The following is a 226616-nucleotide window of genomic DNA, read 5'->3' as shown; positions in this document are numbered from 1 at the left end:
CCGCCTATTACATGGCCCGTGGCCGCGTGATGCGGTCCGAGGCGGCGCATGCGATGGTCCGTCCCGATCCCGAAACACCCCGCCCGCGCCGAGGCCTTGCCCGGCTGTTTGGCGGCAGCCCTGTCTGACGCGTCCGGCCCCGACCCGGGACCGGCCATCAGACCTCCCCGCGTGCCGAAAAAGGCGCCTTTCTGCGGTGCGCGGGGAGCCTAGCCCATCGAATGCGATTTATCGCGCCCGCGCTGCCGCCCGCGCGCCACGTCCGTCCGCCAAGACCAGAGCGCCATGCCAGCGGCGGCCCCGATGTAGATCACCCCCGCGACGACCAGAACTTCGCCCGGGACCGGACCGACATCGGCGCGGGTCATGGCGTCGTCCCAGCTTTCAACGGCGGTCGGATGCACCGCCAGTTTGCCAGCAAAGGCCAGCGACTGGATCAACAGAATCCACAGATAGTTGGACCGGATTCGCCGCCCCACCGCCGTCATCAGCGTGACGTGATAGCGCGGGGTGACATAGTCCTGCGACAGCGTCTTTTGCCAGCGATCCTCAAGGTGCAGATCGCCGTCGTCCAGCATCGGCGCATAGAAATGTTGTTCCATCCAGCGGCAGCGCGCGCGCCAGACGTTGAAATAACGATAGCGCCGCGCCTCCAGCATCAGAAACAGCAGGATCAGAACCCCCACCAGAACCAGCGGCAAAGGTGAGGAATCCGGCGAGGCAAAGCTGATCGACAGTGCCACACCCAGCGTCACCACAGCCCAGTTTGTCGTTGTGTCCAGACGCGTCCGCCAGATCGTGCTGCGATAAACCTCGCCACGATAGAGATGGGCAACGGCGGTGATCTCGGACGCGCTGAGCGTCTTGCGCTCTGGTTTGAGTCCCGCGTCTGGCCCGGCGTTTGGCCCGGCGTTTGGCGATGTCTCTTGTTCGGTCAGGGCGGCCTCTCCTCCCATGGTGCTGGCCTCCTTTCTTTTTTCCCACTCTGGCGCGAAGTGGCGCGCAGGTCAAAGACGCGGTGAAAGCGGCTTGCGATTCCCGGTGCCACGGGATCGGATGTACAGGGACCATGACAAGGGGCAGACCAGATGCGGGTACTGACGGAATTCGGGATGGGCACGTCGCTGCGCCGGGGCGACTACACAGAGGCGGCGGCGCGGGCGCTGCGCGATGCGCTGTGGAAGTCCTCGATCAACGCGGCAGAGTGGCTGGGCCGCGAAAAGGCAGAGATGCGCTTGCAGGTGCAGATCGCCGTGCAAAAGCCCGAGGCCGTGGATGCGGCGGAACTGGCTGGGGTGTTCCCCTATGGCGCGGCGGATATTTCGGTCGGCTTTGGCGGGCTGGATGTGCCGCGCCCCGAAGGCGTCGGCAATCCGACGATCCTTGCCCACGCGGCGATCACCGTCACCTTTGCAAAGGATGCGGCATGACACAGCGACTGATTGTGCAGATGGGCATGGGGGTCGGTGACACGATCAGCGATGCCGCCACGCGGGCGATTGCGGATGCTCAGGGCCGTGCGCGGATACATATAGAGGCGCCCTTTGCCACCCGCCTGACGCTGGGCCTGCCGCAAGAGGCAAAGGTCGACCCCAGCGATCTGGCGCGGGCCTTTGGCACCTCTGACGTGGAACTGCACGTGGTTGCGGGTGGAATGCACCTGCCGCAACCCGGCGGAGGCGCGCTGTTTGTCGTCAGCGCCGCGATTGAGGTGTTCCCGCAGACCCTGCCCGCGCAGGAGTGACCCCTGCCGCCTGTCGGGCGGGCCAGTGGCCCCGCCCGACGGGCCGGTCCCCTACCAGTTGTAGGTCAGGCCGATAGCGATTTCGTCCTGCGACATGCGTGCCTTGACGTTCTGCGGCACACCGGTCAGCGCGGGGTTGACGCCTTCGATTGCATTGTCAAAAGCATGGGTCCAAGACCCGGTGACCCCCCAGCGGTCGTTGATCTTGTAGGATGCGCCGAGCGAGGCATGCCATTGCGGCGTCGCCGGGGTCAGGCTGTTGAGCACGGCGTTCTTGCCCTCGGCGAATGCGCTGGCGTGGCTGACCCCGCCGCGCAGGGTCCACTGGCTGTTGTGCCGGTAGATCGCCCCGACCCGAAAGATGTCCATGTCTTTCCAGCCAAAGCCGATGCCGTTGTCGGCCCCCAGCGGGCCGTTGGGCGGCGCATTTGGGTTGGAAATGGCGGCGATATCGCCATAGAAAATACGTTGATATTCCGCCGTAAAGGTCCATTTTTGCAGCTCTTTCGGCGAATAGGCCAAGCCGATCGTGGCCGACCCCGGAATTTCAAACCCGCCCTGTTCCGCAAAAAGGCCCGCGTATTTGTCGAACTTCTGCATCTTGATGCGTGTCCGGTAGGAGGCACCAAAGGCAAACTCGGAGGTTGGTTCCCACAGCAGGCCAAAATTCGCCCCCCATCCGTGGGACCAGTCATCGCCCCTGTTCGTCACGTTGGCCGGATCAATCGACAGGCCTGCAAATGCTTCGAGCCCGGTGGCGCTGAACCGCTGCACCGCAAGGATGGGCGAGACACCGACCGTCACCTGATCCGACAGCTTGTAGGAGAAGTTGACGCTGATAAAAGCCTGTTCAAGGTTGACGCCCAGCGGGCTGGACCCGGCCCCGAACCCGGCAAAATAGTTGGTGTCATATTCGGTGTTCATGCCGCCATTGCCGAACAGAAAGGCCCCGACCGTCAGTCGGTCGTTCAACACCCAGTTGGCCCCGCCGCAGGGGATCAGGAAATAGTCGTTCTTGCTCTTGTAGGTGCCGGGGGTCAGTGGACCGCCGGCGTCAATCTCGACCGACCGATCCGGCAGGAAATGAGTCAAGCAGATCCCCGCCTGATTGCCGACTTTATGGCCCATGGCCGGGTTCTGCGCGAGGCCCAGAACGCCGGTGGGTACAGCCACACCGGCCCCGGCCATCCCCTTGGACGCGCCGCCATATCCGTTCGCGAAATAGCCGTTTGTCGCCAGTGCCGGGCTGGCGGCAAGGCCGCAAAAAGCAAGTGCGCAGGCCGAGGGGCCGCGCAGTTTCCGATGCAACATAAGTAGAGTCCCTCCCAAACCCGCTGCCGTTGCCCGGCACGCGGAGTGGCCGTTTTTGTATTGTTTCTCTCGGAGGTCTCGAAAGAGACATTCCGATAACATGATATTATGAGAATGGAATATTATTTGTCACCTGTTTTTGTGATCAGGTGGTTTCAGGTGTCGCGGCTGCCGCAGTCGTTGCCGGGCCCGGACCATCGCCTTGGCCGTTCCCGAAGCAGCAGGGCGGAAGAGGAGACTCTGGCACGCGCTTGCGCCTACATGACAGCAATATGTCGCTTTTTCCTGCCAAGCGCCGCAATCGCGCCAAAGCGGTCGGCGCGAAGCGAGTAGATACAGACCACATCCATTCCGGGCGTTTTTGTGCGCCCATTTCGGTCGAGGACGACAGATGGCAGACGTGGCAGCGCGCAAACGGACACGGGGCGGCGGCGGTGCCGCGCGTCGGGCGGAACGGACCTCGGTTCAGGTGGAAACGGCGAAGTACATCGAGCGCAAGATCCCGAACCTTGAAATCCTCGACGAGGCGGCTCTTCAGCTGATCGAGGACCACGCCGAACAGGTTCTTGAGGAAATCGGCGTCAACTTTGTCAACAACCCCGCCGCGTTGGACCGCTGGCGCGCCGCCGGTGCCCATGTGGACGGTGAACGGGTGCGCCTGCCGCGTGGGCTTGCCCGCGAGTTGATCAAGACCGCGCCCGCGCAGTTCACGCAACACGCGCGCAACCCCGAACGCTCTGTCGAGATCGGCGGCAAGAACCTTGTGCTGGCGCCAGTCTACGGTCCGCCCTTCGTGCGCGATCTGGACGGCGGTCGACGCTATGCCACGATCGAGGATTTCCGCAAGTTCGTGAAGCTGGGGCAGATGTCGAAATGGCTGCACCACTCTGGCGGAACGGTATGTGAGCCGACCGACGTGCCAGTGAACAAACGCCATCTTGATATGCTGCTGGCGCACATGACCCTGTCGGACAAACCCTTCATGGGATCAGTGACCGAACCCAGCCGCGCGCAGGACAGCGTGGACATGTGCAAGATCCTGTTCGGTGAAGAGTTTGCCACCAACAACGCGGTGATGACCTCGCTCATCAACATCAACTCGCCGTTGACCTTTGACGACGTGATGATGGGCGCGCTAGAGGTCTACTCGGCGAACATGCAGGCCTGCATCGTCTCACCCTTTATCGTCGGCGGTGCGATGGCGCCGGTGTCGGTCGCCGGTACGCTGGTGCAGGTGCTGGCCGAGGTGCTGGCCGGTGTCGCCTATTCGCAACTGGTCCGCCCGGGCGCTCCGGTGATCTTTGGTGCCTTTGTGACTTCGATCGACATGAATTCTGGTGCGCCCACATTCGGCACGCCCGAGGCGTCGCAGATCACCTATGGCGCAGGCCAGTTGGCGCGCCGCCTGAACCTGCCGTTCCGGTCGGCGGGGTCGTTCTGCGGGTCGAAACTGCCCGACGCGCAGGCGGCCTATGAGACCGCGAACTCGCTGAACATGGGGCTGCTGTCAGGTGTGAACTTCATGCTGCACGCCTGTGGCTGGCTCGAAGGCGGGTTGGTGTCGTCTTTCGAGAAGTTTGTGATGGATGCCGATCAGCTTGGCACGCTGCACAAGATGGCGCAGGGCGTCACCGTCGATGAGGACAATCTGGCGATGGACGCGATCCGCGAGGTTGGACCGGGGGGGCACTACCTTGGCTGCGCCCATACGCAGGCCAATTTCAAGACCGCCTTCTGGCGGTCTGAACTGCTGGACTACAAGCCCTATGAGACTTGGTCAGAGGAAGGCGCGCGCGACACCGTTGCGCTGGCCAGCGCGCGGGTGCAAAAGCTCATCGACACCTATCAGCAGCCGCCGCTTGACCCGGAAATCCACGCGGCGCTACATGCCTATGTCGCGGAAAAGAAGGCCTCGATGCCCGACGCCTTTGCCTGAGGCGTCGCGCGGTTTCCAAGGCAGGGGTGGCCTTAATAGGCCGCCTCGCGCAGGATGCGGGCCTCACCCATCATCGCGGTCAGCACTTCGACATGGCGGCTGACTGAATAGGCGGCATCGTCCTTGAGCCGCTTGTCGTCCAGATCCGCCTCCATCTCCATCAGCCGCATCAGCGCGGCACCGGGGCGGGGCAGGGCGCCATAGCCGATCAAACGATGCAGGTGCGGGTTGCGCCGGTAGTCCTGCGCTCCGATCCGGGAGGCCCGGATAAGGATTCGCGGGCGGCGCAGATCGTTCAGCAATCCCAGAATGTCTTTCATGTCGTCGCTCCTCGCTTGATGCGGATATGAGGCGACTATGCACAGCTTTGGCGGGTGTTGCGTTCAGGGCGTCCGCGCCGAACGCCGGCTTCAGACCTGGTTTAAGATTCTCATAAGCAATCAATTTTGCGATGTTTGTTAACTCAACAGTAACAGGCACACGCCTAGGTTGCGACTATAGCCATTGGGGATAAATCTGTGGAAAACGCCCTTGTTACGATCTGCGCACATGTGTGACACGCACGCCCTCACCCCGGCAGAACCCCTGCCGAACTGGGTGCCAGAGGCGGCGCGCGTCTATCTTGCGCATACCGAACAGGGGTGCTCGATCAGGGAACTCGCGCGGCAAGCTGGGTGCCACGCGTCGACCGTCCTGCGCCAGGTGCGCAGGATCGAGACCCGCAGGGACGATCCTCTGATAGATGCGGCTTTGTGCAACCTGGGGGCGGCCGGACCAGAAAGTCCGGCGCAAGAGACCAGAAAGGACACGGATCCGATGAACGCTGCCACCACCCCTATGCCGCCGGACGAGACGACACTCGCCCGAGAGGCGAGGCGCGTGTTGCGCCGAATGTGCGAAAGCGGCGCTGTTCTGGCCGTGGCGGCCGAAATGGACAAGGCCGTCGTGGTGCGCGACACCGGAGACGGGGGAAACACCCGCACCGCGGTTATCGATGTGGCCGTTGCGCAGGCAATGGCGCTGAAAGACTGGATCGCCTGCGAGGCACCGGGCCGAATCTCGCGCTATCGCATCACGGCGGCGGGGCGCGCCGCGCTCAACCGGCTGGTGGCCGAACAGGAAAATCGCGTGCGCGGCTTTGCCGAGGCGCAGGCCGGATTCGACACCGGGCGCGCCGCAGAGGCCGCGCTGGATGAGGTTGAACGCGACCCGCGCGCTCGCAAAGGGCGCTATATGTTGGCCGAAAGCCCGCTGACTGCCCTGTCGCGGCGGCGTGGCAAAGACGGTGAACCCTTCTTGTCGGATGTTCTGATCGCCGCCGGCGAGCGTCTGCGCGAGGATTTCGAACTGGCGCAGATGGGGCCGCGCACGGCGCAGAACTGGGACCAGTTCCTGATGGCGGGTGTGTCTACGACACCGGGGAACGGCGACGACAGCGGGGCAGCGGCGCAAGAGCGCCTGCAGGCCGCGCTGCGCGACCTTGGCCCCGGTCTTGGCGACGTGGCGCTGCGGTGCTGCTGTTACCTTGAGGGTCTGGAGACCACCGAACAGCGTCTGGGCTGGTCGGCGCGCTCGGGCAAGATCGTGCTGCGGATTGCGCTGCAACGCCTGCGCCGTCACTACGAAGAACGCGCCAAGGGCGGCGGCGATCTCATCCGCTGAGGCGGCGCTCTGCACAGCGGACAAACCGATAGGGCATCCAACGCATGGCCCCGGAGCGGCAACACGCCACTCCGGGGCCTAAGTCTTTGAAACACCTGAGGTTGGTGCAGGGGGACACTCGCTACGTTTGGGGATAGGCCACATACCCTGCGACCAGGTACACTAGAAACGCCCCCTGCATTCCGGTATTAAGACCTAATCCGTCTGCACATGAGGGGAAAATTCCGTGCGCGATCTCAAAATGCCCGCCGAACGCCACCCGGAAAAGGCCCATCGCCCCGACAACGCCCAACCGAAAAAGCCTGCATGGATTCGTGTAAAGGCCCCGGGCGGTGAGGGATACGCCGCCACCAAACGCATCATGACCGAAAATAACCTGGTGACCGTCTGCCAGGAAGCTGGCTGTCCCAACGTCGGCGAATGCTGGAGCCAGGGCCACGCCACCATGATGATCATGGGGGAAATCTGTACCCGCGGCTGCACTTTCTGCAACGTCGCCACGGGTCGCCCCGATACACTGGACACGTTTGAGCCGGGCAGGGTGGCCGATGCGGTGCAAAAGCTGGGGCTGAACCACGTTGTCATCACCTCGGTCGACCGTGACGATCTGGACGATGGCGGGGCCGAACATTTCGCCCAGACCATCCGCGCCGTGCGCCACCGTGCGCCGGGCACGACGATCGAAATCCTGACCCCCGATTTCCTGAAATGCGGCCCCGAGGCGCTGGAAATTGTCGTCGCTGCCAAGCCGGATGTCTTCAACCACAACCTTGAAACCGTGCCCGGTCTTTATCCAGAGGTGCGGCCCGGCGCGCGCTATTTCCACTCGCTGCGGCTGTTGCAGCGGGTCAAGGAACTGGACCCGTCGATCTTTACCAAGTCCGGGATCATGGTTGGTCTGGGTGAGGATCGCCAGTCGGTGACGCAGGTCATGGACGACATGCGCGCGGCAGATGTCGATTTCCTGACCATCGGCCAGTATCTGCAACCGACCTCGAAACACCACCGAGTCGACCGATTCGTGACACCCGAAGAATTTGCGGCCTATGAAAAATCAGCCTACGGCAAAGGGTTCCTGATGGTCTCTGCCACACCTTTGACCCGGTCGTCTTACCATGCGGGCGACGATTTTGCCCGCCTGCGCGACGCGCGACAGGCCAAGCTGGCGCGCAACTGATCACTTAGATCACCGGCCAAGACACAGCGAATCGCCCGGGCATTGTCCGGGCGTTTTTGGTTCCGTCGTGATGTGAAAAGTCGCAAAGCGCTTCGGGCCGTCGCCGGCCCGAAGCGGAAAGGTCACTCACCAAGCGGCGGCAATGCCTTGATATAGGCCGCAACCGCGTTGCGATCCTCTGCGGACAGGTGTGAAAAGTTCTCCACCACCTCGGCCATATGGCCACCCACGGCATCAAACGTGGGGGTGAAACCCGATTCGAGGTAATAGGCCACGTCTTCTGCCGACCAGTCCAGTTTGTCCGGCGTCAGCGGTGGGATCGTACCCTTGCCCGACGGATTGGGAGCGCCGCCCATCCACCGGCCTTTGTCCAGCGCGCCCACCGGGTTACGCGGGGTATGGCATTCCGCGCAGTGGGCCAGCGTCTCGACCAGATAACGGCCGCGCTCGTTGCCGTTCGCCTCCATCACGTAGTCATCCGACATGAACAGGAACTTCCAGCCACCGACAGAGCGCCGGATGTTGAACGGAAAGCCCACGTCATGCGGTTTGCTGGGGACATCGCTGGCAGGCAGCGTCTGCACATAAGACCAGAGGTCGACCAGATCCTGATCCGCCATCTTGGTGTAGGCGGTGTAGGGAAAGGCCGGGTAGTAATGCTGCCCCTTGGGATTCACGCCGCGCGTCACCGCGTTGGCGAATGCCTCTAGGGTCCATCCACCGATACCTTCCTCGGGGTGGGGCGAGATGTTGGGCGCGTAGAACGTGCCAAAGTCCGACACGAACTCCATCCCGCCGGTCAGCACCAGCTTGTCCTCAGCCCCCTTGGTGTGGTGGCACGAGGCACAGCCCGCAGCGGTGAACACCGTTTCCCCGCGCGCCGCATCGCCGGTCAGACCGTTGAATTTGGCCGCATCGACGCGGTCCGGGGCCGTGACCCACAGGCCGATCCCGGCGCCGACAATCGCCGCCAGGACCACAAGTTTCAGGAACGTGCGCACCGGGGCTTACTCGGGCGCGCGGTACGTGTCGTGGCAGGCTTTGCAGGCGCCGCCGAGTGCGCCCATGTTGGGGCCGATGGCGTCTTTGCCGGTGCCGGCGACAGCGGCCATGGCTTCGGCTGCGGTGCCAAAGTCAGCCCATTTGGCCATCACGTCGTCGATGTTTCCCCAAATGGCGGGCAGGGCGCGGGTGCCGTCGATCGAATCGGCGTCCGACCCTTCGGGCCACATGGCCATCTGAGAGATCTTTGACACCGCAACCAGCGAATCGGCGGCGGCCTGTGCGGCCTCTGCGTCATAGTCCACGGACCCGCGGGCCATGCCGCCAAGAACGCCGAGGTTCAGTGCCATGATGTTAAACTGGCCCTGACGCGCCTTGACCGGCTGCGGAAGATCCTGAGCGAAGGCGGGGGCTGCAAAAACGGCCAGTGCGGCCAATGCGGTAAACGAGGATTTCATGGGTATCTCCCTGTGTTGAATACCTGCAGCATAATATCGCAGGCGATTGTGACAATCACATTCTTGTTTCCACGATCTATCCCTTCCTTCGCAAGACAATAACGCGTGACGCCGTGCCTTCTTGCGGCGTTTGACCGGGACAGGGCGACCTGTCTATCCTTGCTCCAGCGATATTTTTCATGAGGTCCATTATGTTCCGTCCCCTTGCCGCGCTGATCGCGCTCTGGCCGCTGGCCGCCCCGGCGCAGGGCGCGCTGGACACGCCCGTTCCCCCCGCGCTGGCCGAGGCCCGCGCCCAATGGTTGAACGGGCGCTATGACGGCATCTGGGACACGGTGCGCAGTGCGGCCGAGGACGGGCACCCGGTGGCGCAGAACATCCTTGGCGCGGGACTGACGGAAAAGGATAGCGGGCAGGGGCTGGCCTATGACCCGGCTGCGGGGCTGGAGTGGTACAAACGCGCCGCCGCACAGGGCTTTGCCCGCGCGCATTTCAACATGGCGCTGTTCTGGCAGAACGATCACACCGGTTTTGGCATCGACTATGCCAAGGCCCGCGCAGAGGCCGAAGCGGCCATCGCGCTGGATTACCCGCAAGCCTACAACATCCTAGGTGACATGGCCCACCACGGGCGCGGCATCCCGGCGGACAAGGCGCAGGCGCTGGGGTGGTATCGCAAGGGCGCGGACGCGGGCACCTTCAACGGGCTGCGCGAGGTCGGCTATGCCTACTACCACGGCAATGGCGTGGCGCAGGACGTCGACCTGTCACGCCTCTACCTCGAACGCGCCGTGGCGGCGGGCGACAAGAAATCCATCCCCGATCTCGCCTGGCTGTACGAGGGCAACGACGGCATCGCTCAGGATCTGGTGAAATCATGGCTGCTCTACCGGTTGGGCGTCGAGCGCGGGGTGCCCAAGGCGGCCTATGAACTTGGCCTGTTCATCGCATGGGAGGAGTACAAAGGCGTCTGGCACGATCCGGTGCAGGGCTATGGCTACTGCCTCTTGGCCATCGACTGGGGCCATACCCTCAGCGACAGCGACATCGCCGAGGAATGCGAAATTCTGGCCCAGGATCTTGACGCGGACCAGCGCGCCGCCGCCCGCAGCTTTGCCGACGACATCAAGACCCGCTAGGCGATCAGTCGGTAAACCGCACCTTGCCGATATAGGGCAGGTTGCGGTTCCGCTGGGCAAAGTCGATGCCGTAGCCCACCACAAACTCATCGGGGATCTCGAACCCGGTCCAGTCCGCCCGCACCTCGACCTCACGCCGCGTCGGCTTGTCCAGCAGCGCGATCACCTTCAGCTTGCGCGGCGCGCGCGCCCGCAGCAGGTGAATGACGTGATGCATGGTGAACCCGGTATCGACGATATCCTCGACCACCAACACGTCGCGCCCCTCGATCCCGCCGCGCAGGTCCTTGAGGATGCGCACCTCGCGGCTGCTCTCCATCGCATCCCCGTAAGAGGACGCCTCAAGGAAATCCACCTCCACCGGCAGCTTCAACTCGCGCACCAGATCGGCGATAAAGACAAAGCTGCCGCGCAGCAGGCCCACCACCACCAGCTTGTCGGTGTCCGCGAATTCGCGGTCGATCTGCCGCGACAGCGCCTCGATTCGTGCGGCAATCGACTTGGCAGAGATCATCTCATCTACGACATAAGGACGCTGTGTCATGGCTTTCCCTTGAAATCCCGGGCGCACAATACGAAATCCACCGCCATTGTCAGTCCCGAAAAGAGCGACATGCCGACCCACTCAGAGACCCGAAAGCTGCCCTATACCGCCCAGCAGATGTACGATCTGGTGGCCGATGTGGGATCCTATCACGAATTCCTGCCGTGGACGGCGGCGGCGCGCATCCGCTCGCGTGAGGACAAGGGCGATCATGAGGTGATGCTTGCGGACCTCGTGATCTCGTTCAAGGTCTTCCGGGAAAAATTCGGCAGCCGCGTGACGCTGTGGCCGGGCGAAAAACGGATCGACACGGAATACCTTGACGGTCCGTTCAAGCACATGATTTCCAAATGGAAATTCCGCGACGTCGAGGGCGGGACAGAGGTCGATTTCTTCGTCGATTTCGAATTTCGCAACCGTATCCTGCAAGGGGCCGCAGGCATGTTCTTTTACGACGCCATGCAGCGCATCGTGCGCGCGTTTGAACGCCGCGCGGCAGAGCTGTACGGATAGCCGCGCCCCGCGGCACAACCCCTCAAGACCGCTGCCATACCGGCCACAAAACGCATCCCGTCCCGGGCCTGATCCGGGACCTCGCGGAGGCCCGCGCCGCCCCCCGCCCGTTAACCAGAAACAAACGTTTCGGCCCCGCTGCCCCCGAATTGCCCGATTCCCGGCCCATGTCTTACCCAGTCGTTACCAACGGGAACCGGAGCTATGCCCGCCGTCTTCAACATTGCAGCCCTGCTTTTGCCCCAGACGCAGACCCTCGGGATGCCACAGGCGGCGAAATCCGCCGCCCGTCTGGTGCCGCAAAGTCAGGCGCAATTCGCCGCTCAGGCCACGCCGAGCGCCGCCGCCCCCTTTGGCGCGGGCACGCCGATGGCCACCGGGGCCGTCCTGCCGCCCTCCGCTCAACTGCCCGTGCCCGCGCCGCCGCCCGTCGTCTCGACCAATCAAACCGGGTTGATCGCCGCCGCCGCCATCAACGGGCTGGACCGCGCGCCCGACGACCGACAGCGAGACCCGCATCAGAACGGCCGCGACCACAGGCCCGCCCTGCCTGACAATCGCGCAAAACCGCGCGCCACATCCGCCGCGCAAGAGGTTGTGCCAAAGGGGTTGCCCGGCGGTCCGGCCCCCGCTGCCACCGGCGGCACCACCCGACAGGCCGCGCCCGGCTACGGCGCCGCGCGCATGGCCCTGCACGGCTGACTTTACCTCGCCGTACATCCCGGTAGTGTCGCGCCCGGACCACAGACCGGAGCGCGCCATGACATCTCCCTTTACCCCGATCATCGACGCCGCCCGCGCCGCCGACACCGATACGGCCCGCGCCATCATGGCGCTGTCGGCGCTGGACTGGGCGGCCTGCGGCATCGCCGGACAGGCAGAGCCGGTCGCGCGCCTGACCCGCGCCCTGATTGAGGATGAGGGCGGCGCGCCACAAGCCAGCCTGATTGGCGGCGGTCGCGCGCCGATGCGCGGTGCTGCGCTGGTCAATGGCGCGACCTCACATGCGCTGGACTATGACGACACCCATTTCGCCCATATCGGCCACCCGTCCGTGGCCGTCCTGCCCGCCGCGCTGGCAGTCGGTGAGCGTTACGCCAAGACCCTGCCGCAGATCCTTGACGCCGCCCGCCTTGGGGCAGAGGCCTCGATCCGGTTTGGCCTGCGCTTTGGCCGCAGCCATTATCAGGCGGGCTATCACCAGACCGCCACCGCCGGGGCCTTTGGCGCGTGCCTCGCCGCTGCGCAACTGATGGATCTGACCGAAGACCAGACCCTCCATGCCCTCGGTCTCACCGCGACCCGCGCCTCTGGCCTGAAATCGCAATTCGGCACCATGGGCAAACCCTTCAACGCCGGGATCGCCGCGTCAAACGGGGTCGAGGCGGCGTGGCTGGCGGGGCAGGGCTTCATCTCCAACCCCGACGCGCTGGACACCACCAACGGCTTTGTTCAGACCCACATCTGCGACGGTGAGACGACACAGCCGCCCGGCGCGCTGCTGGAAACCCTCAGTCACAAATACCACGCCTGCTGCCACGGTCTGCACGCCACGCTAGAGGCGCTGGCCCTGTTGCCGCGCCCCGACGCAACACAGGTCAAAGCGATCACCATCACCACCCATCCGCGCTGGCTGACCGTCTGCAACATCGCCGCGCCGCGCACCGGGCTTGAGGCGAAATTCAGTTATCGCATGGTTGCCGCCCTCGCGCTGCTGGGCCATGACACCGCCGCGCTGGACACCTATTCGGACGCGCTCTGCGCCGATCCGCAGATCACCGCCCTGCGCGACCGCGTGACCGTGCAAACCGACGACACCCTGAAGGAAACCGAGGCCCTGGTGACGCTCGACACCGACGGCAGCTATGAGGCGCATTTTGATCTTGAGGCCCCGATCCCGTTGGAGGCCCGCGCCGATCGCCTGCGCGCCAAGGCGGCGGCATTGGTAGGAACCGACTCCGCCGCCGCCCTCTGGCAGGCAATAGAGTCCGGTGATCGCGCAGCATTCAGCGCCGAAATCGCCGGGTGATTTGTCGGCGTATTTTGGGGCGAGATGTTAACGAGCCGTTAAAACGCCTCTGTAACCCCTTGATTTTACGAGAGCCGTTTCCTGTCCACGCGTGGACAAAAAAACGGGCCCCGCAGGGCCCGCTTTCAAATCGCACCCGTCAGGGATCAACTCGCGTGATCATAGGCCCGCTCACCATGCACGGCGATGTCGAGGCCATTGACCTCGGTCTCATCATCGACCCGCAGCGGCGTGATCGCCTTGACCACAAAGATCAGTACCACGGTCACCACCACGGTAAAGACCCCGACCACCGCCAGCGACCCCAGCTGCGCCACCCATGACCCTAGCCCAAAAACGGCAATCATGATCGTCCCAAAGATCCCGCCGACGCCGTGGACCGCAAAAACATCCAGCGTATCGTCGATCTTCATCTTGTTGCGGATCAGATTGACCGCCTCCTGACACAGGATGCCCGCGACAGCGCCGATGATCAGCGCCTGCACCGGCCCGACAAAGCCCGATGCCGGGGTGATCGAGGCAAGCCCCGCAATCGTCCCCGTCACCATGCCCACCATCGACGACTTGCCGAACTTGATCCGCTCCCACAGCGCCCAAGACAGCGAGGCCGCCGCCGCCGACAGATGTGTGACAGTCAGCGCCATGGCCGCGCCTCCGTCCGCCGCCAGTTGCGAGCCACCGTTAAAGCCGAACCACCCAACCCAGAGCATCGCCGCCCCGATCATCACGTAGCCGGGGTTGTGCGGCGGTGTGGTATGGTTCTTGCGCGGCCCCAAAAAGAACGCGATCAACAGCGCCGCTAGGCCCGCCGTCTCGTGCACCACGATGCCGCCCGCGAAATCCTTGACGCCGTTGTCACCAAAGATACCGCCATCGGCCAGCATCCCGCCGCCCCACACCCAATGGACAACTGGCGCGTAACACAGCAGCATCCAGAGGCCCGAGAACAGCAGCACAAAACCAAAGCCAACCCGCTCGACATAGGCACCGACAATCAGCGCAGGTGTGATGATCGCAAAGGTCATCTGGAAGGCAAAAAACAGCACCTCGGGCAGGGTGCCCGCCAGCGTGTCGGCGGTGATCCCGTTCAAAAAGGCCTTGTCCAGCCCGCCCCAGATCGCGTTCCCCTCGCCGAAGGCGATGGAATACCCGACCACAAACCACAGCACGCTCATCAGGCAGGCGATGGCGTAGCAATGCATGAAGACGCTCAACACGTTTCGTGACCGCACAAGCCCGCCGTAAAACAGCGCCAGCCCCGGCAATGTCATGAACAGCACCAGCGCCGTTGCCACGATGATCCAGGCGGTATCCGCTCCGTTCATATCCCTCATCCCTCCGTTTGATTGGCGGGCAAAGTGCGGATTTCCACTGCGGAAAAAAGCAGCATGAGGCATTTTCGTGGGTCAAAATCCCATCAATTTAGAAACTGCCCTAATATTGGGCTTAAATATCCATTCGTGACTTAAATTTTAGCGCAAAGAGGATGGCTGCGTTGGCTCACTTGCCATGGGAAAGTGAGCCTTTGTGACAGAATTGAGAGCCTGAAAAATGTGCATCGGGCTGAGGCCGGGCCGCTTCGGACGCAATGCTTTCGAGTGGCGGAGGGTCTGGGAGGGCGACGAGGTGGCGCCCAGAAACCCAACCCAAGACGGACAGATGCCGTGCTCAGTCCAGCCCTGACAACAGCAGGTGCAACGCGTGGTCCGTTGCCGCCGCACGCACCTCTGCGCGACCCAAGGCCCCGTGATCGATGGTCTGGGCCGTGACGCCCTTTGCCGTCGCCAAGCCGTAGCAGACCCGCCCCTCGGGCTTGAATTCGGACCCACCCGGTCCTGCAATTCCGCTGATGGCGACCGCCACATCGGCCCCGGCCGAAGCGCGGGCGCCCACAGCCATCTCGCGCACAACTTCTTCGGAGACCGCGCCATGTGCCTCCAGCGTAGCGGGGGACACGCCCAGCATCTCGGTCTTGGCGCGGTTGGAGTAGGTCACAAATCCGCGCTCGAACACCGCCGATGAACCGGCGATATCGGTGATCGCAGCGGCGACCTTGCCGCCGGTACAGCTTTCGGCGGTGGTGACGGTCTGGCCCGTTCGGCTCGCCACCTCGACGATCTGGCGTGCGGTGGTCACATCAACATCCCATGCGAAATTCCGGCCAGAACCACCGTGATCAAACCGGCTAAGATGCCCGCCAACACGTCGTCCAGCATCACACCCAGAGGCGTGCCCATACGGTCAACGTGGCGGATGATCCAAGGCTTCCAGATATCGAACAGGCGGAACAGCACAAAACCGGCGATCCAGCCGGGCCACAGCCGCCAGAGATCGACTGACATCAACATCGCGCCGTAACTTACTGGAAAAAGGGCGATCCACTGGCCAACAAGTTCGTCGATCACAACCCATGACGGGTCTTCACCATGGCCCTCGGCGGTCAGCTTGCGCACCGCGATCCAACCCAACCCAAAGGCAATCACGGTCAGAGCCAACAGCAGCCAAAAGCCGCCGATCATATGCACGCCGTAGGCCAGCGGCAGCGCCGCCAGTGACCCCCAGGTGCCCGGCGCGGGGCGCAGATACCCGACGCCGCCCAGCGATGCCAGCCATCTCATGACGCCACCAGTGTTGCAGTGGCCAGCGCGGCGATGCCTTCTTCGCGGCCGGTAAAGCCCAACTGCTCTGAGGTTGTCGCCTTGATCGAGATACGCGTGCTGTCCAAATCCATGATCTCCGACATTTTCAATGTCATTTCAGCGGCATGCGGGCCTATCTTCGGACGTTCGCAGATCAGCGTCAGGTCGATGTTGCCGATCGCAAAACCGCGCGAGCGGGCCAGATCAACCGCGTGGCGCAGGAAAATCGCGCTTGCGGCCCCTTTCCACTGCGGGTCCGAGGGTGGAAAATGCCGACCGATGTCGCCCTCGGCCAATGCACCATAGATGGCGTCCGTGATCGCGTGCATGCCGACGTCGGCGTCCGAATGGCCCTTGAGTTTGTGCGTATGCGGCACCTCGACGCCGCAGAGGATGACGTGGCTGCCGTCCTCGAAGGCGTGCACGTCGAAGCCGTTGCCCAGGCGAATATCCATTTGTCCTCGTAACTGTCTGGTCGCGCGCGAAAAATCTTCGGGCGCGGTGATTTTCAGGTTGGCCTCATCCCCCGGCACAATGGCCACGTCCATGCCCGCCGCCCGGGCGACGGCGACATCATCGGCCGCGCCGCCGGGATGGGCGCGGTGGGCTGCCAGAATTTTCGCGAAATCAAACCCTTGCGGCGTCTGCGCCCGGTGCAGCCCCGCGCGGTCGCGTGTTCCTGACACCAACCCCGCGTCACCGGTCCAAAGCGCGTCCGTCACAGGCAGGGCCGGGGCCGCGCCGGAATGGGTCTCCAGCGCTGACAGAACCGCGTCGATCACCGCAGGCGTGACGCAGGGGCGAGCCACATCGTGAATCAGCACCTTGTCCGGTTTGTCGCTGGCCAGCGCCTCCAACCCGGCACGAACAGAGGCCGACCGATCTGCGCCGCCATGGACCAGCCGCACGTCCAAGTCCCGCGCCGCCGCCGTGGCCTCAGCTTGGTCGTCGGGGTGGATCACCATGATAACCGGGCCGCGTCCGGCAAAGGCTTTCAGAGTCCAGCGTGCCACAGATTGGCCCGCAACATCCTGCCATTGCTTCGGAAGTTCGCCGCCGGCCCGCGTTCCACGACCCGCGGCAACAATGATGATCCCAATTTGCATGGCCTGCCCGACGATTCCGGCTTCTGTCATAGGCGCTGTCGCCGTGCCGTGCAATCTGTCGGGTGATTTGCCTAATTATTAGGCGCTCGGTGCGGGTGCGCCCGGAAAAAGGGCCTGACAGATTGTAGAAAACGCTGGTTTCCCATAAATCTGACCACCAGAGGACACTCACTCGCCATCGCACAAGGACTGGGCATTTGGGCTTTGATCTTGGAGATCGGCGGATCACCGACCCCGTTTTGCTGGCCCCGCTGGCGGGAATCACCGATCTGCCGTTTCGTACGCTCGTTTCGCGCTTTGGCGCTGGTCTCGTCGTGTCCGAGATGATCGCCAGTGGCGAATTCCTGACCGCACGTCCGGGAACGCGTGAAAAGGCAGAGCTTGGCGCGCAGATCGAGAACACCTCCGTCCAGATCGCCGGGCGAGAGCCGGAACCCATGGCCGAGGCCGCACGCCGGGTGGCCGACATGGGCGCGCGGGTGATCGACATCAACATGGGCTGCCCGGCCAAGAAAGTCACCGGCGGCTGGTCCGGGTCGGCGCTGATGCGGGCACCGGACCATGCGCTGCGGCTGGTCGAGGCTGTGGTGAACGCGGTGGACCTGCCAGTGACGCTGAAGACGCGGCTGGGGTGGGATTTGGACAGCCTGAACGCGCCGGATCTCGCCCGAAGGGCCGAATCTGCGGGGGTGAAGATGATCGTCATTCATGGCCGCACACGCTGTCAGTTTTACAAAGGCGCGGCCGACTGGGCCGCCATTCAAGAGGTGAAGAACGCGGTGCAAGTGCCTGTTATCGCAAATGGAGATGTGATCAGTGCCCCAACCGCGCGTGAGGCGTTGCGGCTGTCCGGGGCGGATGGCGTCATGATCGGACGCGGGGCGCAAGGCGCCCCGTGGCGGCTGGCAGAGGTGGCGCATGCCTTATACGGCGCGCGCAAACCGGAGGTGCCACAGGGTCGAGCGCTGATCGACATGGTCAGCGGTCATTACGAGGCGATGCTGGGCTTTTACGGTGCGACGCTGGGCTACCGCGTCGCGCGCAAACACCTTGGCTGGTACATGGATGCCGCGAACACGCCACCCGCCCTGCGCAAGCGCTTGCTGACGGAGCGCGATCCGCGGGCCGTTCTGCACCTGCTGCCAGAGGCGTTGTCCGCCGAGGCGGAGGCCGCGTGATGGAAGAGCAGGACCTTAACATCTGGTCGTCGCTTCCGGTTCCGGCGATCCTGATCGACGAGGACGACCGGATCGGCGATCTGAACCCGGCTGCCGAAGGGTTCATGAACAACTCGGCCAAATGGCTGACCGGCCAGCCAATCTGGGACCGTCTGGCGGTGGATGCGCCGCTGGAGGAAAGCTTTGCCCGCGCCCGAGGGCAGGGCACGCCGCTGTTCGTCAATGACGTGGACGTGGGCACCGGAAGCCGCCCGCCGCTGGTGTGCAACCTGCAAATCTCGCCGCTGGCAGGCAAGCCGGGTTGGATGATCATGCTGATCAGCCCGCGCGAACTGGCGGGCCGCATGACGCAAAGCCATTCGGTCAAATCGGCGGCCAAATCGGCGATTGGCATGGCCGAGATGCTGGCCCATGAGATCAAGAACCCGCTGGCGGGCATTGCCGGGGCGGCCCAGTTGCTCAGCATGAGCCTTGGGCCGGAAGATCTTGAATTTACGGATCTTATCGTGGCTGAGACCCGCCGCATCGTCAAACTGCTGGAGCAGGTCGAACAATTCGGCAATCTGTCGGCGCCAGAGCGGCGCGAGGTCAATATCCACGACGTTCTGGACCGCGCGCGGCGCTCTTCGCTGTTGGGATACGGCGCGCACATGAAGATCATCGAGGATTACGATCCCTCGTTGCCCATGGCCCTTGGCGATCCTGACCAGCTTTTGCAGGTGGTGCTGAACCTCATCAAGAACGCCTCGGAGGCGGCGGACCCACGGGAGGGGGGCACGATCCGCCTGCACACTTTCTATGAGCACAGTTTTCGCCTGCGCCGCGCGGACGGGTCGGGGCAGACCCTGCCGCTGCAGGTCGAGATCATCGACGACGGGCCGGGCCTGCCGCCCGACATCAAGGGCGACATCTTTGACCCCTTCGTGTCGGGCCGGGAGAACGGCACCGGGCTTGGCCTTGCGCTGGTGAGCAAGATCATTTCCGACCACGACGGGTGGATTTCTGTCGACAGCGTCCCGGGGCGGACGGTGTTTCGCATATCGTTGCCGCGCGCACCTGCGGCACCAAAGGAGAGCACGTAAATGGATGGTACTGTTCTGGTAGCGGATGATGACCGCACGATCCGCACGGTTCTGACACAAGCCCTGACCCGCGCTGGCTGCAAGGTCCACGCCACCTCCAGCCTGACGACGCTGATGCGCTGGGTGAGTGAGGGCAAGGGCGACGTGGTGATCTCTGATGTGGTCATGCCGGATGGCAACGGGCTGGAAATGCTGCCAAAAATCGCCGAGGACCGCCCCGGTCTGCCGGTGATCGTGATCTCTGCGCAAAACACCATCATGACGGCGATTCAGGCGGCAGAGGCAGAGGCCTATGACTACCTGCCCAAGCCCTTTGACCTGCCCGACCTGATGAAACGCACCGCGCGGGCGCTGGAGAACCGCAACCGCGCACCCCGGCGCGAGGAACCGGTGGTCGGCGCGGATGAACCCGATGAGCTGCCGCTGGTGGGCAAGACACCCGCCATGCAGGGGCTTTACCGGCTTGTGGCGCGGGTGATGAACACCGACCTGCCGGTCTTGATCACTGGCGAAAGCGGCACCGGAAAATCGCTGATCGCCCGCGCGCTGCATGACTTCAGCGACCGTCGGACGCTGCCTTTCGTGACGGTGAACGGTTCTGATCTGGCGGATCTGGACGGTCCGGCGCGGGTCTTGGCTCGGGTCAAGGGCGGCACGCTTCTGATTGATGAAATCGCTGATATTTCCGATGAGATTCAGGCCCGTATCGTGCGCATGATGGATGTGCCGGGCGATCACGTGCCGCGCTTTCTGGCCTCGTCGCAGCACGATCCCCAGTCGCTGATCGAGGACGGCAAGGTGCGGCAGGACCTGTTTTACCGGCTGGACGGGGCGGCCATCGCCGTGCCGGGCCTGCGTGAACGGGTCGAGGATATTCCGCTTTTGGCCGAGCATTTTCTGGGACGGGCGGAACGCGAAGGCGCGCCGAAACGCTGGCTGTCCGAAGGCGCGGCAGAGCTGTTCCGGGTCTATTCCTGGCCCGGCAACGTGCGCCAGCTTGAAAACGCGGTGCGCCGTCTCAGCCTGACCAGCCGCGCCGAGGAAATCACCCGCGCCGAGGTCGAGGCGGTTCTGGGCAACCAGCCGGAAACCGGCCCGGTCCTGCGCGGGGGCGACAGCGATAAACTGGGCGAAAGCGTGGGCCGCCACCTGCGGCGCTATTTCGACCTGCATGGCGCGATGCTGCCGCCGCCGGGCCTGTATGGCCGGATCGTACGCGAGGTCGAGGCCCCGCTGATCGAGATCGCGCTGGAGGCCACGGGTGGCAATCAGGCAAAATGCGCCGACCTGCTGGGCATCAACCGCAATACTTTGCGCAAGAAGATCACTGACCTGGATATTCGCGTGACACGCCGCCGCAAATTGATGTAAAACAGCCACATATGTGTGACCCCGCCGCCTCGCCGTGGTGAGAAGGTCGCAATAAATGGCGGTTGCCGTCATCTGGTCCCCCAGGTGCGGCACATTAATGAGGGTTGGCTGTGGCCACGCGGGCACGCACCATGTTCCGGTCTCCGACCTGGGCGCTGTTTACGCGCCTGCGTCGGACGCGGCTTTTTCAGAATGTCGTCACCCTGTTGCTGGTGGCGCTGGGTCCGATGCTGGCCTTGGCGACCTTCATGGTGCTGGGACCACTTGACCAAAAGGCGGCGGCGTTCAGCCTGCGACTCGTTTTGCTGGCTGATCTTGTCTATGTGCTGCTGCTGGCGGCGCTTGTTCTGGCCCGCGTCGCACGCATGGTGGCCGACCGGCGGGCGCAATCGGCGGGTTCCCGCCTGCACCTGCGGTTGACCGCGGCCTTTGCCATGATGGCCTTGTTGCCGACGGTCACGGTGGCGGTTTTTGCGGTGCTGACCATCAACATCGGGCTGGAGACGTGGTTTTCCAGCCGGGTGCAGAACGTGGTCGGGGCCTCGCTTTCCGCTGCCGAAGCCTACGAAGAGGAAAGCCGCGCGGGACTGATCCAGGACGCGCGCGCGCTTGGCGCCTTTCTCGATGAGAACCGCCGCCGCAACTTTGTCATGGACGACGGCGAATTGCGGCAGATCCTCAGTCAGGGGCAAAGCCAGATTCAGCGCGGGCTGCGCGAGGCCTATGTGATCAACAGCGCGGGCGATATCCGCGCACGGGGCGAACGGTCTTACCTTTTCGATTTCGAGAAACCCCTGGCGGCGGATTTCCTGCGTGCCGACGCCGAAGGGATCTCGGTCATTCCCGACTGGGACAACAATGAGCTGCGCGCGCTGCTGCCGCTGGCCGCCTTTGCCGACCGGTATCTCTATGTCAGTCGTCAGGTGGACGGGCAGATCCTTAACCTGCTGGATGAGACGCAGGAAACCGCGCGCTTTTACCAGCAACAGGAAAGTGAGCGGGGCAGGCGGCTGTTCGATTTCGCGCTGCTCTATCTGGGGTTTGCGGTGCTGCTGATCCTTGCGGCGACATGGGCGGGCTTGTGGTTCGCCGAACGACTCAGCCGCCCGGTCGGGCGTCTGACGGGGGCGGCGCAACAGGTTGGCTCTGGCGATCTCGACGTGCAGGTGCAGGAAGAAGAGGGCGACGACGAGATTTCGATGCTCGGCCGCTACTTCAACCAAATGACCCGCCAGTTGAAGGCGCAGCGCGAGACGCTGCTGGAAAACACCCGCCAGATCGAACGCCGTCAGCGGCTGTTCGATTCCGTGCTGTCCTCTGTCACTTCGGGGGTTGTGGGCCTGGATGCCGAAGGCAAGGTGACCTTTGTGAACCGCTCGGCGGAACGGCTGCTGGGCTGGCATGAAACCCACCGCTCGGTGCCGATGACGGTGGCGGTGCCCGAATTTGGTGCGCTGTTTGACCGGCTGCGGCAGGACGGGCTGGAAACGGCCCAGCAAGAGATCAAGGTCAGCCGCGAGGGCCAGCTGGAACATCTGCTGGTGCGGCTGTCGACCCGTCGGCGCAAGGACCGCTCGCTAGAGGGGTATGTGCTGGCCTTTGACGACGTGACCGATCTGGTCAGCGCGCAGCGCATGGCCGCATGGGGCGACGTGGCGCGCCGCATCGCGCATGAGATCAAGAACCCGCTGACGCCGATCAAACTCTCCGCCGAACGCATCAAGCGCAGCTTCGCGGGCAAGCTCGAAGAGCGCGACACCGAAAAGGTCAGCGACCTGACAGACCGCATCGTGCGCCAGACCGAAACGCTCAAACGCATCGTCGATGAGTTTTCCGAGTTCGCCCGTATGCCGGAACCCAACCGCAAGCCAGAGGATCTGGGCGCGCTGCTGCGACATGCGGTTCTGTTGCAGGAGGCCGGGCAGCCGACCGTGCATTTCGTCATGGACATCCCCGAGCAGCCGATGTGGGCCGATCTGGATGCCGACATGATTGGCGGGCAGGCCCTGCTGAACCTGATCAAGAACGCGGGCGAGGCGATCGAGAGCTTGCACGAAAACGGCGCTCCGGACGGCCACCGGCCAGAGATCCGCGTCACCGCCAAGGTGGCCGCGGACGGGCGCGCGGAAATCCGCATCATGGACAACGGCATCGGTCTGCCCGAAGACCGGGCGCGGCTGTTCGAACCCTATGTGACGACGCGCGACAAGGGCACCGGCCTTGGCCTGCCGATCGTCAAGAAGATCATCGAGGAACATGGCGGAACGCTGGTGCTGGAAGACGCACCGGCCTTTGCCGAGGGCGCCCATGCGGGCGCCATGGCAGTCATCCGGCTGCCGCTGAACCCTGCAGCTGACGCGCCACGCGCCGATGCTTTGGAAGGTGTGTGAGTACCAGCGAATGAGAGGGCAGACATGAGTGACATCCTGATTGTCGACGACGAGCGCGATATCCGTGAGTTGATCGGGGATATCCTTGAGGACGAAGGGTTTGCGACCCGGCTGGCCGCCAACAGCCAGGAGGCGATGACCGAGATCAACGCCGAACCGCCCGCGCTGCTGATCCTCGATATCTGGCTGAAAGACAGCAAGATGGACGGGATCGACATTCTCAAGACCGTCAAACGCGACAACCCCGACATCCCGGTGGTGATCATTTCCGGTCATGGCAACATCGAGATCGCGGTGGCGGCGATCAAGCAGGGGGCCTACGACTTTATCGAAAAGCCGTTCAACATCGACCAGCTTCTGGTGGTGATCCGACGCGCGATGGAAACCTCGCTCTTGCGGCGCGAGAACCAGCAGCTCAAGCGCGGTGAGGTGAAATCCGCCGAGATGATCGGCGACAGCGCCGCCTTCCGCGCGCTGATCAGCCAGTTGGACAAGGTGACCAAATCCAACGGTCGGGTGATGTTGACCGGCCCGGCGGGCGCGGGCAAGGAAGTGGCGGCACGCTATGTCCACGCCCAATCGAACCGCGCCAAGGCCCCCTTTGTCACCGTCAACTGCGCCGGGGTGGAACCCGACATGATGGAGGCCATGCTCTTTGGCCGCGAAACTGCCAAGCGCGGGGTCGAACCGGGGCTGCTGGAACAGGCGCACGGCGGGGTAGTCTATTTCGACGAAGTGGCCGACATGCCCAACGGCACCCAGTCCAAGATCCTGCGCGTGCTGGTCGACCAGCAGTTCACCCGCGTGGGTGGCAACGACAAGGTGCGCGTCGACCTGCGGGTGATCTCATCGACCAACCGCGATTTGCAGACAGAGATTGCCGCCGGTCGCTTCCGCGAGGAACTGTATCACCGCCTGAACGTAGTGCCGATCGCGGTGCCCTCCTTGGCCGAACGGCGTGAGGATATCCCGGTGCTGGCCGATCATTTCATCGAACAGTGCAACCGCGCCCAGGGCCTGCCGCTGCGCCAGATGACCGAAGAGGCGGTGGCCCTGATGCAGACCATGACCTGGCCCGGCAACGTGCGCCAGCTCAAGAACCTTGTGGAACGGGTGCTGATCCTTGGCGATGGCACCGGCCCGATCGAGGCCCGCGAACTGCCACAGGAAAGCACGCCGGGTGAGGGTGCGGAAGACCGGGTGGTGCTGTCCGGCACGCTGGCCACCCTGCCTCTGCGCGAGGCGCGCGAGGCGTTCGAGCGCGAATACCTGCTGACCCAGATCAACCGGTTCGGCGGCAATATCTCTCGCACCGCGTCGTTTGTGGGGATGGAACGCTCGGCCCTGCACCGCAAGCTGAAGTCGCTGGGGGTTGTGACCTCGGCCAAGTCCGGCGCGCGGATAGCGCGGGTGGACGGCAGCTTTACCGAAGCCACCTGACGCGGAGGGCGCGGGATGTATGTGACGCGACGCGGGGCATTGGTGATGGGCGGTCTTGCGCTGGCGGGCTGCGCCGCCCCGGCCCGGGAACCGGCTCGGTCATTCGCCGCCAGCCAGTCCAGCCGGTCAGACAAGATAGCGGCGGTGGAACGGGCGGTTCTGGCGCTGGGACCGGATGTGGCCCCCGACGAGGCTGCCGCCGTGGCGCGGATCGCGGTGAATGAACCGCTGGTCTGGGCGCGTGAGTGGGACGTGGTGGACCCGCCGCTGGTACACAACATCAAGGTCAACACCGGGGTGAAACCGCGCGGGCTGTGCAAACACTGGGCCGAAGATCTTGAGGTGCGGCTGCGGCAGGAACGGCTGCAAAGCCTGAGCCTGCACCGGGCCATCGCCAATGCCGACACCCTGCGGATCGAGCATTCGACGGTGATCGTCTCGGCCCGCGGGGCGCCGATGGCTTCGGGGCTGGTGCTGGACCCCTGGCGGCAGGGGCAGGGGCGGCTGTGGTTCGGGCGGGTTGCCGACGATCCGAAATACCGATGGATGCGGCGCGCCGATGTCTTTGCCATGAAACGCAAACGCCGCGAACGGCAGGACGGGCTGTGACCGGGGGCGTCGGACGGGACTCGTCACGGCCCCTGGGGGCCGCAACATCGCCCGCCCGCCAGCCCCACTGAGTCGCGCCTGGCGGCGCGTTTTCCGCTGTGCGATTCCCCCGTGAACAACACGCCTGTTCCCCGGAGCCATCGCTCGCTTTCTTGCTGCCTGAACCACCCGGGCACGGGCGACAAGGGCAAGCCGCGCAAGCGCGGGGCTGCGCCCCCTTGTCTCCCGCCCCCGGATGGCTCTTTTCGGCATCAAGCGAGAGATGGCTCCGGGGAACAGGCGCGACCGATGGCGGGCTCAGAGGGCGCGCGCCAAGAGGACCTCATCGTTGGAGACATGTCCGGTGCGGTCAAAGCCGTGTCTTTGGTAGAGCGGCAGGGCCGAGGCGGGGGCGTCGACCACGCTGAGGGCTGCGCGGCGTTGTCCGGAGACACGGGCGAGGTCGAGAAAATGGCGCAGGGCGGCCTGTCCGTGGCCTTTGCCCTGATGGTTTTTATCGATGATCAGCCGCCAGAGGTAGAACATGTCCGGACAGATGCCGCTGTCGGGGTCGGGTGCGGCCTCTGGCAGGCCGAAATGGATCATCGACATCAGCCCGACCGCAGTGTCGCCCTCCCAGATGCCCAGTATCGTGCTGCCCGGCTCATAGGCCTGTTGCGCGATGGTCACGGCGCTTGGCGCCACAAAGTCGCGCTGCGCGGGGTGGACCTTTAGCGCGCAAAGCGGGCGCAGGCAGGCGCGGGTGACGGGACAAAACCGGATCATGGTGCAAGTGTGTGCGGCCCCGGGTGGTGGTGCAAGACCCGGCTGCCCGTTGACGGCGCTCTTTGCCCATGCGAAGCGATAGGCTCAACCGCCGGGACACGGCGCATGAGCGGGCTCAGGAACGCATGAAGGTCATCATTTGCGGGGCAGGGCAGGTCGGCTGGCAGATCGCCCGCCATCTTGCCGGAGAGCGCAACGACGTCACGGTTGTGGACAACAACCCCGACCTCGTGCGTCGCGCCACCGATACGCTGGATGTGCAGGGAATCGCCGGGTTCGCCTCATACCCCGATGTGCTGGAAAAGGCCGGGGCGCGCGACGCGGACATGGTGATCGCCGCCACCCATTCGGATGAGGTCAACATGGTGACCTGTCAGGTGGCGCACTCTGTGTTCGAGGTGCCGCGCAAGATCGCGCGCCTGCGCGCCGAAAGTTATCTGACGGCGATTTACTCCGACCTGTACCGGCGTGATCATCTGCCGATCGACGTGGTGATCAGCCCCGAACGCGAAGTGGCCGAGGCGGCGTTGCAGCGGTTGGCCGCGCCTGCGGCCTTTGACACCGAGACCTTTCTGGATGGCAAGACCCAGCTTATGGGCCTGTCGATCGATGAGGGGTGTCCGATTGTGAACACGCCGCTGCGGCAATTGACCGATCTCTTCTCGACCCTGCGGTCGGTGGTGGTGGGCGTGCGCCGCGAGGGCCAGCTGTTTGCCCCGGAATCCGGCGACCAGCTGTTCGAGGGCGACAGTTGTTATGTCATGGTGCATTCCGAAGACGTGCAGCGCACGATGGAGATTTTCGGCAAGGCGCACCGCAAGCAAGAGCGGGTGGTGATTGTCGGCGGCGGCAATGTCGGCCTGTCGGTGGCGCGCGCGCTGGAGACGGGCAAGACCCGCATCCGCGCCAAGATGATCGAACGCAACCGTAAAAACGCCGAACGCGCCGCCGAGGAACTGGAACGCACCATCGTGCTGCATGGCGACGGGCTGGATGCCGCTCTGCTGGTGGAGGCCGGGGTGGCGCGGGCCGATGCGGCGCTCTGTGTGACCGATGACGACAAGGTCAACCTGCTGGCCGCCGTGCGGGCCAAGGCCGCTGGCTGTCCGATGGTGATCGCGCTGATCAACGACCCCACGCTGGTGCCGCTGATGGAGCCGTTGGGGATTGATGCCTATATCAACCCGCGCTCGACCACCGTCAGTTCGATCCTGCGGCACATCCGGCATGGCCGCGTCAGTCAGGTCTATTCCATCGGTGACGCCGAGGCCGAGGTGATCGAGGCCGAGGTCATGTCGACCTCGCCCATCGCGGGTAGCCTGATCCGTGAGATCGATTTCCCCGAGGGCGTGCTGGTGGGCGCGGTCCGCAAGGGCGACAAGGTGGTCAAGCCGACCGGCACCTTGCGGATCGAGGAAGGCGACCAGATCGTGATCTTTGCCCTGACCGGGGACGTGCCGGAGGTCGAGCGCCTGTTGCAGGTCTCGATTGACTTCTTCTAGGCACATGGCCGGGCAGATGACCTCCGTGATCGCCTTCCCGCGACCGTCCGCCAGAGCAGGGAGGGCCGGATGATCACCATCGCCCGCATGCCGTTGTTTCTGCTGATGACCGGGCTGGGCGCGGCCTCGATGTTTTTGCCGGCCGCCTTTGCCTATGCCATCGAGGATTTCCACGACGCGCGGACCTTTTTCTATGGCGCACTGCTGGGATTGATCCTGACCGGGCTGGTGGCGCTGGCGCTGGGGAACCAGCGCCACAACGACAGCGCGCTGCGGCAGTTGGTGGCGCTGGCGGCGGGGTTTGTCTTTCTGCCGCTGATGTTTGCGGTGCCCTTCCACGAGGCGGTGCGCACCACCGGCTTTGGCAGCGCCTATTTCGAGATGGTGTCCTGTTTTACCACCACCGGGGCGACGCTGTTCGATGCCGCGCGCCTGTCCGGGCCGGAACATCTGTGGCGGGTGCAGGTGGGCTGGATGGGCGGGCTGGTGATGTGGATCGCCGCCTCTGCCATCCTTGCCCCCTTGGCGCTGGGGGGCTTTGAGGTGACCGCCAGCGGCGAGCCCGGCCAGTCCATGGCCGAGGGCGCGATGAATTCCGGCCCCACCTCGCCAAGCCAGCGCCTGATGCGCAGCGCCGAGACGCTGTTCCCGATCTATGCCGGTCTGACGCTGGCGCTGACGGTGATGTTGCTGGTGGCGGGCGATCCGCCGCTGGTGGCGCTGAGCCACGCGATGTCGATCCTGTCGACCTCGGGGATCACGCCGCTGTCGTCGCTGGGTGTCGCCCCCAGCGGGCTGGGCGGCGAGATGGTGCTGTTCTGTTTCTTCTTCTTCGCCCTGTCGCGGATGACCTTTTCGACCGACACCCGGCAGGAGCGGGGGCTGTATTTCGACCCCGAATTCCGGCTGGGCGTGATCATCGTGGTTGCGGTGCCCTTGCTGCTGTTTGTGCGCCACTGGGTTGCCTCCTTCGAGGTGGGCGAGGAACAGAACTGGATCGCGGGGCTCCGCGCGCTCTGGGGCGGGCTGTTCACCGCCGCCTCCTTCCTGACCACCACCGGCTTTGTCAGCGGCGACTGGGACACGGCGCAGGACTGGTCCGGCCTGCCGACGCCGGGGATCATCCTGATGGGTCTGGCGCTGGTCGGCGGCGGCGTGGCGACCACGGCAGGCGGGGTCAAGCTGATGCGCGTCTATGCGCTGTACCTCAACGGCAAGCGTGAGATCGAAAGGCTGGTCCACCCGCATTCGGTCGGACGCGCCGGACCGATGGGCCGCAGGATTCGCCGCGAAGGGGCGTTTATCGCATGGGTCTTTTTCATGTTCTTCGCCATCACGCTGGCGGGTCTGACCATGGTGCTTGGCCTGTATGGTGTCGATTTCGAACGCGCCATCGTGCTGACCATTGCCACGCTGTCCAACACCGGCCCGCTGATCGGGGCTGCCTCGGCGACGCCCATAGACCTTGCCGCGATGCGGTGGGACGCGCAGCTGATTCTTTGCGGGGCGATGGTGCTGGGGCGGCTGGAACTGCTCGCGATTATCGTCATGATCAGTCCGGACTTGTGGCGCGACTAGTTGCGCGAACACATGAGTCGGACCAGCGCCTGCAGGATTCAGGGATTTTCGGCTGGAAACTCCCGCGCGGGCATACCATACTTGTCAAAACGAGGGCGGCCCGGCGCGCGGGCCCGGCAAGAATAAAGGCAATTCAATGGCTTCTGACAGACAGAACCTGCAGGACGCATTTCTTAATCACGTTCGCAAGACAAAGGTTCCCGTGACGGTATTCCTGATCAACGGGGTCAAACTGCAAGGTGTTATCACCTGGTTCGACAATTTCTGCGTCCTGTTGCGTCGCGACGGGCAGTCGCAGCTTGTCTACAAGCACGCAATTTCGACCATCATGCCCAGCCAGCCGATCAATCTGTATGACGGCGAAGGGGACGCGTGAAGGAACACGCAGCACCTGTGACCCGCGCTTGGGTCCTGCATCCCGATATCAAGAACGACAAGGACCGGCGTAACGCCCGGATGGCCTTGGATGAGGTCGTGTCGCTGGCACATGCCTTGCCGGGGCTGGAAGTCGTGGGTGATACAATCGTGCCCCTGCCGCGCCCCCATGCGGGCGCGCTGTTCGGCACTGGCAAGATCGAAGAGTTGCGCGCCCTGTTCGAGGCGCAGGACATCGAACTTGTGCTGGTCGACGGCCCGGTGACCCCGGTGCAGCAGCGCAATCTTGAAAAGACGTGGAAGGTCAAACTGCTCGACCGGACCGGGCTTATTCTGGAAATTTTCTCGGACCGGGCCGCCACCCGCGAAGGGGTGTTGCAGGTCGAGATGGCGCATCTCAGCTATCAGCGCACCCGCCTTGTGCGGGCCTGGACCCACCTTGAACGGCAACGTGGCGGATTGGGATTCGTCGGCGGCCCCGGCGAGACCCAGATCGAGGCGGACAGACGCGCCATCGACGAACAACTGGTGCGCCTGCGCCGCCAGTTGGACAAAGTGGTGCGCACCCGCGAATTGCACCGCAAGGCGCGCGCCAAGGTGCCTTATCCGATTGTCGCGCTGGTGGGCTATACCAACGCCGGAAAATCCACGCTGTTCAACCGGTTGACCGGCGCGGATGTGATGGCCAAGGACATGCTCTTTGCCACGCTGGACCCGACCATGCGGGCGGTGCGTCTGCCCACCGGGGCGGATGTGATCCTGTCCGATACGGTTGGTTTCATCTCTGATCTGCCGACCGAACTGGTCGCCGCCTTCCGTGCCACCCTCGAAGAGGTGCTGGCCGCAGATGTGGTGGTGCATGTGCGCGACATCTCGCACCCCGAGTCGGAAGAGCAGGCCAAGGACGTGCGCACCATCCTCGAAAGCCTTGGGGTAGAAGAGGAAACCACACAGCTCGAGCTTTGGAACAAACTCGACCGGCTGGAGCCGGAAGAGGTACAGGCGGTGCGCCAGCGCGCCGCGCGTGATCCTGCGGTTTTTGCGGTCTCGGCGCTGACGGGCGAGGGACTGGACAGCTTTCTGGAGTCGGTGACCGCCGCGCTGGACGGCGAACGGCTGCACGACGATCTGGTGCTGGGCTTTGACGAGGGGCGCAAACGCGCGTGGTTGTTCGAAAAGTCTTTGGTCGAGGATGAGCGTCAGGAAGAAGACGGCTTTCACATCGCCGTCAAATGGTCCCCCCGCGACCGCGCCCGGTTCGAGGCGATGGACAAGGACTGAGGACAAGGATTGGGCCTGCCTCAGATCACCGGTGTGGTGCGCTGCAACAGGTTGTCCGCCACACCCAGCCGCCGCAACTGACGGGCTGACGGGGTCATGGGCGTGTTCGCCCAGACCCAGAGGCAGAAACAGCCTTGCAGGAACAGGCGGACGGCGGGGTCCGTCCCATCCGCCGCGCCATAGCTCTGCACCAGCCTTGCAACAGCGCCGTCGCCGTCTTGCCCGTTGTGCGTCATCAGATCGAGCGTCAACGTAAAGACATCGCGCAGCGGCTCATCCTCGCGCTTATTCTCGAAATCCAGCCCCCAGATCGTGCCGTCCCGGTCCAACATCAGGTTCGACAGGGTCATGTCACGATGCGTGACCGCACGGGCAGACGCCCGCCCGGTGACACCGCCCGCCATCGCTTGCACGCCCCGCGCGGCCTTGGCGAATCCGTCCGGGCCGGGGATGTTGCGTTGCCGGGTCAAGACCGCCTCGATCAGCCGCGACAGCCAGTTCACTTGGCCCGTGGGGTCAAACGGGCAGGGGCGCAGCGTCACCCCGTGATAGGCGCGCAGCCACCGCCCGGCGAGATCGGGCACATCCGCATGGCCCTCCCGCCAAAGTGCTGCAAGGTCCATGCCGTCGATCCTTGGCATGCCCATCGCCCGACAGGCTTCATCGTAAAACAACACCCCCGGTGCGCGACAGGCCCCGGCGCTCAGCGCCCGCGCCACCTGTCTCTGACGCCGCACCTGTCGCGCGGCGCGGTCCGCATCGGCCCAGACCTTGATTAGGATCGGCCCGTCCGCGCCATCGGCCGCAAACAGATGCGCCGCACCCCCTCCGGGGCGCGCGGCGCGCGGCTCTGACCCGACACCATGCCGCGCCAAGGCTTTGACAGCCAAGGCCCGCGCGGCATCGACCGACAGACTCACGGTTTGACGAGGCGAGTGATCCCGACCGACGCGGCCCGCGCCAGATCGATATCCAGCGACATCGGCAGGTATTCCCCCCGCCGCCACAACTGGCCCAGATCGTCGTAATGCCGCGACAGCGGATGCCCCGATTGCCCGGTGGCCGAGACAAAGACCGAACTGTCGGGATCGGCAAAGTCATAGACCCCGCGATACCCCGCACCATGCACGTTCGAAAACGGATCAGGATCGCGCCCCGAGGTGCGCCCCCGCATCAGCGTGTGATCCCCGCCCGAGGTTTCCTGACGGACGTTCACGAAGTAACGCAGGATCGGCACCTCGCCCAGCACCGGGTGCCGGTGCGTGGCGGCATGGGCGTCGCCCCACCGCAGCGATTCCAGCGAACTGCCGAATTCCTCGTCGATCCAGACCAGCGCGTCGTCCAGCGCCAGCCGCGCGATGTCGCTACAGGTTTCCACCACCGCAGAGCGGATCACGTCGCACCAGACGCTGGCCCCGTCCACGTCGCGGAACACCCGCTCGATGAACAGCGGTTCCACATGGTCGAAATCCTCGGCCAGCGGGCCAAGGTCGTCGCGGATCAGCCGGTCCTGAAGCGCGCGCAGCCATGCGGCATAGATCAGCGGCTCTGGCAGATGTTCGTTCATCTCACCGTTCCAGTCGGCCAGCAGCGCCAGCGCGCGCTGGCGCTGACGCGCGGGCGTGCCCTGTGCCGCCGCCTCTCCGGTGAACCACAGATCGCGCCCGATCAGCGGCAACAGCGTGCGCGCCGCGGGCGATACGGTGTCCAACTGCGCCTCGATGAAACTGTCGCGGGTATGCACCTTGCGGCCCTGCATCACCGTGGTCCAGCGCTGCACCCGCTGGCTGTCGCCCCATTCGAAACTGACATGGTTGGGGAACGGGCGGTCGATCATCTTGTTGTTGGTATTGCCGACAATCCCGCCCTCGGGGGCAAGGAACTCGGGGTTAGACGAATAGGGCAGATAGCCGTCCCAGCGGTTGCTGGCGATCCAGCCGCGCGACGGCAGGCGGCCAAGGCTTTCATGCGCGGCATCGCGGCGCGGCATCGCGCCGACCAGCTTCATCGCGACGGTATCGCCGTCGATCAGCGTCAGGTTCTGCGAGGGCGCCACGTACAGCCGCGAGATCTGCAACCCCTCTTCCACCGATCCGGCCATCATCAGCCCCACGGCGGCAGAGGCCGAGGTGTCCTCATGCGACAGCGCCGTCCACGACAGCGTCACCAGGTGGCCCGGCGGCGTGATCTTGTCCAGATCGAACTGCGACGACGGCAGCACCGGGCCATTGTCCGTCCACAGCAGGGTCAGCGTGACCGGCGGCTCATCCTTGATGCGGATGATCGACTGCCGCCGCTCAAACCGTTTGAACCCGTCCGGCGTGCGGTATTCGTCGCGGTTGTCGGGGTTGATCTCTTCGAAATACAGATCCTGATCGTCCAGATAGGACGAGGTGATCCCCCAAGCCAGCTTGCGTGACCGGCCCACCATCAGCGCCGGAATGCCGGGGATCGACGCGCCGATCACCCCTCCGGACTGCAACTCCAGGCGCGCCAGATACCAGATCGACGGCGCGGTGAACCCCAGATGCGGGTCATTGGCCAGCAGTGTCCCGCGTGAGGCAGAGCGGTCCGCCGCCGCGGCCCAGACGTTGGACGCTCCCGCCAGACCGCGCCGCGGCACCGGCCACAGGAAATCCCCGCCAACGGGACTGGCCTGCGCGTGTTGCGTGCCAGCGCCCGGCATCAACTGCGCCACACGGGGCAGGGCGGCGACACCGGTGCCGGGCATGTCGGGCAGGATGTCGGACAGGCGCTTTTCGTCCCCCAGCAACAGCGAGGTCCGCGCCCGCAGCACCTCATCGCCGATATGGCCCGACAGTTGCAGCGCCATCAGCTTGATGATCGCCAGCGAATCCGCCGGTTGCCACGGCGCGATTTCGGCCTCGAACAGGAAGAACTCCGGCGCGCCGCGCCCCAGGCTTTCCATATTGATCTCACCGATGCGGGCGTTGATCCCGGCGGCATAGGCCTCCAGCGCGTCCAGCGTGCGGGCATCCTGATGCGCGACAGAGGCTTTGGCCGCGCTGTAGATATCCATCCGCCGCAGCAGCGTGTCGGTGCGCAACGTCCGGCGGCCAAAGATCTCGGACAATCGCCCCTGCGCGGTGCGCCGCAACACCATCATCTGCCACAGCCGGTCCTGCGCATGGGCATAGCCCAGCCCGAAAAACGCATCGCGGTCCGACAGCGCCATGATATGCGGGACCGCCGAATTGTCGCGCACGATCTCGATATCGGCGGTGATGCCCGACACCGACAGCGTCTTGTCGTAGTCGGGCAACGACCGCGAGGCGAGGTAATACGTCAGCAAAACGCCGATGACGATCAGCGCCACAGCCAAACTGGCCAGTCGCAAGAGCCATCGAAACATCAGCGCCATTTCCCTCTCCGTCCACATGGGGTAGGTCAGATCGCACCGGGATTAACTTGCCAGCCCGGGCTTGCCAAGGGCGGGCGGGCTGGACCGACGAGGGAGAGAACAATGGCAAAAGTCGCATTTCTGGGTCTGGGCGTGATGGGCTACCCCATGGCGGGCTATCTGGCCAAGGCCGGACATGACGTCACCGTCTACAACCGCACCGCCGCCAAGGCCGAAAAATGGGTCGCCGAACACGGCGGCTCCCATGCCGCGACCCCGCGCGAAGCGGCCGAGGGGGCCGCGTTTGTCATGGCCTGCGTGGGCAATGATGACGACCTGCGCGGTGTCTGCACCGGCGAAGACGGCGCTTTTGCGGGCATGGGGCAGGGGACCACCTTTGTGGATCACACCACCGTATCGGCGCAGGTGACGGCGGAGCTCTATGCCGACGCCAAGGCGCGCGGCCTCTCCTTTGTCGATGCTCCGGTGTCCGGCGGGCAGGCGGGGGCGGAAAACGGCCAGCTTGTGATCATGTGCGGCGGCGATGCGCCGGTCTATGACGCCGCAGAGCCGGTGATCATGTCCTATGCCAAAATGTGCCGCCGTCTGGGTGAGTCGGGTGCAGGCCAGTTGACCAAGATGGTCAACCAGATCTGCATCGCCGGTCTGGTGCAGGGCCTGTCAGAGGGTCTGCACTTTGCCGAAAAGGCGGGACTGGACGGCGCGGCGGTGGTCGATGTGATCGGCGGCGGTGCGGCCGGGTCGTGGCAGATGGTCAACCGCTACAAGACCATGATCGCCGATGAGTTCGAACACGGCTTTGCCGTCGACTGGATGCGCAAGGACCTGAACATCTGCCTGCGTACGGCGGATGAGGTCGGGGCCTCGCTGCCGGTAACGGCCCTTGTGGACCAGTTTTACAAGGACGTTCAGAAACTGGGCGGCGGGCGCTGGGACACCTCCGCGCTGATCAAGCGCCTGCGCGCCATGGGCTGACAGGCTCTTGCCGCGTCGCCGTGACCGGCGGCGCGGCGTTATTGGCCTTGTCTGGCGCGACGCCACGTCAGGCCCTAGGGATCGCCCTTTTTCGCGTCTTATACCTTTGCGTTTCGCTCCGGCCTGAGAAGGCCTATTGTCTTTGCCCATTTCCTCGCCTTATGTTAGCGGTCAGGCAGCGTGTGTATATTGACCCGCGCCGAAAAGTTTCGCTGACCGTGGACCCTGATAATCCGGACCCGGACAGACCGATCGGGCCGCAAGGCCAAAGACCTGCCCGGACCGCGACATGCGACGGGCGCAATGAATGGGCGCCGCTTCGGATCACTTGCCGAAGACGCGCGTCGGAGAAGAACCGCGATGAAGCGCGCGAATGACATCAGGCATGAGGCAGGGACCAGAGGCTCCCGCCATGCCGTCGCGCACCATCTCGCCCAGACAAGACACGCCGCAACCTCCGGGGCCCCACCTGGGCCTCAGAGGCGTGCGCCGTGCAAACGGATAATATGGCTAAGAAAATGCTCATCGACGCCACCCACGCGGAAGAGACCCGCGTTGTGGTGGTGGACGGCAACAAGGTCGAGGAATTCGATTTTGAATCTGAAAACAAGCGGCAGCTCGCCGGTAACATCTATCTAGCCAAGGTCACGCGGGTCGAACCCTCGTTGCAGGCGGCTTTTGTCGATTACGGCGGCAACCGTCACGGCTTTCTGGCGTTCTCGGAAATCCACCCCGACTACTACCAGATCCCCATCGCCGACCGTCAGGCGCTGATGGCAGAGGAAGAAGAGGCCGCCAAGGCCGCTGCCGAGGAAGAGGAAAAGCCCAAGAAGTCCCGCTCGCGCTCGCGCAAGCGGACGTCCAAGCCGTCCGAGACCAAGCCGTCTGAAAACACCGACAGTCCTGTCGTGGCCGAGGCCGCGGCAGAGCAAAAGCCGCGTGAAATCAGCGGTATGGAAACCATCGACCTCGACGAGGACCTAGAGACCGGCGCGCCGGGCGAGGGCCTGTCGCCGATGGAAACCGTGCACGAAACCCCCGTCGAAGAACCGCAGGACACCGCAGAGGCGAAACCCGCCGCCGCACCCGAGGCTCCGGTCGAAACCGCTGAGGCTCCCGCCGAGTCCCCCAAAGACGCCGCCCCCGAGGCAGCGCCCGCTCCCGTGGCCGAAGCAACCCCCGAGGCAGAGCTGACGCCGATGCCTGCGACAGAGGACGCCGCCCCGGTCGATACTGCACCGGTCGACACTGGCCCGGTCGATACCGCGGAGGCCCCGACCGCCGACGACGACACCCCGGACACCTCCGACACCCCGCCGCGTCCCATCGCCGAAGGCACCAAGGATGAGGCCGCCGTGGTCTCGCAAGAGCCGCAAGGCGCCGATGCCCCGGCGACCCCGGCCCCCGCCGCCGAAGCCCCCGCGCCGGTTCAGGCAGAGGCCGCGACCCCCGTCGCCACGCCCGACGACGCCGAAGCCGAGGTGGACGACACCGACCGCGACGACAGCGACGAAGACGAGGACGACGCGCAGGACGACGCCGCCGCCCGCGATGCCTCGATCGAATCCGTCGCCGACGACGACACCGAGGAAGACATCCGCCCGGTCCGCAAACCCCGCGCGCGTCGCTACAAGATCCAGGAAGTCATCAAGGTCCGCCAGATCATGCTGGTGCAGGTCGTCAAGGAAGAGCGCGGCAACAAGGGCGCGGCCCTGACCACCTACCTCAGCCTTGCCGGTCGCTACTGCGTCCTGATGCCCAACACCGCGCGCGGCGGTGGCATCAGCCGCAAGATCACCAATGCCGCCGACCGCTCCAAGCTCAAGGAAATCGCCACCAGCATCGACGTCCCCAAGGGCGCCGGTCTGATCATCCGCACGGCGGGTGCCAAGCGCACCAAGACAGAGATCAAGCGCGACTACGAATACCTCCAGCGCCTGTGGGAGCAGATCCGCGAACTGACGCTGAAATCCATCGCCCCGGCCAAGATCTACGAAGAGGGCGACCTGATCAAACGCTCGATCCGCGACCTCTACAGCCGCGAGATTGACGAGGTGCTGGTCGAGGGTGAGCGCGGCTACCGCGTGGCCAAGGACTTCATGAAGATGATCATGCCGTCCCACGCCAAGAACGTGCAGCACTACCACGACCAGATGCCGCTCTTCGCGCGCTTTCAGGTCGAATCCTACCTTGGCGGCATGTTCAACCCGACCGTACAGCTGAAATCCGGCGGTTACATCGTGATCGGCGTGACAGAGGCGCTGGTGGCCATCGACGTCAACTCTGGCCGCGCCACCAAAGAGGGTTCGATCGAGGAAACCGCCACCAAGACCAACCTTGAGGCCGCCGAAGAGGTGGCCCGCCAGTTGCGCCTGCGCGACCTTGCGGGCTTGATCGTCATCGACTTCATCGACATGGATGAGCGCAAGAACAACGCCGCCGTCGAAAAGCGCATCAAGGACAAGCTGAAAACCGACCGCGCGCGCATTCAGGTGGGCCGCATCTCGGGCTTTGGCCTTATGGAAATGTCGCGCCAGCGTCTGCGCCCCGGCATGATCGAGGCGACGACACAGCCATGCCCGGCCTGCCACGGCACAGGGTTGATCCGCTCGGACGACAACCTGTCGTTGCAGGTTCTCCGCCAGATCGAAGAAGAAGGCGTGCGCCGCCGTTCGCGTGAGGTGCTGGTGAAATGTCCGGTCAGCATCGCCAACTACCTGATGAACCAGAAACGCGAACACATCCTCCAGATTGAGACACGCTATGGCATGTCCGTCCGGATCGAGGGTGACCCGCATCTGGTGTCGCCCGACTTCACCCTTGAGAAGTTCAAGACCGCGACCCGCGTGGTGCCAGAGGCGACGGCGCCGGTGGTCTCCGTGGATACCTCGCTGATGGATCAGGTGGACGAGGACGCCGAGGACGAGATCGAAGACGCAGAGATCATCGAGACCACGGCCCCCGAGTCTGCACCTGCCGCCGCGCCAGAGCGTCAGGAAGAGGCCGGCGAAGACGACAAGCCGAAAAAGCGCCGTCGTCGGCGTCGGCGCAAGTCGAAGTCCAGAGACAACGGCGAGAATGGGGATAATGGCGACAACGGCGACAACGGTGACGCCAATGGGGCTGACGGGTCGGATGACGACACGCGCCAGCCGGAAACCGCAGAGGCCGCACCGGCCGGTGACACGGCGGAGGCGGCCGAAGGGGCCGATGCCCCGGAGACAGCAGAGGACACGCCCAAGCCCAAGCGGACCCGCTCACGGTCGCGCCGGTCGCGCAGCAAACCCGCGGACACCGTGACCGAAACCGCTGATGCGGCCCCGGCGGCAGAGCCGGTGGTGGCAGAGGCGGCCCCGGTTGCGGAGGCTCCTGTTGCCGACGCGCAGCCCGCCGAAGCGCCCGCAGCAGAAGTGGTGGCGGAGCCGACAGCAGAGCCGACCCCGGCCCCTGTTGAGGCCACTGCGCCCGACACCGACGAAAAGCCCAAGCGCGCCCGCACGCGGCGCAAGGCGTCGGACGTGATCGCCGCAGCGGTAGGCACGCCGATCGCCGAGACGCCGGTGCAACCGGCGGCACCCGCCGCCGAGGTCGCCGAAACGCCGGTTGCCGAAGCGGCACCGGCATCGGAACCTGCGCCCGAAGCGGCACCGGCACCGGAACCTGCGCCCGAAACGGCCCCGGCACCGGACGCACAGGCGGACCCGGCCCCCGTCGAGGTGGTCAGCGCCGAACCCGCGCCAACCCCGGAACCCACGCCCGAATCTGCACCGGAAACTGCGCCGGAACCCACACCGGAACCCGCCGCTGAGGCCCCGGAACCCGCTGAGGCCGACGACAAGCCCAAGCGCCGTGGCTGGTGGTCACTGGGCAGCTGACCCGAACCAAATGAACATGAAAAAGCCCCGCGGCGACGCGGGGCTTTTTTTGTGGCACGGGCGGGGGACCAGACCGGCACAAGGTCCGGGGGGGGGATGTGCGTGCAGGTGCCCGAACGACCGGACAAAAACCGATCAACCGGGCAATGTCACGATAATGGCCCCGCGATCCGTTGCCACAACTGTGTGCTCATACTGCACGACAGGGGCACTCGGCTCACTGAACAGGGTCCAGCCATCGCGTCCCTCGGTTGCCCACTCTCCTCCTGTCGAAAGGAAGGGTTCCACCGTCATGACCAATCCGTTCCCGATGCGACGTCTGTCGCCACGGGTCGGCCACGTCGCAATCTCCTCGGGGTATTCGTGCAGGGCGCGCCCAACACCGTGGCTCGCAAGGTTCCTGATCAGCGTGTATCCCCGTTGCGACGCAAAGCGCCCGATGGCTTTGCCAATACCGGCCACCGGGCGATCCCGCCGAACCTGTGCAATCCCGATTTGCATTGCGCGCCGTCCATCGCGGCAAAGCTTGCCAAGTGGCGGGGCAACCGGGGGGACACAAAACGTCGCGCCGGTATCCGCAAAGTACCCGTTTTTGGAGGCGGAGACATCAATGTTGACCAGATCACCGCGTTTGATCACCCGCTGTCCCGGAATGCCGTGCGCGATCTCTTCGTTCACGCTGATGCAGGTGGCACCGGGAAACCCATAGGTCGATTGCGGTGCTGAAACCGCCCCTTCCCGCTCCATGACGTCGCGCCCGATTGCGTCCAGATCGCCGGTTGTCATGTCTGGCTCCATCTTTTTTGCCATGACCTGCATCGTGTTGGCGACAATCCGGCCAATTTCCTTGAGCCCGTCCAACTCTTCCTGCTTGGTGATCGTCATTGCCCGTCCCTCTGGTGTCGGATCAGCGTAGCATCGACTGGCGGCCCTGTCCGCACAATCGGCAGTTTTGGCACCTCGCTACAAAGGGCAGGGCGCTGACGGCGCATTTGCCATCCCCGCCAGCGGCGTATTTCCTAACGAATGGTAAAATCGTCTCTGTAAGCCATTGAAAACGCGACGTCACCTAACTGTCCACACGTGGACACCCGCTTGGCTCACCCCTTGCGGATCGTCCAGATGATCGCCTTGCCCGCCTCTTCATGCCCCTCCAGACCATGCCCCGCCTCGGCGCAAAAATGCGGCACATCCACCACCGCAGCGGGATCGTCCGTGTGCAGGATCAACACCTCTCCAGTGGCCAGCGATTGCAGCCTTTTGCGGGCCTTCAGGACCGGAAGCGGGCACAGCAGCCCAAGCGCGTCGAGTTCATGTGTCATGGTGAGGATGTAGCCCCTTGTCCGCCCGAAGAAAAGCACGGGCCAGCCCACGGGGATGTGACACAGCAGCGAGGTGACGGCGCCCGCGCTTTGGCCTAAGACCCGGATATGTTCGGAATCGAAATCATAGACGCATCGCTCTTGCCCGCCATGATCGTGGCGCTGCTTGCCGGGGTCATCTCTTTCCTCAGCCCCTGCGTGCTGCCGGTGGTCCCCCCCTATCTGGCCTACATGAGCGGCGTCTCGGTGACCGATTTGGGCTCACGTGAGGGCAGCCGGAACAAGGCGCTGCTGCCAGCGACATTCTTTGTGCTGGGTCTCTCGACGGTCTTTCTCTTGATGGGCTTTGCGGCCTCCGCCGTGGGCATTGCCTTTCTCCAGTATCAGGACTGGCTGAACACCGCCGCCGGGATCGTGGTGATGATCTTCGGCGCGCATTTCGTCGGCGTCTATCGCATCGGCTTTCTGGACCGAGAGGCGCGGCTGGATGCGGGCGATCGGGGCGGATCGGCCTTTGGCGCCTATATCCTTGGTCTGGCCTTCGCCTTTGGCTGGACGCCCTGCATCGGCCCGCAACTGGGCGCAATCCTCAGCCTTGCCGCGTCCGAGGCGTCGGTTGCGCGCGGCACGCTGCTGCTGGCGGTCTACGCCGTGGGGCTGGGGGTGCCGTTCCTGCTTGTCGCCGCCTTCCTGCCTCGCCTGACCGGCGTCATGGGCTGGATGAAACGGCACATGGAACAGATCGAGCGCGCCATGGGTTTGCTGCTCTGGACCATCGGGCTGCTGATGCTGACGGGCGGTTTCTCGTCGCTGTCCTTCTGGCTGCTGGAAACCTTTCCGGCGCTCGCCACTCTGGGTTGAACCCTGGTCAGCGCAGCCCGCGCAGCGCCGCCGAGGGGGCAATGCGCGTCACGCGCCACGCGGGGTAGAACGCCGCCGCTGTGCCAACCAGACAGACCCAACCGGTCGCTTGACCCACAATGCCAAGTGTGATGTAGGGCTCCAGCAGCCCCGCAAAGACCTGCATCCACGACACCACATACATCGCGCCGATGCCCAGACCGATCCCTGCAACACTGCCGATGACGCACATCATCAACCCCTCTGACACCACCAGCGCGCGGATCATGCCCGGCGTCCAGCCTATCGCGGCCAGAATACCGAATTCCTGACTGCGCTCTGAGACGGACATCAACAGCGTATTGGCGACAAGGATCGACGAGGCAAGGATCATCACCAGCGACACCGCAGAGGCGATGGTGCCAAGGGTCTGCTCAAACCGCATGTTTCCTGCGAATTCTTCGCTGTCGTTCACGTCCAACAAGGGGGACACGGCGGCGAGTTTCGCCTTGATCTTTGACGCTTCGGCAGGCGTCACCGGGCGGGTCAGGCGCACCTGAAAGAGGGAGACGGTTCCGGGGCGACCCAGCAGGTCCTGCAGCACCGGCAATTGGGTGATCGCGATGTTCTGGTTGAACACGGAGTCCGATCGCGACAGCCCGGAAATCACAAAGCTTTCATATTGCAGGCTGACCTCGTCCCCCACGGTCTTGCCAAGGGCTCGTGCAATAGAGCGGCCAAGGACCAGTTGGCGCGGTCCGTCTGGCGGTTTGCCTGCGTAAAGATCAAGGGAAGACCACAGAAAGCTGCCCTTTGGCCAGCCGGTCACAAAGATATTCGCACTTTCGTCCAGTTCTGCGACGGTCAAGACCACGCCGGACACCTGCTCGACGCCGGGCACAGCGGATAGGGCCTCACCGAAATCTTGCCCGACAGAACTGCTGACAAGACTGTAGGTGTTGCGTTGGCTGACCACAAAATCCGCGCCGGTGTCACCGATCCCGGTTTCAAACGAATGCTGGATGCCGCGCGTCAGTCCGGTCAAGGCGATGAAAGCCCCCACCGCCACCGCGATCCCCAGCACCGTCAGGGCGGACCGCACGCGCTGCGCGGTCAGGTTGCGCCAGGGGAGTGTTGCCAAGTTCAAGAAAACACCCTTTGTGATCGCGACGGCGCAGCTGTTAAGTCGCTGACGATCTGACCATCGCGCATTTCGATCCGGCGGTCGCAGCGCGCGGCGATTTCCTTGTCATGGGTCACAATTACAACCGTGATGCCCTCACCGCGTTGCAATCCTTCCAGAAGGTCGATGATCTGCGCGCTGCTGGCGGAGTCGAGGCTGCCGGTTGGTTCATCCGCGATCACCAGTGCGGGCCTGTTGGCCAAGGCACGGGCAATGGCGACGCGCTGCCGTTCACCGCCCGAAAGCTCAAGCGGGAATTGCGTCGCGCGCTGCGAGAGGCCAAGAATGTCCAGCAGTTCAGAGACGCGGGTCTGGCGCTCTTGGTGCGACCGGGTCTGCCACAACATCGCCAGTTCGATATTCTCGGTGACGCTCAGCGACGGAATCAGGTGAAAGGTCTGAAAGACAAAACCGATGCGCGCCGCGCGCAACCGCGCCCACGCGCTGCGCCCCCGAATGCGATGACCGTCAAAAAAGACCTCGCCAAGGCTGGGTTCCTCAAGACCGCACATGATGTCCAGAAGGGTGGACTTACCGCAGCCGCTTGGCCCAGTGATCGAGACCAGCTCACCATTGCCGATTTTCAGTGTCACGTCGTTCAGGGCAACAATGCGGCCGCGATCATAGCTGCGGTGACAGTGGCGCAGTTCCGCAAGGGGGGGCGGGGCAATCCGGTCGGTCACTGTCGAGCGGCGACTTCGGCGCGAAGAGACGCCGTCAATCCGGCCAGCGATCCGCCCGCCGATTGCAGCCGAGCACTGAATTCGTCGCGCCGCGCGACGCTGAACGAGACGTTGTCGCTGCGCAGATCGTAGATGCAGTAGGCCGACCCGCAGGGCCGCATTTTCCAGTCGATGCTTTTTTCGGATCCGTCGGTCTTGGTGACTTTCGAAAAGACGACAACTTCCCCGCCGCTCAGATCCCGCGACCGGAGAACCGTGAACGTTTGTTCGTTGCCCAGTCTTTTGCTCAGCTCAAAGGCGATCACCTCTAGCAGGACGGCGTTGAAGTCTGCGCGGTCCTGTGGCGAGGCATTCGCATAGGCCTTGCCCAGAATTTTCGCGGACAGGGTCTGAAGGTCAATTGACGGCCCAAGGCGGTCAGCCAGCCGTTTTGGCGACTGCCCGGCCTGAATCGTGGTCTTGTAGATATTGACGACAGAGGTCACGGCATCCTCGGCGGATGCGGGTGCTGCGCAAAATGTGCTTGCGATGCTGATGGTTGCGACAATCGCAAAGGACCGCACCCGCGCACCTGTAAGTCTGCGCGACACGTCAATGGCAAGCGTTTGGGCGGGCATGGGTTTGTTACTCGACTGACGGTGGACCGGGTCGCGAAACATCTGGTTGAACCTAAACAAGAACGAAAATTCCCGTATATATATCAGAGGCTTCCGCCCCGTATTGGTCACATGCCATTTTGGATAATCCAAATCGTGCGAGGCTGCAATTTCTAAATCCATATTGCGTGTCGGGACGAGGTGGGCCAAACCTGTTCGGACGCTTCATTTGCTCACTCATCTCCTCAAAGAGTTGACTTTGTTTCCTGATCTGAACGCCCCAAGCACAAGTTACTACTGTGAGCGGACCTCCCCCGATTTCTGGGCGGAGCCGCTGAACGCCACGTCCAGCCTTTTGGTTGTTCTGGTGGCCGTCGTGGAGTTCATTCTGCTCTGGAGGCGCGGATTGCTCAGCCCGTCGGTGATTGTCCTGATGGTTCTTGCGGCCTCTATTGGGGTCGGGTCGTTTCTGTTGCACACCTACGCGACCGTCTGGGCGGAGATCGTGGATGTGGTGCCGATCTGGTCCTTTGTCGTTGTCTATGGGCTGTTGGCGCTGCGGCGCTTTGCGCCGGACAGCTTTAACCTGCCATTTGCCTCGCTGTTCAGCCTTTGTGTCATGGGCACCGGGATCGCGCTGGCCTCTGGTGATCTTTTGCGGGCGACACCGCTTGCCATCACTGCGGGGTTCAGCGGATCGGCGCAGTATTTCCCGGCCAGCCTGATGAGTGTCAGCGTGTTCTGGTTCATCTGGAAGGCGCGCCATCCGTCGCTGCTGAAGCTTGGACTGGGGGTCGGTCTGTTCGGGCTGGCTCTGGTGTTTCGCAGCGTGGACATGCGGCTGTGTGAGACAATTCCGACCGGCACGCATTTCATGTGGCACATCACGAACTGTGTGGTGTTCTGGTATCTGATCGAGGCGTATGCCTCTCACAAATTGCCGCCGGTCGGAAGCGCGTCGGCCCCCCGTGTGGCGATGCCGGGGGCCTGATCCCCTTGGGCGGGAACCGCAGGTCGCACGGCAACGGTTCGCCTTACTCTTGCCGAAAATCCGGCGTACCCTTCTCGCAACAAAGAGGTGCGAGACATGGGCACTGGGCAGGCCGACAATCCGCAGGACGTCTCACGGCGCAGGGTGTTTTACATTCCCGGCTATGATCCGATTCATCCCCGGCGCTACCGCGAGCTGTACCGCAAGGAAGGGGCCGCGCAGGCGCAGGTCTCTGGCTACCGGATCGCACTCAGCCCCAAGCGCACCGGCGGGCTTTATGGCTGGCACGTCAACAGCGAAGTGGACGGGCAGGCGGTCACGGCAGATGTCGAGGTTCTGGTCTGGTCCGACATCGTGCGCGACAGCATGTCGACCTCGATCCCCGCGACCTATGCGCAACTGGTCCGCACCGCATGGGAATACATAGCCACGGGCGCGCTGAGGCGGCTGATGTGGCTGCGCAAAGGGCCGGTGATTGCGGCGCTCTACCCGATCGGGATGCTGCTGTTGCAACTGGCCATTGCGATGTTGCTGGGTTGGGCGGCGTTTGCCGTCATTGGCTGGCTGGCCCGTGGCCTTGGGGCCGTGGCGACGATTGCGGGCCTTGTGGCCTGGGGCGGTATCGTCTGGGCTGTGCTGCGCTGGTTCAAGAAGAAGGACGGCAAGTTCTTTGCTTACTACCTGATGCACGACTATGCCTATTCGGCCCGCTACCGCGGCGCCAATCCGCCCGAACTGGAGGCACGCATGGCCGCGTTTGGCGAGATCATCGCCGAGGCGCTGACCGACGATGTGCAAGAGGTGCTGGTGGTTGGCCATTCCTCCGGCGCGCATCTGGCCGTCTCGATCCTTGCCGATCTGATCCGGGCGGGCCGCGTGCCGGCCAATGGCCCGAAACTGGCCTTTCTCAGTCTGGGGCAGGTGGTGCCGATGGTGTCTTTCCTGCGGGGCGCGCACCGCCTGCGCGCTGACCTGCGCTATCTCAGCGCGCGAGAGGAACTGACGTGGGTCGATGTAACGGCACCGGGTGACGGATGTGCCTTTGCGCTGTGTGATCCGGTCAGCGTTTCGGGTGTCGCGCCCGAGGGCAAACGCTGGCCCTTGGTGTTTTCGGCGCAATTCACCCGCTCGCTAAGCCCCGAACGCTGGAAGGAACTGCGGTGGAAGTTCTTTCGCCTGCATTTCCAGTATCTCTGCGCCTTCGACAGACCGTTGGACTATGATTATTTCCAGATCACTGCGGGGCCGGTGTCCCTGTCCGCGCGGTACTGTGACCGGCCCCCGTCGAACAGCCGCATAGATGTGCCTGTGTCGAAATTCACGAGCATTGCCGCATGATCCCTCCGAAACCGGCGGCACGCCCGGATCGAGTCTCGCTCTGGCGTTATGTCAAACTGTTCCGGCAGGACATCCTCTCGGCCCAGCCCGCGCGGCTGTACCGCGCCAAGATGGCCGAGTTCCGCACGCCGTTTTTCCGCTCCTACCTGCTCAACCAGCCCGATCTGGTAAAGACGGTGCTGAAAGAACGCCCGATGGATTTCCCCAAATCGGGGCGCATCGGCGAAGGTTTGCGCCCTTTGCTGGGCAATTCGGTCTTTCTGACCAATGGCGCGACATGGCAGCGGCAACGGCGGATCATCGACCCGGCCTTTGAGGGCGGTCGCCTGCGAGAGACCTATCCGGCAATGTGGGACGCGGCGCAGGCGGCGCTGGACCGTCTGACCGCCAAGGCCGGGCAGATGGTCGAGATCGAGGAGATCGCCAGTCATGCCGCCGCAGACGTGATCTTTCGCACGTTGTTTTCCATCCCGATAGAGGATGCGACCGCGCAGCAGGTGTTTCACGAATTCCGCGCCTACCAGCGCACGCAGCCGATCCTGAACCTTGCCGCCTTCATTCCGGTGCCGCGCTGGGTGCCGCGTTTCTTTCGGCGCGACACAAAGGCGGCGGCGCGGCGGATTCGCGCGCTGATCACCCGGCTGACCGAGGACCGTCTTGCCGCCATCGAAACCGGGACGGCACCGGACGATCTGGCCACCAAGATCATGACCACGCCCGATCCCGAAACGGGACAGCGGTTCACGACCCAAGAGATGGTCGATCAGGTGGCGATCTTTTTCCTTGCCGGACATGAAACCAGCGCCTCGGCCTTGGGCTGGGCGCTGTATCTGATGGCGACGCACCCGGACTGGCAGGACCGGGTGGCGCAAGAGGCGCAGGCTTTGCGGGGTTGCGATTTCTCGGATGTCTCCAAGCTGCGGGTCAGCCGGGATGTGTTCCGCGAAGCGCTGCGGCTGTATCCTCCGGTGCCGATGATGGTGCGTGAGACAACCTGCCCAGAGCGGTTTCGCGACCGCGATATCCCAAAGGGATCGCAGATGGTTCTCAGCCCATGGCACTTGCACCGGCATGAGGGCCTGTGGGAGAACCCGGATGGCTTTGACCCCGGTCGCTGGCAGACCGAGAACGGCAAGACCTGCGGGCGCGAGGCCTATATACCCTTTTCCGCCGGGCCGCGTGTCTGCACCGGCGCGGGGTTCGCCATGGTCGAGGGGGTTTTGCTGCTGTCGCTGATCCTGCGGGACCTGCGTGTGGCCCCGGTCGCGGGCAAGGCTCCGGTCCCCGAGGCACATCTGACGGTACGCTCGCGCGAGGGTATCTGGCTGCAAGTTGACCGACGGTGAAACGATTTTTCGTCGAAAAATCGCCTCCGCGTCACAGTTAGCGTTATCAGAACAGACGCCCACTATACCGGCACGGTCCCCTGCGCTATCGAATGCGCAAAAGCCTTTCATTTCATCACAAGAGGGTCACATGGGACAGGACGCAGCCACTTTTTCCAAACAAACCGAGCAAATGCGCACCGGCGGGGGATTCATCGCCGCGCTGGACCAGTCGGGCGGCTCGACGCCCAAGGCGCTGCGCCTCTATGGCGTGACCGAAGACATGTATGACGGCGAAGACGCCATGTACGCTGAGATCCACGAAATGCGCGCGCGGATCATCACGGCGCCGGAATTCACCAATGCCAAGGTGCTGGGCGCGATTCTGTTTGAGCGCACCATGCGCGGCGAGGTCGAGGGCAAGCCCACCGCACAGGCGCTGTGGGACGACCGGGGCATCGTGCCCTTCCTCAAGATCGACAAGGGTCTGGAAGACAAGGCCGACGGCGTCCAACTGATGAAACCGATCCCGGGCGTCGAGGAAACCCTGAAAGAGGCCGCTGCGTTCGGCATCTTTGGCACCAAGGAACGCTCTGTCGTTCATGAGGCCAACGCGGCGGGCATCAAGGCGGTTGTCGCGCAGCAGTTCGACCTGGGCATGACCGTCCTTGCAGCGGGTCTGGTGCCGATCCTCGAACCCGAGGTCGACATTCATTCGGCCACCAAGGCCGAGGCAGAGGCGATGCTGAAGACCGAAATCGCGGCGCAGCTGGACCAGCTGGCCGAGGGGCAGGATGTCATGCTGAAGCTGACGATCCCGACTGAGGACGGGCTATATAACGATCTGGCGGACCATCCGCGGGTGATCCGTGTGGTGGCGCTGTCGGGCGGCTATTCCACCGACGAGGCCTGCGCACGTCTGTCCCGCCAGCCCAAGATGATCGCCTCTTTCAGCCGCGCGCTGACCGAAGGTCTGACCAAGCAATTGTCGAATGCAGATTTCAACGCGGCCTTGGGTGCGAACATCGACAAGATCTATCGCGCCTCGGTTTGATCTGACCTTTCAGCGCGTCCTGACAGACCCCGTTTCCTGACCGGAAGCGGGGTTTTCGTTTGTCCAGAGATCCGTTTTCAGGGAATTTGTGACGCTGTTTCAGGCCCTTCCGGGCGAGTGGGGTTTTCCTCACTGATGCGGCCAAGAAACCGGGCCTATCTTGCGTCTCAGTTACGAAGTCCGGAGCAAGGGGCGCAATCAAGCCGCTCACCGGATGGACCAAGACCCGCTTCAACCAGATCGCCCATATTTTTCCAAGGAACAGATCCATGAAAACCTTTGCCAAGATCGCTTTCGCCGCCCTCGCGCTGACCGCAACCGCCGCTGCTGCAGATCAGGGCGACAAGATCACCGCCATGGGCTATGGCCCGACCCAGCAGCACGCCAAGATCGTGACCATTCAGACATGGTCGACGGCGGCCCATGACTCCTACGGCTACGCCGACTGGAACACCGCCTATATTGGTCACATGGAATGTGTGCAGACCTACGCCACCGCGACCCAGAAGTATTCGACCCTGTCGCGTGAGGTCATCAAGATCGGTGGCGACCAGAGCGCGCCCTGGTCCTGCATCGTAAGCGGCTATCAGGACGTCAAGACCAGCTACAATGGTGGCTATGACGGCGGCTACAAAAAGGATACCGGCCACGCAGGCGGATATACCGGCGGCTACACGGGCGGCCACACGGGTGGTTACACCGGTGGCTACACGGGCGGCTACACCGGAGGCCATACAGGCGGCTACACCGGTGGTCACACTGGTGGCTACACGGGCGGCTATTCCGGCGGCACCACCTACAAATACTGATTTCGGGCTGTCCCAAACGCGGCTCATCCCCATGTCCCACCCTTTGCCGCGTCAGTCCCGAACGGCCCCGGTGCTTGCTCCCTGCACCGGGGCCACTTGCGTCACGGGGCTATTTAGCCGCCCTGCTTGCGCCAGTCGGCCAGTGTTTTGCCGGGTTCATCGACAAACAGGCCGGGCAGGGGCATCAGGCTGTCGATGCGGTCGACCCGCAGGCTGAGAAATCGCGCCTCTGTCTCGTCCCAGCCGACGCAGGTCCAGACACGGCCAAAGTAGTCCAGATGCAGCGGGCGGAGCACATGCATGGTGCCGCCGGTTTCGATCCGCAGGCGCTGACGCGCCCTGATCGCCGCGCGGATTGCCGGCATGTGGACAAAGCCGCGCGCCGCCTCGGCGAACCTGTCGGTGGCAAAACCAAAGGGGGCGGGTGCCGGGCCTGCATCCTCGGGCAGGACCGCCTCGATCTTGGCCGAAAGACTGCGCGCGCTGACGGCGTGATCCGGCAGGTCGGACGCGCCAAGCGCGGCCAATGCAAGGTGCAGCGCCTCAAGCTCTGCCTCGGTCAGGTTCAGTGGCGGCAGCGTGATGGCGGCCTGCACCGAATAGCCATAGCCGCGCGCTCCTTCGACAGGAACGCCAGAGGCGGCCAGCGTTTCCATATCGCGGTAGATCGTGCGCACGGAGACCCCAAGATCCTGCGCCATCGCCTCTGCCGTGTGCAATTTCCTGTCGCGCAGGCGTTGTGTCAGAGCGTAAAGCCGGTCTTTGCGATTCATCGCCGGGTCCTTTTTGGGCGTCTGTACGCCGACCATACTGACAAAAACCTGACAACTGACAAGCTCATGACAAAACGAGTGCGGATTCGCGGCGCTTTGGCGCTTTTCCGGGAGCGGGAGAGCCTATAGATAACCGCAGTGGCATTGATGCGCGGCCCCGGAAAGGCGCCGCCGACGTTAGGAGAGACATCATGGGTATCGGAAACATCGGCCTTCCCGGCCTTCTGCTGATCGCGGTCGTCGTGCTGGTCCTGTTTGGCCGCGGCAAGATCTCGTCGCTGATGGGTGAAGTCGGCAAAGGCATCACCGCCTTCAAAAAAGGCGTGAGCGACGGCACACAAGAGCTGGAAGACCAGAAGGCCGAAGAGGCCAAGGACGTCACCCCGGAAGACGAGAAAGACAAGGCGTAAGCTCTCATGTTCGATCTTGGCTTTGCCGAACTGCTGGTGATCGGCATCGTTGCGCTGATCGTCGTCGGTCCCAAGGACCTGCCGGTGCTCTTTCGCAACGCTGGCCGTTTCATGGGCAAGGCGCGCGGAATGGCGCGCGAATTCAGCCGTGCGATGAATGAGGCGGCCGATGACGCCGGGGTCAAGGATATGGCCAAGACGTTCAAGTCCGCCACCAACCCGGTCAGCAGCGCCATGGACGGCGTCAAGGATGCCGCCAAGTCGATGACCGATTTCGACCCAGACAGCGAAACCGGCAAGCTGGCCAAAGAGCGCGCCGAGGCCAAGAAAAAGATCGAGGCCAGTGCCGCCCGCAAGGCGGCAGAGCGCAAGGCGCGTGAGGCCGCCGATGCCCTGCGCAAAGCCGACGAACTGGAGGCTTCGATGCAGGCCGCTCCCGAGGACGCCGCACCAAAACCCGTCGCGGAAAGGCCAGCCGCAGAAGGAAATGACAAGGCATGAGCGACGCGCACGACGAGATAGAGGACAGCTCGGCCCCACTGATCGAGCATCTGGCCGAACTGCGCACCCGGTTGATCCGCTCTGTGATCGCCTTTCTGGTGGGTGTGATCCTGATCTTTTTGGTGGCGGAACCGATCCTTCAGTTCCTGCTGCACCCGATTGAGACCACGCTGCGTGATCTCGGCGACCCCAGCCCGACGCTGCAATACACCAGCCCGCAGGAATACCTGTTTGTGTTGTTCCGGATCTCGATGGTGTTCGGCTTTGCGCTGGCCTTTCCAGTGATCTCATTCCAACTGTGGCGCTTTGTGGCTCCGGGGCTGTACCGCTCTGAAAAAAATGCGTTTCTGCCCTTTATGATCGCCTCACCGGCAATGTTCATGCTGGGCGCAAGCTTTGCTCATTTCGTCGTCACGCCTTTGGCGATGGCGTTTTTTCTGGGCTTCGCGGATGTCAGTTCGATCTTCGCCAATCTGCTTCAGGGCATGAATGACGCATTGCCGGTTCCGGCCGATCTGAACGTCGATGTTGGCGCGCAGTCGGCGGTGGTGCCGGAAACCGCCGAAGGTCTACAGATCACCTTCTTTGGCAAGGTGAACGAATCGCTGCATATCACGCTGGTCTTCATCATGGCCTTTGGCCTGTGTTTCCAGTTGCCTGTGCTTCTGACGCTTATGGGCAAGGCGGGGCTGGTCTCTGCCGAAGGTCTGGGCAACGTGCGCAAATACGCTGTCGTTGGCATTCTTGTGCTGGCCGCCGTGGTCACGCCGCCCGATGTGATCACGCAGGCCATTCTCTTTACTGTGGTCTACGGTCTTTATGAGATTTCCATCTTCCTTGTCGGTCGCGTCGAAAAAAAGCGTGAGACGGAACTGCGTGAGCAGGGGCTGTGGTTCGAGGAAGAGCCGGACACTGAGAACGATCCGCTGATGGATGAGTTCGACGAAGACGAGGACGAGGAACCGCAGCGATGAGCGGAAAATCGGTCGGGCAGAAAACTGCGGCGCTGAAACGTATCGCCGCAGCACTGGAACGGATGTCGCCTGCGCCACAGGCGGCACCGGCCTTCGACACGGCAGAGGCCTTTGTCTGGCATGTCGATCCTGACCGTCTGGTGCCAGTCCCGCAGGTTAGCCGCGTGGCGCTGGATCTGCTGATCGGCATCGATCGCGCGCGCGACACGCTGGTGGAGAACACCCTGCAATTCGCGCGCGGACACGCCGCCAACAACGCGCTCCTCTGGGGGGCGCGGGGCATGGGGAAATCCAGCGTCGTCAAGGCGGTCCATGCCTCCGTGCGGGCGCAGGGGCACGACCTGAAACTGGTGGAACTGCAACGTGAGGATCTGGGCTCGGTGGGGCGTTTGCTGGCGGTGCTGAGGGACGCGCCCTATCGCTTTGTGCTGTTCTGCGATGACCTGTCGTTCAGTCACGACGATGAACATTACAAAAGTCTCAAGGCGGTGTTGGATGGCGGTATCGAAGGACGGCCAGAGAACGTGCTGTTCTATGCCACGTCGAACCGTCGCCACCTGATGCCCCGCGACATGATCGAGAATGAGCGTTCGACCGCGATCAGCCCCTCTGAGGCGGTTGAGGAAAAGGTTTCCCTGTCAGACCGTTTCGGGCTCTGGCTGGGGTTCCATCCCTGTTCGCAGGACGACTATCTGGCCATGGTGCGCGGCTATTGCGACGCCTATGGCGTCATTGTCAGCGATGAGGACCTGCGCGCAGAGGCTGTCGAATGGCAGGCCACGCGCGGCGCGCGGTCGGGCCGCGTGGCATGGCAGTTCTTCACCGATCTGGCGGGACGCAAGGGCGTGGCGCTGGTCTAGGCGCCACGCAACAGGATCAACGCAGGTAGCTCATCGGGTCGGTGCTATCCAACCCTTTCCGAACTTCAAAGTGCAGGAACCCGACATCGCCGGGCGCCACGCGGGCGATCTGCTGACCGCGGCTGACGGAATCGCCGACATTCACGCCGATATCGGCCACGTTCAGGTAAACCGTGTTCACGTTGTCCGGGTGACGGACGATGATAAAACTGGCGCCATCGGTCTTTTTCGACACGCTGATAACCGATCCGCTTGCCGCCGCTGAGACCGGCGTGCCGGGCGACGCGCTGATGTCGATGCCTGGGTTGGTGCCGGGATTGTATTCGCGAATGATCGAGCCGGAGACCGGCATCGACATGCTGCCACCGGCCTTGGCCTTGGATTGGCCAATGTCGGCCACCGGCTTTTCCGGTTTGGGATCGGGTTTGGCCGCCGTGCGCGCCTCTGGCGTCTCGGCGGGCAGCGGGGTCGCGGCAGAAGGCGGCACCGGGGTCAGCGATCCGGCCCCAGGGGCGGTGGTGTCGCGGTCGGATGTCCGTGGGGCGGTTGGCGCGGTGACGGGGATCAACAGGTACTGGCCTTCGCGGATTGCGAAATCCTTATCCAGTGCGTTCCATTCCGACAGCGCGCGGGGTGAGACATTGTACAACCGCGCGATCGTAAAGGCGGTTTCCCCGCGGGCGACCTTGTGCCGGACCGGTTCGACGCCGGTCGGCGCGGCACCGCTGCGCCGTGCGGTATCGGGTGCCTTGTTGATCGCGTTTGAGGCCAGCGTGGTGACATCGACGCCAGAGGGCGGACGGATCGGGCCGGTCGTGTCCGCACCCGTGGCAGGAGAGGGTTCGGCCACGCGACGGGGCAGGGCAACGATTTCACCCCGGCGCAGCGCATCGCCCGGTTTGATCCCGTTGTACTTGCCCAGTTCATCGGCGGGCAGGCCGACCCGAGCGGCCACATCGGCCAGCGTGTCGCCGCGTTTGGCGACGGCGACCTGATAGCTGGGATAGGACAGGACGCCCCGGTCATCGGGTTCGGGCCGGGTCGCGGCGGCCTTGAGCGCGGCGTCGGTTGTATCGACCCCGCCGCCGATCCCGCCCCGAAGGTCGAAATCCATACCGTCGGAACAGGCCGACAATAGCGCAATAAGGGCAAGGGCCGTCATGGGGCGGAAGCCAAGTGTCATCTCGATATCCTCACATGCACCCCTTGTCTCCAGGGCGTCACAGGTTGGTGGCGCGATATGAGCGCCGCGCCGACGCGTCAGTCCTTGCCGAGCCCTTCGACCAGCGGCACAAAGCGCACGGGCCGCATTTCGTCGTAGTCGTAGCCATTGTCGGTCCGCGTCACGCGGATCAGGCTCTGGACGGCATCGGACTGGCCCACCGGCACGACCATGATACCGCCAATCTTCAATTGCGCCAAGAGCGGGCCGGGCGGGTCTTCGGCGGCTGCGGTCACAATTATGCGGTCAAAGGGGGCCTGATCCGGCAAACCAAAGGACCCGTCGGCGGTGAAGGCGGTGATATTGGTCAACTCAAGCTCGTCGAACACCGCCCGCGCCGCGTGTACCAACCGGCGATGCCGGTCGACGGTGTAGACCCGCCGCGCCAGCTGCGCAAGGATCGCCGCCTGATAGCCAGAGCCGGTGCCGACCTCCAGCACCTTGTCGCGCGGCCCGATCTTGAGCGCCTGCGTCATCAGCCCCACGACCGAAGGTTGTGAGATGGTCTGGCCGCAGGCGATGGGCAGAGGCATGTCGTCATAGGCGCGTTCAGAGAAATAGCCCTGAATGAATCGACCCCGGTCAACCCGCTCCATCGCGTTGAGCACGGCCTTGTCAGTGACGCCCTTGGACCGAAGCGCAAAGAGGAACTGCATCTTGGCTTCGGCGTCGAAGCTCATGAAAAGGCGTCTTTCAGATCGTCGAGCGCTGCGTAATCGGTCAGGTCGGCGCGCATCGGCGTGACGGTGATCCAGCCCTTTAGGTTCATGTCCGCGTCGCTGCCGGGCGCGGTGTCGGCGCGCTGATCGCCGCCGCGCACCCAGAGGAACCGCCGACCAGAGGGCGAATGCGTCGCCTCGACGGTAAAGCGGGTGTCGCGGCGCAGCCCTTGCGGAGCGGCCACGGTGCCCTCGACCCGTGCGGCGGAGACGGGTGGAAAGTTGACGTTGTAGAACCGGCGATAGCCCTCGGTCCGGCCCGGATCGGCGCGCAGGATGCGGCGCACGGTGTCGGCCCCGTGGACGGCGGCGGCCTCGAACGGGTCATCGGCCAGCGCATTGTCCGGGCCGTAATATTGCGACAGAGCGATGGCGGGCAGTCCTTGCAGCGCCGCCTCAAGCGCGCCGCCCAGCGTCCCGGAATACAGTGCATTCTCGGCCGAGTTGTTGCCCCGGTTCACGCCCGACAGGACCAGATCCGGCGGGCTATCCTTCAGCACGTCGTGCAGGCCCGCCAGCACACAATCCGCCGGGCTGCCTTCGGCGGCGTATTGGCGCAGGCCAAGCTGGGCGATCATGGTCGGATGGGTGTAGGAGATGCAGTGCGCCACGCCGGATTGCTCAAAGGCGGGGGCGACGGTCCAGACCTCGCCCTCGGGACCGGCCAGGTCTTCGGCGATGGCGGCAAGAACCTTGAGACCCGGCGCGTTGATGCCGTCGTCGTTGGTGATGAGGATGCGCATGAGGGTGTGCCTGCTTTGGTTTGCCCCTCTCTAGTCAAAGGGGGGGCTTGGGGCAAGCAACGCTCCGCCGATGGGCGCGAGGTGCGCCCTGAAAGACTCAGATTGTCTGGTGGTTCAGGCCAGCACTGCCAGCAGGCGCTTGGCCTCGGACTCCGGTGTGGCCAGCGTGGCGCGGTCCTCACCGGGGTGAAAGCGGGCGCGGGTGGCGGTGGCCATGGGATTGGGCGTCAGGACATGGACGCGCGGGCCGGTGCGTTCGGTTTCAGCGGCCCAGCTGCGGGCGAGCGCGATTTGCGCGGCCTTGGTAGTGCCGTAGTAGCCGTAGAATTTCTGGCCCTGCACCGGGTCGTCAAAGAACAGCGCCGTGCCGGCCTCTCCCAGAAGGGGCGCGACGAAGGGGATCAGGTGGCCCATGGCGTCGGCATTGGTGGTCAGGGCCTTGCGCCATTCCTTGGGGTCGATATGGGGCGCGGGGGTCAGCGCGCTGGCGTGGATGGCCGTGTGCGCCCAGAGGGCGAGGCCGCCCCAGCGGTCATGGATCGAGCGGCACAGGTGGGCCATAGCGTTGCGGTCGGTCACGTCCATCGGGGCCAGCGTGGCGCTGCCGCCCTTGGATTGGATGCGGTCGTCCAGCTCTTCGAGGCCGCCGACGGTGCGGGCCACGGCGATGATGTGATGGCTGGGCGCGAGGGCCTCGGCGAGGGCAAAGCCAAGGCCGCGGGAGGCGCCGGTGATGAGGGCAAGCTTGGTCATGGCGGCTGCTTTGCCGGGGATTTGCGGCGGGGTCAAGCGCGGCCATGTCGCGGGCATGTCGCGGCCCGGTCAGTCAAGGGGTGTCCACGCGTGGACAGATTCCCGACTGTGCAAAATCAAGGAGTTACAGAGACGAATTTACCTGCGCTTAACCTTTGCCCGCGCTGAGGCAGGGGGAATCCGGCACGGATCGGGACCGGGATCGCGCCCAAGCAGTCCACGTCCGGAGGCATACTGCAGACTGCGCGTGATCGGGAAATGTTTCGAAACGGGTTTTCCGGACCGGAGGCTCTGAGCCGCGACCGGCGTATGGGGGCGTCATGCCAGCGGCATGCTTGCAGCATGACCGCCGTCTCCCTGCGGTCGACTTCCCCGGGTTATTTTTGGACAGAAGACATCCAAGGGGCCTGTGGGTGTCGGGCCAGATTTCGGCGTGTTTCAGCGGGTTTGCCACGCAAGGTCATGGCGAGGGGGAACGTGGCCATAGGGGGATCTCAGTCAGGTCGTCGCCTGACCTTGTCCCGTGCCGGGGCGTGGGCGCGGGTGGATCAATCGGCGGTCAGATGGGGGCGGATGTCGTCGCCGAAGGCGGCGTAGAGATCGAGCAGATCGTCAAAGGAGAGGCCCTGCGCCTGCGCCTCGGCCAGCGGCCCCTCGGTCACTGTCACCTGCGGGCGCTGCGCCGGATCGGGCAGGGTGAGGGTGACGGCGGTGCCAAGCGCCTCCTCGAACTGTGGCAGCGTATTGGCCAGCAGACCCTCGGCGGGTGGAAAGGGCGCTGTGGCATCGTCGATGGTGGCGAGATAGGCGCGAAACACCGGCTCTGGCACCTCGACCCACGGGCCAAAAGCGAACACGTCATCGCTGCCACGCAGGGGCAGGGTCAACACGCTGCGCAGAAAATAGCGGCCTGCGATGCGGCAGAATTCGGCCCCTAGTCGGTCCTCTGCAACCTCCAGATCCTCATCGCCGATGCGGGGGCCATAGGCCCAGTCATCCGGCGCATCGAATCCGATGTCGAAGATGCCGGAAAACGCCCGTCCGCAGCAGGGGCAGGACCGGGTGTCGTCATTAAAGCGCCGCCAGCGGGCATCGAGATCAAGAATATTCATGACGGTGATGTGAGGCGCATCGCTGATGGGGTCAAGGGGCTGGGCAGGTCGATGTGGCTGCGTCATGCTGGGCGGGCAGCTTTCAGGAGTGGGACGATGTTCAGACGGGTATTGGTTCTGTGCGCGCTGATGGTGCCGGGAGTGGCGCAGGCGGATGAGATCAGCGGCGAGTGGTGTTCACCGGAGGGGCAAAGCCTGACGATCCGGGGCAGCCGGGTGGTGGCCCCCTCGGGGATCGAAACGGACGGGCGTTATAGCCGCCACCGCTATGAATTTGCGATGCCCGCAGGCGGGGCCGACGCGGGTGCGGCGGTGGTGTTGCAGCAGCTGTCCGACGAGGAGGTACTGTACAGCATCGACGGCAGCACGCCGGTCAGTTGGACGCGCTGCCGGGCGGTGACCAGCTAGGCGGGCTACTGCGTCACCGGCTGCATCAGCCAGCGGGTTTCGCCCTTTTGGGTCAGGGCCAGACGCCCGTCCTCTATCGCGATGACGGGATCGCGACCGATCTGGTCGCCAATCGTCAGCGTTTGCACCTCACCGCGCGAGGTGCGCACAAGGGCCTTGGGCGCATCGCCGGAGCCGAAGGTGCCCAGCAGGATCAGCCCGTCAAGGCTGCCCTTGGCGGGACGGGTGGCGGCCGAAATGACGGCCTCTGGTGTCGGGGTTTCCTGTGCCATGTCTCTTTACACTCGGGTTGATCAGAGCGCGGCAGATACTGCGGTGCAGCATCGGGCGAAAGAGGGGGCAAACGGCATCCGCCAAAGCCCGCCCACGCGGGGTGCGACACCGGCACAGCCTTGCCGGTTTTGCTTGGCGGGGTCAGTCAGGCAGGGGGGACAGGCGGGAAAGCGCGTAGTCAACGGTCGAAGGCGGGCGCGCAGCCGGTCCAGCAGCGCGCCGTCGTCCTTGATTACTCCGCCGCCTTCATCTGAAAGCCTTTTTGGATCATGTCCGCCGGTTCCACCGGGTATTCCCCCGAGAAACAGGCGTCACAATACTGCGGGCAGCTGGCGTTGCGGCCCGTTGCCTCACCCACGGCGCGGTACAGCCCGTCGAGGGTGACAAAGCGCAGGCTGTCGACGCCCAGATGATCACGCATCTCATCCTCGGACATGGTGGCGGCCAGCAGCTTTTCGCGCTGGGGGGTGTCGACACCGTAGAAACAGGGCCAGGCTGTGGGGGGGCTGGCGATGCGGAAGTGCACCTCGGCCGCGCCGGCATCAAGGATCATCTCCTTGATCTTGCGGCTGGTGGTGCCGCGCACGACGCTGTCGTCCACGAGGATCACCCGCTTGCCCTTGATCAGGGCGCGGTTGACGTTGAGTTTCAGGCGCACACCCATGTTGCGGATTTGCTCTGTCGGCTCGATGAAGGTGCGGCCCATGTATTGATTGCGCACGATGCCCATGCCGTAGGGAATGCCGGACTCGTGGGCAAAGCCGATGGCGGCGGGGGTGCCTGAATCGGGGACGGGACAGACAAGGTCCGCGTCCACCGGGGCCTCACGCGCCAGTTCGACGCCGATCTGGCGGCGGGTCTCATAGACCGAGCGCCCGCCGATGATCGAATCGGGGCGCGAGAAATAGACATGTTCGAAGATGCAGAAGCGCGGGGCCGCCTTGCGGAAGGGGTAGTGCGATTCCACGCCTTTGTCGGCGGTGATCACCACCATTTCGCCCGGCTCGATCTCGCGGACAAATTCGGCACCGATGATATCCAGCGCGCAGGTCTCAGAGCTCAGCGCCCAGCCGTCGCCCAGTTTGCCCAGCACCAGCGGGCGGACGCCCAGCGGGTCGCGCACGCCGATGAGTTTGGTCCGGGTCATGGCGACGACGCTGAACGCGCCTTCAACCCGGCGCAGCGCGTCTTCCATCCGGGCGGGGATGTCGCGTTGCAGGGACCGTGCCATCAGGTGGATGATACATTCGCTGTCCGAGGAGGACTGAAAGATCGAGCCACGGTCGATCAGTTCGCGCCGCAGCGCCTCGGCGTTGGTGATGTTGCCATTGTGGGCAATGGCAGCGCCGCCCATGGAGAACTCACCAAAGAAGGGCTGCACGTCGCGGATCTGGGTCTGGCCCTTGGAGCCGGCGGTGGAATAGCGCACGTGGCCGATGGCCAGTTGGCCCGGCAGCGTTTCCATCAGCGATTGCTTGGTGAAGTTGTCGCGGACATAGCCGAACCGGCGGGCGGAATTGAACCCGCCCAGATCGGGGTGGTAGGCGACGATCCCGCCAGCCTCCTGACCGCGGTGCTGCAGCGCGTGCAGTCCGAGGGCCACGAAGTTGGCAGCGTCCGTCAGACCGACGACGCCGAAGATGCCGCATTCCTCCTTGAGCTTGTCGTCATTGTCCGGGTCGCGGACCGAGTCGAAGTCAAAAGGATGTGCGGGTGGAAAAATGGGGTCGGGCAAGGGGGCAGCTCCGAATCCGCTTTGCATATGCAGCATGGTTTAATGGGCCGGTCCCGGAATGTCACGAAACGATTACATCAGGTGGCCCGGGAAAGGCGGGTGAGGTTTGGGGCCGTCAGAACCGGCCCCTCGGCAAGGAGTGTGTGATGGGGGGGCGGGTTATTGCGGCGCGTCGCAGACGCTGACCAGTTGTTCGTATTGCGCGGTGATCCAGCCAAGCGCCTGTTCGGGGTTCTGTTCCTCGATCCGGCCAGTGAACTGGGCAAAGACCGCCGCCGAGCGCGAGTCGTCGATCATGGCGATGTCCTGCGAGGTGATCACCGTCTCGTAGACGAAAAAGGCGATCGCGACGAGCAGGATACCGCGCGCCACGCCAAAGAAGAAGCCAAGCGCCTGATCCAGCCCGCCAAGGGCCGAGCGTTTGATGATCGTGGAGAACAGCGGGGTAAACAGCGAGACGACCACCAGCGCGACGGTGAAGATCGCAGCAAAGCTGGCGATGACGGCCAGTTCGCAGCTATCGGCAAGGAATTCGCCGATCACGGGGATTTCCTTGACCAGCGGTTGCACCTGATCGGCAAAGAGAAAAGCCACCACGGCGGCCACGACCCAGCCCAGAATGGCCATCGTCTCACGGACCAGCCCGCGCGAGTAGGCCAGCAGCGCCGACAGCAGAATGACGACGCCAACCACGCCATCAACGATTGTAAACCCGTCCATCTGCCTCACTCGCCTCTTGTCGCGCGGCCGCCTGCGGCCTCAGTTCCGTTTGTCATTGTGGTCTCGCCCAAGTCAACCGGCCCCGAAGACCTCACCGACGAAAGTGGTCAGGTCCGGCATCCGGGACAGCGCCATGCCATCCGATGCCGTGGCCTTGCCCCCTTGCGGCAGGATCGCCTTGGAGAAACCAAGTTTACGCGCCTCTTTCAATCGGTTTTCCGACTGGCCTACCGGGCGCAGGCCCCCTGATAAGCTGATTTCCCCGAAAATCACAGTATCGGGGGGCAGGGCGGCGTCCTCACGCGCGGAAAGTAGCGCAGCGGCCACAGCCAGATCGGCGGCGGGTTCCGAAACACGCATACCGCCCGCGACGTTCAGGTACACGTCGAGGCCCGCAAAGGGGATGCCGCAGCGCGATTCGAGCACCGCCAAAATCATCGCCAGACGGCTGCCATCCCAACCCACAACCGACCGGCGCGGCTGCGAATGCGGGCTGGGAGAGACCAGGGCCTGTAGCTCGACAAGCAGGGGGCGGGTGCCTTCGATCCCGGCAAAAACCACCGATCCGGGCGCGGGCTGGCCGCGTTCGGACAAAAACAGCGCCGAGGGGTTGGCGACCTCTGACAACCCGCCGCCGGTCATCTCGAACACGCCGATCTCATCGGTGGGACCAAAGCGGTTCTTGACCGAGCGCAGGATACGGAACTGGTGGCCGCGCTCTCCCTCAAAGTACAGCACCGTGTCGACCATGTGTTCGACCACGCGGGGACCGGCCAACTGGCCCTCCTTGGTGACGTGACCGACCATCATGATGGAACTGCCGGTGCGTTTGGCAAAGGTCGTCAGTTCATGCGCGGCGGCGCGCACCTGACTGACAGAGCCGGGGGTGCTGTCGACATTGTCGGCCCACATGGTCTGGATCGAATCGATGATGGCAAGGTCGGGGCGAGTCTCATCCAGCGTGGTCAGGATGTCGCGAAGATTGGTTTCGGTCGCCAGCTTCACCGGCGCCTCGGCCAGATGCAGGCGTTGCGCGCGCAGGCGGACCTGTGCGCTGGCCTCTTCGCCCGAGATATAGACCACCTTGAGCCCGGCATTGGCAAAGGCGGCGGCGGCCTGCAACAGCAGGGTGGATTTGCCGATGCCCGGATCGCCTGCCATCAGAACTGCGCTGGACGGCACCAGCCCGCCTCCCAGAACCCGGTCGAATTCATCCATGCCGCAGGCGGTGCGCGGCGGCGGGGCCTCTTTGGCGGACAGGTCTGTCAGCGCCACGGCACGCCCGCGCGAGATGCCCAGAGTTTTGCCAGACGGTCCCTGGCTGAGGGGCTTTTCCTCGGCGATGGTGTTCCATTCGCCGCAGGTCTCACAGCGACCGGACCATTTGGTGGTGGTGGCGGCGCAGGACTGGCAGACAAATCGGGCGGTGGCTTTGGCCATGAGGTCTCCGGCGGGATCGGGGCAGGTCGGCTTATGCCCCATCCGGGGCGGGAGGCCAATGACCCCCTGTCCGCCGGGGTGTTTTTACAAAGACGACGCCGGGGCGCGGCGCTTTTCGATGAATCCCAGCGTTATGGACGTAAGGATACAGGCGGTGAACAGGTACAGCCCCCACGCGGGTTCGACACGGCCCACGCCCATGCCCTTGGACAAGGTGATATAGAGCGCGATCAGAAAGATATCGGCCATGGCGAGTTTGCCGATAACCTCAAGCACCGGCAGGCTGCGACGGTCGAGAAGGTTGAATTGCACCAGCGCCAGCCCCAGCGTCTTGATCAGCGGCGCGAACAGCGCAAACAGGGTGACGACGAGGGCCAGAAAGACGTCGGATTCCCACAGCGATTGCAGGCCGGAGATCAGGCTGATCTCGCTCATGCCGAACAGCGGCAGCAGGCCCGCCCTGAGCAACGGCGCAAACCACGACAGCGGGTAGACGATAAAAAGCGCGAGGTTGAGCCAGCGCAGGTGGTGTGGCCAGTTGCTCATGACACCCACCACCACAGGCCCAGCAGACCTACCAGCATTCCCCCGTGGACCACGTCGATCCAGCGCCAGCGCGCATCGGGTGACAGGCCGCTGACCAGAAACAGCGCCGAGGGCACCAGCAGCGCGGTGATGCCGCCCTGTTTGGCCATGGTACGGACGGCGGAAGCATAGATCGCGCCGTCGTTTAACCCGGCGGCGGGGGCAAAGACCGTGACGACCCCGGCGATGGCCAGAACGAAGGTCGCCAGCGCGGGCCAGCGCGACAGGCCGCGGCCCTTGATCAGGCGGAGCGCGGCCAGTACGGCCAGCACCTCCAGATAGAGAAACTTTTTGGCGAAGAGAAAGAACAGGATCACCGGGTCGGGTTGGAAAGGCAGGCTCACCGGACGGCCTCGATCGGGCCTGTCGCGCTGCCGCTGATGAACTGGGCCACATAGGGGTCGCCGCTGGTGTCGAGGTGCGAGACCGGGCCAGTCCACTGGATCACCCCGTCGTGCAGCATGGCGACGTTGTCGGCGATGGCGCGGACGCTGGTCATGTCATGGGTGATGGTCATGGCGGTGGCGCCCATTTCAGTGACGATCTCGCGGATGAGTTCGTTGATGACACCCGCCATGATCGGGTCGAGGCCGGTGGTGGGTTCGTCGAAAAAGATGATCTCAGGCTCGGCGGCGATGGCGCGGGCGAGGCCGACGCGTTTCTGCATCCCGCCGGACAGTTCCGCCGGAAAGCGGTCGGCCACATCGGGTTTCAGGCCAACGCGGCGCAGTTTCTCGATGGCGATGGCGCGGGCCTCTTCGCGGGGTTTCTTCAGCGAGCCGCGCAGCAGGCGGAAGGCGACGTTTTGCCAGACCGTCAGGCTGTCGAACAGGGCCGCGCCCTGAAACAGCATCCCGAAGCGGGCGAGAAAAGCGTCGCGGTCGGTCTTGGTGACGTCGGTGCCCTCTAGCGTGATGGTGCCCGCGTCGGGGGCCACAAGCCCGAGGATGCATTTCAACAGCACGGATTTGCCGGTGCCGGAGCCGCCGATGATCACCATCGAGGTGCCGCGTTCGATGGTCAGGTCGACGCCGCGCAGGACGCGGTTGGAGCCAAACGCCTTGGTGACGCCGTGCAGGTCGATCATCGTGCCACCCTGTCGTTGCGCCCGGTGGCGAGGGCGGCTGTGAGTATTTTTACCAAGAAGAAGCTGCAAGAGCGCGTTGTTCGGGTCATAGCGAGAAGAACGCCCCCGTGAGCAGGAAGTTGGCGGCGAGGATCAGGATGGCGGCGGCCTCGACCGAGCCTTTGGTGGCGCGGCCCACGCCCTGCGCGCCGCGTCCCGAGGCCATGCCGAAATAGCAGCCCATCAGCGCCGCCAGCCCGCCAAAGGCGCAGCCCTTGACCAGCGAGGAGATAATATCCAGCGGTTCAAGGAAGTCGACGGTGTTCTTGAGGTAGGCGGCGGCGTTGAAGCCCAGCGTGCCGGTGGCCACCGCGTAGCCGCCGAAGACGCCGATCACGTCGCCCACCGCCACCAGGAGCGGCACCACGATCAGCGCCGCCAGCACGCGCGGGGCGACGAGGTATTTCATCGGGTCGGTGGAGAGGGTCACCAGCGCGTCGATCTGCTCGGTCACTTTCATGGTGGCGATTTCGGCGGCGATAGAGGAGGTCACGCGGGCGGCGATCATCAGGCCGACAAGGACGGGGCCCAGTTCGCGGACCATGCCGATAGCGACGATCTGCGGCACCACCGCCTCGGCGTTGAAGCGCGCGCCGCCGGAGTAGATCTGCAGCGCCAGCGCGCCGCCGGTGAAGATGGCGGTGAGCCCCACAACCGGCAGCGACAGCCAGCCGACGTTGAGCAATGCCGCGCCGAACTCGCGTCCGTAGAAGGGCGGGCGAACCATGTGGCTGAGCGCGTTCAGCGCAAACAGCGCCACGCGCCCGACCATCGCCATCATCGACAGCGTGGCGCGTCCCAGCGCGCCGAGTGGGGACAGAAGGCTCATGTCAGGCGCCGGTATAGGTGCGGGCGTAGCGCGTACCCAGCGAGGTCAGGATTTCATAGCCGATGCTGCCGGCCCAATCGGCCAGCGTGTCGACGCTTTGGTGGCGGCCCAGCAGTTCCAGTGTCTCGGGCGTGCCCGCGACGTCGGTCACATCGACGCCGATCAGGTCCATCGAGATACGGCCCAGCACCGGGCAGCGGGTTTCCTCTGCCCACATATGCGCCCGGTGGCTCATGCTGCGCAGGATGCCGTCGGCATAGCCCGCCGCGATGGTGGCGACACGGGTGGGGCGCTCTGCCGTCCATGTGTTGCCATAGCCCACGGTTTCGCCCGGCAGGACCTCTCGGATCTGGATCACCGGCACGTGCAGATGGGTCACGGGGCGCGCGTCGAGGAAGGGCAGACCGCCATAAACGCCGATCCCCGGGCGTGTGACGTCGAAGTGATAGTCGGGGCCAAGCAGTACGCCGCCCGTCGCCGCCAGCGAGCGCGGCGCGTCGATCCCGTCGGTCATCTGGACAAAGGTTTGCAACTGTTGGGCGTTCATCGGGTGCGCGGGGTCATCGGCGCAGGCCAGATGGCTCATGATCAGGCTGGGCTTTTGCGCCAGCGCGATGTCGCGCAGGGCGCGCCATTCGGCGGGTTCCATCCCCAGACGGTTCATACCGCTGTCCAGCTGGATGCCAAAGGCGTGGCCCGGCAGCCCCTCGACGTGGCGCAGCATCTGGTCGATGGAGTTGATCATCGGCGTCAGCTGCGCGTCGCGGATCAGGGCGGCGTCGCCCGCCATGTGGCCGGAAAAGACGCAGATTTCGGGCCGGGGGCCAAGGATGCGGCGCAATTCTGCGCCTTCCTCTGCGATGGCGACGAAAAACCGCCGCGCGCCTTCGTCGGCCAGCGCCGGGGCGACGCGGTCGATGCCCAGCCCGTAGGCGTCCGCCTTGACCACGGCGCCGGTTTCGGTTTGCGACATCTCTGCGAGGGAGCGCCAGTTGGCGCGTAGCGCCGCGAGATCGATGGTAAGCTGTGCCTGTGCCATGACTGAACGTGTTTCTCAGGTTCCCGGTCAGCGTCAAGCGCGAAATCGCCGCGCGGGCGGCCTTGCGGGCGTGAGGCCGCCGCTTATGCTGCGTCTGGATGGACCGGCACGGAGGAAGGGTCATGCGCAGCGCGGTGCGGTTGGAGGCAGTGCTTTTCTGGCTGGCGGTCCGCTATCTGACGCGCCTGCCTGTGCCGCGTGGCCTGCCAGAGTCCGACGACCTGATGGTGCGGGCGGTGAAATATCACCCCGGAGTCGGCGCGCTGGTGGGGGCGCTGGCGGCGCTGGTGCTGTGGGCCGGAGCGCCGGTGCTGCCATGGCCGGTGGCGGTGCTGCTGTCGCTGGCGGCGACGCTGCTGGTGACGGGGGCGTTTCACGAGGCGGGACTGGCCGGGGCCGCCGAGGGGCTGACCGCCGGGCGCGCCCGGGGTGAGATCATCGCCATGATGGATCGCAGGCAGTTTGGCCTTTACGGGGCGCTGGCCGTTGGGCTGTGCCTGGCGCTGAAGCTGGCGCTGATCGCCAGTTTCCCGCTTGCGGTGGCGGCGGCGGGACTGGTGGCGGGGCATGCGACGGGACGGATGGCTGCGGTTCACGTCACCGCGACGACGTCACATGCCCTCAGCGAGGGAATGCAGAAATTTGTGCCCAAGGTGACGGCGGATGGCTACCGCGTGGCGCTGACCCTGACGCTGGTTGCGTTGGCTCTGCTGACGGCGGTGGCGGGCATTGGCGCGGTTCTGTGCGGTTTCATCGGAGCGGTGCTGTTGGGGCAGGCGTTCCGGGCATGGTCGGTGTCCCGGATCGGCGGCTACACAGGGGAATGTCTGGGCGGCGCAGAGCAGATGGCGGAATTGGGGTTCTACCTTGGACTGGCGCTCTGGCTCTGACCCCTGTTCGGGGCTGGCAAGTCTCGACACTCCATCCCGGCGGGTCTGACGCCTCTTGGCCCGGGTTGGAGTGCCGGTCTGCTCGACGGTCGGCCTGATTCTGAGCGGTGCCGTCACATGTCCCTGCCGTCGCCCTGTTGCCAGGGTTTGACGAGGTTGCCGAAGCGGGTGAATTGCGCCTCGAAGGCGAGTTCAACGGTGCCGATCGGGCCGTGACGCTGTTTGCCGATGATCACCTCGGCCTTTGCGTGCAGGCGGCTCATGCGTTCCTGCCAGGCGGCCATTTCGTCCAGACGGTCGTCCGAGGGTTTTTCGCGTTCCGCGTAATATTCCTCGCGGAAGACGAACATGACCACGTCGGCATCCTGTTCGATGGACCCCGATTCCCGCAGGTCCGACAGTTGCGGGCGTTTGTCTTCGCGGCTTTCGACCTGACGCGACAGCTGGGACAGGGCCAGAACCGGGATGTTCAATTCCTTGGCGATGGCCTTGAGACCCATCGAGATTTCCCCGATTTCCTGAACCCGGTTTTCGGCGGTGCCGCGCAGCAGTTGCAGGTAGTCGACGATGACCAGATCCAGCCCGTGAGTCCGTTTCAGGCGGCGTGCGCGCGCTGCCACCTGACTGATCGGCAGGGCGGGCGTGTCGTCGATATACAGCGGGCAAGCTTCAAGGTCCTTGGCGGCCTGCACAAAGCGGCGGAACTCTGTCTCGTCCATATCGCCTTGGCGGATCTTGTGAGAGCTGATCTCTGACGCCTCGGCAAGGATACGCCCCGCCAGCTGTTCGGCGCTCATTTCCAGACTGAAAAAGCCCACGACGCCGCCGTCCGTGGCCCCGGTGGTGCCGTCCGGGCGCAGGCCCTTTTTGTACGCCTTGGCGATGTTGAAGGCGACGTTGGTCGCCAGCGAGGTCTTGCCCATCGACGGACGCCCCGCGAGGATCAACAGGTCAGAGGGGTGCAGGCCGCCCAGCTTCTTGTCCATGTCGATCAGCCCGGTCGAGATACCGGCCAGACCGCCCTCGCGCTGGTAGGCGGCGTTGGCGACGTTAACGGCCTCTGTTACAGCCTTGAGAAAGCTTTGAAATCCGCTTTCGGTCTGGCCCTGTTCCGCCAGCTTGTAGAGCGCCTGTTCGGCCTCGACGATCTGTTCGCGCGGCTCTGACGCGACATCGACCTTGGCCGCCTTGTCGGAGATGTTCTTGCCCAGCCGGATCAGGTCACGCCGCACGGCAAGGTCATAGATCATCTGCGCATAGTCGCGCACCGCAAAGGTCGAGACGGCAGAGGCCGCCAGACGCGCCAGATAGGCCGGGCCGCCCAGTTCCTTCAGGCCCTCATCGTCCTCCATGAAGGCCTTGAGCGTGACCGGCGAGGCGAGGTTGTTCTTGGCGATGCGCGCCGAGGCGATTTCAAAGATACGTTCGTGCACCGGGTCATAGAAATGCCGCGCGCCGATGATCGAGGCGATGCGGTCATAGGTGTCGTTCTCGACCAGAATCGCGCCCAGCAATTGCTGCTCTGCCTCGATCGAATGGGGCATGGTGTCTGCCGACTGTACTTCGATTCCGGTTGGGTTGATCGTGGCGATCTCGTTCATTTCCATCCCCTGCTGCTCAGGCAGACCGCCTAACAGGCGCGGTCTGCAGGGTGCAAAATGTATATCTCTGTTGATAACCTGTGGCTTCTTGCGGCCACCGTATATTGGCATCGCGCCGGGTATTCCGTCAATATCTGGTGCGGGTGACTCGGCTCTGTGATCTTCCTGTCACATTCAACACGCAAGATATTGAGGCTGCCGTCAGGTCAGCTTGTGCCGCGGGCCGCGCGCCAGCCGTGCGGATCCTTGAGGAACGACTCAACCTCGCTCAGCACGCCCGCGTGGCGTTCGGGGGCCTCTGCCAGCACCTCCCACCATGTGCAAAGGTGGTGCAGGGCGACGCCGTGATCGCCCAGCGTTTTGATCGTCTCGGGGAAGATGCCGTAGTAGAAGATCACGGCCGTGTGGGCGCAGGTGGCGCCGGTGTCGCGGATGGCATCGACAAAGCTGAGTTTCGAGCCGCCGTCGGTGGTCAGATCCTCGACCAGCAACACGCGCTCTCCCTCTGTCATGGCGCCTTCGATGCGGGCGTTCTTGCCGTAACCCTTTGGTTTCTTGCGCACATAGGTCATCGGCAGGGCCATGCGTTCGGCCACGAGCGCGGCAAAGGGGATGCCCGCCGTCTCACCGCCCGCGATATTGTCGAACGCCTCGAACCCGGCGTTGCGCATCACCGTGATGGTGAGAAAGTCCATCAGGGTCGAGCGGATGCGCGGGTAGGAGATCAGCTTGCGGCAGTCGATGTAGACAGGGGACAATTGCCCCGAGGCCAGTTTGAACGGTTCATCGGTCATGAAGTTCACCGCCTCGATTTCCCACAACATGCGCGCGGTCAGGCGGGCCATTTCTTCGGCGGTGGGGTAGGTCGAGGGGATCATGACAGGCGCTCCGGGCTGGGGGGGGTCGCGCCGCAATAACGGGTTTCGGGCACCGTTTTCAAGGGCGATGACCGGGCCGGAAGCAATTGCTCGAACGCCGCCTTTTTGAGCGGTGAAAGGTGGCGTCACGGTCGGGGTCGCGCGGGTCAGTCCGCGACGCGCCAGTGCAGCGGCATCATCGGATCAAAGACCGTGACCGGGCCGTCGCCAGTGTCGATCTTGGCCGGGTAGTCGACCGGCGCGCCCTTGGTCAGGGTGATCGTCTCGTCATTCGGCGGCAGGCGGTAGAAGGCCGGACCGTTGAGCGAGGCGAAGGACTCTAGTTGGTCCAGCGCGTTTTCCTGTTCAAATACCTCGGCAAGGATCGACATGGTGTTGGTCGCGGTAAAACAGCCGGCGCAGCCACAGGCGTTTTCCTTGAGCGGGTCGATGTGCGGGGCGCTGTCGGTGCCAAGGAAAAAGCTGGCATCGCCCGATGTTGCTGCGGCGCGCAGGGCAAGGCGATGTTCCTCGCGCTTGGCGACGGGCAGGCAGTAGTAATGCGGCTTGATCCCGCCCACCAGAATGGCGTTGCGGTTGATCACAAGGTGATGGGTGGTGATGGTCGCGCCCAAATCGTCACCGCCCGCGCGGGCATAGTCGACGCCTTGGCTGGTGGTGATGTGTTCCATGATGACGCGCAGGCCGGGGGTGCGCTGGCGGATCGGGTCCAGCACGCGGTCGATGAACACCGCTTCGCGGTCAAAGATGTCGATGTCGCTGTCCACGACTTCGCCATGCACGCACAGGGGGATACCGTGTTCGGCCATCGCCTCCAGCACGCCGCGCACCTTGTCAAAGTCGCGCACCCCGGAGGTGGAGTTGGTGGTGGCCCCGGCGGGGTAGAGTTTGACCGCCGTGATCAACCCGCTTTGATGCGCGGCGACGATGTCCGCCGGGTCGCTTTCCTCTGTCAGGTACAGCGTCATCAGCGGGGTAAAGCCGCTGCCCGCTGGCAGGGCGGCGGTGATGCGGTCGCGGTAGGCCTGCGCCTGTGTGCCTGTCACCACGGGCGGGACAAGGTTGGGCATGATGATGGCGCGGGCAAAGTGCCGGGCGCTTTCGGGGGCGATACCGGCCAGCATGGCACCATCGCGCAGGTGCAGATGCCAGTCGTCGGGGCGGCGAAGAGTGATGCTATCCATGGATTTGCGGTTAGCACGCGGGCCGCAGGCGCGCCAGTGGGATCAACCTGCGTCCTTGACGGCGTCGTCTCCGGCTTCGAGCTCGGCCAGCCGGCGGCGAAAGCGCGGCGCCGGCATCCGGCTTACGACATTCTGGCACAAGAGCCGGGCCAGCCCGTCGCGCCCGTCGGCGTCGATTCGTGCCAGCAGACGGCGCAGGTAGGGCGGATGATTGCGCCGGGCGCGCAGCATGGCGGCAAACAGCGCCGTGTCCAGTCGCCCCTCTGCAGCCGAGGTCAAGAGGCCCGGCAGCAGATCGAGCGCGCGAAAATCGGCCTGTAAGGCGCTGCCCATGAACGGCGCACGCAGGCGCGAGACATTGGGCCGCGCAAACAGTGCCGAATGCATCGCGTCCAGCCGTTCGCGCGGGTCGTAGATCACATAGGCCTGTGCTGCGGCGTCGATCATCTCTGGCGCAAAGCCATAGCGAGAGGTGAAATCGCGGCGGCGTTCCTCGGCGAAACGGTCGTCCCATTCGGCAATGCGCGGGTCCAGCGTGGCCTGCGGCTGCAACATCAGCACCCGCGCGCCGGGGGAGGTGACGGAATAAGCCCCGGCGGCATAGCCGCAGGGACCGGCCCCGTAGAACAGCACGGATTCGAAGTCGTCGAAAAAGCCGTCGTCCTGAAGCTGGTCGAAGAAGGCATAGACACGCTCATCGCGGAACCATGTGTCGCCGTGGCTGAGCAGCGACAGCGAGGACCAGCCGTTGGCGTTGACCATGTCGAAACCAATGGGGGTGCGCGTCTCTGACAAGGCCTCGATGCCGGACATCGTCTCGAACGCGACAACCAGCGTGTCGCCCTCTTCGACAAAGATCGCCGCGTGGCTTTTGCCCATGGGTTCGGCAAATCCGTATTCCTCGCCGATCCGCCGCAGCGTGGCCAGCCACTCCCCCCGGGACTGATTGCTGAGATCGGGAGAAAAGCCTTTGGTTTGCGATTCCATTGACCGGGTATCCTCACTTTGCGCCAAAATTGACGCGTAATTGGGGGAAACAATGGCCGCAGTTTTCGGCGAAAATGTGGTCACTCGGTGACAACACGGTGTGGCGTGGCTAGAGCGTGGGCGTGTTGGCGCGTGCGCGGGTGGCGTGACTGGCCAGAAAGCGCGCCGCCTTGAGCGTCACGGGCTGCGCGGGCGGGGTCATCAGCAGGCGGGCAAAGAGCGCGCGGTAGGTTTCCTGCGCCAAAAGCGCGTCAAAGCGGGCCTTGCGCCATGCGACGGCGGCCTCGTGCAGGCGCGACAGGTCAGGGTCGGCGGCAAACTCGGCGCGGCGCTCAACCACGCCTGCAAGGCTCTGGATGCTGGTGTCCTGGTCGATGCACCAGTTGCGTTCGACCCAGTAGTCCATGCCAAGCGCGTGGTCGGCATGCACCGCGCGGCCCCGGTCGGACTTGAGCACGTAGCTTTCCATCGCGCCAAGGGCGTAGTGGTTAAGCTGCGCAAGGGCGTAGTTGGAGCGGCCATATTGCGAGAATATCCGACGGGTACGGAATTGGGCGTCAAGCTCGCGGCCCTCGCCGTCGAACCAGCGGGCCTTGTCCACCTGCGCCGGATCGGGCGCGCGGGGGCGGTGGACGCCCAGTTTCGCGTAAGTGCCATCATTGCGGTAGAGCGTCTTGAACATCGCGGCGCGCCACGGCCAGTGCATGACAACCGGCGCGGCCTTGGTGAATTGTTCGGTGATGGGGCGGTCGGCGTAGCGCGCCACGCCCGCGTTGCCGAACAGCCGCCATGTCAGGGTGATGGCGGTGGCCTCTGGCAGGGCGGCGATCAGAGCGGGCAGGGTGCGGTCGCCCACATGGACGTTGACGTATTCGTCGATGTCGAGGGGCAAGAGCCAGTCGGCGTTTTGCACGGCGGGCGTCTTGTCGGCGCGTTTCAGGCCGGTGAACTGGATACCGCGATCCTCATAAGGGCCGTCGTTGCGGATGTGGGTCAGCGGGAGAACCTGCGCCAGACGGTCCAGCATCGTGTCGGTGCCGTCCTGACAGTCGTTCGACAGGGCGACCACATGGGTGACGCCGCAGGCAAGGTGATGCGCCAGCCAGTCGAGCAGGAACGCGCCCTCATTGCGCACGCACAAGACGGCGGTGATGCTCATGGATCGCCCCCGAGGGTGAGCCGATTTTTCGTCGAAAAATCGTTTCGCGTCATTACCAGCCCTTGCGGAAGGTCACGACCTTGGCCTCGGACGCCTTGGGGAAATAGGTCAGCCCGGCACGCCGCATGCAGTCAAACACCGCCTGAACGCCGCTTTGACCGATCCACTGCGGGTGCAATTCGATCACCGCCGCGCGCAGGCCAGACCAGTCGGCGGCGGGCAGCAGATGCGCCTCTGCGCCTTCGATGTCGCAGACCAGCACATCCGGCGTTTCGGCCTGCAACACCGGGTTGATGGCGTGCTGCATGACCTTGACCTCTTCGATCACCGTATCGGGGTCGGCGTCCCGGTCCATCGAGGAGCCGAGAAAGTTCTGCCGTACGTAGAACGGCACCGGATCGCCCAGTTCGGCGGCCAGCAACGCGTTGCGCAGGTCGACGTTGGTGACGCCGTTGGCGGCGTGCACAGAGCGGATGTAGGGGATCAGCGCCGGGTTTGCCTCATAGCTGACGACGCGCGCGACCTTTTTCTTCACCGACAGCAGCGTCGACATGTAGCCGATGCCGCCGCCCAGTTCCAGAACGCGGTCACCGGGGCGCACCACGCGCATGACGGCGTCGCATTCCTTGCGCTCATAGATGTCCTGTTTCAGCGCGCTGCGGATGCGCCCCCGCGTGATTTGCGGATTCTTGGGGATCTTGAGCCCGCGCGAATAAAGGAACGGGTCGCGCGGTGCGGGGTCTGAGCCGTCCATCGTCACGTCTCCATGTCCAGGGCCAGCGCATAGGCCACCCGTTCGGTTTCTGTCAGGTCCAACGCCAGCGCCTGCCGGTAGAGGTCGGCAAATTCGGGCATCCCGTGCAGTTCCGCCGCCTTGGCGCGGTGCCATTCCAGCGCCCGGTGGTGGGCGGCGCGCAAGGTGTCGTCGCGCAGCAGCCGGTCGTATTCGGCGCGCACGCGGGGGATGTTGCGTTTGATGGTGATGTCACGGTGGACGGACCAGTCCATGCGAATCCAGTAGTTCAGCCCGATGTTGCGGTCGACGTGCAGGGCGCGGCCCCTTTGGCGTTTGATCAGGAAACTCTCGGCAGAGCGCAGGGCGTAGTGGTTCAACTGGATCAGGTCATAGCCGATGGTGCGCTTGGAACTGCGCCAGCCGTTGCGGATGGCGGCCTCTGTCATGTCGCGGCCAGAGCCGTTGACCCATTTCACCTTGTCCTCAAACCCCTCGGCCAGCTTGTTTGGCCGGTGGCAGGAGATCTTTTCATAGGCACCGATATTGCGAAACAGGGTCTTGAAGCCCCAGACCGTGTGCGGCTTGGGGCAGTATTTCGGCGCGCAGGTGTCAAATTGTTCGATCACCAGACGGTCCTCAAAGCGGCGCACACCGTTGTGGCCGAACAGCCGCCATGTCATCGCGATATTGGTGGCGTCGGGGACGCGGTCAAAGACCTCTGCCAGCGTGCCGTTGCCGCAGCGGATGTTCACAAACTCATCGACGTCGATGTGGGCGATCCATTGGGCCTGCTGGATCACAGGTTCTTCCAGCGCGGCATCCAGCGCGTGTTGCTGGGGAGATTTGCCGGACCAGCCGTTGTTGTCGCGGTGCTGGAGCACACCCAGCTCTTGCAAGCGGTCGAGGATGTCTGTTGTGCCGTCGGAACAGCCGTTGGTGTAGATCAGGAAATTGTCGAAGCCCACGGCCCGGTGATAGGCGATCCATTCAAGGATATAGGGGCCTTCGTTCTTCATGCAGCCGACGATGACGTTGCCGGTGGACCCCTGCGGCAGCACGCGACGGGGGGCGGGGGCAAAGGCGGCGGCGAGTTCCTCTTCGTTGACGCGCCCCAGCTTATTGTGCGGCGCGTACGGCGAGCCCTGAAGGCGGACAAAGTTCTGCTTGGCCTGCGCGGGCAGGGCTTCCTCTGCGGCGTCCGTCAGGGCCGGGGCCTCTGGCGTCTCCAGGGGTTCACCCTTCAGGTGCGCCAGTTCGGCGGCGCGGGCTGCGCGTTCATCTTTGTCGCCCTGCGCAATGCGCCAGCGGAACGCCATGAGGTACTGCGTTGCGCGAAAGCCGCGTGTCGGGTCCGCCTCGACCCAGTCGCCGCAGATCGGGTCCGCCTCCATATCGTCGGGGTGCATCGCGGGATGTTCGGCGCAGAGTGCAGCGATGTCATTCTCAAACCGCATGGACAGGGCCGACAGCGACCCGGCAAGGATCGGGCCGCCGGGCACCTTGATCTCTCCCAACAGCTTGCGCCACAGCGGGCGCGGCAACAGCACGTCCTGCCGGTCCAGCAGGCGCAACACGGCGTCGTTGAATTGACGCGCGCGGGTCAGCCACGGGGCAGAGGGCAGGCGCGGTAGCTCCTCTGTCTCGGCGCGGCCGATCTGGGCGTCGATGCCGAAGGCGGCGCAAATCTCGTCCGTCGCATCCTCGGACCAGAGCGTATCGCGGTTCAGAGAGCGGAACTGGACGGAGCCAGCGCCGAAGACCGCCTCCCATTCCGATTGCAGGCGTTTGTAATCGAGCCAGAAATTTGCGCCCTGCACCTCTGGGAACATGCCGTCCAGCGGTGCGGTGTCGGGGCGGGTGTCCATCGCCGCCTCCCAGAAGTCATCCACCTCTGCAAGGGCCAGTTCAAGGTCCAGTCCCCGCGCGCGTCCGTCCAGCACCTGTGCGCCGTAGCGGGCAACCAGCGCGCGGGCGGGTTCGTCCAGCCATGCGACGATGCGGATGTCGTCGGACAGCGGCGTCAGCAGGGCGCGCAGGCGTTCCAGTTCAGAGCGGTCGCACAGCGAGGTCCCCAATTGGTGTGCAGAGAGGATCAGCACCTCCGGCGTGTCGCGCGCGACCTCTTGCGCCAGTTGGTGGGCCAGTTCATCCCGCAGCAACTGCTGTTTCTCTGGCAGCATCACACCGCGATTGAAGCGCAGCACGTCGGCGCGGTCCGGGTCGCTGACCGTCATGAACAGGCGGGTGTGGTTTTTGGCCCCCGGTGAACGGGCATAGAGCACGTTTTCATCCTTCAGCCGTCCGCGTTTGGCGTCCAGAACCCGTTGTATCCGGTCGGTCGACGGACCGTCCGGCCCGATATGTACATAGATCCGCATCACGCTGCCCCTCTGGCCGTTTCGGCCTTGTCGTTCGTACCGGACGGCCCCGTTTCGGGGTTCTCGTTCCGTCTGCCCCACCAGGGCAGGTCCATCTTGATATGTGCCGCCAGCCGGTTACGCGCGTCGTCCGCCCCCACCGGCAATTCCAGATAGCGCGGATCATCCCCGAAGAGGTCGCGCAGCATGGCGTAATGCCCCTCGATCCAGCGAATCCGCTGCGGGTCCGTCGCGCCGTAGCCCTCTGGCAGGCCGGGAATGTGGCCTGCGGGCAGGCGGTCCTCTCCCAGATTGTTCCAGCGCCGCATACTGTCCGAGGTCTCTGCCGCCGGTCGCCATGTGGCGACAAACAGCATGTCGGGACGCGCAAGGCGCATCGCCTTGATCATCGCATAGTCACACTGTGGCCAGAGCGTCGCCGACGGGTTGAGCGCGCTGATTTCAGTCAGCGCGTCGTACAGCCCGTCGAGATGCCGGAACGGATCGCCGGTCTCAAAATAGCCGTTGTACAGTTGCCGCGCGATATAGGTGCCGCCCTTGCCGGGGGTGGGGTCATGGATGCGCCGCACCTTGTGATCCGCCGCCCGCCATCCCGCCTGCGACAAGGCGTGATGCAGGGTGGTGGTGCCGGTCTTGGGCAGGCCGAGGTTGACCAGTTTCACATTCAGATCGCTCATAGCCCCAACGCCTCGATCAGGTCCGCCTCACCGGGGGGCAAGGCGGGGAGGGCGGCCAGATGGGCATACATCTGGGCATAGGCCGGCTGCTGCATCAGGGCGTCGCGCTTTTCGCGGTGCAGGCGGACGCAGTCGCCGTGCAGGCGTGCGATGTCCGGATCGGCCTTTAACGTCTCCAGCGCAGCGGTCAGTTGCGGCAAATAGCGGTGGATCGAACGATCCTCGAACGCGGCATCGTTGCGTTCGCGCCAATAGGTGTCGTCAAAGGCGCGCCCCTCGCGGTTGACGTCGCCCCGGTCGTTCTTGACCAGATAGCTGTCGAGAGACCGCAGAGCGTAGTGGTTGAGCGTGGCATAGGCGCGCGCACCCGCCGCCGGAAACTTGCGGATGCGGCGCGGGTTGGCGGCGGTCAGGAACTTGCCCGGCACCTTGCGGCCCGAGCCATCGGTCCAGTGCGGGTGTTTGTCCTCGGGCAGGGATTTGCGGAAAAACGGGCGGTGCGCACCGAAATACTGCAAGGGAAAGTCACCCCGGACGAGGGTTTTGACCTCAATCGCGGTCTGGGCGCACCACAGGTCCGGGTTGTGCGAGCGGGTGAACTGGGCGATCACCGGGCGGTCGACAAAATCGGCCACACCATCATTGGCAAAGAACTGGAAAGTGACAGAAATCACCTGCGGGTCGCCGCAGGCCGCGATCAGCGCCGGGATGGTATGGTCGCCCACGTGGATGTTTAGGAACTCATCGACATCGGCAATCCAGACCCAGTCGGCCTCTTGTACGACGGGCTGTTTGGCGGCGGCTTTCAACGCCTCCATCTGGTAATTGCGGCCCTCGGCGGGGTTGGGCAGATGCACCACGCGCCCGATTTCGGGGCGCGGATCGGCGGCCAACGCGTCCAGTAGGGTATCGGTGCCATCGGTGCAGTCGTTGGAATAGAACAGGAAATCGGTCACGCCGAGCAGGCGATGAAAGGCCATCCATTCCAGCAGGAACGGGCCCTCGTTCTTGACGCAGGTTACAGCGGTGATGCGCCGTTTGGCGCCCGCCTCAGTGATTTCCATGTCTGCTCGTCTGCCTGATGGCCGGGTTTCGTCCCGACTTTTATACCCCGAATCATGACATTGTGTGGACACCCCGTCAATCCGTGCTGGCGTCAAGGGGTGGCAGGCGTGACTTCCGTCCTATTGACGGGTGTGCCTGCGCTTGGGAAAGGAGGTGCAGGAGGACTGCCATGACCATTCCCGCATCCATTGATGAGGTACAAGAAACCCTTGGCCGGACCGGCTATGTCTGTGGCCGCGCGCTGGCCACGGTGGTGTTCCTTGCACTGCGCCTTGGCCGACCGCTGTTTCTTGAAGGAGAGGCAGGCGTCGGCAAGACAGAGATCGCCAAGGCGCTGGCCGCCTCGCTGAACCGGCGGCTGATCCGGCTGCAATGTTACGAGGGGCTGGACGCGTCGTCAGCCGTTTATGAATGGAACTTTCCGGCCCAGATGATCGCCATCCGCACCGCCGAGGCGCAGGGTAGCGCGGATCGGGATATTCTGAACCGCGAACTCTTTGGCCCGGATTTCCTGATCGAGCGCCCGCTGTTGCAGGCCATGCGCCCGGATGAGAACGGCGCGCCGATCCTGCTGATCGACGAGTTGGACCGCACCGATGAACCGTTCGAGGCGTTCCTTTTGGAGGCGTTGAGCGATTTTCAGGTCACGATCCCCGAGATAGGCACCATCAAGGCGCCAGAACCACCCATCGTGATCCTGACCTCGAACCGCACGCGCGAGGTGCATGACGCGCTCAAGCGGCGCTGCCTGTATCACTGGGTCGATTACCCCGGCTTTGACCGAGAGGTGGAGATCCTGAACGCCCGTGAACCACATGTGTCCGAGATCCTGAGCCGTCAGATCGTCGCCTTTGTGCAGGAGTTGCGGACCGAGGATATCTTCAAGAAGCCCGGTGTGGCGGAAACCATCGACTGGGCGAAATGCCTGCTGGCGCTGGACGTGGTGGACCTGAGCCCGGAGGTGATCAGCGACACGCTGGGCGCAATCCTGAAGTATCAGGACGACATCCAGAAAATTCAGGGGTCGGAGGCCAAGCGCATTCTGGATGAGGCCAAGGCCGCCATCGAGGCGGCTTGAGCAATGATCGGGCGCAGCGTTTCGTTTGAACCGGGGAAAGGGGCGCTGCCCCGTCACAGCATAGCTGTGACTCCCCGGAGGTATTTGGACCAAGAAGAAGCTGCAGGTCGGTGCAAGACGGCACCGGTGCTGTCGGTGCGACCCCCCCACAGGGTCCGGCATGCCTGAATACGTCCCCATCACGATTCCCGACAATCCGCGCCTTGCGCAGAACATCATCCATTTCGCACGCGCGCTGCGCCGGGCCGGGCTGCCGGTGGGGCCGGGCCGCGTGATCGACGCCATTCGCGCGGTCGAGGCGGCGGGCTTTACCCAGCGGATGGATTTCTACTGGACGCTGCACGCCTGTTTCGTCAACCGGCCAGAGCATCGCCTTGTCTTTGCGCAGATCTTTCGCCTGTACTGGCGTGACCCTCGGTTCCTTGAGCACATGATGTCGATGATGCTGCCCGCCATCCGGGGGGTGCAGGAGGATCGCTCTGCCGTGGCCGCCGAAAAGCGCGCGGCGCAGGCCCTGTTGGGGGACCAGATGCCCGAGGTGCCGGAGCAGGAAGAGGAAGAAGAGGGCACGCAGATCGAGATGGACGCGTCGCTGACCATGTCCGCCGAGGAAAAGCTGCGGTCGCTCGACTTTGAGCAGATGTCGACAGAGGAGATCGCGCAGGCCAAGCGGATGTTGTCGCGGCTGACCTTGCCGGTGAAACCGATCGAGTCGCGCCGTCGCATGGCCTCGCACCTGGGGCGGCATTTCGATGCCCGCCGCACGATCCGGGATGCCCTGCGCAAGGGGGGAGAAATCCATTCGCTGGCCAAGGCCAAGCCTCGGCTGCGCTGGCCCAATCTGGTGGTGCTGTGCGACATCTCCGGTTCCATGAGCCAGTACAGCCGCATGGTGCTGCATTTCCTGCATGCGGTGGCGAATGAAAAGGGGCAGGGCTGGGCCAAGGTGCATGCCTTTACCTTTGGCACCCGGCTGACCAATATCTCGCGCCATCTGGCGACGCGCGACGTGGACGCGGCGCTGAAGGCGGCGGGGGCAGAGGCGCAGGATTGGGAGGGCGGCACCCAGATCGGCACTTGCCTGCACGCCTTTAATCGCGACTGGTCGCGCCGGGTCATGGGGCAGGGCGCGGTGGTGCTGCTGATCACCGACGGGCTGGACCGGGACGGCGCGGGGGCGCTGGAGAAAGAGATGGAGCGGCTGCATCTGTCGGCGCGCCGCCTGATCTGGCTGAACCCGCTGTTGCGCTGGAACGGGTTTGCGCCCAAGGCGACCGGCATCCGCGCGATGCTGCCGCATGTGGACAGCTTTCGTGCCGGTCATTCCATTGCCTCGCTGGAGGATCTGGCCGTGGCGATTTCCCGCCCCGACGATCTGGGCGAAAAGGCGCGACTGATGCAGATGCTCTGAGGGGGCGTCTCTCGGCGGGTCTCCGCCGGAGTTTTCGAAGTCGTGCAACGCATTCCGTGTCCAAGCGTTATCTTTACCAGGCCCCTCGTGGGCGCATGGTAAGGAGACCAGAATGACCCCTATCCGCAATGCCACCGCTCTGGCGAGCGTGCTGACGCTTGTGATCGGCACCGCCGCCGGGGCCCAATCCGGTGCGCAACTCGACGACCCGGAAAAACTGAAGATGATGAAGCAGCTCTGTGCCATTCCGGGCGCGGCCCCGAAAGGTGTCGACTGTGACCGCGTCGAGGAGGCTTTGAAAGCCCTCGATGCAGCCGGTCCGACCGCGACGGATGACAAGCCAGAGACGCAGGCCAAGCCCAAGGATGCTCTGGGCGACTTGCTGAAAAAACCGGAAAAGGCGCAGAAGGCCGATAAGCCAAAAAAGGACACCGCGAAGGATAACAAGCCCAAGGAACAGGCTGAAACGCCGGTGCCTCCGGCTGCGGAGACGCCGTTGATACCGGCCCCCGAGACGCCGAAGGATCAAGCCGAAACGCCAGTGCCGCCCGCGGCGGAAACCCCGCCCAAGGCGCAGGCAGAAACGCCAGTGGCTCCCGTCCCGCGAACCCCGCCCAAAGCACGGGCCGATGCCGCACCCGACCCGGAGCCGGAAGCCAAAAAACCTGACCCGCTGGCCCAGATCGAAGCGTTGCGCCGTCAGCTTGGCACGCCACCCGCTGCCGCCGCAGTGAACCCGCCCGACGCGGGTGAGGTGGTCGAGGAAACGGTGGAGCGTGACGACGTGCGCCGGTCCAGCGAGGATTTTCAGACCGACGTCTCTGGCAAGGCCAAGAATAAGGACAAGGCCAAGAAGGACGATGGCGGACTTGATCCGCTGGCCAAGATCGCAATCATCGGGCTGGGCGCTGTGGCGCTGTCCGAGATCCTCGATAAGGACGACCGCGTGGTGTCCAACTCGGGCGACCGGGTGGTGGTCGAGCAGGATGGCCAGTTCCGGGTCATTCGCAACGACGATGTGCTGCTGCGCCGTCCGGGGGCCGAGGTCGAGACGCGCCGCTTTGACGATGGCTCGACCCGGACGCGCCTGACCTATGAGGACGGATCGGTGGTTGAAACCATCCGCGCCGCCGATGGCCGGGTGCTGCGCCGGGTACGCCGCTTGCCGGACGGTACAAACGTTGTGTTGTTCGATGACACGCAGGCCAGCCCGGACGTGGAGATCAGCGAATTGCCTAGCGCGCAGGACCGCAACCGGGTCGATTATCGCGACATCGAGACGGATGCCTTGGCCCGTGCGCTGGCGGCGAATGGCGCGTCTGGCGTGAACCGCAGCTTTTCGTTGGCACAGGTGCGCAACATCGACGCCGTGCGCCACCTAGTGCCAGAGATCACCGTCGACACGATCCGGTTTGAGACGAACTCTGCCGCGATCCGCGTCGAGGAGGCCGAAGAACTTGCCGCCTTGGGTAATGCGATGCGCAATGCCATTGATCGTAACCCGGCAGAAGTGTTCCTGATCGAGGGGCACACGGACGCGGTGGGCAGCTATGCCTACAACCTTGCCTTGTCGGACCGCCGCGCGGAATCGGTGGCGCTTGCCCTGACCGAATATTTCGACGTGCCGCCCGAGAACATGGTGCTGCAAGGCTATGGGGAAGGCGATCTGCTGGTGGCCACGGACGAGGCCGAACGCGCCAACCGTCGCGCCGCCGTGCGCCGCATCACGCCGCTGCTGACGGCCCGGTAAACGCTGGCGACCCGCCCGGCGAAACGATGCTAAAACGCACTGCAAACGCCCCCGGTGGACCCCCGCCGAGGGCGTTTTGCGTTTGTGGTCGGGAATACCTCCGTTGCCCGAAAGCGGCGAATGGCGTTTCATGACGCAGCGTCAAGGCGTGTGCCGGGATTACCCACGGCCCTGTCCGTTCTGCCGGACATGTGTCCGCGTCTGGCGTTCAAGGAATTCAAGACGTCCGTCCAAACCCTTTGGGAAAGGAATTGCCGATGAAACGCCTCCTCTTCGCCACGGCCGCGTTCAGCGTGCTGGCGGCGTCCTTCTCCGCGCCTGCAAGCGCCCAGAATTTCGACCTCAAGCAATTGTGCAAGCCGGCGCTGGGCATCAAATGCCCCGATGCCTTCAAAGGAACGGTAAAACGGGTGCCCGCCAAGCGGACTCCGCCCAAGGTCATCGTTCAACAGCCAAAGAAAAAAGTCTTTGTTCCGCAGGTCATAGTGACCCAGCCACAGAAAAAGACAAAGCGCCCGGTGCAGGTGGTTGTGCCCAAGCAGGTCGCCCCGCAGACCCGGGTGCCCAAGGTCAAGGTGCCGAACGTCCAGATCGTCACGCCCAAGGGCAAGACGCCCACGTTCCGCGTGCCGAACGTCAAGGTTGCTCCGACTGTGCGGGTGCCTGATGTCCAGATTGCCGTGCCGCCGAAGGTGCGTCAGCCCGCCATCAAAGTGAACCCCAATGGCCGGGTGGTGGTCAAACCCGGGGCCGTGAACATCGACGATCTGCGTAAGCAACTGGCCGGAGAGCTTGCTGGTCGCAAAGGCAAAACCATCAAGATCGCGCCACGTCCCGGTCAGGTTGTCCGCATCCCGACGGGTCACATCGACCTTGGGTCCAGTCAGCGCCAGTCGGACATAGTGGCCCTGCGCGACGTGGCCAAGGTGGCCGCCGCCGTGGGACTTGCCACCGGTGCGGTCAAGGTGCTGGACCGCAAACTGACGGACCGGGACATCCGCAAATCCTCGGAGGATTTCGGCAGGGTTCTGGGGCAGGTCGGGATCAAAACCGGCACGCTGGACTATCGCCGCGTCGACATGGGCAAGGTGCTGACCACCGGCGACCGCGTTGTGACCAACAGCGGCGACCGCATGGTGGTTGAAAACAACGGTGTCATGCGCGTCTTGCGCAACGATGACGTTTTGCTCAACCGCCCCGGCACCAATGTGCAGGTCTATCAGTTCAAGGACGGGTCGACACGCAATGTCATGGCCTATGAGGACGGCAGTCAGGTCGAGACTCTGCGCGCGCCGGATGGCCGCGTGTTGCGCCGGTCGACCATCGCCGCTGATGGCACCGAGGTGGTGCTGTTCGACGACACCAAGCAGACCGATCAGGTGCTGGTCAACCAGTTGCCGGATGCCCCGGCGACCAGCGTCGTCGCCTATCAGAGCAACAGCGACATGAGCGGCGCGCTTGGCGGCGAAACCAGTGTCGAGGCGGGGCGTCATTTCTCGCTGGCGCAGGTTCGCGACATCGACGCGGTGCGCAAGATGGCCCCGGGGATCAATATCGATACGATCCACTTTGCCTCGAACTCTGCCGCGATCCGTCCCGAAGAGGCCGAGGAACTGGCCGCGCTGGGCTATGCCATGCTGGAGGCGATTGCCGTCGACCCGCGCGAGGTGTTCCTGATCGAAGGGCATACAGACGCGCGCGGGCCTGAGGCGCACAACCTGTCGCTGTCCGACCGGCGCGCGGAATCGGTGGCGCTGGCGCTGATCGAGTATTTCGGCGTCCCGCCAGAGAATATCGTGCTGCAAGGCTATGGTGAAAGCGACCTGCTGATCGTGACCGACGCCGCCGAACAGGCCAACCGCCGCGCCGCCGTGCGCCGCATCACGCCGCTGCTGACCGATCTCTAGACAGTGTCAGGCAAGATAAGATCCCCCCGGTGCCTTCGGTGTCGGGGGTTTTCGTTTGGCCCCGTCCGGGTCAGTCGATCAGCACGCCCTCGGTCACATAGACCGCACGATAGGTCTCGGGGCTGTCGTCGATGTGCAGCTTGCCGCGCAGGGTGATCCTTGTGGCCTCGGGGATGTCCGGCATGGCGCGCTTCATCTTGACCTCCAAAGAGGGGCCATAGCCGTTTTCGCCGCAAAACGGGCAGTCTGCCGGGTCCGGGACCAAGAGAAAGCTGGAGACATAGGCCTGTGCTTCGACCGGGACGTAATAACCGGTGATCTCAAAGCTGTCGGCCATGGCGCGCAGGTCGTCCGGGATGGTCTTGGCCACCGACCAACTGGTTTCGGTCTCTGTCTCCTGGTATTCGATCGACTGGATCAAATCCCAGGGATTGGCGAGGGCCGGAGCGGCCAGAGTCAGCAGGGCAATCAGGGGCAGGGCGCGCATGGGACCTCCGGTGCGGATGGCTGTACAATAGGGCCGCCGGCGTCCGCGCGCCAGCCGATTGCGGCGGGTCGGCAGGTCACCGCCTTTGTCGCGGGGGTCAGATGCGCCGGGCCAGAAAACGCCCGCCACCCAATGCGCCGGTGGCGTAGCGGCTGACGAAAAAATCATAGGCGCTGTCCCATTTCTGGAAATGGGCGGGGCCAAAGCGGTCGATGGTCTGGTCCTTGAGGCTGCGGTACATGGCCAGCCGGTCAATCAGGATGTCGCGCCACTCTGCGCCCAGATCGTCGACGCTGAGCACATCGAACCCGGCATCGGCCAGCATCGCGCGATAGTTGTCGGCGCTGGCGAGGTCGCGAAAGGTCATCTCTGCGGCCAGACGGACCAGCGCGTCAGGCGTCGTCAGCGGCGTCGACAAAATATCGGTAAAGGCCAGCCGCCCGCCGGGTTTCAGCACGCGGGCGATTTCGACCAAAAGGCGCGGTTTGTCGGGGATGTGGCAAAAGGCCTCTTGGCTGAGGGCGACATCGAAACCGGCATCGGGAAACGGCATGTCCAGCGCGTTGCCCGCCAGAAAGGTGACCTTGTCGCCCAGCCCGCACATTTCCGACAGCCGCCTGGCACCCTCGATCCGGCTGACGGTGAGGTCGATGCCGGTGACATGACACCCGACGTGATGCGCATAATAGCGCGACGGCCCGCCAAGGCCGCAGCAGACATCCAGCACTTCGGTCTCGGCCGACAGGCCCGCGCGTTGAGCCAGTTTGTCGTTGGCGTCGGTGCCGCCATAGTGATCCTGATCGTGGGCCTGAAGGATGTCCTGGGTCACGCTGTCCGGCGAAACGCCCTGTGCGGCCAGCTTGTCGAGGATTTGTTTTTCGGAGATCGGATGCGTCTGATAAAACGCGGTGACGGCGTCAAGGGGGGATGGATCGGACATGGCAGGGACTCCGCGCTGGGGCGATGGGCCATTGTAGCACGGAATGGGGTTGCCGGGGTGGGGTCGTGAAGGTGGGCGGCTGTCCTTGCTACGCAAGAACGCCTTGCCCACCGTAACTTTCGCAATGGGACGCGGGAGGGGTGGGCGTCCGGAATGGATGGGTGTGGGCGGCTGTCCTTGCTGCGCAAGAACGCCTTGCCCACCGTAACTTTCGCGATGGGACGCGAAAGTTACACCATCATTTCCTTGGTCGCTGACAGGGTGACGTCCGGGTAGTCCCGTGCAATCCGGTCAATGTCCCATTGCAGGCGCGTCAGATAGACGACGTCGCCGTCGTTGTCGTAGCTGATGTGCTGCTTGTTGGCGTTGATGAACTTCTCAACCGCGTCCTTGGCCCCGTGCACCCAGCGGGCCGAGGTGAACTGCGACGCATCAAAGCGCACCGGCAGGCCGTATTCCAGCTCGATCCGGCTCCCCAGCACCTCGAATTGCAGGGCGCCCACAACCCCGACGATAAAGCCAGAGCCGATCATGGGTTTGAACACCTTGGCGGCGCCTTCTTCGGCGAATTGCATCAGGGCCTTCTCAAGGTGCTTGGCCTTCATCGGGTCGCCCGCGCGCACGGTTTGCAACAGTTCCGGCGCAAAGGACGGAATGCCCGCAACCTTGAGCATTTCGCCCTCTGTCAGCGTGTCGCCGATGCGCAGTTGTCCGTGGTTGGGGATGCCGATGATGTCCCCGGCCCAGGCCTCGTCCGCCAGTTCGCGGTCGGAGGCAAGGAACAGCACCGGGTTGGTGATCGCCATCGGCTTTTTCGTGCGCACATGGGTCAGTTTCATCCCGCGGGTGAAATGCCCCGAGGCCATGCGGACAAAGGCCACGCGGTCGCGGTGCTTGGGGTCCATGTTGGCCTGCACCTTGAATACGAATCCTGCGACCTTGGTTTCCTCCGGCGCAATCGCGCGCGGGCTGGCCTTTTGGATCTGCGGTTCGGGGCCATAGGTGCCGATGCCGTCCATCAGTTCCTTGACGCCAAAAGAGTTGATCGCAGAGCCGAACCAGATTGGCGTCATGTGCCCCTCCAGCACCGACTGAGGGTCCAGCTTGGGCAGCAGTTCGCGCGCCATCTCGACCTCTTCGCGCAGCTGTTCCAGCAAGGCGGGGGGAATGTGATCCTCCATCCGGGGATCGTCCAGCCCCTCCAGTCGGATCGTCTCGGCCACCTTGTTGCGGTCGGCGCGGTCCATCAGTTCCAGCCGGTCGTTCAGCAGATCGTAGCAGCCAAGGAAGTCGCGGCCCATGCCGATGGGCCAGCTTGCCGGTGTCACGTCGATGGCAAGGTTTTCCTGAATCTCGTCAATGATCTCAAAGGTGTCGCGCGCCTCTCTGTCCATCTTGTTGCAGAAGGTCAGGATCGGCAGATCGCGCAGGCGGCACACCTCGAACAGCTTGCGGGTCTGGCTTTCCACGCCTTTCGCGCCGTCGATCACCATCACGGCCGCATCCACGGCAGTTAGCGTGCGGTAGGTGTCCTCGGAGAAGTCCGAATGGCCGGGCGTGTCCACCAGATTGAAGCGAAACTTGCCAAAATCAAACGACATGGCCGAGGCCGAGACAGAGATGCCCCGGTCCTTTTCCATCTGCATGAAATCCGACCGCGTGCGCCGTGCCTCACCCTTGGCGCGGACCTGTCCGGCCATCTGGATCGCCCCACCATAAAGCAGGAACTTTTCCGTAAGCGTCGTCTTGCCTGCGTCCGGGTGCGAGATGATCGCAAAGGTCCGACGGCGGGCGATTTCAGGAGGCAAGGGGGGGCGATTGGTGTCCAACATGGGCGCGATATAGGCGAGGCGCGGGGCAAGGGCAATCGCGCTGCTGCTGCGCGTGTCCGTATCACAATGCCGAGAGGCTGTTGCGGTGTCTTGAAACCGATACAGGCCTGTGGCATTGTGAACATATAGAGAACATTTGGGAGGGTGTCATGACTTTGAAAGAGATTGCTGACGAACTGGTCGCCGGTTGCCGTGAGGGGCGCGAGGTCGAGAACCTCGACAAGATCTATGCCGCCGACGCGGTTTCGGTAGAGGCGATGCCGATGCAGGGCATGGACAGCGCCGAAACCCACGGGATTGACGGGATCAAGGGCAAACATGCCTGGTGGACGTCCACCTTCGACGTTTTGGATGGCAAGGTCAGCGGCCCGTTCCTGCACGGCGACAGCAGCTTTGCCGTGATTTTTGAGATGAAAGCCAAGCATCGCGAAAGCGGCGAGATCAGCGATATGCATGAGGTTGGCATCTATACCGTCGGCGGCGGCAAGATCGTTCGAGAGGCGTTTTATTACACGATGTGATCTGGCATGTCGGATCAGCAGGCCTCGCGGGTTGTCCCGTTCAGCCGCCCGACGACTTGCGCAGCACATCCGCCGCATCGGGGCGTGCCAGCAGGTGCTCCTCGACCTCCAGCGCGCGGGGGTCGCTGCGGCGGTGGCCCGGCAGCAGGTCCGACAGTTCCAGATCCTTGGGCAGGGCAGCGCGGGTGCGGGTGTCGACCAGCATGGATTCCGCTGCAATCCCCTCGGCATAGATGATCTGATGCGTGTCAAACAGCATCTGGTAGTAGTCGACAAAGCCCCCCTTGCGCCGCGCCACGGTATCGCCGTTCACAAGGTGCCGCGCGCGCACCAGCAGTTCAGACCGACCCGCGCCCAGATGGTCGCGGCGTTGATAGATGAACAGCCTATGATCGGGAGAGACCAGCAGATCGCGGGTATTGTTCAGCACGCCTTCGCGGATGCAGATCGGCGCAAAAGCCCCCACCGCGCGCGCCGTCTGGTGGCCAAGCCAGCGGATCGGCTGTGGGCCGTCGTCGCGGGTCAGGATGCGGTCGCCGACGCGCAGCGCCTCAACCGCGCGCTGTGCGCCATCGGCAAGGGTGATCATGGTCCCGGCGGTGAAGGACACGCAGGCGACCTGCGCATAGCGCGGCAGCGCGGCCTCGATATCGACGCCGACCAACACATAATCGGCGCGCGGGTTCATCGGGGCCAGCGGCAGCAGGTAGACCTCGGCGGCATTGCCGTCCGCGTCCACCTCGACCAGCACCAGCGCCTCTGTCGTCTGGCCGTCGCCGGACATGAAGGTCACGCAGCAATCCAGATGCAGATCGTTTTCCGGGCTGCCCATCGCGCTGCCAGATGCGACGCGGAACGGCGGTTTCGCCCCGGTCACCACGCCCAACGGTTTCAACGCGGCCAGAGGCGACAGGCGATAGACATCGTCATGGACAAGTTCGTCTGCAAAACCAATGGCATCGCCCATGTTGGCACCGTTCACCACCCGCAGCATATCTGCGCGGTAAACCTGCAGGCTTTGCGTAGCGCGGGCGGGATCAGTCTGGGGCATGGATCTTTCGCAACTGGGATGGGTGTCTGGATAGCCGCGGTTGACCATTGTATGCCAGCACAATGTGACTTCAAATAGTCGTATCTCCGACGTTTTGTCGGCAAAGGGAAAACAATACCAAAGGGAGCGGAACATGGATCTGGGTATTCGTGGCAAGCGGGCGCTGGTCTGCGCGTCAAGCAAGGGTTTGGGGCGCGGCTGCGCCGAGGCGCTGGCAGAGGCGGGCGTCGATCTGGTGATGAACGCGCGCGGCAGCGACGCGCTGGAGGCGGCGGCGCAGGAGTTGCGGGACAAGTATCAGGTCGCGATCACGACGGTGGCGGCGGACATCGTGTCCGAAGAGGGCCGCGCGCGGGTGCTGGACGCGGCGGGCGACGTCGATATCCTTGTGACCAATGCGGGCGGTCCGCCTCCGGGCATTTGGTCCGACTGGGGACGTGAGGATTTCATCAAGGCGCTGGACGCCAATATGCTGACGCCGATCGCGTTGATGACGGCGCTGATGCCGCTGATGATCGACAAGGGCTGGGGCCGCGTGGTCAATATCACATCTGTGTCGGTCAAGGCTCCTGTGGGTGTGCTGGGCTTGTCGAACTCGGCCCGCACCGGCCTGACCGGCTATGTCGCGGGCACCTCGCGGCAGGTGGCCCCCAAGGGCGTGATCGTCAACAATCTGCTGCCCGGCATTCATGCCACCGACCGCGCTGATGCGCTGGACGGGGCGGTGGTCAAGGCCAAGGGGATCACATTGGATGAGGCGCGAATTGAGCGTTTCAGCACCATTCCCGCCGGACGCTACGGCACGCCGGAGGAGTTCGGCAAGATGTGCGCGTTCCTGTGTTCGCAGCATTCGGGCTTCATCGTCGGTCAGAACATCCTGCTGGATGGCGGCGCCAGCAACATGACGATGTAAGCGGATGGCGCGCGGTCCCGACGGGCAGGGCGGCGGCGCGGGGTTTTCCCTTGCCGACCAGCTGTTTAACGCAAGTACCTTGCGCGATCTCGCGCAGGACTACGCGGCGGTGCCCGGCTTCGATACCGCGCGCTTTCATGCAGACGCCTTTGCGAGGCTGGAGGGGCGCGGGCTGCTCCAGCGGCTCGACTGGATCGCGGACTGTGTGGCGGCGCAATTGCCCGTGGATTTTCCGGCAATGGCAGAGGCATTGGAGGCGGCATTGCCCGATCCGCTGGACCCTTCGCTGAAGGACGATGACTTCGGGCGGTTTATCCACGCGGTGCCGGGCATTCTGGCGGTGCGGCACGGGTTGGAGGAGCACCGGGACCGCGCGCTGGACCTGATCTATGAGGCCACGAAACGGTTCTCGATGGAGTTCTACATCCGGCCCTTCCTGAATCGCTGGCCGGATCAAACGCTGGCGCGGCTGGACGACTGGGTGCGCGACGACAACTATCATGTGCGGCGGTTGGTGAGTGAAGGGACGCGCCCGCGCCTGCCTTGGGCGGCGAACATCACGCTGGACCCGGCGGTGCCGCTGCGCTTTCTGGATGTGCTGCACAGTGACCCGACGCGCTATGTTACACGGTCGGTGGCCAACCATATGAACGATCTGTCAAAGGTGATGCCGGACAGGGTGGTGGACCGGCTGCGCGATTGGCAAAGGCAGGAGCGGCAAGACCCGCGAGAACTGGATTGGATCACGCGCCACGCTCTGCGCACCGCAGTCAAACGCGGGGAGCCGGGGGCGCTGGACCTGTTGGGCTACCGCCCCGGCCATGTCACCGCGCGGATAGAGGCGCTGCCAAAGGCGCTGCGGATTGGCGAGGCGCTGGAGTTCGCCGTGGTGCTGGAGGGCGATGAGGCGTTGCCAGTGCTGGTGGATTACCGGCTGCGCTTTGTACGGCCCAAGGGGACGGCGGAAAAGGTGTTCAAGCTGAAGACCGGTAAGGTGGTTCCGGGCAACCCCCTGCGGCTGACCAAACGCCATGTATTAAAGGGCAATGCCACCACCTATACGCTGCATCCGGGGCGGCACGGGGTGATCGTGCAGGTCAACGGACAGGACGTGGCAGAGGCCGCGTTCGACCTGTTGCCCGCGCAGGGCTGAGGCGTCACGCCTGATCCCAGCGCGCCTCTAGCGCCTCCAGCGCCTTGATCCGCTCAACCGTCTTCGGGTGCGACATCAGCCAGGCAGGCACAGCACCAGAGCGGCTGTTGGTCAGGTCTTCCAGCTTGCCGAACAGGGTCTTTTGCGGACCCACGCCAATCCCGGCCTTGACCAGCAGGGCGGCTGCATAGGCGTCCGCCTCATATTCGTCCGACCGCGACAGACGCGCCGCCAGCAGTGAGGCCAGCCCGTTAGCAATCATGACCCCGACGCCGGGCAGAAAGCGGCTGAGCACCATGGCTAGGGCCGTCCGCAGCGCGTTCTGGCCGGAGAAATCAATCATCCGCCGCCGCGAATGTCCCAACGCGACGTGGCCCAGCTCATGTGCGATCACGCTGGCCATTTCCTCGGCGGAAACTTCACCCTGTTGGTATTTGCGATAAAATCCACGGGTGATGAAGATGCGCCCGTCAGGGGCCGCCAGCCCGTTGATCGGGTCAATCTCATAGATGTTCACGCGGATGCGCGAAAGTCCCAACGCCTCTGCCATGCGGTCGGTCAGCCGTTTGAGACGGGGATCGGCCAGTTCGGTCGACTTGTGATCCAGTTCCTTTGCCGTCCGCCATGAGGAGAAACGGTAGTAAACAAGGCCATAAGCGATGGCGAGCAGGATCGGGGTGAGTTTGAACATGACAGGAATATGGGGCGGCACCGCCCGCAAGGAAAGGCGCGCGGTGCCGAGTTTGTCCGATTATCGCGGCGTCAGCCGAAAAGCGATTCCAATGCGCCCTCGGACTGCGCCTTCAATTCGGCAAGCGGGGCCTCAGAGCGGCCAAAGCGCACCGTATCGCCGGAGAAACGGCCTACGGACGTGACATGCACGCCGGCCTGACCGGCGGCGATCATCAGCGCCTCGGCAGAGTCGAAGTTGCAGGAAATCAGATAGCGGCCCTGATCCTCACCGAAAAGGGTTGCGGTGTCGTCGCTGTCGATCTGGACGCCCACGCCAGAGGCGGCGGCCATCTCGAAGGCCGCCAGCGCCAGCCCGCCATCAGACAGGTCGGTGCAGCAGCGGATCCAGGCTCGGTTGTTGCGGATAAACTCTCCGGCTGCCTTTTCTGCGGCCAGATCGACCGATGGCGCGTCACCGTCTTCGCGGTTGAATACCTCATACAGCAGGGCGGACTGGCCCAAGTGGCCCTTTGTTTCGCCCACCAGCAGCGCCACGTGGCCGTCACGGGCGTAGTCGAGGATCGGCTCTTCATCCGCCGCGATCAGACCCACGGCACCGATGGTCGGCGTGGGCAGGATGCCCTGACCGTCGGTTTCATTGTACAGTGACACGTTTCCCGACACGATCGGCATGTCCAGCGCGATGCAGGCTTGACCGATGCCGTCTAGCGCGCCAACGAACTGGCCCATGATCTCGGGTTTTTCGGGGTTGCCAAAGTTCAGGTTGTCGGTGGTGGCCAGAGGCAGCGCGCCCACTGCGCAGAGGTTGCGATAGGCCTCGGCCACCGCCTGTTTGCCGCCCTCGACCGGGTTGGCGCGCACGTAACGGGGGGTCACGTCGCTGGTAAAGGCCAGTTTCTTGTCGGTGCCATGGACACGGATCACGCCCGCGCCGAAACCGGGCACGCGCATGGTGTCGGCCATGACCTGACTGTCGTATTGCTCATAGACCCATGCGCGCGAACAGTAGTTGGCGCTTTGCACCAGTGCGCGCAGCGCGTCGATGGGATCAATCTGCGGCACGTCCTCCAGCGGCATGGCTTCTTCGGTCGGTTGCCACGGGCGGTCGTACTCGGGGGCAGAGGAGGACAGCTTGGACAGCGGCAGGTCCGCCATGCAGGTGCCGTTGTGCATGATGAGAAAGCGGTCTTCGGCGATGGTTTCCCCGACGATGGCGAAATCGAGGTCCCATTTGTCAAAGACGGCCTTGGCCTCCGTCTCTTTCGACGGGTCCAGCACCATCAACATGCGTTCCTGCGATTCCGACAGCATCATCTCATAGGCGGTCATGTTGGTTTCGCGCTGCGGCACGTTCTCAAGGTCGAGGCGAATGCCAAGGCCGCCCTTGTCGCCCATTTCCACCGCCGAACAGGTCAGGCCTGCGGCCCCCATGTCCTGAATGGAAATCACCGCGCCGGTCATCATCAGTTCCAGCGTCGCTTCCATCAGGCGTTTTTCGGTAAAGGGGTCCCCGACCTGAACGGTGGGGCGCTTTTCCTCGATGCTCTCGTCAAATTCGGCGCTGGCCATGGTTGCGCCGCCGACGCCGTCGCGGCCCGTCTTGGCCCCCAGATAGACCACCGGGCGGCCGACGCCGCTGGCTGCGGAGTAGAAAATCTTGTCCGTATCCGCGAGGCCCGCCGCAAAGGCGTTCACAAGGCAGTTGCCGTTGTAAGCGGGGTGAAAGCGGACTTCGCCGCCCACGGTCGGCACGCCAAAGGCGTTTCCGTAGCCGCCGACGCCCTCAACCACGCCATGCACCAGTTGGCGGGTCTTGGGGTGTTCCTTTTCACCGAAAGACAGCGAGTTCATCGCCGCGATGGGCCGTGCGCCCATGGTAAAGACATCGCGCAGAATGCCGCCGACGCCTGTCGCCGCGCCCTGATAGGGTTCGATGTAGGAGGGGTGGTTGTGGCTTTCCATCTTGAAGACCACCGCCTGACCGTCGCCAATGTCCACGACGCCCGCGTTCTCACCGGGGCCGCAGATGACCTGCGGGCCGGTGGTGGGCAGCTTGCGCAGGTGCAGCTTGGACGACTTGTAGGAACAATGTTCGTTCCACATGGCCGAGAAGATGCCCAGCTCGGTAAAGCTGGGCTCCCGGTTCAGGATGCGGAGGATCTGGGCGTATTCATCGGGCTTGATCCCGTGTGCCTCGATCAATTCCTCGGTGATGGCCGGTTCCTGCATCCTCAATCCCCCGTCTGCGTTGTCGAGGGGTCTTTACGCCAAGGGCCGGTACAGGAAAAGGGGGCGGATTCCGTCAGCGCAGAGGTTCCGAGCGTCAGCTGTGGTCCGGATGATCCTGCGCGTCGCACGGGTGTCATGCCGCGAGTGCACAATAATCCATCGTGGATCACCGGATTCGCGTTGCGCGGCTGGTGGTAAATACATCGTATTGTCGTACTGCTTGTGTAAGACTCTCGGCAAAGGTGTGGGGAAGTCAACTTTCTGCCCGTGTCGCACGGGGCTTGAGCAAGCGGGAAAGACCCTCAGCGCAAAGCGAAGCCATATGTCAGAGGTTCACGGGCGATCCAAACCCTGCGAACGTCGATGGGTTCACCGGATACATGGTGGCATTGCCGCAAACGGCGCTACAGGATGTGGTGGCTGATAGGCGGCTTGTTGGATGGCCAAAAAAAAGGCCGAGCTCAAAGCTCGGCCGAAGTCCAACAGGGAGGTATGAAAGATGATCCGCAATTGGGCGTTTCATCGTCCATGTGCCAAATATGTCATCAGAACTGACTCGATCAAGCCATTTCACGCCGCATGTGCAGCATTCCCGATATGCGTGATGCGCATACCACAGTCCGGATTGGTCGATCGGAGGGGTGTTCAGTCGTCAGCCATGGCGCGGATCTGGCGCCGGTGGGCCATGATTTCCTCTTGTACGAAATCTCTGAAGGTGGCTACACGCTTGGATTGTCTCAGTTCTTCGGGATAGGCAAGGAACACTGGAACCTCAACCGACTCCACTTCCGGCAGCACACGTTTCACGTGCGGGAAGTCCTCGATGATGTAGTCAGGCAGCACGCCAATCCCGAGGTTGGAGAGCACGGCCTGCAACACACCGAAATAATTGTTCACGGTCAGCGTGGCGGGCGGCTCAAAGCTCAGCAGATGCTGAACCAGCGCCTTGCCCGCCGAGACCTGTGCCGAATTTGGATTCTGACAGATCAGCCGGTGCCCCTGAATGTCCTCAAGCTGATGCGGTTCCCCATGCGCGTCGAGATAATCCGGTGACGCGTAAAGACGCATCCGAATGCTCATCAGGCGCTTGCGGATCAGGTCGGCCTGACTGGGTTCCTTCATGCGGATGGCCACATCGGCCTCGCGCATGGGCAGGTCAAGCACGCGCTCTTCGAGCATCAGGTCGATGTTCAGCTCGGGGAACTTGGCATAGAGTTTCGACAGGCGCGGGGCCAGCCAGAGCGCGCCGAAGCCGTGGGTGGTGGTCACCCGCAGTTCACCGAACACCTCTTCCTCGCTGTCGCGAATGCGTGCGGTCGCCGCGTCGATCCGTTTGATCATCGAGGTGGTGGCGTCGAACAGCAGTTCGCCCTGTTCAGTCAGGATCAGCCCCCGCGCATGGCGGTGAAAGAGCGTGGTGTTCAGTGATTCTTCGAGCGCACGGATCTGACGTGACACCGCCGACTGCGACAGGTGAAGTGCGTCGCCGGCATGTGTCAGGCTGCCTGCATCGGCAACAGCGTGAAATATTCTGAGCTTATCCCAGTCCATGGTGCCTAGTTCGTTTCCTCGGGAACTCATTATACGACAAGATCATATTGTTAAGCGTCTTATGGGGCAGACGGGGCAAAACTACAAAGATTTGTCTGTTCAGGTCAGCATTTGTGACCTATATTTGCACGCAAATCGACCTATCTTTGCGTTGGGAGGCGCGCCATGAGCCAGCATCAGATTTCCCTGAACGATCGTTTCGATCTGGAAAAGCCAACGGTTCTTCTGAACGGGACACAGGCTTTGGTCCGTCTGATGTTGACGCAAAAGGCGCGCGACCGGGCAGCGGGACTGAATACGGCCGGGTATGTCACCGGTTATCGCGGGTCGCCGCTGGGGGCGGTCGATCAACAGATGCGTCGCGCGGAAAAGCTGTTGCGCGGCTCTGACGTCACCTTTCAGGAAGGGTTGAACGAGGATCTGGCCGCCACCGCGATCTGGGGCAGCCAGCAGGCGGAACTGCGTGGCGAGGGCAAGTTCGACGGCGTTTTTGGCCTGTGGTACGGCAAGGGTCCGGGGATCGACCGCTCTGGCGACGCGATGCGTCACGCCAACATGGCGGGCACCTCAGCCAATGGTGGCGTGCTGATGGCCATGGGCGACGACCACACCGGCGAATCCTCGACCGTGCTGCACCAGTCCGAATGGGCGCTGGTGGATGCCTATATGCCGGTCGTCTCTCCGGCGGGGGTGCAGGAAATCCTCGACTATGGGCTTTATGGGTATGCGCTGTCGCGCTTTTCCGGCCTTTGGGTCGGGCTCAAGACGATGAAGGACACGATCGAGGCGACAGCGGTTGTCGATGGACGCCCCGACCGCGTGCAACTGGTCCTGCCAGAGTTCGACATGCCTGAGGGCGGGTTGAACATCCGTCTGGGCGATACGCCCCACGCGCAAGAGACGCGCATGATCGACTACAAACGCTTTGCGGCAGAGGCGTTCAGCCATGCCAACAAGATGGACAAGCGCATGTGGGGCAAACCCGGCGCCAAGATCGGCTTTGTCGCGGCGGGCAAGAACTGGCTGGATCTGCAACATGCGCTGGCGCTGCTGGGTGTCGATGAGGCCGAGGCAGAGCGCCTTGGCATTACAACCTACAAGATCGGCCAGACCTTCCCGTTGGACATGCGGGGCTTTCACGACTGGGCCGACGGGCTGGACCTGATCGTTATCGTCGAGGAAAAGCGCAAGCTGATCGAGATTCAGGTCAAAGAGGCGCTGTTCGACGACAACCGGTATCGGGTCTATGGCTGGTACAAAGGCGGGGCAGGCGGGTTGCACCGCGAGGAACTGTTCCCGACACGCGGCGCGCTGGACCCCACTTGGATCGCCCGCAAGCTGGGCGAGATTCTGGTCGAGGAAGGGCGTGGCACCGACCGGATCAAGGCTGGGCTGGCGCAGATCGCCGAGGCGGCGCGCGCCGACAACCTGCCGGAGATCGCGGCGCGCCTGCCGTATTTCTGCGCTGGCTGTCCGCACAACTCGTCCACCAAAGTGCCAGAGGGCAGCCGCGCCTATGCGGGCATCGGCTGTCACTACATGGTGCAATGGATGGATCGCGAAACCACCGGCTTTACCCATATGGGGGCCGAGGGTGCGAACTGGATCGGCGAGGCGCCGTTTTCCAAGCGGGCTCATGTGTTCCAGAACCTTGGCGACGGCACTTATAACCATTCAGGTGTTCAGGCGATCCGCGCCGCGCTTGCCGCTGGCACCAACATCACCTACAAGATCCTGTTCAACGACGCCGTCGCCATGACCGGCGGTCAGCCCAACGAGGGCGGCCTGACCCCGCAACGCATCGCCGCCGAGGTCAAGGCTATGGGGGTCGAGGCGCTGGCCGTGGTTTATGACGAAAAGGAAGACGTGAATCTTGCTGCCTTGCCGTCCGGGGTCGAGACCTTTGAGCGCGCCGAACTGGACGCGGTGCAAAAGCGCATGTCCAAGGTCGAAGGCGTGTCGGCCATCATCTATGTGCAGACCTGCGCGGCTGAGAAACGCCGCCGCCGCAAGCGCGGCAGCTTCCCCGATCCGGATCAGCGCGTGTTCATCAACACCGATGTCTGCGAAGGCTGCGGCGATTGCGGGGTGCAGTCCAACTGCGTCGCCATCGTCCCCGAGGAAACCGAACTGGGCCGCAAACGCGCCATCGATCAAAGCGCCTGCAACAAGGATTTCTCTTGCCTCAAGGGGTTTTGCCCGTCGTTCGTAACCTTGAAAGGTGCGCAGGTCAAAAAGGCTCCGACGGCGTCTCTGGAGCTGCCGGACCTGCCCGCGCCGGTTCTGCCTGCCATCGACGGCACCCATAACATCGTCATCACCGGCGTCGGCGGTACTGGCGTTGTCACCATCGGCGCGGTGCTGGCGCAGGCGGCGCAGATCGACGGCAAGGGGGCTGCCATGATGGAAATGGCGGGCCTCGCGCAAAAGGGTGGCGCGGTGCACATCCACTTGCGAGTTGCGGACAAACCTGAAGATATCTCTGCCGTGCGCGTCGCGACCGGAGAGGCACATGCGCTGATCGGCGGCGATCTGGTGGTTTCTGCCGGGGCCAAGACACTGGGTCTGACCAGCACGGGTCGCACCGGCGGGGTTGTGAATAGCCATGAGATCATCACCGGCGACTTCACCCGAAATACCGAATTTACCTTGCCAACCTATCAGTTACGGCTGGCTCTTGAAGCGCGACTTCAGGACAGGGTGGCGTTTTTCGATGCTTCGGATTTGGCGCGGGTGACGCTGGGCGACTCTATCTTTTCCAACATGATGATCCTTGGCGCGGCGTGGCAACAGGGGCTGATTCCGCTGTCGCATGAGGCGATCAGCCAGGCCGTCGGTCTAAATGGCGCGGCGGTGGACCGGAACTTGCGCGCCTTCGAGATTGGTCGTTGGGCGGTGACCCACCCCGAGGACGCCAAGGCAGTGCTGGCACCCAAGGTCGTCACCCTGCCGCAGACACTGGAAGAACGGATTGCCTTCCGCGCCGATCATCTGGTGGCCTATCAGGGCAAGGGGTTGGCCAAACGCTATCGCAAGATGGTGGACGGGATTTCGGACACCCGGCTGCAAGAGGCCGTGGCCAAGAGCTATCATAAGCTGCTGGCCTACAAGGACGAATATGAGGTGGCGCGCCTGCTTCTGGACACCCGCGACAAGGCGGCAAACACCTTTGAGGGCGATTTCGAGATGTCCTTTCACCTTGCACCGCCAATCCTGTCGAAGACCGGCAGCGATGGCCGCCCGGTCAAGAAACGCCTTGGCGAGGGGATGCTGCGCTGGTTCCGCCTGCTGGCCCGGATGAAGCGTCTGCGCGGTACGCCGTTCGACCCATTTGGCCGAACCGAGGAACGCCGCATGGAACGCGCGCTGATCGCGCAGTATGAGGCCGACATGGGTGAATGGCTGCCCAAGGCGCGCCCCGAGACGATGGAGGCATTGCTGGCACTCGCCGAATTGCCGCTGCAAATTCGCGGGTTCGGCCCGGTCAAGGCCGCGAATGAGGCCAAGGCCGCCAAACGGCGCGAGGAGCTGCTGTCCGTTCTTCGTCAGGGCGGTGCGCCCTTGAAGGAGGCCGCCGAATAAGCCAGACCGCGCCCTGCGCGGGGTCACGAATGCTTCATCAGGATGTCACATAATCTGGTCAGAACGAGTGAACCGCAGTAAAATGCCACAAAGTTCCGGAAAGGATTGAGTGCAGATGCCCAGTCGGCGTCATATTGCCCGTGACATCTCGTACAGCTATTCGGCGACCACGCGCGGCGGCCGCGCCATGATCCGGTTGATGGAAAACGCCACCGGGCGCATCAGCCTGATCAAACGCGCCAAAGGCTATGAAGATGAGGTCGCGCAGGGGCGCGATTTCTGGGAAGTGATTGTCGAACGCTACGGGCTGGGTCTGGATGTGATCGGCGGGTCGCTTGACAATATCCCCAAGGACGGGCCGTTGATCGTCATCGCCAACCACCCTTATGGCATCCTTGATGGTGTGATTATGGGGCATATTCTGTCGGTCGTACGCGGCGATTTCCGCATTCTGGCCAACAGCGTCTTTCGCAAGGCCGAAGAGCTGAACAAGATCATCCTGCCGGTGAATTTTGACGAGACAAAAGAGGCGATGCAGCAGAACATCGCCACCCGAAAAGAGGCGATGACCTATCTGGGGCAGGGCGGATGTATCGGTATCTTTCCCGGTGGCACGGTGGCCACGGCGGAAAAGCCGTTTGGGCGGCCGATGGACCCGGGCTGGCGCACCTTTACGGCGCGGTTGATCGCCAAATCCAACGCGACGGTGGTGCCGATCTACTTTGACGGGCACACCTCGCGGTTGTTCCAACTGGCCAGCCATCTGCATACCACGCTACGTCTGGGCCTGCTGATCAAAGAATTCCGCAAGCGGGTGGATACACCCGTGCGGGTCTGCATCGGAAACCCGATCCCGCCGACAGAGATCGACGCGCGCTCAAAAGACGCGCGGGCGATGATGGATTTCCTGCGCAAAGCGACGTATGACCTGTCTCCGACTCCCCTGAAGTCTTATGACTACGGGTTCGAGTTCGAAGAGAGGCACAAGGACAAGCTGAAGGCGCGCCACTGACAGACGCGCGCCACAGGGTCAGAGCGGGGCGCAAATGGCGGTTGGTATTTTCGACAGTGGGCTTGGCGGGCTGACGGTTCTTGACGCGGTGTCGCGGCGTCTGCCGGAGGTGCCGTTTGTCTATTTCGGCGACAACAAACACGCGCCTTACGGGGTGCGGGACGCCGATGACGTGTACAACCTGACCACCGCTGCGGTTGAGCGCCTGTGGGACGCGGGCTGTGACCTTGTGATCCTCGCCTGCAATACGGCAAGTGCGGCTGCACTGCGGCGGATGCAGGAAAGCTGGATTCCCTCGGACAAGCGGGTGCTGGGGGTGTTTGTGCCGCTGATCGAGGCACTGACCGAACGGCAATGGGGCGACAACAGCCCCCCACGTGAGGTGGCGGTCAAACATGTGGCGCTGTTTGCCACGCCTGCCACGGTGCGCAGCCGCGCGTTTCAGCGCGAACTGGCCTTTCGCGCCATCGGCGTCGATGTCGAGGCGCAGGCCTGCGGCGGGCTTGTCGATGCCATCGAAGAAGGTGACATGATCCTGGCCGAGGCGCTGGTGCGCAGCCATGTGGACGCGCTAAAGCGCAAGATGCCCGACCCGGAGGCCGCCATTCTTGGCTGCACGCATTACCCGCTGATGCAGGAGATCTTTCAGGATGCTCTGGGAAGCGGGGTCAAGGTTTACTCGCAGGCCAATCTGGTAGCCGATGCTTTGGCCGACTATCTGGGACGGCACCCCGGTATGTATGGGTCTGGCACCGAAAGCGGCTTTCTGACCACCGGAAATCCGGTCAAGGTTTCGCAGAATGCCACCCAGTTCCTGCGCCGCAAGATCAGTTTCGAGGCAGCCTGAGCCGGGATGCCCCGATTGATTTTTCGATGCGGTTTGCCTATATCAAGAGGCGAAGGAGATCAGATCATGTCTATGAACGGACCACTTCCCCCGATCGTCTGACCCGGTGCCGTCTTGGGCACCGGCCTACGCGTTTGGCCAAATGTCCTGACGGGGCGGTAAAGCCCCCATCACCTTGCAATAAACCGACTGCGCCTCTGGCGCGGTTTCCATCGCCGTCGACAGCCGCTGATAATCCGCCTGCACCTTTTCCCCCAAGGCAACCAGCGTATCCAGCGCCTGTTTCTTGCGCTCTGAGCTGAGCGCGGCGAATTCATCCGTCGCCAGATGCGCGTAATAGCCGTGGAACAGCTGCGAATTGTCAAAGAATCGGTCGCAGGCCACCATCAGTTCGATCTCCAGCCGTCGCCGCACGCCGCGATAGTCGGCAAAGGTCGGGTCGGGGGCCTCTGGCGGCACAAACGGGCGATAGTCCGAAGGGCCGGAATCGATCTGGTCCTTCAATGCGGTGATGCGGCGAGGGTCGATGATGCCCGCCACGCTGCGGTCATCGAAATCGGCGTGGATCAGGATATCGACCAATACTTCTTCAAGATGTTCCTGCCGGTCGTCAGTGTCGCGTCGCCGTTGTCGCCAGTCGGCGACGGTCTGAAAGATGACCTTGCTCAGCCAGCCCAGAACACCAACCAGAGAGGTGATCGCAAGCAAGAGCAGCGCGCCGGTCACGCTTTTGGAATCGCCCTCAAACAGCGATTGCAGCCAGGTCACGCGGTCTTAGCCATCGGTGGAACCGGGCCGTTCGCCCACGTCGCCTGACCACCATGCGCGCTTGATGCCCTGATAGACGGTGATCTTGTCACCGGGCCGATAGCCGTCCAGCTGTTCTTCCTTGTAGGCAAGGCTTTCGCCGATGCGCCCGCTTTGTTCTTTCCACGTCAGGCGATAGCGATGGCGGTTGTTGACGCGGTAGTTGGTCGCCTTGGTGCCGGTGATCTGTGCGGTCTCACGGGCACCGTAGCGCCGTGCGCGCACCGCCGCGACCGCCCAACGTGCCGGGAACCACATGGCCACCAGCGCCGCGATGCCAAACACCAACGCAATCCATTGCGTGATCACGGATGCACTGCGGTTTTCACCCCGGCTGACCTCGATCCTGTCGGGTTCGCTTTCCAGATACCAGACGGGTATCCGCTCTCCCGGATCGGTACGCCAGTAGATGTCCGTCCCGACCGACCGGGTGATTTCGACCGTATCGCCGCGCTGCGTGTCGTACTGCAGAACAAAATAATATGTGGTTTCGCGATCCCCGTCGCTGTCGGTGGTGACGGTCTTATATTTGTCCAGCACCTCGGCGGCGGTTTCACGACCCTCGCTGTCAAAGCGATTGGCAAGGTTCAGGGAGAGCACGCTGAACAGCGTCATGAACCCCAGAAAAACGAGGAAGATAAGCGTTATCCAGCCGCCCATCCGCCAGAAGAGCCGCCAGAGGGGAACCGGAGTATCGCCTGCCACCTTTGCCATGTCGGCATATTGGCGAGGGCGGCGCGCGCGATCAAGATGCCTGTTCCGGTTTTCGTGATTGATCGCGGCAAGAGGGGCGTTTATAGCCAATATCCAGAGGAGCCTTTTCATGTTCGCCAATTGCGCCCGACGCCTGCGACGATGATCCGCCTGCCGCCCGATGACCGGCGGCTGTCCTCTCTTTCCATGCCCAAACCTGCGCGTGTTGCCCCGCGCGCCCCCCGCATTCAGGTGATCCCATGACTCATTCTATCGCCATCATCGGCGCATCCGGTTACACTGGTGCCGAGCTGATCCGGCTACTGGCCACGCACCCTTCGTTTCAGATCAAAGCCTTGGCCGCCAACTCCAAGGCAGGGCAAAGCATGGCGCAGGTCTTTCCGCATCTGCGCCACCTTGACCTGCCCGATCTGGTGACATGGGAGCAAATCGACTTTGACGAGATTGATCTTTGTTTCTGCGCCCTGCCGCACAAGACAAGCCAGGAGGTGATCTCTCAACTGCCCAAAACAGTGAAGGTCGTCGATCTGTCGGCGGATTTCCGGTTGCGCGATCCGGCGGCCTATGAAAAATGGTACGGGAATGCGCACGCGGCTGTGGAGACCCAGAAAGAGGCTGTTTACGGCCTGACCGAGTTCTACCGCGACGATATCCGCGCCGCGCGGCTGGTGGCCGGAACCGGATGCAACGCGGCGACGGGACAGTATATCCTGCGGCCGCTGATCACCGGCGGGGTGATCGACCTTGATGAGATCATCCTTGATTTGCAATGCGGGGTCAGCGGGGCGGGGCGGTCGCTGAAGGAAAACCTGCTGCACGCAGAGCTGAGCGAGGGCACCAACGCCTATGCGGTCGGCAGCACGCACCGGCATCTGGGGGAGTTCGATCAGGAGTTTTCGGCCCTTGCGGGGCGGGATGTGCAGATCCAGTTCACTCCGCATCTGGGGCCGTTCAACCGGGGCATCCTTGCCACCGCCTATCTGCGGGGCGACCCACAGGCGGTTTTCGCGGCGCTGAGCGCGGCCTATGCGGATGAGCCTTTCATCCACGTCCTGCCGTTTGGCGAGACGCCGTCGACCCATCATGTGCGCGGTTCGAACTTCTGCCACATCGGCGTGGCCGGGGACCGGCGTCCCGGGCGGGCCCTTGTGGTGGCGGCGCTGGACAACCTGACCAAAGGCAGTTCTGGACAGGCATTGCAGAACGCAAACCTGATGCTGGGCGAGGACGAGACCGCAGGTCTGATGCTGGCCCCTTGTTTCCCCTGATCCAGCAGAGCGCGCCTTGCGCGCACAGGTCAGTTTGCGTTCAGGCCGCGCAGGCCATCAGGGGGCGACGCCCCCTGAAAGCCCCATTAAAGTGACGGGGTTCCGCCGGTTGGGGCGCGGCAAATTGCGCTTGCCCCTCCCCAACTTGTGCGGAGTTCACTATATTTCCAAAAACACCTGCCGGCGCGCTGAAAGAGAGTCCTCATGGCCCTGAAATCCCTCAAGAAAAAACGCCGTGTCCAGATTGTTGCCCTGGCCACCGTCGCCTTGGTCGTGTCGACGGTCTTGATCGGCTACGCGATGCGGGACGGGATCAACTTTTTCCGCTCCCCCAGTCAGGTGATGGATGAACCGCCGTCACCGGCAGAGGTGTTCCGCATCGGCGGTCTGGTGGAAGAGGGATCGTTGATCCGGGGAGACGGCGAACAGATCCGCTTTAGCGTGACCGATGGCGGCGCGACCGTACCGGTGGTCTACACCGGCGTGTTGCCCGATCTGTTCGAGGAAAATCAGGGCATGGTCGGCACCGGACGCTATATCGACGGGGTCTTTGAGGCCTCGGAAATCCTCGCCAAGCACGATGAGACCTATATGCCCAAAGAGGTTGTCGATGCGCTGAAAGCGCAGGGCGTCTATCAGGAACCCGACAGCTAAGCGCCTGTTGTAGCAGCGTCTTCCCCACCTGTTTCGGGGAAATAGAGGATCACACGCAACCCGCCGCCCGGGGCGTTCTCAAGCTTGAGTCCACCGCCGGACTGGCGGATGAATCCGGCCACCGCCGACAGGCCCAGCCCGCGACCTTCGTTCGGTGGCTTTGTCGAATAGAACGGCTCTGCCAGCAGAGGCAGGGCATCATCGCTGACACCGGGGCCGTCATCCTCGATAATCAGAACGACGTAGGGCGGCGGCGCATCCGGCGTCGGGTCAAGCTCTCCGATTGTGGCGCGCCGTTCCGTCCGGATACGGATATGGCCGGTGCCGCCTGTGGCCTCTTGCGCGTTCAGGCCCAGTTGGATCACACAAGAGCGCAGCGCGGCGCTGTCGATCCGCGCCACAAGCGACTCGTCAGGGGGCATCACCTCGACCGTCATGTCGGGCTTCAATGTATCGGTCAGAGCCTCGCCAAGATCGAAGAGCAGGCCTTCCATCGGCACGTTTGCAGGCGAGAGCCGAATACGCCCGCTCGCGGCCATGAGATGTTGCACGGTCAGCGCCGCGCGCGCTGCGGCTGTCCGGCTTTCGTGAATGGCGGCGGCGCGGTCTGCGGGGTCTTCAAGCGTCTCAAACAGATCGAGATTGCCAAGGATCACGGTCAGATCGTTGTTGAACTCATGCGCCACGCCACCGACAAACTGGCCCAACGTGCGCGCCTGTTGCGCCGAGGCTGCGCGCCTGCGCGCCGTACGCAGTTCAGTCTGGAGTTTCCAGCCCGATACCTGCGCGCTGACGTAGTAGCCCAGAACGGCAAGGGCCACGACGCCCACGGTGGCGATCTCCAGCGCGTTGTCCAGCCGGGGACGCAGGGTCAGGATCACGGCAAACGTCAAGGCGGTGACGGTGCAGCAATCGACGATCACCAACCCCAATTCCCGGTGTGGCCGCTGAAGCGTATATAGCGCCAGTCCGACCAGACCCACCGCACCGGCAAAGGTCAGGTCAGGAGAAAAGTCAGCTACTACAAGGTAGAGCGGCAAGGACATGAAGCAGATTTCGGACAGGCCGTAGACCGTGAGCGCAGCCGCATAGCGCAGCAGTGGCGCGCCAAACTCTTTGCGGATGAGCAACACCGCCATACCGACTTCGAGCAGCGCGTTGAGAGCACCCCAACCCAGCGCGAGACGACTGTTCATGCCCAGAGACAGCACGACCACGAAGGCAACCATGAAAACATAGCGCACAATTGTCTCGCCGCAGGCCCCGTATTCTGCACGGCGCATATCGGCAAGTCTGGTTGCGAAACCATTTTGAGTCTGTGACCCGGCCATGTTGTTCTGCGCGTCGCCTTTAGGATCGACCGCAACGGCAGCCGGGAATACCGTTAAACACGTCGCAAGATACGTGTTCAAATCGGCCCCGTCACTTGGATTGGCTTATACCTATCCAAAAGAATAGAACCGCCCCGACAAAAGGGCGGTTCTTGCAAGATGTTGAAACTAAGAGCTTATCTCAGAATGGATTTGCCCGCGTAAGTTGCGGTGTCTTCCAGCATCTCTTCGATTCGGATCAATTGATTGTATTTTGCCAACCGGTCGGAACGGGCCAGAGAGCCGGTCTTGATCTGTCCGCAGTTGGTGGCGACGGCGAGGTCAGCAATGGTTGCATCCTCTGTTTCGCCCGAGCGGTGCGACATGACGTTGGTCATGCGCGCGCGGTGCGCCATCTCGACCGCTTGCAGAGTTTCGGTCAGGGTGCCGATCTGGTTGACCTTGACCAGCATCGAGTTGGCACAGCCTTTCTCGATCCCCATGGCGAGGCGGGCGGGGTTGGTCACAAACAGATCGTCGCCAACCAGCTGGATCTTGTTCCCGATCTTGTCGGTCAGCATCTTCCAGCCTTCCCAGTCGTCCTCAGAGCAGCCATCCTCGATCGAGATGATCGGATAGTCGGCGCAGAGCGCGGCAAGGTAGTCGACGTTTTCTGCAATGCTGAGCGATTTGCCTTCGCCCTTCATCTCATACTTGCCATCCCGGAAGTATTCGGTCGCGGCGCAATCCATCGCCAGATAGATATCCTCGCCGGGTTTGTAGCCGGCCTTCTCGATGGACTTGAGGATGAAATCCAACGCGTCTCGTGTCGATTTCAGTTCCGGGGCAAAGCCGCCCTCGTCGCCAAGACCGGTGGACATGCCTGCGGCGCTCAGCTCTTTTTTCAGCGTGTGGAACACCTCGGAGCCCATGCGTACCGCGTCGCGGATGTTGTCCGCGGCGACCGGCATGATCATGAATTCCTGAATGTCGATCGGGTTGTCGGCGTGCTCACCGCCATTGATGATATTCATCATCGGGACGGGCAGGGTGCGCGCCGAGGTGCCGCCGATGTAGCGGAACAGCGGTTGCTGGGTGAAATCGGCGGCGGCATGGGCCACCGCAAGGCTGACGCCAAGGATGGCATTGGCGCCAAGGCGGCCCTTGTTCTCGGTTCCGTCCAGTTCGATCATGGCAAGGTCGATGGCGACCTGTTCGGTGGCGTCAAAGCCAAGGATCGCCTCGGCGATTTCACCGTTGACCGCGGCGACCGCCTCTAGCACGCCTTTGCCCATGTAGCGGGACTTGTCTCCGTCGCGCTTTTCGACGGCCTCATGGACGCCGGTCGAAGCGCCCGAGGGCACGGCGGCGCGGCCGACCGAGCCGTCCTCAAGAGTGACGTCGACCTCGACGGTCGGGTTGCCGCGGCTGTCTAGGATCTCGCGGGCGTGGATGTCGATGATGGTGCTCATGGGTTTGGTCCCTCGGGGCTGTGGGTCTTGCACTTCTCTTAGCAGCAGGTGACGGAAAGTAAACGTGGCCGATAGCGCTAACGGCTCATTGTGGGGATAAGGTGACGTTCTCTGCGCGGACCAGGTCAGGGGCGGGACCTGCGCCGGTCAGCCTTCAGTCGTCCTGTCACGTTGCTCTGAAAACCCAAGACGATGCGGTGGCGGATGGCCGCGCCTGCGGTTCAGGCCAATGCGGCGGCTCGCGCAAGGCGGCGTTCGCGCAGAAAGGTATACAGTCCGGCCACAAGGATCAGCGCCGACCCGGCGAGGGTCCAGAAATCCGGACGATCGCCGAACACCAGCATCCCCAGTCCGGTGGTAAACACCAGCCGCGAATAACGAAAAGGCGCCACGATGGACGCGGGGGCCATCCGCATCGCCGAAGTGATCGCAAGATAGCCGGTGGTGGTCACCAGCACCGCGCCAAGAATGGGCCAGAGCGCGGCGGGCGTATAGCTGGACGGGGTTGTCGCCAGCGCCCAAAGCGCCAGACCGGGCAGGACCGTTGCTCCGAATCCCCATGTGGAAATTGCCAGCGCCGGAATCTCGGGCGGCGACATACGGGTGACGAGATCGCGCGCCGACAGGGCGGTGATGCCCATGACGGCAAACAGCTCCCACCCCGAGAACGCCGTTCCAAAGGGCCGGATCACCATGAGCATCCCGACAATCCCGACCCCGACCGCCACCCAGCGCCGCCAGCCGACCTGTTCCTTCAGAAACAGCGCCGCGCCCAGCGTGAGCACCAGCGGTCCGGCCTGAATGATCGCGGCAAAGACCGGCAGCGGGATGTGTTTCAACCCGACCACCATGCCAAACGCGCCGATGATCTCGAACAGGTTGCGCAGCAGAACCATTGGGTGCAGGGCCGCCCGCGTCCACAGCGATACGCCCACGACCCGCGCCATGGCGATAAACAGCGCCGTGCCGCCAATGCTGACCAATGTCATGACCTGCCCGATAGGGGCGACATGGGTGGCGAGCTTGAAAAACGCATCGGCCCCGGACAGCAGCGCCATCGAGAGGATCATCAGGGAAATGGCGCGCAAAATCATGCGAGCGCCTGCACAGGGCGGTACATCAGCAAAGCCTTCGGTGAGTGAGTTGACCCCGAGGGTATCGCCCGCACGGCGGAGGGGGGCAAGCGGAAAGGCACCGCCTGTGTTTTACCCCGCTGTCAGTTCGGCCAGATGGGCGGCACAGCCCCGCAGCGCGGCGTAGTCGTCGGTCACAAGGTCCACCGGAAACTGCGTCATATAGGCGTTGAACCGGCCCTTGTCGGCAAAGGCCTCTGCAAAGCCAAGACTGCGCAGGTGCGGGCCAAGGTGCCGCGTGACCCCGCCCACAAGGTAGATGCCGCCAAAGGGCAGGGTGGTCAGCGCCAGATCGCCGGTATAGCGGCCAAGAAAATGCACAAACAGACGCGCGGCGCGTTGCGCGCGCGGCTGACCGGCCTCGAATTCGGCCATGACCTCTGCGGCGGGCAGGGGGTCGCCGTCGCCCTCATCATGACAAACCCACGCATAGAGCCGTTCCAGACCGCGCCCCGACAGCACGTCTTCGACCCCCGGCTGGCCGTGCCGGTCCGCGATCCACTCGACCAACCGCAGCTCCTCGGCAGTGCGCGCCAACAGTGAGATGTGGCCCGCCTCTGCCGGGGGCACCATGGTGCGGCCATCCTGCGAATAGACCGGCACCGCGTTCAGCCCGGTGCCGACGTTGACCACCAGACGCACGGCGTCATTGGGGGCTTCGCGCCCGGTCAGCACCGGCGACAGGCTGTCATGGCCAAGATGCGCCACGGCAAAACCCTGCGCCTGCAAGTCATTCAGGACAGCAACCCGCGCTGCGCCGGTTTCCGCTTTCAGGGCGGCGGCGTCGACCTTCCAGTCGAGGTTGGTCAGCGTGCCGACCCCGTTGTGTACCGGCCCCGCCATGTCGACACAAACCGCCACCGGCGTCACCTTTTGTGCACGCAGATAGTCATCCAGAACGGGCGCGATCCCGGTGTTCTCGGCATTGCGATAGCGACGGATCGTGTCCTCTAGGATATGTCCGTCACGGCAAAGGGCGACCCGTGTGTTGGTGCCGCCGATGTCGGCGACAACGGAAATCTCCGGGGAAAGCTCTTGGGTCATGGCGGTGGCCTTTCGGGGATCAGGACTTCAGGGCGTGGGCGAGCGCCTGATACGATGCCTTTGGAGTGCGCGCCAGCGTGTCAAAGTCCACATGGACCAGCCCGAACCGCTTTTCGTATCCCAGCGCCCACTCGTAATTGTCCAGCAGAGACCAGATGAAATACCCGTTCAGCGGTACGCCCTCGGCGATGGCACGTTGTACGCTGTCCAGATGGACATCCAAATAGGAGGTGCGGGCGGGGTCATCGACAGTGTCGCCGCTGATTACATCCTGAGACGCCATGCCGTTTTCGGTGACGTACAGCGGCAGGTCGCCGGTATAGTCGCGCGCCGTGCGCGTCAGAAAGTTGTACAGCCCCTCGGGGTAGATTTCCCAATCCATAAAGGTCTTGGGCAGCGGGCCTTTTACCTCGCGGTAATCGGGCCAAGGAGAGCCTGCGGGCGCGATCAGCTTGCGGGTGTAGTAGTTCAGCCCACACCAGTCGAGCGGGGCCTGAATCGTGGGAAAGTCGTCCTGCCAGCCTGCGGGCAGGTGCGGCTCCAACCCCTCCAGCGCCTCGGTCGGGTAAGCCCCCTTGAAGACGCCGCCAAGGAACCAGCGGTTATAGATCGCGTCATAACGGTCGGCGGCCTTGCGCGCCTCGGCGCTGTCATCCGCCGGGTCCGCCCATTCAAAGTTGAACACTCCGCCAAGGTTGCCCATGCCCAGCCCCCGCATGGTCTGGGTCGCGCGGCCATGCGCCAGCAAGACATGGTGCATCGCCCGCGCGGCGGCGCGAATGTCGCGCACGCCGGGGGCATGGTGGCCCTCGAAATGGCTGAGCCAAGCCACGCACCACGGCTCATTGATCGGAGCGACCGAAAACATCCGGTCGCCGATGCGGGACATGATGACCTCTGTGTAGTCGGCGAACCAACCTGCGATATCCCGATTGCGCCAGCCGCCCATGTCCATAAGGGGGGAGGGCAGTTCCCAGTGATACAGCGTGGCGCAGGGCTTGATCCCGCGTTCCAGCATGGCATCGGTCAGCCGGTCGTAGAAATCCAGACCCTCTTGGTTGACCGCGCCGCGCCCCTCGGGCAGCACCCGCGCCCAGCTCAGCGAAAAGCGGTAGCAGTCAAACCCGGCGGCGGCGACGAGGTCCAGATCGTCTTCGTAGCGGTGATAGTGGTCGCAGGCCCGTACGCCGTTTTCGAACCGGACGACATTGCCGGGGGTTGCGGCGAAATCATCCCATTGGGTGCGGCCCGCGCCGCCAAAGCCGTGGCCCTCGATCTGGTAACTGGATGTTGCGGCCCCAAAGAGGAAATCCCGGGGAAAGTCTGAACGCTTGTGTCGCATGGAATACCTTTATTGCGCGGGGCCGGTCGAGGTGCCGATAATCAGTTCGGCCTCCATCAGCTGTGTCAGGGGTGGGGAGCCGGGATTGCGGATCAGGTGCAGCAGCATCTCGGCGGCCTTGGCCCCGGCGCTGCGGACAGAGGACCGCGTGGCGGTAAAGATCGGAACGTCATGGCCGTTCTTGAGATAGCCAAGATCGTCGTCATGGGTGATGACGGACACGTCGCGCCCCATTTCCAGACCGGCCTCATGGATGGCGCGGCGCACACCGATGGCGGTGATCATCGAGGACACCAGAAAAGCGGTGGGCGGCGCGATGCCGCGCAGCATGTCGCGGGCGGAGCGATAGCCAAAGATCTCTGTCATCTCGTCAGAGCGCATCAGCGCCGGGTCGATGGTGATGCCTCGGTCGGACAGCGCGGTGACATAAGCCTCGCGGCGGCGGTAGGCAAAATCCAGAAACTCCAACCCGTTGATCAGCGCGATGCGACGATGCCCGAGATCCAACAGGAACTCCGTGGCCCTCCGGAAGGCGCGGCTGTTGTTGGTGTCGAGCCAGGAATAAGGCAGGTTCACTTCTGACGCGCGGCCATGCACGACAAAGGGCAGGCCTAGTTCGCTGAGCAATGGGATACGGCTGTCGGCCATACGCGGCCCGTGCACGATGATGCCGTCGACATTGCCCCGGCTGAGGATCGACCGATAGGCCTGTTCCTGCTCCTTGTCGCGGACAAGACTGATGACGATCTCGTAGCCTTCCTTGGCGTAGGTCTGTCCCGCCCCGGCGATGAAATCGCCAAAGATCGGGTTCACCATCTCATGCTGATCGCTGATCGGTAGCACATGGCCGATGGCCTGCGCGCGCCCCGTGGCCAGCCCCTTGGCCCGCGCATTCGGACTGTAATTAAGGTCTTTGGCAGCCCGCAGCACCCGCTCCCGGGTCTTTTCATTGACCTCGGGAAAGCCGTTCAGCGCGCGGCTGACGGTGGTCTGTGACAGTTTGAGGTGCTCGGAAAGCTGCTTGAGGTTCATGATGTCTATATCGCCCAAAGCGCTTCGGATTTGTCAAGGGGGGAGACGTGTCGCGCGCTCTGTGCCCAGAGCCGGCCTAGCTGCACCGCAGCATTTGATTTCTTTGTCCGCTTGGGTTGAAATGTTGACAGGTAGGGGCGACTCAGAGATAGTGGCAAAACCCAAAGCGCTTTGAAAGAGTAAAAAGAGAGGCGCTGGAAGACTGAAATAGACCACGTGGGATGGCGTGGGATTGGGAGGATCAAGAATGAAGTCACCGTTTTACCTGAGCGCCGCGGCCCTGGCCCTGAGCGCGGGCATGGCCCACTCTGAAAAGCTGACCGTCTTCGGCCCATGGCTTGGCCCCGACCAGGAGTCTGTCCTGTCAGTTCTGAATGCTTTCGCGGCCCAATCAGGTCATGACGTGTCTTACGTCGGCTCTGACAGCTTTGAGCAGCAGATCGTCGTCGACGCCGAGGCCGGATCGGCCCCCAACGTCGCGGTCTTTCCGCAGCCGGGCCTTGCGTCGGACATGGCGTCACGCGGGTTTCTGACCCCGCTCAAGGACGGAACCGGTGACTGGATTCGCGAAAACTATGCTGCGGGCGACAGCTGGGTCAGCCTGGGCTCTTATGCAGACGCATCCGGAGCGGACAAGCTGTTCGGGTTTTTCTACAAGGTCGATGTGAAATCTCTGGTCTGGTACAACCCGGAAAACTTTGCGGACTTCGGCTACGACGTCCCGACCACCATGGAAGAGCTCAAGGCGCTTGAGGCGCAGATGATTGAGGACGGCGAGACGCCGTGGTGTATCGGTCTGGGATCGGGCGGGGCGACCGGCTGGCCCGCGACCGACTGGGTCGAGGACATGATGCTGCGCACCCAGCCGCCCGAGGTTTATGACCAATGGGTGGCCAACGAAATTCCCTTTGACGATCCGGCGGTTGTCGGCGCAATCGAGGCGTTTGGCGCTTTCATCGAGGACGGCAAAGTTGCGGGTGGCCGTGGTGCGGTTGCCTCGACCGATTTCCGTGACAGCCCAAAGGGCCTGTTCGATGCGCCGGCGCAGTGCATGATGCACCATCAGGCGTCGTTCATCCCGGCCTTCTTCCCCGAAGGAACCGAGGTCGGTCTGGACGCGGATTTCTTCTACTTCCCGGCGTATGAGGGCAAGGATCTGGGCCAGCCTGTGCTGGGGGCGGGCACGCTTTGGGCGATCACCAATGAAAACGACGCCGCTCATGATCTGATTGCCTTCCTGCAAACCAATGAGGCGCATGAGATCTGGATGGCGCGTGGCGGTTTTCTGACGCCGCTTAAATCGGTGGATGCTTCCAAGTTCTCGGATGAGGCCACGGCCAAGATGAACGGCATTCTGCTGGATGCCACCACCTTCCGGTTTGACGGCTCGGACCTGATGCCCGGCGGTGTGGGGGCTGGCAGCTTCTGGACCGGCATGGTCGACTACGCGGGCGGCAAACCGGCTGCGGACGTGGCCAAGGCCATCCAGAACAGCTGGGACGCGCTGAAGTAACCGCGACGTCACCGGGACGACCGGCTGTCCCGCCTCTGCGGGGCAGTCAACGGGCCACTAGGCCGACACAGCAGCACAAATTGGGGGGAGAGCGCCATGCATCCGGCATTGCAGGGGCTTTTGACAATCGTGATCGGCGTGGGCGCTTGCCTGAGCTATTTCTGGGCGTCGAACGAGATTTTGGATCGCGTCATCTTTCCGGCCAAGGGAAAACACGCGGGGCGCAACATCAACCGTGCCAATATGGTCCGGCCTTGGCTGTTTCTGTTTCCCGCGCTGTTCGCGCTGTCGCTTTATCTGGCATATCCGGTGTTCGAGACGATCCGCCTGTCCCTGACGGAACGGGTGACGCAGTCGGACGGGACGACGGTCTATCAGTTCGTGGGTCTGGGCAATTACATCCAGATGTCCGGCGACCCCAAGTTCTGGGAGGCGCTGTGGAACAATATGCTCTGGCTGATCGTGGTGCCGGCCATGTCCACAGCCTTTGGCTTGCTGGCGGCGCAACTGACCGACCGGATTTCATGGGGCAATCTGGCGAAATCACTGATCTTCATGCCGATGGCGATCTCCTTTGTCGGCGCGGCGGTGATCTGGAAACTGATCTACGACGCACGCCCACCCGATGCCGCGCAGATCGGGGTGCTGAATGCGATCTACGTGTCATTGACCGGTAACGATCCACAACAATGGCTGACGGTGCCGTTCTGGAACAACTTCCTGTTGATGGTGGTGCTGGTCTGGATTCAAACCGGGTTCGCCATGGTGATCCTGTCAGCGGCACTGCGGGGCATCCCCGAGGAAACCATCGAGGCGGCCATCGTCGATGGCGCCAACCCGTTCCAGATCTTCTTCAAGATCAAGGTGCCGCAGATCATGCCCACCATCATGGTGGTCTGGACGACGATCACGCTGGTGGTGCTCAAGATCTTTGACATCGTCTTTGCCATGACCAACGGCCAATGGGGCACGCAGGTTCTGGCCAACTACATGTTCAACCAGCTTTTCGTGACGCGGGATTGGGGGGTCGGATCGGCCTCGGCCATGGTGATCATGCTGCTTGTGACGCCGATCCTTGTCTGGAACGTGCGGCAGGCCCGCAAGGAAATGCGCTGAGGGAGGCGAAGACATGGAAAATATCGCAGGCCATAAATCCTCGCTCACCTGGGCGGTTCATATCTCGGTTGTTCTGCTGGTGGCGCTCTGGCTGTTCCCGACCGTGGGGCTGTTCGTGTCCTCCTTTCGGACAGCGGACCAGATCGCCAGTTCCGGCTGGTGGAACGCCCTGTTTCCCACGGAACAAAGCCTGACGCTGCGCACGGCTGACCCTGACGCACAAATCCAGCAGGACGGCGTCTATGTGATTGAGGGAAATCTCTTTGCCGTCGAAGGGCGCGAGCCTGCGCCGATCTCGACCTTCGGTATCTCGTCGCGCGACGTGTCGGCGTTCCAGCCCGGCGATACGGCGGAAATGCGCGGCGGTGGCGCGATCACCATTCAGGAGAATGGCGATTACCGTCTGGAAAGCGCCGAAGAGTTCACCGGCAGCCGGGGCACCCGCGTCTTTGTCAGTGCCGAGATTCCGCCAGAGTTCACCCTGCGCAACTATGACACGGTTCTGGGGCAGGACGTTGTAAAGCGGCTGCTGCTGTTTGTCGGCGCGGGCGTGGTGTTGTGGGGGATTGCGCGTTTTGTGCTCTCGGCGCAGCCGTCGATCGTCGCGCAAGGTCTGCCCGTCGTGGCGGGACTGGCGTTGTTCCTGGCTCTGGCCGCAGCGTTTGGCCTGTCCAGTGGCGCCGCCGAAGGCGCGCAAACCACCGATGACATGGGCCGTGCGTTTCTCAGTACGCTGACAGTGACAATCCCCGCCACCATCATCCCGATCGTGGTGGCGGCCTTTGCCGCCTATGCGCTGGCGTGGATGGATTTTCCGGGCCGTGCCCTGCTGATCGCCTTTGTCGTCGGGCTGCTGGTGGTGCCGCTGCAACTGGCGCTGATCCCGCTGCTGAAGCTGCACCTCAGCTTTGGCATCGGCAAGGGCTACCTTGGCGTCTGGCTGGCGCATACCGGGTTTGGCCTGCCGCTGGCGGTGTACCTGCTGCGCAACTACATGGTCGGACTGCCGCGCGATATCATCGAAAACGCCCGTGTGGACGGCGCGACAGAGTTCCAGATCTTTACCAAGATCATCCTGCCGCTGTCGTTTCCTGCATTGGCCAGCTTTGCGATCTTCCAGTTCCTGTGGACATGGAATGACCTGCTGGTCGCCAAGGTGTTCCTGATCGATGCCTCGGGGCAGACCACCGTCATGACCAACCAGATCGTCGAGCTGCTGGGCACGCGCGGCGGCAACTGGGAAATCCTTGCCACGGCGGCCTTTGTGTCGATCGCGGTGCCGCTGGTCGTCTTCTTTGCCATGCAACGCTATCTCGTGCGCGGTCTGCTGGCCGGCTCTGTGAAATGACAACGCGCCCCGGGCCTGACCCGGGGCCTCTGACAACGGGCACCGGGGCCGACAGGTTCCGGGTCAGGCCCGGGACGGGAAACGGACCTTATGAACGTGCAAATTAACTCCGCGACAGAGCTTTCCGCCGACAAGGACTGGTGGCGCGGCGCGGTGATCTACCAGATCTATCCGCGCAGCTATCAGGACAGCAACGGCGACGGGATCGGTGATCTGAACGGCATCACCGCGCGGCTGCCCTACGTGGCCAGCCTTGGCGTCGATGCGATCTGGATCTCACCCTTCTTCACCTCGCCGATGAAGGACTTTGGCTATGACGTCAGCGACTATTGCGACGTCGACCCGATGTTCGGCACGCTAAGCGATTTCGACGTGCTGGTGGACACGGCGCACAAGCTGGGCGTGCGGGTGATGATCGATCTGGTGCTGTCGCATACCTCGGACCAGCATCCTTGGTTCGTCGAAAGCCGGGCCAACCGCGACAACCCCAAGGCCGACTGGTACGTCTGGGCGGACCCCAAGCCGGATGGCACGCCGCCCAACAACTGGTTGTCGATCTTTGGCGGTCCTGCATGGCAGTGGGATGCGCGACGCGAGCAGTATTACCTGCACAACTTCCTGACCGAACAGCCGGATCTGAACTTCCACACTCCCGACGTGCAGGATGCGCTGCTGGACAGCGTGCGGTTCTGGCTGGACCGGGGCGTCGACGGGTTTCGTCTGGATACCATCAACTTCTACATCCACGACAAGCAATTGCGCGACAACCCGCCGCTGCCGGTGGATCAGCGCGACGCGACCATCGCGCCGCGCGTGAACCCGTACAATCACCAGCTGCACCTCTACGACAAGAACCAGCCGGAAAACCTTGCCTTTCTCGAACGTTTTCGCGCGGTGCTGGACGAATACGCGGCGACGACGGCCGTGGGTGAGGTCGGCGATGCGCAAAGTGGGCTGGAGATTATGGGGCAATACACCTCCGGCGATAGCCGCGTTCATATGTGTTACTCGTTCGAGTTTCTGTCGGGCGATCAACCGGACGCCGCGCGCATAGCCCATGTCATGGGCCGGGTGGATGATGTGGTCACAGACGGCTGGGCCTGCTGGGCCTTCTCCAACCATGATGTGGTCCGCCATGCTTCGCGCTGGAACCTCACACCGCAGGCGCAAAAGGCCTTTACCACGCTGATCATGTGCCTGCGCGGCTCTGTCTGCCTGTATCAGGGCGAAGAGCTGGGCCTGCCGGAGGCCGATGTGCCCTTTGAGGACCTGCAGGACCCCTACGGGATCGAGTTCTGGCCCGAGTTCAAGGGCCGCGACGGCTGTCGCACGCCGATGGTCTGGGAACCGTCGAACCAGAATGGCGGCTTTTCGGAGGCGACCCCGTGGTTGCCGGTCAGCCACGCGCATCTGTCGCACGCCGTGGCCACGCAGGAACAAGACCCGGGTGCACTGTTGCACCACTATCGCAAGGCGATCCATTTCCGCGCCGCGCATCCCGCGCTGGTCAAGGGCGCACATGACCGGGTGAAATCCACTGGCAGTATCGTGCATTTCATCCGCAGCCATGACGGCGAGGATGTCTTTGTCGCAGTCAACCTCAGCAGTGAGCCGGCGGTGATGGAGATGCCTGCGGGTGACTGGCAGCAGATCGGGCAGGAACTGGGCAGCGCCCACGCCGCGCCGGACGGCAAGCTGCATCTTGGACCTTGGCAGCCCGCGCTGGCGCGGCGATCAAACACATAAATGGGGGAGCGGACATGGCCAATCTGAAACTGACCGATGTCGAAAAGACCTATGGCGGGACCGTGCAGGTGCTGCGCGACATCAACCTTGATATCAAACAGGGTGAACTGATCGTCTTTGTCGGGCCGTCGGGCTGTGGCAAGTCCACGCTCCTGCGGATGATTGCCGGGCTGGAAAAGATCACCGGCGGCACGCTGGAGATCGACGGGCAGGTCGTCAACGACGTGCCGCCCGCGCAGCGCGGCATTGCGATGGTGTTCCAGAGCTACGCTTTGTACCCGCACATGACTGTGCGCGAGAACATGAGCTTTGCGCTCAAGCTGGCGAAGAAATCCCCGTCAGAGATCGAAGAGGCGGTGAACCGGGCGGCGAAGATGCTGCAACTGGACCCCTACCTCGATCGTCTGCCCAAGGCGCTGTCGGGTGGTCAGCGGCAGCGGGTGGCCATCGGGCGGTCGCTCGTGCGCGACCCCAAGGTCTATCTGTTCGATGAGCCGCTGTCGAACCTCGACGCGGCGCTGCGTGTGGCGACGCGGATCGAGATTTCACAGCTCAAGGAGCAGATGCCCGACCGGACGATGATTTACGTCACCCATGATCAGGTCGAGGCGATGACGCTGGCGACGCGGATCGTGGTGCTGGCGAACAAGGGGATCGCGCAGGTGGGCAGCCCTCTGGAATTGTATGAGCGGCCCAACAGCGAGTTTGTGGCGCAGTTCATCGGCTCTCCCTCGATGAACCTGCTGCCGGGGGAGGTGATCGCCACGGGGGCCCAAACGACCGTCAAACTGGACGCCGGGGGGACGGCCGTTTCGGACTATCCGACCACCGGGGCGGACATGGGGCTGAAGGTCAACGTCGGCATCCGTCCTGAGGATTTTGTCGCCGCCGAAGGCGAGGCGGCCTTTGCCGGCAAGGTCAACATCATCGAGGCTTTGGGGGAGGTCACGCTGCTCTATTTCGAGGCGCAGCATGGGGGCGATCCGGTCATCGCCAAGCTGCCTGGCATCCACCATGAGATGCGGGGCAAGACGGTGACTTTGGGGGCGGCCCCGGCCAAGGTGCATCTGTTCGCGGACGGGGTGTCGCTGCTGTATCGGTAAGGGCTGTCCACATGTGGACAGCGTGGCCGGTATGAAAAATCAAAGGGTTACAGAGACGAATTTACCTTTCGTTAGGATTGGAGCGGGGGCGGGAGACCTGAAAAGCCCGCGATCCGGCGGTGCGGGTCAAAGGGGGCGCGCAGGGGGGCGTGCGATCCTGAGACCGTATTTGCATCACGGACAAGGCGGCAATCAAACCCGGAAAAGCGGTGCGCCCGCAAATGGGTTGAACGCGTGGCCGGTGTCGACAATGGTGATCCTGACAGGCGAAGCAATTCGCCAAATCTATTGGAGCCAGTGTTTTCATGATCAATACTATTCGGACGGCCACCCTTGCCTGCGCCGTAATGGCCACCTGTGGCCCGGCAGAGGCCAAAGGCCAGTGGAACGGCGATCTGGCGCGGCTGGCCTATCCCGCCGATGAGGCGGGCGGGTATTGGGATGAGGGCTATGACTTTTCCTTCATGCTGACCTGTTCCCCCAGCAATCAGGCGTTGGCCCTGAGTTACAGTTTCATAAACGCGGACCCCTCACCTGACCGCAAACCGGTCCATCTGCGGATTGGCGGACAGCACTTTGCCATCCCGTGGATCCGTCAGGATGAAGAGATGGGGTCTGTCATGGGATATTACCCGGCCGAAGAGGGAGGGGACCGCTGGCCGGGGCAAGAGGCGCTTATCCAGCACCTGATAGATGGCCAGCCCCTGATCGTCGTCGAAGGCGACGGCATCGACGACCCGGAGGCAACACAACGGGCAGCAACCGGACCATCACCGGAACATCCGATCTTTCAAGGACTGTCGCGCGCCTGTGGCTCTGGCGATCTGACGGCGCGCGCGGGCGTGGAGATTGTTCCGGCTGACCTGCCCGATCTGTTGTCCAGATGGTCGGTAGAGCCCCGGTCGCCGTTCTGGGAGGGGCCCACGGCCTTTTCGCCGTCCGACAATGATCAGGCGCAGTTGCATGTGCGCTGCGGGGCCGACGGGCAGGGTGAGATGGCGCTGCATGTGGATGAGGTGCCGCCACCGTCCGATACCAATTTTGGCGCGGCTTTTGTCGGCCATGAGGTATTCGAAATTGTCACGGGACGGCGTGACGGGGCCTATGTGTTCCCGGTGCCGCCGGGGCTGTTGGCGGCGATGGCAAAGGGGCGGACCGTGAATTTTGATTCCCTGATCCCGGTCTATGAAACCGTGGACACGATTGTGACGGTCAATCTGGGCGGTGCCGGTGCGGTGCTGGAACAGGCGCTGTCCCAATGCGCGGCGACCGCATTGGCCCCGGTCGGGGACTGAAACAGAAACCGTCTGATCCAACAGGCGGGCCTTCAGTCTGTTACGGCTCTCAAGACTCGATCGCTGTTGCAGGAATCTGCGAGGGCGATTTTGCCCGACATGGCGGCGCTCCGGTCGACGTTGCTTTGGCTCAAACGCCCGAGATCATCATATCCCGGATTTTCTTTGCCTTCTCAAAATGGTCAAGCTTGTGTGTCTTGATCCACCATTCTGCCGCTTCCATCAGTAATTCTGGATCGTCATTCCTGTTGGCAAAAAATGCATAAAACGACAGACCAACTGCGTCGCCTTTTTTGGCAATCTTCTCATTGCAGATCGCGATGGCCTTGGTTCTCAGAGTGGGCCTCATAGTGAGTGCGACCTTTACTTAGCTGCGGCGTTTTTCGGAACGTAAAGTGACCCCAAAGGCGTCACAACCCAATGTACTTGGCTGCCTTGGATGCGAAACTGTCCAACGTATTGGTGAGGATCGCATGGGCGGATGGGCCGCGATCATCGACACATAGGCAAAGGGCCGGCCCCCTTGGCAGGAGCCGGCCCTTTGTCACGTCCTGTGCCTTATTGTGGCTCGTAGGTCAGCTCAATCGGCCTGCGCACCAGCACCTTTTTGTCCTGTCCCATGACGTAGCGCAGTTCATACTTGCCCGGACCCTCTGGCAGTTTCAGCACCATGGGGCTGTCCTCGTTGGTGTATTTATAGACGCTGTAGTCCTTGTCCGGGTCGCCCTCACGGGCGAGGCTGATGAAATCGCCCTTGTAGTCCGGCCCGTCCCAGTTGACGCCCAGCACGGTGCCTGCGGGGATCTTGTCCGGGGCGTCAATGCTGGCGGTGACCTCTGTCAGGGTGATCTGCGTCTTGCCGACCACAGAGGTGCCTTCGCTGGCGGCGACATAACGGATGTCATAGGTGCCGGGCTCTGACGGCATCTGGAGCATCAGGGGCGTGCCTTCGCGGACATAGGTGTAGGCGTGGTACTTGTTGGCGGGCATGTCGGCATCGGCCACGGTGATGTAGTCGGGCTGATAGCCCGGTCCGTCCCATGCCACCAGAACCGGGGCCCCGGCGCGCGCCTCTGCCACCACGTCCAGCGTGGCGCTGACGCTGCTGATCTCGATGGTCGTGGAGGCCAGAACCGTCTTGCCCTGCGCCATCACGTAGCGGACCTCATAGGTGCCCGGATCGGCGGGCATGGTCAGCTTTAGCGGCGCGCCTTCGCGGGTGTAGGTATAGGTCTCATAGCCTTTGTCATCGGGTTTGGAGACAGAGATATAGTCGCCTTTGTAGTCCGGTCCGGTCCAGCCGACAGGGATGGCGGCCCCGGCGGGGGCGGTGTCAGGCGCATCCAGCGTGGCGGCCACATCGCTGACGGTGATCGCGCGGGTGGCCAGCACGGTCTTGTCCTGCGCCATGACGTAGCGCAGTTCATAGCTGCCCGCTTCGGGTGGCATCACCAGGTCCGCCGGGTCGCCGTCGCGGGTGTAGCGGTAGTTGACATAGCCTTTGTCATCCAGCCGGGACACGGCGAGGTAGTCGCCTTTGTAGTCGGGGCCTGTCCATGTCACCGGCAGGGTTGCCCCGACCGGCACGGTATCGGCGGCGTCCAGTGTGGCCTGCGCCTGAGTCACGGTGATCGGTTGCGTGGCCAGCGTGACCTTGCCGTCAGCCATAATGTAGCGCAGTTCATAGGGGCCGGGCTGTGGCGGCATCACCAGCGCGCCGGGCGTGCCGTCGCGGGTGTAGACGTAGTTGACATAGCCGTCGTCGTCGGGACTGGCGACAGAGAGGTAGTCGCCCTTGGCGTCCGGACCGTCCCAGTCGACCCGGATCGTCGACCCGGCCACCGCAGAGGCAGGGCCGCTGACAGAGGCGTCGGGCAGCGAGCTGGGCAGTTCCAGCGTCACGGTCTGGCCCGCGTCCACCACGGTAAAGGTTTTCTCGACGCTGGCCTCATCATCGGGGCGCAGCACGGAGACGGTGTAGGTGCCAGCCATCAGGTCGCGGGAAAAGCTGGCGTTGCGTTCCAGATCGACCACCAGTTCCTCACCCTGTTTCACGTCCCATATCAGCGGGGTTTCGATCCGCCCGCCGTTTGCGCCATCGGTGGCGACGAACAGCGTGGGATAGACCGGCTGCGCCTGCGTGACTTCGCTGAGCGCGGAGCCCAGTTCGGTCGCGTTGGCGGCCAGCAGGAATTGCCCGCCGGTTTCATCCGCAAGGCACTGCATCTGGCGGCGCGCCTCGGGGTCGCTGACGTCAAAGCCGACCACGTGCACGGTCAGGTTCACGCCCGCCTCTTCCAGCGCGCGGGCGGCGGCGCAGGGGTCGGGGTTACAGGTCTCGATCCCGTCGGACACAAGGATCACGGTGGCTGGGTCCTCAGTGTATTTCAGCGCCTGGGCGGCGGCGACCACCGCGTCGGTCATCGGTGTCTTGCCGCGCGGGCGCAGCTTGTTCACGGCCGCGCTGATTGCGTCGCGGCTGGCGGCACCGGGCAGGACAAGGGTTTCGATGTCGGTGCAGTCGCCCTTGGTGCGGTGGCCATAGGCGGTCAGGCCGATGGATTGCGTCTGGGGCAAGGTGCGAAGCAGGTCGCCGACGACGCCTTGGGCGATCTCGATCTTGGTGACCCCGTCGATCTGTCCCCACATGGAGCCCGACGCATCCAGCACGAGGATGGAGTTCACGTCCTCCTGCGCGAGCGCGAGGCTAGGCAGTACACAAAGCGCCCATGCGGCGCGGCGAAACCGTGTCATGGAAATCCCCCTTTGGCGGTAATGGCCAAAGCCTGCACCCTGCACGCCGTGGGGGCAAGGAAAGGTTTCCCTGACTGTTGCCGAACGTTTTCGGCTATTTTCCCGGCACAATGCCGCCGGGTTCCGCCAAAGCCTTTTGCAAGTTCACACTTTGTTCACGCTTTTCCATTGGCGAAACCGGGGAATCCCCCTATGTACACTCGGGTTGCAATACCGGGGGTCAGAGATGCCGGAACTCAAGCAGATCGAGGTGCGCGGCGCGCGCGAACATAACCTCAAATCCATCGACGTGGATATTCCGCGCGACGAACTGGTTGTGATCACCGGGCTTTCGGGGTCGGGCAAGTCCTCGTTAGCGTTCGACACGATCTACGCCGAGGGCCAGCGCCGCTATGTCGAGTCGCTGAGCGCCTATGCGCGGCAGTTCCTCGACATGATGGAAAAGCCGGATGTGGACCATATCAGCGGCCTGTCCCCCGCCATTTCCATCGAGCAGAAAACGACGTCCAAGAACCCCCGTTCGACCGTTGGCACGGTGACAGAAATCTATGACTACATGCGCCTGCTGTTTGCGCGGGTCGGGACGCCCTACAGCCCCGCCACCGGCTTGCCGATCGAGGCGCAGCAGGTGCAGGACATGGTCGACCGGGTCATGACCATGGAGGAGGGCACTCGCGGTTATCTGCTGGCCCCCATCGTGCGCGACCGCAAAGGCGAATACCGCAAGGAATTCCTTGAACTGCGCAAGCAGGGCTTTCAGCGGGTCAAGGTGAACGGAGAATTCCACGAACTCGACGATCCGCCGACGCTGGACAAGAAATATCGCCATGACATCGACGTGGTCGTCGACCGGATCGTGGTGCGCGAGGGTATGGAAACACGGCTGGCGGATTCGTTTCGCACCGCATTGGATCTGGCCGACGGCATCGCTGTGCTGGAAACCGCGCCGCGCGAGGATGAGGGCGAGCCGGAGCGGATCACCTTTTCCGAGAATTTCTCTTGTCCGGTCAGCGGCTTCACCATCCCGGAGATTGAACCGCGGCTGTTTTCATTCAACGCCCCCTTTGGGGCCTGCCCGGTCTGTGACGGTCTGGGCAAAGAGCTGTTCTTTGATGAACGCCTTGTGGTGCCGGACCAGACGCTAAAGATCAGCGATGGCGCGCTGGCGCCGTGGCGCAAGGGCAAGTCGCCGTATTTTTTGCAGACCATCGAGGCCATCGCCAAACACTATGAGTTCGACAAGAAGGCCCGCTGGAAAGATCTGCCCGCCCATGTGCAGCAGGTGTTCCTGTATGGCTCTGGCGAGGAGGAAATCCCGTTCCGCTATGACGAGGGCGGGCGCATCTATCAGGTCAGCCGCGTGTTTGAGGGGGTGATCCCCAATATGGAGCGCCGCTATCGCGAGACCGACAGCAACTGGATCCGCGAAGAGTTTGAGCGCTATCAGAACAACCGGCCCTGCGGCACCTGCGGCGGCTACCGGCTGCGGGAAGAGGCGCTGGCGGTCAAGATCGCCCAGCAACATGTCGGGCAAGTGGTCGAGATGTCGATCAAACAGGCGTTCGACTGGTGTGAGACCGTGCCCGCCAACCTGACCAAGCAAAAGAACGAGATTGCCCGTGCCATCCTCAAGGAAATTCGTGAACGGCTGGGCTTCCTGAACAATGTCGGACTTGAATACCTGACGCTAAGCCGTTCTTCTGGAACGCTTTCCGGCGGTGAGAGTCAGCGTATCCGGCTGGCTTCGCAGATCGGCTCGGGCCTGACCGGGGTGCTCTATGTGCTGGACGAGCCGTCAATTGGTTTGCACCAGCGGGACAACTCGCGGTTGCTGGAGACGCTCAAGAACCTGCGTGATCAGGGCAATACGGTGATTGTGGTCGAACACGACGAAGAGGCGATCCGCGAGGCGGACTACGTGTTTGATATCGGCCCGGGTGCCGGGGTGCATGGTGGTCGGGTGGTGGCCAAAGGCACGCCCGAAGAGATCCAGAACGACCCGGCCAGCCTGACCGGGCAGTATCTGTCGGGCGCGCGTGAAATTGCAGTGCCGTCTGAGCGGCGCAAGGGAAACCGCAAGAAAATCAAGGTGGTGAAGGCCACGGGCAACAACCTCAAGGAGGTGACGGCCGAGTTCCCGCTGGGCAAGTTTGTCTGCGTGACCGGCGTGTCCGGCGGCGGCAAGTCGACGCTGACGATTGAGACCCTGTTCAAGACCGCCAGCATGGCGCTGAACGGCGCCCGCCAGACGCCCGCGCCCTGCGAAACGATCAAGGGGCTGGAGCATCTGGACAAGGTTATCGACATCGACCAGCGGCCTATCGGGCGGACTCCGCGTTCGAATCCAGCGACTTACACCGGGGCCTTCACCCCGATCCGCGACTGGTTTGCCGGCCTGCCAGAGGCCAAGGCGCGCGGGTACAAGCCGGGGCGGTTTTCGTTCAACGTCAAGGGGGGGCGCTGTGAGGCCTGTCAGGGCGATGGTGTCATTAAGATCGAGATGCACTTTCTACCGGATGTCTACGTCACCTGTGAGACCTGCAAAGGCGCGCGCTACAACCGTGAGACATTGGAAATTCGTTTCAAAGGCAAGAGCATAGCCGACGTTCTTGATATGACGGTTGAAGACGCGCAGGAGTTTTTCAAGGCGGTGCCGTCGATCCGGGACAAGATGGATGCGCTGGCCCGCGTCGGGCTTGGCTATATCAAGGTCGGTCAACAGGCGACCACCCTGTCGGGCGGTGAGGCGCAGCGGGTCAAACTGTCCAAGGAACTGGCGAAACGGTCCACCGGCCGCACGCTGTACATTCTGGATGAGCCGACCACTGGCCTGCACTTTGAAGACGTGCGCAAGCTGTTGGAAGTGTTGCATGAACTGGTGGACGGCGGAAACACGGTTGTGGTGATCGAGCACAATCTGGACGTGGTGAAGACCGCAGATTGGGTCATCGACATCGGCCCCGAAGGCGGCGATGGCGGGGGTGAGATTGTCGCCGTGGGCACGCCGGAACAGGTGGCCGAGGAAGAGCGCTCGCACACCGGGCGGTATCTCAAGCCGATGTTGCAGCCGCGCAAGGTGGCGGCGGAGTAAGGGCGGGGTCTGTCCAGATGCGCGAAAAGGACGCCCGGTTGGTGGCGTCATGGCGAGGCTCTTGGTGGAGCCTCGCCAGAACAATAGTCAGGTCTTTTTGATCTTGCAGGTGTTGATGCCCAACAGGCTATAGGGCGGGCAGGTGCCCATGGCCGCTGTGCCAAGCATCACGATGCCCACCACCAGCAAGAGCCACGACCATCCGCCCGACACCACGAAATAGGCGATGATCGCGACGATGCCGACGATGGCACGGATGAGGCGGTCAGTTTGGCCGACATTTTTAGCAAGCATTTTTACCCCCGGAAAAGGTTGATCCTGAATGAGGCTTTACCTCGCATAAGGGTCCTTGCATATGATCTGGATCAACCGGACCGGGTCAGCGGCTGAGTTGTGACAACGCGCCGATGATGTTCAGGACGGCGCGGGTGTCCGGGTCGATCCGGTAGACCTGATTTTCGACAACCACATAAGAGCGGTCCGGGTTCAGGCCGTAGCGGGTGGGGTCCGTCAGGCGTGCGTGACTGTCGTCGATGCGGTCGCCACGGGTGTAAATGACCGCGTGGTCGCGGGTCTGCTGTTTGCGGTCATGGTTGGTGTGCTTCTTGGCCTGACCCGGCGGCACGCAGGGCACTGCCTTTTTCGCAAGGCCCGGCGGGCAGGTGTCGGCAAGGGCGGGCGCGGCCATGGTGGTTGACAGCAGAGCGGCGGCCATCAGGGTATAGAGGGGCGGACGGGTCATGTCGGATCTCCGGTTTGAGTGCGGTTCCAGATAGAACGCACCAGACCAGAGATCCGTCGCAAGTGGGCTGTGGAGCCGGCGGGACTCCGCCGTCAGCCGCGTCCGCGTTTTTCGAACCGGGGCAGCATGGCCGAAAAGTCGCGGCCCTTGCCGTCTTCTTCCTCGACGAAGCGTCGGTAGAGGTCCATTGCCGCCTGACCCAATGGCGTGTCGGCGTCGGCGTCACTTGCGGCCTGTTGGCTCAGGCGCAGGTCCTTGAGCATCAGATCGGCGGCGAAACCGGGCTGATAATCGTTGTCGGCGGGGCTTTTGGGGCCAACGCCCGGCGCGGGGCAATAGGCGTTCATCGACCAGCTATAGCCCGAAGAGGTGGAGACCACGTCGAACATGGCCTCGCGCGAGAGGCCCAACTTGTCGGCGAGGGCAAAGGCCTCGCAGGTGGCGATCATGGTCACGCCGAGAATCATGTTGTTGCAGATCTTGGCAGCCTGACCGTTGCCCGAGGCACCGCAGTGCACGGCCTTTTGTCCCATGATCTCGAACAGGGGCAGGGCGCGGGCAAAGGCTGCGTCGGTGCCGCCCACCATAAAGGTCAGCGTGCCGCCCGATGCGCCGCCGACGCCGCCGGAGACCGGCGCATCCAGCGCCTCGACGCCCTTGGCGGCGGCCTCTTCGGCCACAACGCGGGCCGAGGCCACGTCGACGGTCGAGCAGTCCAGATGGATCGCGCCCTTATCCATGACCGGCAGGATCTCTGCCGCGACTTTCTGGAGGATCTCGCCGTTGGGCAGCATGGTGATGACGATCTCGGACCCTTGCGCGGCCTCTGCGGCGGTGCCGACCTGTGTCACGCCCTCTGCCTGTGTGCCGGCCACGTCAAAGCCTTTGACGGTGTGACCCGCCTTGGCGAGGTTGGCGGCCATGGGGGCACCCATGTTGCCCAGTCCGATAAAACCGATCTGCATCGTGCTCTCCTTGAAATCGAGGCTGTCCTTGCCCAGCGGCATCAGCATTTTCGAAACGTCGATCAGCGGAACGCTGTCCAGCGCGTGACGCCATTTGGGCGATTTGTCCTTGTCGATAATGGCCGCGCGAATGCCTTCGAGGAAGTCCCCCTGTTCCATGATCCGGTGGCTGACGCGGTATTCCAGTTCCAGCGCCTTGCGGATGGTGAGCGAGGGGGTGCGCAGGCGGTGAATCATCTCCAGCGTGACGGCCATCGACAGCGGCGCGTTGCGGGAGATGGATTTGAGCGCCTTTTGCGCGATCTCGCTGTCGCTGTTGCGCAGGGTGTTGAGAACGTCGCGCAGCGCCTCACCGCCGAAGAGGGCGTCGATCTCGGCCTGTTGCGCCGCCAGCTGGCTGTCGGGGGGCGTGGGCGCGTCGCCCAGTGCGGTGATGTCGCCGGTGTCGATCAGCGCCTGTTTCAACGCGGGCCAGTCTTCGGCAGGGTGATAGCGGTCGGCAAAGCCTGCGTGGATCGCGTCGCCCGGTCCCATGCGCGCGGCGGTGATCCCGAGGTATTCGCCCAAGCGCCCCGGCGCGCGGGCCAGCACATAGGTGCCGCCCACGTCGGGCACAAAGCCGATGCCGACCTCTGGCATGGAGATCTGGGTGTTTTCGCAGACGATCCGGTGCGAGCAATGCCCGCCAAGGCCGACGCCGCCGCCCATGACAAAGCCGTGCAGGAAGCTGACGATGGGTTTGGGATACTCGGCCAGCTTGGCATTCATGCGGTATTCGTCGCGCCAAAAGCGGCGGCCATAGTCGAGGTCGCCCGCCGTGCCGGTGCGGTACATCTCGGCGATGTCGCCACCTGCGCAGAAGGCGCGATCGCCGTCGGCGTCAAGGATCACCAGCGCGATGGCGTCATCTTTGGCCCATGCGTCCAGTGCCTTTTCCGCCGCCAGGCACATATCCCAGGTGAGCGCGTTGAGCGCCTTGGGGCGGGTCAGGGTGATACGGCCAGCGCGGCCTTCGGTGCGGATATGGATATTGGACATGGTGTGGCCTGTCTTGACGTTGCAAGGGGGCTGTCTGCCCCCTCTGGACCTTTGGTCCATTCACCCCCGAGGATATTTTAGGACAGAAGAAACCGGGGGCGCGGCGCGTTGCGAGGTCAGCTTGCCAGCATCTGGCGTGAGATGATCAGGCGCATGATCTCATTGGTGCCTTCGAGGATCTGGTGCACGCGCAGGTCGCGGACGATCTTTTCGACGCCGTAGTCTGCAAGGTAGCCATAGCCGCCAAACATCTGCAAACAGCCGTTGGCCACGTCGAAGGCATTGTCGGTGACCATGAGCTTGGCCATGGCGCAGAACTTGGTGGCGTCGGGCGCGCCGGTATCCAGCTTCCACGCGGCTTGGCGCAGGAAGGTGCGCGAGGCCTGGAGTTTGGTCTCATACTCCGCAAGGCGGAATTGCAGCGCCTGAAACTGGTCGATGGTTTTGCCGAACGCCTTGCGTTCGGACATGTACTGCAACGTCAGGTCGAGCGCGTTCTGGGCGGCCCCCAGCGCGCTGGCCGAGATGTTGAGGCGGCCGCCGTCGAGGCCCGCCATGGCATAGGAAAAGCCGCGGCCCTCTTCGCCGATGATGTTCTCTGCCGGAACCGGGCAATCGTCGAACTGGACTTGGGCGGTGGGCGAGGATTTCCAGCCCATCTTTTGTTCCAGCGCGCCAAAGCTGAGACCCTGTGCGCCGTCCTCGACATAGAAGGTGGAGATGCCTTTGGGGCCGTCCTCACCCGTGCGGCACATGACGACATAGGCGTCCGAATAGCCGCCGCCGGAAATGAACGCCTTGGTGCCGGAGAGGGTGTAACCCTCATTGGTGCGGGTGGCGCGGGTGCGCAGGGCGGCGGCGTCAGAGCCGCTGCCGGGTTCGGTCAGGCAGTAGCTGAGCACCGTTTCCATCGTCAGGACACTGGGCAGGACGCGTGCCTTGAAATCGTCACTGGCGAAACTGTCGATCATACGCGCGCACATATTGTGGATCGACAGGAAGGCCGCGACCGAGGGGCAGGCCATGCTGAGCGCCTCGAACACCAGCGCGGCGTCCAGGCGCGACAGGCCGGAGCCGCCGCTTTCCTCTGAGACGTAGAGCCCGCCAAAGCCAAGCTGCGCGATCTCTGGCCAAAGATCCTTGGGGATGGTGCCTGCGGCCTCCCACTCGCGGGCGAAGGGCGCGATGCGCTCTTGCCCGAAGGCATGGGCCATGTCGAAGATGGCTGTCTGTTCCTCTGAAAGCGCAAAATCCATCGCGGCCTCCTCCCTCGGCTGAAATGAACACTTGTTCAGATTGTCGCGCGAAGGCGCGTGTATTGCAACAGGGGCGGATGCATGTCTGCTTTGCAATTCTGCAAAGCGAACGGGGCGTATTGGTCTGAATGTTTGCGGTAACTCAGGTGTTGGCTCAGGTCTGGCGGATGATGTCCTCGACCCGGGCGAGGCCGATGTCATTGTCGAACTTTGCCTCGGCGGTGGCGCGGGCGGCGCGCGCCATGGCGCTGCGGTCGGGCGTGTCGAGAATCCGGGCGATGCGCGCGGCAAAGCCGTCTTCGTCCCATTCCTGCACCAGCAGCCCGTTGACGCCGTCCTCGACCGCCTCGGGGATGCCGGCGTGGTGGGTCGAGAGGGTGATGCAGCCGCAGGCCAGCGCCTCTTGGATGGCGGTGGGCAGGCCCTCTGTGTTGCCGTTCTTGGCGGTCACCGAATGCTGCAAGAAGACCTCTGTCGTCCGCAGGTGGTCGCGGACCTGATCGTGGGGCAGGGCGCCGGTGAAGGTGACCTGATCGGCCACGCCCAAGGTGGCGGCCAGCGCGCGGCAGTCGTCCAGCAGGGGGCCATCGCCGATAAAGGTCAGATGCGCGTCGCGGCCCTTGGCGGCTTTGGCAAAGGCGCGCAGTGTGATGTGCGGGGCCTTCTTTTCCACCATGCGGCCGACGGCAAGGAAGCTGCCGGGGCGCTTTTCGCCGGGGGTGAAGCGGCGGATATCGACGCCAGAGGGGACGACATGCGCATTTGGGTGACGGATGCCGTGGCGGCCAAGGTTGTCGAGCAGAAACTGACTGACCGAAAACATGCCGGCAAGGCGCGGCATCATCAGGCGGTACGAGCGAATCCGCTGTTTCGAGCCTAGCGCGGCAGAGGCATCGGTGCCGCGCCAATAGGTAAAGACCGGGATACCCATGTCATTGCCCAGCTTCGCCAGAACCAGCGCCTGAGTGCCAAATTCCGCGAGGATGACCTGCACACCCTGTTCGCGCAGGAAAAGCGCCAGTTGGTGTTGGTTGTCGCCAAAGGGCAGGCGAGAGGTGCCGTGGCGGGCCGCGCCGATGGCGGCGGCAAAGGGCGCGCGGAGCTTGTCCATCGGGCTAAGCGGTGCGCGGCGGGTGAAAAGCGGTTTGCCAAAGGGGTCCTTACCGTTGAAGCGGCCGCAGACGACGCAGGTGTCGCCGCCAAACAGGTGTTGAATGTGACGATTTATAAAAGTCTCACCCATCACGAAATAGTCGGAGGTGGCGATGGCGGTTTTCATGGTGTCGGCTCTCCGGGGTGGTCCCGGCGGTCGTAACGCGGGGCGTTGGCGCTGCCAAGGGAAACGCGGCGACCGGCGATAGATCGCGCTTTGCGTGCACTGAATCCGACCAACGGATCATAGATCGGCGTGATATTCGTCAATCAGGTGATGGACGATTGCGCGCATCTGGCCCTCGTGATCTTGGCCCGCTTCCTTTGCTTCGGCGCACACCGCGCGCTGGCGGTCGGCAGAGGTGCCATTTTCGACAATCTCGCGCACGCGGGCGACCTCTGTCAGGCATTTCAGCGCCACGGCGTCTTCTTCGATGAGGTCCATCAGGTCTTCGGCCAGTTGGTCAAAGGGCACGACTTGTGCTGCGCCGAAGTCAATCAGCCCCTCGCTGACGCCGTAACGTTGCGCGCGCCAGCGGTTTTCGCCGATCAGGAACCGGTCATACAGCCGCCAGCGTTGGTTGCGGACGCGCAGACGCCAGAGCATCCGCATCAGGCACTGGATCAGGGCGGCCAGCGTCAGCGCGTGTTCCAGCCGCGGCTGCACGTCCATGATCCGCGCCTCCAGCGTCGGATAGCGGGCCGATGGGCGCAGGTCCCACCAGATGCGGGTGGTGTCCTCGATCGCGCCGGTGTCGACAAGGATCTGGGTGGAGCGTTCAAAGTCCTGCCAACTGTCGAACTGCGGTGGCAGGCCGGTGCGGGGCAGGTTGTCAAAGACCGAGATGCGATAGCTGGCCAGCCCGGTGTCGCGTCCCTGCCAGAACGGCGAGGAGGTCGACAGCGCCAGCAGGTGCGGCAGGAAATAGCTGGCCTGCGCCAAAAGGTCGGCGCGCAGCGGGTCATCCTCCAGCCCGACATGGACGTGCATCCCGCAGATCAGCAGGCGGCGCACCACACCGCCCAGATCGCGGCTGAGCTGGTTATAGCGTTGCTTGTCGGTGTGGTGCTGGTTCTTCCAATCCGCAAGCGGATGGCAGGAGGCGGCAATGGGCGACAGCCCGCGTTCCGCCGCATGGCGCGACACGGCCCCGCGCAGGCGGCGCAGGTCGTCGCGCGCCTCGGCCACGCCGGCGCAGGGCCGGGTGCCGATCTCGACCTGACATTGCAGGAATTCGGGACTGAACTGGCCTTCGAGTTCCGCGGCGCAGGCCTCCATCAGGCCCTCTGGCGCTTCGACCAGCGCGCAGGTGTCGCGGTCAACCAGCAGGTATTCTTCTTCGATGCCGATGCTGAAGGGTGGTTCGGCCATGGTGTCCCCCGCTTTTGGCCAAGAAAAGCAGAGGCTTTGCCGAAAGGGAAGGCGGCAATCCGCCCGTCGGTGCGGCTAACCGGTCTGAGGCGCGTGTGCGAGCGCCGTGTGCAGCGCGTCAAAGCTGCGTTCTGACTGTCGCGCACTCGACAGAGCCTCGGCCTCGTCGCGCAAAATCTCGAACCGGAGGTGCGAGAGCGGTTCAACCACCTGTTGCAGGACCCGCGCCATCCCGAAGGCCACGTCCTGAGGGGCGTAGATGACGCTGCGGGCCTCTTGGCGGAAATGGCGGATGAGGGTCAACGAGCGATGAACGCCGCCGACGATGGCTCGGAAACGCGCGTCCACATCGCTGACTTGGCAAGTGTCGGTAAGCATCACGAATGCCGGGTCAAAATGCGGATGGCCGACATATTCGCGAAACGCCGCGATTGCATCCGGCACGTCAATGATGCCGGACATGCGGAATAATGCGAGCTTTCGATCCGGGTGAACGGAGACTCTTACCGGCATGGTGGATTAATGAGCCTGTATCCCGTGACCGACCGGCGTGGACCGTGTGGCGGCAGTGGGTCGGTCGTTCCCTGAAAACGGACAAAGCCGCGGTGCGTCTGTCGCTGGGTCGGGGCGCACCTGCACGGCGTCTCCGACGATCACACCGAATTTGCCCCGTTTCGTCTGCCGGGTCCATGGCAAAAGCACGGTTTTGGTCTGAAAGACGCATGTCGAGAGGGGGGCGCCGGATACCGGCGCCCCCGAAGATCAGGATCAGTCCATCGCCTTGAAGTTGAACTCGCCACCGTCCTTGATACCCGAGAACCAGCGCGCCGTGACGGTCTTGGTCTTGGTGTAAAAACGGAAGGCGTCGGGGCCGTACTGGTTGAGATCGCCAAAGGCCGATTTCTTCCAGCCGCCGAAGGTGTGGTAGCTGAGCGGAACCGGGATCGGGAAGTTGATGCCGACCATGCCGACATTGACCCGGTGGGCAAAGTCGCGCGCGGTGTCGCCATCGGCGGTGTAGATCGCGGTGCCGTTGCCATAGGGGTTGTCGATCACAAGGTTCAGCGCGTCCTCATAGGTGTCGGCGCGGACCTGCGTCAGCACCGGGCCAAAGATCTCTTCCTTGTAGATGTCCATGTCCGGGGTGACGTTGTCGAACAGCGAGGGGCCACAGAAAAAGCCGTTCTCGTAGCCTTGCAGTTCAAAGCCGCGCCCGTCGATGACCAGATTGGCCCCTTGGTTCACGCCGCTGTCGACCAGACCATCGATGCGCGACTTGGCGGCGGCGGTGATGACCGGGCCGTAGTCCACGTCCGCGCCCGAGGTATAGGGGCCGACCTTGAGCTTTTCGACGCGCGGGATCAGGCGCTCGATCAGACCGTCGGCGGTTTCCTTGCCCACCGGAACAGCGACAGAGATCGCCATGCAGCGTTCGCCAGCGGCCCCGTAACCGGCCCCGACCAGCGCGTCGGCGGCCTTGTCCAGATCGGCGTCGGGCATGATGATCATGTGGTTCTTGGCACCGCCAAAGCACTGGGCGCGCTTGCCGTTGCTGGCGGCACGGCCATAGATGTACTGCGCAATCGGGGTCGAGCCGACAAAGCCCACGGCGGCGACGTCCTCGTTGTCGAGGATCGCATCGACGACGGCCTTGTCACCGTTGACGACCTGCAGAACGCCGTCGGGCAGACCGGCCTCTTGCAGCAGTTCCGCAAGGCGGAGCGCGGTCGAGGGCACACGCTCGGACGGTTTGAGGATCATGGCGTTGCCCGAGGCCAGCGCCGGGGCCATCTTCCACAGCGGGATCATGGCGGGGAAGTTGAAGGGCGTGATGCCCGCAACGACACCCAGCGGCTGACGCATGGAATACAGGTCGATGCCGGGACCGCCGTTGTCGGTGTACTCGCCTTTCAGCATGCTGGGCGCGCCCATGCAGACCTCGACCACCTCAAGGCCACGCTGCACGTCGCCCTTGGCGTCGGGCAGGGTCTTGCCGTGCTCGCGGCTGACCAGTTCGGCCAGTTCGTCCATGTGCTCATTGATCAGGGCGCCGAACTTCATCATCACGCGGGCGCGGCGCTGCGGGTTGGTGGCCCCCCATGCGACCTGCGCCTCGGCGGCCTTGGCCACGGCGTCGTTGAGTTCCTCAACGGACGACAGCGGCGTCTTGGCCTGCACTTCGCCAGTGGCGGGGTTGAAGACGTCCGAAAAACGGCCCGAGCCGCTTTTGACGTGCTGGCCGTTGATCCAGTTTGTGAGTTCGGTCATGGAATCCTCCTGCTTTTCTTGCTGGCGATCCTACTCTTGCAAAAATGCTGTGAACAGGCAGAATGCGGCAAAGGTATTTTGCGTTTTTGCAAAGGGTACACCTTGGACAACTGGGACGACCTGCGAATTTTCCTTGCCGTTGCGCGGGACGAAAGCCTGTCGGCGGCGGGTCGGCGGCTGCGGATGGACGCGGCCACGGTGGGTCGAAGGGTTGCGCGGCTGGAGGAAAGCTTGGGCGCGCCGCTGTTTGCCAAATCTCCGCAGGGGTATGCGCTGACAGAGGCGGGCTCCCGTCTCGTGCGCTTTGCCGAAGAGGCAGAACAGGCGACCAGTCAGGCGTCTGAGGCGCTGGTGGGCCGGGCCGAGGGACTGTCGGGGCAGTTCCGCATCGGCGCGCCGGATGGCTGTGCGAATTTCCTGCTGCCGCAAGTCTGCGCCCGCATCGTCGACCGCAACCCCGATCTGGACGTGCAGATTCTGGCGCAACCGCGGGTGGTCAACCTGAGCCGGCGGGAGGCGGATATGGCGATTTCGGTCTCACCGCCGTCCGGTGGGCGGCTGGTCGTGCAGAAAGTGACTGATTATCGGCTGCATCTTGCCGCAAGTGACGAATACCTTGCACAAAACGCCCCTGTGACGTCCCCCGAAGACCTGAAGGGGCATCGCGTCATCGGCTATATCCCGGACATGATTTTCGACAAGGAACTGGATTACCTGAGTGATCTGGGGCTGGAGCGGGTGCCGTTGGCGTCCAGTTCGGTGGCGGTACAGTTCCACTGGTTGCGGCTGGGGGCGGGGCTGGGGATTGTGCATGACTTTGCCATGCCAACAGCGCCGGGCCTGCAGTTTGTGCTGCGCGATGAGATCTCACTCACCCGCAGTTTTTATCTTGTGCGCCACGCCGATGACCGGCGTCTGGAACGCCAGACCCGGTTTGCCGAGGCGCTGGTGGCGGGAATGCGCGAGGAATTGACCCGGTTGGAGACGCTGGCAGGGCAAGGCGACGCGACAGTCTGACCGCCCCCGGATCAGGCAAGAGCGGCCTGTCGGCGCAGGTTGAGGGGGGCTTAAGACTTTCAACCACTTGACAGGTTGTATCCCGCCAAGCCACGCTGCTGTCACGGCCATGTTACAGGGAGGTCACGCGATGCAGGTACACCAGATCCTTAAGAGCAAGGGCACCGACGGGGTTTATACCGTCTCGCCGAAAACCAAGGTCTCGGAGGCCGCGAAAATCCTGTCCGAGAAACGCATCGGGACGGTGGTTGTGTCCGAGGATGGCGAAACCGCCATGGGGATCCTGTCGGAACGCGATATCGTGCGGGAGCTGGCGTCCAAGGGGGCGACCTGTCTGGACGCGACGGTCGACACCTATATGACCGCCGATCCCTTTACCTGCGCCCGCGAGGATTCCGCCGACGTGATCCTTGCCAAGATGACAGATGGCCGGTTCCGCCACATGCCGGTGGTCGAAGACGGCAAGATGGTCGGTCTGGTCACGCTTGGCGACGTGGTCAAGGCGCGACTGACAGAGCTTTCAGCGGAAAAGGACGCTCTTGAGGACATGATTTCCAACCCCTGGTAAGATGAATTGCCGCGACGCGGCGGATCATGGTTGCAATCCGTGACGCAATATTGTTGCGTGCGATTGGGAAAACCAGAAGGGAAGCTGCAATGCGCGTCGGTCTCTACCCGGGAACCTTCGACCCGATTACACTGGGGCATATTGATATCATCCGGCGCGGTGCGTCGCTGGTGGACCGACTGGTGATCGGCGTGGCCATCAACCGGGACAAGGGGCCACTTTTCTCGCTGGAAGAGCGCGTGGCGATGATCGAGGCGGAATGCCGGGAGTTGTCCGAAGAGACAGGCACGGAAATCGTGGCCCATCCGTTCGAGAACCTGCTGATCAAATGTGCCCATGACGTCGGTGCCCAGATCATCATTCGTGGCCTGCGCGCGGTGGCGGATTTCGAATATGAATTCCAGATGGTCGGCATGAACCGTGTGCTGGATGACAGCGTCGAAACCGTGTTTCTGATGGCAGATGCCCGTCATCAGGCGATTGCCTCCAAGCTGGTCAAGGAAATCGCCCGGCTGGACGGGGATGTGTCCAGTTTCGTCACCCCAGCCGTGAAAAGGGCGCTGGACGACCAGTTCCGGTGAGGGCGGCCCGCGCCCTTGCGCTGGTGGGGGTGTTGGGGTTCGCGGCGTATGCGCTGTATGCGGCGGCGATGGTGGTGCTGCACCCGCGCTATATCTATCCGTTCGGGCAAGACCGCTTTGACAACCCGCGCTATGCGCAGCGTGCGGTTGGCGATGTGCCGGTCTATGTCTTTGATGGCGATGCGGACGCCCCGGTGATCGTCTATTTCATGGGAAATCTGGGGGCGTTGGGCGGTTTCACCGCGATGCTGGATCACCATGCCGAAAAAGGGCGCAGCGTGGTTGCCATGGGCTATCGCGGCGGCGGTGGCCTGCCGGGGCAAAGTTCGGAGTTCAGTCTCAAGGCAGACGCGCGCCGCGTGATCGCCGGATTGGGGGATCTGTTGCCGAACAGTTTCGGACCGGTGATTGTTCAGGGGTATTCACTGGGCACCGGGCTGGCGATGCACGCGGCGGCGCACTCTGACCGGGTGGACGGCGTGATCCTAGCGGCCCCGTATGCGCAAATGTGCGACCTGATGACCGTCGCCGGACGCGTGCCCGCCTGCTATCTGCCGGGCGTTCAAAAGTGGCAAACGCTGAAAGACGTGCCGCAGGTGCGGTCCCCGGTGCTGATCCTGCACGGGGATCGGGACGATCTAGTGCCCTATGCGCAGGGTCTTAAACTGGCCGAAGCGTTGCAGGCGGCGGGGAAGACGGTGGATTTTGTCACTGTGGTGGGGGCGGGCCACGTCGATTTGTTCGGGAGGCCCGACTACATGCAGCCTTTGGATACGTTTATCGAGGCGGCGCGGGATTAACCTGCTGTGCAGGTGAACTGCATCGTGATGTCTTGCGCGGGGAATGTGCGGCGGGTGCTGTAGGGGCCGTTCTGAATCGTTTCGCTGATCATTCTGCGGTTTGACCGATCCGCCTTGATGATCTGATAGGCCCCTTCGCCGCAGCGGTTCGCAGCGGCCAGATCGCACGTGCCGTGGACCGGAACGGTTCCGGTGCCGAACAGCCCCTTTTGGCCCGCAGTGCTGAGGTCGACGGTACAGCGGGTCTGATACAGCGTTTTGCCATTCTGAGAGCCGATAGGCTCACCATCGCCATAGAGGGCCGAAAGGCAGCCAGACAAAAGGACAAGGGCAGGAAAAGTCAAAAGATAACGGTGCATTACACGCTCATATTGGCCAATAGTCCCGCGTGCAGTATCCAATCAGCGGCAGACCGGCAAGGCCGGAAAAGCCGAGGCGCCGCCCCGGTGTTCCGGGTACGGCGCCTTGTCGCAAGGAGCGCGGCGATCTTAGCCGTAGACGGCTTGATGCGCGATGCGACGGATTTCCGAGGGGGCGATATCAAGGTCGCGCGCCACGGCGGAGTCGAGCGATTCGAGTTCGCGGACGGTGGCCCGGAATTGGGCGTGCTTGTTCATACGGTCGCGGATGTCGGTGAAGAGGGTCATGTTTCTGCTCCAGTTCGTGTTTCTGTTAACGCCAACATAGTCATGCTGCAGCGCAGCACAATTGACAGAACTGGATAGTCGCCTTGCGTTTTTTGCAGGTCTTACCTTGCGGAAAGTTAATGGTTTCTTTGACCTTTTGGTTTCCCAGCAACGCAAAAGGCCGCCCGAAGGCGGCCTTTTCCAGTCCCCAAGGACCGGTGTCAGATGAGTTTGCCCATGGCAACGGCGGTGTCGCCCATGCGGTTGGAAAAGCCCCATTCGTTGTCATACCAGGTCAGGATACGGCACATGGTGCCCTCCATGACCTTGGTCTGATCGGTGTGAAAGATCGACGAATGCGGGTCATGGTTGAAGTCGACGGAGACCAGCTTTTTGTCGGTATAGCCCAGCACGCCCTTGAGCGGGCCATCGGCGGCGGCGCGGATCACGGCGTTGATTTCTTCGACCGATGTGTCGCGGGCGGCCTCGAACGTAAGGTCAACGACCGAGACGTTCGGCGTGGGCACGCGGATCGCGACGCCGTCCAGCTTGCCATTGAGTTCCGGCAGCACCAGACCCACGGCCTTGGCCGCGCCAGTAGAGGTGGGGATCATCGACAGGGCCGCAGCGCGGGCGCGATACAGATCCTTGTGCATGGTGTCCAGCGTCGGCTGGTCGCCGGTATAGCTGTGGATCGTGGTCATGAACCCTTTGACGATGCCGATCTCATCGTTGAGCACCTTGACCACCGGCGCGAGGCAGTTGGTGGTGCAGGAGGCGTTGGAGACGATAAGATCCTCGGACGTCAGAACACTGTCGTTTACACCGTAGACGATGGTCTTGTCCGCATCCTTGCCGGGGGCAGAGATCAGAACACGGCTGGCGCCGTTGTCCAGATGCGCCTGACAGGCTTCTTTGGAGGTAAAGATGCCGGTACATTCCAGCACCACGTCCACGTCCGACCACGGCAGGTCGGCAGGATTGCGGATCGCGGTTACGCGGATCGGCCCCCGGCCCACGTCGATGCTGTCGTCGCCATGCGTCACCTCGACCGGGAACCGGCCATGCACGCTGTCGTATTGCAGGAGATGCGCGTTGGTTTCGACCGGGCCGAGATCGTTGATGGCAATCACCTCGATGTCGGTGCGGCCGGATTCGATGATGGCGCGCAGGACATTGCGTCCGATGCGGCCGAAGCCATTGATGGCGACTTTGACGGTCATGGGGAGGGTCCCTTTTGTGTCGTGGGGCAGATACGGATGAAATAAGCTTTGTTAACGCTAACAATCACCTGAGCGTTGCAAAGTCAACCCGGGTGACCCCTGCAAGCTTAGCGCCAGAAGGCCAGCCAGTCGATCAGGACAAAGAACTTTCGCCCGAGAAACAGCAGGTTGCCGCCATCATTCAGGGATGCGTCCGCGACAATCGCGCCCACAAGAAGAAGCCCGATGATAATGGCAAGCCGGTTGGTCATGACGCGTGGGCCTTTGCTGCGGGTCTTCGCGTCCAGTCATGCCAGAGCGCGCGGGCCATGTCACGCCGGGCTATGTTACTTTGATGTCCTGTGAGGGCGCCGCCATGAGTTCCTCTATGAAGAGTGCAAGAAAGGCGCCGCGCCCGCTGACCTCGGCCTTGCGGTAGATGGCGCTGAGATGGGCCTTGACCGTGCCGTCAGCATTGCCGCGCAGCTGGGCGATCTCGGGGATGGCGAGACCCTTGAGCGTCAGCATGGCCACGTCCTGTTCCGAGGGCGTCAGATGCCACGTCTCGAAATGTTGGGCGACGATTTCATGAAAGGCCCCGGCGGCGAGGCCCAACTGCTGCTTCAGATGAGCCTCGCGGCGCAGTAAGGTCATCAAAACGCGGCTTTCGAACACGACCGCCGCGATCAGCCCGAGGGCGGCGATGCTCTCGACCATGAAATGCCAATGGGTGAACGGCGGCCAGCCAAGGTCTATCCCGTCGCTCAGCACATCCAGCAGGAAAAAGGCCGCGCAGGCGCTCTGCGCGGCGATCAGGAACACAAGGGGCAGGGGCGTCTTGCCGGTCATGGCTCCAGTCGTACCGTGTCGGGCACGCGTTTGACACCTGTCACCATGGCGCGGGGCAGGTTGATCCCGCTGCGTCGGCTTTCCCAGAACACCGCGATGATATGGGCCACGACCGAGATTTCGGCCCATGTGACCAGTACCTCATGTGTCTCCTCCACCCATTCGACGCCCCAGTAGGCGGTTGTGGTCATCATGTAGCCCGTCGCGACAATCCCGGAGAGGGTGGCCAGCAGGTTGAAAATCATCAACGCGCCCAGCGGCGAATGGCCAAGGTGGGCGGATTTTCGGCCCGATGCCATGTCGGTCAACTGCCCGGTGAGACTGTCAGCGGTGGGCGCAAAGCTAGCAAAGCGGGCGGCGCGCGGGCCAACCATCCCCCAGATCAGGCGCAGGGTGATCAGCCCGCCGATGGCGTAGCCGACCCATTCATGGGGGGTGCCTTCGGGGTCGGTGAGGGCGGCATTGGCAAAGAAAAGGACTGCGAGGCTCCAGTGAAACAGGCGCAACAGCGGGTCCCAGATTCGGTGATCGGTCATGTCGGGTCTCCTGAAGGCGCACCGGACCCCGGGCCGCCGAGGTCCGGTGCAGCGCGGGTCACTTGTCGGTCTTGGTGCGGGTGATGTTCAGCTCGGCGTCAAGGTAGAGTTCCAACCTCTGTCCGTCCTTGAGGGCGTAGACCTCGATCAATCCGTCTTCGGTGTCGATCCGGCGCACGTCATAGCCCTGCTCTGTCAGCAGTTTGGTGATCTCGGCCTTGCGCGCTTTGTCGATCTTTCCGTATGCGCCGTCCGAGGCGGCGGCGGGCAGGGCGATCAGTCCGACAAGGGCGGCGGCGATAAGGGTACGGGTCATGAAGACTCTCCTGTTGCGGCGTCCCGCGGAATTGCGGGCCGTGGTCAGGAGATGCGCCCGGTCGGACCAATGCGGTATTGGCCGAAAGCAGGGGGGCGGGTCGTTTATGACTTTGGTTTAGGCCGGTTTGGCAAGCCGATACGCCAAGGGCCCTCGCCTTAGCGCGCTTTAGCGGCCAGAACGAACAGGCCCGCAATCGCGGCCGAGGCAAAGACATTGTAATTGGCCATCGACAGACCGAACAACTCCCACGGGATCTGGTCGCAGGGCACCATCGGAGCGTTCATGATGGCCTCCAGCGCCTCGGCCGGTGTCAGCCCCTCGATCGAGGGCGCGGTGCAGCTTTTCAACCCGTCCCACCATTTGCGTTCCACCCCGCTGTGGAAGACACCGACCAGTGAACTGGATAGCGCCGCCAGCGCGCCCAGACCCAGCAGGATGCGCGAGGGGATCAGCAGGGCAATGGCCCCGAACCCCAGCGCGCCGAAATGGCCGTAGCGTTGCCAGTAGCACAACTGGCAGGGTGGCAAACCGCGGAAATACTGGAAGTAGAGCGCGCCCAGCAGCAACCCGGCGGAACCGGCAAGCGCAAGCAAGGTATAGGTGCGGCGGGTCATGGTGGTCTCCGGTGTCAGATGTACTTGAGCAGGACAAACCCGCCAACAAGCAGGATCACGAAGGCAGTAAAGACTAGGCCAAGGTATTTCTCGATAAACGCGCGAACCGGCGTGCCGAAGAATCGCAACAGGCCCGCAACCACGAAAAACCGCAGGCTGCGCGCCACGATGGAGGTGATGATGAAGGTGCCCAGCGGCATCGCCGTCCAGCCCGACATGATGGTGATGACCTTGTAGGGGAAGGGGGTCACCCCGGCGATCAGCACCGCCCAGAACCCGACATCGTTGAACTTGGCGTTGAAGTCGGCCATCTTGTCGGCCTTTCCAAGGCTTTCGAGGATCGGCTGTCCCAGGCTTTCGTAGAAGAAATAGCCGATGCCATAGCCGAACATCCCGCCCACGACCGAAGAGACCGTCGCCACCAGCGCGATCAGCCATGCCCGGCGCGGCGCGGCCAGCACCATCGGGATCATCAGCACGTCCGGTGGAATCGGAAAAACCGAGCTTTCGATAAAGGCGACCCCGGCCAGAACCCAAAGAGCATAGGGGCTTTCGGCCTGGGCCATGGTCCAGTCATATAGGCGGCGCAGCATGTGGCACTCCGTTTGGCGGTCGCGGACCTCAGAGCATGGGCCGGACGGGGCGTCAAGCGCGTGATATCCCCCCTTTACGAGGCGCGGCGACGGCGATACATACCGGTTCTGGGCCCAAGTGGCGGAACGGTAGACGCAGGGGATTCAAAATCCCCCGCCGCAAGGCGTGTGGGTTCGATTCCCACCTTGGGCACCATATTTCAGGCTATCTATTTGGGACGCCTCAGCTTTCTCTCGGAGAAAGGCGAGCGCCGTTTACCGCGAAGGTCAATACTGCCGCCTGTTTGAGTCGCGAAGGTCGGTGTTTATTGATTCAGCGCGCGCAAGCCGAAGGATCTTCAACACCACGTTACATGACCGAAAATCAGCCACGTGTTGCGCCGGTGGTCGTTGCTTGTTGCATCCTTGCGGGCAGGCGGAGGCTCACCAAAACACGACGCCTATTGGTCCCAAATCGGGCAGATTTAGGGGTGTAACGCGGCTTCAGCGGTTTGTTGGGGAAGCTTATCGGCCCAGCAAAATGCGCGGGATTAATCCGTTCCGACCTCTGCGCAACAAGACCCGGGCGGTCCCCAATCCTAGAGCTGCCTTCTGGCGGAGCCCATGTCGGCGCGGCCCCGCCACTTTAGACCGATATCCTGTTAGGGACGTTCCCCCGAGTATTGAGGACAACACTCGGGGGAGCTTAGCGGACCGAATTGATCGAACTTTCCAGCAGGTGCCGGGTGTAGGGGTCCTTGGCCTCAAGCCTCCGCATCTCATCGACGGCCAGCACCTCGACAAAGCGGCCTTCTTTCATCACCCCGATGCGTTCGCAAAGATGCCCCACCACACCCAAATCATGCGACACCATCACATAGGTCAACTTATGTTCGTGGCGCAGGTCCGTCAGCAGGTTCAGGATTTCGGCCTGCACCGAGACATCCAGCGCGGAGGTGGGCTCATCCAGCAGCAGGATCGACGGATCACAGGCCAAGGCGCGGGCAATGGCGACACGCTGCCGTTGCCCCCCTGACAATTGGTGCGGATAGCGAAAGCGAAACCCCGCCCCAAGTCCCACGTCGTCCAGCAGTCGCCCGATACGTTTGTCGATGTCCTGAACGCCGTGCAGGCCCATCGCCTCTGACAGGACGCGGTCAACCGTCTGACGCGGATGCAGCGAGGCGTAGGGGTCCTGAAAAACCATCTGAACCTTGCGGTAAAACGCCTTGCTGCGGCGCACGCCAAGGGCCTCTCCGTCGACGGTCATGTCCCCGGACCATGTTGGCACCAGTCCGGCGATGGCCCGCAGGATCGTCGATTTGCCAGAGCCGCTTTCGCCCACAAGGCCAAAGCTTTCGCCGTCGGCCACCTGAAAACTGACCTCCTTGACGGCCATGGATCGCTCTGCGCCAGAGCCGAACCAGACGTCGAGATTGCGGATGTCGATGGCGCTCATTGGCGGGCACTCACGGATGGGGCCTCACGCCATGCCGGGTCGCGTTGCAGCACCTCCAGCCGGTCGCGGGGATGTTCCAGATCGGGAACAGAATTCAGCAGGCCCAGCGTGTAGGGGTGTTTCGCGTTTCGCAACTCGCTGGCCCTGCAGGTCTCGACGATGCGACCGGCGTACATGATGGCAATGCGGTCACAGAACTTGGCGACAAGGTTCAGGTCATGGCTGATGAACATCAACCCCATACCCCGGTCGCGCACCAGCTTGTCCATGATATCCAGAACCTGCAATTGCACCGAGACATCCAGCGCCGAGGTTGGTTCATCCGCGATGAGGATTTCGGGGTTCGGCAGCAGCATCATGGCGATCATGATGCGCTGGCCCATGCCGCCGGATACCTCATGGGGATAGAGGTCAAAGACCCGTTCGGGTTCGCGGATGGCGACCTCATCCAGCACCTCGATGGCGCGTTTGCGGGCTTCGCTGCGCGACATGGGGTCATGGGCGCGCAATGCCTCGACCAGTTGCTGGCCCACACTCATCACCGGGTTCAGCGAGAACTTGGGGTCCTGCATGACCATCGACACGCGCCCGCCACGCAGTTTCCGCATCCGCTTTTCGGAGACCGACAAAATGTCCTCGCCGTGTATCTCCAGCTTGTCGGCTTCGATCATTCCGGGGGGGCGGATCAGGCGCAGCACGGCCCGGCCCGTCATCGACTTGCCCGATCCGCTTTCACCGACAATGCCCAGACGCTCACGGCCCAGGGTAAAGGAAATTCCGCGCACCGCGTCAAAGATACCTGACCGGGTGCGGAACCGGACCCAAAGGTTCTCGACATCCAGAAGAGGGGTTTGATCGGTCATGCGTCGCCTTCCTTGGGGTCCAACACGTCGCGCAGCCCATCGCCCAGTAGGTTGAAGGCAAGGCTGATCGCAAAGATCGCGATGCCGGGGATAGTGGCAACCCACCAGTAGTCGAGGATGTACTTGCGCCCTTCAGAGATCATCGCGCCCCATTCCGGGCTGGGCGGTTGCGCGCCAAGGCCCAGAAAGCCCAGACCCGCCGCCGTAAGGATGATGCCCGCCATGTCCAGCGTCACCCGGATCACCAGCGACGAGATGCACAGCGGCCAGATGTGGCGCGTGACGATGCGCAGCGGTCCGGCTCCTTGCAGGCGGATTGCGTGAATGTAGTCCGAGTTGCGGATAGTCAGCGTTTCTGCCCGCGCGATCCGCGCATAGGGTGGCCACGCGGTCAGCGAGATCGCCAGCACGGCGTTTTCAATGCCCGCCCCCAGCGCCGCCACAAAGGCCAGCGCCAGAATGAGCCGCGGAAACGCGAGAAAGATATCGGTGACCCGCATCAGCAACACGTCCACCCAGCCCCCGGCATAGCCGGAGACGGTGCCGACGATCAGCCCGACAAGCGGGGCGACCATAACCACCAGCAGCACGATATAGATCGAGATACGCGCGCCGTATAACAGCCGCGAGTACAGATCCCGCCCCAAACTGTCAGTGCCAAGGAGATGCCCGTTATCACCCGGCGCAAGCAGGCGTTGCCCCAGATCCTGTGCAAACGGATCATGGCTGGCCAGCAGCGGTGCAAAGACCGCCGCCAAGATCAGGAACGCCAGAACGGCCAATCCAAACATCGCCAGAGTGTTCGATCGAAACGTCAGCCAGCCCTTGTACCATGAGGCAAACCGGGCCTGTCGGCGCGAGCTTGGCTCTTCTGACAGCAGCCAGCTGCGCAGTCCTTGTGTGTTGGTCATTTGGACCTCGGATCGAAGAAGCGGTAGAGCAGGTCGGAAAAGATGTTGATCCCCACGAAAATGGTGCCGATCACGATGGTGCCGCCAAGGACAGAGTTCATGTCGTTGGCCAGCAGCGAGGTCGTGATGTATTGCCCCAGACCGGGCCAGGCAAAGATGATCTCTGTCAGCACGGATCCTTCCAGCAGGTTGGCATAGGCCAGTGCAATCACGGTTATCAGCTGGATTCGGATATTCCGGAACGCGTGGCCCCAGACCACTTGCCATTCGCTCAGGCCCTTGACCCGTGCAGTGGTGACGTATTCCGTCCCCAGCTGTTCCAGCATGAAGGACCGCGTCATCCGGCTGATGTAGGCAAGGCTGTAGTAGCCCAGCAATGAGGCGGGCAGGATGATGTGCGAAAAGGCATCCTTGAAGACTGTCCATTCGCCGCGCAGTGCGCTGTCCACCAGCAACATGCCGGTGATCGGCTCGACGATCCCCTGATAGAAAATGCCTAACCGTCCGGGACCCGCGACCCAACCGAGGATGCCGTAGAACACGAGCAGTCCGACAAGGCCCAGCCAGAAGATGGGCATGGAGTAGCCGATCAGCCCGACAAAGCGCGCCAGTTGGTCGATCCAGCTGCCACGCCGGACAGCGGCCAACACCCCCAGAGGCACGCCCAGAACCACGCCAAAGATGGTGCCCAGCGTTGCCAGTTCCAGCGTCGCGGGAAACACCCGTGCGATGTCGGTCGTGACCTCTTGGCCCGTGCGGATTGACTTGCCAAAGTCGCCATGCAGGATGTCGTTCACGTAGATCCCGAATTGCACCAGCAACGGCTGATCAAGCCCGAGATCGATAAAGGTCTGGTCGTATTGTTCCTGTGTCGCCCGTTCGCCGATCACGGCGAGCACCGGGTCGATCGGCATCACCCGGCCGATCATGAACGTCACGAAGAGAAGGCCGAGGATTGTCGCTGCCACGGTCGCAACAGTGGCAAGCGTCTTTCTCAGCCACGGAGGGAAGGACGGCATCTGCCGTCCTTCGCCACGAGCTTGGGTATCGGTCATTTACTTTGTGATGACCCAGTAAGAGACCGCCGTCGTCGCGCCACCGGCGACAAAGTTCTCGACGCTGGCGCCCATGCCGTTCTGTTCGATCTGCTGGAACATCACGCCAAAGGGGCTGACCTTTTGATGTTCCGCCTGCAGGGACAGATACATGTCACGCCGTTTGTCGGTATCGTTCTCGACCACCGCGGCAAGGGTCTGTTCGCTCATTTCCGGGATACCCCACGCGTTGCGCCATGCCAGAAGACCGGTGGCACCCGCAGCGTCTGAGTTGTCGGGATTGAACGCAAAGGTACCTGCGTTGGTGTTCGGGTCCGGATAATCCGGGCCCCATGCGCCAAGGTAGATGTCATGCTCGCGCGCACGGTAGCGATCCAGCGTCTGCGCGCCGGTGCCGACGATCAGTTCGATATCGCAGCCCAGCATCCCCCATGTGTTTTGCAACGACTGCGCGATATCCAGACGTTCCTGTGCGTCGCGGACAGAAATCTTGATCGGTCCGCAGTCGGGGTAGCCGGATTCCGCCAGCGCTGCCTTGGCGGCCTCGATGTCATAGGAGAACGGCTTGGTCTCCAGCGCGCCGAGGAACGTCAGCGGCAGGAACGCCTGATGAACGGTGTACTGCCCCTTGAGGAAAGAACCCGACATGCCCTCGTAGTCGGTGGCCAGCTTCAGTGCCTCGATCACCTTGGGGTCGGACAGCATCGCGTTTTTCTGGTTGGCCGAGAAATACATCAGGCGCCCGCGCAGTTCGTCTACGATCTTGACACTGTCGATCTTTTCCAGACCGGCCACATCCTCGGGTGACAGGTTGCGCGCCACGTCGATGTCGCCGCGTTCCAGCTGCAGGCGTTGGGTCGCGCTTTCCTGAATGTGCTGGACGATCACCCGTTCCATCGCGGGCTTTGCGCCGTTGTAGTTCGGGTTCAGGTCCATCAGGACGCTTTCATTCGGCTTCCAGGAGACAACCTTGTAGGGGCCGGAACCGGCGGTGTTGGTGCGCAGCCAGCCGTTGCCCATGTCGCCGTCGACCTCATTGGCCATCGCGGTCTTCATGTCGACGATCCCGCCGATGGTGGCGGTCAGGCAGTTCAGGACAAAGGACACGGCGTAGGGCTTGTCCAGCGTCAGCACCAACGTCTTGTCATCCGGCGCGACGATGGTCTGTTCCACGTTCTCGGCGGTAAAGCCGAACTGCGTCAGGATAAACGCCGGTGTCTTGTTCAGCAGCACCGCACGACGCAGCGAGAACTCTGCATCCTTGGCGGTTACCGGATTGCCCGAGGCAAACACATTCCCGTCGGCCATGGTAAAGGTGATGGTCTTGCCGTCGTCGGAAATTGTCCAGCTTTCGGCCAGATCGGGCTGATACCCGGCATCAAGGTCCAGCGGATCGAAATTCACCAGCTTGTTGTAGACGTTCCGGCTGACGTCCGCGCCCGCGAACTCAAAGCTTTCAGCCGGGTCAAAGGTTTTGATGTCGTCGATCCGGTTGGCGATCACCAGCATGTTCGGCGGCGTTTCTGCCATGACCGGCGCGGCAACGCCCGCTGACAGCATCGCGGTCACCACCGCTGCTACAAATGACTTTTTCATTGTTTAACTCCCTGTTTGTTATCAAACGCCCCACGTTTTTCGCAGGACGCGCAGCCAGTTCCCATGCGTAACCTTGGCCATCAGGCCGTCATCCACACCATGAGATCGCAGTGCCTCGATAAGGTTGGGCAGGCCCGCGCAGTCTTTGATCGGGGCGGGAACCAGAGCCCCGTCAAAATCCGATCCCAAGCCAACGCGATCCTCACCCAGCCTTTGGACCAGATGGTCAAAATGTTGCAGCATGATGTCAAGCTCAAACTCAGCATCCATGCGCCCGTCGGGCCGCAGAAAGGCGCTGGCAAAATTGATGCCCACCATTCCATCACTGTCGCGGATCATGTCCAGCTGTCGGTCGGTCAGGTTGCGCGAATGCGGACAAACCGCCCAGGCGTTGGAATGGGTCGCCACAAGCGGCGCATCACTGATCCGGGCGACATCCTCGACGCCCTTGGCGTTCAGGTGGGAGAGATCCACCAGTATCTTCAGTTGGTTACATTCCCGGATCAGCGCCTTGCCCGCCTCGGTCAGTCCGGGTCCGATGTCCGGATCAGACGGATAGCGGAACGGTACGCCATGGCCCCAGACCGTGTCCCGGCTCCAGACCGGGCCAAGCGAGCGCAATCCGCGTGCGTGCCAGGTGTGCAGGCGCTCGAATTCGCGATCCACCGCCTCGGCGCCCTCGATATGCATCACGGCGGCCATTTCCGGGGCGGGCAGGGCGGTCTCGACCTCGGCGGCTGTCCGGCAGAGGCGCACGGCACCTGTTGCCTCTAGATCCTCCAATGCCGTGAACCCGCGTTCGGTCCAGTCTAGCGCCTCTTCCTCAGACACGATCTCTGGCAGGGGGATGTCATAGGTGGCCTTTGTCATCTCTTCGTGCCGCACGGCCTTGTTGCCGGGGCTGGGTACGAAAATCGCAAACATCCCGCCGCCAAAGCCGCCACTTTGCGCGCGCGGCTTGTCGATATGACCGTCGGACAGGCCCTCCGCCACTTGCTCTGCGGTTACATCGCCCCGCAGCAGGCGCAGAACCAGATCGTTATGTCCGTCAAAGACCGGGAATTTGGTCATGTTGTCTCCAATGACAGTTTAAAACCGAAATGCGTGGCCTCGAATCCGGCGCGTTCGTAGAAACGATGGGCCTCTGTGCGGCGGCGGTCAGAGGTCAGTTGCACCAATGAGCATCCTCTGTTCCGCGCTTCCTCTATAGCCCAGTCGAGCAGTTCGTTGCCCATCCCATGACCGCGCAGTGTCCGGGCCACGCGCATCGCCTCGATCTGCGCGCGCCACGCGCCGTGCCGGGACAGGCCGGGGATGAACGACAGCAGCAATGTTGCCGCGATTTCGCCATCCACCTCGCCAACAACGAGCAAGTGGTTAGGGTCTGCTTCAATGGCGTCGAACGCGCTCTGATAGGCGGGATCGGGTCTGGCAACGTCTCGTGTCTTGCCAATGTCGTCGTCGGCATAGAGCGCGATAAGCGCGGACAGGTCACCCTGTCGGGCGAGTCGGATAGAGAGTCGGCTGTGGGTCATTCGCCAACCCTTGGCGAATACGCCGGAATAAGCAACACGTGCGCCTGATTCGAACGAAGGTCCAGTGGGGAAACATGGATTTTGGCCTGTAGCCGGTATGTGCGTCGGTTATGAATCGCCTGCGCTTGATCCGTCGTTTCAGGGCAAAGTTTGGGTGAAGGATCGGATGATATGACTGCTCCCCTGAGGCATCGCTGCGCTGGGAGCCGATGAGGTCTTGATAATCATGAGTGGCGAGAGAGCCCGGCGCGAATGTGACATCGTCCAGCGCCTGTAGCGACCCTCATAGACATAGGGGGGCTTCTGGCGGGCCCGTATTAGCGTCCTGCGGACTGGGCATCGACCGCGTTTGTCGCGGCACCTACGCCAGCCGCTACCCATGCTCACGAATTGCCCGGAAAACACGCGATCAGCACCCTTTCCACCAGCCGTTTCACAAAGCGGCAGTGGCCAAAGCAGGCTGAAGTCTACTTGGAGCCCGCGCGGAACGTTCTTAGGTCACCCGAACCAATTGTAATCGCGGAAGAATCAGGTCACCACATATTTTGTAGCCCGTTTTCTGTCCTTGAGGCTTTGTGGGCATCCCGAGGCTCTGATGCACAAATCGGCCGAACGCCGAGGGTCCGCTGTCCCGGGACGGACCAATGCCACGGCCCCAGGGGCGGTCTGCTCATCCACACAAGCTACCACGCTGGATTCACGAGATGAATCCAGCGCGAAATTTGTTTAAAAGAGCCCGCGAGGACTCGTCTCCCGTCAGGCCATCACGTCTCCGCGCTCTGGAGGTTCTTGCTTTGCAGACAGATAAGCCTTCCATCCACCGTATTCAGTAATATCATCGGCCTGCCCCATCGCGCGGCTTTCGCAGATGAACCCCTTCACCTGACGACCGTCCGACAGTTGGATCGTCCCAAGGCCAAGCGGTGCCGGGATGAGCTTCAGAAAGCTGCCAAGGGTGTCTTCGGGAAGCCGCCAGATCTCCAGCGCGATTTCCGCCCCCTTGTTTTCCGGATCGCGGACAAGGCCCGGTTTGGGCGGTGTCGTGCCAGAAAGGGCATAGAGCCGGTATTCCGAGGATGTCTTCACAGTTTCCAGTAGAACGCCCCCTTGGTCCGTCAACTGGTGGTTCAGCGGCATCCCAGTCAGATGCGCGCCGACGACCGCAAGGTCGATGTATCGCTCATCCTCCATATTCGGGACGTCCAGCGCCGTCACCGCAAGACAGTCGCGCCCCGTTGTCGGGGACAGAAGCCTGTGCATCTGTCCGCCAAGCCGGGCAAGGGCACCGTCGGTGAAGGCTGGCGCGACAAGCGTCAAACCGGCGGGCAACCCGCCAGCGCGGAACCCGGCGGGGACGGCAATCGCGGCATAGTCCAGCAGGTTGACGCAATTGGTATAGTAGCCCAATTGCTTGTTGAGCAGGATCGGTTCCGCCTCCAGCTCTGCCAGCGAGTAGAAGGACGGGGTGGTCGGAACCATCATCACGTCGATGTCGCTCCAGATCACATCAAGCGCAACCTTTGCCTCGGCGGCCTTGTAGATCGCGTCAAAGGTGTCGACCGCGCTGTATTGCAGGCCGTCCTCGACGATCTTGCGGGTGATCGGATGCAGCGGATCGGGAGAGGCGTTTAGCCAAGGCGTCATGGCATGGGTCCGCTCGGCCACCCAAGCGGATTCGTAGAGTAGCCGCGCGGTGGCGGCGAAGGGATCGAAATCGAACGGCACCAGCTGGTAGCCTGCCTTGGTCAGGGCGGTGCAGGCCGCGGCGTAGTTGTCGGCTGCATCTGTGTCGCCAAAAAATTCTAGGGAGGCGGCACTAGGCACACCGATCCGCAGGTCTTTCCGTCCCCAGCCCACGGGCGTAGCAGGGCGGGCATAGGGGTCGAGTCCGTCCACCCCTTCGACAATGCGGCGGACTGTGTCGCCGTCACAGACGCTGAGCGCGAAGACAGACAGGCAATCCTGGCTCTTGTTGGCGGGGAAAACGCCTGTCGTGGGGATCAACCCCTTGGTCGGTTTAATCCCCACGATGTTGTTGAACGCCGCGGGCACCCGGCCCGATCCGGCGGTATCCGTGCCATAGGAAAAGCTGACCAGATGCGCCGCGACCGCAACGCCGGATCCCGAACTGGAGCCGCCCGAGATCATCGTCTCATCAAACACAGAATGCGGCGCGCCATAGGGGGATCGCACTCCGACAAGCCCGGTTGCGAACTGGTCCAGGTTGGTCTTGCCGATCAGGACCGCCCCCTGATCCAGCACACGTTGCACCGCAGTGGCCGTGCGCTCTGCCGCCGGGCGCTCGGTGGCCATGCCCATGGTCGTCGGCAAACCTGCAACATCGATGTTGTCCTTCACCGCAAAGGGAACGCCGTGCAAGGCGCCACGGTCGGCGGGTGCGATGGCGTCGAGCTGTGCCGCGCGGGCCAGAACGGTTTCGCGGTCAACACGTTTGATGAAAACCGCAGGGTCGCCGTAGCTGTCACAGGCTGCAAGCACCTGTGACATGACCTCAGCGACGGTTTCCCCATCAGCATAACGGCGGGCGAGTTCGGAAAGGCGCAGATCCATTGTCAAGCCTCCTTCGGGGTCCAGATCAGGACGTTGACGGGGGTTGGGTTGAACCCGTTGCAGGGGTTGTTGATCTGCGGACAGTTCGAAATCAGGCAGATCACGTCCATTTCGGCCCGCAGGTCCAGCGAATTGCCGGGGGCCGACAACCCGTCGGAAATCGCCAGCGCGCCATTGGTCTCGATCGGGACGTTCATGAAGAAGTTGACGTTGGCGACGATGTCGCGCTTGTCCATGCCCCATTTCGCGGCCTCGGTGACAAAGTTGTCGCGGCAGGCATGCAGGTGGCGGACCTCATGGCCGAACCGCACGGTGTTGGCCTCGCAGGAACAGGCCCCGGCAGAGGTGTCATGCGCCCCGACCGTGTCGCGCACGACCGTCATCATCGGGCGGCCCTCGTTCGAGAGCAGCACCGAGCCTTCGGTGATATAGGGGGACCGCTGTGCCAGCACCGTGTCCTGAGCCGAGTAGCGTTCCGAGGTGTCGGCGGCGCTGTAGAACAGGGTATCCACGGCTTGTTGGCCTTCAAGGTCGATGACGCGCATCATCTGGCCTTTGCGGATGATCGCGGACCAGCCGACATTGGCGGGGATATGATGATTGTCGGCGTGATTGGGGGCGTCGAGCATCGGACGGGCTCCTTAAGACAAACGTTTGCGATCACCGAACAGGGCGTCGGTGTTTTCAAAGGCGCGGCGGGCCTCGACAGTGCCGGTGCGGGCCAGGTCATCCTCGGCCGCCGGTGGCGCGCGAAACTGGGTCACGGTCAGGGGCAGGGGGTCACGATCCGGCGACATCGGATGTGCCGAATTCGACAGCGCCACGATCAGGTCCATTTCGGCACGAAGATCCACGGTGAACGGGCCGCTGCAGGGTTGATCCTGCCAGGTCAACTTGCCCCCGGCAGCCACGGCTACCGGCGCAAAAAAGCTGATGCAGGGGCCGACATCACGCTTGGTCAGGCCATTTTTCAGCGCGGCGCGCAGGAAATGTGCCCGTCCGCTCTGCCAGTCGGGGCCATCGGCGGGACCGGGCTGGGACACACCGGCCAGACAGTCGGAACGGCCGAAGTCGTCGTGCGTGATTGAGACCATCGCCCGCCCCATGTCGGATAGGAGAACGCGTCCGGTGGTGATCTCGCTGGTCCATTGAACCTTGATCGTGTCGCCGGGGTTGAACCGTTCCGACGTTTCATCGCTGCGCCAGAAAGAGGCCGCGACACCGGTCGACGTGGCCGCCACCAGCCGCAAACCGTCGCCGCGCTTCAGCCGACCGTGCCAATATCCCTTGGCCGGTACGACATCGTCGAAGATCACCGATGACGCGTCGATTGAGGGCGCGTGCTGGTTGCGGGCCGACGCCTGCCTTGCGGCAAAGTCACTGCGGTGGCCGTTGCCTTCGGCCTTGAGCCTTTCGTATCGTTCCTGAGGCGTTTCGCCTTGGGTCGGTGTGCTGCGCGGGGTCATGGCGGGGCCTCCTAGGGTCTTTGGCGATAGAAAAGGGGGGCGGAAGCGGGGATCTCGCTTCCACGTTTTTGGCGCGGTCTTCCCGCAATCCATCAAAAGAATGGGTCAGGCGACCTGTGTTTCTGCCCGGCTTTCCATGGCGGCCAGCACCTCTTCCAGGCTGCGGATCGCGCCGTGCTGCAGGTATTCCATGGCGTTCAGCGAGGCCTGATGTGCCTCGATGCTGGACCCGGCCACGCAATCCTCGATCACGCGGCAGAAATAGTCTCCCTGATGACCATCGACGAAAGTGTAGTGCACGCAGACATCGGTCAGGCCTCCGACAAGGATCAGGGTCTCCGCCTTCAGACCTTTCAGCAGGATTTCCAGGTCGGTGCCGTAGAATGCCGAGTAGCGGCGTTTGGAAATACGGTAATCGTCCGGGCGCATGCCCAGCTCTTCCTCGGCGAAGGCCGTCAGCGGGTTGCTGTCAAGGCAATGCACATCTTCGCTGCCATCGGTTTCGCGCCCCATGTCGATCAGGTTCGCGCGATGGATTTCCTGGATGAAGATTACCGGGATCCCGACCTCGCGCGCGGTGTCGATTGCAACCTTGGACAGCGCCATGCGGTCCGCATAATCCGGCATATGGGCAATCGCGCGCTTGTCGTTCGGAATGGGCGCAAAGGCCGATTTTTGAATGTCGATCACGATCAGGGCCGCACGCCCTTCGATGAGATCACGTTTCTTGGTGCTGGTCATGGAGAACCCTTTCAACGGAGTATGATGAGTGACGAGGGAGTCGGAATCGTCGACCGTCTGGATCAGGCGGCGACCCGCGCCGCGCCGGGCAGTTTCGTCGTTTCGCGGGGGCGCAGGTGGCGCAGGAACCGTCTTTCGGCCAGTCGGAAGGCGAAGGTGATCAGAAAGACGATGGCCATGTAGAAAACCATCGCCGTCAGAAAGCCTTCGTAGGCGAGGTAGTAGCGGCCATTCAGCCAGCGCCCGACGCCCAGCAGATCCTGCAAGGTGACCGTGCTGGCGATCACGGACCCATGTAGCGTAAAGATGACCTCGTTCGAATAGGCGGGCAGCGCCCGGCGGAAGGCGTTCGGGAGAACGACCAGCCGCATCCGTGTGAATGGCGACATGCCGCAGGCCTTGGCCGCCTCGACCTCGCCGCGCGGCGTGGATTCGATGGCGCCGCGCAGGAACTCGGTCGTGTAGGCTGCGGTGTTCAGCGTGAAGGCAATGATGACGCACCACCACGGGCTGCTGAGGACCGGATCCCACATAAGGCTTTCCCGCACGGCCTCGAACTGACCGAGGCCGAAGTAGAACAGATAGACCTGAACCAGCAGCGGGGTGCCGCAAAAGACATATGTGTAGACGCGGATTGCGGGGTTGAGGAACGGTTTGCGATTGGCCCGCGCAATGGCCAGCGGCACGGCAATCAACCCGCCGATCAGCAGCGCGAGGAAGGTCAGTTGCAGGGTGACAAGCGCGCCCTCGAAAAAGCGGCCCAAGTTGTCGTAAATCAGAATGAAATCGATCGGCGACCGGGTTTCGCTGAAGCTTTGCAGGTAGTCGTAAAAGCTGCGTTCGGGTTCCATCGGGTTACGCCTTTGTCACGCCGGCGGCGTATTTCCGGTCGACCTTCCGCAGGATGAGATCGGACAGGCCCGTGATGATCAGGTAGACGACCATGACGGCGAGCATGAAGGAAAAGAGCTGATGCGTGGACCGGCCCGCCGAAAAGGCATTCCACACCAGATCATGCAGGCCGATCACGGATACCAGCGCCGTGGACTTGATCAGAACCAGCCAGTTGTTGGTGAAACTGGGCAGCGCAAACCGCACCATCTGCGGCCATGTCACGATGCGAAACACCTGTCCGGGGGTCATGCCCACCGCCTTGGCCGCCTCGATCTGGCCGGGGGGAATGGCAAGGACCGCACCGCGAAACGTCTCTGACATGTACGCGCCAAAGATAAAGCCCAGCGTCAGAACCCCGGCGACGAACTGGTTGATCTCGACATAGTCCCAAAGGCCCGTCAGGCCGCCAATCTGGGTCAGCAGCGTCTGGCCGCCAAAGAAGATCAGCATCATCAGCACCAGATCGGGCACGCTGCGGACAAACAGGGTATAGACGTTGCCCGCCCGCCGGATCGCGCGCTTGGGCGATAGTTTGGCGAAGGCACCGACCAGCCCCAGAACGATGGACAAAGCCAAAGACAGAACCGCCAGCGAGATCGTGACCAAGGTGCCTTCGATCAGGATCTGTCTGTATTCAAGGATCACATCCATGTGCTTGGCCCGGTTGTTGCAGCGAGGGGGCGACAGGAAAGCCGGTGGCTCCCCTGTAGCGCGGTCAGGGCAGGATCACTTGCCGTAGATGTCGACGTCGAAATACTTGTCGTTGATCTCCGCATAGGTGCCATCGGCGCGGATCGCCGCGATCGCTGCGGTCAGTTCAGCGGCAAGCGGATCGCCCTTGCGCACGGCAATTCCGGTGCCTTCGCCAAGGCAGTCGGGGTCGTCCACGTTTTCACCGAGGAAGGCAAAGCCCTGACCCTGATCGGTGTTCAGGAAACCATCGATGGCTTGCAGAGTGTTGTTCAGCTGCATGTCCAGACGCCCGGCGACCAGATCGGCGAACACGTCTTCCTGCGTGTTGTAGAGCCGCAAATCAGCCTCGGGGAAGGCTTTTTCGACGTGGCATTGCAGGGTCGTGCCGCGCAGAACGCCGATTTTCAGCCCCTTGGTGCCTTCGGGGGTCAATTCATAGGTCGCGCCTTCCTTCGCGACGAAGCGCGACGGCGTCTGGTAATACTTCGCGGAGAAATCGACCCGCTTCTTGCGGTCTTCGGTGATCGACATCGAGGCAACGATGGCGTCGTACTTCTTGGCGATCAGGGCGGGGATCATGCCGTCCCACTCCTGTTCGACCAGCTCGCATTCGCGGTTCAGCCCTTCGCACAGGGCAAGCGCGATATCGATGTCGAAACCGGAAAGCGTGCCATCCGCTTCCTTTTTCGAGAACGGAGGGTAGGCGCCTTCGACACCGATCCGCAGCGGCTCTGCCGTAGCCATTCCGGCCATCAGCAGGGTGGCTCCCACGGCGGATGCGAGAAGTGTCTTTTTGATCGTCATTTCATGGTTCCCTTGTCTGGACTTGATTGTTGAATTTGAAAGGCGAAAGCGGGTCGCACCTAATGTCGGGTGTTCGACAGAAACTCCTTGAGGCGGGCGGATTTCGGGCTGCCAAAGATCTGCTGGGGTGCGCCCTGTTCTTCGATCAGGCCTTGGTGCAGAAAGATCACCTCGGACGAGACATCGCGCGCAAATCCCATCTCATGCGTCACGACAATCATCGTGCGGCCTTCGTCGGCCAAAGAGCGGATGACTTTCAGAACCTCGCCGACAAGCTCGGGGTCGAGCGCCGAGGTCGGTTCGTCGAACAGCATGACTTCGGGTTGCATGGCCAGCGCGCGGGCGATGGCGGCGCGCTGTTGCTGACCACCGGAAATATGGGCCGGGTAATAGTCCCGACGCTCGTACATGCCGACGCGCTGCAGCACGTCCTTGGCGTGTTCGATGGCCACGGCGCGGGGCTGTTTCAGAACGTGGATCGGCCCTGCGATGACGTTTTCCAACACGGTCATGTGGGACCACAGATTGAAGGACTGAAACACCATGGCCAGCCGGGTGCGGATGCGCTCGACCTGCCGGGCGTCAGAGGGTGTCGCTTCGCCATGCAGGCCCTGGGTCATCTTGATGTCTTCGCCGTGAACAGTGATCAGCCCTGAGGACGGCGTTTCCAGCAGGTTGATGCAGCGCAGCAGCGTGCTCTTGCCGGACCCGGAGGACCCCAGCAACGAAATCACGTCGCCTTCTCGGGCCTTCAGTGAAACGCCCTTGAGCACTTCGAGCGAGCCAAAAGACTTGTGCAAATCCGTGACACTGAGCGAGACGTTAGTGTCTGTGGGCGTCATGCGTGCGTCCATTTGGGTCCCCGTTCGGCGATTGTGAGCGACGTGTTGACCCACGCTACCCGGCCAAGCCGCTGCCGAAAAAGCGCGTTTAACTTGCTCTAAGCGAAGCTTTTACCTACGCTGAAGCGATGAGAAACACGCTCCGCCATCTGAACGCGCTCCGGGTATTCGAGGCTGCGGCACGGCATTCCAACTTTGCCAAGGCGGCAAGCGAACTGAACGTCAGCCACAGCGTCGTCAGCCAGCACATCAAGAATCTGGAACTGTGGTTCGGGACCGAGCTGTTCATCCGCCATCGCAATCGGGTCGAGCTGAGCGAAAACGGGCGGGACCTTCTGCCGCAGATCGCAAGCGGGCTGCAAACCCTGACCGATGCAAGCGAAAGCCTGTTGCGCAAGACACGTTCCGGGGCTGTCGTCGTCAGCGCCGAACCAGCGATTGCCTCGCTCTGGCTGCGCAAGCGCATCACAGAGTTCTGCAGCCTTTTCCCACGCATAGAGGTGGACCTGCGACCCGCCTGGACCCCAGCGCAAATCGGAGAGGGGCATGCGGACATCGGCATCCACTTCGAAACCCGCATGCCGGGCAGCGGGGTTTTGAAGGAAAGGCTTTTCCCCATCGACGGCTTTCCGGCCGCCACGCCGCATCTGAGCGCAAAGCTCACGTCGCAGGACGATACGATCGACTGGAACCGCGCGATCCTGATCCACGACAACGGCAAGGAGACCTGGCACAAGTGGTACTCGGCCCACGAACCGCAAAGTCCTGGCTGGCGGTCGGGCAAGGTCTACTCTGACCTGTCCCTCGCAATCGATGCCGCGATAGACGGCGAAGGTGTCATCCTTGCCGACGACATCCTCTGCGAGCGAGAACTGTTGTCGGGTCAGCTTGTCCGCATGGACAAGCGTGCCATCAGATGCATCTGGTACGAAATCGGATTGGACAAGAACACCTCCGGCTCGTCCGCGTCTTCTTTTTTCAAGAACTGGCTGCTGAAGCAGACGAAATACCTGAGGGATTAGAACCCCTTGCGTCAGCCCAATTAAGTCAAGGCATAGCAGAAAAGCAGATCAGATTAACATTCTTCTTCGTTTCGGAACCGAAATTTTCGTTCGCTGGAACGACGCCATTATAGTTTCCTTTGGCCTTCGACTGTCCGTCATTTCTGTCGGACGCGGAACGCACACCCGATTATGATTTTACGTCCCGTTTCTTCAAAGACGTTCTTTTCTAATACCGGGCCTTGAACTCTTGAGCGGAGATGGACTGCTTACCGTCGGCCTGCACCATTTGCAGCCTTCGGCACAGTTGCACTTTGTGCATGGACGACTGCTTTCGCTTTCCAGGGGCCGGGCCTTTCCACTTGCGGAGAACGACCGCTTTCCGCCCGTTGTGCCGATAGAAGCGAACGGCCTCTTGCGGATATTAACGATCGCTCCAAGAGGCGGCGGCGGGGGTCATCATTTCGGCCATTCCTGCACTGTACAGCAGGTCGAGCGTTTCAGGCGGGCAACATGGTCCTTGTTCGCGTTTGGCGTTTCGTGAGCCGAAAGGTTTCCCCGCCGTGAAGGTATATCGGTGACCGCACTTTAAAGGGCTCAGGAGATACCCGATGCGGTTTTCAGGTGTTGCTGACCTGAACCTGTTTCTTGCCCGAGCGGCGCACGTCCTCGACCGAAGGCGTCGGCAGATCAAAGTAGTCCAACGTTCCAGCATAGCCGTTCCCACCCATCCGCCCCAGTGCGTCGAGCTTCTCGTGGTCGGAATAGAAGGTGTCCGGATCAATGATGTCGTCGCGGATATGCGCACGAACGATCCGTCCGAGAATGATTTCGCGTGCAGAACTGACTGCGATGCCGAGGTAGCGTTCACACTCGAAAGCCACCGGCGCTTCGGCAATGCGGGGGCAGGCCACTCGGTCGCCGGGTACTGCGGTCAACCCGGCGATCTCCAGCTCGTCCACCTCTGGCGGGAACGCCGCAGCCGTCACCGACATCGCTTCGACATTGGCGCGGTCGACGATATTGACGGTGAAGCACTCGGTCATCCGGATGTTGTAGGCCGTATCCTTGAAGCTGCGGTCCGGCTTGTTTTCGACTCCGAGCGCCAGGATCGGTGGATCAGCGGACAAGCAGTTGAAGAACGAGTAGGGCGCCGCATTGACCACCCCGTCGGGTGAGATCGTGGTGACCCAGGCGATCGGCCGCGGCACGATGGTGCCGATCATAACCTTGTACGCCTCACGCGCAGAGAGATCGGCGAAATCGAAGGCATGGTAGCCGTCTTGCAGTGTCATTGGGCCAGTTCCTTGCCGTAATGTGAGAGGATGGATTGGATACTATCTGGTTGGGCGGAGAGCGCGGCCCGACCGGCGACGGCGCCCAGATGGTGTTCCATGATTTCGATTGCGCGTTGTGCATCGCCAGCGCGGATCGCGGCTATGACCTGCGAATGCTCGTCGACCGCGCAATCAGAGGAGTGGCTGCGGGCATAAAGCGACATGATCAGAGAGCAGCGCAGTACGACCTCCGAGACGTAGCGGGTGAGCACCGGATTGCCGGTGAGTTCGGCCAGCAACACGTGAAACTCGCCCGCGAGGCGAATCGAGACCGGGCCATCCTTGCCTTTCACGGCCTCTTCCTGGCGCACATGGGCCTCCAGCCGGTCATAACCGCTGCCCGGCATCCGCTCACAAAGCAGGCGAATCACGTCGTTTTCTAGACAGCGTCGCACCTCGAAGACATGCTGCGCCTCATCGCGAGAGGGCTCGGCCACAAAGGCCCCGCGGTTGCGGCGGGTGACCACCAGCCCCTCGTGCTCCAGCCGCACCAGCGCATGGCGCACAATAGTGCGCGACACGCCGAATTGCTCACCCACGGTATCCTCGGGCAGTCGCATGCCCGGTTTCAGGGCCTGTTCGATGATTGCCTTGCGCAGCAGGTCATGCACCGCGTCGGTCAGCGTCGTCTTGGTCTCACTCATGTTCGGGTCTGCCTATCAAATTTGCACAACTTCTACCGTATACGGTTTTGGTGGTCAATTGGATACAATTTGCTTGCGGCAATGGATTTGCTGTGCCACCTAAAATGCATCGTATCCAATTTCGTCGAATCCAAAATACAATCCATGGGAAAGAGGACCTGATCATGAAACTACGTCATCTCATGCTTGCAACGGCGGCAGTTGCTGCTTTGGCAGGCACTGCGCAGGCCGAAAACGTGCTGAAATGGGGCGCCAACCGCGATATCGGCTCGCTCGATCCCTATTCGTTTGGCGACAGCTTTACGATCAACGTGCTGAACCACGTCTACGAGGGGCTGGTACGCTACAACAAGGACCTCAAGATCGAGCCGGCGCTGGCGGAAAGCTGGGAGATCCTCGACGACAAGATCACTTGGCGCTTCAAGCTGCGCGAGGGCGTCACCTTTCACAACGGCAACCCCTTCACCGCTGCGGACGTGGTCGCGTCGTTGACGCGGGTGAGCCACGAGACCTCGCCGCTGAAGGGCAACCTGCCGGCCTATGTCAGCTCCAAGGTGGTGGATGATCTGACCGTCGATATCACCCTGAACGGCACCTATCCGTTGCTGCTGAATGACCTGACCAACATCCATATTTTCGACGAGGAATGGATGACCGAGAACGACTCGTTGATGCCGACTGACGTGGGCGCCGGCACCGAGGGCTATGCGACCTATAATGCGAACGGGACCGGGCCGTTCATCGTCGAAAGCCGCCAGCCCGACGCCAAGACCGTCTTTGTCGTCAATCCCGACTGGTGGGATGAGCCGCTGCACAATCTCGACAAGTTCGAGTTGCTGCCCGTGAACTCGGCCGCGACCCGCGTTGCCGCGTTGCTGTCAGGCGAGATCAGCTTTACCAATGACGCCCCGGTTCAGGACCTGCCGCGTCTGGTTGCCGCGCCAAATGTCGAGGTGCTGGAAGGCGTCGACCTGCGCACCGTGATGATCGGTTTTCCCTTCCGCGACACGCTGACCACGGGCGAACCCAACCCGTTCAAGGAAAAGTCCGTGCGCGAGGCGCTGTACAAGGCGATCGACCTCGACCTGATCCACCAGAGGATCATGCGCGGGAAATCCCGCAATGCCGGTGCCACCATCGCGCCGCCGATCCCGGGCTATACCGAGGCGCTGGACACCCTGCCGGGCTATGATCCCGAAGCCTCCAAGGCGCTGCTGGCCGAGGCGGGCGTGCCCGAGGGGCTGGAATTCGAGTTCAACTGCCTCAGTGACGGGCTGGTGAACGAAGAGCAGTTCTGCCAGGCCATCGCGTCGATGTGGTCGCGCATCGGTCTGTCGCCCAAGCTAGACGTGGCGCCGCGCGCGGTGCAATCGCCGAAGCGGACCAATGGCACGACCGATGTCTACACCCTTGGCTGGGCGACGCTGCCGCTGCTCGACAGCTATTCGCCGCTGCTGCAGATCTTCCACTCCAAGGACGGCAATGCCGGTGTCTTCAACTGGGGTGGCTGGTCCTACCCCGAGCTGGATGCACTGATCGACGCGGCAGGCAAGGAGCTTGACCTCGATACGCGGCTGGCGCTGCAGACCGAGGCCCTGCAGATCGTCAAGGACGAGATGATCATGATCCCGTTGCACCAGCAGCCGATGGCCTGGGCCGTGACCGAGGAAGTCTCCGAGATGCCGCTGTTCCCCGATGCCAAGCCGCGGCTCTGGTTTGCGCAAATGGGCTCCGGCTCCTGATGTCGAGGCCGGACCGTCCTTCGGGGCGGTCCGGTACAGCTTTCCGCCGTATCAAATCGGAGACCTGAATGATTGCCTTCCTTCTCAAACGCACCGCCAATGCGGCCTTTGTCATGCTGGCGGTGGCGCTGCTGGCCTTCGTGATCTTTCGCTTCTTCGGTGATCCGGTCGAAATGATGGTGAACGAGCAAGCCACCCAGCAGGACCGCATCGAACTGCGCGAGCGGTTGGGGCTGAACGATGGGTTCGTGACCCAGTACACCCGCTTTGTCACCAATGCGGTGCAGGGCGATTTCGGGATTTCCTATCGCAACCAGCAGGACGTGATGGTGCTGATCAAGGAGCGTTTCCCGGCGACCTTTGAGCTGGTGCTGGTGGCCACCGTGATCTCGCTGGTGGTGGGTATCCCTGCCGGGGTGATCACGGCGGTCCATCGCGACAGCCGATTGGCCAACATATTGCAACTGGGCTCGATCGTCGGGGTGTCCCTGCCAAGTTTCGTGGTGGGCATCCTGCTGATCCTGGCATTCTCGGTCTCGCTTGGCTGGCTGCCGGCCTTTGGGCGCGGCGAGACGGTGGACATCGGCTGGTGGTCGACTGGGCTGCTGACGTCCTCTGGACGGGCGGCGCTGGTGCTGCCGGCGATCTCGCTGTCGACCTTCCAGGTCACGCTGGTGATGCGGCTGGTGCGGGCCGAGATGCTGGAAACCCTGCGCGCCGATTATATCAAGTTCGCCCGTGCCCGTGGTGTGCCGACGGCCCGCGTGCAATGGCGCCACGCGCTGCGCAACTGCCTGATGCCGGTGATCACCCTGACCGGCATGCAGATCGGCAATCTGATCGCCTTTGCGCTGGTGACCGAGACTGTGTTTCAATGGCCCGGCATGGGGATGCTCTTTATCCAGGCGGTGACCTTTGTCGACCTGCCGGTGATGGCCGCCTATCTGATGATCGTCTCTTTCATCTTCGTCGTGCTCAATACCCTTGTCGACATCACCTACGCCTGGGTCGATCCGCGCCTGCGCGACGACAGCGCCCGTGGCAATGGCTGAACCGGAGACCCCAATGGACAAGACCGTTACCATGACCCCAACGACCGCCCCGGAACGCCCCTCACGGCTGGCGCGCCTGCGCGAGAGCGACCTTTGGCATTCCTTTCGCACGCACCCTTCGGCGATCTTTGCCGCGGCGCTGCTGGCGCTGGTGGCGCTGACCGCCTTCCTCGCGCCCTGGATCACGCCGCAGAACCCTTATGACCTGGCGGCGCTGGAGCTTTGGAACTCCGAGATCCCGCCGATCTGGGAGGCGGGCGGCCAATGGCCCTACCTGCTGGGCACCGATACGCAAGGCCGCGATATCCTGTCGGCGGTGCTGTACGGGTCGCGCATTTCGCTGATCATCGGCTTTGCCTCGGTGATGTTGGCGCTGGTGGTGGGCCTGTCGCTGGGCCTGATCGCGGGCTATTTCGGCGGCTGGATCGACAACGTGATCATGCGGGTGGGTGACGTTCTGTTGTCGATGCCTTTCATCCTGATCGCCATCCTGATCACCGCCATCGCCAACGCCTCGCTGCCCACGGCGTTGAAGGACGTACTGGCGGCGCCGATTCTGATCTTTGCCATCGCCGTGCCGTCTTGGGTGCAATACGCCCGCACCGTTCGGGCCTCGGCCATGGTGGAGGCGAAAAAAGAATACGTGCAGGCGGCCAAGCTGATCCGGGTGAAATCCTGGCGGGTGATGCTGCACCATATCCTGCCCAACTGCCTGACGCCGATCATGGTGGCGGCGACGTTGAACTTTGGCCTTGCGATCCTGTCCGAGGCGACGCTTTCCTTCCTTGGAGTCGGTATGCCCCCCGATCAGCCGTCGCTCGGTACGCTGATCCGGATCGGCAATCAGTATCTCTTCTCGGGCCTGTGGTGGATCGTGGTCTTTCCGTCGATCCAACTGTGCCTGATCGTTTTGTCGGTCAACATGATCGGCGACTGGCTGCGCGATGCCCTCAACCCCAAACTGCGGTGAATACAGTGACTTCCAAGATCCTCAAAAATATCCGCCCGATGGGCGGCCCGACCACCGACCTGCATATCACCGATGGCGTATTTGTCGCCGAAGCACCCGCAGGGGCCGAGGTGATCGACGGCGGCGGGCGCATCGTGATCCCCGGGCTGGTCGAGGCGCATACCCATCTCGACAAGTCACTGCTTGGCCTGCCGTGGTATCGCAATGAGGTCGGCCCCCGGCTGATCGACAAGATCAACAACGAGCGCGAGGTGAAGGTCTCGCTGGGCCTTGATCCGCAGGTGCAGAGCGAGCGCCACGCCATCCTTGCCATGTCGCACGGCTGCACGCACATCCGCAGCCATGTGGACGTCGACACGCACCACGGGCTGGCCGGGATCGAAGGCGTCATGGCCACCCGCGATAAATTGGCGGGCATGGTCAATATCGAGATCGTGGCCTTTCCCCAGTCCGGCATGATGACCCGCCCCGGCACCGCCGAGCTGATGGACGAGGCGCTGGCGATGGGGGCTGACCTGGTAGGCGGCATCGATCCCTGCGGGATGGAGCATGATCCCAAGGGCCATCTCGATACGGTCTTTGCGCTGGCCGAGAAACACGGCAAGCCGGTGGACATTCACCTGCATGAACGCGACGCGCTTGGCTGGTTCTCGATGGAAGAGATCATCGACCGTACCGTGGCACTGGGGATGCAGGGCAAGGTGTCAATTTCCCACGCCTTCTGCCTAGGCGCGGTGGACCGCGCCTATGTGGCGGGCTTGCAGGAAAAGCTGGCCGAGAATCGCATTCACATCCTGACCACCGCCCCCGCGTCGGCCCCGGTGCCAGCGGTCAAGGAGTTGAAGGCACATGGCATTCTGACCGGTGCGGGGTGCGACGGTATCCGCGACACCTGGGGGCCGTATGGCAACTCGGACATGCTGGAAAAGGCGATGCAGATCGGCATGCGCAACAACCTGCGCCGTGATGACGAAGTGGAATTGGCGCTGGAGATCTGCACCTTTGGCGGGGCCGGGATCATGGGGGTCGAGGGCTACGGACTGGACGTCGGCTGTCGCGCCGATTGCCTGCTTGTCGAGGGCGAGACCTTGGCCGAGGCGGTCGTGATCCACGCGCCGCGCAAGCTGGTGCTCAAGGGCGGCGAGGTGATCGCCCGTGACGGTGCCTGCGTGATCGAGGCGCCGTGATGGAGGGCGTGATGCAGGGCCGGACGCTTCTTTCAGCGCAATGGGTAATCGGCCATCGCGATGGGCGCCACCTCGTTCATGAGAATGGCGTCGTGGTGATCGAAGGAACCGAAGTGCTGTATGTCGGCGCGTCTTTCGACGGTCAGGTCGCACGGCGGATCGACTATGGCGCGGCGGTGATTTCGCCCGGTTTTATCGACCTTGATGCGCTGTCGGATCTCGATACCACCATCCTTGGCTTCGACAATGGTCCTGCGTGGAAAAAGGGCCGGGTCTGGCCGGAAAGCTACATCGCGCGCGGTCCGTATGAGATGTACGGGCCGGAAGAACTGGCCTTTCAGAAGCGCCATGCCTTTGCGCAACTGATCCGCAACGGCATCACCACGGCGCTGCCCATCGCCTCGCTGTTCTACCGCGCATGGGGCGAGACGGTGGCAGAGTTCGACGCCGCCGCCGAAGCCGCCGAAGACCTCGGGCTGCGGGCCTACCTTGGGCCGGCCTATCGCACCGGCGGGCAGGTGACGGATGAGGCCGGCACCATCCGCGCGGTCTTTGACGAGTCGCGCGGGCTGGCGGGCCTTGATGAGGCCGCTGATTTTGCGCGGCGCATCGACGGTGTCGCTGGGGGCCGCATCCGGGCGATGTTCGCCCCTGACCGGATCGAGACCTGCACCGAAGGGCTGCTCCGCCGCACCGCCGACATGGCCGGGGAAATGGGCGCGCCGGTGCGCCAGCATTGCAGCCAGTCGCCGGTGGAATTGCGGCTGGTGCGCGAACAGCACGGCTGCGCGTCGATCGAATGGCTGAACCGCATCGGAGCGCTGCGCGGCAACTGGCTGCTGCCGCACGGCACGCAGGCGACGGAGGCAGAGTTCGATCTGATCGCCGGGGCAGGGGCCACGCTGGTGCACTGCCCGCTGGTCAGCGCACGGCATGGCGGGATGCTGAAGAGTTTTCCCAGGGCCCGCGCCAAGGGTATCAATATCGGCCTTGGCACCGATACGCACCCCGCCGACATGATCCTGAACATGCAGATCGGCATGATGACCGCGCGGCTGGCCGAGGGGATGGAAGCGATCCGTTCGGAAGACATGTTCGACGCCGCCACTCTGGGCGGCGCGCAGGCGCTGAACCGGCCCGATCTGGGGCGCCTTGCCCCCGGAACCAAGGCCGATATTGCCGTGATCGACCTGCGGCACAGCTTGCAGACGCCCGACCCGGTGCAGACGCTGATGACCTCCGCCTCGGGCCGCGATGTGCGCGATGTCTGGATCGACGGGCGGCGGGTGATGGCCGATGGCGTGATCCCTGGTGTCGATGCCACCGCCGACGCCGCCCGCGCACAGGCGCAATTCGACGGGCTGATCGCCAAGTATCCAGACCGCACCGCCGGGCACCCGCCTGTGTCTGAGATATTCACCCCCAGCTACGAGAGGGCCGCGCCATGAGCGATGTCGTTTTAGACGTGCAGAACCTGCGTGTCGAATTTCCCACCCGAAAGGGCGTGCTGACCGCCGTCGACGATATCTCGCTGCAGATTCGGCGCGGCGAGATCCTCGGCATGGTCGGTGAATCCGGTGCCGGGAAATCCATGACCGGCATGTCGATCCTTGGTCTGCTGGAACCGCCGGGCAGGATCGCTGCCGGCACGATCCACCTCTCGGGTGACCGGATCGACAATCTCGATGACCGGGCCATGCAGGCCGTGCGTGGCCGCCGCATCGGCGCGATCTTTCAGGACCCGCTCACCTCGCTCAACCCGCTGTTCCGGGTCGGCGACCAACTGGTCGAAACCATCCGCCTGCACACCGATCTCGACAAACCACGCGCCCGCGAGCGCGCCAAGGAACTGATGCGCGAGGTCGGCATCCCGGCGGTCGAAGAGCGCATCGACAGCTACCCGCACCAATTCTCGGGCGGGATGCGGCAGCGGATCGTGATCGCTCTCGCGCTTTGCGCCGAGCCCGAATTGATCGTGGCGGACGAGCCGACAACCGCGCTCGATGTGTCCATCCAGGCGCAGATCACGGCGCTGTTGAAACGGCTTTGCCGCGAAAGGGGCACGGCGGTGATGTTGGTGACCCACGACATGGGCGTGATCGCCGAAACCGCCGACCGGGTGGCGGTGATGTATGCCGGGCGGCTGGCCGAAATCGGCGAGGTCGAAGACGTGGTACGGCGTCCACAGCATCCCTACACCAAAGGGCTCATGGGCTCGATCCCCTCGCTGCGCAAGGACGTCGAAGAGCTGCAGATGATCCCCGGCTCGATGCCGCGGCTCAATGCCATCCCGCCGGGTTGCGCCTTCAACCCGCGCTGTGCCCACGCCGGGCCGCGCTGCCGGGCCGAGGTGCCGCGCATCGCCAGTGGCGAAACCACCGGCGCCGCCTGCTGGCTGGCGCAGACCGGAACTGCCCTCACCCCCGGAGAAGCCGCATGACCCTTCGCCCCAATGCCATACTCGAAGTGGACGCGCTGGAACGCCGCTTCGACGTCTCTGCTCCCTGGCTCAATCGCGTGATCGAGCGCAAGCCGCGCAAGACCCTGCGCGCTGTGGATGGCGTCGATTTCATCATCCAGCGCGGTCAGACGCTGGCGCTGGTTGGCGAAAGCGGCTGCGGCAAGAGCACCATCGCCAAGCTGGTCACCGGGCTGCACGCGCCCTCGGGCGGCAGCATCCGGTTCCACGGCGACCGCGATCGGCTACAGATGATCTTTCAGGATCCCTTTGCGAGCCTCAACCCGCGTTGGCGCGTCGCCCGGATCATTGCCGAACCGCTGCGTACGCTGAAACCCGACACGCCCGAGGCAGAGGTTTCGGCCCGTGTCGACGAACTGTTGCGCACCGTGGGGCTGGCCCCGGCGGACGGGCTGAAGTTCCCGCACGAGTTCTCGGGCGGCCAGCGGCAGCGCATCTCCATCGCCCGCGCGCTGGCCGGTGAGCCGGAGTTCCTGGTCTGCGACGAGCCGACCTCGGCGCTGGACGTCTCGGTGCAGGCGCAGGTGCTGAACCTGATGAAACGGCTGCAAAAAGAGATGGACCTGACCTATCTCTTCATCAGTCACGATCTGAGCGTGGTGCGGCACATGGCCGATGTGATCGCGGTGATGTACCTAGGCCGTATCGTCGAGATCCAGCCGACCGCCGATCTCTTTGCCAATCCGCTGCACCCCTATACCCGGCTGCTGCTGGAAACGATCCCTGACCTCGAAGCGCCCAAGCGCGACCGCAGCCCGATGGGGGGAGAGGTGCCTTCGCCGGTCTCGCCGCCTTCAGGCTGCAGCTTTCATCCGCGTTGCCCGCTGGTCTTTGACCGCTGCAAGACCGAGCGCCCGCAGCGCAGCGCCACTGTCCACAATCGCCGCGTCGCCTGTTTTGCGGCAGAAGAAGGCCGACCCGATGTACAATGAAACCTTCCTGCGCCGCGCCATCGAAATTTCGGCACAGGCGCTGAATACCCCCGGCACCGAGCCCTTTGGCGCGGTCATCGTCAAGGACGGCAAGATCGTCGGTGAGGGCATCAACCGCTCCGTGATGAACCACGATCCGACCTCACATGGCGAGACTGAGGCGATCCGGGACGCCTGTCGCAATCTCGAAACCGTCGATCTGCGCGGCTGCGAGCTCTACTCCAGCTGCGAGCCCTGCGCGCTCTGCGTGGCGGCAATGAATATCGCCGGGATCGCCGCGCTTTACTACGCCGCCGACATGGCGCAGGCCGGTGACGCCATCGCCGATTTGCCCGAGGCCGCGCGCTTTCCGGTGGATGTCGACCGTTTGACCCATGAATGCGGGCACCCGGTCGCGGAGAGGATCATGCCATCCGAACAACATCTGGACGCCGAGGCCACAAAGATCCTGCGCGATTGGGCCAGCTTTGCTAGGTCTCAGGTCTGACCATGCGCCTGCTCTACCTGAACCCGAATGCCACCGAGGCAATGACCGACAGCATGGTGTCGGTCGCACGCGACGCCGCGCCCGGGGCAGAGGTGCTGGGCTGGACCAACTATCTCGGGCCGCCTGCAATCCAGGGACCGGAGGATGGCGAGGCTGCGGTCGAAGGGCTGCTTTCCTTGCTTCCCGAAGCAAGGGCCGCTGCCGTGGATGCGATCGTCATCGGCTGTTTCGATGATACCGGGCTCGGTCGCATCCGGTCCGCCGCGCATTGCCCCGTGATAGGCATTGGCCAAGCAGCCATGTCGCTGGCGGCGCTGCACGGCAACCGCTTCGGAATCGTGACGACACTCGATGTGTCGGTGCCGGTGATCGCGGCGAACGTGGACCTCTATGGCCATCGACAAGCCTGCGTCGGGGTGTTCGCCTCCGGCCTTCCGGTGCTGGAGGTCGAGGGGGGCGGGCCGCGTGTGGAAGACCGGCTGGCGATGACCATAGCCGGTGCAAAAGCCGCCGGTGCCGGCGCCATCGTTCTTGGGTGCGCCGGAATGTCTCGGCTCCGACACAGCCTGTCTGATCGCACAGACACGGTGCTGATTGATGGCGTTGTGGCGTCCGCGATCATTGCCCAGGCATTGGTCTATCGCTGAACGTACCTGAACCGAAAACCGGTGCTATCTCCGCCAATCTTCGGCAAGGCGATCCGCGCGCAGGGTTGGACGACCGCAGTTGCCATGCGGCAATGCTTTATCAAACCAGAAAAGCATACCGGACCAACCCTATTGGCAACTTCTCCGCGTCCGACATGGCTTGCCTTGGGACGGCTGGCTGAAGCCCGCCCTATGTGTGTTGGGTTTCCGTTAGTCGGGTCCGAGACGGGCCGTCAGTCACCTCCTTTTACCCAAACAGGGCCAAGGCATCCACTTGCGCTCTGCGACTCTGCTCATCCTTCACCGACACGCGCCCAGAAACCAGATTTCCGGTGGTGCGCCTATTGAGCTCGGCAAGATACGTGGCGTGGCTAGTGAGTTCGCCGGGGCGGGCGGCATCGGCACTTTCCGCCAGCAGAGCCAGTTTCCCGAGGTATGTCGCACCATGCCCACGGGCCGAATTTGGGGTCACGTCCTCCATACAGGCAATGTTTTGATGGTCCTCAAGGAAAGACCGGAGGTGACCTACTGCGGTCCTGAGATTCCCAACAGTGGTCAACGCGAGGGGCTTGAAGTTGCGGCGATTGCCGGGGCTGCGCTCGTCGATGTACTGCTCCAAGGCCTTCGTTATCGGATAGCCTTTGCCAAGCGCGACACGGTTGAAGCTCTTGAGTTGGGCTTCAGGCACGCCCCGCTCTGCCGCTTTCTCAAGTTGGTCGGAGAGGACCAGTTCGATCCCTTGTTCTTCGCTGTCGTCGTTGGCGATCATTTCTCGCCATTCTTCTGCAGAGCTAAGGCTGAAACGGCCTTCGTCGGACAATTCAGCAACGGCTTTGCGTATCTCACCTAGGGCGATATCACGTCGTTTACGGGCCTCGACAGGGTGACGAGTGCCCAAGCCCATGATGAGCGTTTTCCGACACAGCTTACCAGTCAATGGGTTTGGCTTCCCGATCAATTCTGGAGGCGTCACCATATAAAAAACCCAACCTGTGCCGGGACCACGTGGTTGTTTGAGGTAGTCCATGTCCAATGCCTTCTTCGTGTGGTCCATTTTGGACAACGGCTTCTTGGACATCGTGCTATTTTCCTCTTTGTCATCAAAGACTTGGAAGAAATGGCGGAGAGACAGTCTGCCCGTGGGTAATCCAACCTGTTCCGCAGTGGTCGAAATAACCTACTTGAATCAATCATATATAGACTTCCTTTGTCCAGATTGTTCCGCTAGCGTCCATCCTGTTCCCCCAATAGGTGGGGGGATGAATGGGGGAACAGATGCCACAGGACGCCGCGCCTCGCAGACCCGAAAAGGCTCTAACCGCTCAGCGCGTCAAGAACGCTACGGAACCGGGCAAGTACTTCGATGGGAACGGGCTTTACCTGCTGGTGAAACCGAACGGTTCCCGGTCTTGGGTGCAGCGTATTGTTATCCGGGGAAAGCGGCGTGAGATGGGGCTTGGCTCTGCTTCTCTGGTGGCGCTCGCAGAGGCGCGGGAGGCGGCGCTACAGAACCGTAAGGTGGCAAGGGCAGGGGGTGACCCTATCCAAGCCAAGCTAGAGGCGCTGGCAGTCCTGACGTTTGAGGAAGCGGCGCGCAAGGTGCATGAGATGCACCGCCCGACATGGCGCAATGCCAAGCACGCGGCGCAATTTATCTCCACGCTCGAAACCTATGCTTTCCTGCATATAGGAAAGGTAAAGGTGGGGGACGTGAACACAAACGACGTTTTGCGCGTCCTGTCGCCGATCTGGACGGAGAAACCCGAAACCGCGCGCCGTGTGCGCCAGCGTATCGGAATGGTGATGAAATGGGCGGTGGCAAAGGGCTGGCGTCAGGACAATCCCGCAGAGGCCATATCGCAGGCCCTTCCCAAGCATGAGCGGCGCAAGGCGCACCGCAAAGCGTTGCCCTATCAGGATGTGTCGCGCTTCTTGCAATCGGTACAGGCGTCGAAGGCCGGAGCGGTCACGAAACTGGCAATCGAATTTTTGATACTGACCGCCGCACGGTCAGGCGAGGCTCGCAATGCTGTCTGGTCTGAGGTCGATCTGGGCGCGGGGATCTGGACGGTTCCCGCAGACCGGATGAAGTCCAAGCGAGAACACCGGGTTCCGTTGTCACCGCGCGCAGTCGAAATCCTGACGGCGGCGCGCGGGTTCTCTGACGGGTCAGAACTGATTTTTCCGGGGACCAAGAGAGGGCGTCCGCTGTCAGACATGACGCTTTCCAAGCTGACCAAGGAGCTTGGCTTTGATGTGGATATTCACGGGTTCCGCACGTCTTTCAGGACATGGGCGCAGGAACAGACCGACGCGCCGCGCGAGGTTGCGGAGGCGGCGTTGGCGCATACCATACGGAATCAGGCGGAAGCGGCCTATGCTAGATCGGACCTGTTTGAGCGGAGACGGGAGTTGATGGAAAGATGGGGCCAAAGTGTCAGGTGGGAAATTTGAATGACTGAGGCCCCGACACTGCGTGAAATTAATTCACGGAACCTTGCTGCAATCGACCCGATCCGTATCGCGCCCGATGTGAGGGGTAAATGGGTAGAAGAAATAGATAGGAGAATTGAGGGGGCCATAGACTCTATCTGGCGCAAGGACCTAAGAGGACTTCGGGAGGTTCTGTCTGACTTTCAGAAAATTGACGACCAACTTTTTAGGTTTGCCAACAAAGTGGAAATCGGCATTGCTAAGATTAAGCTGCGCCTTGACTATGAAAGGCCAATACTGGGAATTGATCAAAGGTTGCTGGACAACCCCAGCGCACTCGACGAGCTTTCGGGCGCTCTGATGTGTCAGGATGTTCCTTTCGATGAACGCCTAAGAGGGGTCGAAAACGATCCAATAAAATTTGATGTTGCCTGTCGCGAAGCGGCTGCGATTGTCAAAAGCGTAGCCGACCCGCCGCAAAATGTTCGAGACTTTATTTCCGAGGTTTTGCGTGGAGATCTGGTTCGGCCCAGTCCTAGGGGCAAGCATCCAGCGGCATACTTGATGCGTGACATGCTTATCGTCCAGTTAGTCGAAGGCTTGGTAATTCAAGGTTTCACGGCGACTCGCGCTGACGCTAAGGCCGTGGAGGACTCTGCTTGTGACGTTATTGCAAAAACCAATGTGGAGCGGCGCGTCTCGCCCCGTAGCTACACGCAGGTCAAAGACATTTGGATGAGGCGCGGTTCCCATGGTTGGTATTTTGAACGTTAAATCTCGGCCATGATATTGGGATCTGTTCCTGCGATATTTCCGCCATGTCACCTAACGTACCGAAAGGAACCGACATGGCCGAAACGATCAACGGTTGGATTGCGGAGAAGCATCTCCGTAGACCCGCCGTCGAAGAAATAACCGGACTGAGCCGCAGCGCGATCTACGACCTAATGGCGCGAGACGAATTTCCCCGCCCGGTCAAGCTGACCGCTAAAGCCGTTGCATGGCCGGAAAGCGCCATTGCGGCATGGTTGAAATCTCGCAAAACCTAAAAAGAAACCCCGCCACACAGGACGGGGTCAGGGGTAGTCTTAGCAGATTGATCAATAACCCCGCCCGTCCTCCGTGGCAACACGAAGGAACGAAACTATGTCAACGCATGACAGCTTCTTTTCCAGCCCGACCCAGGTGTATTGGTGCTGCAAGGCCCTTCTCGAAGGTCGCACCATCTCACACAAGACTGAAATTCGCGAGGTGCGCGGGTGGCGGTTGGGCGCAATCGTCCATCGCCTCAAGCACGAATTTGGCTGGCCGATTCTGGTCGAATATCGTGGTCCTGAGAATGTCGCGTACTATCACCTCGCACCGAACTGCGACCGCTCCAAACTTAGGTTCCCGCGTTCCGCACAGGGGTTATGCAATGAGGGGGCGCAGACTTGATGTTGCGTCTCCGCATTGCCCGCTTGCGTCGTCGCTACGGTCTGACCGAGGACCGGGCGCGCCTTCTCGCAACATTGGTCTACGGAAGGCCATGGGATGAGTGACCGCTGCAAGATCGAAAGACGCGGGGACCGTGTGCATGTCCTTACAAGACGGCTTGGAGGCGCGGTCTGGTTTTCGGTTGGGGGAAGCGGAAACCCTCATATCGCCCTAAGTCTCTGGCTGGCTCTGATCGGGGGAGAGAACCGGGAATGAGCCGCGACAAGCCATACAAGCGGCATAAGAAGGGGGCTGGGCGTCACGTCCAGCTTCCCGAATACCTGCAAGCCTGCGAGGCATGGGCCACGCTGAAACCCGGTCCCCGCGCGCTCTACGTCGAGTTGAAGCGTCGGTTTTTGGGCGGCAACAATGGCGAGATATTCCTGAGCCATAGAGAAGCCGCGAAGGCGTTGAACGTCCACCGCAATACGGTTGGCCCTTACTTCGATGAATTGGAGGTGCGCGGATTCATCCGTTGCACGGTCAGGCACCATCTAGGCCCGTCCGGTGTCGGGTTGGCGTCAAAATGGGCTTTGGAGGAATTGCCTATGCCAGATGGCAAGCAAGCGACGAAATCGTTTGTGCGCTGGAAGTCTCAGAGGTCTTGTTGAGCTGAAAACAGAAGCAGCAGGAGACGATTGAAATTCCCTCACACCTTGTAGATCGATGAGCTTGAACTACCGAATCGGACAAACATTAGAGGGCGCGAAAATCTCAGAAGAAGCTACGGTCTCTGCGTGAGCGATAGCCTCCGACAATTCGTGGAACTCATTTTGTTCCGCGTACTTTCCAATATCAATCAAGACGTCCAAAATCCACATGTGTTCTTGAGCCACGCTTTCATCTTGTTTCGTCATTGGACAGTCCCCGCTTGGTTTTGGTTAATGATTACTTGTTCGGACTTCTTACGTTCTGGTGGGGAACTCGAAAATTACCGAAAGCGGATAGAACTGGGCGAGCAGGGATAGTTGGTTGCGCAAAAGGTCTCTGCGTTCATCCCGTCGGACACGACCGCTATGCTTATGGATCTGTCTTGCAGGCATGACTTTCACCGTCCATTGCAATCAATCCGCCTTCTTCCAGCCAGAAAAATGGGCTTCTTGGGGGCAGACCATTGGAATGCCCTTGCCTTGTCATTCTTGCAGCAGAGGGAGGCGGTTCTGCGTCGAAGGTCGCGGGACCGTGATGGCGTGCGTCAGGTGGCGGTCCTAAGTTGAAGGTGGTGGGGGCGTGATGGCCAGTGCGAATGTCAACAAAAGTCAGGTTTTTTCTAGTTGGGTAAGGTTGCCTTGCGCCGGTGGCTCAGGTGTTCCCGATGTAGCCTATGGCTAGATGTATAAATGTCCGGGTTTCTGTGACGCGCAAGGTGTCCGAAGTTGCTCTGCACGTCACAAATTTTAGGACGGTTAGGGGTCTGGACGCCGCAAGTGTCACAACCAATGTGACGGGCAAGCACGGTTTTTGTGCGGGGTTTCTAAATCGCGCGCCCCGCAATCTGCCATTGTTTGCCGTCAACGGTTTGACCCGTCTCTGAGCTACAGGAAATCAAGTTGCCATGCCCGCGCCCGATCCCTTCGCTATCACCTTCGAGAAGACGCCTAACGGCTGGTCAGTGACCTATGAGGGCTATCTATGGTCCCGCAGCGACAGCAACCGAAAGGCCCGTGTCATGGGCCTCCTGCGCCGCCTTGTGCGAAAGTCATGGCACTGCAATTGGTGCGGTGCCGATCTGCCGATCTACAAGCGGCAGGACGCCCGCTATTGCTGTGAGAGGTGTAGAAAGCGGGCAGCGATTAGGCGGCGTCGCGAGAGGCAGTGTGCAGCGCGGTGTCAGTCCCACACGCAACGGACGGAAACAACGTCGTCGCCCCGATAGGGAATGAGAACTTGCGTGGCGAGTTGGTCAGAAACGGACGACCGGACTGCAACCGGGCGACCTTCAGCGTCATACAGCGCGCACCGGAGGATGTGGCCCTTTTCAGTATGCGCAATCATGATGGCATACATCCCGGAGGCTTCATGCCGCTCAAGCGATTGAACGGGAATATCGGCTAAGGCTGGCACGGGCAGCAAGGCGAGGGCGCACAAGGTGGCGGGCTTCACGGGCAATCACTCCAAACTGTACAACCACCAGAACGACATATGCGCCAAGACCCGTCAAGCTACTGGACAACGTTCATGTGAAAGCGGGAGGGGGGGTGCCAAAGTCGGGACGGATCAACTCAGGGACCGGCGGTGGATGCCAAATTACCGCATTCACAAATTAGAGATTTGGACAGGGTGGGGGAATGGGTGGGGGGACGAAAGCATGAGCGGCTGCGTAAATGCAATCTTTTCAGAGTCTTATCGGGTAGTTATGGCGGAGAGACAGGGATTCGAACCCTGGGTAGGCTTGCACCCACAACGGTTTTCGAGACCGCCCCGTTCGACCACTCCGGCACCTCTCCGCGGGGGTCTTGGTAGCGGGGCGTTTAGCCAATTCGTTCGCCATGCGCAACAGAGAAAAGACAGGTACATTGCAACCCGTCCGCTTTCCCGGTTGTGCCGCAGCGACAACGGGCGCGAGACCGCCGGTATACACGCTGGGCGGTTGTTGCGGAGCCCTGTCTGCCCTAATTGAAGAACTACCCTGTCATCTGCGAGGAACCCATGGACCAAATTTCTCCGCTCTCTACGGCTTTGGCGGCCCGACGCCTTGTGATGGCGGGTCTGGCCCTGCTGACTTGGCTTGTGGTTGCAGTCCCGGCGCGTGCGGACCAAGTGGATGACCTCTTGGACGCGCTGCAAGTCGACTCCATGCTTGGCATCATGCGAACCGAGGGCATGTCCTATGGCGGCGAGCTTGCAGGTGACATGTTGCCGGGGGGCAGTTCTGCGCCCTGGCAAAATTTGTTGGCTCAAATTTACGATCCGGAAAAAATGCACGCGGTTGTCCGGACCGGGTTTTCCGGGGCCATCGCGGACACCGATCCGGAACCGTTGATCGCCTTCTTCTCGTCTGATCTTGGTCGCCGCATTGTCGCGCTTGAACTGGCCGCCCGCGAAGCCATGATCGAGGACGCCGTCGAAGAGGCGGCGCGAGAAGCCTACCGCGAGATCAAGGACAGCGAAGGCCCCCGGCTGGACCAGATTCGCCGCTTTGTCGAAGTCAACGACCTGCTGGAGGCCAACGTGACAGGGGCGTTGAATGCTTCGTTCAAGTTCTATTCCGGGTTGGTGGACGGCGGCGGGCTGCAACTGTCCGAGGGGGACATCCTGTCTGACGTCTGGTCACAGGAAAAGGAAACCCGCGAAGACACGCGCGAATGGCTCTATGCCTTTCTGTTGCTGGCCTATGAGCCGTTGGAGGACGGGGAACTGGAGGCGTATATTGCGCTGTCCGAGACAACGCAGGGACGTGCTTTGAACCGCGCGCTGTTTGCCGGGTTCAACGCGATGTACGATGAGATTTCATATGCTTTGGGGCTGGCTGCGGCACAGCAGATGCGCCAGCAAGAACTGTGAGCGGGCAGAGGTGATTCAGCACCGCCGACCGCACCTTATGGGTCTGCCCGCTATGTTGGCCCGGCTCTTCAACAATCCCTTGACAAGGATAGGGCGCGCAGACCATAAGCCGCCCACGTGAAGGACGGGGCCTCGGCTCCGCCTTTTTGTTTTTGTCAACGAACGCTCCGGAGGGAGCGCGCTGTTCGGGGCGGGGCATTGGACCCCATGAACTCCTGCAATGGGGCCAAAGAACGCGGCAGAAAAAGGAAAGACACACCATGTTCGCGGTGATGAAGACCGGCGGCAAACAGTACAAGGTTCAGTCGGGCGATACGCTCCGGGTTGAAAAGCTGGCCGCAGACGCGGGTGAAACCGTACAATTCAATGACATTCTCATGCTGGGCGGCGATACCACCGTCGTCGGCGCGCCGACTGTGGCCGGTGCCGCGGTGCAGGCCGAGGTGATCGACCAGGTGAAGGGCGAAAAGCTCATTCACTTCGTCAAGCGTCGCCGTAAGCATGGCTCGCAGCGTACCAAAGGCCACCGCCAGCAGCTGACGCTGGTCCGCGTGACCGACATCCTCGCCGAGGGTGGCGACAAGACCGGCGTCAAGGCCGCGATCGGTGCGGGTTCCGCCCCGAAAGCCGCCGCTGCCCCGGCTCCGGCCGCCGCTGCAAAGGCAACCGCAAAGGTTGAAAACGGCGACGACCTGACCCAGATCACAGGTGTCGGCCCCGCCGCCGCCAAGAAACTGGTCGAGGCAGGCATCACCACCTTCGCCGCGCTTGCCGCGGTCGATCCGGAAACCTTCGACGCCACCAAGGTAAAGCCTGAGTGGGTCGAACAGGCCAAGACACTGGCCTAAGACAGTCTAAGGAGAGACACAGATGGCACATAAAAAAGCTGGCGGCTCCTCCCGCAACGGACGCGACTCTGCCGGACGCCGCCTTGGCGTCAAACTCTATGGCGGTCAGGCTGCGATCCCCGGCAACATCATCGTGCGTCAGCGCGGCACCAAGTTCTGGCCGGGCGAAGGCGTGGGCATGGGCAAGGATCACACGATCTTTGCAACCGTCGAAGGCGGCGTGACCTTCCGCAAGGGCCTCAAGGGCCGCACGTTCATTTCGGTGCTGCCGGTGGCGGAAGCCGCGGAATAACGCCGAGAACAATGTCACGGAAGCGGACAGGGGATCGGCGACCGCGCCGGTCCCCTTGCCATTTTCCGGGTCCCGGATCGATCGCGTCGAAAACAAGATGACCTGCAAGGCGCAGGTGCTGCCGATCCCGGCCGTTGCACAGGAGGAGAGTGCAGATGGTCCTTGATACCACCGACAACCAGCCGATCGTGGCCACCGAACGGTTCGATTTGCGTCCCGTGCGCCAGTCCGACATCGGGTTGATGGATCTTTATACCCGCGATGAACGGGTGGCGCGGATGACCACGTCGATTCCACATCCCTTGCCGCCCGGCGCGACCGAGGCGTATGTCACACGCGCCACCGCGCCCGACCGGACAGAGGATGTGTGGGCGATGGACGCCACAAAGGTCGATGGGGCCGAACTGATGGGGTTGATCTCGTTGGAGCGGATGGACCGCAACCAGTCCGAGGTGGGCTATTGGGTGGCACCGGCGTTCTGGAACACCGGGCTGGCCTCTGATGCGGTGCGCGCACTGGTCGAGGCAAACCCGATGGGTAACGCCACCATGTTCGCCTCTGTCTTTCAGGACAACGCGGCCTCGGCCCGGGTTCTGGTGAACTGCGGGTTTGAATACATCGGCGATGCCGAAGCCTATTCCGTCGCGCGCCAGGCCAAGGTGCCGACTTGGACCTACATTCGAAAACTGGGCTGACCGCGCCGGGGATTCCGGCATGGCGGCCCGCGCGTCGAGGGCGTGCTTGAGCGCCCTCGAAAACACCGGTAAAACCGCCGCCAATCCTTCGCCGAAAGCTCATCCCATGAAATTCCTCGATCTCTGCAAGGTTCACATCCGCTCCGGCGCAGGCGGGAACGGCTGCGTCAGCTTTCGCCGTGAAAAGTTCATCGAATACGGCGGACCGGATGGCGGCGACGGCGGGCGCGGCGGGTCGGTCTGGGTCGAGGCGGTCGATGGCCTGAACACGCTGATCGACTTTCGCTACCAGCAGCATTGGTTCGCTCAGAACGGCCAGTCGGGCCGGGGGCAGAACCGCACCGGCGCCGATGGCAATGACATCGTCTTGCGGGTGCCGGTGGGCACCGAGATCCTTGAGGAAGACGAGGAAACGGTGATCGCCGACATCACCGAATTGGGCCAGCGTGTGCGGATTGCCAAAGGCGGTAATGGCGGCTGGGGCAATCTGCAATTCAAGAGCTCGACCAACCAGGGCCCGCGCAATGCCAATCCCGGGCAGGAGGGTGTTGAACGGACGCTGTGGCTGCGGCTGAAGCTGATTGCCGATGTGGGCCTGCTAGGTCTGCCCAACGCGGGCAAGAGCACCTTTTTGTCGGTTACATCCAATGCGCGGCCCAAGATCGCGGATTATCCCTTTACCACGCTGCATCCCAACCTTGGCGTGGTTGCCGTCGACAACACCGAATTTGTCGTGGCCGATATTCCCGGCCTGATTGAAGGCGCGCATGAGGGCAGGGGGCTGGGAGATATTTTCCTTGGCCACGTCGAACGCAGCGCCGTGCTGTTGCACCTGATCGACGGCACCTCGGGCAGCCTGATCGAGGATTATCAGACGATCTGTAATGAACTTGATGCTTATGGCGCCGGTTTGGCGGACAAGCCGCGCGTGACGGTTCTGAACAAGATCGATGCGCTGGATGACGAAGAGCGCGTGTTCCTCAAAGACGAACTTGAGGCCGCAGGAGCAAAGAACGTCATGCTGATGTCCGGTGCCACCAAGGAGGGCGTGACAGAGGTTCTGCGCGCCTTGCGCCCGCATGTCGAGGCGCGCCGCGCCGCCGACCGCCCGGCCCCGGAGGCCGAGGAGGAGGGCGGTCAATGGCAGCCCTGACAACGGCGCGTCGCGTCGTCGTCAAGATCGGGTCCGCGCTGTTGGTGGATCGCGCCAGCGGCGATTTGCGCACCGATTGGCTGACCTCCATTGCCGAAGATATTGCCGTTTTGAAACGCCGTGGCGCGGATGTGGTGCTGGTGTCGTCCGGCTCCATTGCGCTGGGGCGGGGCATTCTGGGTCTGCCGTCCAGCGTACTGCCATTGGAACAATCGCAGGCCGCGGCTGCCGTGGGCCAAATCCGTCTGGCCCGCGCGTGGCAAGAGGCGCTGGCCCCGCACGGTCTGATCACAGCGCAGGTGCTGGTGACGCTGGAGGACAGCGCCGACCGCCGCCGCTACCTGAATTCACGCGCGACGCTTGAGACGCTTCTAGGCTTTGGCGCGGTGCCGATCGTGAATGAGAACGACACCGTCGCCACCGATGAGATCCGCTATGGCGACAATGACCGATTGGCGGCGCAGGTGGCGGTGACCGTGGGTGCAGACCTATTGGTCCTGCTGTCGGATGTTGACGGGCTTTATACGGGCAACCCGACCACCGATCCTGCCGCGCAACGGATTGAGGTGATTGACGAAATCACGCCCGAGATAGAGGGCATGGCCGGTGACGCCGGGTCGGGCCTGTCCAAGGGTGGGATGAAAACCAAAGTCATGGCGGCCAAGACCGCCACCGCCTCTGGCTGTGCGATGATCATCAGCCACGGGGCGGATCTGCACCCGTTGAAGCGCCTGACCGACGGTGCGCCCTCAACCCTGTTTACGCCGCAACTGGACCCGCACGCCGCGCGCAAACGCTGGATCGCGGCGATGAAACCCCAAGGCACCTTGCGCGTGGATGAGGGCGCGGCGCGGGCGCTGGCCTCGGGCAAGTCGCTGCTGCCTGCGGGGCTGCGCGCGGTTGAGGGCGATTTTGGCCGCGGCGATCCTGTGACCATCCGCAGCCTCACCGGCAAGACGCTGGGCCAGGGTCTGACCCGCTACACCGCCGAAGAGGCGCGCGCCATCGCCGGACACCATAGCCGTGAGATCGAGGCCATTCTTGGCTATCCAGGACGCGCCGTATTGATCCACCGCGATGACATGGCGGTGTGATCGCACGCTTTGACGCCTGCGGTTCTTCTCTCTAGACATACGCTCATTCAACCTAGGCCAGAGGGTTCTTCCGATGAAAGATCTCGAAAACATTCCCGCCCTGATGCACGACATTGGCGAAAAGGCCCGCGCGGCCGCTGCGGAACTGGCCTTTGCCCCAGCCGAGCAAAAGCGCAAGGCGCTGGAAATTGCTGCCGACACCGTCTGGGAGGCGCGCGCGCAGATCATCGAGGCGAACGCCCGTGATCTGGATTTTGGCCGCCAAAAGGGCCTGTCCAAGGCGATGATGGACCGGCTGATGCTGGATGAGACGCGCATTCAGGGCATCTGTGACAGCCTGCGCTCTGTGGCGGCGCAAGACGATCCTGTGGGGGAGGTGATTGCCGAGTGGGACCGGCCCACGGGGTTGCACATCCAGCGCGTCCGCACGCCCCTTGGCGTGATCGGGGTAATCTACGAGTCGCGGCCCAACGTCACGGCGGATGCTGGCGCGCTCTGCCTGAAGGCGGGAAATGCGGTGATCCTGCGTGGCGGCTCTGAGAGCTTTCATTCCTCTGGCGCGATCCACGCCTGCCTTGTCGAGGGGCTGCGCGCGGCGGGTCTGCCGGAGGCCGCGATCCAGCTGGTGCCGACGCGCGACCGCGCGGCTGTCAGCGAGATGCTGAAGATGACCGACACCATCGACGTGATTGTCCCGCGCGGCGGCAAAGGATTGGTGGGGCTGGTGCAACGTGAGGCGCGGGTGCCGGTTTTTGCCCATCTCGAAGGCATTGTACACATCTACATCGACAAGGACGCCGACCCGGTCAAGGCCTTGGGGGTGGTCAAGAACGCCAAGACCCGACGTACGGGCATCTGTGGGGCCGCCGAATGCCTGCTGATCCACCGAGACGTGGTCGAGACCATCGGGCAGGGCGTGATCCGTGCGCTGATTGATGCAGGAGTCGAGGTGCGAGCAGATGCAGATTTGCAGGTGATCCCGGGCACAACTCCGGCGACGTCCGAGGATTGGGGGCAGGAATACCTCGACAGCATCATCGCCGCGCGTGTCGTGGACGATATCGATGCCGCCATCGCACATATTCGCCAGTACGGATCGAACCACACCGACTGTATCCTGACCGAGGATGACGCCGCCGCAGCGCGTTTTTTCGAACGGCTGGATTCAGCAATCCTGATGCGCAACGCCTCGACTCAGTTCGCCGATGGCGGTGAGTTTGGCATGGGCGCAGAAATTGGTATCGCCACGGGCAAGATGCACGCGCGTGGCCCGGTGGGCGCGGAACAACTGACCAGCTTCAAGTATCTGGTGACAGGGGATGGCACCGTCCGGGCCTAGGTCCGGACGAAAACGCAGTGTGGCGGATCGGACGCGCGCAGTTGGGTCAGGCGATCTTGAGGATGATCGTCTCATCCCGCAGCGTCGTGTAGACCTTGTGCCCCGCTTCCTCGGCCAGAATCGGCAATAGGGCGAAATGCACGCGGTTGGCGGCGGGCTCTTCCAACGCACCGCTGCCGTTCAGATGATCCCAAAGCGGTTGATCTATCGCCAGTCTCGGGCCAGAGGCGCTGAGCGCCCAGCCTGCGGCGTCACGCTCAAACCGGATCGTGCCGCCGCCGGGCAGCGCGCTTTCACAGCACAGATACGCAAGGAACGCCAACTGCACTTCGATCCGGGGCAGGTCGTCTTGCGGCATCCAGTCAGCGCGCAGCTTGCCGCCCTTGCCAAGCGCTGTCAGGGTGGACATGACCTCACGGCGGCCCATCATGTGTTGCTGGCTGGCCTGGCCAAAGGCGACCCGGAAAAAGCGGATGCGCGCCGCGGCGCTTTCGCAACTTTCCTGGATCAGCGCCATTTCAGGGCTGGTGTCTGCTGGCCCCGAAAGGGCGATCAGTTCCAGTCCGTTCTGGATGGCGCCGATGGGGCTGATAAGGTCGTGGCACAGGCGCGACCCGACAAGAGCGGCAAGATTGGCGCGGGGCTCGGACATGTCTGGCTCCGTTCTGGAGGGAATAGGAATGGCAGATCTCAACTCTTTACTCGAACCGGGGATGCTGGTCCGTCATCCGGATCAGCCCGATTGGGGTACCGGCCAGGTACAGTCGAACATAGGCGGCCGGATCACCGTGAATTTCCGCGAAGAAGGCAAGGTCGTGATCGACGGTGCCCGGGTGACTCTCCTCCCGGTATTTGATGGTTAACGTATTCCTGCACAGGTTTAGGAATGGTTAACCAGTGTCGCACTAACACGGGAAACATTGCACTCCAACGGCGGCTTGCCTATGACCACCAGACATCATGCGGCCACGCGCGGGGGACAAAAGTGTGACAGAGGCCTTCACGGTCCGGCTCGCGGAAAACGACGACGACATCAAGGCCGCGCAGCGCCTGCGCTATGAGGTGTTCGTGGCCGAATTGGGCGGCGACGGCGCATTGGTCGATCACGAGGCGCGGCTGGAACGGGACCGGTTCGATCCGTTTTTCGACCATCTGCTGATTTGCGATAATCTGCGCGGCGATGCTGTTGTCGGGGTCTACCGCGTCCTGCGCGAGGATCAAGCCAAGGCCGCAGGGCAATTCTATTCCGAGGATGAATACGATCTGACCGCGCTCAAGAGCAGTGGGCGTCGCCTGCTGGAACTGGGCCGCTCCTGTCTGCACCGCGATTACCGGGGCGGGCCAGCGATGTTCCATCTCTGGCAAGGACTGGGCAGCTACGTTCGGGACCACGGCATAGAGGTGCTGTTCGGCGTGGCCAGCTTTCACGGCATCGACGTGGACAAACTGGCTGAGCCACTTTCTCTGCTGCATCACCGTCATCTGGCCCCGGCAGAGTTGCGCCCACGCGCCCGCGCATATCAGTCGATGGATCTGATGCCCGAGGACCAGATCGACCGCCGCCGCGCCATGTTGCAGGTTCCGGCGTTGATCAAGGCCTATCTGCGGTTGGGGGGGTGTGTGGGCGATGGGGCCTTTATTGATCGCGATTTCAACACGGTAGACGTCTGTCTTGTGATGGACACAGAGCTAATGAACGACCGCCAGCGCGCGCGCTATACCCAAGAGCGCGCCCTGTGAGGCAGCCATGAGCCAGACCTGGGATGGCGCTGAGCCGCCCGATTGGCCGCCAATCGGCGTCATGGGCTGGCTGCGGGTCGCCCTGCGGGCGCCGCTCATGGTGGCGGTGATTTTCGGATGTCTGGGCCTTTTGTTGCTGGCACGGCTGATCGAGCGGCCAGTGTTTGGCACGCGCCGCCCGGTGACGCCATTGATCACCCAGTTCGTATGTCGCACGGTTCTGTTGATCATGGGGTTGCCGGTAGAGGTGCGGGGCCAACGCATGAAAGGCGCGGGGGCGGTGGTGGCCAACCACACGTCATGGCTGGATATTTTTGTGCTCAACAGCCGCAAGACGATCTATTTCGTCTCCAAGGCAGAAGTCTCTGACTGGCCGGGGATCGGCTGGCTGGCGCGGGCGACCGGAACGGTGTTCATCAACCGCGACCGGCGAGAGGCGCAATCGCAGACACAGCTGTTCGAGGAACGCCTGCTGCACGGTCACCGTCTGCTGTTTTTCCCTGAGGGGACCTCGACCGACGGTCTGCGGGTGCTGCCGTTCAAGACAACGCTGTTCGCCGCGTTTTATTCCGAACGGCTGCACCATGCGATGCAGATCCAGCCGGTGAGCGTGGTCTACCACGCACCGCCGGGTGCGCCTGCGTGCTTTTATGGCTGGTGGGGCGACATGGAATTCGGCGCGTCCCTGTTGCGGATTTTGGCGCAGGGGCGGCAAGGGCGCGTTGTGTTGACCTATCACCCGCCTCTGCGCGTGGATGACTATCCCAATCGCAAAAGCGTTGCGCGGGCGTTGGAAACACAGGTCAGGGCGGGCCATGAGGCCGAACTGGGGCCGCTTGGCCCCGAGTGACCCTCAGCCGCGCATGGCCTTTTCGAACTGCTTTAACGTTGCGGCCGGATCGTCGGTCGACCAGATCTCTTCGCCAATCGAAAAGAAGTCGGTGATGGGTGCCAATTGGGTGATCAGGTCGGCAGTCAATCCGCCCTCAGCCACCACGGGCAGTTCGATCATCTCGGTCCACCAGCTGAAAAGCTCGGGGTCGGCGAGTTCACCATCATCCAATGCGCCCGAAACAGGTCCAAAGGATACATAGTCAGCACCGCCCTCGGCCGCGGCCATCCCGTCGTGCCGGGACTGGCGACAATAGGCCCCGACGATGGCGTCCGGGCCCAACGTCTTGCGCGCGAATCGGACTGAGCGGGCGCCATCCAGCAGGTGCACCCCGTCCAATCCCAGTCGTTCGGCCATGACCACATGGGTGTCGATCACCAGCGCCACGTCGACCTTGTGCGCCACCTCGCGGACCGCATCTGCGGCGCGCAACAGGCGATCCTCATCGCGGGTGGCTAGGCTGAGCCGCAGGCAGGCGACGTCAACCTCCCCCACAACCCGCGCCAATTGGCCGGGAAAGCTGCCGAGGTCGAACTCCGGCGGGGTCACAAGGTAGATCTGCGGGGCATCCCGGTCTTCGGTCGTCATGGCGCTCTCCTGGTCCGAACGCTCTCATAACGCGGGTCTGCGCCCTTTGCACCTGCGTTTTTCGCATGTAGCGCGGGCTTGCCCCCGGCGCTTCGGGGCAGTACCCCTCCGCCGATCTTCAGGAGGGTTCCATGGCGACTGACAGACCGCAACCGGCCTTTGTGCTGGTCCGGCCCCAGATGGGCGAGAATATCGGCGCGGCGGCGCGGGCGATGTGGAACTTTGGGCTGGACCGGATGCGGGTGGTGGGGCCGCGCGACGGCTGGCCCAACCCCAAGGCGGTTGCGATGGCCTCTGGTGCGGGGCGTTTGCTGGATGAAGCGATCCATACCGACACGCTGGCTGAAGCGTTGTCCGACAGTCATTTCGTTTTCGCCACCACAGCGCGCTCTCGGGATCTGACCAAGACGGTCTATGAACCGCGCGAGGCAATGGCAGAGGCCGCACGTCGAATCGCACAAGGCCAAAGGGTGTCGGTGATGTTCGGGCCGGAAAGGGCCGGGTTGGAAAATGAGGACGTGGCGCAGGCGAACGCGATCATCACGGTCCCGGTGAACCCCGAGTTCTACTCGCTGAACCTCGCGCAATGTGTGCTGTTGACCGCCTATGAATGGCAACGCGCCACCGCTGACATCGCACCTGTGACAGAAACGCTGGCCGGGACCGAGGTGGCGGAGGCCCACGAGGTCGAACATCTGGCTCGCCATTACGAAGATCGCTTGGACGAGGCGGGGTTCTTTTTCCCCGAAACAAAGGCCGAAGGGATGAAGACCAACCTGCGCAATATGTGGTCGCGCCTGCCGCTGACCCGTGCGGATGTGCAGATGCTGCACGGCATGATGCGGCAGGTGGTCCGCTGGAAAGACAAAAAAGCGGACTGAACCCTAGGGATCAGTCCGCAAGTCGGCCGGGCCGGACAGGGAGGAGAACCGGCGCCGGTTCTCAGGAGGGGATCAGTAGTTGCCGCCGTAGCCGCCGGTCTGCTTCGGAGGCGTGTAGGTCTTTTTGGGCGGGGTGTAGGTCTTCTTGGGCGGCGTGTACGTGTTCTGCGGCGGGGTGTAGGAACACTGGTAGTTCACCACGTAATCCTGATGAACCCAGTAGTACTGACCCTGATGCAAGACCTGAACCCAACCGTACTGGCGGTCATAGGTGTCCAAGGCATGGCAGGGCTGGAAGGTGCCGGCAACGGCGTAGTTCAGGCCGGGACCGGTGCGATAGTTCAGGTGGTTCTGACCAACCCAAGCTTGGTCGGCGGATGCGACAGAGGCGGTCAGGGCGGTGGCTGCAATAGCCGCAGAGATCAGGAAGGTCTTCATGGGTTTGTTCCTTTGGGTCTATGTACTTGGCTGGTCTATGAATGATGGTGGGCGCGTGTGAACCTGTACGCACAATTTACGGTCTTCAGTACCTTACCATAAGTCAGGCATTCCTGACCGACCAAGAAAATGAAGCCGACGCATCGGTTTTTCGAAGTGCAAACGGAAACGGACCGATCCGGTGGGATCGGTCCGCTGCAGGTCATGGCCGGTACGGGAGGAAACTCCGGCCTGGGGTGGGAGCGATCAGTAACCCCAGTTCTTGTGACCCCAATGCTTGTTCTTCTTCGGTGCCCAGTGGCAGGAATGACCCTGCAGGTGTTTGGCCGACACCCAGTAGTAGTTGTGGTTGAAGTAGACCTTTGCCCAGCCGTGCTTGTAGGCGACGATATGCACGGCGGTGCAGGGGTTGAAGGTGCCCAGCTTGTAGTAGTTGGTGCCGGGGCCGGACCGTGCGTTCAGGTGATAGTCACCGATCCAGGCCTGGGTGGCAGATGCGGCCGAAGCGGTCATTGCGGCGGCGGCGAGGACAGCGGAAAGAATGAACTTTTTCATGGTGTTGATCCTTTGATAAAGTCTTTGATCTGTAAGCTCTGAGGCTTGGCTGCGGGTCTTTGGGGTCTTCGTATTCTGTGACATCAATCTAGCGGTTCGGGGCATCCGCCATAAGTCAGGCATACCTGACGGAGGTTTTCCCGACCCTCTGCGGCCTCCGCCGATACTCTCCGCTCGGGCATCGCCGAGACAAAAAAAGCGGACCGATCCGGGGGGATCGATCCGCAAGGGAGGCCGGGCCGGCCAGGGAGGAGAAACCGGCACCGGGAGGGAGGAAGAGATCAGTAGTTGTAGTGCTTGTTGTAGTGCTTGTTGTGATGCTTCTTCTTGGGCGCCCAGTGGCAGGAATGACCCTGCAGGTACTTGGCCGACACCCAGTAGTAGTTGTGGTTGAAGTAGACCTTCGCCCAGCCGTGCTTGTAGGCGACGATATGCACGGCGGTGCAGGGGTTGAAGGTGCCCAGCTTGTGGTAGTTGGTGCCGGGGCCGGACCGTGCGTTCAGGTGATAGTCACCAATCCAGGCTTGGGTGGCAGATGCGGCCGAAGCGGTCATTGCGGCGGCGGCGAGGACAGCGGAAAGAATGAACTTTTTCATGGTGTTGATCCTTTGATAAAGTCTTTGATCTGTAAGCTCTGAGGCTTGGCGGCGGGTCTTTGGGGTCTTCGTATTCTGTGACATCAATCTAGCGGTTCGGGGCATCCGCCATAAGTCAGGCATACCTGACGGAGGTTTTCCTGACCCCGGGACGTCCGGTTGCAGGTCCTCAAATCCCCGTCTGCGACGCTTGAAGGCCCCCGGTCGGCGCTCTAGTGTCCCGGGCAACAATGCGGAGGCTGGCATGGCAGAGAAACGCAAGCTGTTCGAAGAAGTGGGCGACAAGGCACAGACCCCGGCCGCACCCACGGGGGGCATGATCGACGCGGGCAAGCGCGGGGCGCGCGGGCCTGTACGGCTTTGGCTGATGCTGTTGTTTGTGTTGGTAGTGGCGATGATCGCTGTGGGCGGATTGACCAGATTGACGGACTCAGGACTGTCGATCACCGAATGGCGTCCGCTGACCGGCGCGCTGCCTCCGATGAGCGCAGAAGCTTGGGGCGTGGAGTTCGAGAAGTACAAGCAGATCCCGGAATACCAACTGCAGAACGCCGGTATGACCCTGTCAGAGTTCCAGTTCATATATTGGTGGGAATGGGGGCACAGACAGCTTGGGCGGGTGATCGGACTGGTCTGGGCCATCGGTTTCTTTGGCTTTCTCGCGACGAAATCAATTCCGCCGGGCTGGAACGGTCGGCTGTTGGGCCTTGGCGTGCTGGGCGGCCTGCAGGGGGCCATCGGCTGGTGGATGGTATCGTCGGGTCTGGGTGGTGACAGGCTGGATGTGGCGTCTTACCGGTTGGCCACGCATCTTGGCCTTGCCTTTGTGATCCTCGGCTTTATCGCATGGTATGTTTACCGGCTGACCTATGAAGAACGCGCGCTGATGCAGGCGCGGCGCAGCGCCGAGCCCAAGCTGTTTTCTATGTCCACCGGCCTGCTGCACTTCAGCTTTCTGCAGATACTGCTGGGGGCTCTGGTGGCCGGGATCGACGCCGGGCGCAGCTACAACGACTGGCCGCTTATGGGCGGAGAATTCTTTCCGTCGAACGCGCTGGACTTTGAACCGCTGTGGCGGAATTTCTTTGAGAATGCCGGGATGGTGCAGTTCATCCATCGCATCGCAGGCTACCTGTTGCTGGCCTTCGGAATCGTGGTCTGGCGGCGGGCGCGCCGGTCGCCGAACAGGGATACTCGCTTTCGTTTCAATGCTGTACTTGCCGCCTTGCTCCTACAGGTTGCGCTGGGTATCGTCACGGTTGTGTATACTGCTCCTTGGCAAATCGCCATCCTGCATCAGTTGGGGGCGGTGGTCCTTTGGGCATTGATTCTGCGGGCGCGCTTTGCGGCGCGATACCCCGCACCACAAAGTATAAGAGGGACGGCCTGAATGGGTGCGTATGAAGAGTTGATGGCGTTCCAGCGCGATACAGAGGCGCTGGCACAGGTTGCAGGGCGTCTGAGCTGGGATCAGGAAACCATGATGCCGCGCGGTGCCGCCGACCAGCGCAGCGATGAACGCGCGGCGATGGAGGCGGTGCTGCACCAGCGTCGCACCGACCCGCGTGTCGGCGACTGGTTGGCGGCGATTGTCGAGGACGGGTTGGACCCGGTGGCACGGGCGCAACTGCGCCACATCCGCCGTAGCCATCAACGTGCGGTGCGCGTCCCCGAACGTCTGGCGTCCGAGATCGCGAGGCTGGTCAGCCGCAGCCACGTGATCTGGGCCGAGGCCCGCGCGGATGACGATTTCGCTGCCTTCGCTCCGGCGTTGAAAGAGGTGATCGCGCTCCGTCAGGAAGAAGGCGCAGCTTTGGCTGCGGGCGGCGATGTCTATGACGCGCTGTTGGAAGACTATGAACCCGGCGCCAAGGCGGCGGACCTCGAGGCGATGTTTGGCGCACTGCGACCGCGCCTTGTGGCCCTGCGCGAGGCGGTCCTGTCCAAGCCGCAGCCAAAGGGCCTGAGCGGGCCCTTTGACGAGGGGGGACAGATGAAGCTGGCGCGCCTCTTGGCCAAGACCTTTGGTTATGACATGAAACGGGGCCGCGTGGACAAGGCGGTACACCCGTTCAGTTCCGGTTCCGGTGATGATGTGCGGATCACCACGCGCACCATGCCACTGGAGCCTTTCAACTGCTTTTACTCCACCATCCATGAGGTCGGTCACGGCTGTTATGAGCAGAACATCGATACCCGCTATCGGCTGACGCCACTGGGAGCGGGCGTGTCGATGGGCGTTCACGAAAGCCAGAGCCGGATTTACGAGAACCAACTGGGCCGGTCACGCGCCTTTACCGGCTGGCTCTACCGCCAGATGCGCGACACTTTCGGTAACTTCGGTATCACCGATGAGGATGGGTTCTATGCCGCCGTGAATCAGGTACGGAACGGCTATATCCGGACCGAGGCGGATGAATTGCAATATAACCTGCACGTTCTTTTGCGGTTTGATCTGGAGCGCGCCCTGATCACTGGCGACCTGCTGGTCGACGATCTGGAGGCGGCGTGGAACGACCGGTTCAAGGCCGACTTCGGCTTTGCCGTCGACAAGCCATCCGACGGTGTCTTGCAGGATGTGCATTGGTCCGCCGGTCTGTTTGGATATTTCCCGACCTATTCGATGGGCAATGTCTACGCCGGGTGTCTGTATAAGGCCCTGCGTGTCGCGGTTCCCGATCTCGATGCGCAACTGGCGGAAGGGGACACCTCGTCCGCGACTGACTGGCTGAGGGACAACCTGCAGCAATATGGCGGGCTCTATACACCGCGTGAGGTCATCGAGAAAGCCAGTGGGGGCGCACCGTCCGAGGGGCCATTGCTGGACTACCTCGAGGAAAAGTTCACGGCGCTATACGGGTTGTGACACCAAAAAACGGGACGGGCATGACCCGTCCCGATGTAGCAGAAAGCGGCGGGCGGCGTGTGACACGCGCGCCCGCTTTTTTATATCAATCGGCTGCGTCGCCCTCTTCGGCGTCGTCCTCATCGCCCTGATCCGCGATCCATGCGACGGAGACCACGGTTTCACCCGCGCCGGTGTTGAACACCTTCACGCCGCCCGCGCTGCGCGACCGGAAGGAAATTCCCTCGACCGGCACGCGGATCGACTGGCCGGTTGAGGTCGCCAGCATGATCTGATCGTCCATTTCAACGGGGAAGGAGGCCACGATCTCACCGCCGCGCATGGATTTCTCCCATGCGGTGACACCCATGCCGCCACGGCCCCGGACCGGGTAATCGTGGCTGGACGACAGTTTGCCCAGACCTTTGGCCGTGATCGTCAGCAACAGGTTTTCCGCCGCCGACATCTGGGCGTACCGCTCTGGCGGCAACTGGCTGTTGGCGTTGCCCTCTTCCTCGTCGGGTGTGTCCGCATCGTCGGCCAGTCCAGCCATGGCGCGGCGCATCTTGAGATAAGAGGCGCGCTCATCGGATTCGGCCTCGAAATGTCGGATCACCGACATCGACACAACCTCATCGCCATTGGACAGACGCACACCGCGCACCCCGGTGGAGTTGCGCGAGTTGAAGACCCGCACCTCTGGCACAGGAAAGCGGATCGCCCGGCCGGAATTGGTCACCAGCATCACGTCGTCATCTTCAGAGCAGATGCGCGCATTGATCAGGCGGGTGTTCTCATCCTCGCCCTCGAATTTCATGGCGATCTTGCCGTTGCGTTTGACGTTGGTGAAATCCGACAAAAGGTTGCGCCGGACAGAGCCTTTGGAGGTCGCAAAGACGATCTGCAGATCGTCCCAGTCCTCTTCCGGACGGTCCACCGGCATGATCGCCGCGATGGACACGCCGGGTGGGATCGGCAGGATGTTGACGATGGCCTTGCCCTTGGATGTCCGCCCGCCCAGCGGCAGGCGCCATGTCTTGAGCTTGTAGGCCATGCCGTCCGTGGTGAAGAACAACAATTGGGTATGGGTATTGGCGACAAACAGCGTGGTGACCACGTCGTCGTCCTTGGTCGCCATGCCGGACAGGCCCTTTCCGCCGCGTTTCTGCGCGCGGAAATCGGCAAGCGCCGTGCGCTTGATATAGCCGGACTGGGTGACGGTGACGACCATGTCCTCACGCTCGATCAGGTCCTCATCTTCCAGATCGCCTGCCCAATCGGTGATCTCGGTCCGGCGCGGCACGGCGAATTCTTCGCGGATGGCGCGCATCTCATCGCCGATGATCGTCATGATCCGGTCGCGCGATGACAGAATGTCGAGGTAATCCTTGATCTTGGCGGCAAGGTCTTCGAGTTCGTCGGTGACTTCCTTTACACCCAGTTGGGTCAGGCGCTGCAATCGCAGTTCAAGGATGGCGCGGGCCTGTGTTTCGGACAGGTTATAGGTGCCGTCCTCATTGGCCTTGTGGGTCGGATCGTCGATCAGCGCGATATAGGGCAGGATTTCCTCTGCCGGCCAACGTCGTTCCATCAGTTTCACACGCGCTTCGGGCGCATCGGCGGATGAACGGATGGTCGCAACCACCTCATCGACGTTCGAGACCGCCACGGCCAGACCGCACAGGATATGCGAGCGTTCGCGCGCCTTGCGCAGCAAGTAGGCCGTGCGCCGCGCTACAACTTCCTCACGGAAGTCAATGAAAGCGCTCAGAAAACCGTAAAGCGTCAGTTGTTCAGGCTTGCCGCCGTTCAGCGCCAGCATGTTGCAGGCAAAGCTGACCTGCATCGGGGTGAAGCGGAAAAGCTGGTTCATCACCACTTCGGCGGTGGCGTCCCGCTTGAGCTCGACCACGACGCGCACGCCGTCACGGTCAGATTCGTCCTGAACGTGGGCGATACCCTCGATCTTTTTGTCGCGGGCGGCCTCGGCGATGCGTTCAATCATCGTCGCCTTGTTCACCTGATAGGGAATTTCGTCGATAATGATGGCGAAGCGGTCCTTGCGGATCTCTTCGATCCGCGTCTTGGCGCGGATAATGACGCTGCCACGCCCTTCAAGGTAGGCTTTTCGCGCACCGGACCGGCCAAGGATCACGCCGCCGGTGGGAAAATCCGGAGCGGGGATAAACTCGATCAGTTCCTCGATCGACAGGTCCGGGTTTTCGATCAGGGCCAGCGTGGCGTCGATCACTTCGCCAAGATTATGCGGCGGAATCCGCGTGGCCATGCCGACGGCGATCCCTTCAGCCCCGTTTACAAGGACGTTGGGATAGCGGGCGGGCAGAACCGTGGGTTCACGCTCCTTGCCGTCATAGTTGTCCTGAAAATCGACCGTGTCCTTGTCGATGTCCGTCAACAGGGCCAGCGCGGATTTCGCCAGACGGGATTCCGTATAACGCATGGCCGCGGGGCTATCGCCGTCCATCGAGCCAAAGTTGCCCTGACCGTCGATCAGCGGCAGGCTCATCGAAAAATCCTGCGCCATTCGAACAAGCGCGTCATAGATCGCGCTGTCGCCGTGCGGGTGGTAGTTGCCCATCACCTCGCCAACCGATTTCGCGGACTTCCGATAGCTCTTGTCGGGCGTGTAACCGCCATCGAACATGGCATACAGGATGCGCCGGTGCACAGGTTTTAGGCCATCGCGCAGATCGGGAATCGCACGGCTCACGATCACGCTCATTGCGTAATCGAGATAGCTGACCTTCATTTCGTCTTCGATCGAGATCGAGGGACCGCGCGGCTCTGGCCGCGTTTCTTCTTCGTTCTCAGGGGGTTCTGGCGTATCGCTCACGTATGGGGCCTGCTGCTTGTTCTGCCATATATTGTTGAGGCGGTTATATCAGAGACTATCTGTAGGGTGCAATGGTGGCGCGATAGGCGTGCTTTGGCAGCCACCGCATGACAGTGCTAACATACTGTTTTTATTGAAAAGTAAAGAATCTCTTGGCAGCATTTCCAGACGAGCTGACACAACGAGGTAAAAACCGATGCAGGAGTCCGAAACCGAACTGATGCTCAAGGGGTACGGCCTGACGACGGCGGAACTTTACTACCGAATGCCGGACTTCAAGAACGTCCTGAACACCTTTATCTGGCAGGAGTACGATCTTGCGCCCGACCATCCGAAACTCTTTGAGTTCATCGAATTCTGGCAGGATGAGATCGAAGGACCGCTACATTCGGTCCGGTTCACTCACCGCAAGATGATCTCAGCCGGGGAATGGCGCAATATGGTGGGTGAGTTCCGCTATCACTGAACCGGCTGGCAAAGAAGGGCGGCACACGCCCGAAAGCGACAGAGGGGCAACGCCCCTCTACCGCGAACGGGATCAGGGAATGATCCGGGTGTATTTCACGCCTTCCAGGGTTGCGCCGACGCGCAGGCCGGCCTGACCAAAGATCACCGCGATGACGGGGGCCAAGGACGTGGTGGTTTCAGCGGCCAACGTCTCACCGCGTTCGAGGACCGCGTATTTCAGGTTCGCGCCCGCCGCAAAGCCCGGAGAGCGGCGGAATGTCTGCAGGGCCTCATCGGTCATGAAGAACAGAACGTGCGAATACTGCTGCGCGCCAATTTGAAGACCGCCGCTGGCCTTGGCCACCGAGTAATAGTCCACCGTTGCACCACCAACGCGCAGCGCGCCACGGCCATAGCCGCCGCCAAAACCCAGACCGGCCTCTGTCACCACGGGCATGACCAGCAGGCCCACGGCTTTTGCGGACAGGTCGCGGGTGGCAGGGTAGTCGCCATAAAGCTTTGAGAGTGTCTGGTCGACACGGGCGTCGATACGCGCGTCGCCGTTGCTGCCCACGCCGTTGCAGGCGCCCAGCAGGGCGGTCGCGCCCAAGCCAAAGGTCACGTTTCGTCTGGTGAGTGTCATGGGTCCGCCTGTTTGTTGATATGCCTCATGATCCGGCTGTTTCGCCGGTTGCGCCGCAATATAGGTGCAGGCGCAAGAATTGTCACGATATCTTGTAGTCTCTCGGCGACGCTTTGCCGTGTTCCAATCAGCCGTTCAGCAATCGCGCCGCAGCGGGTGCGAAATAGGTCAGCACCCCGTCGCAGCCCGCGCGTTTAAAGCTTGTCAGGCTTTCCATCATGGCTTTCTCGCCATCGATCCAGCCGCGCTCACCCGCGCCCGCAATCATCGCGTATTCACCGGACACCTGATAGGCAAAGGTTGGCGCGCCGAACATCTCATGCGCGCGGCGGCAGATGTCCAGATAGGGCATACCCGGTTTGACCATGATCATATCCGCGCCCTCGGCGAGATCGCGAGCGATCAGCCGCATCGCCTCATCCGAATTGCCGGGGTCTTGCTGATAGGTTTTCTTATCGCCCTTCAGGGCTCCGCTGGCCCCCACAGCATCGCGGAACGGCCCGTAAAAGGCAGAGGCATATTTCGCGGCATAGCTGAGCAGCAGAACGTTCTGATGGCCCGCGCCCTCTAGTGCCGTGCGAAGCGCACCGATGCGGCCATCCATCATGTCCGACGGGCCGATGATATCCGCCCCTGCATTCGCCTGGGATAGCGCCTGTTTCACTAGCGCCTCGACGGTGCGGTCATTGACGATTTCGCCATCTTCGACAAAGCCATCGTGCCCGTTGGTATTATAGGGGTCCAGCGCGACATCGGTCATCACCGCGATGTCCGGCACCGCCTCCTTGATCGCCCGCGTGGCGCGGTTGGACAGGTTGTCGGGGTTCCAGGCCTCGGCGCAATCTTCGGTCTTTAGCCCCGGATCGGTGTAGGGAAACAGGCAGATCGCCGGGATGCCCAAGGCATGCGCATCGGTTGCTGCCTCGACCACCTTATCGACTGACAGCCGGTTGACACCGGGCATCGAGGTGATGGGTTCCACCATGCCCTCACCGTCGCGCACGAAGACCGGCCAGATGAAATCGGCCGGGCTCAGCGTGGTTTCCTGCACCAGCGCGCGGATCGCGGGGGTGCGGCGCAACCGGCGCAGGCGGGTGGCGGGGTAGGGGGCGAGGGTCGGCTGCATCTGACTGGTCCTTCTCGGCGTTACCTTTGGGTGACACGGAATTTCGCAGGCGACAAGCCCATTGCAGCCGGGGCAGGTGCAGGCCATAAGCGGATCGCTGGGGCTAAAACAACCGGGAAGAGAGCAGGCATTGGACTGGTACAGCACCGTTTTCGAAGTCATCGACATGCGGTCCTTTTCGAACCTCTGGTTCTGGGTCATGCTGGCGGTGCTGTGGTCCTCGACCAGCCACTGGGTGCTTGGCGTCCCATTCGACATGGTGGCGCGCGCGCGGCGCGCCGGCGGTCAGGCGGCAGAGGATCTCGAAGACCTTGTGCGGATCAACACCAACCGCCTGCTTTTCATTGTCGAGGAATCCGGGCTGTGGATCGTGGCGATTGGCTCTGCCTTTTTGACCGCAGCGGCGATCCTCGGGTTCATTTACTGGGTAGAGTTCGCTCAGGCCGTCTTTATGCTGGCCTTTCCGATGATGTTCGTGGGGCTTCTGAGCATCAATTCAGCCCGGCGTATTCAGGCTGGCCAGAACTCGGGTGAGGCGCTGTGGCGCCGGTTGCGGCTGCACCGGATGATCACGCAATTCATCGGCGTGGTGTCGATCTTTTTCACCGCGCTCTGGGGCATGTACATGAACCTGACGGTGCTGGCGTTCTGAACGCCCCTTTGCCCGCCGTTGAGTGTACACCCTGTGCGCGGTTGACGTGACGCGCCCGGCGCGCCATGTGAGCCTTCATGACAGAACAGCGTATCATCATGGGCGGCGCGCCCGAGGGCTATGATGCCCGTCTGGTGCTGCGTGAGGTGGAGCGGGCCAAAGGCCCCGTGATCCACATCGCGCGTGACGACAAGCGGTTGGCGGCCATGCGTGATGCGCTGGCCTTTTTTGCCCCGGACATGCCGGTGATGGTCTTTCCTGCGTGGGATTGCCTGCCCTATGACCGCGTGTCCCCCAATGCCGACATCTCTGCCGCGCGCATGGCGACACTTGCGACGTTGGTGCACGGCGGGCCATCGCATTTTGTCCTTCTGACGACGCTGTCCGCCGCGATGCAGTTTCTGCCTGCCCGCAATGTGCTGCGCGAGGCTGCCTTTACCGCGCGCGTTGGTGATCGCGTGGATGAGGCAGGGTTGCGCGCCTTCCTTGTGCGCATGGGGTTCAGTCAGGCCCCAACGGTGACGGAACCCGGTGACTACGCCGTACGTGGCGGCATCATCGATATCTTCCCGCCGGGGGATGGCGGGCCGGTGCGGCTGGATTTCTTCGGCGACGTTCTGGACGGCGCGCGGCGGTTCGACCCTGTCACACAGCGGACAACGGAAAAGCTGGAGATGGTGGAACTGGCGCCCGTCTCAGAGGTTATCCTTGATGACGCGGCGATCACGCGGTTTCGTCAGAACTATCGGATCGAGTTTGGCGCGGCTGGCACCGACGATCCGCTCTACGAGGCGGTCAGTGCGGGGCGTAAGCATCAGGGAGTGGAGCACTGGCTGCCCTTCTTCCATGAGCGGTTGGAAACCCTGTTCGATTACTTGCCTGATGCGCCGGTGCTGATGGACGATCAACTGACGCCGTCACGCCTTTCGCGGTGGGATAGCATCGCCGACCAGTACGATGCGCGTCGACACGCAATGAGCCAGAAAAAGTCACTGGGCAGCACGGTGTACAAGCCGATCCCGCCAGAGACCCTGTATCTGGACGACAAGACGTGGATCCATGCCCTGGGCGCGCGGCGCGAAGTGCAGTTCCACCCTCTGCCGCAGGCGTCCGGTCCGGGTGTTGTGGACGCAGGCGGGCGCATCGGGCGCAATTTCGCGCCAGAACGGCAACAAGAAAGCATCAGTCTTTTCAAATCGTTGGCTGACCATATCAAGCTTTGTATGCAGGATGGCCCAGTCGTCATCGCCTCTTATTCCGAAGGCGCGCGTGAGCGTCTGACCGGGTTGATCGAGGATGAGGGACTGGCCGAGGCGATCCCCGTCACCAACGGTACGCGGATCGGCAAGCGTGGTTTGCATCTGGCGGTCTGGTCGCTGGAGGCCGGGTTTGTTGCGCCTTGGGAAGAGGCGCGCGTCACGGTCATTTCGGAACAGGACGTTCTGGGCGACCGGCTGATCCGCCAACCCAAGAAACGCCGCAAGGCAGAGAACTTTCTGACAGAGCACCAATCGCTCGCCCCCGGTGATCTGGTTGTCCACGTCGATCACGGGATCGGCCGTTACATGGGGCTGGAGGTGGTGACCGCAGCCGGGGCGGCGCATGAATGCCTGCTGCTGGAATACGCCGAAAATTCAAAACTCTACCTACCGGTCGAGAACATCGAACTGTTGTCCAAATACGGCCACGAAGAGGGCCTTTTGGACAGGCTGGGCGGCGGCGCGTGGCAGGCCAAGAAGGCCAAGCTGAAGGAACGCATCCGCGAGATGGCCGACCGGCTGATCCGCATCGCGGCAGAGCGCGCCCTGCGCAAGGCACCGATCATGGACCCGCCGCCGGGGGCCTACGAAAGCTTTGCCGCGCGGTTCCCCTATCAAGAGACGGACGACCAGCTAAAGGCCATCGAGGATGTCATGGAAGACATTCACTCTGGCCAGCCGATGGACCGGCTGATCTGTGGTGACGTTGGTTTCGGCAAAACAGAGGTTGCGATGCGCGCGGCCTTTGTCGCGGCCATGTCGGGTGTTCAGGTGGCGGTGATCGCGCCGACGACCCTGTTGGCCCGTCAGCACTACAACAGCTTTGCAGAACGGTTCCGGGGCTTTCCACTGCAGGTATCGCCGCTCTCGCGTTTTGTCTCGCAGAAACAGGCGGCCCTGACCCGCGACGGCATCTCCAAAGGCTCGGTCGATATTGCCGTTGGCACCCACGCCTTGCTGGCCAAAGGCATCCGCTTCAACAACCTCGGCCTGTTGATCATCGATGAGGAGCAGCGCTTTGGCGTGCAGCACAAGGAGCGGCTGAAACAGTTGCGCTCTGACATCCACGTGCTGACCCTGACAGCGACCCCGATCCCGCGCACGCTGCAACTGTCCCTGACCGGGGTGCGCGATCTGTCGATCATCGGCACGCCGCCCGTCGACCGTTTGTCGATCCGCACTTATGTCAGCGAATTTGATCCGGTCACCATCCGCGAGGCGCTGCTGCGCGAGCATTATCGCGGCGGCCAGTCCTTCTTTGTGGTGCCGCGCCTGACCGACTTGCCAGAGGTCGAGGAATTCCTGAAAGAGCAGGTGCCAGAGGTAACTTACGTGGTCGCCCACGGCCAGATGGCGGCGGGAGAGTTGGACGACCGCATGAACGCATTTTACGACGGCAAATACGACGTGCTGGTGGCGACAACCATCGTGGAGTCGGGGCTTGATATCCCGACGGCCAACACGATGGTGGTGCATAGGGCCGACATGTTCGGTCTGTCGCAGCTTTACCAGATCCGGGGCCGCGTTGGCCGCTCCAAGACCCGCGCCTATGCGTATCTCACGACGAAACCGCGCGCCAAGCTGACCACGACCGCCGAAAAGCGCCTGCGCGTTCTGGGCAGTCTGGATACGCTGGGGGCCGGGTTCACGTTGGCCTCACAGGACCTCGACATTCGCGGGGCGGGCAACCTGCTGGGTGAGGAGCAATCCGGCCAGATGCGCGACGTGGGCTATGAACTGTACCAGTCCATGCTGGAAGAGGCGATTGCCAAGATCCGCGCCGGTGAAATGGAAGGCTTGTCAGAGGGCGATGACCGATGGGCACCGCAGATCAACCTTGGTGTGCCGGTCCTGATCCCCGAGACTTTCGTGCCCGATCTGGACGTGCGGCTGGGCCTGTATCGCAGGCTGTCGAGCCTGACGACCAAGGTCGAACTCGAAGGGTTTGCCGTCGAACTGATCGACCGCTTCGGCAAGCTGCCGCGTGAGGTGAACACCTTGTTGTTGGTGGTGCGGATCAAGGCCATGTGCAAACGGGCCGGGATTGCCAAGTTGGACGGGGGGCCAAAGGGGGCCACGATCCAGTTCCACAACGATAAATTCGCCTCACCTCAGGGACTGGTGGAATTCATCACCGCGCAGGACGGGTTGGCCAAAGTCAGGGATAACAAAATCGTCGTGCGTCGGGATTGGACGCGTGACAAGGACAAGATTCAGGGGGCCTTTGCCATCGCTCGGGATCTGGCGGAGAAAGTCGTGGCGGCGAAAAAGCGGGCCAAGGCCTGAGGTTCAAAACACCGGCTTAATTCTTCACTCGGTGTTAATTATCTGCGGGTATGCCGTGCTCCACGACCTCTGGAGGCCCGTCATGACCCCATCTGAGCGCGCGTTGCTGGACCTGATCGATCACCCGGTGTTTTGCATCGAACCGGATCTGGCGGGTGTTCCGCGTTATGGCGCAATCAATTTGGTCGCCAGAACGGCTCTTGGTCGGGAAGAACACCAGATCCTTGGCCGCTCGGCGGCGGAACTTTATCCCGGCCCGCTTGGCGAAATTGCCCAAGAACATCACAGAGAGGCGCTGCGCGACGGCAATCAGCGCCGCTATGAGGTCGTGCTGCCCATGCCACAGGGGGAGCGGTGTTTTCGCACGACTCTGACCCCGGAAAAGGATGCCTTGGGCCGTGTAACGCGGCTGATCGGGACGTCGCTCGACATTTCAAGCCAGAACACGATGGTCAGCGTCAGTGCCGATGCGGAAAGGCTGGCCGCCGAGCTTGAGGATTTTGTCTATCTCGCGGCGCATGACCTGCGGGCTCCCATCCGAAATGTCGGCACGATTGCAGAAATCCTGCGCGAAGATTTTGTCGATCATGGCGATGGCAAGCTAGAATTGATCGAAATGCTGGGGGAGATGGCCGATAAGACAAAGGTTCTGATCGGCGATGTGCTGGCCCATGCGCAGGCCACTGCGGCGACCGCCGAATGGGTGCATTTCGACTTTGAGGATCTGGTCTGGCGCATCATGCAAATGCTTGACCCTATGGGTCGGGTCAATTGGAGCGCCCCGCCGATCACCATTGATGGGGACCGCGCAACGACGCAGATCGTGTTGCGAAACCTGATCGACAACGCCTTGAAATACGCCCACCCCGCCGAAAACTGGCAGGATGAAGACTCCGCCCTTGAACTGCGGTTTGACGTGATTTCGACGCAGGAAGGGACATACAGCGTGTTGATCGACGACAATGGCATCGGGTTCAACGACCTGAACCGAGAGGTCAAACCATCATCCAGCGGGGGCTTTGGGCTCATGGCGGTTCGGCGCTTGTTGGGACGGCGCGGCGGGGAGTTGACCGTCGGGAACAAACCCGGCGGCGGCGGCGCACGTCTGGCGTTCATGCTTCCGGGGACATGTATCGGCCTGCACAGAGAGCGGTTGCGCGCCACGGCGTGATCGACGTTTACCACGGATCGAAAGCCTGTTCGTCAGCAATGGCGCGGTTCGGCATTCTTGCCGATCTGCAAAAGCGCTTCGGCCATTTGCCGATTCTGCGTTATCCTGCTGTAGATGAGTATTGATCCCGGTGAATTTTCATGACGTTTCTGGCCCGTTTGACGACCTGTCTTTGCCTTGCTGCACCGACCGCTTTTGCTCAGGATTTGCCGCTTGGTCCAAGATCGGATTTTGGCAAGGTCGTTCTGACCGACACGCAGGCGGCCGGGGGCGATGGGCCGATCACGCTGGAACAGATGATCGGCGGCGCGTTCGATTCCGAACCGGCCTATCTGTACCCGGAGGTGTCCGGCTATCGAAAGCTGGGTCGCGCAGTGGGTCGTCTGAACGTGCTGAGCAGCCTTGGCACCGGCGTTTGCACGGCGTTCATCATTTCCGACACGCATCTGATGACCAATGGCCATTGCTTTGACCACAAGGGAGAGACGATCCAGGCAGTGTCCTTCATCGCCGGATATGTCGAGACCGGCATCAAAGAAGGGACGATGACCTATGCGGTCAATCCGGTCCCGTTGGAACTCAGCGAGTCCGACGATCTGGACTATGCCATTCTCGAAGTGTTCGGCAAACCCTCGCGAGAGTGGGGGGAATTGCCACTGTCTGCCTTTGCCTTTGACGCCGAGGCGCATGTTGGCCTGCCCCTGATCATCATTGGCCACCCGGCCCGGATGGCGCAGCACATCAGCCGCAAGGATTGCCGCGTGGCACAGCGCAATCCGCTGGCAGAGAACCGGCTGCGGCACACTTGCGACACCTTGGGCGGCAATTCAGGCTCGCCTGTCATTGGCGCGGATGACCGCAAGGTGATTGCGCTGCACCATGCCGGTGACGCCAAGAACGGCGTGAACTTCGCGGTGCCGATTGCCTTGATCGCCGAACGCTCTGCCATCGTGGCCAAGCTGCTGGACCGGCCTGCGCCGAAACCGGATACCGTCAACGCCGATCTGGCCGAGCAGATGGCGGCGCTGGCAAAACAGGCAGAGGATGCCCGTGAGGCGCGTGAAACGGCGGCAGCACAACTCGCCGCGTTGGTAGCGCGGCAGGCCGAAGCCACCGAATCTGCCGAACAGGCGCGCAGGGCGATGGATGCTTATCGTCAGGCCTTGGCCGAACAGGACCTTGATGCCCGGATCACGCTTTTGCAGGCGGTGAGCGATGAATTTTCCGGGACCGTGGCTGCGGATCTGGCGGTTGGGTCTATTGGCGATGCGCGCCGCACGCTTGACCAACGCGCAGAGCAGGTCGCGGCAATTGCCGGGGCGAAGGCGGCCGAGGATGAGCGTAAGCGTCTCGCTCAGGAAAAGACCGAACTGCTCAAGGCTTTGGAAGAGGCGCGAGCGCTGGCAAAAGCCAAATCCGACGCATCCGGTTTACGCCATCCTCTTTTGGAGCTGTCTGCCCAATCCGGTCAGGACCGCAACACCCTGCTGACGAAGGTTTGGGCATCGCAAAAATCTAATATCTCAAAGCTTTACATGGCGCGCACCGTGGTCGCCGCGCGTGGTGACGAGGTGGCGATAGAAAGGTTGCTGGACGCGGCAACAGCCCGTCTGCAGAAGACCGCAGACAACGACAACTGACGCGATAGACCCGAAGGATCACTCTTGCGGCGTCATTTCCAGTCGGAGCGTATCCAGCAGGCGCTGTGCCTTTGCCCGGATGTCGGTGTCCGGGTCAGTAGAGGCCAATTCATCAAGTGCATCCACCAGATCGGCGGGATCGGAAGCAAGCAACGCGTCCAGGAGGAGATGAGGTGTTGGGCCCGCCCCCTTGGCCGGCGCGGGCGAGGCGGTCAACAGGCTGCTGGCGGCCAGAACCCGGGACATGCGGATCGCATAGTTGACGCCCGCTTTGGCATCGGCTGATGTGTGAAAACCAACAATCAGACCTGTCGTCGGGTCGAACAATGGGGCCGCCGAGTCGCCACCCAAGGTGTCGCAGCCATGCGCCAAAAAGTCGTTTTTTGTGCGAGTCCCCTCAACGACAATGCACCCTTCCCGAGAGACTTGCTTGGCTTCTCCAAGCGGGTGCCCGATCAACCAAAGCGGTGTTCCCACAGGCACCTCATAGTCGCCCAGTCCGACAGCACCGTACTTGGCCGTCGGGTTGCCATTGACATTGAGAACGGAATAGTTCAGGTCGTTGTTGACCTCCAGCGGGATCGGATCGACCGTGTACCGGTCGACGGAATCGGTAACGTTCTGATCGGTGAACCCGGCAACAAACTGGGCATTTATGGTTTTGTTGTCGCCTCGTCCGGGAACGCAATAGTCCGCGGTCAGAACCCGGTCACCTTCGATTAGAACAGCGGTGCAAAAGCCGGTCGTGCCGTTGTCAAACAGCATGTCGATCCGCCCGACAGCTCGGCCCAAGAGCGCGATGGCCGATTCCGGCGCGTAGTCAGAGATCGGCTCGCGGTTGTTTTCGCCAATGGGTCGGGCCGCTGCGATCAGGGGAAAAAGGGTCACAGTGGCTGTCAGTGCCAAAATGAAACGCATCTGAATTCCTTTCGTCACATCGGATCGATTGGTGTCATCATAGGCGAGGGGTTCGCGCCGGACCAAGCCGAAAGGTCGCCCAAGACCGGCGGGGCACGTCAGTAGGGTAGTTGGTCGAGCCGCTGTTCCGGGTCCGACATCGCGAGAAGACCGACATAGCCACCGTTGACCTGATCCATCATCGCCGACCGGCTGCGGGAACTGCCGCTGGGGACATCGTAGACACAGCTTTCGCCGGTCATGTCGTTGGTGATTACCTCGACACTGTCACCCCAGTTTTCAGTCTTCCAGTTGATAAAGTTCTCGGCCCAGTAGGTGGTTTGCTGCACGGCGCTTGCATCCGCTGCCCATGACTTTTCATTAGCGCAGGCCCGGCGAAAATCACGTTCGGACACCCGGATGCCGCTGCTGCGCAGCGGGCCGACTCCAATGCCCCAGCGACCCGCCTGATCGACGGTCTCGACATACATCATCCGGTCGGGCGGGGTGCGCAGCATGGCCGCCATCAGCGAGGGCTTCAGGTGTTCGCCATCCTCAAACCCTCGGTTCTGCATCAGGTCCTCTATGGTGCGGGCCAAGGTCTCCATCGCCAGTCCATAAGCGCGGGTGACGGTTTCATCGCTGTATTGCCCCCGGTTGACCTGCAATGACGGGGCATGAAATCCCAGCCGCGCGGTCGGGTGCATGACGCGCCATTTATACAGACCGCTTTCGTGGGCAAAGAAACTGCCAGCCATGAAGAGCAACGCACAGGCGCTTTCACAGGTGGCGCGGGCCTCCAGCCTGGTCCCGATACCGTCTTCGCGCAGGACAGCGGCAAGCTTCAGCGCCTCTGAAATCGCGCCCCCCGGGCTGTTGAGACAGATCACCGAAACGCCGTACTGACCTTGACTGCGCCAGCCTTGGATCGAGTTGCGCAAGGTTCGCGCCATGCGATCGCTGTCACCCGATGCAAACTGGCCGGTGATCCGATGTGTGCAGGGGATGGCAGGATCTGCGGCCTGGATGTCGAAAGCGTTATTGGTCAGGCCGATGACCTGAAGATCGGCGGCCTGCACGGGCAAGGCGAGAAACGTAAAAAGGCAAAGGGTAAAACGAAACATGAAATGACCTCCGAAAAATTGGGGTGCATCTGGAGTGTGCCGCGCCGGGGCCGTTGCGTCAAATCCTGCGTGCATCGTGGGCCGTTATCAGTAGGGAAGCTGTACCAACGGGGTTTGAGGCGGCAGGAAGTCCGTCTGGGCAAACTGGCCGTACCCGACGTCGGACAAAAGATAAGTGTTAGATCCTAGGGCCGGGATCGGAAAATCGCAGGTGATGCCGCTGTATTCGTCGAGCACGACCATCACATTCTTGCCAGAGTTTTCGTGTTGCAGAACCGCCGCGTCTGGGTAGGTCGCGCCGATGGCACTGGCATCGGCCCGCCATTTGACGCGATTGATACATCCCTGTTCAAAGGCCGTCATATCCAGCTTGGCGTCCTGTGCCAGTGGTCCGATCCGGATGTTCCAGCGGCCCGCTTGATCGACAGTTTCGATGTAGAACATCCCTTCGGGCGGTGTGACCAGCATCTCTGCCAGCAGCGACGGCGACATATGCTCACCGTCCAGAAAGTCTCGGTTCTGCACAAGGTTGCGCAGGGTGACGGCGATGGTTTCCATGGCAAGGGCGTAAGAGCGTGAAATCTCTTCGCCGCTATACTGTCCGTCTTGCAGGTTCAGGGAAGGGGCGTGAAACCCCAGTCGGGCGGTTGGATGCATGACCCGCCATTTCATCGGCCCGCTCTCAAACGCTTGGAAGCTGCCCGCCATAAACACCAGTGCGCAGGCGCTTTCGCAGACAGAACCGGCCTCCAGCTTGGTGCCAATGGCCTCGCGGCGCAGCGTATCGGCAAGGATCAGCGCCTCGGAAATCAACCCTCCGGGGCTGTTCAGGCAGATGACGGCCTTGCCGTAGTTTCCTTGTGCGCGCCACCTGCCAATCGAGTCGGTCAGCTCCCGCGCCATCGCTGCGCCGTCACCGCGTTCAAACCTACCGGAAATGTGGTGTGAGCAACCGATCGCAGGGTCGGCCGTCTGGATCGCATAGGCATTGTTGGTCAGCCCGGTAATGCGCAGTTCGGCTGCGTTCGCAGGGAGGGTGAAAATACTGAAAAGAACGAAAATCAATCGCAACATCAGGGGACTCCTGTCAAACTTCAGACCAGTTTGATCAGTAGGACAGAGGCCCGTCAAACGATGATCCGGCAGGGGGACAGTTTGATATTCGGGCGGATGCCATGGTTGACGGCGGCACCTGCGCCAACAGAGGGTATGCCATGCGGATCGCCAGCCTGAACGTCCAGAACCTGCGCTTGATGCCCGGGGATACGCTTTTTGGCGCGCGCAACAGGGATGACGAAGAGGACCCGGCACTGGACGCTGCTGACCGTCGGTTGACGGCGCAGGTGCTGGGCCGGGCGAATGCGGATATCGTGGCCCTGCAAGAGGTCTTTGATGAGAACAGTCTGGATGTCTTTCACGACCGGGTGCTGACAAGGGTGACCGCTCCCTATCCGTGGCGACTTTGCCTGCCGGGCAACGATGGCCGCGGGCTGGACGTGGCGGTGATGTCGCGGCGGCCTTGGGATAAGGCGATAAGCCACGCTGACCTGACCTGTGCCGATCTAGGCTTGATCCCGCCCGAGGGGATGGACCCGGCGCAGCCTGTCTTTCGCCGTGACTGCCTTGAACTGCACTTTGACGCGTTGACGCTGTTTGTCGTGCATTTCAAGGCACCGACACCGGACGCGGCAAAGGCATGGGCCGTGCGGCGGCTGGAGGCGCAGGCCGTCGCTCATCTGGCGGCAGGGGCGGGGCCATTGTGGCTGGTGGCGGGGGACTTGAATGAACCCCTTGGGGACAAGCGCGCGGTGGCCCCGTTGGAGGCATTGGGAGAAAACCTGATGCAGCGCCTGCCAGAGGCGGATCGTTGGACCTATTTCCACCCCACCACCCAACGATGCGATACACCTGACGGCTTGATCGCCTCACATGCGCTGGCGGAAAGGCTGACGGATCGTCGCCCCGAGGTAGTGCGTGTCGGGCTGGGTCTAGAGAGTGACCTGTTGTCCGCCTCGCGCCTGTCCGGCGTCGGCGTCCATCGTCCACATGCAAGCGATCATGCCGCGGTGGTGATGGATTTGGAGGGGTTATGAAGTGGTGTCCACGCGTGGACAGGTTAGGGGGTATGCAAGATCAAAGGGTTACGGGGACGTTTTCACATTCCGGTAACGGATAGGCCCTAAGGAAGTTCCGGTTTGGGGGGTGGCACGCGCAGAGTCTGGACCTCTTCGCCGGGGCATCCGTTCGGGAGTTCGAGGCAGTCGCATTTATGCGCAATCGGCGCGGCAGCTTGGAGCCCGAGTTCCGTCAAAACCCTGGCCTCGTGTGCTCGGCACTGGGCCAGTGTAAGATCCGCCAGTCCGCCAAGAGTCGGAATCTTGGCGCAGGCGTTACGGATCATCGAGCTCTCCACCTCCGGAAGGTTAGCGAGACGCCGCAGTTCTTCCATTTCAAGGGCTGTCTGGCAGGCATCGTGAATCTCCAGTGCGGTTACGCTGACGATAGTCAATGCGCCGACAACAGGCACGCTTTCGAGGGGCATTGACGCAATATTTCGGGTGGCATTCACACCAGAGCGTTGAACGATCCTAGCTGATACCGTGTCGATCTTGTCGAGCGCTGTTGTGGGAAGTCGGGGCTCCTTGCGCAGTGTGGTGAGGTCTGTTGACGTTTCCAAAAGCGCGTTGGAGGTTTTCTGTAACTTCGTCCTGGCGGTGTCGAGGCTCGCTTTCGACTTGGCTAGTTCAAGCCCGAGTTTGCCCGCCTTGCGTTCTTGCGCATCCAGACTGGTCTGCAACTGGGCTATGCGCGCTTTGCTCTTTTTGCCGTCCAGTTCCAGTTGTTCGGAGCGCGTTCGTTCGGCCTGCAATTGGCTCCGCAAGTCATCAGAGCGCGATTTGGTTGCCTGTCTTTCCGCTTCCAGTTTTTCTGCACGTCGCGTGGCGTTCCTTTCGCTTTCACGTGCCTCCGCCAATTCCGAAACTGCCGAAACGGCAGGTTGGATCGCAAGTCGTTGCGCTGCGGCGAGCATCAGGTTGGCGAGTGGTGCAAAGGCAAGGGTGAGAAGGTTGAAACCAAGAGCGCAGACCACGACCCACAATATGGCCGCAGTTTTGGTAAGCCTGAAAAGACCCTTCAGTCCTGTGAGCATTTTTCGTGCAGGCTCCAGTAAGTCTCGTCCTTGGTCAGTGCACCGTTGAAGGCATGGCCCGTCAGGGCGCTTGTTCCGGTTTTGGAGGAATGACAGGGGGCATCGGAATGTGCCAGCAAGAGCGCAAAGACATCTGGATTGGTCGTGTAGTAGGCCACCGTAATCAGGGGGGTCACGTTGTCATCCCTTTTGGCGTCGACATCCGCGCCAGCGGCGATCAATCGCTGTGCGATGGCCAGTTCGTTGGTCTTGTTTTGGGGGACCACGTGCAGCGCGGTGTTTCCATCAAAGTCGGTTTCACCAATTGCGGCGCCTGCCTTCAGGAGAACCTCGATTTCCGGAAGGTCCGCGCGCTCTGTCGCGCGATGCAGCGGTTCGCGCCCCTTGCTGTCATCAGCATCCGGATCAGCCCCCCCAGCAAGCAAGGCCGCGAGGATCGGTGCCGAATTCGGACGGTCGGAAGCCAAATGCAGGGCGGTATCGGCGCAGGTTCCAGTGTAACAGGTGTCAGGCGGGATCCGTTTGTCTACCTCGCTGCCCCATACCAGAAGGTAGGAAACCACGGCGCTGTACGAAGAGTCCCGTGCAGCATGGTGTAATGGGGTCAGGCCCTCGACCGTGGTCAGAGAAACATCCGCACCAAGTTGCAGCAAAGCGAGAACGGTCTCTGGGCGTGCGGTACTGGCGGCAAGATGAAGCGGAGTTTCCCCAGTCTCTGTCCGTTCTGTCAGGCCGCGGTCCGATGCCAGGCAAGTTTGCACATCCTGCACTTGTGCTGTTTCCCAAAATCCGGGTGTGAGCCAAACGGGGCAATCTGCGGCGACGGCCAAGGATGCAAAGGAAACACCGACGAAAAAAGAAGATAGAAACAGGTGCTTGTAGCGCATGAAAGAACTTTCGAAAAACCAGGCGGGGGCAAGCACCAAGGTGAGGGAGGAGCGCAAGTCATGTCAATGGCCGGGACAGAAAAGAGGCGCGCCTTTGTGCGGCGCGCCTCTGGTCAAAAAGTGCTTTAGGGGTCAGGCCCGCCGACGACGCCCGCCCGTACGGCCTGCACGTCCGCGGCCCTCATGCCCGGCCTTTGGGGCCTGACGGTTGAACTCGATCCATGCAGCCCCGCCGTCGTCCTGATTCATCAGGAAATTGGCGGCGCGGATCGCCTCCATCTCTTTGCCCGGACGGGCTTTGGTGGACCCCATGCCAAAGAGCGTGACAAAGGTCTCATCGTCGATGTCTTCGGGCAGGATGATGCCAGCGGCGGCAATCTCGGCCTTTTTCTCGGCGATCTTGGCAGCATTCACGGGCAGGGCGACCGGGTTCATGATCGCCGATGTCATGCCTGCGCCCATCGCCATCGGCAGAAAGGCGTTGTTGATGCCGTGCCGGTTGGGCAGGCCAAAGCTGATGTTCGACGCACCGCAGGTTGTGTTCACGCCCAGTTCATCCCGCAACCGGCGGACAAGAGTAAAGACCTGATGCCCGGCCGTGGCCATCGCGCCAATCGGCATGACCAGCGGATCAACCACGATGTCATGCGCCGGGATGCCGAAATCCGCCGCGCGCTCGACGATCTTTTTCGCCACGGCAAAGCGGACCTCGGGGTCTTCGGAAATGCCGGTGTCGTCGTTCGAGATCGCCACCACGGGCACGTTGTATTTCTTGACCAGCGGCAGCACCAGTTCCAGCCGCTCTTCCTCACCTGTGACAGAGTTCAAGAGCGGGCGGCCCTCGGCGGCGGCAAGGCCGTTTTCCAACGCGCCGGGCACCGAACTGTCGATGCACAGCGGGGTATCGACGACCTTTTGCACAACCTCGACCAGCTGTTTCATTAGCGTCGGCTCGACAAAGTTGTTGTCGGCGTAGCGCGGGTCCTCGGCCATCTTGTTGGAAAAGACAGCGCCCGAGTTGATGTCCAGAATGCTGGCCCCGGCGGCGGCCTGGGCGATGGCATCTGCCTCGACCCGGCTGAAATCACCGCGTTCCAGTTCTTCGTTCAGGATCTTGCGCCCCGTGGGGTTGATCCGCTCACCGATCACGCAGAAAGGCTCGTCAAAGCCGATCACGGCGGTTTTGGTTTTCGACTCGACGATGGTGCGGGTCATAACACGTCTTCTCCTGTCAGGCGGTCAAGCGCGAGCTCAAGCGCGGGGTCGTTGAAATCCTGAATAGTGATCTGCGCGCCGTGGCGGCGCAGGTCGGCGTCGGACAGGCCAGACCGCAGGCCGACCGTATGAACGCCAGAGGCCGCAGCGGCGCGCATCCCCGAGGCACTGTCTTCAAAGGCGATGGCGTGCTGCGCGGGCACGTTCAGCGCACGCAGGGCCGCCAGATAAGGCTCTGGATCGGGTTTGCCGCGGGCGCATTCCTCACCGATGATGATGGCCTCGAACGCGTCGGACAGGCCGATGGCACCTAGCATGGCCTCGGCGTTGTTGCGGTTGGCGTTGGTGACAACGGCAACCGCCCAGCCCGCGTTCTTGGCGCGTGCAACAAGGCTTTCCGCTCCGGGCATGGCCGGATAGGGGCGCGGCAGACGCTCTCGAAAAAGCGCCTCCTTGTGGTCGGACAAGCCTTGCGGGTCCTCCAGATCGGGCAGGAACTCGGCAAAGAAGTCCACGTTCAGCCGTCCGTGCACATGCGCCATGTAGAAGGGTTCCGAGATGTCGATGCCGTAGGGCTTCATCAGGTCGGCAAACACCTCCCGATGGATGTCATCGGTCATCAGCATGGTGCCGTCCAGATCGAACAGCAAAGCGGGTCTGGTCATCCTGTCAGCCGTGCGCCGCTGCGGGACGGGCAGCCTCGCCGCCATTGGCGATGGCCCATTCGGCGTTGGATTTGATGCCGCCCAGTGGGAAGAAATGCACCTGCTCGATGTTGAAGTCCGGGTTTGCTGCCTTGTGCGCGGCAAGCTGTTCCAGCACCTCGGTCGGTTCATAGGGCAGCAGCAGTTTCGACACGTCCATCGCGCGTTTCTGCAAGACCTTGAGCGACGGGCCGACCCCGCAGGCAATAGCGAACTTGATCAACGTTTGCAGTTTGGCGGGACCGGCGATGCCGATATGCACAGGCAGGTGAATGCCCTCGGCGGTCAGGCGGTTGGCCCATTGGATAATTGGACCGGCGTCAAAAGCGAACTGCGTGGCGAGCGCCATCTGCGCGTCAGTGCGCTCGGAAAACGCCTGCTTCCAGCGCAAGGCCTCCATGACTATTGCATCGCCGCCGTTCACGTCGATATCACGGTTGCCCTCGGGATGGCCGGCGACGTGCAGGCGGGTGAACCCGGCCTTGTCGAACAGACCCGTTTCCATCAGCTGCATGGAACTGTCGAAATCACCGTGCGGCGTTGTCACACCTCCGGCCAAAAGCAGCGCCTGATCGACACCAGCCTCGCCCTGATACATCGCGATCCAGTTTTCCAGAGTCGCGGCGTCCTTGATGATGCGCGCGGGGAAATGCGGCATGACCTTGTAGCCGTCCGCCGACAGGCGCTTGGCCGTGCTGACCATTTCCTCGATCGGGGTGCCCTCGATATGGGCGATGTAGACGCGGGTGCCTTCGGGCAGCAGAGCCCGGAAATCCTCGACCTTGGCGGCGGTGCGCGGCATCACCTCAATCGAATACCCGGCCATAAAAGCCTCAAGATCGGGGTTCCCGGTGCGCGGAGCCGCGTCGCGTTTGCGGAAATTCAACAGGGCCATCAACGTCTCCTTCAGGGTCATTTCGCGGGTGGGCCTCAGGCCCAGCCGTCGTTGGCGATCAGCGCCTTGATGCGCTCGTTGTCGAATTCGGCGTCCAGCCGGGCGGCGGCGGCGTTCGCGGCCTCTTGCAGGTCGCCCTCGACCGTGCCCGAGGCGACCTTGTGCCATTCCGCAAGATAGGCGTCGGTTTCGGCAGCGCCAGTTTTCATGGCGGCGCGGTCGATCGCCTGTTCAAACCGTTCAGGCAGTTGGACCTTTGCGCCGCGACGGCCCTTGCCCACAATGACCTGGGCGGGAATGTCGCGCCAGTAGACGATGGTCAGCTCTGCCATGGGTCCGATTCCCTGTGTTTCTTCGAGACTCTTTACGCGCGGTGTGACGCAATGACGGGTCGGTTTTCGACTTGTCCCGCGTCATGCGCGACAGCTTATGCGTTCGGCGCGCGGGTTCCAACCGCTGCCGGGACCAGAAGTTCTCAGCATAGAGATGAGGAATATTAACATTTCTGGCCCAAACCTGCGAAGGCGTGCCGATCTTGCAGTCTGGCACCGCTTGCGTGGGAGGGTGCCTTGGTCATTGCGGTGGACGCATGGAAACTGGCCTATGTCGCCCTGCCAAAGGCCGCGTGCTCATCGGTGAAACAAGCGCTGGCAACCCTTGATCCTTTGGTTCACGTCCCGAAACAACCAGATGTCGGGGTTTGGCACCGCACCTATCCAACCAGTCGGTACAGTCGGGCGTTGTGGTCGCAGTACCATAACTATTTTCGGTTCTGCGTTGTGCGTGATCCGGCCCGCCGGTTGATGTCCTGCTATTCGGATATCGTCATCAAACGCCGGGCCCTCAGGGACAGTCCTCGGGTGCGCGCGGCCAAGGGGCTGCCGCTGATGCCTGACCCGGATACGTTTTTCATGCGGCTGGCGCGTTACCGTCGCAAGTCCTCGATCGTCAAACATCACGTTCTGGGGGCGTCGATCTTTCTGGGGCCAAATTTGTCAGAGGACTACGACCGGGTGTATCGCACCTGCCAGTTGGACGAATTGGCCGATGAACTGACCCGCCGCACTGGCGATTTGGTCGTGATGCCCCATGCCAATCCATCGGGCGGGGAACTGTCGCTTTGGGACCTCAACGGGCGCACCATCGACCGATTGCGTCCGATTTTGGAACCTGAGTATCGGTATCTGAGCGACCACTTTGTGAACCCGCTGGGACCCCGAATACATGATGCTTGCGCGTTGCCGGAACGGCGCGTATCGTGATCCCAACTTCATCTCGGAAAGGCGCGATACCATGGCGCCTAAGCGTCCCAAGGCTGCGGGCGCTTTCCCGAAACCGGTCGAGAGCCCCGCGCCGTCACGACCCGATCCCAACGCGCTGTATGCTGCGCTGGATTTGGGGACAAACAGTTGCCGCATGCTGATTGCCCAGCCAAAGGGTAGCCAGTTTCATGTGGTCGACAGCTTCTCGAAGTCAGTCCAGCTTGGGCATGGCCTTGAAAAGTCTGGCCGTCTCAGCCGGTCGTCCATGGGGCGAACCGTGTCGGCGCTGCACGTCTGCCGTCAAAAAATCGAACGCCACAAGGTGACGCGTATGCGTCTTGTCGCGACTGAGGCCTGTCGCCGCGCGCGCAACGCCCGGGATTTCATTCATCATGTCAGCCGCGAAACCGGCCTGAAGCTTGAGATCATCCAGCCTGAGGAAGAGGCGCGTCTGGCGGTGATCTCCTGTGCGCCGCTGGTCTCGACCAAGACCGAACAGCTGTTGGTGGTGGATATCGGCGGTGGGTCGACAGAACTGGTCTGGATCGACCTTAGCAAGGTGGCTCCGCGCGAAAGACCGCGGGCGATCATGCGGTTGCACGCCGGGTTTCACCCTCCCGACAGCCCGTTCCCGTCGGCCAAGGTGGTGGACTGGATCAGCGTTCCGTTGGGCGTCGCGACCCTGCGTGATCAGTTCTCCGATGTCCACGATGACGCCGCGCGCTACGCCCTCATGAGCTGGTATTTTGAAGAAAACCTCGCCGAATTTGCCCCTTATCAGGACGAGCAGGCGCGCGAAGGTTTCCAGATCGTCGGAACGTCGGGCACGGTGACAACCGTCGCCGCCTCGCACCTTGGCCTGCGCCGGTATGACCGGACCAAGGTGGACGGGCTGCGCATGTCGTCGGACCAGATCAATACAGTGATCAACCGCTATCTGGAGCTGGGTCCCGCGGGGCGTCGCCGCGATCCGCGTATCGGACCGGACCGCCACGCGCTGATCATGTCGGGATCGGCGATCTTGCAGGCGCTCTTGCGGCTTTGGCCGACGGATCGGCTGTCGGTCGCGGACCGGGGTCTGCGCGAAGGGTTGCTTTATGCGCAGATGTCGGCGGATGGTGTTCTGGAGGACGGGCCGCTCTGACGACCCGCCCCTCCGGTTCAGGCCGTTGAGCGTTTCAACTCGGCAAAGCCGCCAAAGACCATGCGCTTGCCGTCAAACGGCATCTCCATCGGGCTGTCATCCGACATCATCTTGGCCCAGCCCGCATCGCGCGCTTCTTTCGATGGCCAGACGATGTAGCCGGACGCGACGCTTTCACCCTCTTCCAGTTTGACCGCCAGCGGAAGCGATGTCAGCTTGCCGTCCGGCACATCATCCGCCCAGAGATCGACAACCTCGCTGGCGCCAAGGCCGAGGAACATCTTGTGCATCGGGTCAAGAAAGGCCTCATAGTCGGCGCGTTTGGCATCGGCGACGGGTGCAAGAAACAGGTCATAATATGGCATCGGTCCCTCCAGGATCATCCTATGTCAAAGGGTGCGGGGCGCGGCTGAAATATGCAACGGGAATGTCGCGCGGCCTAATCCGGGTTACGGTCGGATCGACTTTGGCGTATGGCGGTAAGATCAAGAAAAGGCACCTGTGGCATGGCGAAGAAACCCACAAAGACACCCACCGGCAAGAACACCTCCGGGCGCGGGCAGCGCGATCTCAAGGTCAAGGTCAAGACCGCGCGCGGGCGCAAGCTGTCCTCGACGCTCTGGTTACAACGGCAGTTGAACGATCCCTACGTCAAGCGGGCGAAGGAAGAGGGCTATCGCGGGCGCGCGGCCTTCAAGATACTTGAGACCGATGACAAGTACCGCTTTCTCGTGCCCGGCGCGCGGGTTGTCGATCTGGGCTGTGCGCCGGGGGGATGGTGTCAGGTGGCGGTGCCACGCGTGAACGCGCTTGGCGAAAAGCCCGGCAAGGCAAAGGGCTTTGTCCTTGGGATCGATCTACAGGTGGTGGATCAGATCCCCGGTGCCGAACTGCATGTGCTGGATTTCATGGAGGATGGCGCCGACGATAAGGTCAAGGAATGGCTGGGCGGCAAGGCCGATGTGGTCATGTCGGACATGGCGGCGGCGTCATCGGGCCACAAACAGACGGATCACCTGCGCATCATCGCGCTGTGCGAGGCGGCGGCCCATCTGGCATTTGATGTGCTCGAAGAGGGCGGGACCTTTGTTGCCAAGGTGCTGCAAGGCGGGGCCGAAGGCACGCTTCAGGCCGAACTGAAACGGCGCTTTGAAAAGGTATCAAACTTTAAACCGGGTGCGAGCCGCGCCGATTCAAGCGAAAAATTCGTTGTCGCCACGGGGTTTCGCGGCTGAGAGAGGCGATGGCCGTGGTTTGCAGGCGGGCGATGTCGCCCGCGCTGAGCGGCGCATTCGTCAGGCCCGATGGGCGCGGGTCCTCAGAGGGCAGGGCCTCTTGCCGATAAAGATCGAACAGCCGCGCGTGCCGCGACTTGCGCAGCGGCGCAGGGTCCGGATTAGAGTCTCTCATGGTGGCCTTTCGACTGGCAGCGGCCGAGATCGGGCAGAGGGTCCGATCGTGACGACGATTTTGCTGTGTTTGGCACGCCAAAACAAGGGGAAGCGGCGCATTTGAGGGATTGACCCGCGCTGCCGTTCCCGTCTGGATGGACGCAAAACGGGGAGTGCGACATGACGGTGATCCTGTGTTACGGCGACAGCAATACCCATGGGACTTGTCCCTTGCCCGCGCCCGGCGTCGATCTGCGGCACCCGCCGGGCGACCGCTGGCCCGATGTGATGGCGGCGGCCCTTGGGTCCGGTTATCGGGTCATCGACGAGGGTCTGCCGGGACGCACCACCGTGCATGACGACATGGTCGAGGGTGGAATGCGCAACGGTGCGACCGTTCTGCCTGCGGTGCTGCATAGCCACAAACCCATCGACCTGATGATCCTCATGCTGGGCACCAATGACCTTAAGACCCGGTTTTCCGTCAGCGCGTGGGAGATCGCTCGGTCAGTCGAACGGCTGGCGCTTATGGCACAGGCCGAGGGCGTGGTGCGTGACATTCTGTTGGTCGCGCCTGCGCCGGTGCGTGAGATCGGCAGTCTTGCAGAGGTCTTTGCCGGGGCCGAGGCGCGGCAGCGCGGGCTTGACGGCTTTATCGCCGCCGCCGCTGAAAGACAGGGCTTTGGCTTTGTCCGCGCGGGGGCGCATGTTGCGGTCTCCTCACAGGACGGCGTGCATTGGGACCCGGAGGACCATCACCGGTTTGGGGCGGCACTGGCAAAAGACGTGGCGGAGCGGCTGGCGTGAGGCACCTGATGGCCGCGCTGTTTCTGGCGGGCTGCGCGGCGGCCCCTGCAGTGACCAAACTGCCCTTGCGCAATCCTACTGCACCCGTCGCCTCGCAGACCGACGCCACTCTGGGGCGGCTTGCCGGTGACTGGCGGATCGTGCAGGCGGCGGGGATCGCGCCGGGGTCGCAACTGCGCTTTGGCGCGGATCAGGCGGTTTTGGCGGGGCAGGCGGTGCCGATGTCCGATCAGGGGCGCGGGCGGTTGTTGTTGGGGGACAGCCCTGTCTGGGTCTACTGGATCGACGCGGACAACCGGACCGCCGCTGTGGGCGACCCGGACGGGCGGCGCGTCTGGATCATGGACCGGACAGGTCGCCCCGGAGAACGCCTGAAGATCGCCCGTGAGATCCTGGAATGGTACGGCTACGACCTGTCCCGGCTGACACCGGCATGAGCCGCGTTCTGATCACCGCCGGTGCCGCCGGTCTGGGTCGCGCCATGGCCGAGGTGTTTCTTGCGCGCGGCGACCGTGTGGCGGTCTGCGACATCGACGCAAAAGCCGTGGCAGAGTTTCGCGCGGCGCATCCTCAGGCCATCGCCGAGGTTTTGGACGTCACCGATGAGGCCTCTATGGCGCGCTTTCTGGGCCGCGTCGAAGCGGCTTTTGACGGCATCGACGTGGTCTGCGCCAATGCTGGCACGGGCGGTCCCGCAGGCTGGATTGAAACGCTGGAGGTCGACGCGTGGCGGGCCTGCATCGACGTGAACCTGACCGGAGCTTTTCTGACCTGTCGCTGGGCGGCGCGCGTCATGCGCGCGCAAAAGAGCGGGTTGATCGTGCTGACCAGTTCGACCGCCGGACTGTTCGGCTATCCTTTGCGCGCGCCTTATGCGGCCGCGAAATGGGCCATTGTGGGACTGACAAAGACGCTCGCCATGGAGCTGGGGCCAGAGGGCGTGCGCGTCAATGCGATCTGCCCGGGCGCAGTCGACGGGGATCGGATGGACCGGGTTGTTGCAATGGAAAGCGCGGCCTCGGGCGTGTCCGAAGACGCGGTGCGCGCGCAATATGTCAAAGGCGTCTCGCTGCGCAGTTGGGTGACGGCGGAAGAGGTGGCCGACACGGTCCTCTGGCTCGCCTCATCCGGCGCACGCAAAATTTCCGGGCAAATCATTGCAATCGACGGGCATACCGAAACGCTGGTGCCGTGACGGGTTTTGCATGGTCGAATGTGCTTTCTGCCGGGTGTGCGGGCGCATTGACTGCAATCTGGGCGCGGAACTGACGCGACAAAGGAGACGGGCAGATGGCAAGACGGGCAGCGATCATCGGGGGCGGTGTCATCGGCGGCGGTTGGGCCGCGCGTTTCGCGCTGATGGGGTGGGACGTGCGGGTCTTTGACCCGGACCCGGAGGCAAAGCGCAAGATCGGTGAGGTCATGGCCGGCGCGACCCGCGCGCTGCCGATGCTCTACGAAGTGCCGATGCCAGAGCAGGGCGCGATCAGCTTTCACGCAACGGTGGCTGAGGCCGTTGAGGGTGCCGACTACATTCAGGAAAGCGTGCCGGAACGTCTTGACCTGAAACAAAGGGTCTACGCGGAGATCCAGTCATCGGCCTCTGAAAGCGCGGTCTTGGCGTCATCGACCAGCGGGTTCAAACCCTCAGAACTGCAAGAGGGCGCGCTACGCCCGGGGCAGATCATGGTCGCGCATCCGTTCAACCCGGTCTACCTGCTGCCGCTGGTCGAACTGGTGCCGGGGCCGGGTGGTGCGCCCGAAACCGTCGATGCCGCGCGCAAGATCCTCACCGAAATCGGCATGTACCCGCTGCATGTCCGCGCCGAGATCGACGCGCATATTGCCGACCGGTTCCTTGAGGCGGTCTGGCGAGAGGCGCTGTGGCTGGTCAAGGACGGCATCGCCACAACCGAGGAAATCGACAACGCGATCCGCTATGGCTTTGGCCTTCGGTGGGCGCAGATGGGCCTGTTCGAGACCTATCGCGTCGCCGGTGGCGAGGCCGGGATGCGGCATTTCATGGCGCAATTCGGCCCGGCGTTGCAATGGCCATGGACCAAGCTGATGGATGTGCCAGAGTTCACCGACGAGCTGGTGGACCTGATCGCGGGACAATCGGATGCGCAATCCGGGCATCTGTCGATCCGACAGCTTGAGCGTCTGCGCGACGACAATCTTGTGGCGATCCTGCGCGCACTCAAGGGGCAGGAGGCCGGCGCGGGCAAGCTGATCCGTGACCATGACACCATGATGCGCGCGCCTTTGCAGGAAACCGTGCCACTGGTCACCGTGCGCCGCATCGTTCCGGTGGACTGGACCGACGTGAACGGCCACATGAATGAGGGGCGTTACGGGCAGGTCTTTTCCGACGCCTCTGAGGAATTGATGACCCATGTCGGTGCCGACCGGGCCTATATCGACGCGGGAAACAGCTATTTCACGGCGGAAACTAACGTGAAATATCTGGCGGAAACCCTTGCGGGAGAAGCTTTTATTGTCGAAACCAAGGTGCTGTTGGGGGAAGGCAAGAAACTGCGCCTCTGGCATGAGATGAAGCGGGCGAAGGATGGCGAGGTGCTGGCCACCTGCGATCAATTCCTGCTACATGTTTCTCTGGACACCCGGCGAAGTTGCCCGCCTTTGGATCACGTCCGCGTGCAGGTCGAACGGCTTGCCCGGATGCACGCGGAGGCGTGACGGCGAGCCCCTCACAGGCCCCGGAAATCGTTTGACCACGTTTAAGACAGGAAACCCTATGGAACCGCGGCGCTTTCTGACCGAACTGTTCGAAGAGGCCGTCGCGGCGGCCGATCCGCTAAAGGCGCTGGAGGGCGTGCTGCCGGACCGGCCCAAAGGCCGGACCGTGGTCGTGGCCCTTGGCAAAGGGGCTGCGCAATTGGCAGCGGCGTTTGAGACCCTTTGGGATGCGCCGGTCGAAGGCGTAGTGGTCACGCGCTATGGCTATGCCGCGCCCTGTCGGCATTTGCCGGTGATAGAGGCGTCGCATCCGGTACCGGATGCCGCCGGGATGGGTGCAAGTGCGGCGGTCATGCAGGCGGTGTCCGGTCTGACAGCGGATGATCTGGTGGTCGCGCTGGTCTGTGGCGGCGGCTCTGCGCTGTTGCCTGCTCCGCCAAAGGGTTTGACGTTGGAGGATGAGCAGGCGCTGAACCGCGCGCTTTTGGCCTCGGGTGCGCCGATAGGCGTGATGAATGCGATCCGCAAACATGTGAGCACGATCAAGGGCGGGCGGTTGGCGGCGGCGGCCTTTCCGGCGCGCGTTGTGTCACTGGTGGTGTCGGACGTGCCCGGAGATGATCCGGCGCAGGTGGCCTCTGGGCCGACGGTGCCTGACAAGGTGACGCGCCTTGATGCACTGGCGATGATCGAGGCGCGAAATATCGAATTACCAGAACGGATTATGACGCATATATCAAGCGAGGACTGCGCCGCGCCGTTGCCCTCTGACCTGGTGTTTGCCCGCAATGAGGTGCGGGTCGTGGCCTCGGCCCGCCTGTCTTTGGAGGCGGCGGCAGCGCGGGCGGAATCGCAGGGGATCGCCGCCGCGATCCTGTCGGACGCGATCGAGGGTGAGGCGCATGACGTGGGCCGGGTCCATGCGGCGCTGGCACGCGAGGTGGCTCTGCGCGGGCGGCCTTTCACGGCCCCTGTTGTGATCCTGTCAGGCGGAGAGACGACCGTGACCCTTGGCGCGAAACCGGGGCGCGGAGGTCGCAACACCGCTTTCCTGATGGGTTTGGCCGAGGGGCTGGAGGGCGTTAACGGCATCACCGCGTTGGCTGCGGACACCGATGGCATCGACGGCACCGAGGACAACGCGGGTGCCTTTGTCGATGGCGGCAGTTTTGATCGGATGCGCGGACTGGGTCACGACCCTATGGGGTTTGTCCAAAGGCAAGACCCGTACAGCGCGTTTGAGGTTTTGGGGGATATTTACGCGCCCGGGCCAACCGGAACAAACGTAAATGATTTCAGAGCTATACTTATCAAACCTCAAGCGTAATCGTAGCCCAGGGACGTCTCTGTCGGCAGATCCAGTTTTTCCCGAAGCAGCGCAAGGTCAAGGTCCGATAACGCCTCTGGCGTGGCTGGGCGCGCCTCGACCGCAGGCAGAAATTTGGACCCGAGCCGCTTGTATACGGGGCGCAAGTCGCCCGTCCGGGCAGGCAGGTCCAATTCCGCCTGCAATGCGTCCAGAAAAGCCTCAGGCGCGGCCTGCACCGCCTCCATTCGACACAGGACGACGGTGCAACCGCGTCGATAATAAGACAGCAGGCCTTCCAGTTTGGCGCGTCGAAGGGCGAAAAGGTTGGGAAAGGCCTGCCCGGTGATCGGGTGGCGATCGTGTTGCAGGGGCTGCCCCTGTCCGCCTTGTGCCGCGACCTGCGGGAAGTAGCGTTTTCGGTCGGCCACAGTGCGCCACGGCGTGCGGATGAACTCGGCAAAGGGCAGGCTTTGCATTTCAGGCGGACAGTGCCAGGGTTTGGCATGCATCGACCGCGCCCAACTGCGGGCGTCCCGCAAGGTGCAGATCACCGCCAGATCCTCGGGGATGGCCGTCATCGACGGAAACCCGTGTTTCCAGCCGAAATCCTCAACCGGCTGGAGCGGAGAATTGCGTCCCAGCAGGCGTTTGATGAAGTTGGTCCCCGAAGACCGCTCGCCAAAGACCTGAAAGCGGCTCGGCGGGCCATGCGGCCGGTTTATCTGCCAACCGATGTCGCGAAACTCTGGATCGATCATGGAGATGCCTGCCTGTTTTTCCACAGGTTAGCGGCAAGGGTGTCAAAATGCGATTCCCCGAATGCACGGGCTGGGGTAGTCTGGCGGCAAAACAACAGGCGAAGAGGCCAGAGCAGATGCAATCGGTTGCGGCGGCGCTGACCATGGTGCGCGGGGATGCCTTCTTTTTGAAGGCATGGCTGCGCCACTACGGCGAAACCTTGGGGCGGGAGAACTGCTATATCGTCAACCATGGCCGTGGCGACGATGTGGAGAAACTCGCAGAAGGGTGTAATATCATTGGGATACCCGGAGATCCTCATCCGAATTTCGATATGAAACGCTGGCGTATGCTGAACAACCTCGTGCAGGGATTGCGCTGCTATTACACGCATGTGGTCGTCGGCGACGTAGATGAATTGGTGGTGGTTGACCCGGCGCATGGCGGGTCTTTGCTGGATTACCTTCGGGACGCGCGGCCCAAACGCGTTCTGACGCCGCTGGGTCTGGAAGTGATCCACCGCACCGATATCGAACCGGCAGAGATCATTGGCCCGATCCTTGGGCCCCGGCGGCACGTCCGTTTGGCGCCGCATTACTCCAAACCCTGCGTGATCAGTCACGGGGTCAAGATCGCGCGCGGAGGGCATTTCACCCAGTTCGAGCACCTGATTGCCCCCGACGAGCTATATCTGTTCCACCTGAAATTCTGCGATTTCAACACCTACGCGGCCACAATGAATGCGCGCAATCAGGTCACGGCAGAGATTGGGACCGGCATTCAGGACACCGCGATCGGACGGCACTGGTTTGCCGAGGCGCGCGGCGCAGACCGCGAGGTGTTCGATGCGTTTGCGCGGTTGCCGATGCAAGAGGGGTTTGACCTGTCATGGGTCCGATGGCGCATGAAACGCAGCTGGGCACCGCGCGGCGAAACAGGATTTTATGCCTTCAAACGACCGGACTATGACGGGCAATATGTGCTTCCTGACCGGTTCACAGGCTTGATTTAACAGGGCTATCCGCGCGACGAGGTAAAGCGGATCTGGTCGATGGCAAGTCCCGGGATGACCTCTCCGACGATCTCACCGGCTTTGGACAGAAAGCCCTGTGAATGGCCGTCAAGCAGGTCATATCCCAGCAACCAGATCGTTTCCGGCGTGTAGAACATGGCAAATGCCAGAGCCGCGCCGAGGACATAGGCCCGCCCGTTCTTGCGTCCAACGCCGGCGGTCAGGGCTGTCCGAACGACCTGAACCGTCAGCATGACCAGCGTCGCGGCGAGGGCGGCGGTCAACACCGAAAGGATCAGGTGGTGCGTGTCCGGGGTTAGCCCTTGCTGGCGCAAAACAGCTTCGATCCGGTCCCGGTTGGTCCCGATCGCCGCAGCCGTGTAGGCGGCCCCAAATCCCAGCAGGGCTGCTGTCACCACTTTGGGCTGGGCCCGGTATCGGTTGGGTAGCCCGCCGAACTGTGCTGTCGGGTCGATAAGCTGAACCCGGCGGCTAAAGTCGCCGTGATCTTGCTTGCGAAAGGCGGAGGGGCGATAGGGCATTGTCATACCCAAATCGTTAACGCGGGAATGGGGCGGGATTCGCGGCGAAATGTGGCCAGAACCGGGTTTTTATCCACAATGCAATATGCATGGGGTGGAAAGCGGCCCGCTATCTGCCATCGCCCTCCCCGAAACGCGACACGCTGGGGGCAGGGCCGCAAGGCCCCGCCCGCCGGGCCTATCGGATCGCTTGCAGGATGCGCGCCCAGCTGCGGATGCCTTTGTGAAAGCTCTCGACATCATATTTTTCGTTCGGAGAATGAATCTGATCGTCGTCCTTGCCCCAGCCGACCAGCATCGAATCCATCCCCAGAATGGATTTGAAATACCCCGCCACGGGGATCGACCCGCCGCAGCCGGTAAAGGCGGCGTCATACCCCCATTCCGCGCCCAGCACGCTGCGGGCGGATTCAAACGCCGGATGGGTCGTCTGCATCTGGCTGGCGGGAGAGGCGCCGTGGCCGTGGAAATCCGCCGTCACATCCTCGGGCAGTTGCGCGCGGACCCAGTCACGGAAATGCTCCCTCAGCTTGTGCGGGTCCTGCTGGCCGACAAGGCGAAAGCTGACCTTGGCCGAGGCTTTGGACGGCAGCACGGTCTTGAACCCGTCGCCGGTGTAGCCGCCAATGATGCCGTTGACCTCGGCGGTGGGGCGCGACCAGATCATCTCCAGCGCTGAGCGGTCTTGTTCCCCGGCGGGTTTGGCCAGACCCACGTCACCCAGAAAGGTGCCGTGATCGAAATCCAGTGCGTCCCACTGTGCCTTGATGTCGTCCGACAGCTCTGGCACGCCATCGTAGAAATGCGGCACCTGAATGCGCCCGGTGACGTCGTGCAGATTGCCAAGGATCTTGCAGAGCACAGTGATCGGGTTCCGCGCCGCGCCGCCGTACATGCCCGAATGCAGGTCCTTGTCCGGGCCGGTCAGGGTGATTTCCTCACCCAGAAGACCACGCAACTGGGTGATGATCGACGGCACCCGGCTTTCGAACAGGCCGGTGTCGCAGATCAGCGCAAGATCGGCCTGCAACTCTTCCTTGTTGGCCTCAAGGAAAGGGATCAACGACGGCGAGCCTGATTCCTCTTCGCCTTCGAAGAAAAAGGTGATGCGGCAGGGCATGGTGCCATGGACGGTTTTCCACGCCCGGCACGCCTCGACAAAGCTCATCAACTGGCCTTTGTCGTCGGAGGCACCGCGCCCGCGGATCACCTTGCCTTTGGGCGTCTCCTCGATTTGCGGATCGAACGGATCGCGGCCCCAGAGGGTCAGCGGATCGACCGGTTGCACATCATAGTGACCGTAAAACAGCACGTGCGGACCGTCGCCATCGACATGGCCGACAACCATCGGATGACCGGGGGTCTGGCGCGCCTCGGCCTTGATGCCAAGGCTTTGAAGGTCAGCAACCAGCCAATCGGCGGCCTGCTGGCACTTGTCCGCATAAGCCGGATCGGTCGAGATCGACGGGATGCGCAGCAGCGCCATCAACCGGTCGAGGGCTGCGGGCAGGTCGGAATCGATCTGGGAAAGGGTGGCGTCGAGGGACATGAGACTCTCCTGCTGGATTTCACGCGGACCCTAACAGAGGGCAGGGCGCTGTCCAGCCGGTCGGCTCATAGCGCGACCAGTGGGGCCGCCGCCAGAACCTCGCCCGTGGGCGTGCCGGTGGGGGAGCCGCCTGGCGGCTCATCCGAGACCGCCAGCGCCGCGCCGGTCAGTTGCACCGTCAGGGCTGGTGTCAGCGCGATCCGGGTGCTGTCCGCCTCTGGCAGAACCCCCAGCGACACGGGGGCGGGCGCGCCCTCGGCGATCAGCCAAAGCTCCAGCGCGCGACCGGGACGCGGACCGCCTTCGAGGCGCGCAAGCACCAGTTCCGCGCCGGTGACCGTCGCATTCAGCCGCAATGTGCCATCGGCAGAGGCAATTTGCGCCTCAAACTCCGGTCCCCGCAAAAGCGATGGCAGTGGCGAGATGACCAGCAGGGCCGCAACCGTGGCCAGCCCAAGCCCGGTGCCCAGCCACCAGCGCCGCGCGGGCGACTCAGGCCTGCCTCCAATCGCTTCCATCAAAGCGCGTTTGGTCTGCCGCGACGGCGTTATGTCGCCCAGTTCATCGGTCATGGACGCAAGCCGCGCTTCCCAGTCCCGGACCCGGGCGGCAAAGACAGGGTCGTCGAGGACGCGGCGGTCCATGGCGCGCTCGATATCCGGCGACAGCAGGCGCAGCACGTATTCGGCGGCCATCAGGTCATCGCCGTCGTCGGGCATTTCTGGCAGGTCGGCGCTCATCGGGACATGCACTCCCTGAGGCTTTGCAGACTGCGGCGCAGCCAAGTTCGCATGGTGTTCAGCGGAACGTCAAACCGCATGGCGAGGTCTGTGTAACTCGCCCCTTCCAGATAGGCACCGCGCACCGCATTGGCGCGCTCACCGGGCAGCTCGCCCAGACAGGCGACGATCCGACGGCTTTCCGAGGCGGCGATGATCGACGCCTCCGGCCCGGGCCGGGTGTCAGGCAGAACATCGGTTTCGGACCCGTCCTTGCCAGTTTGCGCTTTTTGTCGCGCCCGCAGACGGTCGATCGCGATGTTGCGCGCAACGGTGATCAGCCATGTCATCGGGCTGTGGCCAGTCACCGCATAGCGATCGGCCTTGTTCCACACTCGCAAAAACACCTCTTGTAGTGTATCCTCTGCCTCGTGACGGTCCTTCAGTACCGAATGACAAACTGCCAACAGCTTGCCGCTGGTCGCATCATAGAGCGCGCCAAACGCGGCCCGGTCGCGCAGGGCGGTGCGCGCGATCAGTGTCTCGATGTCGCTACGGGTTGTCATGCGCGCTCCGGTCTGCAAGGACAAAGACACTAGTGCCACCTGACGCTGAGGCAATGCAATCATGTTTCCGATATGCGTCATTTGGTTTCGACGGCGGCCTTGTTCCGGGGTATCCATTGATTCAGATCAAGGATGCGACCGTTGGTCCGGCCCTAAACGGTAGACAGATAGGTCCGAGGGCTTTAGTTATTCATGAACTTGAATAAGCTGTGCCCGCAGCACCGGCCCCAAATAAGGGTCGTAAGTAGAAGGAGGAGCCCGGTGGATTACACCGCGAAACTGGATGACGCCCTTAATCGTCTGCATGAGGAAGGCCGTTACCGCACCTTCATCGACATCGAACGCAAGAATGGCCAATTCCCGCACGCCTCTTGGCGCAAGCCTGACGGCAGCGAAGCACCGATCACCGTCTGGTGTGGCAATGACTACCTGGGCATGGGGCAGCATCCGGTTGTCCTGGACGCCATGCATGAGGCGATCGACGCCACCGGTGCAGGATCCGGCGGGACGCGCAATATCTCGGGCACAACGGTTTATCACAAGCGGCTGGAGGCTGAACTGGCCGACTTGCATGGCAAAGAGGCGGCGCTGCTGTTCACCTCTGCCTATATAGCCAATGACGCAACGCTCAGCACTCTGCCCAAGCTTTTCCCGGGTCTGATCATCTATTCGGATGAGCTGAACCACGCGTCGATGATCGAGGGTATCCGCCGCAATGGCGGTGCAAAGCGCATCTTCAAACACAACGATCTGGACGACCTGCGCGCCAAGCTGGAGGCCGACGATCCCGCCGCGCCCAAGCTGATCGCCTTCGAATCGATCTATTCGATGGACGGCGACTTTGGCCCGATCAAGGAACTGTGCGATCTGGCCGATGAATTCGGCGCGCTGACCTACATCGATGAGGTGCACGCGGTCGGTATGTACGGGCCACGCGGGGCAGGGGTGGCGGAACGCGACCGCCTGATGCACCGTATCGACATCATCAACGGAACGCTGGCCAAGGCGTATGGCGTGATGGGCGGCTATATCGCCGCCTCGGAAAAGATGTGTGACGCGGTGCGCTCCTACGCGCCCGGTTTCATCTTTTCAACCTCGCTGGCCCCGGCACTGGCTGCGGGCGCAACCGCCTCTGTCGCGCATCTCAAGCGTGACCAGTCGCTGCGCGACCAACACCAGACACAGGCGAAGATCCTCAAGACCCGTCTCAAGGGGCTGGGCATGCCGATCATCGATCACGGCACACATATCGTGCCGGTAATCGTCGGCGATCCCGTCCATACCAAGCAACTGTCGGACATGTTGCTTGAGGGTTATGGCATCTACGTTCAGCCGATCAACTTCCCCACCGTGCCTCGCGGCACAGAGCGGCTGCGGTTTACACCCTCTCCGGTGCACGGTCCGAAGGAAATGGACCGTCTTGTTCACGCAATGGACGAGCTGTGGAGCCACTGTGCGCTGAATCGCGCTGAAATGGCCGGCTAAACCCCGC

The 226616-nt window shown here is 62.7% G+C and carries 217 protein-coding genes and 2 tRNA genes (1 of these 219 only partly in view); 101 read left to right on the top strand and 118 right to left on the bottom strand.

The window, feature by feature from the left end; all coding sequences use genetic code 11:
- Nucleotides 1-128, top strand: partial view of a hypothetical protein gene (locus VOI21_RS07605; RefSeq protein WP_323769188.1) — the 3' portion only. 52 nt of this gene lie to the left of the window's left edge; the window shows 128 of its 180 coding nt (coding positions 53-180); its start codon lies off the left edge, out of view; the stop codon is at nucleotides 126-128.
- A gap of 81 nt (nucleotides 129-209) precedes the next feature.
- Here the strand turns inward: VOI21_RS07605 and VOI21_RS07600 are convergent, their stop codons facing one another.
- Nucleotides 210-956 carry a DUF2270 domain-containing protein gene (locus VOI21_RS07600; RefSeq protein ID WP_323769187.1) on the bottom strand — a complete coding sequence of 249 codons (747 nt, stop codon included), beginning with the start codon at nucleotides 954-956 and terminating at the stop codon, nucleotides 210-212.
- A 132-nt stretch (nucleotides 957-1088) separates the two neighbouring features.
- Here VOI21_RS07600 and VOI21_RS07595 point away from each other — a divergent pair, with 132 nt between their 5' ends.
- Nucleotides 1089-1430, top strand: a complete 342-nt coding sequence (locus tag VOI21_RS07595) for a Lin0512 family protein (protein WP_323769186.1) — start codon at nucleotides 1089-1091, stop codon at nucleotides 1428-1430.
- Entirely contained in the window at nucleotides 1427-1744 is a 318-nt protein-coding gene (locus tag VOI21_RS07590; RefSeq protein WP_323769185.1) for a Lin0512 family protein, read from the top strand. The genes VOI21_RS07595 and VOI21_RS07590 overlap by 4 nt, the downstream gene beginning before the upstream one ends.
- Nucleotides 1745-1795: 51 nt before the next feature.
- On the opposite strand, the gene VOI21_RS07585 is transcribed toward VOI21_RS07590, so the two are convergent.
- On the bottom strand, nucleotides 1796-3055 hold the full coding sequence (locus VOI21_RS07585) for an OmpP1/FadL family transporter (protein ID WP_323769184.1): 1260 nt from the start codon (nucleotides 3053-3055) through the stop codon (nucleotides 1796-1798).
- A 391-nt stretch (nucleotides 3056-3446) separates the two neighbouring features.
- On the opposite strand from VOI21_RS07585, the gene VOI21_RS07580 reads away from it, so the two are divergent.
- Complete coding sequence (locus VOI21_RS07580) at nucleotides 3447-4991, top strand: trimethylamine methyltransferase family protein (RefSeq protein ID WP_323769183.1); 1545 nt, start codon at nucleotides 3447-3449, stop codon at nucleotides 4989-4991.
- Nucleotides 4992-5023: 32 nt separating this feature from the next.
- Here VOI21_RS07580 and VOI21_RS07575 read toward each other — a convergent pair whose 3' ends face one another.
- Nucleotides 5024-5311 (bottom strand): DUF6477 family protein, encoded by a 288-nt coding sequence (locus VOI21_RS07575; RefSeq protein ID WP_323769182.1) that lies wholly within the window; start codon nucleotides 5309-5311, stop codon nucleotides 5024-5026.
- 229 nt (nucleotides 5312-5540) lie between these two features.
- On the opposite strand from VOI21_RS07575, the gene VOI21_RS07570 reads away from it, so the two are divergent.
- Nucleotides 5541-6653: a DUF6456 domain-containing protein gene (locus VOI21_RS07570; protein WP_323769181.1), complete on the top strand. Its 1113-nt coding sequence runs from the start codon at nucleotides 5541-5543 to the stop codon at nucleotides 6651-6653.
- A gap of 226 nt (nucleotides 6654-6879) precedes the next feature.
- Nucleotides 6880-7830: a lipoyl synthase gene (lipA, locus tag VOI21_RS07565; RefSeq protein WP_323769180.1), complete on the top strand. Its 951-nt coding sequence runs from the start codon at nucleotides 6880-6882 to the stop codon at nucleotides 7828-7830.
- Between the two features lie 122 nt (nucleotides 7831-7952).
- Here lipA and VOI21_RS07560 read toward each other — a convergent pair whose 3' ends face one another.
- Complete coding sequence (locus VOI21_RS07560) at nucleotides 7953-8831, bottom strand: cytochrome c (RefSeq protein ID WP_323769179.1); 879 nt, start codon at nucleotides 8829-8831, stop codon at nucleotides 7953-7955.
- Nucleotides 8832-8837: 6 nt separating this feature from the next.
- Nucleotides 8838-9290, bottom strand: coding sequence for a cytochrome c (locus tag VOI21_RS07555; protein WP_323769178.1), 453 nt, complete (start codon nucleotides 9288-9290; stop codon nucleotides 8838-8840).
- A 191-nt stretch (nucleotides 9291-9481) separates the two neighbouring features.
- On the opposite strand from VOI21_RS07555, the gene VOI21_RS07550 reads away from it, so the two are divergent.
- A complete protein-coding gene (locus VOI21_RS07550) occupies nucleotides 9482-10429 on the top strand; it encodes a tetratricopeptide repeat protein (RefSeq protein WP_323769177.1) in 948 nt (315 codons plus the stop codon).
- Nucleotides 10430-10433: 4 nt separating this feature from the next.
- Here VOI21_RS07550 and hpt read toward each other — a convergent pair whose 3' ends face one another.
- Nucleotides 10434-10973: a hypoxanthine phosphoribosyltransferase gene (gene hpt, locus VOI21_RS07545; protein WP_323769176.1), complete on the bottom strand. Its 540-nt coding sequence runs from the start codon at nucleotides 10971-10973 to the stop codon at nucleotides 10434-10436.
- Nucleotides 10974-11042: 69 nt separating this feature from the next.
- Here hpt and VOI21_RS07540 point away from each other — a divergent pair, with 69 nt between their 5' ends.
- From VOI21_RS07540 to VOI21_RS07530, 3 genes are all read left to right on the top strand, one after another.
- Nucleotides 11043-11486 (top strand): type II toxin-antitoxin system RatA family toxin, encoded by a 444-nt coding sequence (locus VOI21_RS07540; RefSeq protein ID WP_323769175.1) that lies wholly within the window; start codon nucleotides 11043-11045, stop codon nucleotides 11484-11486.
- Nucleotides 11487-11690: 204 nt separating this feature from the next.
- Nucleotides 11691-12188: a hypothetical protein gene (locus VOI21_RS07535; protein ID WP_323769174.1), complete on the top strand. Its 498-nt coding sequence runs from the start codon at nucleotides 11691-11693 to the stop codon at nucleotides 12186-12188.
- A gap of 58 nt (nucleotides 12189-12246) precedes the next feature.
- Nucleotides 12247-13515 (top strand): MmgE/PrpD family protein, encoded by a 1269-nt coding sequence (locus VOI21_RS07530; RefSeq protein ID WP_323769173.1) that lies wholly within the window; start codon nucleotides 12247-12249, stop codon nucleotides 13513-13515.
- 146 nt (nucleotides 13516-13661) lie between these two features.
- On the opposite strand, the gene VOI21_RS07525 is transcribed toward VOI21_RS07530, so the two are convergent.
- From VOI21_RS07525 to VOI21_RS07510, 4 genes are all read right to left on the bottom strand, one after another.
- On the bottom strand, nucleotides 13662-14840 hold the full coding sequence (locus VOI21_RS07525; protein WP_323769172.1) for an ammonium transporter: 1179 nt from the start codon (nucleotides 14838-14840) through the stop codon (nucleotides 13662-13664).
- Nucleotides 14841-15183: 343 nt separating this feature from the next.
- Nucleotides 15184-15651, bottom strand: coding sequence for a CinA family protein (locus tag VOI21_RS07520; RefSeq protein WP_323769171.1), 468 nt, complete (start codon nucleotides 15649-15651; stop codon nucleotides 15184-15186).
- The gene (locus VOI21_RS07515) at nucleotides 15648-16133 is read right to left on the bottom strand and encodes a phosphatidylglycerophosphatase A (protein WP_323769170.1); all 486 of its coding nucleotides are present in this window, start codon (nucleotides 16131-16133) and stop codon (nucleotides 15648-15650) included. The genes VOI21_RS07520 and VOI21_RS07515 overlap by 4 nt, the downstream gene beginning before the upstream one ends.
- Entirely contained in the window at nucleotides 16130-17260 is a 1131-nt protein-coding gene (locus VOI21_RS07510) for a bifunctional 2-C-methyl-D-erythritol 4-phosphate cytidylyltransferase/2-C-methyl-D-erythritol 2,4-cyclodiphosphate synthase (protein WP_323769273.1), read from the bottom strand. The genes VOI21_RS07515 and VOI21_RS07510 overlap by 4 nt, the downstream gene beginning before the upstream one ends.
- Before the next feature lie 197 nt (nucleotides 17261-17457).
- On the opposite strand from VOI21_RS07510, the gene dusB reads away from it, so the two are divergent.
- The 6 genes from dusB to VOI21_RS07480 all read left to right on the top strand — a co-directional run bounded on the left by dusB (nucleotide 17458) and on the right by VOI21_RS07480 (nucleotide 25330).
- Nucleotides 17458-18438, top strand: a complete 981-nt coding sequence (dusB, locus tag VOI21_RS07505) for a tRNA dihydrouridine synthase DusB (protein ID WP_323769169.1) — start codon at nucleotides 17458-17460, stop codon at nucleotides 18436-18438.
- Nucleotides 18438-19520: a two-component system sensor histidine kinase NtrB gene (locus VOI21_RS07500; RefSeq protein ID WP_323769168.1), complete on the top strand. Its 1083-nt coding sequence runs from the start codon at nucleotides 18438-18440 to the stop codon at nucleotides 19518-19520. Before dusB ends, VOI21_RS07500 begins: the two co-directional genes overlap by 1 nt.
- Nucleotides 19521-20891 carry a response regulator gene (locus VOI21_RS07495; protein ID WP_323769167.1) on the top strand — a complete coding sequence of 457 codons (1371 nt, stop codon included), beginning with the start codon at nucleotides 19521-19523 and terminating at the stop codon, nucleotides 20889-20891. It begins immediately after the preceding gene.
- A gap of 131 nt (nucleotides 20892-21022) precedes the next feature.
- Nucleotides 21023-23281, top strand: a complete 2259-nt coding sequence (locus tag VOI21_RS07490) for a PAS domain-containing sensor histidine kinase (protein WP_323769166.1) — start codon at nucleotides 21023-21025, stop codon at nucleotides 23279-23281.
- Between the two features lie 24 nt (nucleotides 23282-23305).
- Complete coding sequence (locus tag VOI21_RS07485) at nucleotides 23306-24721, top strand: sigma-54 dependent transcriptional regulator (protein ID WP_323769165.1); 1416 nt, start codon at nucleotides 23306-23308, stop codon at nucleotides 24719-24721.
- A gap of 15 nt (nucleotides 24722-24736) precedes the next feature.
- Nucleotides 24737-25330, top strand: coding sequence for a hypothetical protein (locus tag VOI21_RS07480; RefSeq protein WP_323769164.1), 594 nt, complete (start codon nucleotides 24737-24739; stop codon nucleotides 25328-25330).
- A 297-nt stretch (nucleotides 25331-25627) separates the two neighbouring features.
- On the opposite strand, the gene VOI21_RS07475 is transcribed toward VOI21_RS07480, so the two are convergent.
- Nucleotides 25628-26095, bottom strand: a complete 468-nt coding sequence (locus tag VOI21_RS07475; protein WP_323769163.1) for a GNAT family N-acetyltransferase — start codon at nucleotides 26093-26095, stop codon at nucleotides 25628-25630.
- A 125-nt stretch (nucleotides 26096-26220) separates the two neighbouring features.
- On the opposite strand from VOI21_RS07475, the gene trkA reads away from it, so the two are divergent.
- The 4 genes from trkA to hflX all read left to right on the top strand — a co-directional run bounded on the left by trkA (nucleotide 26221) and on the right by hflX (nucleotide 30831).
- Nucleotides 26221-27597, top strand: coding sequence for a Trk system potassium transporter TrkA (gene trkA / locus VOI21_RS07470; protein WP_323769162.1), 1377 nt, complete (start codon nucleotides 26221-26223; stop codon nucleotides 27595-27597).
- A gap of 69 nt (nucleotides 27598-27666) precedes the next feature.
- Nucleotides 27667-29175, top strand: coding sequence for a TrkH family potassium uptake protein (locus VOI21_RS07465; protein ID WP_323769161.1), 1509 nt, complete (start codon nucleotides 27667-27669; stop codon nucleotides 29173-29175).
- Nucleotides 29176-29311: 136 nt separating this feature from the next.
- Nucleotides 29312-29551: an RNA chaperone Hfq gene (gene hfq / locus VOI21_RS07460; protein WP_023849333.1), complete on the top strand. Its 240-nt coding sequence runs from the start codon at nucleotides 29312-29314 to the stop codon at nucleotides 29549-29551.
- Nucleotides 29548-30831, top strand: coding sequence for a GTPase HflX (gene hflX / locus VOI21_RS07455; protein ID WP_416358962.1), 1284 nt, complete (start codon nucleotides 29548-29550; stop codon nucleotides 30829-30831). The genes hfq and hflX overlap by 4 nt, the downstream gene beginning before the upstream one ends.
- A gap of 20 nt (nucleotides 30832-30851) precedes the next feature.
- On the opposite strand, the gene VOI21_RS07450 is transcribed toward hflX, so the two are convergent.
- Together VOI21_RS07450 and VOI21_RS07445 are read right to left on the bottom strand one after the other, a co-directional pair.
- Nucleotides 30852-31721: a phosphotransferase gene (locus VOI21_RS07450; RefSeq protein ID WP_323769160.1), complete on the bottom strand. Its 870-nt coding sequence runs from the start codon at nucleotides 31719-31721 to the stop codon at nucleotides 30852-30854.
- 26 nt (nucleotides 31722-31747) lie between these two features.
- Nucleotides 31748-34213: a penicillin acylase family protein gene (locus VOI21_RS07445; protein ID WP_323769159.1), complete on the bottom strand. Its 2466-nt coding sequence runs from the start codon at nucleotides 34211-34213 to the stop codon at nucleotides 31748-31750.
- 102 nt (nucleotides 34214-34315) lie between these two features.
- Between VOI21_RS07445 and VOI21_RS07440 the strand changes: the two genes are divergently transcribed.
- Nucleotides 34316-35188, top strand: coding sequence for an NAD(P)-dependent oxidoreductase (locus VOI21_RS07440; RefSeq protein WP_323769158.1), 873 nt, complete (start codon nucleotides 34316-34318; stop codon nucleotides 35186-35188).
- A 506-nt stretch (nucleotides 35189-35694) separates the two neighbouring features.
- Nucleotides 35695-39063, top strand: a complete 3369-nt coding sequence (locus VOI21_RS07435) for an Rne/Rng family ribonuclease (protein ID WP_323769157.1) — start codon at nucleotides 35695-35697, stop codon at nucleotides 39061-39063.
- 135 nt (nucleotides 39064-39198) lie between these two features.
- Here the strand turns inward: VOI21_RS07435 and map are convergent, their stop codons facing one another.
- On the bottom strand, nucleotides 39199-39948 hold the full coding sequence (gene map, locus VOI21_RS07430; protein WP_323769156.1) for a type I methionyl aminopeptidase: 750 nt from the start codon (nucleotides 39946-39948) through the stop codon (nucleotides 39199-39201).
- 215 nt (nucleotides 39949-40163) lie between these two features.
- Complete coding sequence (locus VOI21_RS07425) at nucleotides 40164-40385, bottom strand: sulfurtransferase TusA family protein (protein ID WP_323769155.1); 222 nt, start codon at nucleotides 40383-40385, stop codon at nucleotides 40164-40166.
- 108 nt (nucleotides 40386-40493) lie between these two features.
- Between VOI21_RS07425 and VOI21_RS07420 the strand changes: the two genes are divergently transcribed.
- Nucleotides 40494-41246: a cytochrome c biogenesis CcdA family protein gene (locus tag VOI21_RS07420; RefSeq protein WP_323769154.1), complete on the top strand. Its 753-nt coding sequence runs from the start codon at nucleotides 40494-40496 to the stop codon at nucleotides 41244-41246.
- A gap of 7 nt (nucleotides 41247-41253) precedes the next feature.
- Here the strand turns inward: VOI21_RS07420 and VOI21_RS07415 are convergent, their stop codons facing one another.
- Genes VOI21_RS07415 through VOI21_RS07405 form a run of 3 tightly spaced genes read right to left on the bottom strand, consistent with a single transcriptional unit; the run spans nucleotide 41254 to nucleotide 43708 of the window.
- A complete protein-coding gene (locus VOI21_RS07415) occupies nucleotides 41254-42366 on the bottom strand; it encodes an ABC transporter permease (RefSeq protein ID WP_323769153.1) in 1113 nt (370 codons plus the stop codon).
- 2 nt (nucleotides 42367-42368) lie between these two features.
- The gene (locus tag VOI21_RS07410; RefSeq protein WP_323769152.1) at nucleotides 42369-43091 is read right to left on the bottom strand and encodes an ABC transporter ATP-binding protein; all 723 of its coding nucleotides are present in this window, start codon (nucleotides 43089-43091) and stop codon (nucleotides 42369-42371) included.
- Complete coding sequence (locus tag VOI21_RS07405) at nucleotides 43088-43708, bottom strand: ABC transporter substrate-binding protein (RefSeq protein ID WP_323769151.1); 621 nt, start codon at nucleotides 43706-43708, stop codon at nucleotides 43088-43090. Before VOI21_RS07405 ends, VOI21_RS07410 begins: the two co-directional genes overlap by 4 nt.
- A gap of 238 nt (nucleotides 43709-43946) precedes the next feature.
- On the opposite strand from VOI21_RS07405, the gene VOI21_RS07400 reads away from it, so the two are divergent.
- The 5 genes from VOI21_RS07400 (at nucleotide 43947) to VOI21_RS07380 (ending at nucleotide 49204) form a co-directional block, all read left to right on the top strand.
- Nucleotides 43947-44678 (top strand): hypothetical protein, encoded by a 732-nt coding sequence (locus tag VOI21_RS07400; protein WP_323769150.1) that lies wholly within the window; start codon nucleotides 43947-43949, stop codon nucleotides 44676-44678.
- 96 nt (nucleotides 44679-44774) lie between these two features.
- On the top strand, nucleotides 44775-46016 hold the full coding sequence (locus VOI21_RS07395) for a hypothetical protein (RefSeq protein ID WP_323769149.1): 1242 nt from the start codon (nucleotides 44775-44777) through the stop codon (nucleotides 46014-46016).
- A complete protein-coding gene (locus VOI21_RS07390; protein WP_323769148.1) occupies nucleotides 46013-47362 on the top strand; it encodes a cytochrome P450 in 1350 nt (449 codons plus the stop codon). Before VOI21_RS07395 ends, VOI21_RS07390 begins: the two co-directional genes overlap by 4 nt.
- A gap of 130 nt (nucleotides 47363-47492) precedes the next feature.
- The gene (locus VOI21_RS07385) at nucleotides 47493-48395 is read left to right on the top strand and encodes a fructose bisphosphate aldolase (protein ID WP_323769147.1); all 903 of its coding nucleotides are present in this window, start codon (nucleotides 47493-47495) and stop codon (nucleotides 48393-48395) included.
- Between the two features lie 269 nt (nucleotides 48396-48664).
- Entirely contained in the window at nucleotides 48665-49204 is a 540-nt protein-coding gene (locus VOI21_RS07380; RefSeq protein WP_323769146.1) for a hypothetical protein, read from the top strand.
- Between the two features lie 113 nt (nucleotides 49205-49317).
- Here the strand turns inward: VOI21_RS07380 and VOI21_RS07375 are convergent, their stop codons facing one another.
- Nucleotides 49318-49977: a helix-turn-helix transcriptional regulator gene (locus VOI21_RS07375; protein WP_323769145.1), complete on the bottom strand. Its 660-nt coding sequence runs from the start codon at nucleotides 49975-49977 to the stop codon at nucleotides 49318-49320.
- 191 nt (nucleotides 49978-50168) lie between these two features.
- On the opposite strand from VOI21_RS07375, the gene tatA reads away from it, so the two are divergent.
- From tatA to VOI21_RS07355, 4 genes are read left to right on the top strand one after another with little or no spacing between them, the layout of a single operon-like run.
- Nucleotides 50169-50387, top strand: a complete 219-nt coding sequence (tatA, locus tag VOI21_RS07370; protein WP_323769144.1) for a twin-arginine translocase TatA/TatE family subunit — start codon at nucleotides 50169-50171, stop codon at nucleotides 50385-50387.
- Between the two features lie 6 nt (nucleotides 50388-50393).
- Complete coding sequence (gene tatB, locus VOI21_RS07365) at nucleotides 50394-50888, top strand: Sec-independent protein translocase protein TatB (protein ID WP_323769143.1); 495 nt, start codon at nucleotides 50394-50396, stop codon at nucleotides 50886-50888.
- Nucleotides 50885-51862: a twin-arginine translocase subunit TatC gene (gene tatC, locus VOI21_RS07360; RefSeq protein WP_323769142.1), complete on the top strand. Its 978-nt coding sequence runs from the start codon at nucleotides 50885-50887 to the stop codon at nucleotides 51860-51862. The genes tatB and tatC overlap by 4 nt, the downstream gene beginning before the upstream one ends.
- A complete protein-coding gene (locus tag VOI21_RS07355) occupies nucleotides 51859-52722 on the top strand; it encodes an ATP-binding protein (RefSeq protein WP_323769141.1) in 864 nt (287 codons plus the stop codon). Before tatC ends, VOI21_RS07355 begins: the two co-directional genes overlap by 4 nt.
- Before the next feature lie 16 nt (nucleotides 52723-52738).
- On the opposite strand, the gene VOI21_RS07350 is transcribed toward VOI21_RS07355, so the two are convergent.
- The 5 genes from VOI21_RS07350 to VOI21_RS07330 all read right to left on the bottom strand — a co-directional run bounded on the left by VOI21_RS07350 (nucleotide 52739) and on the right by VOI21_RS07330 (nucleotide 57271).
- On the bottom strand, nucleotides 52739-53905 hold the full coding sequence (locus VOI21_RS07350; protein ID WP_323769140.1) for a peptidoglycan DD-metalloendopeptidase family protein: 1167 nt from the start codon (nucleotides 53903-53905) through the stop codon (nucleotides 52739-52741).
- Between the two features lie 77 nt (nucleotides 53906-53982).
- Nucleotides 53983-54624 carry a protein-L-isoaspartate(D-aspartate) O-methyltransferase gene (locus VOI21_RS07345; protein WP_323769139.1) on the bottom strand — a complete coding sequence of 214 codons (642 nt, stop codon included), beginning with the start codon at nucleotides 54622-54624 and terminating at the stop codon, nucleotides 53983-53985.
- Entirely contained in the window at nucleotides 54621-55406 is a 786-nt protein-coding gene (surE, locus tag VOI21_RS07340) for a 5'/3'-nucleotidase SurE (protein ID WP_323769138.1), read from the bottom strand. The genes VOI21_RS07345 and surE overlap by 4 nt, the downstream gene beginning before the upstream one ends.
- Before the next feature lie 114 nt (nucleotides 55407-55520).
- The gene (locus VOI21_RS07335; protein ID WP_323769137.1) at nucleotides 55521-56159 is read right to left on the bottom strand and encodes an SDR family oxidoreductase; all 639 of its coding nucleotides are present in this window, start codon (nucleotides 56157-56159) and stop codon (nucleotides 55521-55523) included.
- 548 nt (nucleotides 56160-56707) lie between these two features.
- Nucleotides 56708-57271, bottom strand: coding sequence for a DUF2199 domain-containing protein (locus tag VOI21_RS07330; RefSeq protein WP_323769136.1), 564 nt, complete (start codon nucleotides 57269-57271; stop codon nucleotides 56708-56710).
- A 96-nt stretch (nucleotides 57272-57367) separates the two neighbouring features.
- Here VOI21_RS07330 and VOI21_RS07325 point away from each other — a divergent pair, with 96 nt between their 5' ends.
- Entirely contained in the window at nucleotides 57368-57679 is a 312-nt protein-coding gene (locus VOI21_RS07325; protein ID WP_323769135.1) for a hypothetical protein, read from the top strand.
- Nucleotides 57680-57684: 5 nt separating this feature from the next.
- Here VOI21_RS07325 and VOI21_RS07320 read toward each other — a convergent pair whose 3' ends face one another.
- The 9 genes from VOI21_RS07320 to alr all read right to left on the bottom strand — a co-directional run bounded on the left by VOI21_RS07320 (nucleotide 57685) and on the right by alr (nucleotide 65426).
- Nucleotides 57685-57951 carry an amidophosphoribosyltransferase gene (locus VOI21_RS07320; protein ID WP_323769134.1) on the bottom strand — a complete coding sequence of 89 codons (267 nt, stop codon included), beginning with the start codon at nucleotides 57949-57951 and terminating at the stop codon, nucleotides 57685-57687.
- Between the two features lie 233 nt (nucleotides 57952-58184).
- Entirely contained in the window at nucleotides 58185-59714 is a 1530-nt protein-coding gene (purF, locus tag VOI21_RS07315) for an amidophosphoribosyltransferase (RefSeq protein ID WP_416358966.1), read from the bottom strand.
- A 132-nt stretch (nucleotides 59715-59846) separates the two neighbouring features.
- Nucleotides 59847-60407 (bottom strand): CvpA family protein, encoded by a 561-nt coding sequence (locus tag VOI21_RS07310; protein ID WP_323769133.1) that lies wholly within the window; start codon nucleotides 60405-60407, stop codon nucleotides 59847-59849.
- 72 nt (nucleotides 60408-60479) lie between these two features.
- A complete protein-coding gene (gene radA, locus VOI21_RS07305) occupies nucleotides 60480-61847 on the bottom strand; it encodes a DNA repair protein RadA (RefSeq protein WP_323769132.1) in 1368 nt (455 codons plus the stop codon).
- 84 nt (nucleotides 61848-61931) lie between these two features.
- Nucleotides 61932-62393, bottom strand: a complete 462-nt coding sequence (locus VOI21_RS07300; RefSeq protein WP_323769131.1) for a paraquat-inducible protein A — start codon at nucleotides 62391-62393, stop codon at nucleotides 61932-61934.
- Entirely contained in the window at nucleotides 62390-62776 is a 387-nt protein-coding gene (locus tag VOI21_RS07295; protein WP_323769130.1) for a hypothetical protein, read from the bottom strand. The genes VOI21_RS07300 and VOI21_RS07295 overlap by 4 nt, the downstream gene beginning before the upstream one ends.
- Complete coding sequence (locus VOI21_RS07290; protein WP_323769129.1) at nucleotides 62773-63519, bottom strand: ABC transporter ATP-binding protein; 747 nt, start codon at nucleotides 63517-63519, stop codon at nucleotides 62773-62775. The genes VOI21_RS07295 and VOI21_RS07290 overlap by 4 nt, the downstream gene beginning before the upstream one ends.
- 85 nt (nucleotides 63520-63604) lie before the next feature.
- Nucleotides 63605-64387 (bottom strand): ABC transporter permease, encoded by a 783-nt coding sequence (locus VOI21_RS07285; RefSeq protein ID WP_323769128.1) that lies wholly within the window; start codon nucleotides 64385-64387, stop codon nucleotides 63605-63607.
- A gap of 1 nt (nucleotide 64388) precedes the next feature.
- Nucleotides 64389-65426, bottom strand: coding sequence for an alanine racemase (alr, locus tag VOI21_RS07280; protein WP_323769127.1), 1038 nt, complete (start codon nucleotides 65424-65426; stop codon nucleotides 64389-64391).
- Between the two features lie 122 nt (nucleotides 65427-65548).
- Between alr and VOI21_RS07275 the strand changes: the two genes are divergently transcribed.
- Nucleotides 65549-66316, top strand: a complete 768-nt coding sequence (locus VOI21_RS07275) for an adenosylcobinamide-GDP ribazoletransferase (RefSeq protein WP_323769126.1) — start codon at nucleotides 65549-65551, stop codon at nucleotides 66314-66316.
- Nucleotides 66317-66429: 113 nt separating this feature from the next.
- On the opposite strand, the gene VOI21_RS07270 is transcribed toward VOI21_RS07275, so the two are convergent.
- The 9 genes from VOI21_RS07270 to VOI21_RS07230 all read right to left on the bottom strand — a co-directional run bounded on the left by VOI21_RS07270 (nucleotide 66430) and on the right by VOI21_RS07230 (nucleotide 76980).
- Nucleotides 66430-67917, bottom strand: a complete 1488-nt coding sequence (locus VOI21_RS07270; RefSeq protein WP_323769125.1) for a replicative DNA helicase — start codon at nucleotides 67915-67917, stop codon at nucleotides 66430-66432.
- Nucleotides 67918-68123: 206 nt separating this feature from the next.
- Nucleotides 68124-68795, bottom strand: a complete 672-nt coding sequence (locus tag VOI21_RS07265) for an orotate phosphoribosyltransferase (protein ID WP_323769124.1) — start codon at nucleotides 68793-68795, stop codon at nucleotides 68124-68126.
- A 146-nt stretch (nucleotides 68796-68941) separates the two neighbouring features.
- Nucleotides 68942-69979 (bottom strand): dihydroorotase, encoded by a 1038-nt coding sequence (gene pyrC, locus VOI21_RS07260; protein ID WP_323769123.1) that lies wholly within the window; start codon nucleotides 69977-69979, stop codon nucleotides 68942-68944.
- A 42-nt stretch (nucleotides 69980-70021) separates the two neighbouring features.
- Nucleotides 70022-70966 (bottom strand): phosphoadenosine phosphosulfate reductase, encoded by a 945-nt coding sequence (locus VOI21_RS07255; protein ID WP_323769122.1) that lies wholly within the window; start codon nucleotides 70964-70966, stop codon nucleotides 70022-70024.
- A gap of 109 nt (nucleotides 70967-71075) precedes the next feature.
- Nucleotides 71076-72125, bottom strand: a complete 1050-nt coding sequence (locus VOI21_RS07250) for a glycosyltransferase family 2 protein (RefSeq protein ID WP_323769121.1) — start codon at nucleotides 72123-72125, stop codon at nucleotides 71076-71078.
- Nucleotides 72126-72177: 52 nt separating this feature from the next.
- On the bottom strand, nucleotides 72178-72879 hold the full coding sequence (locus tag VOI21_RS07245) for an FkbM family methyltransferase (RefSeq protein ID WP_323769120.1): 702 nt from the start codon (nucleotides 72877-72879) through the stop codon (nucleotides 72178-72180).
- Between the two features lie 2 nt (nucleotides 72880-72881).
- A complete protein-coding gene (locus VOI21_RS07240; RefSeq protein ID WP_323769119.1) occupies nucleotides 72882-75239 on the bottom strand; it encodes a glycosyltransferase family 2 protein in 2358 nt (785 codons plus the stop codon).
- Nucleotides 75239-75916: a hypothetical protein gene (locus VOI21_RS07235; RefSeq protein ID WP_323769118.1), complete on the bottom strand. Its 678-nt coding sequence runs from the start codon at nucleotides 75914-75916 to the stop codon at nucleotides 75239-75241. Before VOI21_RS07235 ends, VOI21_RS07240 begins: the two co-directional genes overlap by 1 nt.
- Nucleotides 75913-76980 (bottom strand): glycosyltransferase family 2 protein, encoded by a 1068-nt coding sequence (locus tag VOI21_RS07230; RefSeq protein WP_323769117.1) that lies wholly within the window; start codon nucleotides 76978-76980, stop codon nucleotides 75913-75915. The genes VOI21_RS07235 and VOI21_RS07230 overlap by 4 nt, the downstream gene beginning before the upstream one ends.
- A 170-nt stretch (nucleotides 76981-77150) precedes the next feature.
- Here VOI21_RS07230 and VOI21_RS07225 point away from each other — a divergent pair, with 170 nt between their 5' ends.
- From VOI21_RS07225 to VOI21_RS07210, 4 genes are all read left to right on the top strand, one after another.
- Nucleotides 77151-78059 (top strand): MoxR family ATPase, encoded by a 909-nt coding sequence (locus VOI21_RS07225; RefSeq protein ID WP_323769116.1) that lies wholly within the window; start codon nucleotides 77151-77153, stop codon nucleotides 78057-78059.
- Between the two features lie 160 nt (nucleotides 78060-78219).
- Entirely contained in the window at nucleotides 78220-79470 is a 1251-nt protein-coding gene (locus VOI21_RS07220) for a VWA domain-containing protein (protein WP_323769115.1), read from the top strand.
- A gap of 112 nt (nucleotides 79471-79582) precedes the next feature.
- On the top strand, nucleotides 79583-81220 hold the full coding sequence (locus VOI21_RS07215; protein WP_323769114.1) for an OmpA family protein: 1638 nt from the start codon (nucleotides 79583-79585) through the stop codon (nucleotides 81218-81220).
- A gap of 257 nt (nucleotides 81221-81477) precedes the next feature.
- Complete coding sequence (locus tag VOI21_RS07210) at nucleotides 81478-83127, top strand: OmpA family protein (RefSeq protein WP_323769113.1); 1650 nt, start codon at nucleotides 81478-81480, stop codon at nucleotides 83125-83127.
- Nucleotides 83128-83197: 70 nt separating this feature from the next.
- Here VOI21_RS07210 and VOI21_RS07205 read toward each other — a convergent pair whose 3' ends face one another.
- From VOI21_RS07205 to VOI21_RS07195, 3 genes are all read right to left on the bottom strand, one after another.
- A complete protein-coding gene (locus tag VOI21_RS07205) occupies nucleotides 83198-83614 on the bottom strand; it encodes a hypothetical protein (RefSeq protein WP_323769112.1) in 417 nt (138 codons plus the stop codon).
- A 97-nt stretch (nucleotides 83615-83711) separates the two neighbouring features.
- Entirely contained in the window at nucleotides 83712-84554 is an 843-nt protein-coding gene (locus tag VOI21_RS07200) for a class I SAM-dependent methyltransferase (RefSeq protein ID WP_323769111.1), read from the bottom strand.
- 230 nt (nucleotides 84555-84784) lie between these two features.
- A complete protein-coding gene (locus tag VOI21_RS07195) occupies nucleotides 84785-86386 on the bottom strand; it encodes a peptide chain release factor 3 (protein ID WP_323769110.1) in 1602 nt (533 codons plus the stop codon).
- A 149-nt stretch (nucleotides 86387-86535) separates the two neighbouring features.
- Here VOI21_RS07195 and VOI21_RS07190 point away from each other — a divergent pair, with 149 nt between their 5' ends.
- Nucleotides 86536-86907, top strand: a complete 372-nt coding sequence (locus VOI21_RS07190) for a SnoaL-like domain-containing protein (RefSeq protein WP_323769109.1) — start codon at nucleotides 86536-86538, stop codon at nucleotides 86905-86907.
- A gap of 40 nt (nucleotides 86908-86947) precedes the next feature.
- On the opposite strand, the gene VOI21_RS07185 is transcribed toward VOI21_RS07190, so the two are convergent.
- A complete protein-coding gene (locus VOI21_RS07185) occupies nucleotides 86948-87958 on the bottom strand; it encodes a Hint domain-containing protein (protein WP_323769108.1) in 1011 nt (336 codons plus the stop codon).
- A gap of 133 nt (nucleotides 87959-88091) precedes the next feature.
- Between VOI21_RS07185 and VOI21_RS07180 the strand changes: the two genes are divergently transcribed.
- Together VOI21_RS07180 and VOI21_RS07175 are read left to right on the top strand one after the other, a co-directional pair.
- On the top strand, nucleotides 88092-88871 hold the full coding sequence (locus VOI21_RS07180; protein ID WP_323769107.1) for an SDR family oxidoreductase: 780 nt from the start codon (nucleotides 88092-88094) through the stop codon (nucleotides 88869-88871).
- Between the two features lie 4 nt (nucleotides 88872-88875).
- Entirely contained in the window at nucleotides 88876-90024 is a 1149-nt protein-coding gene (locus tag VOI21_RS07175; RefSeq protein WP_323769106.1) for a hypothetical protein, read from the top strand.
- A 4-nt stretch (nucleotides 90025-90028) separates the two neighbouring features.
- On the opposite strand, the gene VOI21_RS07170 is transcribed toward VOI21_RS07175, so the two are convergent.
- The 3 genes from VOI21_RS07170 to VOI21_RS07160 form a co-directional block, all read right to left on the bottom strand.
- Nucleotides 90029-90715, bottom strand: a complete 687-nt coding sequence (locus VOI21_RS07170; RefSeq protein ID WP_323769105.1) for a M48 family metalloprotease — start codon at nucleotides 90713-90715, stop codon at nucleotides 90029-90031.
- 71 nt (nucleotides 90716-90786) lie between these two features.
- The gene (purL, locus tag VOI21_RS07165) at nucleotides 90787-92946 is read right to left on the bottom strand and encodes a phosphoribosylformylglycinamidine synthase subunit PurL (RefSeq protein ID WP_323769104.1); all 2160 of its coding nucleotides are present in this window, start codon (nucleotides 92944-92946) and stop codon (nucleotides 90787-90789) included.
- 645 nt (nucleotides 92947-93591) lie between these two features.
- The gene (locus VOI21_RS07160; protein WP_323769103.1) at nucleotides 93592-94497 is read right to left on the bottom strand and encodes a LysR family transcriptional regulator; all 906 of its coding nucleotides are present in this window, start codon (nucleotides 94495-94497) and stop codon (nucleotides 93592-93594) included.
- Nucleotides 94498-94662: 165 nt separating this feature from the next.
- On the opposite strand from VOI21_RS07160, the gene VOI21_RS07155 reads away from it, so the two are divergent.
- From VOI21_RS07155 to murI, 3 genes are all read left to right on the top strand, one after another.
- Nucleotides 94663-98079 (top strand): indolepyruvate ferredoxin oxidoreductase family protein, encoded by a 3417-nt coding sequence (locus VOI21_RS07155; RefSeq protein ID WP_323769102.1) that lies wholly within the window; start codon nucleotides 94663-94665, stop codon nucleotides 98077-98079.
- 115 nt (nucleotides 98080-98194) lie between these two features.
- Nucleotides 98195-99091 carry a lysophospholipid acyltransferase family protein gene (locus VOI21_RS07150; protein WP_323769101.1) on the top strand — a complete coding sequence of 299 codons (897 nt, stop codon included), beginning with the start codon at nucleotides 98195-98197 and terminating at the stop codon, nucleotides 99089-99091.
- Between the two features lie 34 nt (nucleotides 99092-99125).
- A complete protein-coding gene (gene murI, locus VOI21_RS07145; protein WP_323769100.1) occupies nucleotides 99126-99938 on the top strand; it encodes a glutamate racemase in 813 nt (270 codons plus the stop codon).
- A 126-nt stretch (nucleotides 99939-100064) separates the two neighbouring features.
- Here the strand turns inward: murI and VOI21_RS07140 are convergent, their stop codons facing one another.
- Nucleotides 100065-100706: a hypothetical protein gene (locus VOI21_RS07140; protein ID WP_323769099.1), complete on the bottom strand. Its 642-nt coding sequence runs from the start codon at nucleotides 100704-100706 to the stop codon at nucleotides 100065-100067.
- Nucleotides 100707-100712: 6 nt separating this feature from the next.
- Nucleotides 100713-101459, bottom strand: a complete 747-nt coding sequence (locus VOI21_RS07135; protein WP_323769098.1) for a DUF3592 domain-containing protein — start codon at nucleotides 101457-101459, stop codon at nucleotides 100713-100715.
- 239 nt (nucleotides 101460-101698) lie between these two features.
- Between VOI21_RS07135 and argC the strand changes: the two genes are divergently transcribed.
- Both argC and ccmE read left to right on the top strand, forming a co-directional pair.
- Nucleotides 101699-102727 (top strand): N-acetyl-gamma-glutamyl-phosphate reductase, encoded by a 1029-nt coding sequence (gene argC / locus VOI21_RS07130; RefSeq protein ID WP_323769097.1) that lies wholly within the window; start codon nucleotides 101699-101701, stop codon nucleotides 102725-102727.
- 204 nt (nucleotides 102728-102931) lie between these two features.
- A complete protein-coding gene (gene ccmE, locus VOI21_RS07125) occupies nucleotides 102932-103381 on the top strand; it encodes a cytochrome c maturation protein CcmE (RefSeq protein WP_323769096.1) in 450 nt (149 codons plus the stop codon).
- Here the strand turns inward: ccmE and VOI21_RS07120 are convergent.
- The 6 genes from VOI21_RS07120 to VOI21_RS07095 all read right to left on the bottom strand — a co-directional run bounded on the left by VOI21_RS07120 (nucleotide 103378) and on the right by VOI21_RS07095 (nucleotide 110714).
- Nucleotides 103378-104664 (bottom strand): ATP-binding protein, encoded by a 1287-nt coding sequence (locus VOI21_RS07120; RefSeq protein ID WP_323769095.1) that lies wholly within the window; start codon nucleotides 104662-104664, stop codon nucleotides 103378-103380. The two genes, ccmE and VOI21_RS07120, sit on opposite strands and share 4 nt — an antisense overlap.
- 224 nt (nucleotides 104665-104888) lie before the next feature.
- Complete coding sequence (gene eno / locus VOI21_RS07115) at nucleotides 104889-106163, bottom strand: phosphopyruvate hydratase (protein WP_323769094.1); 1275 nt, start codon at nucleotides 106161-106163, stop codon at nucleotides 104889-104891.
- 221 nt (nucleotides 106164-106384) lie between these two features.
- Complete coding sequence (locus VOI21_RS07110) at nucleotides 106385-107257, bottom strand: DMT family transporter (RefSeq protein ID WP_323769093.1); 873 nt, start codon at nucleotides 107255-107257, stop codon at nucleotides 106385-106387.
- Between the two features lie 111 nt (nucleotides 107258-107368).
- Complete coding sequence (locus tag VOI21_RS07105) at nucleotides 107369-108340, bottom strand: ROK family protein (protein ID WP_323769092.1); 972 nt, start codon at nucleotides 108338-108340, stop codon at nucleotides 107369-107371.
- A gap of 19 nt (nucleotides 108341-108359) precedes the next feature.
- On the bottom strand, nucleotides 108360-109682 hold the full coding sequence (locus tag VOI21_RS07100; RefSeq protein WP_323769091.1) for a GH1 family beta-glucosidase: 1323 nt from the start codon (nucleotides 109680-109682) through the stop codon (nucleotides 108360-108362).
- Nucleotides 109683-109691: 9 nt separating this feature from the next.
- A complete protein-coding gene (locus tag VOI21_RS07095) occupies nucleotides 109692-110714 on the bottom strand; it encodes a substrate-binding domain-containing protein (protein WP_323769090.1) in 1023 nt (340 codons plus the stop codon).
- A 247-nt stretch (nucleotides 110715-110961) separates the two neighbouring features.
- Here VOI21_RS07095 and VOI21_RS07090 point away from each other — a divergent pair, with 247 nt between their 5' ends.
- The 6 genes from VOI21_RS07090 (at nucleotide 110962) to VOI21_RS07065 (ending at nucleotide 118835) form a co-directional block, all read left to right on the top strand.
- On the top strand, nucleotides 110962-112227 hold the full coding sequence (locus VOI21_RS07090; RefSeq protein WP_323769089.1) for an ABC transporter substrate-binding protein: 1266 nt from the start codon (nucleotides 110962-110964) through the stop codon (nucleotides 112225-112227).
- A gap of 96 nt (nucleotides 112228-112323) precedes the next feature.
- Entirely contained in the window at nucleotides 112324-113343 is a 1020-nt protein-coding gene (locus tag VOI21_RS07085; protein WP_323769088.1) for a sugar ABC transporter permease, read from the top strand.
- Between the two features lie 13 nt (nucleotides 113344-113356).
- Entirely contained in the window at nucleotides 113357-114691 is a 1335-nt protein-coding gene (locus VOI21_RS07080; protein WP_323769087.1) for a carbohydrate ABC transporter permease, read from the top strand.
- A gap of 90 nt (nucleotides 114692-114781) precedes the next feature.
- Nucleotides 114782-116437, top strand: a complete 1656-nt coding sequence (locus VOI21_RS07075) for an alpha-glucosidase (protein WP_323769086.1) — start codon at nucleotides 114782-114784, stop codon at nucleotides 116435-116437.
- Nucleotides 116438-116451: 14 nt separating this feature from the next.
- Complete coding sequence (locus VOI21_RS07070; protein WP_323769085.1) at nucleotides 116452-117540, top strand: sn-glycerol-3-phosphate ABC transporter ATP-binding protein UgpC; 1089 nt, start codon at nucleotides 116452-116454, stop codon at nucleotides 117538-117540.
- Between the two features lie 305 nt (nucleotides 117541-117845).
- A complete protein-coding gene (locus VOI21_RS07065; protein WP_323769084.1) occupies nucleotides 117846-118835 on the top strand; it encodes a hypothetical protein in 990 nt (329 codons plus the stop codon).
- Between the two features lie 130 nt (nucleotides 118836-118965).
- Here the strand turns inward: VOI21_RS07065 and VOI21_RS07060 are convergent, their stop codons facing one another.
- Together VOI21_RS07060 and VOI21_RS07055 are read right to left on the bottom strand one after the other, a co-directional pair.
- Nucleotides 118966-119184, bottom strand: coding sequence for a DUF6500 family protein (locus tag VOI21_RS07060; RefSeq protein WP_323769083.1), 219 nt, complete (start codon nucleotides 119182-119184; stop codon nucleotides 118966-118968).
- Nucleotides 119185-119393: 209 nt separating this feature from the next.
- Nucleotides 119394-121589, bottom strand: a complete 2196-nt coding sequence (locus VOI21_RS07055; RefSeq protein ID WP_323769082.1) for a VWA domain-containing protein — start codon at nucleotides 121587-121589, stop codon at nucleotides 119394-119396.
- A gap of 226 nt (nucleotides 121590-121815) precedes the next feature.
- Between VOI21_RS07055 and uvrA the strand changes: the two genes are divergently transcribed.
- On the top strand, nucleotides 121816-124680 hold the full coding sequence (gene uvrA / locus VOI21_RS07050; protein WP_323769081.1) for an excinuclease ABC subunit UvrA: 2865 nt from the start codon (nucleotides 121816-121818) through the stop codon (nucleotides 124678-124680).
- A gap of 87 nt (nucleotides 124681-124767) precedes the next feature.
- Here uvrA and VOI21_RS07045 read toward each other — a convergent pair whose 3' ends face one another.
- The 8 genes from VOI21_RS07045 to VOI21_RS07010 all read right to left on the bottom strand — a co-directional run bounded on the left by VOI21_RS07045 (nucleotide 124768) and on the right by VOI21_RS07010 (nucleotide 133473).
- Nucleotides 124768-124974, bottom strand: a complete 207-nt coding sequence (locus VOI21_RS07045; RefSeq protein WP_323769080.1) for a DUF2892 domain-containing protein — start codon at nucleotides 124972-124974, stop codon at nucleotides 124768-124770.
- A gap of 85 nt (nucleotides 124975-125059) precedes the next feature.
- The gene (locus tag VOI21_RS07040) at nucleotides 125060-125422 is read right to left on the bottom strand and encodes an excinuclease ABC subunit A (RefSeq protein ID WP_323769079.1); all 363 of its coding nucleotides are present in this window, start codon (nucleotides 125420-125422) and stop codon (nucleotides 125060-125062) included.
- Nucleotides 125423-125514: 92 nt separating this feature from the next.
- Entirely contained in the window at nucleotides 125515-127425 is a 1911-nt protein-coding gene (gene mmsB / locus VOI21_RS07035) for a 3-hydroxyisobutyrate dehydrogenase (RefSeq protein ID WP_323769078.1), read from the bottom strand.
- A gap of 116 nt (nucleotides 127426-127541) precedes the next feature.
- Complete coding sequence (locus VOI21_RS07030; protein ID WP_323769077.1) at nucleotides 127542-128681, bottom strand: acyl-CoA dehydrogenase family protein; 1140 nt, start codon at nucleotides 128679-128681, stop codon at nucleotides 127542-127544.
- A 154-nt stretch (nucleotides 128682-128835) separates the two neighbouring features.
- Nucleotides 128836-129960, bottom strand: a complete 1125-nt coding sequence (locus tag VOI21_RS07025; RefSeq protein ID WP_323769076.1) for a glycosyltransferase — start codon at nucleotides 129958-129960, stop codon at nucleotides 128836-128838.
- A gap of 117 nt (nucleotides 129961-130077) precedes the next feature.
- The gene (locus tag VOI21_RS07020) at nucleotides 130078-131205 is read right to left on the bottom strand and encodes a carboxylate-amine ligase (protein WP_323769075.1); all 1128 of its coding nucleotides are present in this window, start codon (nucleotides 131203-131205) and stop codon (nucleotides 130078-130080) included.
- A 75-nt stretch (nucleotides 131206-131280) separates the two neighbouring features.
- On the bottom strand, nucleotides 131281-131667 hold the full coding sequence (locus tag VOI21_RS07015) for a hypothetical protein (RefSeq protein ID WP_323769074.1): 387 nt from the start codon (nucleotides 131665-131667) through the stop codon (nucleotides 131281-131283).
- 306 nt (nucleotides 131668-131973) lie between these two features.
- On the bottom strand, nucleotides 131974-133473 hold the full coding sequence (locus tag VOI21_RS07010; RefSeq protein WP_323769073.1) for a CoA-acylating methylmalonate-semialdehyde dehydrogenase: 1500 nt from the start codon (nucleotides 133471-133473) through the stop codon (nucleotides 131974-131976).
- A 102-nt stretch (nucleotides 133474-133575) separates the two neighbouring features.
- Here VOI21_RS07010 and VOI21_RS07005 point away from each other — a divergent pair, with 102 nt between their 5' ends.
- The 4 genes from VOI21_RS07005 to VOI21_RS06990 all read left to right on the top strand — a co-directional run bounded on the left by VOI21_RS07005 (nucleotide 133576) and on the right by VOI21_RS06990 (nucleotide 136439).
- Nucleotides 133576-134490, top strand: coding sequence for a LysR family transcriptional regulator (locus VOI21_RS07005; protein WP_323769072.1), 915 nt, complete (start codon nucleotides 133576-133578; stop codon nucleotides 134488-134490).
- Nucleotides 134491-134620: 130 nt separating this feature from the next.
- Nucleotides 134621-135058 (top strand): CBS domain-containing protein, encoded by a 438-nt coding sequence (locus VOI21_RS07000; RefSeq protein WP_323769071.1) that lies wholly within the window; start codon nucleotides 134621-134623, stop codon nucleotides 135056-135058.
- 89 nt (nucleotides 135059-135147) lie between these two features.
- A complete protein-coding gene (coaD, locus tag VOI21_RS06995) occupies nucleotides 135148-135639 on the top strand; it encodes a pantetheine-phosphate adenylyltransferase (RefSeq protein WP_323769070.1) in 492 nt (163 codons plus the stop codon).
- Nucleotides 135636-136439 carry an alpha/beta hydrolase gene (locus VOI21_RS06990; protein ID WP_323769069.1) on the top strand — a complete coding sequence of 268 codons (804 nt, stop codon included), beginning with the start codon at nucleotides 135636-135638 and terminating at the stop codon, nucleotides 136437-136439. Before coaD ends, VOI21_RS06990 begins: the two co-directional genes overlap by 4 nt.
- Here VOI21_RS06990 and VOI21_RS06985 read toward each other — a convergent pair.
- From VOI21_RS06985 to VOI21_RS06945, 9 genes are all read right to left on the bottom strand, one after another.
- The gene (locus VOI21_RS06985) at nucleotides 136436-136798 is read right to left on the bottom strand and encodes a hypothetical protein (RefSeq protein WP_323769068.1); all 363 of its coding nucleotides are present in this window, start codon (nucleotides 136796-136798) and stop codon (nucleotides 136436-136438) included. The two genes, VOI21_RS06990 and VOI21_RS06985, sit on opposite strands and share 4 nt — an antisense overlap.
- Before the next feature lie 129 nt (nucleotides 136799-136927).
- Nucleotides 136928-137086 (bottom strand): hypothetical protein, encoded by a 159-nt coding sequence (locus tag VOI21_RS06980; RefSeq protein ID WP_323769067.1) that lies wholly within the window; start codon nucleotides 137084-137086, stop codon nucleotides 136928-136930.
- Nucleotides 137087-137286: 200 nt separating this feature from the next.
- Complete coding sequence (gene gap, locus VOI21_RS06975) at nucleotides 137287-138288, bottom strand: type I glyceraldehyde-3-phosphate dehydrogenase (RefSeq protein WP_323769066.1); 1002 nt, start codon at nucleotides 138286-138288, stop codon at nucleotides 137287-137289.
- Between the two features lie 107 nt (nucleotides 138289-138395).
- On the bottom strand, nucleotides 138396-138539 hold the full coding sequence (locus tag VOI21_RS06970; protein ID WP_323769065.1) for a glyceraldehyde-3-phosphate dehydrogenase: 144 nt from the start codon (nucleotides 138537-138539) through the stop codon (nucleotides 138396-138398).
- Nucleotides 138540-138609: 70 nt separating this feature from the next.
- Complete coding sequence (locus VOI21_RS06965) at nucleotides 138610-139116, bottom strand: helix-turn-helix transcriptional regulator (RefSeq protein ID WP_323769064.1); 507 nt, start codon at nucleotides 139114-139116, stop codon at nucleotides 138610-138612.
- Entirely contained in the window at nucleotides 139113-139652 is a 540-nt protein-coding gene (locus VOI21_RS06960; protein WP_323769063.1) for a cytochrome b/b6 domain-containing protein, read from the bottom strand. Before VOI21_RS06960 ends, VOI21_RS06965 begins: the two co-directional genes overlap by 4 nt.
- A 58-nt stretch (nucleotides 139653-139710) precedes the next feature.
- A complete protein-coding gene (locus VOI21_RS06955; RefSeq protein ID WP_323769062.1) occupies nucleotides 139711-139968 on the bottom strand; it encodes a PepSY domain-containing protein in 258 nt (85 codons plus the stop codon).
- Between the two features lie 158 nt (nucleotides 139969-140126).
- A complete protein-coding gene (locus VOI21_RS06950) occupies nucleotides 140127-140585 on the bottom strand; it encodes a disulfide bond formation protein B (RefSeq protein WP_323769061.1) in 459 nt (152 codons plus the stop codon).
- 14 nt (nucleotides 140586-140599) lie between these two features.
- Complete coding sequence (locus tag VOI21_RS06945; protein ID WP_323769060.1) at nucleotides 140600-141178, bottom strand: YqaA family protein; 579 nt, start codon at nucleotides 141176-141178, stop codon at nucleotides 140600-140602.
- A gap of 112 nt (nucleotides 141179-141290) precedes the next feature.
- Between VOI21_RS06945 and VOI21_RS06940 the strand changes: the two genes are divergently transcribed.
- Nucleotides 141291-141374: transfer RNA gene (locus VOI21_RS06940), tRNA-Leu, on the top strand.
- A gap of 489 nt (nucleotides 141375-141863) precedes the next feature.
- Here the strand turns inward: VOI21_RS06940 and VOI21_RS06935 are convergent.
- From VOI21_RS06935 to VOI21_RS06865, 15 genes are all read right to left on the bottom strand, one after another.
- Nucleotides 141864-142616: an ABC transporter ATP-binding protein gene (locus VOI21_RS06935; protein WP_323769059.1), complete on the bottom strand. Its 753-nt coding sequence runs from the start codon at nucleotides 142614-142616 to the stop codon at nucleotides 141864-141866.
- Nucleotides 142613-143479, bottom strand: coding sequence for an ABC transporter ATP-binding protein (locus tag VOI21_RS06930; protein WP_323769058.1), 867 nt, complete (start codon nucleotides 143477-143479; stop codon nucleotides 142613-142615). Before VOI21_RS06930 ends, VOI21_RS06935 begins: the two co-directional genes overlap by 4 nt.
- On the bottom strand, nucleotides 143476-144390 hold the full coding sequence (locus VOI21_RS06925) for an ABC transporter permease (protein WP_323769057.1): 915 nt from the start codon (nucleotides 144388-144390) through the stop codon (nucleotides 143476-143478). The genes VOI21_RS06930 and VOI21_RS06925 overlap by 4 nt, the downstream gene beginning before the upstream one ends.
- Nucleotides 144387-145445 (bottom strand): ABC transporter permease, encoded by a 1059-nt coding sequence (locus tag VOI21_RS06920; RefSeq protein WP_416358961.1) that lies wholly within the window; start codon nucleotides 145443-145445, stop codon nucleotides 144387-144389. The genes VOI21_RS06925 and VOI21_RS06920 overlap by 4 nt, the downstream gene beginning before the upstream one ends.
- Nucleotides 145446-147041, bottom strand: coding sequence for an ABC transporter substrate-binding protein (locus VOI21_RS06915; RefSeq protein ID WP_323769056.1), 1596 nt, complete (start codon nucleotides 147039-147041; stop codon nucleotides 145446-145448). It lies immediately after the preceding gene.
- A 21-nt stretch (nucleotides 147042-147062) separates the two neighbouring features.
- On the bottom strand, nucleotides 147063-148112 hold the full coding sequence (locus tag VOI21_RS06910; protein ID WP_323769055.1) for a dipeptidase: 1050 nt from the start codon (nucleotides 148110-148112) through the stop codon (nucleotides 147063-147065).
- Nucleotides 148109-148576, bottom strand: coding sequence for a GNAT family N-acetyltransferase (locus VOI21_RS06905; RefSeq protein ID WP_323769054.1), 468 nt, complete (start codon nucleotides 148574-148576; stop codon nucleotides 148109-148111). The genes VOI21_RS06910 and VOI21_RS06905 overlap by 4 nt, the downstream gene beginning before the upstream one ends.
- Nucleotides 148577-149332: 756 nt before the next feature.
- A complete protein-coding gene (gene atzF, locus VOI21_RS06900) occupies nucleotides 149333-151147 on the bottom strand; it encodes an allophanate hydrolase (RefSeq protein WP_323769053.1) in 1815 nt (604 codons plus the stop codon).
- A gap of 2 nt (nucleotides 151148-151149) precedes the next feature.
- Complete coding sequence (locus VOI21_RS06895; RefSeq protein ID WP_323769052.1) at nucleotides 151150-151776, bottom strand: urea amidolyase associated protein UAAP2; 627 nt, start codon at nucleotides 151774-151776, stop codon at nucleotides 151150-151152.
- 12 nt (nucleotides 151777-151788) lie between these two features.
- Nucleotides 151789-152613, bottom strand: coding sequence for an urea amidolyase associated protein UAAP1 (locus VOI21_RS06890; RefSeq protein ID WP_323769051.1), 825 nt, complete (start codon nucleotides 152611-152613; stop codon nucleotides 151789-151791).
- 105 nt (nucleotides 152614-152718) lie between these two features.
- Nucleotides 152719-153354: a cysteine hydrolase gene (locus VOI21_RS06885; protein ID WP_323769050.1), complete on the bottom strand. Its 636-nt coding sequence runs from the start codon at nucleotides 153352-153354 to the stop codon at nucleotides 152719-152721.
- A gap of 62 nt (nucleotides 153355-153416) precedes the next feature.
- A complete protein-coding gene (locus tag VOI21_RS06880) occupies nucleotides 153417-154205 on the bottom strand; it encodes an ABC transporter permease (RefSeq protein ID WP_323769049.1) in 789 nt (262 codons plus the stop codon).
- A gap of 4 nt (nucleotides 154206-154209) precedes the next feature.
- A complete protein-coding gene (locus tag VOI21_RS06875; RefSeq protein ID WP_323769048.1) occupies nucleotides 154210-154899 on the bottom strand; it encodes an ABC transporter permease subunit in 690 nt (229 codons plus the stop codon).
- Between the two features lie 75 nt (nucleotides 154900-154974).
- Nucleotides 154975-155745 (bottom strand): transporter substrate-binding domain-containing protein, encoded by a 771-nt coding sequence (locus tag VOI21_RS06870; RefSeq protein WP_323769047.1) that lies wholly within the window; start codon nucleotides 155743-155745, stop codon nucleotides 154975-154977.
- A gap of 59 nt (nucleotides 155746-155804) precedes the next feature.
- Complete coding sequence (locus tag VOI21_RS06865) at nucleotides 155805-156587, bottom strand: ABC transporter ATP-binding protein (protein ID WP_323769046.1); 783 nt, start codon at nucleotides 156585-156587, stop codon at nucleotides 155805-155807.
- A 128-nt stretch (nucleotides 156588-156715) separates the two neighbouring features.
- Between VOI21_RS06865 and VOI21_RS06860 the strand changes: the two genes are divergently transcribed.
- Nucleotides 156716-157609: a LysR family transcriptional regulator gene (locus tag VOI21_RS06860; protein WP_323769045.1), complete on the top strand. Its 894-nt coding sequence runs from the start codon at nucleotides 156716-156718 to the stop codon at nucleotides 157607-157609.
- A 599-nt stretch (nucleotides 157610-158208) separates the two neighbouring features.
- On the opposite strand, the gene VOI21_RS06855 is transcribed toward VOI21_RS06860, so the two are convergent.
- On the bottom strand, nucleotides 158209-158883 hold the full coding sequence (locus VOI21_RS06855; RefSeq protein ID WP_323769044.1) for a flavin reductase family protein: 675 nt from the start codon (nucleotides 158881-158883) through the stop codon (nucleotides 158209-158211).
- Nucleotides 158880-159569, bottom strand: coding sequence for a GntR family transcriptional regulator (locus VOI21_RS06850; protein ID WP_323769043.1), 690 nt, complete (start codon nucleotides 159567-159569; stop codon nucleotides 158880-158882). The genes VOI21_RS06855 and VOI21_RS06850 overlap by 4 nt, the downstream gene beginning before the upstream one ends.
- Before the next feature lie 164 nt (nucleotides 159570-159733).
- On the opposite strand from VOI21_RS06850, the gene VOI21_RS06845 reads away from it, so the two are divergent.
- The 9 genes from VOI21_RS06845 (at nucleotide 159734) to VOI21_RS06805 (ending at nucleotide 169065) form a co-directional block, all read left to right on the top strand.
- Nucleotides 159734-161311 (top strand): ABC transporter substrate-binding protein, encoded by a 1578-nt coding sequence (locus VOI21_RS06845; RefSeq protein ID WP_323769042.1) that lies wholly within the window; start codon nucleotides 159734-159736, stop codon nucleotides 161309-161311.
- A 68-nt stretch (nucleotides 161312-161379) separates the two neighbouring features.
- Nucleotides 161380-162363 (top strand): ABC transporter permease, encoded by a 984-nt coding sequence (locus VOI21_RS06840; RefSeq protein ID WP_323769041.1) that lies wholly within the window; start codon nucleotides 161380-161382, stop codon nucleotides 162361-162363.
- Between the two features lie 13 nt (nucleotides 162364-162376).
- Complete coding sequence (locus tag VOI21_RS06835) at nucleotides 162377-163333, top strand: ABC transporter permease (RefSeq protein ID WP_323769040.1); 957 nt, start codon at nucleotides 162377-162379, stop codon at nucleotides 163331-163333.
- Nucleotides 163334-163338: 5 nt separating this feature from the next.
- The gene (locus VOI21_RS06830; RefSeq protein ID WP_323769039.1) at nucleotides 163339-164520 is read left to right on the top strand and encodes an amidohydrolase family protein; all 1182 of its coding nucleotides are present in this window, start codon (nucleotides 163339-163341) and stop codon (nucleotides 164518-164520) included.
- Nucleotides 164521-164531: 11 nt separating this feature from the next.
- Complete coding sequence (locus VOI21_RS06825) at nucleotides 164532-165968, top strand: chlorohydrolase family protein (protein WP_323769038.1); 1437 nt, start codon at nucleotides 164532-164534, stop codon at nucleotides 165966-165968.
- Nucleotides 165965-166960, top strand: a complete 996-nt coding sequence (locus VOI21_RS06820) for an ABC transporter ATP-binding protein (RefSeq protein ID WP_323769037.1) — start codon at nucleotides 165965-165967, stop codon at nucleotides 166958-166960. The genes VOI21_RS06825 and VOI21_RS06820 overlap by 4 nt, the downstream gene beginning before the upstream one ends.
- The gene (locus tag VOI21_RS06815) at nucleotides 166957-167931 is read left to right on the top strand and encodes an oligopeptide/dipeptide ABC transporter ATP-binding protein (protein WP_323769036.1); all 975 of its coding nucleotides are present in this window, start codon (nucleotides 166957-166959) and stop codon (nucleotides 167929-167931) included. The genes VOI21_RS06820 and VOI21_RS06815 overlap by 4 nt, the downstream gene beginning before the upstream one ends.
- Nucleotides 167921-168418 (top strand): nucleoside deaminase, encoded by a 498-nt coding sequence (locus VOI21_RS06810; protein WP_323769035.1) that lies wholly within the window; start codon nucleotides 167921-167923, stop codon nucleotides 168416-168418. Before VOI21_RS06815 ends, VOI21_RS06810 begins: the two co-directional genes overlap by 11 nt.
- A gap of 2 nt (nucleotides 168419-168420) precedes the next feature.
- Nucleotides 168421-169065 (top strand): aspartate/glutamate racemase family protein, encoded by a 645-nt coding sequence (locus VOI21_RS06805; protein WP_323769034.1) that lies wholly within the window; start codon nucleotides 168421-168423, stop codon nucleotides 169063-169065.
- Nucleotides 169066-169312: 247 nt separating this feature from the next.
- On the opposite strand, the gene VOI21_RS06800 is transcribed toward VOI21_RS06805, so the two are convergent.
- Complete coding sequence (locus VOI21_RS06800) at nucleotides 169313-170143, bottom strand: hypothetical protein (RefSeq protein WP_323769033.1); 831 nt, start codon at nucleotides 170141-170143, stop codon at nucleotides 169313-169315.
- Nucleotides 170144-170340: 197 nt separating this feature from the next.
- On the opposite strand from VOI21_RS06800, the gene VOI21_RS06795 reads away from it, so the two are divergent.
- The 4 genes from VOI21_RS06795 (at nucleotide 170341) to VOI21_RS06780 (ending at nucleotide 173585) form a co-directional block, all read left to right on the top strand.
- Nucleotides 170341-171519 (top strand): tyrosine-type recombinase/integrase, encoded by a 1179-nt coding sequence (locus tag VOI21_RS06795; RefSeq protein WP_323769031.1) that lies wholly within the window; start codon nucleotides 170341-170343, stop codon nucleotides 171517-171519.
- On the top strand, nucleotides 171520-172272 hold the full coding sequence (locus VOI21_RS06790; RefSeq protein WP_323769029.1) for a hypothetical protein: 753 nt from the start codon (nucleotides 171520-171522) through the stop codon (nucleotides 172270-172272).
- Nucleotides 172273-172370: 98 nt separating this feature from the next.
- Nucleotides 172371-172547, top strand: coding sequence for a helix-turn-helix transcriptional regulator (locus VOI21_RS06785; protein WP_323769269.1), 177 nt, complete (start codon nucleotides 172371-172373; stop codon nucleotides 172545-172547).
- Nucleotides 172548-173186: 639 nt separating this feature from the next.
- Nucleotides 173187-173585, top strand: a complete 399-nt coding sequence (locus VOI21_RS06780; protein WP_323769027.1) for a hypothetical protein — start codon at nucleotides 173187-173189, stop codon at nucleotides 173583-173585.
- A gap of 1746 nt (nucleotides 173586-175331) precedes the next feature.
- Here VOI21_RS06780 and VOI21_RS06775 read toward each other — a convergent pair.
- Nucleotides 175332-175421 (bottom strand) — tRNA-Ser (locus VOI21_RS06775).
- Between the two features lie 202 nt (nucleotides 175422-175623).
- On the opposite strand from VOI21_RS06775, the gene VOI21_RS06770 reads away from it, so the two are divergent.
- The 7 genes from VOI21_RS06770 to VOI21_RS06740 all read left to right on the top strand — a co-directional run bounded on the left by VOI21_RS06770 (nucleotide 175624) and on the right by VOI21_RS06740 (nucleotide 181899).
- Nucleotides 175624-176478: a DUF2059 domain-containing protein gene (locus tag VOI21_RS06770; RefSeq protein ID WP_323769025.1), complete on the top strand. Its 855-nt coding sequence runs from the start codon at nucleotides 175624-175626 to the stop codon at nucleotides 176476-176478.
- A 260-nt stretch (nucleotides 176479-176738) separates the two neighbouring features.
- Nucleotides 176739-177326 carry a 50S ribosomal protein L21 gene (locus VOI21_RS06765; RefSeq protein ID WP_323769023.1) on the top strand — a complete coding sequence of 196 codons (588 nt, stop codon included), beginning with the start codon at nucleotides 176739-176741 and terminating at the stop codon, nucleotides 177324-177326.
- A 22-nt stretch (nucleotides 177327-177348) separates the two neighbouring features.
- Entirely contained in the window at nucleotides 177349-177618 is a 270-nt protein-coding gene (gene rpmA / locus VOI21_RS06760; RefSeq protein WP_089280257.1) for a 50S ribosomal protein L27, read from the top strand.
- Nucleotides 177619-177773: 155 nt separating this feature from the next.
- Entirely contained in the window at nucleotides 177774-178313 is a 540-nt protein-coding gene (locus VOI21_RS06755; protein WP_323769020.1) for a GNAT family N-acetyltransferase, read from the top strand.
- 106 nt (nucleotides 178314-178419) lie between these two features.
- Nucleotides 178420-179466: a GTPase ObgE gene (obgE, locus tag VOI21_RS06750; RefSeq protein ID WP_323769018.1), complete on the top strand. Its 1047-nt coding sequence runs from the start codon at nucleotides 178420-178422 to the stop codon at nucleotides 179464-179466.
- Nucleotides 179454-180560: a glutamate 5-kinase gene (gene proB / locus VOI21_RS06745; RefSeq protein WP_323769016.1), complete on the top strand. Its 1107-nt coding sequence runs from the start codon at nucleotides 179454-179456 to the stop codon at nucleotides 180558-180560. The genes obgE and proB overlap by 13 nt, the downstream gene beginning before the upstream one ends.
- A 73-nt stretch (nucleotides 180561-180633) precedes the next feature.
- Entirely contained in the window at nucleotides 180634-181899 is a 1266-nt protein-coding gene (locus tag VOI21_RS06740) for a glutamate-5-semialdehyde dehydrogenase (RefSeq protein WP_323769014.1), read from the top strand.
- A gap of 46 nt (nucleotides 181900-181945) precedes the next feature.
- Here the strand turns inward: VOI21_RS06740 and VOI21_RS06735 are convergent, their stop codons facing one another.
- Nucleotides 181946-182551, bottom strand: a complete 606-nt coding sequence (locus VOI21_RS06735; RefSeq protein ID WP_323769012.1) for a histidine phosphotransferase family protein — start codon at nucleotides 182549-182551, stop codon at nucleotides 181946-181948.
- 28 nt (nucleotides 182552-182579) lie between these two features.
- Between VOI21_RS06735 and VOI21_RS06730 the strand changes: the two genes are divergently transcribed.
- From VOI21_RS06730 to VOI21_RS06720, 3 genes are all read left to right on the top strand, one after another.
- Entirely contained in the window at nucleotides 182580-182762 is a 183-nt protein-coding gene (locus VOI21_RS06730) for a DUF3553 domain-containing protein (protein WP_323769010.1), read from the top strand.
- A gap of 124 nt (nucleotides 182763-182886) precedes the next feature.
- On the top strand, nucleotides 182887-183639 hold the full coding sequence (locus VOI21_RS06725; protein WP_416358960.1) for a GNAT family N-acetyltransferase: 753 nt from the start codon (nucleotides 182887-182889) through the stop codon (nucleotides 183637-183639).
- 7 nt (nucleotides 183640-183646) lie between these two features.
- A complete protein-coding gene (locus VOI21_RS06720) occupies nucleotides 183647-184489 on the top strand; it encodes a lysophospholipid acyltransferase family protein (RefSeq protein WP_323769006.1) in 843 nt (280 codons plus the stop codon).
- A 3-nt stretch (nucleotides 184490-184492) separates the two neighbouring features.
- Here the strand turns inward: VOI21_RS06720 and VOI21_RS06715 are convergent, their stop codons facing one another.
- Nucleotides 184493-185119, bottom strand: a complete 627-nt coding sequence (locus tag VOI21_RS06715; protein WP_323769004.1) for a thiamine phosphate synthase — start codon at nucleotides 185117-185119, stop codon at nucleotides 184493-184495.
- A gap of 131 nt (nucleotides 185120-185250) precedes the next feature.
- On the opposite strand from VOI21_RS06715, the gene VOI21_RS06710 reads away from it, so the two are divergent.
- Nucleotides 185251-186000, top strand: coding sequence for an RNA methyltransferase (locus tag VOI21_RS06710; protein ID WP_323769002.1), 750 nt, complete (start codon nucleotides 185251-185253; stop codon nucleotides 185998-186000).
- A gap of 72 nt (nucleotides 186001-186072) precedes the next feature.
- On the opposite strand, the gene VOI21_RS06705 is transcribed toward VOI21_RS06710, so the two are convergent.
- The 3 genes from VOI21_RS06705 to VOI21_RS06695 form a co-directional block, all read right to left on the bottom strand.
- The gene (locus tag VOI21_RS06705; protein WP_323769000.1) at nucleotides 186073-186438 is read right to left on the bottom strand and encodes an SH3 domain-containing protein; all 366 of its coding nucleotides are present in this window, start codon (nucleotides 186436-186438) and stop codon (nucleotides 186073-186075) included.
- A gap of 246 nt (nucleotides 186439-186684) precedes the next feature.
- Nucleotides 186685-186993 carry an SH3 domain-containing protein gene (locus tag VOI21_RS06700; protein WP_323768998.1) on the bottom strand — a complete coding sequence of 103 codons (309 nt, stop codon included), beginning with the start codon at nucleotides 186991-186993 and terminating at the stop codon, nucleotides 186685-186687.
- A gap of 281 nt (nucleotides 186994-187274) precedes the next feature.
- Nucleotides 187275-187589 (bottom strand): SH3 domain-containing protein, encoded by a 315-nt coding sequence (locus VOI21_RS06695; protein WP_323768996.1) that lies wholly within the window; start codon nucleotides 187587-187589, stop codon nucleotides 187275-187277.
- Nucleotides 187590-187833: 244 nt separating this feature from the next.
- On the opposite strand from VOI21_RS06695, the gene ctaA reads away from it, so the two are divergent.
- A complete protein-coding gene (ctaA, locus tag VOI21_RS06690; protein ID WP_323768994.1) occupies nucleotides 187834-188979 on the top strand; it encodes a heme A synthase in 1146 nt (381 codons plus the stop codon).
- A complete protein-coding gene (locus tag VOI21_RS06685; protein ID WP_323768992.1) occupies nucleotides 188980-190455 on the top strand; it encodes a carboxypeptidase M32 in 1476 nt (491 codons plus the stop codon).
- A gap of 85 nt (nucleotides 190456-190540) precedes the next feature.
- Here VOI21_RS06685 and gyrA read toward each other — a convergent pair whose 3' ends face one another.
- Nucleotides 190541-193288 carry a DNA gyrase subunit A gene (gyrA, locus tag VOI21_RS06680; RefSeq protein ID WP_323768990.1) on the bottom strand — a complete coding sequence of 916 codons (2748 nt, stop codon included), beginning with the start codon at nucleotides 193286-193288 and terminating at the stop codon, nucleotides 190541-190543.
- A 196-nt stretch (nucleotides 193289-193484) separates the two neighbouring features.
- Here gyrA and VOI21_RS06675 point away from each other — a divergent pair, with 196 nt between their 5' ends.
- The gene (locus VOI21_RS06675; RefSeq protein WP_323768989.1) at nucleotides 193485-193754 is read left to right on the top strand and encodes an usg protein; all 270 of its coding nucleotides are present in this window, start codon (nucleotides 193485-193487) and stop codon (nucleotides 193752-193754) included.
- Between the two features lie 72 nt (nucleotides 193755-193826).
- Here VOI21_RS06675 and VOI21_RS06670 read toward each other — a convergent pair whose 3' ends face one another.
- Together VOI21_RS06670 and hemB are read right to left on the bottom strand one after the other, a co-directional pair.
- A complete protein-coding gene (locus VOI21_RS06670; RefSeq protein ID WP_323768987.1) occupies nucleotides 193827-194378 on the bottom strand; it encodes a YSC84-related protein in 552 nt (183 codons plus the stop codon).
- A gap of 127 nt (nucleotides 194379-194505) precedes the next feature.
- Nucleotides 194506-195504 carry a porphobilinogen synthase gene (gene hemB / locus VOI21_RS06665; RefSeq protein ID WP_323768985.1) on the bottom strand — a complete coding sequence of 333 codons (999 nt, stop codon included), beginning with the start codon at nucleotides 195502-195504 and terminating at the stop codon, nucleotides 194506-194508.
- Nucleotides 195505-195634: 130 nt separating this feature from the next.
- Between hemB and VOI21_RS06660 the strand changes: the two genes are divergently transcribed.
- The 4 genes from VOI21_RS06660 (at nucleotide 195635) to VOI21_RS06645 (ending at nucleotide 202512) form a co-directional block, all read left to right on the top strand.
- Nucleotides 195635-196156, top strand: a complete 522-nt coding sequence (locus VOI21_RS06660; protein ID WP_323768983.1) for a component of SufBCD complex — start codon at nucleotides 195635-195637, stop codon at nucleotides 196154-196156.
- Nucleotides 196157-196233: 77 nt separating this feature from the next.
- Entirely contained in the window at nucleotides 196234-199701 is a 3468-nt protein-coding gene (mfd, locus tag VOI21_RS06655) for a transcription-repair coupling factor (protein ID WP_323768981.1), read from the top strand.
- A gap of 82 nt (nucleotides 199702-199783) precedes the next feature.
- Nucleotides 199784-200872, top strand: coding sequence for a PAS domain-containing sensor histidine kinase (locus VOI21_RS06650; protein ID WP_323768979.1), 1089 nt, complete (start codon nucleotides 199784-199786; stop codon nucleotides 200870-200872).
- Between the two features lie 140 nt (nucleotides 200873-201012).
- On the top strand, nucleotides 201013-202512 hold the full coding sequence (locus tag VOI21_RS06645; RefSeq protein WP_323768977.1) for a trypsin-like serine peptidase: 1500 nt from the start codon (nucleotides 201013-201015) through the stop codon (nucleotides 202510-202512).
- Nucleotides 202513-202530: 18 nt separating this feature from the next.
- Here the strand turns inward: VOI21_RS06645 and VOI21_RS06640 are convergent, their stop codons facing one another.
- From VOI21_RS06640 to VOI21_RS06630, 3 genes are all read right to left on the bottom strand, one after another.
- A complete protein-coding gene (locus VOI21_RS06640) occupies nucleotides 202531-203496 on the bottom strand; it encodes a trypsin-like serine peptidase (RefSeq protein WP_323768975.1) in 966 nt (321 codons plus the stop codon).
- A gap of 32 nt (nucleotides 203497-203528) precedes the next feature.
- Nucleotides 203529-204533 (bottom strand): hypothetical protein, encoded by a 1005-nt coding sequence (locus VOI21_RS06635; RefSeq protein ID WP_323768973.1) that lies wholly within the window; start codon nucleotides 204531-204533, stop codon nucleotides 203529-203531.
- An 87-nt stretch (nucleotides 204534-204620) separates the two neighbouring features.
- Complete coding sequence (locus tag VOI21_RS06630) at nucleotides 204621-205607, bottom strand: hypothetical protein (protein ID WP_323768971.1); 987 nt, start codon at nucleotides 205605-205607, stop codon at nucleotides 204621-204623.
- A 140-nt stretch (nucleotides 205608-205747) separates the two neighbouring features.
- On the opposite strand from VOI21_RS06630, the gene VOI21_RS06625 reads away from it, so the two are divergent.
- Nucleotides 205748-206626 carry an endonuclease/exonuclease/phosphatase family protein gene (locus tag VOI21_RS06625; RefSeq protein ID WP_323768969.1) on the top strand — a complete coding sequence of 293 codons (879 nt, stop codon included), beginning with the start codon at nucleotides 205748-205750 and terminating at the stop codon, nucleotides 206624-206626.
- A gap of 86 nt (nucleotides 206627-206712) precedes the next feature.
- Here VOI21_RS06625 and VOI21_RS06620 read toward each other — a convergent pair whose 3' ends face one another.
- The 6 genes from VOI21_RS06620 to VOI21_RS06595 form a co-directional block, all read right to left on the bottom strand.
- Nucleotides 206713-207684, bottom strand: a complete 972-nt coding sequence (locus VOI21_RS06620; protein WP_323768967.1) for a hypothetical protein — start codon at nucleotides 207682-207684, stop codon at nucleotides 206713-206715.
- A complete protein-coding gene (locus VOI21_RS06615) occupies nucleotides 207669-208571 on the bottom strand; it encodes an ankyrin repeat domain-containing protein (protein ID WP_323768965.1) in 903 nt (300 codons plus the stop codon). The genes VOI21_RS06620 and VOI21_RS06615 overlap by 16 nt, the downstream gene beginning before the upstream one ends.
- A gap of 132 nt (nucleotides 208572-208703) precedes the next feature.
- Complete coding sequence (locus VOI21_RS06610) at nucleotides 208704-209786, bottom strand: dihydropteroate synthase (protein WP_323768963.1); 1083 nt, start codon at nucleotides 209784-209786, stop codon at nucleotides 208704-208706.
- Nucleotides 209783-210451, bottom strand: coding sequence for an HAD-IA family hydrolase (locus VOI21_RS06605; protein WP_323768961.1), 669 nt, complete (start codon nucleotides 210449-210451; stop codon nucleotides 209783-209785). The genes VOI21_RS06610 and VOI21_RS06605 overlap by 4 nt, the downstream gene beginning before the upstream one ends.
- A 4-nt stretch (nucleotides 210452-210455) precedes the next feature.
- On the bottom strand, nucleotides 210456-211385 hold the full coding sequence (locus tag VOI21_RS06600; RefSeq protein WP_323768959.1) for a methylenetetrahydrofolate reductase: 930 nt from the start codon (nucleotides 211383-211385) through the stop codon (nucleotides 210456-210458).
- Nucleotides 211386-211420: 35 nt separating this feature from the next.
- On the bottom strand, nucleotides 211421-211717 hold the full coding sequence (locus VOI21_RS06595; RefSeq protein WP_323768957.1) for a virulence factor: 297 nt from the start codon (nucleotides 211715-211717) through the stop codon (nucleotides 211421-211423).
- A gap of 237 nt (nucleotides 211718-211954) precedes the next feature.
- Between VOI21_RS06595 and VOI21_RS06590 the strand changes: the two genes are divergently transcribed.
- Entirely contained in the window at nucleotides 211955-212647 is a 693-nt protein-coding gene (locus VOI21_RS06590; protein WP_323768955.1) for a sulfotransferase family 2 domain-containing protein, read from the top strand.
- Nucleotides 212648-212678: 31 nt separating this feature from the next.
- Nucleotides 212679-213791, top strand: a complete 1113-nt coding sequence (locus tag VOI21_RS06585) for a Ppx/GppA phosphatase family protein (protein ID WP_323768953.1) — start codon at nucleotides 212679-212681, stop codon at nucleotides 213789-213791.
- A 17-nt stretch (nucleotides 213792-213808) separates the two neighbouring features.
- Here the strand turns inward: VOI21_RS06585 and VOI21_RS06580 are convergent, their stop codons facing one another.
- Nucleotides 213809-214156: a DUF1428 domain-containing protein gene (locus VOI21_RS06580; RefSeq protein WP_323768951.1), complete on the bottom strand. Its 348-nt coding sequence runs from the start codon at nucleotides 214154-214156 to the stop codon at nucleotides 213809-213811.
- 141 nt (nucleotides 214157-214297) lie between these two features.
- Here VOI21_RS06580 and VOI21_RS06575 point away from each other — a divergent pair, with 141 nt between their 5' ends.
- The 6 genes from VOI21_RS06575 to VOI21_RS06550 all read left to right on the top strand — a co-directional run bounded on the left by VOI21_RS06575 (nucleotide 214298) and on the right by VOI21_RS06550 (nucleotide 220016).
- On the top strand, nucleotides 214298-215026 hold the full coding sequence (locus tag VOI21_RS06575) for an RlmE family RNA methyltransferase (RefSeq protein WP_323768949.1): 729 nt from the start codon (nucleotides 214298-214300) through the stop codon (nucleotides 215024-215026).
- A gap of 336 nt (nucleotides 215027-215362) precedes the next feature.
- Nucleotides 215363-215989, top strand: a complete 627-nt coding sequence (locus VOI21_RS06570; protein ID WP_323768946.1) for an SGNH/GDSL hydrolase family protein — start codon at nucleotides 215363-215365, stop codon at nucleotides 215987-215989.
- On the top strand, nucleotides 215986-216426 hold the full coding sequence (locus VOI21_RS06565; RefSeq protein ID WP_323768944.1) for a lipocalin family protein: 441 nt from the start codon (nucleotides 215986-215988) through the stop codon (nucleotides 216424-216426). Before VOI21_RS06570 ends, VOI21_RS06565 begins: the two co-directional genes overlap by 4 nt.
- A complete protein-coding gene (locus tag VOI21_RS06560) occupies nucleotides 216423-217184 on the top strand; it encodes an SDR family oxidoreductase (protein ID WP_323768942.1) in 762 nt (253 codons plus the stop codon). Before VOI21_RS06565 ends, VOI21_RS06560 begins: the two co-directional genes overlap by 4 nt.
- Nucleotides 217185-217279: 95 nt before the next feature.
- Entirely contained in the window at nucleotides 217280-218689 is a 1410-nt protein-coding gene (locus tag VOI21_RS06555; protein ID WP_323768940.1) for a carnitine 3-dehydrogenase, read from the top strand.
- 58 nt (nucleotides 218690-218747) lie between these two features.
- A complete protein-coding gene (locus VOI21_RS06550) occupies nucleotides 218748-220016 on the top strand; it encodes a glycerate kinase (protein ID WP_323768938.1) in 1269 nt (422 codons plus the stop codon).
- Here VOI21_RS06550 and VOI21_RS06545 read toward each other — a convergent pair.
- Nucleotides 220007-220756, bottom strand: a complete 750-nt coding sequence (locus tag VOI21_RS06545) for a hypothetical protein (protein WP_323768935.1) — start codon at nucleotides 220754-220756, stop codon at nucleotides 220007-220009. The genes VOI21_RS06550 and VOI21_RS06545 overlap by 10 nt on opposite strands.
- Before the next feature lie 116 nt (nucleotides 220757-220872).
- Here VOI21_RS06545 and VOI21_RS06540 point away from each other — a divergent pair, with 116 nt between their 5' ends.
- Nucleotides 220873-221748 (top strand): glycosyltransferase family 2 protein, encoded by an 876-nt coding sequence (locus VOI21_RS06540; RefSeq protein ID WP_323768933.1) that lies wholly within the window; start codon nucleotides 220873-220875, stop codon nucleotides 221746-221748.
- 5 nt (nucleotides 221749-221753) lie between these two features.
- Here VOI21_RS06540 and VOI21_RS06535 read toward each other — a convergent pair whose 3' ends face one another.
- From VOI21_RS06535 to VOI21_RS06520, 4 genes are all read right to left on the bottom strand, one after another.
- Complete coding sequence (locus tag VOI21_RS06535; RefSeq protein WP_323768931.1) at nucleotides 221754-222290, bottom strand: hypothetical protein; 537 nt, start codon at nucleotides 222288-222290, stop codon at nucleotides 221754-221756.
- A 178-nt stretch (nucleotides 222291-222468) separates the two neighbouring features.
- On the bottom strand, nucleotides 222469-223839 hold the full coding sequence (locus VOI21_RS06530; RefSeq protein ID WP_323768929.1) for a M20/M25/M40 family metallo-hydrolase: 1371 nt from the start codon (nucleotides 223837-223839) through the stop codon (nucleotides 222469-222471).
- Nucleotides 223840-223904: 65 nt separating this feature from the next.
- A complete protein-coding gene (locus tag VOI21_RS06525; RefSeq protein WP_323768927.1) occupies nucleotides 223905-224579 on the bottom strand; it encodes an anti-sigma factor domain-containing protein in 675 nt (224 codons plus the stop codon).
- The gene (locus VOI21_RS06520) at nucleotides 224576-225124 is read right to left on the bottom strand and encodes a sigma-70 family RNA polymerase sigma factor (protein WP_323768925.1); all 549 of its coding nucleotides are present in this window, start codon (nucleotides 225122-225124) and stop codon (nucleotides 224576-224578) included. The genes VOI21_RS06525 and VOI21_RS06520 overlap by 4 nt, the downstream gene beginning before the upstream one ends.
- A 261-nt stretch (nucleotides 225125-225385) precedes the next feature.
- Between VOI21_RS06520 and hemA the strand changes: the two genes are divergently transcribed.
- The gene (gene hemA / locus VOI21_RS06515; protein WP_323768923.1) at nucleotides 225386-226609 is read left to right on the top strand and encodes a 5-aminolevulinate synthase; all 1224 of its coding nucleotides are present in this window, start codon (nucleotides 225386-225388) and stop codon (nucleotides 226607-226609) included.
- Nucleotides 226610-226616: the final 7 nt, after the last annotated feature.

The organism is Antarctobacter sp. (assembly GCF_034670325.1).
Lineage (GTDB): Bacteria > Pseudomonadota > Alphaproteobacteria > Rhodobacterales > Rhodobacteraceae > Antarctobacter.
The sequence above is the reverse complement of the archived record's forward strand: the minus strand, read 5'-3'. Positions and strand labels throughout refer to the sequence as shown.

Coding starts and splice junctions, on each gene's coding strand:
- VOI21_RS07600 (WP_323769187.1), bottom strand. CDS start 956: ATGGGAGGAGAGGCCGCCCTGACCGAACAAGAGACATCGCCAAACGCC.
- VOI21_RS07595 (WP_323769186.1), top strand. CDS start 1,089: ATGCGGGTACTGACGGAATTCGGGATGGGCACGTCGCTGCGCCGGGGC.
- VOI21_RS07590 (WP_323769185.1), top strand. CDS start 1,427: ATGACACAGCGACTGATTGTGCAGATGGGCATGGGGGTCGGTGACACG.
- VOI21_RS07585 (WP_323769184.1), bottom strand. CDS start 3,055: ATGTTGCATCGGAAACTGCGCGGCCCCTCGGCCTGCGCACTTGCTTTT.
- VOI21_RS07580 (WP_323769183.1), top strand. CDS start 3,447: ATGGCAGACGTGGCAGCGCGCAAACGGACACGGGGCGGCGGCGGTGCC.
- VOI21_RS07575 (WP_323769182.1), bottom strand. CDS start 5,311: ATGAAAGACATTCTGGGATTGCTGAACGATCTGCGCCGCCCGCGAATC.
- VOI21_RS07570 (WP_323769181.1), top strand. CDS start 5,541: ATGTGTGACACGCACGCCCTCACCCCGGCAGAACCCCTGCCGAACTGG.
- VOI21_RS07555 (WP_323769178.1), bottom strand. CDS start 9,290: ATGAAATCCTCGTTTACCGCATTGGCCGCACTGGCCGTTTTTGCAGCC.
- VOI21_RS07550 (WP_323769177.1), top strand. CDS start 9,482: ATGTTCCGTCCCCTTGCCGCGCTGATCGCGCTCTGGCCGCTGGCCGCC.
- hpt (WP_323769176.1), bottom strand. CDS start 10,973: ATGACACAGCGTCCTTATGTCGTAGATGAGATGATCTCTGCCAAGTCG.
- VOI21_RS07540 (WP_323769175.1), top strand. CDS start 11,043: ATGCCGACCCACTCAGAGACCCGAAAGCTGCCCTATACCGCCCAGCAG.
- VOI21_RS07535 (WP_323769174.1), top strand. CDS start 11,691: ATGCCCGCCGTCTTCAACATTGCAGCCCTGCTTTTGCCCCAGACGCAG.
- VOI21_RS07530 (WP_323769173.1), top strand. CDS start 12,247: ATGACATCTCCCTTTACCCCGATCATCGACGCCGCCCGCGCCGCCGAC.
- VOI21_RS07525 (WP_323769172.1), bottom strand. CDS start 14,840: ATGAACGGAGCGGATACCGCCTGGATCATCGTGGCAACGGCGCTGGTG.
- VOI21_RS07515 (WP_323769170.1), bottom strand. CDS start 16,133: ATGAGATGGCTGGCATCGCTGGGCGGCGTCGGGTATCTGCGCCCCGCG.
- VOI21_RS07510 (WP_323769273.1), bottom strand. CDS start 17,260: ATGCAAATTGGGATCATCATTGTTGCCGCGGGTCGTGGAACGCGGGCC.
- VOI21_RS07500 (WP_323769168.1), top strand. CDS start 18,438: ATGGAAGAGCAGGACCTTAACATCTGGTCGTCGCTTCCGGTTCCGGCG.
- VOI21_RS07495 (WP_323769167.1), top strand. CDS start 19,521: ATGGATGGTACTGTTCTGGTAGCGGATGATGACCGCACGATCCGCACG.
- VOI21_RS07490 (WP_323769166.1), top strand. CDS start 21,023: ATGTTCCGGTCTCCGACCTGGGCGCTGTTTACGCGCCTGCGTCGGACG.
- VOI21_RS07485 (WP_323769165.1), top strand. CDS start 23,306: ATGAGTGACATCCTGATTGTCGACGACGAGCGCGATATCCGTGAGTTG.
- VOI21_RS07480 (WP_323769164.1), top strand. CDS start 24,737: ATGTATGTGACGCGACGCGGGGCATTGGTGATGGGCGGTCTTGCGCTG.
- VOI21_RS07475 (WP_323769163.1), bottom strand. CDS start 26,095: ATGATCCGGTTTTGTCCCGTCACCCGCGCCTGCCTGCGCCCGCTTTGC.
- trkA (WP_323769162.1), top strand. CDS start 26,221: ATGAAGGTCATCATTTGCGGGGCAGGGCAGGTCGGCTGGCAGATCGCC.
- VOI21_RS07465 (WP_323769161.1), top strand. CDS start 27,667: ATGATCACCATCGCCCGCATGCCGTTGTTTCTGCTGATGACCGGGCTG.
- hfq (WP_023849333.1), top strand. CDS start 29,312: ATGGCTTCTGACAGACAGAACCTGCAGGACGCATTTCTTAATCACGTT.
- VOI21_RS07445 (WP_323769159.1), bottom strand. CDS start 34,213: ATGGCGCTGATGTTTCGATGGCTCTTGCGACTGGCCAGTTTGGCTGTG.
- VOI21_RS07440 (WP_323769158.1), top strand. CDS start 34,316: ATGGCAAAAGTCGCATTTCTGGGTCTGGGCGTGATGGGCTACCCCATG.
- VOI21_RS07435 (WP_323769157.1), top strand. CDS start 35,695: ATGGCTAAGAAAATGCTCATCGACGCCACCCACGCGGAAGAGACCCGC.
- map (WP_323769156.1), bottom strand. CDS start 39,948: ATGACGATCACCAAGCAGGAAGAGTTGGACGGGCTCAAGGAAATTGGC.
- VOI21_RS07425 (WP_323769155.1), bottom strand. CDS start 40,385: ATGACACATGAACTCGACGCGCTTGGGCTGCTGTGCCCGCTTCCGGTC.
- VOI21_RS07420 (WP_323769154.1), top strand. CDS start 40,494: ATGTTCGGAATCGAAATCATAGACGCATCGCTCTTGCCCGCCATGATC.
- VOI21_RS07405 (WP_323769151.1), bottom strand. CDS start 43,708: ATGCCCGCCCAAACGCTTGCCATTGACGTGTCGCGCAGACTTACAGGT.
- VOI21_RS07395 (WP_323769149.1), top strand. CDS start 44,775: ATGGGCACTGGGCAGGCCGACAATCCGCAGGACGTCTCACGGCGCAGG.
- VOI21_RS07390 (WP_323769148.1), top strand. CDS start 46,013: ATGATCCCTCCGAAACCGGCGGCACGCCCGGATCGAGTCTCGCTCTGG.
- VOI21_RS07385 (WP_323769147.1), top strand. CDS start 47,493: ATGGGACAGGACGCAGCCACTTTTTCCAAACAAACCGAGCAAATGCGC.
- VOI21_RS07380 (WP_323769146.1), top strand. CDS start 48,665: ATGAAAACCTTTGCCAAGATCGCTTTCGCCGCCCTCGCGCTGACCGCA.
- VOI21_RS07375 (WP_323769145.1), bottom strand. CDS start 49,977: ATGAATCGCAAAGACCGGCTTTACGCTCTGACACAACGCCTGCGCGAC.
- tatA (WP_323769144.1), top strand. CDS start 50,169: ATGGGTATCGGAAACATCGGCCTTCCCGGCCTTCTGCTGATCGCGGTC.
- tatB (WP_323769143.1), top strand. CDS start 50,394: ATGTTCGATCTTGGCTTTGCCGAACTGCTGGTGATCGGCATCGTTGCG.
- tatC (WP_323769142.1), top strand. CDS start 50,885: ATGAGCGACGCGCACGACGAGATAGAGGACAGCTCGGCCCCACTGATC.
- VOI21_RS07355 (WP_323769141.1), top strand. CDS start 51,859: ATGAGCGGAAAATCGGTCGGGCAGAAAACTGCGGCGCTGAAACGTATC.
- VOI21_RS07350 (WP_323769140.1), bottom strand. CDS start 53,905: ATGACACTTGGCTTCCGCCCCATGACGGCCCTTGCCCTTATTGCGCTA.
- VOI21_RS07345 (WP_323769139.1), bottom strand. CDS start 54,624: ATGAGCTTCGACGCCGAAGCCAAGATGCAGTTCCTCTTTGCGCTTCGG.
- surE (WP_323769138.1), bottom strand. CDS start 55,406: ATGCGCATCCTCATCACCAACGACGACGGCATCAACGCGCCGGGTCTC.
- VOI21_RS07335 (WP_323769137.1), bottom strand. CDS start 56,159: ATGACCAAGCTTGCCCTCATCACCGGCGCCTCCCGCGGCCTTGGCTTT.
- VOI21_RS07330 (WP_323769136.1), bottom strand. CDS start 57,271: ATGAATATTCTTGATCTCGATGCCCGCTGGCGGCGCTTTAATGACGAC.
- VOI21_RS07325 (WP_323769135.1), top strand. CDS start 57,368: ATGTTCAGACGGGTATTGGTTCTGTGCGCGCTGATGGTGCCGGGAGTG.
- VOI21_RS07320 (WP_323769134.1), bottom strand. CDS start 57,951: ATGGCACAGGAAACCCCGACACCAGAGGCCGTCATTTCGGCCGCCACC.
- purF (WP_416358966.1), bottom strand. CDS start 59,714: ATGCAAAGCGGATTCGGAGCTGCCCCCTTGCCCGACCCCATTTTTCCA.
- VOI21_RS07310 (WP_323769133.1), bottom strand. CDS start 60,407: ATGGACGGGTTTACAATCGTTGATGGCGTGGTTGGCGTCGTCATTCTG.
- radA (WP_323769132.1), bottom strand. CDS start 61,847: ATGGCCAAAGCCACCGCCCGATTTGTCTGCCAGTCCTGCGCCGCCACC.
- VOI21_RS07300 (WP_323769131.1), bottom strand. CDS start 62,393: ATGAGCAACTGGCCACACCACCTGCGCTGGCTCAACCTCGCGCTTTTT.
- VOI21_RS07290 (WP_323769129.1), bottom strand. CDS start 63,519: ATGATCGACCTGCACGGCGTCACCAAGGCGTTTGGCTCCAACCGCGTC.
- VOI21_RS07285 (WP_323769128.1), bottom strand. CDS start 64,387: ATGAGCCTTCTGTCCCCACTCGGCGCGCTGGGACGCGCCACGCTGTCG.
- alr (WP_323769127.1), bottom strand. CDS start 65,426: ATGGCACAGGCACAGCTTACCATCGATCTCGCGGCGCTACGCGCCAAC.
- VOI21_RS07275 (WP_323769126.1), top strand. CDS start 65,549: ATGCGCAGCGCGGTGCGGTTGGAGGCAGTGCTTTTCTGGCTGGCGGTC.
- VOI21_RS07270 (WP_323769125.1), bottom strand. CDS start 67,917: ATGAACGAGATCGCCACGATCAACCCAACCGGAATCGAAGTACAGTCG.
- VOI21_RS07265 (WP_323769124.1), bottom strand. CDS start 68,795: ATGATCCCCTCGACCTACCCCACCGCCGAAGAAATGGCCCGCCTGACC.
- pyrC (WP_323769123.1), bottom strand. CDS start 69,979: ATGGATAGCATCACTCTTCGCCGCCCCGACGACTGGCATCTGCACCTG.
- VOI21_RS07255 (WP_323769122.1), bottom strand. CDS start 70,966: ATGGAATCGCAAACCAAAGGCTTTTCTCCCGATCTCAGCAATCAGTCC.
- VOI21_RS07250 (WP_323769121.1), bottom strand. CDS start 72,125: ATGAGCATCACCGCCGTCTTGTGCGTGCGCAATGAGGGCGCGTTCCTG.
- VOI21_RS07245 (WP_323769120.1), bottom strand. CDS start 72,879: ATGGACGGCTCAGACCCCGCACCGCGCGACCCGTTCCTTTATTCGCGC.
- VOI21_RS07240 (WP_323769119.1), bottom strand. CDS start 75,239: ATGCGGATCTATGTACATATCGGGCCGGACGGTCCGTCGACCGACCGG.
- VOI21_RS07235 (WP_323769118.1), bottom strand. CDS start 75,916: ATGAGCGATCTGAATGTGAAACTGGTCAACCTCGGCCTGCCCAAGACC.
- VOI21_RS07230 (WP_323769117.1), bottom strand. CDS start 76,980: ATGGAAATCACTGAGGCGGGCGCCAAACGGCGCATCACCGCTGTAACC.
- VOI21_RS07225 (WP_323769116.1), top strand. CDS start 77,151: ATGACCATTCCCGCATCCATTGATGAGGTACAAGAAACCCTTGGCCGG.
- VOI21_RS07220 (WP_323769115.1), top strand. CDS start 78,220: ATGCCTGAATACGTCCCCATCACGATTCCCGACAATCCGCGCCTTGCG.
- VOI21_RS07215 (WP_323769114.1), top strand. CDS start 79,583: ATGACCCCTATCCGCAATGCCACCGCTCTGGCGAGCGTGCTGACGCTT.
- VOI21_RS07210 (WP_323769113.1), top strand. CDS start 81,478: ATGAAACGCCTCCTCTTCGCCACGGCCGCGTTCAGCGTGCTGGCGGCG.
- VOI21_RS07205 (WP_323769112.1), bottom strand. CDS start 83,614: ATGCGCGCCCTGCCCCTGATTGCCCTGCTGACTCTGGCCGCTCCGGCC.
- VOI21_RS07200 (WP_323769111.1), bottom strand. CDS start 84,554: ATGTCCGATCCATCCCCCCTTGACGCCGTCACCGCGTTTTATCAGACG.
- VOI21_RS07195 (WP_323769110.1), bottom strand. CDS start 86,386: ATGTTGGACACCAATCGCCCCCCCTTGCCTCCTGAAATCGCCCGCCGT.
- VOI21_RS07190 (WP_323769109.1), top strand. CDS start 86,536: ATGACTTTGAAAGAGATTGCTGACGAACTGGTCGCCGGTTGCCGTGAG.
- VOI21_RS07185 (WP_323769108.1), bottom strand. CDS start 87,958: ATGCCCCAGACTGATCCCGCCCGCGCTACGCAAAGCCTGCAGGTTTAC.
- VOI21_RS07180 (WP_323769107.1), top strand. CDS start 88,092: ATGGATCTGGGTATTCGTGGCAAGCGGGCGCTGGTCTGCGCGTCAAGC.
- VOI21_RS07175 (WP_323769106.1), top strand. CDS start 88,876: ATGGCGCGCGGTCCCGACGGGCAGGGCGGCGGCGCGGGGTTTTCCCTT.
- VOI21_RS07170 (WP_323769105.1), bottom strand. CDS start 90,715: ATGTTCAAACTCACCCCGATCCTGCTCGCCATCGCTTATGGCCTTGTT.
- purL (WP_323769104.1), bottom strand. CDS start 92,946: ATGCAGGAACCGGCCATCACCGAGGAATTGATCGAGGCACACGGGATC.
- VOI21_RS07160 (WP_323769103.1), bottom strand. CDS start 94,497: ATGGACTGGGATAAGCTCAGAATATTTCACGCTGTTGCCGATGCAGGC.
- VOI21_RS07155 (WP_323769102.1), top strand. CDS start 94,663: ATGAGCCAGCATCAGATTTCCCTGAACGATCGTTTCGATCTGGAAAAG.
- VOI21_RS07150 (WP_323769101.1), top strand. CDS start 98,195: ATGCCCAGTCGGCGTCATATTGCCCGTGACATCTCGTACAGCTATTCG.
- murI (WP_323769100.1), top strand. CDS start 99,126: ATGGCGGTTGGTATTTTCGACAGTGGGCTTGGCGGGCTGACGGTTCTT.
- VOI21_RS07135 (WP_323769098.1), bottom strand. CDS start 101,459: ATGGCAAAGGTGGCAGGCGATACTCCGGTTCCCCTCTGGCGGCTCTTC.
- argC (WP_323769097.1), top strand. CDS start 101,699: ATGACTCATTCTATCGCCATCATCGGCGCATCCGGTTACACTGGTGCC.
- ccmE (WP_323769096.1), top strand. CDS start 102,932: ATGGCCCTGAAATCCCTCAAGAAAAAACGCCGTGTCCAGATTGTTGCC.
- VOI21_RS07120 (WP_323769095.1), bottom strand. CDS start 104,664: ATGCGCCGTGCAGAATACGGGGCCTGCGGCGAGACAATTGTGCGCTAT.
- eno (WP_323769094.1), bottom strand. CDS start 106,163: ATGAGCACCATCATCGACATCCACGCCCGCGAGATCCTAGACAGCCGC.
- VOI21_RS07110 (WP_323769093.1), bottom strand. CDS start 107,257: ATGATTTTGCGCGCCATTTCCCTGATGATCCTCTCGATGGCGCTGCTG.
- VOI21_RS07105 (WP_323769092.1), bottom strand. CDS start 108,340: ATGACCCAAGAGCTTTCCCCGGAGATTTCCGTTGTCGCCGACATCGGC.
- VOI21_RS07100 (WP_323769091.1), bottom strand. CDS start 109,682: ATGCGACACAAGCGTTCAGACTTTCCCCGGGATTTCCTCTTTGGGGCC.
- VOI21_RS07095 (WP_323769090.1), bottom strand. CDS start 110,714: ATGAACCTCAAGCAGCTTTCCGAGCACCTCAAACTGTCACAGACCACC.
- VOI21_RS07090 (WP_323769089.1), top strand. CDS start 110,962: ATGAAGTCACCGTTTTACCTGAGCGCCGCGGCCCTGGCCCTGAGCGCG.
- VOI21_RS07085 (WP_323769088.1), top strand. CDS start 112,324: ATGCATCCGGCATTGCAGGGGCTTTTGACAATCGTGATCGGCGTGGGC.
- VOI21_RS07080 (WP_323769087.1), top strand. CDS start 113,357: ATGGAAAATATCGCAGGCCATAAATCCTCGCTCACCTGGGCGGTTCAT.
- VOI21_RS07075 (WP_323769086.1), top strand. CDS start 114,782: ATGAACGTGCAAATTAACTCCGCGACAGAGCTTTCCGCCGACAAGGAC.
- VOI21_RS07070 (WP_323769085.1), top strand. CDS start 116,452: ATGGCCAATCTGAAACTGACCGATGTCGAAAAGACCTATGGCGGGACC.
- VOI21_RS07065 (WP_323769084.1), top strand. CDS start 117,846: ATGATCAATACTATTCGGACGGCCACCCTTGCCTGCGCCGTAATGGCC.
- VOI21_RS07060 (WP_323769083.1), bottom strand. CDS start 119,184: ATGAGGCCCACTCTGAGAACCAAGGCCATCGCGATCTGCAATGAGAAG.
- VOI21_RS07055 (WP_323769082.1), bottom strand. CDS start 121,589: ATGACACGGTTTCGCCGCGCCGCATGGGCGCTTTGTGTACTGCCTAGC.
- uvrA (WP_323769081.1), top strand. CDS start 121,816: ATGCCGGAACTCAAGCAGATCGAGGTGCGCGGCGCGCGCGAACATAAC.
- VOI21_RS07045 (WP_323769080.1), bottom strand. CDS start 124,974: ATGCTTGCTAAAAATGTCGGCCAAACTGACCGCCTCATCCGTGCCATC.
- VOI21_RS07040 (WP_323769079.1), bottom strand. CDS start 125,422: ATGACCCGTCCGCCCCTCTATACCCTGATGGCCGCCGCTCTGCTGTCA.
- mmsB (WP_323769078.1), bottom strand. CDS start 127,425: ATGTCCAATATCCATATCCGCACCGAAGGCCGCGCTGGCCGTATCACC.
- VOI21_RS07030 (WP_323769077.1), bottom strand. CDS start 128,681: ATGGATTTTGCGCTTTCAGAGGAACAGACAGCCATCTTCGACATGGCC.
- VOI21_RS07025 (WP_323769076.1), bottom strand. CDS start 129,960: ATGAAAACCGCCATCGCCACCTCCGACTATTTCGTGATGGGTGAGACT.
- VOI21_RS07020 (WP_323769075.1), bottom strand. CDS start 131,205: ATGGCCGAACCACCCTTCAGCATCGGCATCGAAGAAGAATACCTGCTG.
- VOI21_RS07015 (WP_323769074.1), bottom strand. CDS start 131,667: ATGTCCGGCATCATTGACGTGCCGGATGCAATCGCGGCGTTTCGCGAA.
- VOI21_RS07010 (WP_323769073.1), bottom strand. CDS start 133,473: ATGACCGAACTCACAAACTGGATCAACGGCCAGCACGTCAAAAGCGGC.
- VOI21_RS07000 (WP_323769071.1), top strand. CDS start 134,621: ATGCAGGTACACCAGATCCTTAAGAGCAAGGGCACCGACGGGGTTTAT.
- coaD (WP_323769070.1), top strand. CDS start 135,148: ATGCGCGTCGGTCTCTACCCGGGAACCTTCGACCCGATTACACTGGGG.
- VOI21_RS06985 (WP_323769068.1), bottom strand. CDS start 136,798: ATGCACCGTTATCTTTTGACTTTTCCTGCCCTTGTCCTTTTGTCTGGC.
- VOI21_RS06980 (WP_323769067.1), bottom strand. CDS start 137,086: ATGACCCTCTTCACCGACATCCGCGACCGTATGAACAAGCACGCCCAA.
- gap (WP_323769066.1), bottom strand. CDS start 138,288: ATGACCGTCAAAGTCGCCATCAATGGCTTCGGCCGCATCGGACGCAAT.
- VOI21_RS06970 (WP_323769065.1), bottom strand. CDS start 138,539: ATGACCAACCGGCTTGCCATTATCATCGGGCTTCTTCTTGTGGGCGCG.
- VOI21_RS06965 (WP_323769064.1), bottom strand. CDS start 139,116: ATGACCGGCAAGACGCCCCTGCCCCTTGTGTTCCTGATCGCCGCGCAG.
- VOI21_RS06960 (WP_323769063.1), bottom strand. CDS start 139,652: ATGACCGATCACCGAATCTGGGACCCGCTGTTGCGCCTGTTTCACTGG.
- VOI21_RS06955 (WP_323769062.1), bottom strand. CDS start 139,968: ATGACCCGTACCCTTATCGCCGCCGCCCTTGTCGGACTGATCGCCCTG.
- VOI21_RS06950 (WP_323769061.1), bottom strand. CDS start 140,585: ATGACCCGCCGCACCTATACCTTGCTTGCGCTTGCCGGTTCCGCCGGG.
- VOI21_RS06945 (WP_323769060.1), bottom strand. CDS start 141,178: ATGCTGCGCCGCCTATATGACTGGACCATGGCCCAGGCCGAAAGCCCC.
- VOI21_RS06935 (WP_323769059.1), bottom strand. CDS start 142,616: ATGAGCGCCATCGACATCCGCAATCTCGACGTCTGGTTCGGCTCTGGC.
- VOI21_RS06930 (WP_323769058.1), bottom strand. CDS start 143,479: ATGACCGATCAAACCCCTCTTCTGGATGTCGAGAACCTTTGGGTCCGG.
- VOI21_RS06925 (WP_323769057.1), bottom strand. CDS start 144,390: ATGACCAACACACAAGGACTGCGCAGCTGGCTGCTGTCAGAAGAGCCA.
- VOI21_RS06920 (WP_416358961.1), bottom strand. CDS start 145,445: ATGACCGATACCCAAGCTCGTGGCGAAGGACGGCAGATGCCGTCCTTC.
- VOI21_RS06915 (WP_323769056.1), bottom strand. CDS start 147,041: ATGAAAAAGTCATTTGTAGCAGCGGTGGTGACCGCGATGCTGTCAGCG.
- VOI21_RS06910 (WP_323769055.1), bottom strand. CDS start 148,112: ATGACCAAATTCCCGGTCTTTGACGGACATAACGATCTGGTTCTGCGC.
- VOI21_RS06905 (WP_323769054.1), bottom strand. CDS start 148,576: ATGACCCACAGCCGACTCTCTATCCGACTCGCCCGACAGGGTGACCTG.
- atzF (WP_323769053.1), bottom strand. CDS start 151,147: ATGGATCTGCGCCTTTCCGAACTCGCCCGCCGTTATGCTGATGGGGAA.
- VOI21_RS06895 (WP_323769052.1), bottom strand. CDS start 151,776: ATGCTCGACGCCCCCAATCACGCCGACAATCATCATATCCCCGCCAAT.
- VOI21_RS06890 (WP_323769051.1), bottom strand. CDS start 152,613: ATGACCCCGCGCAGCACACCGACCCAAGGCGAAACGCCTCAGGAACGA.
- VOI21_RS06885 (WP_323769050.1), bottom strand. CDS start 153,354: ATGACCAGCACCAAGAAACGTGATCTCATCGAAGGGCGTGCGGCCCTG.
- VOI21_RS06880 (WP_323769049.1), bottom strand. CDS start 154,205: ATGGAACCCGAACGCAGCTTTTACGACTACCTGCAAAGCTTCAGCGAA.
- VOI21_RS06875 (WP_323769048.1), bottom strand. CDS start 154,899: ATGGATGTGATCCTTGAATACAGACAGATCCTGATCGAAGGCACCTTG.
- VOI21_RS06870 (WP_323769047.1), bottom strand. CDS start 155,745: ATGACGATCAAAAAGACACTTCTCGCATCCGCCGTGGGAGCCACCCTG.
- VOI21_RS06865 (WP_323769046.1), bottom strand. CDS start 156,587: ATGACGCCCACAGACACTAACGTCTCGCTCAGTGTCACGGATTTGCAC.
- VOI21_RS06860 (WP_323769045.1), top strand. CDS start 156,716: ATGAGAAACACGCTCCGCCATCTGAACGCGCTCCGGGTATTCGAGGCT.
- VOI21_RS06855 (WP_323769044.1), bottom strand. CDS start 158,883: ATGACACTGCAAGACGGCTACCATGCCTTCGATTTCGCCGATCTCTCT.
- VOI21_RS06850 (WP_323769043.1), bottom strand. CDS start 159,569: ATGAGTGAGACCAAGACGACGCTGACCGACGCGGTGCATGACCTGCTG.
- VOI21_RS06845 (WP_323769042.1), top strand. CDS start 159,734: ATGAAACTACGTCATCTCATGCTTGCAACGGCGGCAGTTGCTGCTTTG.
- VOI21_RS06840 (WP_323769041.1), top strand. CDS start 161,380: ATGATTGCCTTCCTTCTCAAACGCACCGCCAATGCGGCCTTTGTCATG.
- VOI21_RS06835 (WP_323769040.1), top strand. CDS start 162,377: ATGGACAAGACCGTTACCATGACCCCAACGACCGCCCCGGAACGCCCC.
- VOI21_RS06825 (WP_323769038.1), top strand. CDS start 164,532: ATGCAGGGCCGGACGCTTCTTTCAGCGCAATGGGTAATCGGCCATCGC.
- VOI21_RS06820 (WP_323769037.1), top strand. CDS start 165,965: ATGAGCGATGTCGTTTTAGACGTGCAGAACCTGCGTGTCGAATTTCCC.
- VOI21_RS06815 (WP_323769036.1), top strand. CDS start 166,957: ATGACCCTTCGCCCCAATGCCATACTCGAAGTGGACGCGCTGGAACGC.
- VOI21_RS06810 (WP_323769035.1), top strand. CDS start 167,921: ATGTACAATGAAACCTTCCTGCGCCGCGCCATCGAAATTTCGGCACAG.
- VOI21_RS06805 (WP_323769034.1), top strand. CDS start 168,421: ATGCGCCTGCTCTACCTGAACCCGAATGCCACCGAGGCAATGACCGAC.
- VOI21_RS06800 (WP_323769033.1), bottom strand. CDS start 170,143: ATGTCCAAGAAGCCGTTGTCCAAAATGGACCACACGAAGAAGGCATTG.
- VOI21_RS06795 (WP_323769031.1), top strand. CDS start 170,341: ATGCCACAGGACGCCGCGCCTCGCAGACCCGAAAAGGCTCTAACCGCT.
- VOI21_RS06790 (WP_323769029.1), top strand. CDS start 171,520: ATGACTGAGGCCCCGACACTGCGTGAAATTAATTCACGGAACCTTGCT.
- VOI21_RS06780 (WP_323769027.1), top strand. CDS start 173,187: ATGAGCCGCGACAAGCCATACAAGCGGCATAAGAAGGGGGCTGGGCGT.
- VOI21_RS06770 (WP_323769025.1), top strand. CDS start 175,624: ATGGACCAAATTTCTCCGCTCTCTACGGCTTTGGCGGCCCGACGCCTT.
- VOI21_RS06765 (WP_323769023.1), top strand. CDS start 176,739: ATGTTCGCGGTGATGAAGACCGGCGGCAAACAGTACAAGGTTCAGTCG.
- rpmA (WP_089280257.1), top strand. CDS start 177,349: ATGGCACATAAAAAAGCTGGCGGCTCCTCCCGCAACGGACGCGACTCT.
- VOI21_RS06755 (WP_323769020.1), top strand. CDS start 177,774: ATGGTCCTTGATACCACCGACAACCAGCCGATCGTGGCCACCGAACGG.
- obgE (WP_323769018.1), top strand. CDS start 178,420: ATGAAATTCCTCGATCTCTGCAAGGTTCACATCCGCTCCGGCGCAGGC.
- proB (WP_323769016.1), top strand. CDS start 179,454: ATGGCAGCCCTGACAACGGCGCGTCGCGTCGTCGTCAAGATCGGGTCC.
- VOI21_RS06740 (WP_323769014.1), top strand. CDS start 180,634: ATGAAAGATCTCGAAAACATTCCCGCCCTGATGCACGACATTGGCGAA.
- VOI21_RS06735 (WP_323769012.1), bottom strand. CDS start 182,551: ATGTCCGAGCCCCGCGCCAATCTTGCCGCTCTTGTCGGGTCGCGCCTG.
- VOI21_RS06730 (WP_323769010.1), top strand. CDS start 182,580: ATGGCAGATCTCAACTCTTTACTCGAACCGGGGATGCTGGTCCGTCAT.
- VOI21_RS06720 (WP_323769006.1), top strand. CDS start 183,647: ATGAGCCAGACCTGGGATGGCGCTGAGCCGCCCGATTGGCCGCCAATC.
- VOI21_RS06715 (WP_323769004.1), bottom strand. CDS start 185,119: ATGACGACCGAAGACCGGGATGCCCCGCAGATCTACCTTGTGACCCCG.
- VOI21_RS06710 (WP_323769002.1), top strand. CDS start 185,251: ATGGCGACTGACAGACCGCAACCGGCCTTTGTGCTGGTCCGGCCCCAG.
- VOI21_RS06705 (WP_323769000.1), bottom strand. CDS start 186,438: ATGAAGACCTTCCTGATCTCTGCGGCTATTGCAGCCACCGCCCTGACC.
- VOI21_RS06700 (WP_323768998.1), bottom strand. CDS start 186,993: ATGAAAAAGTTCATTCTTTCCGCTGTCCTCGCCGCCGCCGCAATGACC.
- VOI21_RS06695 (WP_323768996.1), bottom strand. CDS start 187,589: ATGAAAAAGTTCATTCTTTCCGCTGTCCTCGCCGCCGCCGCAATGACC.
- ctaA (WP_323768994.1), top strand. CDS start 187,834: ATGGCAGAGAAACGCAAGCTGTTCGAAGAAGTGGGCGACAAGGCACAG.
- VOI21_RS06685 (WP_323768992.1), top strand. CDS start 188,980: ATGGGTGCGTATGAAGAGTTGATGGCGTTCCAGCGCGATACAGAGGCG.
- VOI21_RS06675 (WP_323768989.1), top strand. CDS start 193,485: ATGCAGGAGTCCGAAACCGAACTGATGCTCAAGGGGTACGGCCTGACG.
- VOI21_RS06670 (WP_323768987.1), bottom strand. CDS start 194,378: ATGACACTCACCAGACGAAACGTGACCTTTGGCTTGGGCGCGACCGCC.
- hemB (WP_323768985.1), bottom strand. CDS start 195,504: ATGCAGCCGACCCTCGCCCCCTACCCCGCCACCCGCCTGCGCCGGTTG.
- mfd (WP_323768981.1), top strand. CDS start 196,234: ATGACAGAACAGCGTATCATCATGGGCGGCGCGCCCGAGGGCTATGAT.
- VOI21_RS06650 (WP_323768979.1), top strand. CDS start 199,784: ATGACCCCATCTGAGCGCGCGTTGCTGGACCTGATCGATCACCCGGTG.
- VOI21_RS06645 (WP_323768977.1), top strand. CDS start 201,013: ATGACGTTTCTGGCCCGTTTGACGACCTGTCTTTGCCTTGCTGCACCG.
- VOI21_RS06635 (WP_323768973.1), bottom strand. CDS start 204,533: ATGTTTCGTTTTACCCTTTGCCTTTTTACGTTTCTCGCCTTGCCCGTG.
- VOI21_RS06630 (WP_323768971.1), bottom strand. CDS start 205,607: ATGTTGCGATTGATTTTCGTTCTTTTCAGTATTTTCACCCTCCCTGCG.
- VOI21_RS06625 (WP_323768969.1), top strand. CDS start 205,748: ATGCGGATCGCCAGCCTGAACGTCCAGAACCTGCGCTTGATGCCCGGG.
- VOI21_RS06620 (WP_323768967.1), bottom strand. CDS start 207,684: ATGCTCACAGGACTGAAGGGTCTTTTCAGGCTTACCAAAACTGCGGCC.
- VOI21_RS06615 (WP_323768965.1), bottom strand. CDS start 208,571: ATGCGCTACAAGCACCTGTTTCTATCTTCTTTTTTCGTCGGTGTTTCC.
- VOI21_RS06610 (WP_323768963.1), bottom strand. CDS start 209,786: ATGACCCGCACCATCGTCGAGTCGAAAACCAAAACCGCCGTGATCGGC.
- VOI21_RS06605 (WP_323768961.1), bottom strand. CDS start 210,451: ATGACCAGACCCGCTTTGCTGTTCGATCTGGACGGCACCATGCTGATG.
- VOI21_RS06600 (WP_323768959.1), bottom strand. CDS start 211,385: ATGGCCCTGTTGAATTTCCGCAAACGCGACGCGGCTCCGCGCACCGGG.
- VOI21_RS06595 (WP_323768957.1), bottom strand. CDS start 211,717: ATGGCAGAGCTGACCATCGTCTACTGGCGCGACATTCCCGCCCAGGTC.
- VOI21_RS06585 (WP_323768953.1), top strand. CDS start 212,679: ATGGCGCCTAAGCGTCCCAAGGCTGCGGGCGCTTTCCCGAAACCGGTC.
- VOI21_RS06580 (WP_323768951.1), bottom strand. CDS start 214,156: ATGCCATATTATGACCTGTTTCTTGCACCCGTCGCCGATGCCAAACGC.
- VOI21_RS06575 (WP_323768949.1), top strand. CDS start 214,298: ATGGCGAAGAAACCCACAAAGACACCCACCGGCAAGAACACCTCCGGG.
- VOI21_RS06570 (WP_323768946.1), top strand. CDS start 215,363: ATGACGGTGATCCTGTGTTACGGCGACAGCAATACCCATGGGACTTGT.
- VOI21_RS06560 (WP_323768942.1), top strand. CDS start 216,423: ATGAGCCGCGTTCTGATCACCGCCGGTGCCGCCGGTCTGGGTCGCGCC.
- VOI21_RS06555 (WP_323768940.1), top strand. CDS start 217,280: ATGGCAAGACGGGCAGCGATCATCGGGGGCGGTGTCATCGGCGGCGGT.
- VOI21_RS06550 (WP_323768938.1), top strand. CDS start 218,748: ATGGAACCGCGGCGCTTTCTGACCGAACTGTTCGAAGAGGCCGTCGCG.
- VOI21_RS06545 (WP_323768935.1), bottom strand. CDS start 220,756: ATGATCGATCCAGAGTTTCGCGACATCGGTTGGCAGATAAACCGGCCG.
- VOI21_RS06540 (WP_323768933.1), top strand. CDS start 220,873: ATGCAATCGGTTGCGGCGGCGCTGACCATGGTGCGCGGGGATGCCTTC.
- VOI21_RS06535 (WP_323768931.1), bottom strand. CDS start 222,290: ATGCCCTATCGCCCCTCCGCCTTTCGCAAGCAAGATCACGGCGACTTT.
- VOI21_RS06530 (WP_323768929.1), bottom strand. CDS start 223,839: ATGTCCCTCGACGCCACCCTTTCCCAGATCGATTCCGACCTGCCCGCA.
- VOI21_RS06525 (WP_323768927.1), bottom strand. CDS start 224,579: ATGAGCGCCGACCTGCCAGAAATGCCCGACGACGGCGATGACCTGATG.
- VOI21_RS06520 (WP_323768925.1), bottom strand. CDS start 225,124: ATGACAACCCGTAGCGACATCGAGACACTGATCGCGCGCACCGCCCTG.